The organism is Micromonospora sp. NPDC005252 (assembly GCF_042872475.1).
In the GTDB taxonomy this organism is placed as follows: domain Bacteria; phylum Actinomycetota; class Actinomycetes; order Mycobacteriales; family Micromonosporaceae; genus Micromonospora.
Window position 1 is genome coordinate 1 of sequence record NZ_JBIAKN010000006.1, and the last position, 230,686, is coordinate 230,686.

Below are 230,686 nucleotides of genomic sequence, written 5' to 3' on the forward strand. Positions count from 1 at the left end.
AACAAGCAACGGCACGCGTGGCGCTTGTGGTCGACGTGTCGACCAGCGACGCGGACCGTGCCGTTGAGGTGGCCACAACACTCGCCCAACGGGTCGGCAGGCGGACCTGTGACGGCCCCGGCCCTGTCGAGGTCAGTCCGCCGGTGTGGTTCACCCGGGTGTATGCGCTGGTCGGCGTCACCGGACACCGCCCATGGGTGGCGATGCAGACAGCGATGACAGCGCTGGGCCGCAGCGGCTGGGCTCCCTCGGCCGCAGTCGAGAGCGAGCAGTACGTGACGGCGGAGTTCAGGGCGTACCGCGAGCTCAACCGAGGTCTCGACGCGCTAGGAGTGAGCGCGGTGGAGATTCACGCCGGCTATGGACTGGGCCACGACCCGTCCCGTACGCCGGGCAGTCGGTAGCAGGGCGAGTGACGACGGCAGCCAGCCCGGCTACCGCCCCGCCCTCGATCGGGCAAGGTCACCGTGCTTCGGATCGGTGCCGCGCTCACTCTTCTGCCGCGGACAAGGCGCGTCGATCGTGAGCGTGCTCCCCGATCGACCGATGCGGCTGCGGGAGCCAGCGCTGGCGCCAACCACAGCACTGGGCCCGAGCTCACAATCGGTCGGCGGCCCGGTGCCGCCCTGGTTTGGGGGTGCAGGTTGGGAGCACCTCTCGCTGCCTCAAACACGCATAGCGCGGCGCAGCATGTCGGGCCGTCGAGTTTCGTCGCCGCACGGCCGACTGTCATCAACGAGGAGCGATCCGAGTGGCATCCCTGGGGGCGCCGGCGTGCCGCTATCTGGGACGGCTATCCCACAGGCAACACCCTGACCAGGCACCTCTGGTTGGTGACCTCTTTGGCGTGCACGAAGGTGTCAGCGCCCCCGCGCGGAGTGCTCGCCGTTGCTGTCGCCTCCGTGGCTGCCGGTTCCACCGTGAGCACTCGACGTGCAGTGCGGTGTAGGTCCGGCGTTGGTCGAGGAGGCCCCGAGATTCGGGCTTGTCGGGCCGTCAGGCATGTGCCGAGGCGCGCCAGAGGCGAAGTGCTCGGTCGCGAAGCGGCTGGGAGAGTTCGCGCGAGTCCTTCATGTCGGCCAGTACGTCGCGCAGATCCCGGGTAGGCCAGCCGGCGTCCAGCCAATCGAGTGCCAGTGCCGGCCAGTAGCTTCCCCATGCGGTGAGCGCGAACCGCACGAGGGCGGGAAGCGGTGTGTCGGCTATAGGCACGTCAGACAGCTCCGCACTGACGTCGTTCGGGGTGCGCTCCAGCAATGGCAACAGCCACACGAGCCGGTCCCCGGCCGGGTAGACCAACCCGTCGGCGGCGCCATGGATTAGCCAAGTGCCGACACCATCCCGCACCAGGAGCAGGCCGTTGTTGATCCTTAGCCTCGGATGGAGACGATCGTCGGCAGGGCCCATGCCGAACAGCCTGTCATGCCCTGATAAGGCGCGGCGTCGACCCGTCGGTAGGCTCGGTCGGCGACGCCTATGACAACGCCCTGGCCGAGTCGACGATCGGCATGCTCAAGACCGCGCTGATCAAACCACGTCGGCCGTGGCGGACCTGCGACCACGTCGAGATCGCCACCCTGGAGTACGTCGACTGGTACGACCACCACCGCCCCCACAGCGGAGCCGTGGACCTACCACCAACGCCCTGACCAGGTACTTCAAGCTGGTGACCTCTTCGGCGGATGCGAAGAAGTCAGCCGTGATTCTCCCGGTCGTCGGTCGGGCGACGTCCGCTCATGCCGATGCGCCGGCGCTCCAGCCCACGAACTGCCCCTCGCGGGCAGGAGCACCCATGACAACAGGCGCCCGCGGGGCATAGCGTGCACCCGATGATCCGACCTGCCTTCCTCGACGCCGCTGAGACCGCAGCAGCTCTGTTGCGCGAACCGATACTGGCCGAACGGTGGTCCACGCCCAGCGCGTTGGCCGACTTCTCGACGGGCGGCCTGGCTCGTCATCTTGCCTACCAGGTAACGCACACGGTGGCCTTCCTTAGCGCCGCGCCCGGACAGTCGGCGATCTCGGTGCTGGAGCATTTCACTGGCAACACCTGGGTGACGTCAGGCGTAGACAGCGCTGACAACATCGGCATCCGGCGCCGCAGCGAGCAGGCAGCCGCGTCGACGACCGCCGCGGACCTGGCGGACACCGTCGATGCCGCGTTGACCCAGCTGCGGGCCGTAGTGCCAGCACAACCTGTCGACCGCATCGTGGACCTCGGCGACTGGGGTCTGAGGGTCGATGACTTCCTATTGACCCGAGTCATGGAGCTGGTCGTGCACGTCGACGACCTCGCTGTCAGCCTCAGCCTGCCGACGCCGTCGGTGCCGACGGCAGCGGCCGAAGCGACGATCCAGCTGCTGAGTAGCCTCGCCGCCTGGCGACACGGTTCCCTGGACGTGATACGCGCACTGGCTCGGCAAGAACGAGCTCCCAGCTCAATCGCCGCCCTCTGAATGCCGGAGACCCTCTTGCATCGCCGAGGTAGCGGGCCCTCATCTGCCGCCGACCGTGCGCGCTGCTGCGGAGCGTCCGTCACCCCCGGTAGCTGTCGGAGGTCGTGCCGATTTGCAGCATGTGGCGGCGGCATCGGGTGACCGGGGCCGTGGCGGCCGACGATCTGTCCGAGGTCGCGGCAGCGGTGGCCCTGCATGGCCCCTTTGCGGATGCGTACGCTCGGCTTGAAATGACACACTCCAGAAGTGGAAAGCCTTCAGTGCGCGTCGTGCGGGAACGAGTTGAGCGTTCCGCTGCGGCTGGTCGAGCTGCCCGCCGGACCGCACTGGTCGCTGCTGGACCACCACCATGTGAACCCTCCGCGGCTCCAACCCGGCACCTATGCGATCGACGCGGCCGTCTACGGCCGTGATCAGGTCGTCAACACGTTCGTGCTCTCGCCCGGCGACGTCCGTGGCACACGATTCGTCCACGACCTCGTTCAGGTCGGCTGCTGGTCTCTCGTGGGATGGAACCCTTGCGTAGCCTGCGAGAAGTGCGGCGCCTTGGTCGCTTCTCGGACCGACGACTGCGATGTGGCCCAGGAGACGCGCTTTTATCCATTTATGGTCGTCCTGACGACCTGCGACGATAAGGCGGGCATCATCCCGGACCCGTTCGCGTTGATCGCTGACTGGGACAACGAAGCGCCCGACACCAGACGATACGGCTGGGTGCCCAAACCCGTCCGGCAGCGGCCGGAGCTTACGGCCACTCGCTGGAGCGGCCGAGATGTGAAATCGGATCTCTACCGGGACGACCCACCTGCCTGACCAGACGGCCGGGATCGGTCCACCAAGCGGCATACGGGATCTGCCGGCACCTCGACAGGGGCTATCGGACTCATCGCCGAGTCGCCACCTGCGCACTCATCTGCCGCGCTGGTCCGGGGACCGGTGTCGGGAATCGGCAACAGTGGCACACTTCGCTCGTGAACACGACGGTTCGCTAGGAGTGGAACACGCGCCTGCGGTCAGCAGCGCGACCATCACCGCGGCCAGCGCGCGACGTCGCGCGTGCACGTTCGTGCCGCTCACTGGGGACCTCCGGCGGTAGACAGCAGGCCCCGTCCTCGACTCGGATCAAGCGGACCGGTGGAACGCGGAGTCGGTGTGCCGTCCACGGCGACACCGCCACTCACATCGAACGCGAAGCCTCGAAGGCACGCCGGGAGCCGGGGAGGCTGCTCGATGACCCCAACCTGCGTGGGCGAGGACGGCTGCGCGAGTTGCCTTGACGAAAGTTTCGCCGACCGGACGTTCGACGGCTATCGGACGGTGTTGGCCGCCGGTGCCGGCAGGAAGGGAGGGCCTGCCGGTCGTGTGTGCGAGTGGCAATGTCAAACAATGGCAAGTAGTACCGCCTGGTTCTGGGCGGCGGCCGAGCGGTAGAAGCGGCAGAGGTCGGCGAAGGCCGGCGCGAGGAATTTGTCGAAGTCGTCGGCGCCGCGATCCCACCCACCCGGGTAGATGGTTGCGGCCGCTAGGGCGTCTGGGTCGAAGCGGGAGCGCAACGCGTCGACGTCCAGCATGTCGAGCGCGGCGGCGACGACGCGGACCGTCTCCACGTCGAGGAGGCGTGGCGGTCCGTAACCGCCCTCCTCGCCGATGTCGTCGCCGCCGAGGACGGCCGCAGCGGCTGGATCGTCCACCTCTCCGGCTGTGCCGGCCAGCAGGTAGTGCAGGGCATGCCATGACTTGTGCAGATCCAGCTCGGGATCGGGCATCTCTGCGTCTTCATCGTCGAGGTCGCCGAAGAGCAGCAAACTTACGGTCGCCGGATCGTCCAACACGGCCCGCAGTTCCTCGGCCGACAGCCGACGCCCGATCAGCTCCATGCCCACGAACAAGTCCTCCCGACAAACCTGCTCGCTTCCTGTTGCGGAAGCGCCTTGCTGGTGGCGCGGCACGATACCGGCGCCTGGTTCGGCGGTGAAAACCAACCTGGGCAACACATGCTCTACCCGTACGGCCAGAGCGTCTCGGTTCCGCAGGCAGGCGTGACACGGGCGTGCTGTAGCCGTCGTGGTGGGCCACCCACACAGTCCCGTCGGCGTCAGCGCGTGGCGGGAACGGATGGCTTGCGTACGTGCGCTGCCAGAGCCTGCCTCCGGCCAGGTCGACCGCGGTGAGGACGGTGGTGTACAGGTTGCGTGTGCTCGGGCTGCGGCCCGCATAGCTGGTGAGGTAGATCGGCCCGTCCGGGTCAGCGGCCGCTAGGCCCCGGACCTGCCCAGGCACGTCGATGATCTCGGGGTCCTTCACCTTGCCACCTCCTCAGCCGTGCGATGGCTGGCGCCGGCTTTCATGCTTGCTCGCCGGCCCCAGCCGGGGCGGTCAATTCGCATCGACGTGCAACAGCGGCATTGTTGCGCCAGCGTCGGTGCTGATCCGGCCGACTGAGACTTGAATCCCACCGGCAAACCTGTGGGCAGGTCTTCCTCGACGGTGACCTCTTCGGCGAGCCCGAATGGGCTGGGCGTGAAGACCGGTGGGGACGACGTCCGTTGTACCGCGTGGGACATATTCAACCGGCCGGGGCGTGCCCATCAGTACAAAGGCGTCGGTGGGGCGGGCTCCGCTGACGACTTGAGACATAACGCAGTGCCGCGGGTTCCGGCTGGCCCATAGTCTATGCGCAGTAGTCGCAGCGGCTCGACGCGGGCAACTCGGTGTAGCAGCTCGGGCAGCGCGGTCGGGGCACAGGCTCCTTCGCAGCCTTGCGAGCTGCCCGACGCTCGGCCACTTCTTTAGTCAGCTCAGGTCGGCCACCATCAGCAGGCAGGCCGACAGCGTCGTAAGTCCGGTAACACAGAAGGCGATGCTCGGCGGCGTAGGCCTCGATATCTTCGCCGGGGACACCCAGGACCGATTTTGGTGCCCTGGCGTAGCCATCCCCGATCGTGCCGTCCTGACGTACGCACAGCGACGTAAGCGGCGGCCCACCCGCAGCCTTCGCCAAGATGGCGACCTCCTCGAGGAGTTTCCCGATCCAGTTGGTCAACAGCATGCGCGTACGGATGCCTGACCGCTCCTGCACGTGCTCGCCGAGATCCTTGTACTTGATGACGGCGTTGTACCGGCGTGCCGTCGTGACCAACTCCTCATGGGCGAGCGGTACCCACGCTGCGAGCGCATCCACGAACGCCACGGGCGAATTGTCCGCCACGCGATAAGTGCCTGGCCCCGTCGTCACGCTTTGACCCTACGGCTCGCCGCAGTCAAAGTCGAAGATCGCCGCGAGGGAGCCCGGTCGCAAGCATGAGGTCGACCGAGGTCGAACCTTGCGTGACGCGCGCGGTGCGTGCGACGAGACGGCTCGGTGTTTCAGCTGGGGTGGCTGCTGGCGAACGGCGTCGGCCCGCTCGAGACGGTCGACGGCATCGAGCGCGTGCCCGAGCCCATCGCAGCGTTGACGACAATCGCACAGCGGCACACCGGCTCCGCCCGACGGCCGACCGCAGAGGTGATCGCCGCCGCGCAAGCCCAGTTCCCCGCCTTTGAGGCACTGCTCAACGCGCACGCACCGGCGGAGTAGCCCTGGAGTTTGACCTGTCAATGATGGAAGCCGGATCCTCATGATCGGCAAGACAGGCCCTAGACGGCAGCTACAGGAGTTGGTGGCAGCGAGTGGGGCGCGTTCAGGATTGCTGACCCTGGTTGCGCAACGGCCGGGCTTGGTCGACACCGCACCAGGCCCGGCCGCTGCGTCACGCGGCTAGGAAATGTTCCAGCGCCGGTTCCAGTTCACGCTGCAGGTCCATACCTGCGGTGGTGCGCCGATGTCGTAGCTGACATCCTTGACGCCGAGGCACTTCTTGCCCGTCATGGTGACGAGTTGCAGCCAGGGGTCACCCGGCGTCGCCGGAGCCGCGATCCATTCCTGCGGATTCGTACGCTTCAGCCTCCGTGCTCATGTGGTGCACCGACCGTGTAGAGAAGTGTGGCGAGCGACAGGAGCGCCACAATGATGCGGATTCTCATGCCGGCCCCTCAGCTTCCTTCTGTCATTGGTGCGCCGATGGTGTAGAGCAGCAGGGCCAGCGACGCTAACGTGAGCATCGCGTAGGCGGCCTGGCGCCAGACGGTGGACATGGTCATGTTTCACCTCCCGTGATGTGCTGGGGTCCCGGATCGGGTTGGTCGTGGCGGCGACGCATCGCGAGCGCCGTCAGCGCGACGGTCCCGGCGCCAATGAGCACGTCGCCGGGACTGACGAGCTTCTTCAACGGCGTGACCGGGATCGTGTCACCGAGGAGCGCGAACCGGGTCGCATCGTCCGCGGGTTCGTTCTTGGGCGTGGTGAGATCCGGCCGTAGGCCGACCGCCTCAGCCCCGCTCGGCTGGTATGGCATGCGTCCGTTGAGTGCGACCGTCACTCCATTGGCGAGCGCACCTACCGTGATGGCGACGCCAGCGACGCGGATCGCGAGCGGCCATCTGGGAAGGTTCATGGCCAGCCACCACAGGACCAGGCCGAATACGACGACCAGCGTGCCGGGATGCCGCAGGGCAGCCACGTGGTACTGCGCCGCCTGGACGACGGCGGCCAGCCACAGGAGCCACACGGCCGAGAGTCGGATGCTCCGCAAGCCGGCGATTCGACCCCCGCTGGCGTAGCCGACAAGGACACCCACCGTCGGCGGTGCGATGAGCAAGATCAGACTGTGGATCGACATGGCGCCACCGTGTGGGCCTCGACGGCCCTGAGTCCGGTCATTTGCGGTCCCTATCGTGGAGTTCCCCTCAATAGACCAAGTCCAGTGTGGATTGCCGGATCTGATCGCGGCATGGTTCTTCCGTCCATCGGTTCACTGATGATCGGGCTTCACGCGTAAGGGTTGAGGTTGCGTCCGCTGGAGTGGGGTGTACGACTTGCCCGTGATGGGCCGACCATGTGACGCGGAGCGGTGAGGCGGAAGCGGGGTGGCCGGAGGCGCTTGCGGGCAGAGCACAGGACGATTGCCGAATAGCCGTGTGAGCTCTCCCGGGCGACCTGCCGTACCTCAATTGATCCGTCCAGCGGCCCGAATTCGGGTCGCAGTACCGCCCGGAGGTCGTGTTCGTCGACATCCGCACTGGGAAAAGTCTTCTCCCCGACGGTGTAACCGCGGCAGCGGCGCAGGGCCGCGGTGACGAAGAGACCCCCGGGCCGGACCAGGCCAGTGATGTGGCGCATGAAGAACTGCCAGGTCGCCCGGTCGGCGGTGGCGGAGTCCGCGCAGTAGGCGCTGACCACCGTCGCGTATCGGCGGTCCATCGGGCGGGGCTGCCGGGCGTCCACCCGGATCAGCGCGGTGATCTTCTCCCGGGCGAGATCCTCACGGATCGCCACGTCCTCGTCGGTCGGGCAGCTGACCCCCTCACACCGCAGGGTGTAGCGGACGAACGGGCGCCAGTCGTGAGCATCGTGCTCGCGGTCGATCCACCGCTGGATCTCGTTGAGATTCGCCGGCAGGTAGTCGCCCAGGTGGATCTCCGAGGCCACCTCGGCGGCCGCGAAAACGTGATGCAGGGTGGGCCCCACCCCGAAGAACAACACGGGCTGACCACGTTCCGCGCGTCGCATCGCCTCGACGAGGAACGCGATGGTGGCGATCTCGTCCGGTTCGACGGTGCGGTAGTAGCCGGCGAGGTACTCCGCCGGTATCCAGTCCGTGTCGAATGACGCGTACCGGCGGCGCCGCCGGGTCAGGAAGGCTCGGGTGAGGCGGGCGAGGCCGTACTCGTACAGGGCGGCGCCCAGGTTGGCACCGCCGAGGAACACGAGTGCCTCGTTCGAGGTGATCGAGTCGCTGAAGGCGGCGATCCCGAAGGCGCCCGCGTAGTAGGGCACCTCCTTGGCGACCTCGGTACCGGCGTACCCGAGGGCCGCCGCCAGGCGCGGTGCGCGGACACCGCTCGCCCTGCGCCGGAGCACGTCGTACAACGCCTTGGACAACACGTTGGTGCTGGTGCCCGTCGTCGCCAGGAGCGTCCAGTTCGCCCGCACACCGGTCCGCAGGCCGAACCCCCAGACCGCGTAGGTGGCGACCAGAAACGCCACCGTCCCGCGGTGGTCGAGGCTGCTGAGCAGGCCGGACGCGACCAGGCACGCGCCGGCCGCCACCACGCTCGCCTCCAGCGCGTAGGCCGATGCCGTGGTGGCGACGAGGCTGAAGACCCAGTTCCAGAGCTTGCGGTGCGTCGTCGGGGCACGGTCCGCCCGCCGGCCCACCGGAGCCGCACCGATGTCGTTCATACCGGTGCCGCCGCTCTGGCCGGTCGTCGGCCCGGCTCCCAGGCCACCGACTGGAACACCGCGACCACCAAGGCGCAGACCGGTCGCCCGGTGCAGCGGGCGCCGGCGACCGCGATGCCACGCGACGGGAAGCTCGTGCCGCGGTTGCGGCACAGCGCGTCCAGGGACGTGGTCACCAGCCCCCGCAGGCTCACCTCGTCGTCGGCGTCGTGTTCTACCAGCAGTCCGCGCCCGCAGTCGTCCTGCACCCAGCCGAGACCGGCCCAGGCCTGTGCGTCCGGCGCCGCCGTCCGCGCCCGTGCCACCACGCAGTACAGCCGGTCGCCCCAGCTACCCGGTGTACGGCCGATCCGGTCGACCTGCTCGACGGAGCTGGCGGGCGGCAACACCGAGCTGAGGTAGATCAGGTTCCGGTCGGCGACACCGGCCGCCACCAGCGCGGCGTCGAAGGCGGCCAGCTCGGTCGGGCCACGGCCGACGGCTCCGGCCACCAGGATGTTCATCGCTGTCCGCCGTCCGCGCGGACTGCGGGCGGGGAGTCTTGCACTGTCCGCGCCCGTTCCGATCCGGTGCGCTCGGCCTCGACCAGCACCCGGCGGGAAAGCTTGCCCGACGGCGCCCTCGGCACTGACGAGGTGAACCGGACGGCGCGGAGCCGCTTATAGGGAGCGACCCGCTCGGCCACGTAGGCCAGCAGTTCCGCAGCTGTCGCCGGTCCCCGCAGCACCACGTACGCGACCGGCACTTCGCCGGCGTCCGGGTCGGGCCGGGGTACCACGGCCACGTCCGCGACCGCCGGGTGGGTGAGCAGCAGGTGTTCCAACTCGGCCGGCGCCACCTGGTACCCCTCGTACTTGATCAATTCTTTCAACCGGTCGACCACGTACAGGTAACCGTCCTCGTCGAAGTAGCACAGGTCCCCGGTGCGCAGCCAGCCGTCGGCGTCGATGGTGGCGGCCGTGGCCTCCGGACGGTCGCGGTAGCCCCGCATGACCTGCGGGCCGCGGATCCATAGCTCGCCGGCGCGCCCGGCACCAAGGTAGGCACCGCCGTTCGGATCGACGACGCGCGCCTCGGTGTTCGGCACCAGTCGACCGACCGACCCGCGCCGCGGCTGGTCGAGTGGCCCTACGGCGACCATGGCGGTGGCTTCCGTCATGCCGAGGCCCTGGCTGACCACACACCCGAGCCGCTCGGCGCATCGCTGCTCCACATCGGCACCGAGGGGAGCCGCACCCACGCCCAGACTCCGCAACGAGGACAGGTCGTGGTCGTCCACCAGTGGATGATCGGCCAGCGCGGTCGCCATCGGCGGCGACACGATACTGACCGTCACCCGGTACTCCTCCATCGTCCGAAGGAAGGCTTCGAGGTCGAAGCGCGCCAGGGTGACGACGGTCGCGCCGGCCGCCAGACTGCACGGCAGCACGACGTTGAACCCCATGACGTGGAAGAACGGCGCCGCGGCGAGCACCACGTCGTCCTCGCGGAAACCCATCACCGCCTGGCTCTGGCGAACGTTCGTCACCACGCTCGAGTGGGTCAGCTCCACTCCCTTGGGCAGGCCGGTGGTGCCGCTGGAGTACGGCAGGGCGGCGAGTCCGCGATCGGGGTCGTCCGCGAGCGTCGCCGGCGGGTGGTGGTGGGCGATCAGTTCACGGAACGACGTTGCGCCGACCGCGTCCCCGAAGACCAGCACCTCCTCGACGCCCGCCCGCTCGGCGGCGGCCACCGCGCGGTCCAGGAACGGCGGCACGGTGACCAGCATCCGCGCCCCGGCGTCGGCGAGCTGACCGGCCAGCTCCTCGACGGCGAGCATCGGGTTGGCGCCGGTGATGATCCCGCCGGCTGCCATCGTCCCGTAGGCGGCCAGGGCGAACTCCGGCGAATTGGGGCTGTAGAGGGCCAGCACGTCACCCGGGGCGAAGCCTCGGGCGACCAGGCCGGCCGCGACCCGCTCCACACCGGTGGCGAGTTGCCGGTAGCTGATCGTGCGGCCGGTTGCGCCGTCGATCAGGGCCGGTTTGTCGCCGAGGCGGGCGGCATGCCGCAGTACCAGCGATGGCACGGTGGTCCCGCCGACCTGGACGTCCGGCAGATCGCTGCGGGACGGATGAACAACGGCCATGGCTACTCCTTCACCGTTGACGCCGGCACCAACCTGGGCAGGTTGCCGCTGGTGGGCCCGGGTTCCGACACTCATGAGCCGACCGTAGGGAGCTGCCGTGTGCAGACCGTTTCCCGACCGTTTTCGCAGCGTGGAAAGCGATAGAGTTCTTTCCGGACGACGACGGTGGTGGCTATGCGGAACCAACAGTTGCGTGTCCGGGTGCTCGGCGGGGCCGAGCTGACGATGGATGGGCGTCCCCTGGTGGAGCTGGCCTCCGCCAAGGCGACGGCGCTCCTGTTCTACCTGGCGGTCACCGGCACCGCGCACTCACGCTCGGCGCTGGCCGGGTTGCTCTGGAGCGACCTTCCGGAGCCGACGGCCCGGGCCAATCTGCGGCTGGTGCTGACCAAGCTGCGCCGGGTCGTCCCGGAGCAGGTGGCAGTGAGCAGGCAGACCATAGCGCTGGCGGACAGCCGGCAGGTGTGGGTCGACGTCGCGGAGGTGAGCCGGGTGGCCGCCGCCCACCAGGACGACGACGAGCTGCTGGAGGCCGTCCGGCTCTGCCGAGGCGACTTCCTCGAGGGTTTCGGCGTCCCGGGAGCGCCGCTTTTCGATGATTGGCTGACCGAGCGGCGCGCCGCTGTTCGGGCGGACATGCTCGCGCTCATGGACCGTGCCGTGCAGCGGGCCAGAGACCGGCGGGATGCTGCCGGCGGGATTGAGGTGACCCGCCGGCTGCTGCAGCTGGAGCGCCTGCACGAGGAGGCGCACCGTGCGTTGATGTGGTTCCTGGCCGTGGGCGGTCAGCGTAGCGCCGCGCTCGCCCAGTACGAGACCTGCCGCTATCTCCTTCGGGAGGAGTTGGGTATCGAGCCGGCGGCGGACACGCTTGCCCTCCGTGACGAGATCGCCGTCACCCGTGGGTTCACCGCGCTGGGTGTTGACCCGCTCGCGTCCGCCGCTCGGCAGGACGTGGCCCTGGCGGCCGGGTCGCCGCCGACCGATCTGCCTCGCCCGCTCACCGCGCTGGTCGGTCGGGAAAGGGAGCTGGCGCGCCTGCATGAGCTTCTCGATGATCCCACGTGCCGGCTCGTGACCCTGGTGGGTCCCGGCGGGATCGGAAAGACCCGGCTGGCGGTAGAGGTCGCCGCGTATCGGCAGGGGCGTCGTCGTGACGGGACGGTGTTCGTGTCGTTCGTTGGCACCAGCCCGGCCCGGCCGGCCGAGGCCGCCGATCTGGTCGTCGCCGGTCTCGCCCGCGCGCTCGAGATCGACCTGGCTGTGCCCCGCGAACCGCTGGACCTGCTCGCCGAGCAGTTGGCCGGCCGCGAGCTGCTTCTCGTGCTCGACAATCTGGAGCATCTCCGCGACAGCGCGGGGGTGCTCGCCGAACTCCTGAGGCGAGCACCCGGCGCGCAGCTGTTGGTGACGTCCCGGCGGCCGCTGGGGCTGGGTGTGGAGTGGCTGGTCGAGGTGCCAGGTCTGCCGTACCCACCGCCGGGCGCCGACGCGGACGCCGCCGGCTACGAGGCGGTGCAGCTCTTCCAGGAGCGGGCCCGGCTGCTGCGTCCCAACTCCCTCGCCATCGACGGCACCGCGGGGGCCGGCCGCGTGTGCCGGCTGGTCGCCGGTGTGCCGCTGGCCATCGAGCTGGCCGCCCGCTGGGTGCGCTCCGCCACCCCGGCCGCCATCGCCGATCGGCTCGCCAGCGGGCTCGAACTGCTCGAGACCACCGCACCCGACGTGGAGCGGCGACACCGCAGCCTCCGCTCCGTGATCGACTGGTCGTGGCAGCTGCTGACCGACGAGGAACGCCGGACCCTACGGCGGTTGTCGGTGCTGCGCCGTAGCTTCGACCTCGCGGCCGCCGGCGCCGTGGCGGGCGCCGGACTGCCGATGCTGGCCAGCCTCGTCGACCAGTCGCTGATCGCGGTCGGCGAGGACGGCCGCTACGAGATGCACGAGCTGCTCCGGCAGTACGCGGCCGAGAGCCTGGCCGCGGACCCCGCGGAGGAGGCGCGGACCCGGTGGCGCCACGCCGAGCACTACGTCGCACTGCTGCCCGCGCCGGGCGAGGCCCGCACCGAGGGCGGGCCGAGTCTGGAAACGGAGCAGGAGAACCTGCGCGCCGCCACCGAATGGCTCATCCTCGGCGCCGACCCGATCACACTCGACGCTCACCTGGTCCGGCTGTGGGCGGTGTACCAGCGCCTGGGCTGGTTCCGCGAGGCTCAGGCCTTCTTCCGCGCGGCCCTGGAACGTCACGTCGCGCCCCTGCATCGGGCCCGCTGGCACCGCATGCTCGGCGAGACGCACCAGCAGATCGGGGAGGCGAACGCCGCTCGGTACCACCTGGAGCGGGCACTGGACCTCCTGGTCGGCCGCGTCCCGACGTCGACGTCGGGACGACTGGGGATGATCGCGTCACAGGTGATCCGCCGGACGCTTCACGGCCTGCGGCCGGGTGGTGTCGTGGCCCGGGGTGCGGACCGGCGTGAGGCGGCCCGCGAACGCGCTGCCGCCTGCTTCACGATCGCCGAGGTCTACTGGGTACTCGATGAGCACCTTCCGGTCCTCGCCGCGTCGATCTCGTCGCTGAACGCTGCCGAACGCGCCGGGGACCTCGATCTGATCGTGCGGGCGCAGGCTGGTCTCGGGATGATGATCGGCACCGTGGGGTTGCACCGGCTCGCGGGCCGCCACCTTCGTGCCGCGAGCAGCGCCGTCGAGCGCACCAACGATCCGCTCACCGCCTGCTGGGTCGGCATTGTGGGCGGGCTGCACTGGACCGGGGTCGGCGACTGGGCCGCCGTCGACCTCGGCGCGAACCGGGTCCTGAAACTCCGGCGCCGGACACCGATGCACCGGTGGGCCGACGAGGTGCTCCTGATCAGCGCATTCAGGCGGTACCTCACCGCCCGCTACGCGCAGGCGGCCGCAGCGGCCGCCGAGGCGATGGCCGCCGGCCGAGAACGCCGCGATCCCGTCGTACACCTCTGGGGTCTACTCGTCCTGATCGAGACGGCCCTGCGCGCCAACCCCGACGACCCGGCGCTGGCAGGCTGGTCCGAAGAGGCCGCACAGCTTTTGCCGGCAGCGGCCAGGATCGACGCGGCCCGCCTCCACGCCGCCGTGGCTCGCCAACACCTTGCCAGCGGGCAGCCGTTGGACGCGTGGCAGGCGATCCGCACCGCCGACCACCTGATCGGCCCACATCCGTCGTTCGAGCAGTACGCCATCGAGGCGCACGCCGGCATTGCCGAGGTCTCTCTGGCGCTGCTCGAGCTGGCGGATCCGCATCGACGATCGGCGCGCGGAGCGGGCGAGCCTGACCCGGCCGAGCTGCGCGAAAGCACCGCAGTCGCCCTGCGCCGGTTACGCCGCTACGCCCGCACGTTTCCCATGGCCCGTCCGAGGGCGCTCATCTGCCTGGGCTGGTACCGATGGCTGGGCGGCCGGGCCGAGCCCGCCCGGCGGGCGTGGGTCCGGGCAGCCCGCGAAGCCGAGCGACGTCAGATGCCCTACGAGCTGGCACGCGCCCATTACGAACTCGGCCGTCACCTCGTCGCGGGACAGCGGTCAGCCCTCGGGCTCGACCGGGCTGAGCACCTTGAGCGAGCGATCGCCGAATTCGGCCTTGCCGGATGCCGAGCGGACCTGCGCCGAGTTCAGGCGCTCGCCCGGCGGACCGGCTCGTAGCCCGCATCGCAATACCAGGTTCCGTTGCGTTGAGCCGGGCACGTATTCATGCGGAACCTACGACGCGGCCACTACGAACTCGCCATCGAGGCCCCGCCCACTCTGCGGGTCGCCGCTGCGTTCACCGACTCGCCCAGGCGATCTGACCGCGGACCCGACCCGGGTTCAACACGTCCGCCGATCCGATTACGCAACGGCGCCACCTCAACGTCCGGGTGGTCACTGATTCAGGGCTTATGCCGCATCCGAGTTATCTGTCCGATTCTGTTCCCTATGCTCCAGTTGACACCCGTACCCGATCCAGGAGTCCGGCCGGTCCTGCGCCGCGTGCTGCCCACGCCGCGCGTACGCCCGGCTCGCGTCGCCGTGGGGCGCGCCCCCGCCGCGGTGTGCACCGCCGGATCCGACAGAGATGCGTGAGACACGATGAAGGACGCGGACACAATAGTCCTGCCCCGGCTGGCGTCGACGGAGGTCGACGTCGAGGACCCCTGGGGTGAGGACCACGCGATCGTCACCCAGGCGACGACCGACACCGGCCGGTGGCGGGTCACCGCCTGGCTGGTGCCGGCACTGTTGACGGTCGCGCTCTGCCTCCTGCGGGCCGGCGTGGCCACTCCGCCGGGCGGCGGCACCCCGGGCCTCGCCGGTTCGCCGCTGCTGCGCTTGTGGGCGGAGGTGCTCGGCGCGTCCGGCCCGGCGATACGGGTGGTGTCGACGGTGGCCGTCACCGCCGCCGCGGCCCTCGTCGGGTTCCTGGCGGCCCGACTCTTCACGCCGCGGGTGGGCCTACTGGCCGGCGTGATCTTCGCGCTGCTGCCGACGTCGACCCGGTACGCGCAGGAGATCCAGCCGTACGCGCTGACGGTGTTCGCCGCCGTGCTCGCCACGCTGCTGCTCGTGCGGGCGGTTGACCGGCCGACGGTCGGACGCTTCGCCGGCTACGGCGCCGCGGTGCTGCTGCTGGGCCTTTCGCACGGTCTCGCGCTGCTGTTGCTCGCCGGGCACGGCTGGTCGATGTTCGTCTTCCGACGCGGGGTGGTCGGCCGGTGGTCGGCGGTCGCGATCCTCGGCGCGCTCCCCGCGGCTGTCGCGCTGGGGCTTCCCAGTGGCGTGGTCGGCGGCGGGATCGCGCGGGGGTCGGAGCCCACTCTGGACGTGCTGGCCGCGACGCCCCGGAACCTCTTCGGCGTCACCGCCCTGGGGGTCGTGCTGGCCGGGTTGGCGCTGTTCAGCCTGCCGCTGCGACGCTCCGCCGCCCTCTACACCGCCTGGGCGGTGGTGCCGCCGCTGGGTCTGCTGCTGGTCGCGCAGGCGACGCCGGTCTGGATGCCGGAGGTGCTGCTCTTCACGCTGCCCGCGTGGGCCACCCTCGGCGCGGTCGCGCTGGCGCGGGTGCGCGCCCGGTGGTGCGCGGTCGCCCTGGTGGCGATCGCGGTGCTCGGCGCCCCGGCGCAGCTGGCCCGGTCCACGCCCGGGGGGCGCGAGCGGGCGACCGGCGATCTCACGAGGGTCGTTCACTTGTGGACGCGACCCGCCGACCGTGCGACGGCACGCGAGGCGCACCCCGCCGGTGGCTGAGGAGAGCGCGGCTCATGGTCATTTACGTAACTAGCCCGCTTTAAGCAAATTGTCCGAATAGCATCAGCTCCGGTCGAGTTCGAGTCGGGCAGAAATCCATGGGGGCAATGTGGTCATCGCCAGCGATAGCCGGCGGTCTCCCGTCGCCGGGCAGGGCATCGCCGTCGCTCCGGCCCTGACCTCGATCGGAGGGTCGTCGGAGCCGCCCGACCGTCGGCAGCGCAACGTCCGGGCGCGCCGCGCCTACGCGGCGTGCGGTACGACGGCCGGACCGCTGATCGCGCCGGGGCACGTGGCGGCGCCGGTCCAGTTCCGGCCGTCCCTGTCGCCCGCGTCCCGGCTGATCCTGACGCTCCTGGTTCTCGTCAACAGTGCGGCCGGGCTGCTGTTCGTCGGGTGGCTGCTGCTCCCGGCGCACGTGCCGGGGCCCGGCGTGACCGGGATCGGCAGCTGGCAGACGACGGCGGCCCGGCTCGGCTTCTGCGTGGTCGTCGGCGTGGAGTTGATCCGCCTCGCGCAGAACGTCGTGATCTGGGTCTTCGCGTTCCATGCCAAGGATCCGGTCCCCGTCGATCCGCCCGTCGGCCTGCGGGTGGCGCTGCTCACCACCATCGTGCCCAGCAAGGAGCCGCTCGACGTCGCCGAGCGGACCCTGCGGCGGATGCGGCAGATTGTCTACTGCGGCCAGGTCGACGTCTGGATCCTCGACGAGGGGGACGACCCCGCGGTGAAGGAGATGGCCGCGCGGCTCGGGGTGCGGCACTTCAGCCGCAAGGGCCGACCCGAGTACAACCAGCCGAGCGGCGAGTTCCGGGCCAGGACGAAGTCGGGAAACCACAACGCCTGGCGGGCCGAGCACGAGCACGGCTACGACGTGGTCGCCAACGTCGACCCGGACCACGTGCCGTTGCCCGGCTTCCTGGAACGGACCCTCGGCTACTTCCGCGACCCGGACGTCGCCTTCGTGGTGACCCCGCAGGTCTACGGCAACATGCACCAGAACTGGGTCGCGCACGGCGCGTCGGTGCAGCAGTACCTCTACAACGGACTCATCGCGCGCGGCGGCAACGGGCTGGACGCGCCACTGCTCACCGGCACCGGCCACCTCTACCGACCGGCGGCCTGGCGCAGCGTCGGGGGCTACCAGGACTCCATCATCGAGGACCACCTCACCAGCATCCGGGTCCACGCCGCCGTCAATCCGCACACCGGCAACCGGTGGAAGGGCGTCTACACCCCGGACGTGGTGGCCATCGGGGAGGGCCCCACCTCGTGGGCCGACTACTTCAACCAGCAGAAGCGGTGGGCGGCCGGCATCTGCGAGATCCTGGTCCGCCCCGAGCTGCGCGCACCGCGCGAGCTGGGCACGCGGCGCCGCTGGCAGTACCGGCTGCTCCAGTTCTACTACCCGAGCGTCGCCGTCGGCCTCCTGCTGGGCAACCTCGCCACCGCCCTGTACCTGCTCACCGGCGTCGGCACGGCCCAGCTCGACGTGACCGTGTGGTCGGTGCTCTGGGCCGGCACCATCGGCACCTGGTTCGCGCTCTGGCTCTGGCTGCGCCGCTTCAACATCGCCCCGCACGAACGGGAGGAGATCGGTGTGGTCGGCATGGCGCTGGCCCTCTTCACCGGTCCCGTCTACGTGGCCGCCGCGGTCGGCGCGCTGCTGCGGCGCAAGCTCGCGTTCGTGGTGACGGCCAAGGGCAAGCTGCGCACCACCGAGTCGCTCGGCACTTTCCGGCTGCACTTCGGCTGGGCGGCCATCGCCGCTGCCGTGCTCGGCGCGAGCTTCCTGCTGGACCACGGCCTGACTCTGCTGTGGGTCTGGCCGGTGCTGACCCTCGTGACCGGCCTGGGCCCGCCGCTGATCGCCATCGTCTCCGGTGTGACGCGCCGTGGGCGACACCGCGACGACGCGGCCCGCGCCGCCGCGCGTACCCGTAGCGAGGACCGCCACCCGCCGAGGACGCGGGTGCCGGCGGAACGGAGTGTGCCATGGCGAGGCTGACCCTGCCGCGGAGCATGCTGGCGCTGATCACCGCGCTGCTGCTCACGTACGCCTTCGTGATCGCGCCGCGCACGGCGTCGGGAGCCCGGGGGGAGGCCGCGGCGACGGCCGCACCGAGCGCCCCGGCGACGGCCGCACCGAGCGCCCCGGCGACGCCCGCACCGCCGCCGCGCCCGGAGCCGGTGCTCTTTCCGCCGGCCGGGAAGACGTTCATCGGCGTCATGACGAACGAGGGTCCGTACGACTTCACGCCGGTGAATGCGTTCGCCGCCGCCGCGAAGCGTCAGCCGCAGGCGATGCTCTTCGGCGCGGGATGGGCGTCGGCGGCCTTCGACCGGGTGCTCTTCGACCGGATCCGCGACCGGGGCATGCTGCCGATGCTGGCGTGGGAACCGTGGGACTACCGGCTGGACGAGACCTCCCGCAAGAAGGGCTTCAGCGCCCGCAAGATCGACAGGATCCGCTCGGACCAGCCCCGGTACCGGCTGGCCCAGATCACGCGGGGGAGCTTCGACCCGTACCTGCGGTCGTGGGCGCAGGGCATCAAGGCCCTCGGGTACCCGGTGGCCATCCGGTTCGCCCACGAGATGAACGGCGACTGGTACCCGTGGTGCGAGACGGCCAACGGCAACCGGCCGGGTGACTACGTCAAGGCCTGGCGGCACGTCCACGCCGTGTTCGAGGCCGCCGGGGTGCAGAACGTCATCTGGACGTGGAGCCCGAACGTCAGGTGGGACGACTCCACCCCGAAACTCGCCACGCTCTATCCGGGCGACGACTACGTCGACTGGGTCGGGCTCTCCGGCTACTACGGCACCGGGGCGCTCTCGACGTACCGGTCCTTCGACGCGATCTTCAGCCCGACGATCCGGGAGATCCGCGGCTTCACCCACAAGCCGCTGGTCGTCACCGAGACCGGCGCCTCCGACGGCAAGGGGCGCAAGGCCGAGTGGATCCGGCAGGCCTTCGAGCTGCTGTCCGGCCACCGGGACATCATCGGCCTGATCTGGTTCGAGGCGCGCAAGGAGGTCGACTGGCGGATCGTCAGCTCACCCGCCGTCGCCAAGGCCTTCGCCCGGGCCGTCGCCGCCCCCCGGTACGACGTCGGCTGGTCGCCGGCGATGGTGCCGCGTACCCGGGTCGAGGAATAGGCCGTCCGCCGCCGTGAGCGTGTCCCAGCCCGTCAGGTCGGACCGGCACCCCGCCGCGCCCGGCCGCGCGGCGCCGGCCGCGTCGGCGCGCCGGGCGGGCGCGCCGGTGTCGCGTACCCGCGTCGCCCTGCCCGTCAGTCTCGTCGCGTTCGCGGTCGCGGCCCTCGGCAGCGGCGGCCGCGAGATCTGGTTCGACGAGTCGGTCAGCTGGCTGACCACCACCCTCGCGTGGCCGGATCTGCGGCATCTGCTCGGCAACATGGACCTCACCCACGCCCTCTACTACCTGGCCCTGCGCGGGTGGACCGCGCTGGCCGGGGACTCCACCCTCGCCCTGCGGTTCCCGTCCATCGTCGGCACGGCGGTGGCCGCCGGCGCGCTCACCCTGCTCGGCGCGAAGCTGTACGACGGCACCGTCGGGGTCACCGCCGGCCTGCTCTTCGTCGCGATCCCGTCGGTGTCCCGGTACGGGCAGGAGGCCCGCTCGTACGCCTGGGTCGTCGCCCTCACCGTGCTGGCTACGCTCGCCCTGGTCGGGGCGCTGGACCGGCCCTCGTGGCCGCGGTGGGTCCGCTACGGCGGCTGCCTGCTGGCGTTGACCTGCCTGCACGCCGTCGCGGCGACGGTGCTGGCAGCCCACGCGCTGCTGGTCGGCTCGGCGGTCCGCCGCGGCGGTGCCCGGCGGGCCCGGTGGGCCTGGGCGCTCACCGTGCTGGTGGTCGCCGTGGCCGCGGCGCCCCTGCTGTACGCGGCGTCCCGGCAGGCCGACCAGGTCTCCTGGATCATCCGCGACCGGGCGGCGCTCGCCCGCTTCCCCCGGGAGCTGTTCGGCTCCCTCCCGGTCGCCGTGACGTTCGCCGGGACCGGCCTGCTCGGCGTCGCCGTGCTCTGGCGCCGGCGGCGCGCACTGCTCCTTCCGCTGCTGGTCTGGGCCGTGGCGCCGCCGGTGTGCTGCTACCTGAGCCACCCGCTGGTGCACCTCTTCCTGGCCCGGTTCGTGTTGTTCACGCTGCCCGCCTGGGCGCTGCTGGCGGCGGTCGGGATCGCCGTGCCGGTCGCCGCGCTGCGGCGCGCGCTGCCGGCGGGCGGGCCTGCGGCGGTGCTCGGCGCGGCCGTGCTGGCCGTCGCCGGGGTGGGCCTGCCAGGGCAGGTGGAGGCCCGACGCAGCCCGGTGCCGGGGGAGGCGGACTACCGCGCCGCCGCCGCCGTGATCGACCGGCGGTACGAGCCCGGTGACGGCATCGCCTACTCCGGTTGGCGCGGGTGGAGCGCCCCACTGCCGATGGCGTACCAGTTGCGCACGGCGCCGCGGGACGTTTTCCTCGCCGTGCCGCCCGGCCGGTCCGGCGGGTTCTGGGCGATCGACTGCGTCGATCCCGCTCCCTGCCTGGGCGACGTCCGGCGGATCTGGCTGGTCGTCGGCGGGGCGGGCGACCCGTACGAGGGCATCCCGCCCGCCCGGGCCGAGCTGCTCCGCCGCGAGTTCGCCGTCACCGGCACCGACCGGTTCGTCGGGGTGGCCTTGGTGCTGCTGGTCCGCCGTCCCGGTCCGTGACCACTGGGGCTACCTGTCCGGTTGTGGGTGTGACCCGTGGACGCCAAGCCCGTCGCGGTGACCGTGCAGGCCGACAAGCCGGACACGGGCCAGCTGATCCCCCACGGTGTGCAGGGGCGCCCAGTCGCGCATCTTCGCGATGAAGGCGCTCGCGGCGCGTCCTGTTTCACCGTGGAGGCGAAGCGGGTCGGTCACATCGACGTGCCGCTCTGGGCCGTCCGTGCTCTGTGAGGCCATGACTAAATTCAGCCTCATTTGCCGTATTGACCTTGGGATTGACAAGCATCCTCACGAGCCGCGTATTCGGTCTTACAGCCCTCGGTCCTGGTTGCAGGCCGGGCGGTGGAAGATGAGGCTCCGACGTGGCGATCTCCCTGCCCTGCCTGAAGCTCACATTGCATCACGACCGCGACGCTCGTGGCTTGTTGGAGCGGCCGGGTCTCACCTGGACCCCGGCCGCCTGAGGAGAGAGGCAACGCTGTGCGAGCAATCCCGCTGTTCGTCGTGGCACTGGTGCTCTGCGGGTGTACTGCACCAGTGCCGCCCGCCGCCGGCCCGGCCTCGCCGGCTGGGTCGGCGCCGGTGCCGTCTTCGCCGGCCGCGTCGCCGCCGGTGCCGGCCTTCCAGCAGAGCCTGCCCGGCAGCGCCCGACGCGAGTGCGTCGCGGTGCCCGGCGACGCCATGCTGGTGCGCTCGGGCGACTTCATCGCCGGGGACTTCGTGGAGTACCGCCGGCAATGGCACCCTGACCTCGGCCCCGACCTGGGCAAGCTGTTCTGGCTGCCGGCCCGCCCCCAGCTCAACGCCGCGCTCACCGTGACCGCGACCTCCGGCGGTCGCACCGAGACCTACAGCGCCGGCTCGCTGGCGACCAACGACGCCGGGCAGGCGATGTACCCCAGCGGCATCCCGTTGCCGGCCGCCGGAACGTGGAAGCTCGTCGCGCAGGCCGGCGACGGGTGGGGGTGCTTCGAGCTGACACTGCCCTGACCGGCGTTCGGCGCGCGCCCGAGCCTCCACGTCACCCAACCCTGGACGTACACCACCAACGCCGACGTCGACGTGATCTGCTTCGACAACGCCGGCGCGGTCACCCCGCACCGGTTCCTGGCCACCTTCACCTCCCGGCTCTGAGGCCGGGCCGCATCGGCCGTGGCCGTCCTCACCTCGCCGCCACCGCGGCGAGGACGCCGGGGGCGGTGATCGACGCCGTCGAGCCGACCGGCCACCCGCGACCCCGGCACGGTCCACATGCGCACCGATGTGGGCCGCACCAGGTAGGTCGCGCACCTGGTCGAACTGGGATGACCGCTGGCACGGCCGTCCGACATGGAATATCGCATTTCGGTTACAATCGGCCTAAAAGGTGCGTACGGTGCCGGACATGGTCTCTCGCACCTGGCGCAACCTGTTGGTCGCAGCTCTCGGGATGGGCGTGCTCGCCGGTGCCGGTCAGCTCGGCATCGCGTTCAGCTTCGGCATCGTCCAGCTCACCGGCGTCTCCACCGGAGCCACCGTCAACCAGTGGCCCGCCCAGCTCGCCTGGGTGGGCTGGTTCGCGGCACACGCCGCAGTAGCCGGCACCGTCGTCACCGCACGCCTGGCCCGCCGATACGGGGTGCTGGAAAGCACCGGCAGATTGGTGGCCATCGCCGCCGCTGCCGCGCTGGGCGCCACCGTCATCGCGCCGCTCTGCGTCCGGCCGGCCCAGGCCGCCGATCGTTTCTCTGTGGACCCGATCTGGGCCCTCGGCATCTGCGCGATCGTCGGCGCGCTGGTCGGCGCGGGTGCCGCGATCGCCGTACTGCTGAAGCCGCCGCTGGGCTGGAACATGGCGGCGGTGGGCGGCGTGGTCTGGCTGCTGGCGCTCATCTCGGTCGTCCCGGCGCTCGCAACCGCCGGGCCGTTGCCCGCCGTACGGATCGGCGTGCTGGAGCAGGCCGGGCTCGACGCCGACGCGGCACACCGCCAGGCTCTCTTGACTCTGCCAGCGGTGGCCCTGCTCGTCGGCGCGGCGACCGGCGGGCTGGCCCGTTGGCGCAGGCATCCGCCTCTGGTCAACGGCGCGACCGGCGCGACCGGCGCGGTGCTGATCGCGTTCGCCTACCTGACCGCCGGTCCCGGCGGCGCCGTCGACCGGTACCAGATCACGCCCTACTACGGCGCGCTGCTCGCCGTCGCCGCCGGCGTGCTCGGTTCGGCCGCCGCCGCGTTGTTCCGCTGGCCGTTCCTGTCGCGTACCTCCGAAGAGCGGGTCGTCGAGCCGACCGACATCCTCCGTCCGTTGTCCGACCCCGCCGTGCCGCGGGCCATGACGCCCGGCGCGGCCGACGAGCCGGAGCCCGTCGACCTGGCCGGCACGGGGAGGTTCGTCGGCGTGATGGCAGCGACGCACGCGACCGCGGCCGAACCGCTGGGCTACGGTGCGCCGGCCGACTCCGCGACGCGGACCGCCGCACCGACCGATACCGCCGCACCGGCCGCATCTGGCGACCTCGCCACACAGGCCGACTTCGCCACACAGTCCGACTTCGCCACGCCGGAGACATCGCAACCGGCGCCCGCGACGGCGGCCCACCTTCCCGCAGGACCCGGCGGGGACGGCTCTGGAACGGCGGGGGCCGACAACACCGAACCCGACGGGGCAACCGCCGCCCCGGGGACCGGCCGGATGTACCAGCCGCCGAAGATCGACCGGACTCGAGTTCAGGCAGTTCGGCCAGTCGTTCCGGCCCGGCGGGTGCCGTCCTCGACCGAGCCCGGTCCGGGTGCCGAGGCAACCCACTCGGCCGGCACGCAAGAGGGCGTCGAACCGGCTCTCCCACCTCGGCACCGGCCGCCCCTGCCCAACCTGGACCAGGCCGCGAACTGGGATGCCCTCGCGAACGCCCGGCGCGCCGGTATCCGGCCCACGGCCGATGCCGCGCAGGCCGGCCCCGTAGGGGCCGTTCCGGTCGCCGCAATCCCTGCGCCGGCCGCCCCGGCACCCGTTGTCAAGGCGCAACGGACCAGCGAGCGGGCTGGCGGCCGGCTGGGCCTGTTCCGGCGCAACAGATCCCGGGCCGACGCGGACGGCGCGGGCACCCGGCCGGACCGCGAGCCGCTGCCGAGGCAGGACGCGGAGTTCGTCGACTGGGTGAGCGGGCTGGGCAGGTCGGTGGTGGACAGCGAGCCGGCTCGGGAGAGTCCTCACGGGTCACTCCGCTCCGCCGGCCGCCACCACGGCGACTGACCGGCTAGGGCGTGTCCTGCCGATCATGGATCGGCAGTCCGCGTCATGACATGCTTCAGCCGTGTACCGGACCGAGGATCAACGGCGCTTTCAGCGTCTGGTCGAGGCGCTATCGGGACGGGCGGATCCCCAGGCTGAGGCCGAGATGGGCGCACCCCTGAATCCCCGGCTTGGTCGGCGATCAACACGTCGGGGCGTTTACGGGGCCGTCCGGGTCCAGGTTCGTGACCCGGATCGCGTCCAGTAGCGCCAGCAACTGCGGGTTGTCGCCGGCCTGGCCGGGGTGAGCAGGATCGACAGCGGCCGGCCGCGTCCGTCGACGGCGAGGTGGATCTTCGTACGCCAGCAGCGGCGCGATCACCGCCCACGCCTCGACAGTCAGTTCACCACGACGCACCACCGGCACATCGTCAACGATCAACCGCTACAAGATCGGCAGGACACGCCCCAGGCGGCTGGGCTGGCCGCCCGCCGAGTTCAGGCTGTCAGACGGTTCCGGTACGCGGTGGCTGAGGTGGGAAGCCTTTCGCGATGATCAGTCGATCAGCCTGCGCCGAGCTATTGCAGTTCCGTGATTTGCCCTGGGCAGGGTGCGACAGCCGCGGCACCAACGTACTCATCCGGGATCGCCGCCCCGCCGCCATGGCCGGAACATGTCGCCCACCGCACGAAGGATCGCCGCCTTCTCGCGGGGTGGGACGCCTTTCGTCACGATCAGTGCGACCACCGTCTTGGCAAGCACCGGTAGACCCACAGCGGCGGTCGCGACCCAAGGGCTGTACGTCACAAGTCGCTCAAGGTCCACTGGTCCCACCCCGCCGCTTCCCAGTCGCAGTTCCACCGGTTCTGACCACACCTTCGCGCTCACTCGGCGTGGTGGCGCTCTGCGGGACAGGCCGGGACATAATCGAGGTGGATCGCCTGGTAGGACAGGCTGCCATCGGAACGCCACAGAGAAACCGCAGACACCGCTGGGACGGATGCGAGGGCTACGGAGTGGACCGGGAACTGGCGGACGTGTCGACACCGGCCGCGCTCGGCGCGGCGCTGCAGTCGCTCAGGGAGACGGCTGGCCTCACGACGCGGGAGATGGACTCGAAGACGCGCCTCAGCGATGTGCGATTGACCCGTACGAAGATCAGCAAGGTTGAAGGAGGTGAGCTGCCGCGCCTGGACTGGCTCCGCGCGTACGTCAATCTCTGTGGAGTCGGCACTGGTACGCGTCGATACCGCGCCTGGGAGAACGCGTGGACGACGGCACACCAGCACGCCACGGCGGGAACGGTGACGCCTGACCCGGACGGCACGGTGCCACCCAGGCAGCTACCTATGGACACCAGCCCTTTCGTGGGCCGAACGGCCGAGCTCGACCAGCTCACCGCCCTGCACAGGAGGGCGGGCAACGGGGTAGCTGTCATATCCGCCGTGCACGGCACTGCGGGCATCGGTAAGACCACTCTCGCACTGAGGTGGGCGCACCAGAACGCAAGACGGTTCACCGAGGGACACCTGTACCTCAACCTGCGTGGTTTCAGCGCCGACCATCCGGTCGCGCCTGCCCATGCCGTCCGTGAGCTGCTGGACGGGCTCGGCGTGCCGGCCGAGAGAATACCGGCCAGGTTCGATGCTCAACTGAGCCTGTACCGCAGTGTGCTGTCCGGCAGACGCCTGCTGCTTGTGCTGGACAACGCCGCAACCGCCGAGCAGGTCCGTCCACTGCTGCCGGGCAGCTCATCGTGCTTCACCATCGTCACCAGCCGAAGCCAGCTCACCGGGCTCGTCGCCCGCGACAAGGCCGTCCCGCTCAAGCTGGACGTCCTCTCCCGGAAGCAGGCCAGGGAACTGCTCGATGATCGGATCGGCCGCGGGCGGCTGGACGAGTATCCAGAAGCGACGGACACGCTGCTGACCATGTGCGGCGGATTGCCGCTGGCGCTCGTCATCGCGGCGGCGAGGATCATGCTCGCGCCGGACCAACCACTGGACCGACTCGTCGCGGAGGCGACGGGCGGCGAACCCGTACTGCGGAACTTCGAGGTCGACGACTCGGAGTCGGACCTGCCCACCGTCTTCTCCTGGTCCTACCGAACCCTCGACCCGGACGCCGCGCGGCTGTTCCGGTACCTGGGTCTGGTACCCGGCCCCGACTTTACCGTCGCTGCCGCTGCCAGCCTGGTCGGCGCCGAAGCTGGCCTCACCGCCCGGTTGATGAGGAACCTGGCAGATCAACACCTGATTGAGGAGTACTGCCCGGGTCGTTACCGGCTCCACGATCTACTGCGCGCCTACGCGAACGATCTGAGCGAGGAGCACGAGACCAGCTCCGGACGAGCCGCCGCCCACACCCGGGTAATCGACTACTACCTACAGGCCGCCGTACATGGTGACCGGCTGCTGGATCCCCTTCGGGAGACCTTCCCGACGCCTTCTGCGGAACATGGAATCCAGCCGCCCAGTTTCGACTCGGCCGAGGGCGCGGCAGAGTGGTTCGAGCAGGAGCACGAGAGCCTGTCGGCGGCGGCTCGACTCGCAGCCGCACGCGGCCGGCACCGACCGGCGTTCCTCCTACCGTGGAGCATGACGACCTTCCTCCACCGCCGCGGATACTGGCGCGAGTACGCCGACCTCTACCGCCTCGCTGTCGAGGCCGCCGAGCCGATGGGCGACCCGCGTGCGCATGGTGTCGCACTGCGCAACCTCGCCAACGCGCTGACACAGCTCGGCGAATACGACCACGCCATGGCCCGCCATCGACTAGCGGTTGACTGCTTCCGGAAAGTCGGTGACATCCAAGGCCTTGCCCGGACCGAACGCGCCATGGGATACGCCAGCGAACAGCTGCGCGACTTCCCCGCAGCCGAGCAGCACGCCAGCACCGCCCTGGGTCTCTACCGGCAGATAGGCGACCGCACGGGCGAGGCGCAGGCGCTCAATGCGTTGGGTTGGTACCGAGCACTGCAGGGCGACTACGACAGCTCGCTCACGCACTGCTCACAAGCCTTGGCTCTGCTCGACGAGGTCGACGACCTCACGTACCGGGCCCATACGCTGGACAGCATCGGGTACAGCCTCCAACACCTGAAGCGGTACGCCGACGCGGCATACCACTACCAGGAGGCCATCGCCGTGTACAGGACCCTTGGTGACCGGTACTACGAGGCGGAGACCCTGCACCATCTCGGCGACAGCGAGGCTGCCGCAGGGAACGCGAGCGCTGCGCAAGCGGCGTGGCAGGACGCACTCACCCTTCTCGTTGCCATCGGGCATCCGAAGGCCGAGCAGGTACGCGCGAAGCTCGCACGCTGAACTCGGCCAATCTGCTGGCAATACGGCCGCACGCCCAGCAGCGGCTCGTGCCGGATCGATCGACCCGCACCGGCGCCTCGCCAGGTTGACTCCGCTCGGTCGGCCGTACGACCTGCGGAACACCGCCGCGGCTCGACGCCGCCGCGCCAGCAACCGAGGGAGCCGAGCGGCGGTAACTTACGCCTGCTCCCTGTTCCATCCCCGGCACTCCCCGGATCCGGCTGCCCTCAGCTCCACCGCCCTGCTGCGACAGGGTCAGCGGTGACCGGACAGCGACACGCGTCACCGCCTCGTCCAGGATGACCCGCCACCCAGCGGGTCTAGGGTGTGGCCCGCGGCCACCGCACGATCTTCGGTCGTCCGCACAAACCATCGATGGTCAACGCGGTGGCCGCCCGCATGCCCGCGCTTCTCTTCGCAGTGATTGACCGGCGCGGGCCTGTGCCTGGTCGCGCAGGCCCCTGCCGGGGCCCGATAGGAAGCGGCAATCGCGGTGATCTGTGCCGGCTACGGCGGCCGGTCCGGATGCGACAACGGAGAGAGGTGTGCCATGCGGTTCAGCGGCCGTTTGCTGGTGGCCCTGACTCTGGGGGGCGTCACGCTCGTGTCAGCGTGCGGCGGCCCGCCGCCGGAGAAGCGGTCGACCGAGGAGCTGCTCACCATCGGGCAGGCCCGTCTCGACGAGATTGCCACTCCGGCAGGCTGGCAACTCCGGGGCGGCAAGGCGGCGGACAGATCGCGGGGCAAGTTCCACTGGGACCGTGACCACCAGGTCAATACCAGTCCGGACGCGGCGGTTCGCGAACTGGACAAGCAGATCGCGGCTGCCCAGTGGAGGCGTAGGCCCAAGGAATCCTGCCTGAACAGTTCGGGAGTGGCGTGCTGGATGTACGACCGGGGCGGCCTGACCATCACGCAGACAGCGCTCGCCAGCACCACCTGCCCGGCGGGCCACCCGGTCTGTGCCGAGGTGAGCATCTCCATGCGGCAGAACTACAAAGAGCCGATCTGATCAGATCCAGCCATGGCGGACCGCCTCGGCACCCGCCTGGAAACGGCTGCTCACCCCGCGCTGGTCGGTAAGCTCGGCCACCACCCGACGCACGGTGCGCGCGCCCACACCCGGGACGCGCTGCTGGTGGCCACCCGCCAGAACATCGAGCAGAACAGGTGACGGCCCGGTGTGGCTGCCGTGCGGTCGGCACGGCAGCCACACCGTCAGGTGCGAATGCCCCGGCCTTTCATCCAGTGAAAGCTCCGGTTCCCCAGCGGGGACACCGCACGGGACGATCCGGCTCCATCGACGTCCGTCGGCATGGAGGTCCGGTCGCATGGCATTCGCGCGTAACCAGTGGTACGTGGCCGCCTACGGCAGCGAGGTGGGGCGGAACCTGCTCGCCCGAACGGTGCTCGGTGAGCCGCTGGTGCTGTACCGCACCGGTGCCGGGCAGGCGGTGGCGCTCGCCGACCGGTGCGTACACCGACGCTTCCCGCTCTCCGAGAGCCGGCTCGACGGCGACACGATCGTCTGCGGCTACCACGGCTTCACCTACGATCCGACCGGCGCCTGCGTCTTCGTACCGGGTCAACAGCGCATCCCGCGCACCGCGCGGGTGGTCTCGTTCCCGGTGGTGGAACAGGACTCGCTCATCTGGGTCTGGATCGGCGACCTGGACCGGGCCGACCCGGCTGCGATTCCCCGCGCACCGTGGCTGGCCGACCCGCGCTACGCGGTGGTGCGGGGCATGGCGCCACTGAACGCGCGGTACGGCCTGCTGGTGGACAACCTCCTGGACCTGTCCCACGAGACCTATCTGCACGGCGGTTACATCGGCACCCCGGAGGTGGCGAACACCCCGATCACCACCGAGGTGGACGAGGACCGGGGGATCGTCTACGTCAGTCGGCACATGGACGACGCCGAGTGCCCGCCGTTCTACGCGCGCTCCACAGGCATCCAGGGCCGGATCACCCGGTGGCAGGACATCGAGTACCACCCGCCCTGCCTCTACCTGCTGCACAGCCGGATCGCGCCGCAGGGTGTCTACCCGCCCGCCGAGGGCGAGGACCGCGAAGCGTTCCACGCCGAGATCGTGTACGCCATCACCCCGTCGACGGAACACACCACCTATGACTTCTGGGCGGTGGCGCGCGACTTCGCGATCGACGACGAGTCGGTCAGCGAGTACCTCCACCACAGCAATCACACAGTCGTCATGCAGGACGTGACCGCGCTCAACATCCTGGAGCAGGTGATCGCGACCGAGCCGGACAGGTATCAGGAGCTGAGCATCAACATCGACACCGGTGGCCTGGCCGCCCGGCGGCTGCTGGCGCGGATGGTCGGGTCCGGGACGGTGGGAGCGGCACGGTGAGATCCCGGGAAGGCTCCCTCACCGGGGACCGGGTCTACCGGATCCACTGGGTGCCGGGCACCGACAGCCTGCGCGGAATCTGCCACTGCGGGGCCGAGCGCCGCACCGAGGAACCGGTCGAGTTGTGGGAGTGGCTGCTCGGCCACCCGCAGGGTCACCAGAGTGTGGCTGAGCCGGTGCCCGGACCGCCGAGGCGGCTGGCGATGCGCGAGTGACTGTGGACGTGCTGACCGGTGTCGAGCTGGTGGTCGTCGGCCGCGATCAGGTGGCGGCCGAGGTGGTGGCGATCGGCCTCGGTCGCGCCGACGGCGGTGACCTGCCCGAGTGGGCGCCGGGCGCGCACATCGACCTGGAGTTAAGCGCCGGGCTGGCCCGTCAGTACTCCCTCTGCGGTGACCCGGCGGAGCGGGCCGTCCTGCGGATCGCGGTGCAGCGCGAACCGAACGGGCGCGGCGGCTCCCGGCTGGCGCACGAGCGGCTCACCGTCGGCGCGACCGTCCGGGTGAGCGGACCGCGCAACACCTTCCCGCTGGTCGCGGCGCGGCGCTATCTCTTCATTGCCGGCGGCATCGGCATCACCCCCATCGCACCGATGGTCGCCGCGGCCGACGCCGCGGGCGCCGACTGGCGGCTGGTGTACGGCGGACGCGGCCGGGCCACCATGGCCTTCGCCACCACCCTGCGGGAGAAGTACGGCGACCGGGTGAGCCTGCACCCGCAGGACGAGACCGGGCTGCTCGACCTGGCCGGGTTGTTGTTGGGCCGGCCCGGCACCGGGCTCGTCTACTGCTGCGGCCCGGAACCACTGATCACCGCGGTCGAGGAGCACTGCCGCGGCTGGCCACCCGGCTGCCTGCACGTCGAGCGTTTCACCGCCCGGGGCGACACCGGCGCGCCGGAGACGACGATCGAGGTCGAACTCGCGCTCTCCGGGCGGACGGTGACAGTGCCGCCGGGCACACCGATCCTGCGGGCGGTGGAGGAGGCCGGGGTGCAGGTCCTCTCGTCCTGCCGGGAGGGCACCTGCGGCACCTGCGAGACGCCGGTGCTCGCCGGTGTGCCCGAGCATCGCGACAGCCTGCTCACCGCCGAGGAACGGGCCGCCGGGGACACCATGATGATCTGTGTCTCCCGGGCCCGTACGCCCCGACTCGTGCTGGAGCTGTGAGCGCCCGACGTGGGCGGGGATGATGACGGGGTGCGCGCAGAACCGGGACGGTCGGTGACGAGCAAGGTGCTGGCGTTGCTCGACGCGTTCAGCCCGGCCACCCCGGCGTTGACCCTGAGCGAGTTGGCGCGTCGCACCGGGATGCCACTGCCCACCGTGTACCGGCGGGCCGCGGAGCTGGTCGCGTGGGGGGCACTTGAACGCGGCGACGACGGGCGGTACCGGATCGGTCTGCGGCTGTGGGAGGTGGGCTCGCTCGCCCCGAGGGGCCTGGGGCTGCGGGAGCTGGCCCTGCCGGTGATGGAGGACCTGTACGAGGTGACCCACGAGAACGTCCAGCTCGCCGTCCGGCAGGATCTCGAACTCGTCTTCATCGAACGGATCGCCGGGCGACACGCGGTACCCGTGCTCACCCGGGTGGGGGGTCGCTTCGCGCTGCACGCGACAGGCGTCGGGCTGGTCCTGCTCGCCCACGCGCCCGCCGAGGTCCAGGAGCAGGTGCTGGCCGCCCCGCTGGAGCGGTACACCGAACTGACCATCACCGCCCCGAAGCGGCTGCGTCGCTGCCTCGCCGAGGTGCGCCGGGTCGGGTACGCGGTCAGCGACCGTCAGGTCACGATGGACGCCCTCTCGGTGGCCGCGCCGATCCGCGTACCGGAGGGTGTGGTGGCGGCGATCTCGCTGGTGGTCGCCCATGACCGGGCGGACCCGGTGGCGTTGGCGCCACTGGTGCAGGCCGCCGGTCGGGTGGTCTCCCGGGCGCTGAGCAACTCGACCCGTCCGGCCGTCTGATGTAGACAGACTGCAAATCGTTGACGCCCGGTCAAATTCTGCATTACGTTGCCGGTGCGCGTGTTACCCGGAGGTCCGGCACCGACGAGAGGGAGCACTCATGTCTCTGCACGGCAAAGTCGCCATCGTCACCGGGTCCGGGCGGGGTCTCGGCCTCGCCTACGCGCAGGAGTTGGCGCGGCGGGGCGCCGCGGTCGTGGTCAACGACGTCGACGCCGAGGCCACCGCCGACGCCGTGGCGACGATCGAGGCGTCCGGCGGTCGGGCCGTCGCGGTGGTCGCACCGGTCGGCCCGACCGAGACCGCGAAGGAACTCGTCAGCACGGCGGTGGAGCACTTCGGACGGCTGGACATCCTCGTCACCAACGCCGGCGTGCTGCGCGACAGCGTGCTGTGGAAGATGAGCGACGACGACTTCGACACCGTCATCAACGTGCACCTGCGCGGCACGTTCACCACAGTCCGTGAGGCGGTGCAGCACATGCGGCAGGCCGGTGAGGGCGGGCGGATCATCTGCGTCGGATCGCCCACCGGGCAGCGGGGCACCTTCGGCCAGACCAACTACGCGGCCGCCAAGGCGGGCATCGTCGGCATGGTCCGGACCTGGGCGCTGGAGCTGAAGCGGGCCGGCATCACCGCCAACACCGTCGTTCCGGTCGCCGCGACCGCGATGACCGCCACCGTTCCCTACTTCGCGGCGGCGGTGCGGGCCGAGGCGAACGGCGAGCCGATGCCCGCGTTCTTCCGACACGAGCTGGGATTCGGCACGGCGGACGACGTGGCCGGGCTGGTCGCGTTCCTCGGTTCCGACGCGGCGGCCTCGGTGACCGGGCAGGTGATCGGTGTCGGCGGGGACCGCCTGCAGATCTGGACCCACCCGGAGGCGGCGCTGACCGCGCACCGCGAGGGCGGCTGGACGTACGACGCGCTGGTGGAGGCCTGGCCGACGAGGTTCGCCGGTGCCGCGCAGAGTGTCGGCGAACGCTTCCCGAAACTTCCCGAGGAGTTCGAGCCCGCGCCGTCCTGACCGGCCCGAGCAGACCTGCCCGCACCGACCCGCCCGACGGAGGTTGGCCCATGTACCAGCCCGCGATCGACCTCGATGACGTCACGGCGATCGACATGCACGTGCACATCGAGGTCGACGACCACGGTCACACCTCACTGCCCGAACCGCTCGTGGCAGCGGCGTCGGCGTACTTCAAGACCGACGGCCCACGGCCCGCTGTCGACGCGGTGGCGCGGTACTACCGCGAGCGGCACATGGCGGCTGTCGTCTTCACCGTGGACGCGCGTACCCAACTGAAGCACCAGCCACTGTCCAGCGTCGAGATCGCCCGCGCGGCGACCGAGCACGCCGACGTGCTCATCCCGTTCGGTTCGGTGGACCCGCGCACCGGGGGAGCGGCAGTCGAACTCGCCGACCGGTTGATCCGGGAGGAGGGCGTCCGCGGTTTCAAGTTCCACCCCACTGTGCAGGGCTTCGATCCCAGCCACGACGAGTACGCGCCGCTGTGGGGCCTGCTGGAGCGGGCCGGCGTCCCGGCGCTCTTCCACACCGGGCAGACCGGCATCGGCGCGGGTACGCCGGGCGGTTACGGCCTGCGCCTCGGCCGGTCGAACCCGATCCTGCTCGACCCGATCGCGGCCGACTTCCCCGACCTCCAGATCATCATGGCCCACCCGTCGGTGCCCTGGCAGGACGAGGCGTTGTCGGTGGCCACGCACAAGCACAACACCTGGATCGACCTGTCCGGCTGGAGCCCGAAGTACTTCCCGGCCGAGCTGGTGCGCTACGCGAATTCGCTGCTGAAGCGCCGGGTGCTCTTCGGCACCGACTACCCGATGCTCACCCCGGACCGGTGGCTTCGCGACGTGCAGTCGACCGATCTCAAGCCGGACGTGCTCCCGGGCATCCTGAAGGACAACGCGGCCCGACTGCTGGGCCTGGCCCGGTGACGACGAGAGGAAATGCCATGACGACGACCATCACCTACGAGCGGCTCGGCGACCTCGCCGGCACCGACCTCGGCCACACCGGGTACCGCACTGTCACCCAGGACCAGGTGGACCTGTTCGCGGACGCCACGGACGACCACCAGTGGATCCACGTCGACCCGGAGCGGGCGAAGACCGGCCCGTTCGGCGCGCCGATCGCGCACGGCTTCCTCACCCTCTCCCTGGCGGTTCCCTTCTGGACCGAGCTGCTCGAGGTCAAGGGCGTGACCACGAAGGTGAACTACGGCCTCGACAAGGTGCGCTTCCCCGCGCCGGTCGTGGTCGGGGCTCGGGTGCGCATGCGGGCCACAGTCGTCGAGGTCGTCGAGGTCCGCGGCGGCTACCAGCTCGCCGTCGACCAGACGATCGAGATCGAGGGCGGGACCAAGCCGGCGGTCGTCGCGCGCGGGCTGTACCGCTTCTACGCCTGAGCCCGGGGGCATCCGTCGAGCCGGGCGAGCACACCACCTCCACCCCCAGGAGATTGATGATGCACCAGCACGGAATTGGCGCCTGGCTGGCCAAGCGCCGGCTCAAGTCCCCGGACCAGATCGCGATCATCCACGGCGACCGGTCGCCCATGACGTACCGCCAGTTCGCCGACGCCGTGGACCGGATCTCGGCGGTGCTGCGGGAGTGGGGCGTCGGCAAGGGTGACCCCGTCGCCTACCTGGGCGAGAACAGCCCCGAACTCCTCCAGGTGATGTTCGGGGCGGCGCAGGTCGGTGCCGTCTTCGTGCCGGTCAACACCCGGCTCGCCGCACCCGAGATCGCCCATGTCCTCGCCGACTGCGGGGCGCGGGTGCTGATCCACGACCCGGACTTCGCGGTGTCGGTGGCCTCCGCCGTCCGGGGCGCTGGGACGCCGTACGTCATCGTCAACGGCGAGGGCACCGCGGACCGGCCGGGGTTGGACCACCTGGCCCGAGCCGTCGGCACCGCGTTCGGCGACCCTGCCGACACCGTCCACCAGGACCCGGCGGCGATCATCTACACCTCGGGCACGACCGGTCGGGCCAAGGGTGCGGTGCTGACCCACGGCAACCTCACCTGGGTGGCGCTCAACTGTGTGGTCGACTACGACGTCGTCTCCACCGACGTCGCCCTCATGATCTCGCCGCTGTTCCACGTCGCCTCGCTCGGGATGGGCGCCCTGCCCGTCATCCTCAAGGGCGCCACGATGGTCATCGAGAGGGGCTTCGAGCCGGGCCGCGCGCTCGCCCAGATCGAGCGGCACGGAGTCACCATGCTCAGCGGTGTGCCGACCACCTACCAGCTGCTGGCCGACCACCCCGCCTGGGCGTCGACCGACCTGTCGACGTTGACGAAGCTCACCTGCGGAGGGTCGGCGGTGCCGGCCCGCATCCTCAACGCGTACGAGGCGCGGGGCCTGTCGTTCTCCCAGGGTTACGGCATGACCGAGGCCGCGCCGGGCGCCACCGCGCTGCCGCCCACGATGACCCGCGTCAAGCAGGGCAGTGTCGGCCTGCCGCACTTCTTCACCGACGTGCGGATCACCGATGCGGCCGGTGCGGTGCTGCCCGCCGGCGCTGTCGGTGAGATCGAGGTGGCCGGTCCCAACGTCTTCCCCGGCTACCACGGGCTGGCGGAAGCGACCGCCGAGGCGTTCACCGCCGACGGGTGGTTCCGCTCCGGCGACCTCGGCCACCTGGACGCCGACGGTTACCTCTACATCTCCGGCCGCCTCAAGGACATGATCATTTCGGGGGGCGAGAACATCTACCCGCTCGAACTCGAGCAGCTGCTCACCGAGGTCGACGGGGTGACCTCGGCGGCGGTCATCGGCGTACCGGACGAGCGTTGGGGGGAGGTGCCGTGGGCGATCGTGACCGTGCGGGAGGGGGCGTCCGTGGACACCGCCACCGTCCGGGCCCGCCTGGACGGCAGGATCGCGCGCTACAAGCTCCCGAAGAACGTCGTCATCGTGGACGAGCTGCCGCGGACGGCGTCGGGGAAGGTGCGGAAGGCCGATCTGCGGACCCGATTCGGCGCCTAGTCGCGGGCCGGGCCGCGACGAGTTCGGCGAACTCCGCAGCGGACGCCTCGGCCAGCTTGTCGTGCACCCGGCGGTAGGTCCGCACCGATCTCGGGGCGGGCCATTCCGCGTCCATGAACTCGGCCGGCAGCCTCGGGTCGGCGCGCAGTAGCGCGAGCCAGTCCGCCACGAGCATGGTTCGTACGGTGAGGGCGCTCGGCGCCATCGTCAGCGCGGACAGGTCGTCCCACACCTCGATGAAGGCGAGGTGCGCACGTCGGATCGCCTCGATGTCCCAGGCCGCGCGCACGCTCTCGCCGATCGGGAAGCCGGCGAGTTCACGGGCGTGGAAGGCGACCACCGTGTTGGGCGCGAGGTCCTGCCGCAGCCGCTCCAACGACCCGGCGAGGTCGACCTCGCCGGGCGCCAGCCAGAGCCCGTCCCGCAGCGGCGCGAAGCCCTCCCAGGTGAGGGTGGAACGCAGCCGGTGCCGCAGCATCCGCTGGCCCTCCGGGATCGAGAAGGTGACCAGGGTCCACCCGCTGCCCTGTGGGTCGAACGGCCGCGGGCCGCGAACGCGGTCTGTCGCCTCGCGCAACACCGCGGCCCCGTGCTCGGTCAGTGAGAACAGCGTCTCCCGGCCGCTCCTGCTGCGGGCGAGGATGCCGCTGTGCACGAGACGGTCGAGGGTCGCGCGGGTGGCCGGCGCGGCGACGTCCGCGCCTTCCAGCACGTTGATCAGAGCGCTCGCCCGGATGGGTCCGGTGGCGGCGTCGACGACGTGCTCGCCGAAGAAGGCGAGCAACAACTGCTTCGGCTGACGACTACCCACAGCCCTTCCCTTCGGCGAACTCGTTGGCCTGGCCGCCGATCACCGCGCGGATCGCGGGGCCACAGCCTGCCCGCGCTTGGCCCGCTGGATCTGGTCGTAGACGTGCGTCCGCAGTTCCGTGAAACGGGGCAGAGCGCGGGTCGTGATCTGATCGCGCTCCGGCGGCAGGTCGATCGCGAGGTCCTCCTGGACCCAGGTCGGCGACGTGGACAATACTAGAACCCGCTGACCGAGATACACCGACTCGTCGATGTCGTGGGTGACGAAGACAACCGAGATGGTGCGGCTGGCGTGCAGCTCACGCACCAGGTCCTCCAGGTCGGCCCGGGTCTGCGCGTCAACGGCCGCGAACGGCTCGTCCATGATCAGGACATCGGGCTGGTAGGCGATCGCCCGCGCGATCGCCACCCGCTGTTGCATCCCCCCGGAGAGCTGCCACGGGTGGCTTCGCGCGGCGTGCGCGAGGCCCACCGCCTCAAGAGCGTCGACGACCAGCTTGCTCCGGGCCGCGCGGGTGAGCTTCTTGTGCCGCAGTGGCAGCTCGACGTTCCCGCGCACCGTCAGCCAGGGGTAGAGGCTGCGGCCGTACTCCTGAAACACGACGGCCATGGCCGGGCTGGGCCCGGTCACCGGCGAGCCGTCCATCTCGACCACGCCGCTGGTGGGCCGCAGCAGGCCGGCGAGGCACTTCAGCAGGGTGGTCTTGCCACATCCGGACGGCCCGACGATGCAGACGAGCTCACCGGCGTCCATCGTGAAGCTGATGTCCCCGATCGCCTCGACGGTGCCCGTCGCCGACTCGTAGACCTTCCGCAGGTGCTCCACCCGCAGCAGGGTGCTCCGATCAGGCACGGTTGACCTCCCTGATTCCGTGGTACCAGCGCAGAACACGCCGTTCGACGAGACCGAAAGCTACGGCGAGGAAGACGCCGACGAGACCGAGGAGGAGGATGCCACTCCACATCTCGGCGATCAGGTAGTTGCGCTGGAAGTAGGCGATCCGGTAGCCGAGGCCGGAGGAGGAGGCGAACATCTCGGAGATGACCATCAGGATCAGCGCGACCGAGAGGGCCTGCCGAACCCCAGCCATGATCCGTGGGCTGGCGGCCGGGAGAACGAGGAACCAGAGCCGCTCCCACCAAGTGACCTGGAACGATTCCGCGGTCTCCGTCATGACGCTGTCCGTCCCCCGGACACCCTCGATCGTGTTCAGCAGGATCGGCCAGACCGCGCCGGAGGCGATCACGACCACCTTCATGGTGTCGGTGATCCCGAGCAGGAGCATCACCACCGGGATCAGCACCGGTGGCGGGATGGCCCGGAGGAACTCCAGCAGCGGTTCGAGGAGTTCGCGCAACCAGCGGGTCAGCCCGATGACGGTGCCGGCGGCGATGCCGAGCACAATGGACGCGACGACACCGAGGCCGAGGCGGGCGAGGCTGGGCAGTACGTCCTCGACGAACGCCGGGCCGACCCAGGTCTCCCGGAAGGCTTCGGCGATCGTCAACGGGTCGGGGAAGAACCGACTCGTCGTCCTCGTCGCCACCAGACCCCAGAGCACCAGCAGCAGCGTCGGCAGCCCCAGCGGGTAGAGCAGGCTCGTCGCGATCCGGGATCCGACCGTCCGGCTGCGTGCCGTGGTGGCGATCCGCCCGGTGTACGCGATCACAACGGCTCCTCTCCTCGTACCGACTGGTGCCACGACAGCACCTGACGCTCGATGAACCGGAAGACGATGTTCACCATGAGCCCGAGCAGGCCGGTGACCACGACCAGCGCGTACAGGCCGGCGGCGTCTCCGGCGGACCGGGACAGCTCGATCATGCGCCCGAGGCCGGGGTTACCGATCACCATCTCCGCGGTGATGGCGAGGATGAGCGCCACCGCGGCGGCGAGGCGCAGGCCCGTCATGAGGTACGGCAGGGTGGTCGGCAGGACGAGGTGCGACAACTGCTCCCGCCGGGTCAGACCGAAACTGCGGGCGGTGTCGCGAGCCACCGCGTCGACGTCGGCGACGCCGTAGATCACCTGCACGAACACCTGCCAGAACGACGCGTAGATGATGATGACGAGGGCGGCCTGCCGCTGGATGCCGAACATCAGCACGGCGAGCGGGATGAGGGCGACCGACGGGATCGGTCGCAGGAACTCGACCATCGTGTGGGTCGCGCGCCGCAGGAACGGCACCAGGCCGACGACCGTGCCGAGGACGAGGGCGGCGACCGTCGCCACCGTCAGGCCGATCGCCCAGGACGTCATGGTGCTGCCCAGCCGCCGCCAGAACGCGAGGTCGACGACCTGCTCGAACAGCCGCGCCAGCACGTCCGTCACGTACGGCAGGTACAGCGGGTTGATCAGGCCCAGCGTCGGGATCAGCTGCCAGACGACGAGGAACCCGGTCAGGCCGACGACGCCCAGCATCGCCTTGCGTAACGCGCGCAGGCGTCGGGTGGGGAACACGCGCATGTCACTCCCGTCGTCAGGCGGGCGGCGAGGCCCTCCCCGGTCCGGGGGTGGGGAGGGCGGGATCACGCCGGCTACTGCTGCTGGATGAGACGGTCGAAGTTGGGTTGCTTGTCGAGAACCTTGTACTTCTGCGCGAGTTCGACGAGCGTCTGCAGGCTCGACCGGTCGACCTCCCAACCGAAGGCCGGCAGCCGCACCGACTCGGCCACCGGCGGGGGCAGCTGCAGGTTGTCCTTGATGGCCTGCCGCAGCGCCGCCTCGTTGGCGGGGTCCTTGGCCCACTCGAGCGTCTTCTTCATCGCCGCGGTGAAGTCCTCGACCAGCTTGGCGTCCTTCTCGGTGCGTTCCTTTGTGGTGATGGTGGTGAGCGTGGTCAGGCCGGGCACCACCGCCTGGTAGGGCGCGACGACGAAGGTGTCGCCGCGGGCCTTCAGTTGGGTGACGAAGGGCTCCGGCACCCAGGCGGCGTCGATGTTGCCGGATTCGAGTTGGGCCGGGGCGTCCGGGAAGGCGACCTCGACGAACTTGATCTTCGACGGGTCGCCGCCGTCCTTCTCGACCGCCGCCATGATCGTCACGTCGCCGGCCGCGCCCAGGCTGTTGACCGAGACCCGCTTGCCAGCGAGGTCGGCCGGCCGCTTGATGCCGGACTTCGCGGAGGCGACCACGGCGTTGATGTCGTCGCCGTCGGCGTACGAGGAGGCGTAGTTGCCGATGATGACGACGCCGAGATCCCGCAGGTCGGCCCGGAACGGGCCGAAGGGCTGGCCGATCGCGAAGTCGATGTCGCCGTTCATGAGCGCCGGAATGGCCTGCGCGCCGCCCTGGGCGGGCAGCACCTCGACCTGGAGCCCGCGCTCGGCGAAGATGCCCGCCTTGACGCCGCCCCAGAGCGCGGCGGTCTCGGTGATGGGCAGCGCCGCGACGCGGACCTTGCGCAGGTCCCCCGAGGTCTGGTCGGACGGGTTGGACGCGTCGGAGTCGGTACATCCGGTGAGGGCGATCGCGGTAGCGGCGATCAGCCCGAGAGCCATGACCTTCTTCATTGACGAGGCCCTTCCTGGGCGGGGGTGGTGGGTGCGTCGGAAGTCGGCGGATGCCTCGGATCTGCAGGTGAACTACCGCTGCGTGGGGGCGCACGCCGCTGTGTTGGCCATGGTCAGTCACCCCGGCATTGAAAGTCAATAATTTCTGACGCCCGTCATGAATAAGTTGAACAACGCTCTGCTGTGGAGGCGACGCGGTCAGACGTCCGGCAGGCCCACGTAGTTCTCGGCCAGGCTGGTGGCGTACGCCTCGGAGGTGGCGACGTACCTCAGCGTGGCGGTCTGCAGCTTCGTCTCGTACGGGTCGTCGCGCTCCAGCCGGTGCAGCATCGAGGTCATCCACCAGGAGAAGTGCTGGGCCCGCCAGACCCGGCGCAGCGCCGTCGCCGAGTAGGCGTCCAGCAGATCGGTGCGGCCCTCGCCGTACCACGCGGCGAACGCGTCCCCGAGCAGCGCGACGTCGGCGAGGGCGAGGTTCATGCCCTTCGCGCCGGTGGGCGGGACGATGTGCACGGCGTCCCCGGCCAGGAACAACCGCTCCCAGCGCATCGGCTCGACCACGAAGCTGCGCATCGGGGTGATGGACTTCTCCAGGATCGGCCCCTCGTTGAGCGACCATCCCGGCACCGTCTCCAACCGGGCCCGCAGCTCCGTCCAGATCCGCTCGTCCGGCCACGCTGCGATGTCCTCGTCCGGCGCGACCTGTAGATACAGCCGGGAGATCTCGGGGGAGCGCATGCTGTAGAGGGCGAAACCCCGTTCGTGGTTGGCGTAGATGAGTTCGTCCACCGCCGGCGGCGCGGCGGCGAGGACGCCCAACCAGGCAAAGGGGTACGCCCGCTCATAGGTGGTCAGCACCCCCTCGGGCACCGCAGCGCGGCTCACCCCGTGGAACCCGTCGCAGCCGGCCACGAAATCGCAGTGCAGCTCCTCGTCCCGCCCGTCCCGTCGAAAGTGGACGACCGGCGAGTCCGAGTCGAGACCGTCCAGGCGTACCGCGTCGGCCTCGAAGAGGATCGAGCCACCGGCCGCGAGTCGGGCGGCGATCAGGTCCTTGACCACCTCCTGCTGCCCGTAGACGGTGATCGCCCGCCCGGTCAGATCCGCCATCGGCACCCGGTGTGACTCCCCGGCGAAGCGCAGCTCGATGCCCTCGTGGCGCAGCCCCTCCCGTCGCAGCCGTTCACCGACGCCGCTGCGGCGGAGCAGGTCGACCGAGCCCTGTTCGAGGACCCCGGCCCGGAGTCGGTGCTCGACGTGGTCGCGGCTGCGGCTCTCCAGCACCACCGACTCGATTCCGCGCAGGTGCAGCAGGTGCGACAGCATGAGCCCCGCCGGCCCGGCGCCGACGATGCCGACCTGGGTACGCATTCCCGGCATGCTCCTGTCCTCCCGACGTCAGAACGGGTACCGCGTAATGGCGCCCTGCACGGTGAGCCACTGGGTCTCGGTGAACGCGTCGACGTTCGCCGCGGGCCCCCCGAACCGGGATCCGGTGCCGGACGCGCCCACCCCACCGAACGGCGCCACCGCCTCGTCGCTCACTGTCTGATCGTTGATGTGCACGATCCCGCTGGGGATCCGGTCGGCGAGGGCCATCGCCCTCATCACGTCGCGGCTGAGGATCCCCAGCGACAGGCCGTACTCGGTCTGCCGAGCCAACTGCACGGCCTCGTCCTGGTCGGCGAAGGTGATCACCGGGGCGACCGGGCCGAAGACCTCCTGGGCGAACGCCGGGGTCGCGGGGGTGACGTCGGTGAGCACCGTCGGCCGATAGAACAGCCCCTCGTACGTGCCCCCGGCCGCCAGTCGGGCGCCCGCGTCGATGCTCGCCGTGACCAGCGCGTGGACCTTGTCGCGCTGGCGCTCGTCGATGATCGGCCCGAGCGCCACCTGCTCCTTCGCCGGGTCGCCGACCGGCAGGTGGTTCGCCTTCTCGGCCAGCCGCTCGACGTACCGTTCGGACAGACTCTCGTGCACCAGGTGCCGGCCGGTGGTCATGCAGATCTGGCCCTGGTGCAGGAACGACCCCCAGGCGCCGGCGGAGACCGCGAGGTCCAGATCGGCGTCGTCGAGCACGATCAGCGCCGAGTTGCCGCCGAGTTCGAGATGTGCGCGTTTGAGGTGGCGTGCCGCCGCCTCGCCGACCTTGCGGCCGGCAGCGGTCGACCCGGTGAAGCTGATCACCCGTACGTTCGGGTCGGCCACCAGCGCCTCCCCGACCTCGACCCCGCCGGGAAGGACGTGCAGCAGCCCGTCGGGCAGGCCGGCCTCCTCGAAGACCCGGGCGATCGAGACACCGCCGCAGACCGCAGTGCGCGGATCGGGCTTGAGCACCACGGCGTTGCCCAGGGCCAGCGCCGGGGCGACGGAACGGGTGGCCAGGATGAGCGGGAAGTTGAACGGGGCGATGACCCCGACGACGCCGACGGGCAACCGGCGAGCCAGGCTGAGCCGCGGTTGCGCGCTCGGGATGATCTCGCCGAGCGGGTGCGAGGCCAGCGCCGCCGCCTCGTAGCACTCCTGCGCCGCGGTGTCGGTCTCGACGCCGGCCTTGGGTGGGATGGACCCGGACTCCCGCACGATCCAGTCGCCGATCTCGGCGGCGTGCTGCTCGAACAGCTGCCCGGCCCGGCGCAGCACAGCGGCCCGTTCGGCGTAGCCGGTGGCGGCCCAGGCGCGCTGGGCGGCGGCGGCGCGAGCGCAGGCGCGCGTCACGTCCTCGGCGTTCGCCAGGCCGACCTGGCCGATCTCCTCGCCGGTGGCGGGGGATCGCACGGGTGCCGTGCCGCCGGCCGGTTCCACCCAGCCGTCGCTGTGCAGGGTGCCCTGCCAGGTCGTGACGTCCAGCAGTGTCATGGCGGTCCTCCTCGGAGCGTGGGGCCGGTGGGCCGGCCCGGGGTGACCGGGCGGACTTCCGCTCACGAAGGGCCCGGAGTTGTTCGCTTACCGAACGGCCGTTCTCTCCATGAACGTTGGCACGTGGTCCGGCTCGCGTCAACGCATCGCCGGGCGTGATTGCCGGGCACTGTGGACGGCGGTCCCGCCTGTCGTTGACGGATGTCGTTCCCCGTCGTACGTTCGAGATGAGTACGGCAGTCCGCATAGCGAACGGCTGGCGGCAGCACGGTTCGGGCAGGAGGCGGGGAGGCCCATGGCGAAGCTCGTCTCGCTGACCGACGGCGTGGCGCACCTGGTTCGCGACGGCGACGTGGTGGCCCTGGAAGGGTTCACGCACCTCATTCCGTTCGCCGCCGGCCACGAGATCATCCGCCAGGGACGGCAGGATCTGACCCTCGTGCGGATGACCCCCGACGTCATCTACGACCAGCTCATCGGGGCGGGCTGCGCCCGTCGCCTGGTCTTCTCCTGGGGTGGCAACCCGGGCGTCGGGTCGCTGCACCGCTTCCGGGACGCCGTGCAGCACGCCTGGCCACGTCCACTCGACCTGGAGGAGCACAGTCACGCGGGCATGGCCAACCGGTACGTCGCCGGGGCGTCCGGGCTGCCGTTCGCCGTCCTGCGCGGCTACACCGGCACCGACCTGCCTCAGCACACCACCAACATCCGGCCCATCACCTGCCCGTTCACCGGCGAGACGCTGACCGCCGTCCCCGCCCTGCGTCCGGACGTGACTGTGGTGCACGCCCAGCGCGCCGACCGCAACGGCAACGTGCAGATGTGGGGCATCACCGGCGTGCAGAAGGAGGCGGTGCTCGCCGCCCACCGGTCACTGGTCACCGTCGAGGAGATCGTGGACGAGTTGGAACCCGTACCCGGGCAGGTGATCCTGCCCGGCTGGGCGGTCACCGCGGTGGCCGAGGTGCCCGGCGGCGCGCACCCCTCCTACGCCCACGGCTACTCGGTGCGGGACAACGACTTCTACCGGGACTGGGACGCCGTCAGCCGGCACCGCGACACCTTCCGGGCCTGGCTGGACGAGCACGTGCACAAGGCCGGCGCGGCGGCATGAGTCAGCCCGGCGAGCGAGGGAATGCGATGGCGGACTGGACCGCGGACGAGATGATGACCGTCGCCGCCGCACGGCAACTACGCGACGGCACCGCCTGCTTCGTCGGGATCGGGCTGCCCAGCACTGCGGCGAACCTCGCCCGGGCGACCCACGCCCCGAACCTGGTGCTCATCTACGAATCCGGGTGCCTCGGCGCGAAGCCGGACCGGCTTCCGCTCTCCATCGGAGACGGGATCCTCGCCGACACCGCTGACGCGGTCGTCTCGGTGCCCGAGGTGTTCAACTACTGGCTCCAGCCCGGCCGGATCGACGTGGGCTTCCTCGGCGCCGCGCAGCTCGACCGCTACGGCAACATCAACACCACTGTCGTCGGCGGCGACTACGACGCCCCGACGGTCCGGCTACCCGGCGCCGGTGGCGCCCCGGAGATCGCCGCCTCCTGCGGCGAGGTCGTGGTGATCGTCCGGCAGGACCTCCGGACGTTCACCGAACGGGTCGACTTCGTCACCTCGGTCGGGTACGGGACGGGCCCGGGCGACCGGGAGCGACTCGGTCTGCGGGGCGGAGGCCCCCGAGTGGTGATCACCGACCTCGGCGTCCTCGAACCGGACCCGGTCACCTGCGAACTCACACTGACCCACCTGCACCCCGGCGTGACCCGGGAGCAGGCGCGGGCGGCCACCGGCTGGGACCTCGCCGTCGCCGAGGGACTGGCCACCGGTGCGCCGCCGACGGCACGCGAACTCGCGGTGCTGCGGGCGCTGGGGGCGACGAAGTCCGACGGGAGACGACAATGACCACTCAGGACACCGAGGCCGACAGTGGTCTGGTGCTACCGCGGTACCGGCGCGACGATGTCGACGCCCACCCACCCCTGCTCAGCCCCGGCTACAAGTCGACAGTGGCGCGGGCGCCGAGACACCCACTGGTCTACCTGCCGCAGCGGCTGACCGAGATCACCGGGCCGTTGCTGGGGGAGGGGCGGCTCGGTGCGCTCGACCACGACCTGACCCGCCAGCACGACGGCGAGCCGCAGGGACAGCGGATCATCGTGCACGGGCGGGTCCGCGACGGTGACGGCCGACCGGTACCCCACACGCTTGTCGAGATCTGGCAGGCCAACGCCGCCGGTCGGTACCGCGACGCACGGGACACCTGGCCGGCGCCACTCGACCCCCACTTCGAGGGGGTGGGCCGGGCGCTCACCGACGACCAGGGGCGCTACCGGTTCATCACCGTGCAACCCGGCGCCTACCCCTGGCGTAACCACGACAACGCCTGGCGGCCGGCGCACATCCACTTCTCCCTCTTCGGTCGCGCGTTCACCCAGCGGCTGGTGACGCAGATGTACTTCCCGGGCGACCCGCTCTTCTTCCAGGACCCGATCTTCAACTCGGTCCGCGACCCGAAGGCCCGGGAACGGATGATCGCCCGGTACGACCACGCCAGCACCGCACCGGAGTGGGCGCTGGCGTACGAATTCGACATCGTGCTGCGCGGCCGGGAGAGCACTCCTTTCGAGGACGAGGACGACGATGAGTGAGCAGTTGGGCGTCATGCCCGCGCAGACCGTCGGGCCGTACCTGCACATCGGTCTGCACTGGCCCGACGGCCCGTACGTCGTACCCGAGGGCACGCCGGGCGCGTTCTGGATCAGCGGTCGGATCGTCGACGGCACCGGGACGCCTGTGGTCGACGCGATGGTGGAGAGCTGGCAGGCCGACCCGGAGGGCCGGTTCGACCATCCGGACGACCCTCGGGGAGCCCGGCCGTCCGCGCTCGCGGGTTTTCGCGGATTCGGGCGGAGCGAGACCGACGGGCTGGGGTGGTACCGGCTGCTGACCGTCAAGCCGGGTGCGCTGCCCGAGCCGGACGGCGGCACCGAAGCACCCCACCTGACCCTGTCGGTCTTCGGGCGTGGGCTGCTGCACCGCCTCGTCACCCGGCTCTACTTCCCCGACGAGTCGACGGCGAACGCCGCCGACCCCGTGCTGCGCAGCGTCGACGCCGACCGCCGTGACACCCTGCTGGCCAGTCCCGCCCCGGACGGGTTCCGGTTCGACATCCACCTTCAGGGCGACCGTGAGACCGTCTTCTTCGCCCTCTGACGGTCTGCTCGGCGGCCTCTCCGGCGCCCCGGACGTCGACGCGGAACTCAGCGACCCGGCAGTGCTCCAGGCGATGCTCGACGTGGAGGCCGCGCTCGCCCGGGCCGCAGCGGACGCCGGCATCGTGCCCGTACCGGCGGCCGAGGCGATCGCCGAGCAGTGCCGCGCCGAGCGGTACGACCCGGCGGCGCTCGGCCGGGCCGCCGACGCCACCGGCAACCCGGTCGTCCCGCTCGTGGGCGAGCTGACCGCGGCCGTGCCGGAGCACGCCCGGGCCTGGGTGCATTCCGGAGCGACCAGCCAGGATGTGCTGGACACCGCGCTGGTCCTGGTGGCGGTGCGGGCGCTCGGGCCGCTGCTGGCTCAGCTCGACGTGGCAGTGGACGCCGCCGCCCGGCTGGCCGACGCGCACCGGGACACCGTGATGGTCGCCCGGACACTCGGGCAGCAGGCGGCACCCAGCACGTTCGGACTCAAGGCCGCGGGCTGGTTGACCGGTCTGGTCCAGGCGCGGGACCGACTGCGTCAGGCCCGCGCCGCACAGCCCGCGCAACTCGGTGGCGCGGTCGGCACCCTGGCCGCGTTCGGCCCGGCCGGTGCCGAGGTCACCGAGCGGTTCGCGGCGCACCTGGGCCTCCCGCCGAGCCCGCTGCCCTGGCACACCCGCCGTCAACCCTGGCTCGATCTGGCCGCCGCCCTCGGTGGGCTCCTGGTGGCCGCCGGCAAGATCGCGCTCGACGTCGGGTTGCTCGCCCAGAACGAGGTGGGTGAGGTCGCCGAGGGCGGCACCGGACGAGGTGGCTCCTCGGCCATGCCGCACAAGCGCAACCCGGTGGACTCGATCCTCGTCACGGCCGCGGCGCGACGCGGTCCGGGTCTCGTCGCCACCCTGTTCGCCACGGCGGTGCAGGAGCACGAGCGGGCCGCGGGCGGCTGGCACGCCGAGTGGGAGCCGCTGCTCGATCTGCTGCACGTGACCGGTGGCGCCACCGCCCGCTGCGCCCGGATGCTGACCGGGCTCCAGGTCCGCCCGGAGCGGATGCGGGAGAACCTCGACGCGACCGACGGCCTCCTGCTCGCCGAGGCGGTTGCCGCGCGCCTGGCACCCGCAGTCGGCCGCCGCGTCGCCCACGACCTGGTGACCCGCGCCGCCGCCGAACCCTCGTTCCGCGCCGCGCTGCTCGCCGACCCCGAGGTCCGCGCCCACCTGTCCGACACGGAGCTGGCCGAGGCGCTCGACCCGTACCGCTGGCTCGGCTCGGCCGGCCGGTTCGTCGACAGTGCCCTGGCCGCCGTCCGGGGAGCGGGCGGATGACCACCCGGTTGCACCTCACCGTCGACGGCCCGGCCGCCGCGCCGGTGCTGCTGCTGGGCAGCTCCCTCGGCACCGCCGCCGCCATGTGGGAACCGCAGGTGCCGGCGCTCGCCCAACGGTTCCGGGTCATCCGGTACGACCACCTGGGCCACGGCCGTTCGGCGGTGCCGCCCGGACCGTACACGCTGGACCTGTTGGGTCGGGAGCTGCTGCGGACGCTGGACGACCTCGACGTGCCGTGGGTCCACTACGCGGGGTTGTCCCTCGGGGGCATGGTGGGCATGTGGCTCGCCGCGTACGCGCCCGACCGGGTGCGGCGGCTGGCGCTGCTCTGCACGTCGGCGTCGCTCGGCCCACCCGAGCAGTGGCGGGAACGGGCCGCGACGGTACGGGCCGCCGGTCTGCCGGCGATCGCCGACGCGGTGGTGGCCCGCTGGTTCACCCCGGCCTTCGCCGCCGCCCGGCCGGAGGTGATCGCCACCCACCGCGCCCTGCTCACCGCGACGTCGCCGGCCGGATACGCCGCCTGCTGCGAGGCGATAGCCGCGATGGACCTCCGACCCGACCTCGGCCGGGTCGCCGCGCCGACGCTTGTCATCGCCGGAGCGGACGACCCGGCCACCCCGGTGGAGCACGCCCGCGACATCGTCGGTCGCATTCCACGGGCCCGGCTGGCGGTGGTCGACCCGGCGGCGCACCTGGCCAACGTCGAGCAACCCGAGCAGGTGTGCCGACTCCTGTTGGAACACTTCCACGAGGGACGTGGTGACGGATGAACGACCGCGAGCGGCACGAGGCCGGCATGACGGTACGTCGACAGGTGCTGGGTGACGCGCACGTGGACCGGGCGATCGCCGGCACTGACGAGTTCACCGCCGACTTCCAGGACTTCATCACCCGCTACGCCTGGGGGGAGGTGTGGAGCCGGCCGGGCCTCGACCGGCGGACCCGTAGCTGCGTCACCCTCGCCGTGCTCGCCACCCTGCACCACGACGAGGAGCTGGCGATGCATGTCCGGGCCGCGCTGCGCAACGGGCTCAGCCCCGAGGAGGTGGCGGAGGTCCTGCTCCAGGTCGGCGTCTACGCTGGTGTACCGGCGGCGAACCGGGCGTTCAAGGTGGCCCGGGAGACCCTGCGGCAGGAGGCCGGGTGAGCGTGAGCGAGGAGGCGACGAGGTCGCCGGAGTTCGTTCAGTCGCTGGAGCGCGGCCTCGCGGTGATCCGGGCGTTCGACGGCGAACATCCGCAGCTCACGCTCAGCGAGGTGGCCAGACGGACCGGGCTGACCCGGGCCGCGGCACGCCGGTTCCTGCTCACCCTGGTCGAGCTGGGCTACGTGCACACCGACGGCCGGCTCTTCTCGCTGCGGGCCCGGATCCTCGAACTCGGCTACGCGTACCTGTCCAGCCTCAGCCTGCCCGAGGTCGCGCAACGGCACATGGAGGCGCTGGTCGCGCAGGTGCGTGAGTCCTGCTCGGTGTCGGTGCTCGACGGCGACGAGGTGGTCTACGTCGCCCGCGTGCCCACCAAGCGGATCATGACGGTGGGGATCAGCGTCGGCACCCGGTTCCCCGCGTACGCCACCTCGATGGGCCGGGTGCTGCTCGCCGCGCAACCGGTCGAGTGGCTGGACGACTACCTCGCCGCCGCGCAGCTGCGGCCGCTGACCCGGCGCACCGTCACCGACCCGGCCAAGCTGCGCGCCGTCCTGACGAAGATCGCCGCCCAGGGGTACGCCATCGTGGACCAGGAGTTGGAGGAGGGGCTGCGTTCGGTGGCCGCGCCGATCCACGGCGAGAACGGGTCGGTGATCGCCGCGGTGAACGTCTCCGCGCACGCCAGCCGGGGGTCCTTCGAGATGATCCGTCGAGAGCTGCTCCCGCCGCTGCTGGCCGCCGCGAAGCGGATCGAGGAGGACATCCGGGGCGGCCTGAGCCGGACACCGACGGCCGACGCGCGCGGGCTCAGCTCAGCTTGAGGGCCGGCGCGGTGACGACCCGGGCCGGACGGCGCAGGTACCACTCGGCCACCGCAAGGTTGATCACCCAACCGGCGACCACCAGGCCGGCCCGCAGGTTCCCGTCGGGCTGTTCGCCGGTCGCGAGCAGGTACGGCGCGTGGGTGAACGCCTGGGTGCCGGCACCGAGGCCGATCGCGTAGCCACGCACCATCCACCTGCGGTGCCGGGCGATGTCCCGGCGGAGCACGGCGGCGAGACCGACCAGGATCGAGCCGGCCATGGCCGAGCCGAAGACGAGCCGCATACCGGCGAGCACGTCGTTGTCATGGGCCGGCAGATCGTACGCGACAGCCATCCACAGGCCGGTGAACGCGACCGTCAGCCCACAGGGGACGAGCACCCGGCCGGCCCGGCGGTGCCAGCCGTGCCGACGCAGACGGGGTACGAACTGGAACGCGCCGAGGATCGTGTACACCACCGCGCCGACGATGTGCAGCACCACCGGCAGCGGATCGGCGACGAAGCGCGCGTTCGCCGGGGTGACCTCCGGTCCGCTGCCCAGCTCGGTGAGCCGCCCCGCGCCGGCGAGCATCGGTATCAGGCCCAGCAGGATCAACGCGACCGGTAGCCGCCACTCGCGCATCGTCACGCCGTCGATGGTGGACGCCGCACCCGCCCCCGCTCATCGGCAGATGGGCCGCGACCGGGTCGGCCCATGGTCGGACGCCGTCGTCGTACTTCCGCCGGTCAAAAGCGCCTCCGGCCGCGGTTGGTCTCGTACGCCCACATCGCCACCTCGACCCGGTTACGCACACCCAGCTTGGTCATCAGGCTGGTGACGTGCGACTTGACGGTGCTCAACGTGATGTACAGCTCGTCGGCGATCTCCTGGTTGGTGCGTCCCCGCGCGACGGCGACCAGGACCTGTTCCTCCCGGTCGGTGAGCGCCTCGATGGGCTGCTGGCGCGGCGCGGCCGGATCCGCGTCGGCGAACGCCTTCAGCAGCCGCGTGGTGACGCTCGGCGCGATCAGCGCATCCCCGTTGGCGGCGGCGTGCACGGCCTGGCTGAGCAGGTCGGGACCTGCCTCCTTGAGCAGGAAGCCGCGGGCGCCGGCCCGCAGCGCCGCGTACACGTACTCGTCGAGGTCGAAGGTCGTGATGACGACCACCGCGAGCGGCTCCGGGACCGTCGGCCCGGCGAGCGCCCGGGTCGCTTCGATGCCGTCCATGCCCGGCATCCGGATGTCGAACAGACACACGTCGGGGCGGAGCCGGCGGGCGAGCTCGACGGCCTGCCGGCCGTCGCCGGCCCCACCGACGACCTCGATGCCGGGCTGGGTGTTCAGGATGATGGTGAGGCCGGTGCGGACGATCTCCTGGTCGTCCGCCACCAGCACGCGAATCGTCACGCGCCGACCCCCTCGCGCGGAAGCACGGCCGTGACGGTCCACCCACGGTCGGGGTTGGGGCCGGCCTCGCAGGTGCCGCCGAGCAGGTCGGCGCGCTCCATCATGCCCACCAGGCCGAAACCCTGTGAGCCGCTCGGGCGGGCGGCACCGGCCTCGCCGTCGTCGCTGACCCGCAGCCGCACTGACGTGTCGTCGGCCGCGACGCTGACCTCGATGCGGGTGGCGTGGCGCGCGTGGCGACGGGCGTTGGTGACCGACTCCTGGGCCAGCCGGTAGAGCGCGGAGCCGACAGTGGGCGGCAGGTCGCCGAGGTCGCCGCGCAGATCCACGTCGACGGTCGGCCCGCTGCGGAACTGGCCGGCGAGCCGTTCGATGTCGGCGACCTGCGGATTGGGCCCGAGGTCGGCGGGCTGGTCGCGGCGCAGGACACGGACCATGGCGCGCATCTCGGCAAGCGCCCGGGACGCCTCGGCCTCGATGGTGTGCAGCGCCTCGACTGCGGCACCCGGCTGGCTCGCCGACGCGGCGATGCCGGCCTGGGCGCGGATCGCCATCGCCGACACGTGGTGGGCCACCGTGTCGTGCAGGTCCCGGGCGAGCCGTTCCCGCTCCAACAGCTTCACCTGATCGAACTCGCGCAGTCGGGCGGCGGCGCGGAAGCGGATCGCGGCACCCAGCGTGGCGGCGGCGAACATCACCGCGAAACCGGCGACCAGTTCGCCACCGTCGATCGAGCCGACCAGGCCGGCGGCGATCACCTTGGCCACCACGAAGAACGAACCGAGCACGGCGTCCCGGCCGGAGCCCCAGCGGAACAGCGCGTAGGTCAGCAGGACCAGGAAGCTCGCCGTGAACAGCTGGCAGGGATCACCGGGCAGCACGTACGGGGCGACCGTCGTGCAGCCGAACGCGATCACCACCATCGGCAGCGGCCTGGTCCGCCGCCACAGGATCGTGGGCAGCAGCGCGAGTGCGACGACGACGCAGCCCACCCGCCACGGCAGATCAGGCCGGAAGATTCCTTCCACCACGATCGCCGGAGCGAGGACCACGATCAACGCCCAGTCGCGCCAGACCCGGGCCGGGGTGGGGGAGACACGCGGCTCGGCCAACACCGCGTGCAGGCGAGAGTGCATGGGTTTCATCGTACGAACGGTGGTGCGACTCCAGATCGTCCCAAAGTACGACCGGGTGGGCGCCGTTGTTGGTCGACGGTTCGATTACGGGAGCTGGAGTTTGGCGCGGACGGCCGCGGCGTCCGGGTGGTCGAGGGCCGTGAGGATGTCCAGTGCCGCTGCCAGTCGGCCCGGCCGGAGGTGGGGTCGCCGAGCGCGTGCCGGGTGTCGCCGAGCCGGCTGAGGGTGTCCGCCTCACCCCAGCGGTCGCCGAGATCGCGGGTCAGCTCAAGCGTGCGCTGGTAGCACTCCACGGCCCGGCCGTACTGGCCGAGGTGGTGGTGCGCGAAGCCGAGACTGTCCTAGGTGGCGGCCTCGCCGGCGCGGTCGTCGAGCTGCTGGAGGAGGGCGAGAGCCCGCTGGCAGTACGCCAACGCCGCGAGGTGCTCGCCGAGCTGGGCATGGCACCAGCCGACCGCGTTGAGCGCGTCGGCCTGGGCCCTGCGGTGGCCGGCGGCCCGGGCCAGGACGAGGGTCCGCTTCGAGTGCTCAAGGGCCTTCCGCGGCTCACCCTGCCGGTCCCACAGCGAGGCGAGGTTCTGGTGCGTACGCGCCTCGCCCTCGGTGTCCCCAGCGCGGACGTACAGGTCGAGGGCCCTCTCGGGGTGGCCCAGCGCGTCGGCGTACTGGTTGATCACGGTGTGGGCGCCGGCGAGGAAGGGGTGCGCGACTGCCCGCGCGACCGGGTCGCCGAGACGCTCGGCGGCGCGCAGGGCCGCCCGGCAGGTCTCGACCCGGCCCTGCCAGTGCCCCTGGCGGTCCAGGAACGTGTCGAGGGCCCGCCCCAGCCGCCAGGTGTGCGCGTCGAATCCGGCACCGGCGGCTTGGCGGAGTGCGGCGACGGTCAGCGGGCAGCATCGGCTCGATGATCTCCCACTCGGCGTCGGTGAGGTCAGACGGATAGCGCCGCACTCGATCCATGCTCGCCCATCGATCAACGCCTTGTAGTTGGCCTTCTACCTCTTGCCGTGTCTTGTAGCAGCAGCTTCCTGGCGCCAGGCGGGGGAGCGAAGCAGAAGGGCGGCCGCGTTGATCTTGCGGCGTTCAACTTCGCACGAGTTTCGCGGAAGCCGGGCAACTAGAGCTCGCGCCTCGCGCAACAGCTCCCGCGCGGCTGACTCTCGCCCGGCGCGCATCGCAGCGACGAGATTCGTCAGGTCAACGTTCAAGCGGTTCCGAACGGCGTTCTCTCTGTTTGGCAGCGGCCTGCGAGAGGACGGATCACCAAGAGGATCGCGGGGAGGGCGCAGGTCCGACGTCAGCCCGCCGGAGGTGAGGTTTACGCGTCGCGATTTCATGCCACCTGCCTTGTTGAACAGACAGTTCCACTCCGCCTGCCGGTGCCAGGCAGGGCCAGGCCAGCGTACTGTCACGCACGCGGGACCCTGCCGCGCGGTGCGTGAACCCGGGTTGGATGATCTTCCCATGCGACTCCGATACACCCTCGTAACCCTTACCGCCGCCACGCTCATGCTCGCGGGCTGCGGCAACAACTCCGTCAACAGCCCCCAGGCCGCTGGCCCCGCCGCGGCCACTAGCCCGGCCGAGAAGGCGTCGGCGCCGGCCCAACCGATGGATGCGAAGGTGGTGTTGGCAAAGCTGACCGCCGCGGAGCTCGGCGCTACCCAGGGCTCGGTGCAGGACGAGGACAACGACCCCAACGACCTGCTCGGCCGCCCGAACGGCTACACGTCCCGTGCCTCCGCCGACCTCCCCGGGGGTGACACCGAAGCCGACAAGTACGACATCGACCGCGGGCTTGTGATCGAGGCCTGGCCGACCGCCGAGGATGCGGACCGGCGGTCCAAGTTCATCCAGGACACGCTCAAGAGCATGCAGATTTTGGGCACCGAGTACCACTACCGGGCGGACCAGGGGCGGGTGCTGGTACGGGTGTCGGGCAAGGTGAAGCCGTCGCTGGCAAAGAAGGTCGAGACGGCGCTGGCCGGGCTGTGACCCTATGGCCTGCGTACGGGCACGGGTGTAGCGTCGCGCCGTGCAAGCAGCTGCCAACCCTGATCTTCACGAGATGAGCATTCGGTAACTGCTCACGCTCTACTCCCGGATTCTCACCGAGCTGATCCGGCGCGGCGTTGTCAGGTCGCGCAACGCCCCTGCCGGCGATCTGGCTGAGTCCGTCGTTGCCAAGGCCTACCGAGGCCATCTCGCGCCGCAGTCTGAGAAGAGCTGGGACGTGCGTGCAGCAGACGGCACCTTGCTGCAGGTGAAATGTCGAGTGATCGAGCCAGGCAGCCGGCGTACTGCCGTCTATTCGCCGATTCGCAGCTGGAACTTTGATGCCTGCGTCTTCGTCATCCTGGACAGCGTCACCTACGAGGTCGAACAGGCTGTCGAGGTTCCCGTCGACCAGGTCAGGGCTGCTGCCCGGGAGAGCTCGTGGGTCGCCGGGCACAGGGTTACCGTAGGCCAGGTCCGTGCTGGCTTTGATGGTGCAGTCGACGTGGCTGACCGGCTTCGAGAAGCCTACGGGGCGATGGACTGATTGGAGCAGACGCGGTTGTCTGGCCTTTCCCAGCTGTGCGCTCGAGTTCTTGCGGGATCAGCCGATCCGTCTGCTCACAGTCGCCGTTCACCACGGCTACAGCCAGCAGGTTGGAATCGCGAAGGCGCTTGCGACCGCCTGCGCGACCCCACCCAGGCCGAAGCACGGAGACTGGCTTGCAGCTAGTAGCAGACCTACGCGACCGAAGAGCCCCAATCCGCCCGTTGCCGATCATGCTGCGCGTGGTGGGACGCGGGTGTGGCGGTAGTCGCGGAGAATCTTGAAGGTCTTCATGTGGGCCGGAGCGGGGGGAGCAGGTTGGGGAGCAACAGGGGTGCACTGAACGGCCTGCAACTGCACCGAACGGCACTCAACGGCGCGTAGCTGCCCCACCCCTAGCTGCGGCTTCTCGTCTGTGCAGGTCAGAGTCGGTGCAGCGTCCTGCTTACGCTCGAAGGCGTCAGTGACGGGAGCGCCCTCTGCTTTCGGAGATCGCTGCGCGGGTGCGGAGTGGGCGATCAGTCGTCCCCGTCGAACTCGGTTTCGTTGACGAGGCCGCCCAGGGGCCCAAGATCGCGGAGGGTGTAGCCGTAGGGCGGGCGGGCGCCCGCCCAGGTAGCGGCCCTCGAGGAGGGTCTGGCTTTCCGACCGCCGACCAACGCCGATCATGGGACGCCCTCGCGTCTGCTTGCTATCCCGCAACGCGATGTTGGCGACAAGCACCAACTCCGATAGTAGCTACGATCAGTCGGCGAAGAGCCGGGTGATGGATCGGATGTGGTGGTCCATGGCGGCTCTGGCGACGGTGTCGTTGCGATCCCGGATTGCGGTTCGTATCAAGTCGTGGTCGTGATTTCGGGCATCGACGGCGCCAGCGATGGGTGCGGCGCCGGCGAAGCCGTACATCAGGAAGTCTGACAGTACCCACATGCGCTGGCTGAGGTCGGCTATGAGCGGCGAACGGGCCATCCGGTGGATGACCCGGTGGAAGACGGCGTTGTGCTGGAAGTAGTCGCGACTGCGTTGGGCGACCTCGGGGGTGTGTTCCGCTTGATGTAGCAGCTCGAGCGCGTGGTCGAGCTCTACGAGTTCCTCGGGAGTGTGTCGATGGGCCGCTGCTGCTGCGATGTCACCCTCGAACGAGCCGAACACGCCGAAGAAGTCGCGCGCCTCCTGCTGGGTGTACTGCCGGACAACACAGCCGCTCTGGGGCACGATCTCCACGAGTCCCATCGTGGCGAGTCGTCGCAGCGCCTCCATGACGGGTTGTTTGCTGACCCCGAACTCTTCCTTGATCGCATCGATCGGCACGCGGGAGCCGGGTGGGTACGTGCCCTCGACGAGCTGTTCTCGCAGGCGGTCGAACAGCAGACGTCCCAACGGGACGTCTGTTCTTCCCGATTCGGTGGCTATGCTCATCGCGGTTCCCAATCTCAGGTGCTGGCGCTGGGCACAAGCCAACCATGTCGACGAGTCTCGTCGGTCGTGCTCAGTCGAGGGTCACAGTGGTCAGGCCGAAGCCCGCAATCAGCTCACGGATCGGTCGGTAGTAGCTGTACTGAACGCTGTAAGCGCCACAGGATCCTAGTGCGGCATAGGCCGCGATCCAGGACCGCACCTCGTGTGAGGAGTTCCCGGCGATCCTGGCCATCTCCTCTGGCGTCCACGCATCCAGGCTGGTCAGGTCACCCGAGGCGAGGGTGGCCATGAGGGCGCGGTCCCAGTCGGGGGCGAGGTCCTGGATATCGGCGGTGCCTGCTGCGAAGGCCCTGGCGGTCTCGACGACGCGCTGCTCTCGTTCCTTCCGCCAGCTCGGAGTCGCGGGCAGATGGTGACCCAGCAGGACCCGGCGCTGCTCAGGCGTGGCAGTTGCCAGTCGAGCGACGGGCGGGTCGTGGGAGAGACCGCCAGAGGCGATGAGCAGGGTCCTCATCTCCAGTTGGGCAACATGGCGGCCGACTGCTTCGCCGAGAAGCCGGACTCGCTGGAGCGGGGTGAAGGGTGGTGCGACGGAGTTGAGGAAGATCGGCACCACGGGGCGGGCGGCGATGTCGCCGAAGAGGATCTCCATGGGCTGGACCGCGCCGTGGTCGAGCTCCATTTGAAGGGAGACCGCGAGGTCGATGCCTGCCGACATGACGGCCTCGGCGATCCCTCGTGCGATCTCCTCTGGCACGTTGAGGGGGCCCGGTTGGGTGCCGTAGTCGCCGACGCTGCTCGCCGCATAGCCGATGCAGAAGGGCGGCATCAGGTTGTAGAAGAAGCCGTTGTAGTGGTCCGGCCCGAAACTGATCACAAGCTCCGGGTCGAAGTCCTCCGCGAAGCGCCGGGCGGTCGTGAACGCCTGATCGAGCTCGGCTGCCACCCCAGCCTCGAGGTCGGCGTGTTCGAGCAGAGGGCTGTGAGAGGTGGCAATCAGTGCAACGGTCATCTCACACTGCTTCGTTTCCGAGCAGGAAGTCCAGGTGCACGCGGTTGAACACCGCGGTCTGCTCGTACTGTGGCCAGTGGCCGGCGTTGTCGATGACCTGCAGGCGGCCGTTGGGGATCAGCTCGGCGATGCGCCGGCCCTCGTCGACCGGGCCCGAGGGGTCCTTGGTCGTCCAGATCACCAGCGCCTCCGCCTTGATCGCACGCAGGTCGTCGTCGCTGAGCATGTTCCTCTTGCGTGTCTCGAGGTCCTGCAGAGCCATGTTCATCCGGCAGGCCCGCGGCCAGTCCGGCTGCTGAAAGATCATCTGGCGGGTCTTGATGAGGTCGGCGGTGACCATGGACGGGTCGGCCATCAGCCACTCCAGGCGCGCCTTGACCCGCTCCCAGGACGGGTCCTCCGCGGCCTGCATGGACAGCGTGTAGAGGCGCTCCATCACCTGCGGGTTGGCCATCGTGCCACCCATGGTGTTGAGCACGATCCGCTCCACCTTGCCGGGATAAAGTTGGGCGAAACGGGCCGTCACCCAACCGCCCAGCGATTCGCCGCTGAAGTACGCCTTGTCGTAGCCGAGCGTGTCCATGACGTGGTGGACCTGGTCGATGTAGTGGGGGATCTCCAGAGGGTGGTCGGGCTTGGCCGAGTAGCCGTGCCCGATGAAGTCGATGGCGTAGACGTTGAAGTGCTCGGCGTGCGCCTTCAGGTTCCGCACGTAGGCCTCGGCGTGACCGGTGACACCGTGCAGCATGAGCAGCAGTGGCTTGTCCTGCGACCCTGCCTTCAGGTAGCGGGTCCGGTAGGGCCCCGCCTGGATGAAGCCCTGGCTGAACTCCACCTGGGCGAGGTCTGACCACACACTGGTGAACTCACGCTCGGTCATGTCCGTCCTTCCCCTCGACGTCTCAACTAGCATGCTAGCTGGCCGATGTAATGTCCATACCGGGTGCCGCATGAAGGAGCTTTTGCAAGGTGGCGGTTGTGGTAGCGATCACCTCGTGCCACGATGTGGCATGCCAATCTCCGGCGGCCCCGTTCCCGGGAGGCTGCCGAACGCTACCTGTGAGGAGTCCGAACATGGCAACGATGCGAGCCGCGCGGCTGCACGAAGTCGGCGGCAAGTTCCAGATCGACGAGATTGAGAAGCCGGTCCCGGGTGACCAGGACGTGATTGTCCGCGTCGAGGCGGCGGCCATCGTCCAGAACCTGCGCAACGTCATCAACACCTACCCGACAGTCAAGCCCTTCCTCCCCCTGCCGCAGCTGCCTGCTGTCTTCGGCATGGACAGCGCCGGCGTCATCACGGAGGTCGGTTCCCGGGTACGCAACCTCAAGCCCGGCGACCGGGTCTACATCAACCCGGGCCTGGATTCCGGGGACTCGTGGGCCGCCCGCAACGGCGAGCCGATGAACGACCCGGCCTACACCTTCATGGGCTACTTCGGCTTCGGACCGGATTCCGCCGAGATCCACAAGGACTATCCGTACGGCGGGCTTGCGGAGTACGTGAAGGCGCCAGTCAAGAACGTCATCGTCATCCCGGAGAACGTTCCGCTCGACCACGCCACGCGCTTCGGCTACCTGGGCACGGCCTACAGCGGCCTACGCAAGGGCGACGTCCGCGCCGGCAGTAGCGTCCTGATCCACGGTGCGACCGGGACTCTCGGCGTCAACGCCGTCCTCCTGGCGCGCGCCATGGGGGCAACCCAGATCTTCGCCGTGGCGCGCAACAAGGAGCGCTTGGAGCGGGTCCGTCAGATCGACCCGGCACGCATCAAGGTCCTCTCCTTCGGCGAGCAGGAGGTTGGTGAGTGGGTCCGGTCCCACACGGATGGACGCGGCGTCGACGTGTTCCTCGACGCCACCGGTGACACCGCGACGGCTGACGTGACGATGGCTGGAATCTGGGCGCTGCGCCGTGGAGGCCGGATGGTCAGCATCGGCGCCATGCCCGAGGACCTCCCCATCCCCATGTACCGGCTCATGACCATGCACATCAGCATCATCGGGTCCCTGTGGTTCACCACCGCCGAGGGCGAGGACATGGCCCGGATGGCGGCTGCGGGCACTCTCGACCTGAGCCACCTCGACGCCTACCACTTCCCGCTCGAGCAGGCCAACGAGGCCGTGCAGGCGGCGGCCAACCACCGCGACGGCGGATTCGCCAGCGTCATCGTCCAGCCCCACAAGTGAGGACCCACTGATGAACCAGCTCAACGCGTCCAAAACCGCGCTTCTCATCGTCCACCTCCAGCACGACATCGTCACGGAGGGGACCGCCTTCGGGACGATCTTCTCTGCCGAGTACACCGCCCGCGACGTCATCACGAAGGTCAACGCCGCGGCAGAGCACCTGCGCGACAGGGGCGGAGTCGTGGTTCCGCTGCGTATCGCGTTCGCACCCGATCACTCCGACCTGAACCCCACGCTTCCGCTGCTGCAGATGGTGGCGCAGGCAGGCTGTCTCAAGGACGGCACGGAGGGCGCAGCCCTCGTTCCCGACCTCACGGTCACCGACTCCGACGTGGTCATCACGCACAAGCGACCGGGCCCGTTCACCGACTCCGCACTGGCCGACCTCCTCACCGAGCGCGGAATCGAGAACGTCATCGTGTGCGGCGTCGCAACCAACGCATCTGTCGAAGGCGCCGTGCGACAGGCCGCCGACCTCGGCTACCACACCGTGGTCCTTTCGGACGCGTCATCCGCCGCGGACGCTGGCGCCCACGAAGCATCTCTGGGCTCGATGGGGCTGTTCGCCGCCGTCGCAACCGTTGACGAGTTCACCTCTCAGCTGTCTTGACCGCTCGGCGCGCCAGCGAATCGCCCGCGCGCGCCATCTTCGGGGTCTCCGGCCATGCCTGCCGCATTTCCGGAGACCCCGACGCTCCACAGCAGACACCGGACGCGTCCGCCCATCGCACGTCGTACCGATGACAGCGGTAGCCCGGCTGCGGGCCTGCCCGAGTCCTCGGCGGCGACCCGACACGAGGACACAGATGACCCAGATACCCACAAGCACCGATCGGGCCGCCGCCATCACTCAGGCGGCCGACCGGCTCGAATCCGCAGCGCGCAACGGCACGCCGTGCGAGCCGGTGCGTGACCTGCTCGGTGACAGCGACATGGAGCTGGCCTACGCGGTACAGCAGCGACTCACCAGAAACCGGCTCGCTGCAGGCGCGCGTATCGTCGGCCGCAAGATCGGCCTCACCTCTCCCGCCGTACAGCAGCAGCTGGGGGTGGACCGGCCCGACTTCGGGGTGCTGTTCGACGACATGGATGTCTCCCACCTGCCCGTAATCCCGAGTGGGCGACTGCTCCAGGCCAAGGCGGAAGCGGAGATCGCGTTCGTACTGGGAGCGGACCTCAACTCCGAGAACTTGTCGGTCGACGTCGTCCGTGCCGCGGTTGACTACGCCGTCGCCGCGCTGGAGATCGTCGACAGCCGGGTGGCGGACTGGGACATCCGCATCACCGATACCGTCGCCGACAACGCTTCCAGCGGGCTCTACGTGCTCGGCTCGCAGCGGGTGACGCTCACCGACTTCGAGCCGGTCGACGTCACGATGCGGATGTACGTCGACGACGACCTGGTGTCCGAGGGCTACGGCGCCGCGTGCCTCGGCGATCCGCTCAACGCGCTGCTCTGGTTGGCTCGTACCACCCGTGAGCTCGGCGAGCCGTTGCGTGCCGGCCAGGTCGTACTCTCCGGCGCGCTCGGCCCGATGGTTGCCACTCCCACCGGCGCCAGGGTCCGAGCCGAGATCTCCTCCCTCGGCACCGTGACCGCCACGTTCTCGGCGAAGGAAATGCGATGAGCAAGATCAAGGTGGCCGTGATCGGCTCCGGCAATATCGGCACGGACCTGATGGTCAAAGTGCTGCGACTCTCCGAAACCCTCCAGATGGGCGTGATGGTCGGCATCGACCCGGAATCCGACGGTCTGGCTCGAGCCCGACGGCTAGGCGTGCCCACCACCCACGAGGGCGTGGACGGGCTGATCGCGATGGACGGCTTCGACGACATCGAGATCGTCTTCGACGCCACTTCCGCCTCCGCGCACGTGGTCAATGCCAGGAAGCTTGCCCCCTACGGCAAGAAGATAGTCGATCTCACCCCCGCTGCGATCGGCCCGTACGTAGTGCCTCCGGTCAACCTCGATGAACACCTCGACAGCGACGTCGCCAACGTCAACATGGTCACCTGCGGTGGCCAGGCCACCATCCCGATCGTGCACGCCATCTCCAGCGTCACACCGGTCCCCTACGCCGAAATCGTCGCCTCGATCTCGTCCCGCTCCGCCGGGCCGGGCACACGCGCGAACATCGACGAGTTCACCGAGACCACCAGGGCAGCGATCGAGAGGGTCGGCGGCGCCCTGCGCGGCAAGGCCGTGATCATCCTGAACCCTGCCGAACCCCCGCTGATCATGCGCGACACCGTCTTCGCGCTCATCGGTGACGCCGACCACAACGCGATCCGCTCCTCAGTGGCGGACATGGTCAAGCAGGTCGCGGCGTACGTGCCTGGCTACCGCCTGAAGCAGGAGGTTCAGTTCACCTCCATCCCGGACGACGAGCCGGTGCACACGCTGCTACCCACGGGCGCCGGACCGGCGACGACCAAAGTAACGGTGTTCCTCGAAGTCGAGGGCGCAGCGCACTACCTGCCCGCCTACGCCGGCAACCTCGACATCATGACCTCCGCCGCGCTCCGTACCGCGGAGGCCATCGCCGCCCGCCTCACCACCAAGGTCGCCCGTGAGGTGACCCGTTGACGACCCCTGCCGACCGAGAGACCAACGCCATGACCGGCTCCGCCCCCGTGAATCTGTACATTCAGGACGTCACCCTGCGCGATGGAATGCACGCCGTGCGCCACCGGGTCTCGCCGGACGACGTCGCGAAAATCGTCGCCGCCCTCGATGCCGCAGGCGTCGACGCGATCGAGGTCGCCCACGGTGACGGCCTCGCCGGGGGGTCACTCAACTACGGCCCCGGGTCGAACAGCGACTGGGAGTGGATCGAGGCCGCGGCCGACAACATCAAAACCGCCACTCTCACTACCCTGCTGCTGCCCGGCATCGGCACGGTCGCAGAACTCGAGCAGGCCTACCGGCTCGGCGTCCGCTCGGTGCGGGTCGCGACCCACTGCACCGAGGCCGACGTATCCGCCCAGCACATCGCCCACGCCCGCGACCTCGGCATGGACGTCTCAGGCTTCCTGATGATGAGCCACATGGCCCCGGCCGACGAGCTGGCGAAGCAGGCGAAGCTCATGGAGTCCTACGGAGCGCACTGCGTCTACGTCACCGACTCAGGCGGTCGCCTCACCATGAACGGTGTACGCGAGCGGATCCGCGCCTACCGGGACGTCCTCGACCCCCAGACCGAGATCGGCATCCACGCCCACGAGAACCTTTCGCTGTCGGTGGCCAACTCGGTCGTAGCAGTCGAGGAGGGCGTGACCCGCGTCGATGCCTCTCTGGCCGGTCATGGTGCCGGAGCTGGCAACTGCCCCATCGAGCCGTTCATCGCCGTGGCCAACCTGCACGGATGGACCCACCGCTGCGACCTTTTCGCGCTCCAGGACGCCGCCGACGACCTCGTCCGGCCGCTCCAGGACCGCCCGGTACGCGTGGACCGCGAGACCCTCACCCTCGGATACGCCGGCGTCTACTCAAGCTTCCTCCGGCACGCCGAGGCAGCCTCGAAGCACTACGGCATCGACGTACGCACCATCCTGCTCGAGGTCGGTAAGCGGCAACTCGTCGGCGGACAGGAGGACATGATCGTCGACATCGCGCTCGACCTGTTGGCCTCTCGCGCGGCGAGCTGAGTCTCGCCCGGGGATGGTGTCCGCCGCTGTACGGTGCTAAAACGCCATGGTCCGCCATTCCCCCGCAGCGGATCGCAGTCGGGGACCTGCCAGCGGATGTGGTCGTCGGGCCAAAACAGGGCCGGCCGGTGGTGTCAGCGGCGGAGGCTGTCAGCAAGGCGCCCGTTGACGTGGGAAGTGCGGTTTGTGGCCGGTCGCGACCAGTAGCGGCCGACGGTGCGTTCGGACTTGCCGATCCGTACGGCGATGTCCGCCGGGTGCAGATGAGGGCCGCGGCGGCGCCAGTAGGCGACCGTGGTGGCGGTGCTCGTCGCCCTCGGACACCAGTATTTGTGGAGATTCGCGAGATCAACCGATCCTTGCGAATCGGCAGACGACGACACGAAGCATCCACGCGCATGGCGAACATCGGGGGGCGGTTCCGCCTGAGCTGATGCTCGTGCAGCCGTGCTGGTGGCGGCTATGAGTTGCCAACGTCGCCGTCGAGAAACTGTCCCTACCGGCAGCAACCCGACACCTGTGCGGCATCGGGCAACCCGCGCGGAACCGGGGCGAGGACGAGCAGCGGGATTCGGGGTCGCCGGACCGGCGCCGACCGGGCATGATCCGCTAGGCACCGAACCCGGCGGGCCCTCCGTCCTGTGCGGGAAGATGCGCGACACCCAGCTCATCTGGCCTGGCAGAGGCTTGGTCGCGCCGCTGAGGGGAACACTTTGCACTGCACGAAATGCGGAACCGAACTCGAAGGTCCCGGCCAAGGCCATACGTGCCGGTCCTCGACACCTCCACCCGCGCCCAGGACAGCGGGTTGGGACATCGCGACCTGGTTCGTAGCCGGTTTCGCCATTCTCTTCGCCCTAGCCGCGATCGCCGCAGCGATCCTCGGCAGCGCCGTGAGCGACCGTGCCCGCCCGCTGCCCCCGTCCGGAACCGGGGCGGCGATCGGTTACGTCCTGGCCAACCTGACTCTGATCGTCGCCGTCATCGGCCTGGGGATCAGCGGACTGATCTGGGGCCGCGGCACTCGTCAGATCGCCGAGGCGCACGGCTCCTCGGGCCGCTCGTACAGCCGCCACTGGGGCATACGCGTCTTCTCCTCCTGCGTCGTCTTGAGCGCCGCCACGGCCTGGTTGGCCGTCGACCGAACCGCCCCGCCCGTCCTGTTCGGCCAGGCAGCCCTGCGTACCGTCGGAGCCGCCGCGCTGATCGGCGGCGTGCTGCACAGCCGAAGGCGGGTTCTGCGGCTGATCGCCCACGTCGACCGCGTCGTCGCCGGACACTACTCAGCCGTCACCGGGCAGGACCCGGCGTGGCCGTTGTCGCCCACTCCGACCAGCGACGACTGGAACGCCAGCCAATGGGACCCGGACGTGTTGCGCGACATCGAAGCCCGCCGTCACCGCGACAGAACCTGATCTCGAGGTGCGGCCGGTCGCCAGCGCGACGACGGTCGCGTACGGCGGACATCCGGATCTGCGGCATCGAGGCGTGCGACTGCGGGTTGATGTGCGCGATCGGATAGGTTGCCGGCGTGGATATCCAGGTGCTCGAGGGTGCGTTCGTTGAGGTGCCGACGGCCGATGCCAGCGGCATGGACCGGCGGGCATTCGGCGAGTTCGTGGGGCCGCGTGGGGAGTTGGCTTCGTACGCGTTCGGCTGGACCACCGGCTCGGACCCGCATGTCGCCCGACTGTCCGTTGGGATTGGTGTCGGCAATCCGGGTGGTGGCACCTTCCACGCCGTCGTCTTCGTGAACGACGGTGGTCATGCGTTCTCCCTGGTCGACGAGCCGTTTGAGCGGGTCCCGCAGGGCGGCCCGGACCTGACCGCGGAGCAGTCGCGTGCCCACGAGGACCTGCCGTTCGTTTGGTGGGTCACCGACCATGTCATGGAGCACGACCGGCGAGCCTGGTGGATGCGGCACTGGTTGCTTGGCACGGTCTGTGTCCAGACCCGTGAGGTGTTCGAACGTCATGAGCCTGTCTTGTTCGTCAGTCACGATGCGGACGACGGGGTCTGGCAGTTGGTCGGAGCCACCGACGCGAGCGGCAGCAACGGCAAAGTCGGGCACCTGCATCATGCCGTCGACGAGGACCCCAGCCTCATCGATGTTCTTGACCTGCCAGGTGGGCGCAGCGTGTCACGCGCGGGCGTCGGGAAACCCTGGACCGACAACGTCTGATCCAATCGCGGATTTCTCCTACCGCCCGTGTGTCGTTAGCCGAGACCCACGGCTCACAGGTATCCGGATCTGCCGCCGACATGGCGCAACAGCCGTCCGTCCACTCTCACTCAAGATCGCTCGCTACATCACCAGGCGATGATCGTGGCCGCAGACGTGTCCGCCAGCGCCATGGTCGGCGTGACTCACCAGGATTGCTGAACGAGTCAGCCGGCGGACCTACCCGAGCAGCGCCGCCGCCGCGGCCAGGGTGCCCAGCGACAGCGTCGTGGTCACCACCACCGCCCGGTTGGCCACCGCCTCGCCGACGCCGTACTCCTGGCCGAAGATGAACGTGTTCTGCGCTGTCGGCAGGCCCGCGCACACCACCACGGCGAGCAACTGTGGCGCCGACAGGTGCAGGGCCAGCCCGGCCGCGTACGCGATGACCGGCTGTGCGACGAGCTTCAGCGCGGTGATCACGGCCAGCTCGAGCTTGGTCGGCTCTGCTCGCGACGGCGCCGTGCGGTGCAGCGACGCGCCGAGCGCGACCAGGACGGCCGACGTGTCCACGGTGCGTACCGGGCGGCCGGGGGTTGCCCACGTGTACGTCGATCGGGGAGCCACGCGTTCAGCCTCGCATCCCGTTAGGACCGAGAAAACATGTCGGCGGGCCGGGACAGCTACCCAAGCGCCGGGCCTGCCAGGCACGGGTATCCAAGTCGTAAGGAGTCATGCCCAAGCAGATAGTTACATGACGGCGGCTTGCCGGGAGGGGATGGCGTTCCGGCCGCGTCACCGCACGGCCACACCGCCCGGGCCGCCGGTGACGACCGGGTGACGCGGACTCTGGCAGGGTCGCGGCACGAGGACGGCACGGTGCGAGGGGGCGGCATGATCAGGACGATGCTCCGGCTGCGAGCGCGGCCCGGCTGCGCGCCCGCGGTGGGGCCGGCCTGGGAGGACGTCGCCGGACAGCTCGGCGCGCTCCCCGGCGGCCTCCGGCACGAGCTGCTGCGGGACGCGCTGGACCCGTACGGCTTCGTCGTGGTCACCGAGTGGGCCGACGAGGAGGCGCTGCGCGCCTACCGGGACGGGCCGGTGGCCGCCCGCCTGTCCGACCTGCTCCGGCCGCTGACCGAACCGGCCGGCCCGCCCGACTACCCGCCGATGGTCGAGACCGGCGACGGGACCGGCCCGGTCTACGTGGACGTGGAGCTGACCGTGCCGAGCGCCCGGCTCGCCGATTTCCATCGCGGCTACCCCGAGGTGGTGCGGCGGATGACCGCCGTGCCGGGCTACCGGCGTGAGCAGCTGCTCCGCGAACCCGGCTCGGACGTGTACCACATCTTCGCCGAGTGGGACACCGCGGCCGAGTTCCTCGACTGGATCGGCGACCCGGCTCACGCCTCGGCGCAGGCCGGGCCGATCGCACCGTTCCTTCTCGACATCCGACGCCGCCTGTTCCACGTCGTGCCCGGTGGGGACGGCCGGCGACTCGACACCACAGGCAGGGAGGCCGATGTGCAGAGGACAACGGACGTACTGGTCGTCGGGGCGGGCCCGACCGGGCTGACCGCCGCCGTCGAGCTGGCCCGGCGCGGCATCGACTGCCGGGTGATCGACAAGCGGGCGACCCCGGCCGGGCAGGCCGACAAGGCGATCGGCGTGCACTGCCGCACCATGGAGATCTGGGAGGAGCAGGGCGTCGTGCGGGAGGCGATGGACGCCGGCATCTGGCTCACCGGCAACATGGTCTTCGTCAACGGCGAGCAGACCCACCGGATGAGCTGGGAGCTGCCCGGCCTGCCCTACGACCACCTCGGCCTGCCCCAGTACGAGACCGAACGCATCCTCACCGCCCGGCTGGCCACGCTCGGGGTGCGCCCGCGGCGCGGCGCCGAACTGGTGGATTTCACCCAGGACGCGGACGGCGTGACCGCCACCGTGCGCACCGCCGACGGCGCCACCGAGACCGTACGCGCGGCGTACCTAATCGGCTGCGACGGCGCGCACAGCCGGGTCCGGGACCGGCTCGGCCTCACCTTCACCGGCGGGCTGGGCCAGTTCCCGCAGCTGTTCATGCTGGTGGACGTCGACGTGGACTGGGACATGCCCGACGGTCACCTGCTGCGCTTCCTGCACACCACCGACGGGGGGATGGACGGGATGCTGGTCTGTGTGCCGCTGCGCGGCGAACACCGCTACCGCATCGCCACCCTGGCCCCACCCCGGTTCTTCGCCCGGACCGGCGGGCAGGACGCCCCGCCCGGCTTCAGCGAGGAACTCGGCGAGCCGACCCTCGACGACGTGCAGGCCGCCCTCGACCGCCTCGCCCCGCCCGGCACCCGGGCGACGAACCTGCGCTGGTCGTCGGTGTTCCGGATCAGCCACGGCATCGTCGACCGCTACCGCCACGGCCGGGTCTTCGTCGCCGGCGACGCCGCCCACCTGCACCCGCCGGCCGGCGGCCAGGGCATGAACACCGGCATCCAGGACGCCTGGAACCTGGCCTGGAAACTGGCCCTGGCGGTACGCGGGCTGGCCGCCCCCGGACTGCTGGACAGCTACGAGGCCGAGCGGCGCCCGGAGGGCGAGGAGATCGTCGGCCGCGCGGTGCGGCTGGCCGGCACCGAGGAACTGGACCGGGCCGACCTGGAACGGCAGTTCCTCCAGGAGATGTCCCTGCTGCTCAGCTACGCCGGCAGCCCACTGGTCGGGGAGACCGTCTCCGACCCGGCCGGGCTCGGTGACGCGCCCCGTCCCGGCGACCGCGCGCCGGACGTCGAGGGTCTGCGCCGGCGCGGCGTCGGGCATCCGCTGCGGCTGCGGGACCTGACCCGGGGCACCCGGCACACGCTGCTGCTCTACGCCGACGCCACGGCCGGCGCGACGGAGCTGGCCGGGTTCGCCGACCTATGCGCCGACGCGCGGCGGCAGGCGGGCGGGGAACTCGACGCGTACCTGCTGCTCGACCCGGACGTCGCCGAGCCGCGCCTGGCCGACCCGCCGGTGCTGCGCGACGGCGACCGCCGGTTCCGCGCCGGGTACGGCCTGGCCGGCACCGGGCTCTACCTGATCCGTCCGGACGGGCACGTCGGCTTCCGCGGCGCCCCGGTCGACGCCGACGCGCTGCGCAAGCACCTGCACCTGGTCTTCGGCGGCGCGCGGTGAGCCGGGTGCGCACGGTGCTGGCGATGCGGACCCGGCAGGGGTGCGAGGAGCGCTTCGAGGCGGAGTGGCGCGCCGCCGCCGAGGAGATCCGCACCCTGGACGGCTGCCTGCACCAGGACTTGGTCCGCGACGCCGACGACCCGAGCAGCTATCTGGTCATCAGCGACTGGGCGGACCGGGAGCGGCTGGACGCCTTCGGCCGCAGCGCGCACCGGGACCGGCTGCTGCGCGTGGTCCGGGAGCTGCGCGAGTCCGCCGAACGACACACCTACCAGGTGCTGCACACTGTGAACAGCGAGCCGGGGGAGGCCCGATGACCGACGACGTGGTGCCGGCGAGCGAGCTGTACACGGAGGCGTTCGCGGCCAATCCCTATCCCACCTTCGCCCGGCTGCGTGCCGAGCGGCCGGTCTGCCCGGTCGGCTCGCCCCGGTTCGACTCGTGGCTGATCACCAGCTTCGACGACGCGCGCACGGCGCTGACCGACCCGCGGCTGTCCAAGGACCTCTACGGGCCCGACCAGCACTACCTGCGGATCTTCGGCCCGAACTCGGAGGGCCTGAACCGCAACATGCTCAACTCCGACCCGCCCGAGCACACCCGCCTGCGCCGGGTGGTGTCACAGGCGTTCGCGCCGCGGCGGATCGAGGCGTTGCGGCCCCGGGTGGCCGCGATCGTCGACCAGCTGATCGACAAGATGGTGCCGCAGGGCGAGGCGGACCTGATGCGGGACTTCGCCATCCCGCTGCCGATGACGGTCATCTGTGAGCTGCTCGGCGTGCCGCCGGTCGACCACGACCGGGTGCTCGACTGGACCCAGGTGATCCGCACCTCCGGCTCGACCAGCCGACCCCCGGCCGAGGAACGGGCGGCGGTGCAGGAGGCCCAGCTGCGGCTGCACCACTACCTGGCCGACCTGGTCCGGGCCAAGCGCGACGACCCGGCCGACGACATCATCGGCGCGCTGGTGGACGCGGTCGACCGGGACCACACGCTGTCCGAGGCGGAGCTGGTCACCACCACGTTCCTACTGCTGTTCGCCGGCCACCAGACCACCGCCGACTTCCTCGGCAACGCGGTGCTGGCGCTGCTCACCCACCCGGAGCAGTGGGAGCTGCTGCGGACCACGCCGAGGCTGCTGCCGACCGCGATCGAGGAGCTGCTGCGGTTCGACGGCCCGCTGCCGGTGGCCAGCCCGCGCATCGCCACCGAGGACGTCGAATACCAGGGGGTACGCATCCCGCGCGGCGCGATCGTCGGGGTGGCGATCAACGCGGCGAACCACGACCCCGCCCACTTCACCGACCCCGACCGGCTCGACCTGCGCCGGGTCCGGGGCCCGCACCTCGGCTTCGGCCACGGCGTGCACTACTGCCTGGGCGTCTCGCTGGCCCGGATGGAGGCGCTGCTCGCGCTCTCCGCGCTGCTGCGCCGGCTGCCCGGGCTGCGGCTTGCCGTCCCGCTCGCCGAGGTGCGCCGACTGCCCGCCGCCTCGCCCTTCCGCGGCCTGCTGGAACTGCCGATCACCTTCACCGTCTAGCCCGCCTACCCAGCCAAGGAGCACGTCATGGTCTTCCGGAACGTGATCGTCTGCCACATGGTCCCCGGCAGCGACGAGATCGTCGGCAACGTCTTCGGCCACTACGACCAGGCCACCCGGCCCCAGGATCTCGGCGTCATCGGCCGGTACCTGCTGTCGCACCACGACCTCTACCTGCACGTGATCGAGCGCGAGCAGGACCCGCGGATCTCCGGGCAGACGCGCGGGCTGCCCGCCTTCCAGAAGATCGCCGAGGAGATCGGCCCGTACGTGACGCCGTACCCGCGCTACTGGAAGAACCCGTCGGACTCGGTGGCCAAGGAGTTCTACCACTGGGCGCCGGAGGGCGAGCCGCCCGAGGACACCACGCTCACCGTGATCGTGGGGCGGATCAAGCCGGGCGCCGAGCCGGACGTGGCCCGGGTGTTCGGCGAGTCGGACGCCGGGTCGCTCCCGACCGACCTGGGTGTCACCGGACGCTGGCTCTACTCCATCGACGATGTCTACGTGCACCTGCTGGAGCAGGAGTCGTCGGCGGCCGAGGCGACCCGGGACCAGCACGCCGAGAAGCCGGCCTTCGGCAAGGTGATGCAGGATCTCGGCCCCTACGTGGAGCCGTACCGGCCGGACCTCTGCCACGGCCCGCAGGACCAGGTCGCGACCGTCTTCTACCGTTGGCGCGCGCAGGACTGAACCCGCGCCGAAACCACTATTCGTCGCACCCCCGTACGCCGGGCTGAAGCCGAGGCGTACGGGGTGTGACGGGCGGCGTCGTCCATCGCGACCAGTGCGGCAGGCCGCACGGACACGCGAATCGGCGGTGACCGTCCGGGTGAGGGTCACCGCCGATTGCGTGGTCGAACCGGTCAGGTGGCCGAGCAGGCGGTGTCCAGCTCCTTGATAGCGGCTTCCAGGGCCTTTTTGCTGGGCTTGGCGCCGGCGGACTTGTTGTACGCGTCGCTCAGGCCCATCATCTCGTTCTGGATTTTTTCGCTGGCGGCGGTGACTGCCTCGTTGGCGCCCATCGAGTGCGCCAGGATCGCGACCGAGCCGGCGGCCCACTGGGCACTGACCGCGAAGTGTCCGGCTGGCGGGCCGATCTTCTCGGCCTTGGTGACCTTAGCCGCGTTGTCCTTGATGTCCTTCTTGATGTCGGCGCAGGCCTTCACTGTGGCCGCGTCGTTGGCCGCGGTGCTGGTCGCGGTGGTGGCCGCACTACCGGTCGGGGCGGCGCTCGAGGCCGCCGGGGACGGCGAGGTTGCAGTGCCCGCAGATTCGGGCTGCGGATCGCAGCCGGACAGCGCGATTGCCGCCGCAACGGCCGAGCCAGTCAGGACGAGTCGAGTTCGGTTCATCGATGTTTCCCCCATGATCTTCATGTTCGGCGCACGCTACCAGCCCTGGTCGGACGGGTCGGATCAATTAGAGGGCCGACGAGCACGGAGCCCTAGGTCTGGAGCTGGATGCGGGGCGCGTGGTGACTGTGGACGACGGGTGCCGTAGTGCTCGCACGTGTCGGTCCGCGGGCGGCGAAGGTTGGTCTGCGTCGAGAACGTCCCCGACCGGACCGGTTCCGGGCAGAGGTAGCCGAGGTGCAGTTGCACCCATGGAGTGCGGGTGCACGCCGCCGTGGCGGGCGGTGAGGCGGCGTGAGCCAGACCGTCGCCGGCCGGGCTGGAGGTAGGGCCGGCCCGTCCGCTAGCCCCGACGTTCGCCGAGTACGTGCCAGTGGTGGCCGCCGCGGTGTCGCCGTTTAATCCTCGGGCGTACGGCTCGAACGGGAATCGGGTGGTGCAGGCATGGGGGATCGGCGTATCGATGAGGTGGCCCCCGAAGGTCATTCGTTGGCGGCCCGGGCCTCGGGCTTGATCCAGCCGAAGGTGCGCTCCACCGCGCGCTGCCAGTTCTCCCGTTCCTCGGCCCGCACGGCGTTGTCCATCTTGGGCACCCAGCGGGCGGCGGGGTGCCAGTTGCTGCGCAGCCCCTCCAGGTCGGGCCAGTAGCCGACCGCCAGCCCGGCGGCGTACGCCGCGCCGAGGGAGACCGTCTCGGCGACCATCGGGCGCACCACGGGCACCGCGACCACGTCGGCGACGAACTGCATCAGCAGGTTGTTGGCGGTCATCCCGCCGTCCACCCGCAGCGCCGTCAACTCCAGGCCGGAGTCGGCGTTCATCGCGTCGACCACCTCGCGGGTCTGCCAGCCGGTGGCCTCCAGCACCGCGCGGGCCAGGTGCCCCTTGGTGATGTACGAGGTGAGCCCGACGATCACGCCGCGCGCCTCGCTGCGCCAGTGCGGCGCGAACAGCCCGGAGAAGGCCGGCACGATGTAGCAGCCGCCGTTGTCGTCCACAGTGCGGGCGAGGGTCTCGATCTCCGGCGCCGAACTGATCAGCTCCAGCCGGTCGCGGAACCACTGCACCAGGGACCCGGTGATCGCGATGGAGCCTTCGAGGGCGTAGACGGCCGGCTGCCCGCCGATCTGGTAGCCGACGGTGGTGAGCAGCCCGTGGCTGGAGTGCACCGGCTCCGTGCCGGTGTTGAGCAGCAGAAAGCTGCCCGTGCCGTAGGTGCACTTGGCGTCGCCCGGCGCGAAGCAGGTCTGGCCGAACAGGGCGGCCTGCTGGTCGCCGAGCGCCGCTGCGATCCGCACGCCGGGCAGGACGGCGGTCGCGGTGCCGTACACCTCTGACGAGGAGCGGATCTCGGGCAGCATGGCGGCCGGGATGCCGAAGAAGGCCAGCGAGTCCGGGTGCCAGCCGAGCGCGCGAAGGTCCATCAGCATGGTCCGGCTGGCGTTGGTGACGTCGGTCAGGTGCAGACCGCCGTCCGGGCCGCCGGTGAGGTTCCAGATCAGCCAGCTTTCCATCGTCCCGAAGAGCACCTCGCCGCGCTCGGCCCGCTCGTACAGCCCGGGCGTGTGGTCGAGCAGCCAGCGCAGCTTGGGGCCGGAGAAGTACGTGGCCAGCGGCAGCCCACAGTGTTGCCGGAGGTCCTCGGCGCCGGGTGCCCGGGCCAGCGTCTCCACCAGTGTGTCGGTGCGGGTGTCCTGCCAGATGATCGCCGGCGCCACCGGGACGCCGGTTCGCCGGTCCCACACCACTGTGCTCTCCCGCTGGTTGGCGATGCCGATCGCGGCGACCTGGCCCGCGACGATGCCGGCCTGGGCGAGGGCCCTGGGCACCACCTTGCCGACGTTGCGCCAGATCTCCAGCGCGTCGTGTTCCACCCAGCCGGGCCGGGGGAAGTGCTGCTGGTGCTCCCGCTGCGCCACGGAGACGAGGTTGCCCCGGCGGTCGAACACGATGCAGCGGGTCGAGGTGGTGCCCTGGTCGATGGAGACGACGTAGCTGTCAGTCATTCCTCGTCCTCTCTGGGCGGATGGCGGTGCAGGGTGGACGGATCACCAGCGCGCCGCGCCGAGGTCCCGGGACACCGCGCGTGCGGCGTCGCGGACGTACGCGACGAGCGTCGGGCGGGGGTGGCGCTGCGCGTCGCAGACGCGGTCGACCGGGCCGGAGAGCCCGATCGCGCCCACGACGAGGCCGCCGTAGCCGCGGATGGGCGCGGCGATACCGGCCTCGCCGAGGGTCATCTCCTCGATCTCGGCGCCCCAGCCGTTGTCCCGGATCGCGGTCAGCGCCCGGCTGAGGGTCCGGGCGGTGACCAGGGTGCGCCGGGTGTACGGCTCGGGTTCGCCCTGCATGACCGCGTTGGCGGCGCCGACGTCGTAGGCGAGCAGGACCTTGCCGAGCGCGGTGGCGTGTGGGGGCAGCAGGGACCCGACGTCGAGGGTCTGCAGGGTGTCGTCGGGCCGGAAGACGTGGTGGACCACCAGCACCTTGCCGTCCAACAGGGTGCCGATGCGGACGGCCTCGCCGCTGCGCGCGGCCAGCGGGTCGGCCCAGTTGATGGAGCGTGAGCGCAGTTCGTTGACGTCGAGGTAGCTGGTGCCCAGGTGCAGCAGGGCCGCCCCGAGCTGGTACTTGCCGGAGGTCTTGTCCTGCTCCACGAAGCCGACGTCCTGGAGCGTGCGGACGATACCGTGCGCGGTGCCTTTGGCCAGGTCGAGAGAGCGGGCGATCTCCCCGATGCCGAGGCGGCCGGAGCTGCTGGCCAGCAGGCGGAGGATCGCCGCGGCCCGCGTGATGGACTGCACCTGACCCGGCATGGGGCGGAATGCTAATCGCGTTTTGGCGGCCGCAACAGTGTTCGGCATTGTCGACCGAGGTTCGTTGACCCGGCACCGAGGGTTTCCTACGGTTCACCGCACAGTGACGTTACTGCACCGCGGCGTCACCGACCGACCCTCCACTTCCCCCGAGGGGAGGGCTGCCACCCCCACCGTTTTTGGAGGCAAGATGGCGCAACGGTTGAAAGCGCCCGGGCTCGTTGGCGAGTTGGCCGCCGAGTTCGCCGGCACCGCGATTCTCATCCTGTTCGGCGTGGGCGTGGTCGCCCAGGTGGCCGCGGCGGGAACCGGGGAGTTCGACAGCATCGCCTGGGCCTGGGGTCTCGGCGTCACGCTCGGCGTGTACGTGGCGGGCCGCATCAGCGGCGCGCACCTCAACCCCGCGGTCACCGTCGCCCTGGCGGTCTTCAAGGGCTTCTCCTGGCGCAAGGTGATGCCGTACGCCCTGGCCCAGACCGCTGGCGCGTTCGTCGCGGCCCTGCTCATCCGCTGGAACTACAGCGAGGTGCTGTCCCGGTTCGACCCGGGCCTGACCAGCAAGAGTCAGGGCGTCTTCTCCACCCTGCCCGGTGCCGGCGTGAGCGAGTGGGGCGCGCTGCGTGACCAGATCATCGGCACGGCCATCCTGCTGTTCCTCGTCCTGGCCGTCACCGACGCGCGTAACTCGCTGCCCGCCGGCAACCTCGCCCCGCTGATCGTCGGCCTGATCGTGGTGGCGATCGGCATGGCCTTCGCCGCCAACGCCGGCTACGCCATCAACCCCGCCCGCGACTTCGGCCCCCGCCTCGCCTCGTTCCTGACCGGTTACGAAACGGCCTTCCAGGACACCAGCGGTTATCCGTACTTCTGGGTGCCGATCGTCGGGCCGCTCGTCGGTGGCATCATCGGCGCCGGCCTCTACGAGCTGATCATCGGCCGCTTCCTGCCCAGCGAGGACGAGTTGGAGCCGGGCGCCCTGGCCACCGAGAAGACCTCGGCCGAGGACGAGCTCGCCCGCATCTGACATCGCCGACCCGAATCCTTACGACGGACACAGAAGGAGACACCCGAATGGCTGACTTCGTCGGCGCGGTCGACCAGGGCACCACCAGCACCCGCTTCATGATCTTTGACCACGGCGGCAACGAGGTCGGCCGCCACCAGCTCGAACACCAGCAGATCCTGCCGCAGGCCGGCTGGGTGGAGCACAACCCAGTCGAGATCTGGGAGCGGACCCAGACGGTCATCCAGACCGCGATGAACGCCCGTGGCCTGACCGCCTCCGATCTGGCCGCGCTCGGCATCACCAACCAGCGCGAGACCACCGTGGTGTGGAACCGCCGGACCGGCCGGCCCTACTACAACGCCATCGTCTGGCAGGACACCCGTACCGACCGCATCGCCTCGGCCCTGGAACGCGAGGGCAAGGGCGACGTCATCCGACGCAAGGCCGGCCTGCCTCCGGCGACGTACTTCTCCGGCGGGAAGATCCAGTGGATCCTCGAGAACCTCGACGGGGTCCGGGAGGCCGCCGAGCGCGGCGAGGCCGTCTTCGGCAACACCGACTCCTGGCTGCTGTGGAACCTCACCGGTGGCGTCGAGGACGGGGTGCACGTCACCGACCCGACCAACGCCAGTCGCACCATGCTGATGAACCTGGAGACGCTGGACTGGGACGACGAGCTGCTGTCCTTCTTCGACATCCCTCGCGCCATGCTGCCGGAGATCCGGCCGTCGTCCGACCCCCGCTCGTACGGCAGCACCCGGCAGCACGGCCCGTTCGCCGGCCGGGTCCCGATCACCGGCGACCTGGGCGACCAGCAGGCCGCCACGGTCGGGCAGGTCTGCTTCGCCCCGGGTGAGGCGAAGAACACCTACGGCACGGGCAACTTCATGCTCCTCAACACCGGCACGGAGATCGTGCGGTCGAAGGCCGGGCTGCTCACCACGGTGTGCTACCAGTTCGGCAACGACGCCCCGGTGTACGCGCTCGAAGGCTCGATCGCGGTCACCGGCTCGGCCGTGCAGTGGCTGCGCGACCAGCTCAAGATCATCAGTACCGCCGCGCAGAGCGAGATCCTGGCCCGCCAGGTCGAGGACAGCGGCGGGGTGTACTTCGTGCCCGCGTTCTCCGGCCTGTTCGCACCGTACTGGCGCTCCGACGCCCGTGGCGCGATCGTCGGCCTCTCCCGGTTCAACACCGACGCCCACATCGCCCGGGCCACTCTGGAGTCCATCTGCTACCAGAGCCGGGACGTGGCCGACGCCATGGAGCAGGACTCCGGGGTGCACCTGGAGTGCCTCAAGGTCGACGGCGGCGTCACCGTCAACGACCTGTGCATGCAGATGCAGGCGGACATCCTCGGCGTACCGGTCAGCCGGCCGGTGGTCGCCGAGACCACCGCCCTCGGCGCGGCGTACGCCGCCGGCCTCGCCGTCGGCTTCTGGAAGAACACCGACGAGCTGCGCGAGAACTGGAACGAGAGCCGGCGCTGGCAGCCGGGCTGGTCGCCGGAGCAGCGCGAGAACGGCTACGGCCGGTGGAAGAAGGCGGTCCAGCGCACCCTCGACTGGGTCGACGTCGACTGACGCCCCACCCCCCCTCAAGGATCCGGGCGGCCGGCGCCCGTCGCCGGCCGCTCCACCCTCCTCAGGAGAGAGAAGACGGATGCTTTCCGCGACACTGTCACCGGCCGCCCGCGAGCGGTCCCTGGCCGCCCTCGGCAGCGGCCAGGAACTGGACGTCCTGGTGATCGGCGGCGGCGTCACCGGCGCCGGCTGCGCTCTCGACGCCGTCACCCGAGGTCTGTCGGTCGGGCTCATCGAGGCCGGCGACTGGGCCAGCGGTACGTCGAGCCGGTCCAGCAAACTCATCCACGGTGGCCTGCGCTACCTGGAGATGCTCGACTTCGGGCTGGTCCGCGAGGCCCTGCGCGAGCGGGGCCTGCTCCTGCAGCGGCTCGCCCCGCACCTGGTCCGCCCGGTGCCGTTCCTCTACCCGCTGCGCCACCGGGGCTGGGAACGGTTGTACGCCGGCGCCGGCGTGCTGCTCTACGACACGATGAGCCTGTCCGGCCGCCACGCGCGCGGCGTGCCGACCCACCGGCACCTGAGCCGCCGCGGGGCGCTGCGCGCCTGCCCGTCGCTGCGGCCCGAGTCGCTGGTCGGCGCTCTGCAGTACTACGACGCCCAGGTCGACGATGCCCGGCTGGTGACCTTCCTCGTCCGCACCGCCGCCGCGCACGGGGCGTACCCGCTGTCGCGGGCCCGCGTCGTGGGTTTCCTGCGCGAGGGCGCCCGGGTTACCGGCGCGCGGGTGCACGACCTGGAGACCGACCGGGTGTTCGAGGTGCGCGCCCGGCAGGTCATCAACGCCACGGGGGTGTGGACCGACGACACCCAGGCCCTCGTCGGTGAGCGGGGCCAGTTCCAGGTCCGCGCCTCCAAGGGCATCCACCTCGTGGTGCCGCGCGACCGGATCCGGTCCAGCACCGGCCTGATCCTGCGCACCGAGTCCAGCGTGCTGTTCGTGATCCCGTGGGGCCGGCACTGGCTGGTCGGCACCACCGACACCGACTGGGACCTGGACAAGGCGCATCCGGCGGCGACCAGCCGGGACATCGACTACCTGCTGGAGCGCGTCAACGCGGTGCTGGCCACCCCGCTGACCCGCGACGACGTCGAGGGCGTGTACGCCGGCCTGCGCCCGCTGCTGTCCGGAGAGTCCGACGCGACCGCCAAGCTGTCGCGGGAGCACACCGTGGTCAGTCCGGCGCCCGGACTCGTGGTGGTGGCCGGCGGCAAGTACACGACGTACCGGGTGATGGCGCGCGACGCGGTCGACGAGGCGGTGCGCGGCCTCGGCGGCGCGGTGGCCGCCTCGTGCACCGACCGGGTGCCCCTGCTGGGGGCGGAGGGCTACGTCGCCCGGTGGAACCAGCGCCGCCGGCTGGCGCAGCAGTCCGGCCTGCACACCGAGCGCGTGGAGCACCTGCTGCGGCGCTACGGCGCCGCCGTCGACGAGGTGCTGGCGCTGCTGCGGGAGGACCCCACGCTCGGCGAGCCGCTCGACGGCGCGGAGGACTACCTGCGGGTGGAGGTCGTCTACGCGGCGTCCGCCGAGGGGGCGCTGCACCTGGAGGACGTGCTGACCCGGCGTACCCACATCTCGATCGAGAGCTTCGACCGGGGCCTGATGGCCGCCCGGCCGGCGGCGACGCTGATGGCGCCGGTCCTTGGCTGGGACGACGAGCGGGTCGACCGGGAGGTGGCGCACTACGTCGCGCGGGTCCGGGCCGAGCGGGCCGCGCACGAGCAGCCCGACGACGCGGCGGCCGACGCCTTCCGGCTGGACGCGCCCGACGTGGTGCCGGCGGTTGCCGTGGCGACCTGAGCGGGCTCCGGCGGTGTGCCCGCACCAGCTGGTCCTGGCACTCGTCTTTGTTCTCCGCCGGTCAAAGGCGCGCCGACGCGGCCCTAGGTGTCGGCGGCTTCACCGATCAGAAATCCTCCGCCACGTCGTCGGTTCCTTTAGCACTCACGCACCGGTGGAAGGATCAACGACCATGACCGACGCCAGACCGCTAAGCGCCACCGAGGCCGCGTTCATCGCGGCGGTCCACTCAGGCGACACGGCGCGGTTTGCACTCATCACGGAGCGCCACCGGCGTGAGCTGCAGGTGCACTGTTACCGGATGCTCGCGAACTACGAGGACGCCCAGGACATGACGCAGGAGACGTTCCTGCGAGCGTGGAAGAAGCGGGAGTCGTTCAGGGGCCACGCGGCCGTGCGGACCTGGCTGTACCGGATCGCGACGAACGCCTGCCTCGACTTCCTGGAGAAGCGCAACGACCGCACACCCGTACCGTTCGAGCTGCCGAACCCCGACTCCGAGCTGCTGTACCTGCAGCCGTACCCCGACCGGATGCTCCCCGAGGACCCGCTGGAATCGGTGGTGGCGCGGGAGACGATCGAGCTGGCGTTCATCATCGCCGTCCAGCACCTGCCGCCGCGGCAGCGGGCGGTGTTCATCCTGCGCGACGTCCTCGGCTGGCCGGCGTCGAAAGCCGCCGACGCCCTTGAGCTGACCGTCGCATCGGTGACCAGCGCACTGCAGCGGGCCCGTGTGACGATGCGCGAGCAGCTGCCCGACCGCCGTCTCGACTGGCGGAGCCCCGCCACCCACGAGCTGTCGAATGACGAGCGCGGCGCGGTGAAGTCGTACATCGAGGCCCATGAGCGCAACGACCTCGACGGGCTGACGTCCCTACTGCGCGACGACCTGCGTTTCGCGATGCTGCCCGATCCGGGCACCGTGACCACGACGGCCAGGGAAGCGGTGGACGGCTGGGTCTCCCATGGGCTCTTTCAACGCGGCTACGACGACTGGCGCGGTATCACCACGACGATCAACCGCATGCCGGCCGCCGCGCTGTACCTCCGCACCCCCGACGACCCGGAGTACCGGCTGTTTACCATCGCGGTCCTGCACATCGTCGACGGGAGGATCGCCGAGCTCACCGGATTCGACGCCACCGACAAACCATGGCTGGGCCTGCCTCCGACACTGTGATCAGGCGAGTCCGGCCCGTGCTCATCGCCTCGTCTCGTACCGGGTCAGTATCACGCCGCCGGGAAACGGCCGCGTCTCCACCAGGTTGAGGTTCACCCAGCTGTCCAGGGCCGTGAAGAACGGCGTGCCGCCGCCCAGCAAGGCCGGTGCGGTGACCAGCACGTACTCGTCGATCAGCCCGGCACGCATGGCCGCTGCGGCAAGTGTGGCGCCGCCGATGTCCATGGGGCCGCCGTCTTCGGCCTTGAGCCGAGTGATCTCGGTGACCGCGTCGCCGGTGACCAGGCGGGTGTTCCAGTCGACCGTGCGGGTCGTCGAGGAGAACACCACCTTCGGCATGTCCCGCCAGCGGCGGGCGTACTCGATCTCCGCCGGTGTGGCGTCGGGCTGCTGGTCGGCGGTCGGCCAGTGGGAGCTCATCGCCTCCCACAATTTGCGCCCGTACAGCGCCAGGCCGGTCGCCCCCACCCGGTCGGACCACCACTGGAACAGCTCGTCGCTCGGTACGCTCCAGCCGAGGTCATCGCCAGGCGCGGCGACATAGCCGTCCAGGCTCACGTTCATAGCGAAGATCAGTTTCCGCACCGTGCCAACCTCCCGTAAGTCCATTTAGTACGTACAGACGGGCGCGGCGCGAAAACCTCATCGGTGTGCGATCGGCCCCGCAGGTAAGCCCTCGCGCCCCGGGGGGTCAGCAGCCGCATCCAGTGCTATGGCAGCCGCATCCCGCTCCAGCAATGGCACGCTGGACCGAGCGACGGCGGTGCAGCCACCACATGCCGAGCGCAAGAGCCACCAGTCCGGCGGCGATGGCGAACAGCGTCTTCTCCAGGATCGCGGCGCCCGCGCCGGTGAGCACCCCGGCGGCGATCAGCAGAGGCAGCGCGCAGCAGGCGGCGCAGGCGAGGATGGCGAGTCCGCCGGCAACCTTGCTGCGCCGCGGCGGCGTGTTGTCGATCTCCCCCGGGGCTGGGTTCGGGATGCGGGTCGGCGGCGGGACGGGCTGGCTCATTCGCGTTCTCCGGAGGGTCGAGTGGTGCCGATGGTCAGATACGGGATCGGGCAGTCCGTGCAGGTGCAGTTGGTGAGGCTGTTGCAGCGCGCGTCGACGACTTCGGTGAGCGTGGCGCGGATCGCGGTCAGGTCGGCGATCTTCAGATCGATTTCGGCGATCTTGTCGATGGCCCGATGCCGCAGATCCGCGCTCGGGTGCCGGTGGCGGCCCGCGTCGAGCAGCTCGGCGACCTCGTCGAGGGTGAATCCGAGTCGCTGCGCTGCCTTGATCACGTTGAGCAGGGCGACCGTGTCGGCTGGGTAGAGGCGGTGCCCGCCGTTCGTCCGTGACGGTTCGGCGAGCAGGCCGCGGCGCTCGTAGTAGCGCAGCGTCTGGATGTTGACGCCGGCCTGCTCGGCGACCTCGCCGGTGCGCAGCCCGTCCATCACGACGCCCGTGCCGTCGACCGGGTACCGGCGAACGGCAACCCAGCCTGGGCCCAGTCGGCCTTGCCGCCGTCGTAGCCGCGTACGTCGGTGTAGCCGAGCCGCTCGAACGCGGCGGCGGCGGCCTTCGAACGCGAGCAGGCCGGGCCGGAACAGGAGGTGACCACGGTCCGGTCGCGGTCCGGCGTCAGCCGGGCCGCCAGGTCGGCGGACAATTCACCGGGCAGGTTCATCGCACCGGGCAGATGGTCCGCCTCGAAATGAGCTGCCTCGACGAGCGTGACCTCACCGGCATCGAGCAGTTCGCGAAGCCGGTCACGACTGATCCGCTGCACGATGCTCCTCTCGGCTCGCGGTGCGAGCGGCAGCGTCACGGGCGCGGCCCGCGAGAGAGGCCAGGACCTCGCCATGCTGGGGCGGCACCGCGACGTCCAGGGTCACGGCCTCCCCGTCGCCGATACGCTCGACTGCGACGGTGAAGTCGAAGGACGAGCAGCATTCGGTCTCGCGAGCGGCAAGGTCACGCACCGTGGCCGCCAGACCCGCCGGGCCGGCCAGACGCAGGCGCGTGTGTGTCGCGTCGAGCTGGTCCACCTCGCGCACGGCGGTGGCGAACAGTTCAGCAAGCTCCGCCAGCCGCAACGGCTGTTGCGCCCTGGGTCCACACGACCTTCGAGGCCGCTGCCGGACTCCGTAAAGGATGGCCACGATCGGGTCGCGTCGCAGCTCGCACCCGTGTCGGTGCGCCCGTGCGTTGGTCGATCTGGTGGGTCAACCGTCGACTGTCGGTCACGTTCGGTGCGGGTGTCAGGGGTCCCCGCCCGGTGGGTGGGTACGGTGGTTGCGTGACAGGCGCGCGGGCAGTGGGCGCCGGGCCGATGGCCCGGTGGGTGCTGCTGGCCTGCACGCTGTTCGGGCTCGCGGCGATGCACACCCTCGGACACGCCGGGATGCGCATGGGCACCCACCATGGCCACGGGCCGGCCGGTGCGGTGGCCGTGGCTGGCGGGATGGACGTGCCGGCGGAGGTGGCGGCCGCGGTGACTGCCGTGACCGATGAGTGTCCAGGCTGCGCGCACGTGAGCGGTCCGCAGGGCCCGGGGCGCGATGGCATGCCCGGTTGGAGTGTCTGCCTGGCGGTGCTCACCGGTCTGGCGGTGCTCGTGCTGTTGATCGCGCGGTGGTGGGCGAGGCCGCGTCCGGTCGGTTCGCAGATCCGCAACGTCAGCGCGCTGTCGCGGGTATCGCGGGGCCCGCCGCGGCCGGTGGGTCTGAGTCTCGCTCGGTTGTCGGTGCTGCGCACATAGAACCTCCGCTGCGCCGCTGCTGCCCGTACGGCATTGCGCGTACGGCAGGGCGTGCGCCGAGGTTCTTCTCGCACGTTCACCGATACCGAAAGGCTTCTTGTTGTGTTGACACGTTCTGTTGTGCTGCGCCGTGCCGGACTGGCCGGCGTGGCGGTGACCGCTGCGGTGCTGCTGTCGGCCTGCGGCGGCGATGACTCCACGGGCTCCGGGATGGGCCACGGCTCCGGCATGGGCACCAGCGCGCCGGCGGCCTCGGCGAGCGCGGGCGCGGTATTCAACGACGCGGACGTGATGTTCGCTCACATGATGGTCGTCCACCACCGGCAGGCGATCGAGATGGCGTCGCTGGCCGATACCCGGGCCGCCAGCAGCGACGTCAAGGCGCTCGCCACGAAGATCAAGCAGGCGCAGCAGCCTGAGATCGACACCATGAACGGGTGGCTGACCGCCTGGGGCAGGCCGGCCCCGATGGCCAGCGCGAGTGGCATGGACATGGGCATGGGCCACGGCCCGATGCCCGGCGTCATGTCCGACGCGGACATGACCCAACTGGCGAAGGCCAAGGGCGCCGAGTTCGACAAGCAGTTCCTTACCATGATGATCAGCCACCATCAGGGTGCGATCACCATGGCCCAGCAGGAGACGGCGCAGGGCAGCAACCCGGATGCCAAGACTCTGGCGGCGAAGATCATCGGGGATCAGCAGGCCGAGATCACCCAGATGCAGGAGCTGCTGACGAAGGTCTAGACGGTCCGCGGGGGGGGGGGGCGCCCGGGGGGGGGGGGGGGCCCCCGGGGGGGGGGGGCCCCGCGGGGGGGGGGGGGGGGTGGGGCCCCCGGCCCCCCCACACCCCCAGCGCCCCGCGCCGCCCTGACTACCCCCCCCCCGCGCGCCCCCCCCCCCCGCCCCCCCCCCCCCCCCGCCGCGGTCGCCGGTTTCTCAGTGGGCGTGGTGGTACTGGTGCACCACGGCGTGCCCCTTGCCCCGGCTGATCATCCACCGGTTGACGGGCGTGGTCAGCAGGAACGCCACGACCAGCGACCCGGCCAGGGACGCCCAAAACAGCACGCTGGTCAGCCCGGCGTTCATCGCCCCGGGCACCGCGACGATGAACGCGTTGTCCAGCAGCTCCATGATCGCAATCGACACGGTGTCGGCGGCCAGGGCCACCTTCAGCGCGGTGCGGACGTTGACACCGGCTGGCAACACGCCGCGCATGGTCAGCCCGTAGCCGAACACGAAGGCCAGGGCGATCGACAGCACCACGGTGGCGGCGTTGTGCAGCCCGGCCGTGGTGCCGATGACCATGCCCAGGACCTCACCGATGGCGCACCCGGTCAGGCAATGCAGCGTCGCCGACGCCGCGACCGCCCAGCTCTCCACCACCCGCATCTGCTGCCGGTCGGCGTCCGGGCTGTGCTGGTTGTGGCCCTCGTGCCCATGCCCGGCGTGGCCGGCCGAGCCCGGTGCCGCAGTCGCCGTGGGGCTCTGAACGTGGCTGCTGTGATCCATGTCCGACCTCCTTCAGTCGCCCACACCGTACCCCCCGGGGGTATGCATGCCAAGGGTTGAGGGGCAGCGTGCCCCCCGCGCTGCCTGTCGCACTGACCCGCCGCGACGACGACGGACCCGCAGGCGGCCGATCCTGCCGGTGTGGCTGAGCGGAACCGTCACGACCGGGTGGCCGGCGTCTGGAGTTGGGTGCGCTTGTCCCGGATGTGCCGCAGGCTTGATCGAGGGCGGCGGTGGGGACGCGGCGGGGCCGCAGCCCTCGTCGGCAGTCAGGCCTTCAGTCATCGGGAGTGCGTCTTATCTGTCGACGGCGCGGCCACGTGGTACGACTGCTTCAAGAACAAGCCGACGAAGCAGGCGGGCCGGTGACGACGAACAGAGTGGCCAATCTGCTGCGTGGGCGGGAGAGTCCGCAACGGCCGACCTTCCTGGAACTGTTCTTCGATCTCGTGTACGTCTTCGCGCTCACCCGGATCGTGCACGAGTTGGTGCTGGACTACACCAGGGGTCACGTCGCCGAGACGTTGACCACTACCCTTTCGGAAAACGGCGAGACTCTGCTGCTGCTATTGGCCGTCTGGTGGATCTGGACCCAGACGGCGTGGATGACCAGCAGATTCGACCCGTTCCGGCCGGAGATCCAGTTCCTTGTCCTCGCGACGATGTTCGGGAGTCTGCTCCTGGCGGTCGCGATATCCGGGGCTCTCGCCGAGACCGGAATTCTCTTCGCGAGCACGTACGTCGCGATCCAGGTGGGCCGCACCCTTTTCTTCGTAGTTACCTTGCGGGGCCACGATCTGCGCCGCGTCAACATGCTGGCGCTCGTCTGGTTCGGCGCGTCGGCCGTGCCGTGGCTCATCGGAGCCTTCGAACCCGAGTTGACGCGCAATTCGTTGTGGGCGCTGGCCCTGGCGATCGACTACCTGGGGGGCAGACTCGGCTGGCCGGTACCGGGGCTGGGCCGCTCGCGGGTGTCCCCGTGGGCCGTCGCCGGCGAGCACCTGGCCGAACGCTACTGGCAGCTCGTCATCGTCGCGCTTGGTGAGACGATCCTGACCTCCGGCTCGAGTCTTCTACGTGGTCCGATTGTGCATGAACGAATATTGGCTCTTACCTTGTCGTTCCTCACCACGGTGTTGCTGTGGCGGATCTACTTCTACCGAGCCGGCCAGATCTTGGGCGGGGCCGTCGTGGCATCCGGCGACCCAGGCCGACTCGGTCGGTCGGCCGAGCTCTGTCACCTGCTCATGGTGTCCGGCATCCTCGTGACCTCAGCCGGTTCCGAACTCGTCTTGCTGGATCCAACCGGACACGCCAAACCCGCCTGGGTCGGCGCCATCCTCGGCGGGCCCGCGCTCTACCTCGCCGGGCGTTCACTATTCGAGTACGTGGCCTTCGCCCGCGTGTCCCTTCCGCGGCCGATCGGGATCCTCGCCCTCGTGGCCCTAGCGCCGCTGATGGTCCGTTTGCCGCCACTCAGGGTCGCTGTGGCAGCTGCCGCCGTCCTGCTCGGCGTCGCCGTCGCGGACGCGATCCGAGCCCACGGACGCCCACTGGAGCAGGCCTCGCCGCCACGCTGACCGGGCAGGCCGGGATGCCGATGCTGGTCGGCACCTTCTCAGGTCGGCGAGGGTGGCGACGCGGCGGTCAGTGCCGGCGGACAGCGGGCCGCTGCCGGGGCGAGTGCGGTGACGGCGATCGTGAAAGCCCTGCTGCCGGTGTCCTGCCAGAGGTGCGGGGAGAACGGAGGGAGCGGTCTGGCCGTCACCGCGCCCAGCCCCTGGTCATGGGATGACAATTGCCGGATGGACCAGGTGCTCAACCTGCTGGTGTCGCTGCCACCCGCCCTGGTGCTCGTCTTGGCGTTCCTCCTCCCGGCGCTGGAGGCGTCGACCTTCCTTGGCCTGGTGGTGCCGGGGGAGGTGGCCGTGCTGGTCGGCGGAGTCCTCGCCCACGACGGGAGGCTGCCGCTGTGGGCGGTGGTGGTTGTGGCGCTGGCCGGGGCGGCCCTCGGCGACCAGGTGGGTTATCTGATTGGCCGCCGTTACGGCCGGCGGCTGCTGGACCGAACGCCGCGCCGGTTCGTTCGGTCTGGTGAGCTGCGTCGTGCGCTCGACCTGATCCGTCGGCGGGGCGCCGGCGCAGTGGTGCTCGGCCGTTGGGCGGCCGCGCTGCGGGCGCTGGTGCCGGGTCTGGCGGGCATGAGCGGCATACCGCAGCGCACGTTCACACTGGCCAACGTTGCCGGCGGGGCGCTGTGGGCAGCGGCGGTGGCCGCGCTGGGTTACCTGGCTGGCGCCTCGTACGGACTGCTGGAGCGGCGACTTGGCCTGGGCGGGGAGGTGCTGCTCGCGGTTGTGGCGCTGGTGATCGCAGCACGGATCTGGGCTGGCCGGCGGGCTGCGCGCCGCGAGCGAGCCGTGCAGGAACCGACGAGGCCCAGTGACGGCCGACATCCTGGCGCTCCCGGGGAACCTCGACGCCGCCGACGTCTGCGCGGCTGAACTACTCGCCGCCGGCGGACTCGCAGCGGAGCAACGGTGGGACTTCCGTCGGGAGGGCGTCGATAACAGACGCGTTCAGGCCGTCCACATCAAGCGTTCGCAGCGGTGGCACAGCATCGACCGCGGGGTGCTCGTCAACCCCGGGTCAGTTCCAGGGATCGGCGTTCGGATCCTCGCCGAGCAGCTGCGCGCTCTCCAGGCACAGGTTCTCGCCGAACAGTTGGTTGCCGCGGGAGTCGGTGCCCCATGCGTCGTCGGCGGAGGCAGCGATGGCGCGCCATGTGTAGCTGTCAGCCGACCTGGCCGGCCTGGTAGTGCCCGGACCCTGACCTGGCCTTCGCGTCACCGACCTGTCCTTCGCGCCAGCGGCGATCAGCGGACCCGGGACGGATCGGTCGTCCGGGTACGCAGCCACGCGTCGAAGTCGCGGGCCACGATGCGTTCGTCGGTGACACCGTCGGCGGCCGGCGAGCACAGCCAGCGGATCGGCGCGGCCATGACGGCGGGATCAAGCATCTGCTCGCGAACCGCCTGGGGCATCCCGTCCGGGATCATGCCGGTACGGGTGGCCCCGCCGGGCAGGAGTACGTTGACCCATACCGAGTGCTCGCGCAGATCGGCGGCCATGATGCGGGACAGCGCCTCGGACCCCGCTCGTGACGGGCCGTAGGGCACGAAACCTCTACGGATCATGGTCTCCTCGTTGAGCGAGATGTTCACGATGCGTCCGCCGCCGGCGGTGAAGAAGGTCGGTACGACCGCGCGGGCGACCAGGAAGTAGCCGGTGAGGTTCGTGTCGATCACGTCCCGGAAACCGTCGGGCGTGACCTCCCAGAAGCCCCGAGATTCGGTGAAAAACTCCGGGTTCACGGTTCGCATGCCGATCCCCGCGTTGTTGACCAGCACATCGAGTCCGCCCAGGAGGTCGACCGTCCGGCGGACACCGTCGGCCACCGAGCGCTCATCCCGGACGTCCATGGCGACGCCACCGACCCGCCCGCGCTCGGCGTCGATCTGCTCGGCGACCTGGGCGGTGCGGCCCTCATCGCGGCTGGTGATGACCACCCGCGCGCCGCCGTCGGCCAGCGCCTCGGCCATCGAGCGGCCAAGGCCGTTGGTCGCCCCCGTGACCAGGACCCGTACCCCGGAAAGGGACTCGTCGGTTCTCACGTCACGCACGGTCATGAACCAATCATTCCTCATTCGTGCGCGTGCCGTGCGGAGCAGGCTGACCGGCCCGGGCTGCTGGACGCGGCCGTTCCGTCCCGCGTTTGGCGGCCGGAGGCGCGGGAACACCTCGCCGATCGGGCCCAGGCGACCCGCCACGTCTGTCGTCCGGCAGCGCTGGTGATGCCGGCGAGACCCGAGAGGAGCGAGGATGAGCCCACGCAGGACAACCGTCCCGGCACGCAGATCACCCGGAGCCACCAAGGCCACCGGGGCGACGAAGATGCCGCCGAGCCGGAAGGTGGCGGCCAAGAAGGTCGCCGCTGCCACGAAGCGGGCCACCGGCGCGAGCGCAGCCAAGACGCCCGGCGAGAAGCCCACGCCGACCACGCCCCGCGTCGCCCGGAAGAAGGACGTTTCCGCCACCACGGCCTCGCCCAGCCGCAGGCCGACGGCGAAGGCGGCCGCCGCCAAGAACGCACCACCAAAGAAGGCGCCCTCAGCGAGGGCCGCGGCGAAGAAGGCGCCGGCGAAGAAGGCCGCGCCGACCCGGGCCCGCACCACGTCCGCCACCAGGGCACCGGCCAAGAAGGCGACCACCATGGAGTCGTTCGGCAACCGGCGTACGGCGCGAAAGACCTGAACTTCGACGCCTACCCGATGTGTCGCACCGGCTCGATGACCGTCGGGGAGGCGTCGCCGCAGGCGTGCGCCTCACCATCCGGCCTTGCCCGCCCACGCCGTTCGGGAACCCCCCCCGGTCCGCACGCGTACCGCCGGGTCAACGACCGGCGTCACGGGCACGGTCTCCTCGCAGAATGCCCTGGCCAGTGGAAACTCCGCGCGTGTTGCAAACGCCCCTGCGGGGTTCGCCCCTTATGAAAGAGTTTGCTCTGAAGGTTGCCGATTATCGACGGCACCCGCACGAGCAGATCAAGTGACAGGGGCGGACATGAGGTGGCTGATCGGTGGTGCGGCCGCGATTGCCGGGGGGATGGTTGTCCGGCGCCTGCTCGGTGGGGCTGGCCGGGGCAATGACCAGTGGCAACGGGTTCAGGCCCGGCGGCGCGGGGCGCGGTGGCACGTGGCGACGGTGAACCGACCGGCGGGTGACGTCGCCCCGGGCGGCCAGTTCCCCGAGCCGCTGGCCGGGCTTGGCGACGCCGTCGAGGTCCAGGTCCGGCCTGCCCCCGGCGGCCGGGGGACCGAGATCGCCGTACGGCTGCGCGACGGCGCCCGACTCCCTGTTGCCGCCGCGGCCCGACGGGTCACCGGCCGGGATCCTGAACAGGCGATCCGGGCTGCGCTGCGCGAGTCGAAGCAACTGATCGAAACCAGTGAGGTCCTGCACCCGGACTATCCGCCCACGACCGAGCCGACTCCGATGAACAAGCCACTGCGAATGGCCACCCAGCAGGGTCGGCGGGAGGGACGACAGTGAAGGCGCTGGTCTGGGAGGGAGCCAACGAGCTCGCGGTGCGGCAGGTGCCGGACCCGCAGATGCGTAACGAGCAGGACGTCATTGTGCGGGTCCGGCGGACTGTGACGTGTGGTTCGGACCTGCACCTGCTCGGCGGGTACATCCCGTTCATGGAACGCGGCGATGTCCTCGGGCACGAGTTCCTCGGCGAGGTCGTCGAGGTCGGTTCGCAGGTACGCAAGCACAAGGTAGGCGACCGGGTCGTCGTCTGCTCGTTCATCTCCTGCGGCAAGTGCTGGTACTGCCAGCAACAACAGTTCTCGCTGTGCGACAACGGAAACACCAACCCGATGATCACCGAGAACGTCTGGGGCGCCGCGCCCGGAGGCTGTTACGGCTACTCGCACGCACTGGGGGGCTTCGCCGGCAGCCACGCCGAGTTCATCCGCGTCCCCTACGCCGACCAGGGCGCCTTCACCGTCCCGGACGAGGTGAGCGACGAGCGCGCGCTCTTCGCTTCCGACTCCGCGCCGACCGGTTGGATGGGCGCCGACCTCGCCGGCGTCAAACCGGGCGATGTCGTGGCGGTCTGGGGTGCTGGTGCGGTCGGGCAGATGGCGGCCCGGGCGTCCGTGCTGCTCGGTGCCGATCGGGTGATCGTGATCGACCGACTCGACAACCGGCTCCAGATGGCCCAGACACATCTCGGCGTCGAGACGCTGAACTACGAGCAGCAGGACGTCAGCGGCGAATTGCTGGAGCGCAGTGGCGGCCGAGGCCCGGACGTGTGCATCGAGGCAGTGGGTATGGAGTCGCACAGCAGCGGTCCGCAGTTCTGGTACGACCAGGTCAAGCAGCAGCTGCGCATCGAGTCCGACCGACCGATCGCCGCCCGGGAGGCGATCTACAACTGCCGCAAGGGCGGCAGCGTGTTCATCCTGGGTGTGTTCGGCGGCCTGGTCGACAAGTTTCCGCTCGGGGCGGTGATGAACAAGGGGCTGACGCTGCGCGGCGCACAGCAGCACGGACAGCGCTACATTCCCATGCTGCTGGAGCGGATGGCCCGCGGCGAGCTGGTCACGGAGCATCTCGCGACACACACGATGCCGTTGGACCAAGCGCCGCGCGGCTACGAGATGTTCAAACAGAAACTCGACGGATGCGTACGGGCCGTCTTCCAGCCGACCAGCTGATTCCGCCGTCGCCGGTGCCCCTCGCACCGTAGCGCGACCTCACTTACTGGATGGCCCTCAGCGCCGTCGCGGCAGCTCCCGTGCCGCTGACGTGGTGGTGGAGCCAGGCCGTCGAGGGGAGCGCCCCCGACCACGTCGCGGCAGCTCCCGTGCCGCTGACGTGGTGGTGGAGCCAGGCCGTCGAGGGGAGCGCCCCCGACCACTCGTCGTCGTGTGAAAGGCCCGCCACTGCCTCTGTTCGGAGTCAGGACGTGACGTGTCGGATCCGGTCCCCGGTCCAGGCCGCTTCGAGGATCGCGGTCAGGCTGGCGGTGTCGGTCGGGCCTGGATGGTTCTGGATCAGGCGGGTGACGCCACTGGCCATCTCCGCGAAGCGCGGGAGGTCGGCGCGTGCCACGCCGATGTCCGCCAGGGTGGCAGGGATGCCGATGTCGGCAAGGAGCCCGTCGAGCCAGGTGAGGAACACCTCTGCGGCCTCGGTATCCGAGGCGTCGGTCACGTCGAGCCCGCACACACCGGCGAGGATGGCCAACCGGTCGCTGATGGCCTCCCTGGCCGCGTCCAGCGCGTAGGGCAGCAGCAGCCCGACGCCCAGGCCGTGCGGCGTGTGCGTGGCTGCGCCGATGGGGTACTGGAGAGCGTGCGGGGCCGCGTTGCCCGCGTGCGAAAACGCCAGCCCGGCGAGCATGGACCCGTAGGACATGTCCGCCCGCGCGTCCGTGTCGCCTCCGTCCCTGACCGCACGACGCAAGCTACGGGCGATCCGCTCCGCGGCCAGGAGCGCGTAGTGGTCGGTGATGGGGTTGCGGCCGAGGAAGACCTGCTCCACCGGGTCGCGCGGTCCGTGGGCCCGCCCTCGCGCGGTGTAGCTCTCCACCGCGTGACAGAACGCGTCGATGCCGGAGTGGGCGGTGACGGTCGCAGGGCAGGTGTAGGTGAGTTCGGGGTCGACGATGGCGAAGTCGGGCACGATGTGGACGCTGGAAACCCCCACCTTCAGCTCGCGGTCCGGGTCGGTCAACACCGACACGGGTGTGAGCTCGGAGCCGGTGCCTGACGTCGTCGGGACCGCGACCAGTGGGATCGTCGGCCCCGGCACCTTCGACTCGCCGTAGAAGTCGCGCGGCGTCCCGCCGTGGCGCCGGATGACGCCGACGATCTTGGCGAGGTCGATCACCGTGCCACCCCCGATGGCGAGGATCACGTCGGCGTCCACCTCGGCGGCGACCGAGACGGCCAGGGCGACATCGGCGAGTGGCACGTCTGACGTCGCGTCGGAGAACACCCCGACGACCTCGACCCTCTCCCGTACGGCGGCCACGATCTCGGCCACGCCCGGCTGCCCCAGGAGAACCCGGTCGGTCACGATGAGCACTCGCGAGCCACTCTCGGCCACCACTCGTGGGATGTTCTGCGCGACCCCTTCGCCCACTATCAGCTGGCGTGGTCCGCGGACGGTCTCAAGCATGTCAGTGCCTCTCTCGAACGTCGGCGGCGATGTGCGGGGCGGAAGCTCGGGGCGGCAGGCCGGTCACGGTAGGTCGATCGCCGCGTAGGTGAGGTCGAGGTACTCGAGGATGCCCTCGTGCGACCCCTCCTTGCCGATCCCGGACTGCTTCACGCCTCCGAACGGAGCTGACGGGTCCGAGATCAGGCCACGGTTGATGCCGACCATTCCCGTGTCCAGCCCCTCGGCGAACCGGAGCGCCCGCTGGAGGTCACGGGTGAAGACGTATCCGACCAGGCCGTGCTCGGTGTCGTTGGCCTTCGCCAGCACCTCGTCGTCGGACGTGAACGAGATGATCGGCGCCACCGGGCCGAAGATCTCCGTCTTCAGCATCCGCGCGTCGTCGGGCACGTCGACGACGACGGTGGGCGGGTAGAAGTGGCCCGGCCCATCCGGACGCTCGCCGCCCACCACGATCCGGGCGCCGCGATCGACCGCGTCGGCGACGAGCTCGTCGATCCTGGTGACCGAGGCCTCGTCGATCAACGCCCCGACGTTCACGCCGTCGTCGAGACCATGGCCCACCGAAAGCGCGCCCATCCGCTCGGCGAAGCGCGCCGTGAACTCCTCGCGCACCGGCTCCTCGACGTAGATCCGGTTGGCCGCGATGCAGGACTCCCCGATGTTGCGCATCTTGGCGACCATGGCACCGTCGAGCGCGACGTCCAGGTCAGCGTCGGCACACACGATCAGGGCCGCGTTGCCGCCCAGTTCCATGGACGTACGCAGCACGTTGTCCGCAGCCTGTCGGAGCAGCACGCGCCCGACCTCGGTCGACCCGGTGAACGACAGCTTGCGGGTCCGACTGTCGGCCAGCAGTGCGGAGATGACCTCGCCGGAACGCTTGGTGGTCAGCACGTTGACAACGCCCGGGGGTACGCCGACCTCCTCCATGATGCGGGCCAGGAACAGCATGGTGAGTGGCGTCTGGGCTGCTGGCTTGGTGATCGTCGTGCAGCCCGCGGCCAGCGCGGGAGCGATCTTGCGGGCGCCCATGGCCAGCGGAAAGTTCCAGGGCGTCACGAAGACGCACGGTCCGACCGGCTTTGGCACGGTGAGGATGCGATACCCACCTGCGGGAGCGGTGCTGTAGCGCCCCTCGACGCGCACCGCCTCCTCGGCGAACCAACGGAAGAACTCGGCGCCGTAGGCCACCTCCGCCCGAGCCTCGACGAGCGGCTTGCCCATCTCGAGCGTTATCAGCCGGGCGACCTCCTCGGATCGCTCGATCAGCGCCCGGTACGTCGCGGTCAACAACTCCGACCGTTTCCGCGGCGGGGTCGCCGCCCACTCCGTCATTGCCGTGCTCGCCGCGTCCAGAGCGGCGAGCCCGTCAACGACGTCCGCGTCCGCCACCTCGGCGATGGCCTTGCCGGTGGCCGGGTCCTCGACGGCAAAGGTGGCTCCGCTCGCGGCGTCGCGCCAGGCGCCGCCGATCCGGAGCCGCCGGTGCTCGGGGGCCAGGACGTTCATCGGGTCACTCATTGCGTCGCCTCCTGTGATCCTCGTGGTGATGTCCGGCGTGCCCCAGCGAGTGCGCTGCGCGCGTGGACGGACGGGTCACCCGCCCTGGTCCGGGGCGAGGTTGCCGAGCGGGTCGAAGGTGGCCGTGGCCCCGTCTGCCGGCGCGGTTACCGCCCAGCCTCGGACAACGACAGCCCGGTGTCCGCGTCGAACAGGTGCGCACGGTCCAGGTCGACCGTGACGTGCAGCCGCTCGCCGGGCGTACCGGTGACGGTGGGTCGTGCCTTGACCTTGAGGATCTCCGTCCCCACTCGGACGTCGACCACCGTGCGGTCACCGAGCGGCTCAAGCCCGTAGAGCTCGCCGGACAACGACGCGTGCCCACGCTGTTCGACGGACAGGTCCTCCGCGCGCAGGCCCAGCAGCAGCGCCCGGCCGTCCTCAGCCGTGGTCCAGCGGGGCCGCGGCAGCGTCCAGCCGTCCGCACCGACCAGACGATCTCCCTCGGCGCGGCAGGCGAGCAGGCTGATCGGTGGGCTCCCCACGAATCCTGCGACCCACTGGTTGGCGGGACGCTCGTACACCTCGGTCGGCGTTCCGACCTGTTGCACCTTCCCCTCCTTGAGGACCGCTACCCGGTCGGCCATGGACAGGGCCTCGACCTGGTCGTTGGTCACGTAGACGAAGGTTGCTCCGAGGCTCCGGTGGATGCGGGTGAGCTCGGTGCGCATCTCGACGCGGAGCTTGAGGTCGAGGTTCGTCAGCGGCTCGTCCATCAGGAACGCGCGGGGGCGACGCACCAGCGCCCGGGCCAGGGCGACCCGCTGCATCTCACCGCCCGACAACTGCGCGGGTCGACGTTGCAGCAGACGTTCGATGTGCAGCAGGCTCGACATCTGCTCGACGGCCGCGGCGATCTCGCTCGCGGAACTACGGCGTGCCCGCAGCGGCGAGGCGATGTTCTCGTACACCGTGTGTCGCGGGTAGAGGGCGTAGTTCTGGAAGACCATGGCCAGGTCGCGTGCGGCCGGGGTGTCACCTGTCGCATCCCTCCCGTCCAGGTGCACCGACCCGGCGTCAAGCTTCTCCAGCCCGGCGATCGCTCGCAGGGTCGTCGTCTTGCCTGCCCCGGAGGGCCCGAGCACGACGAAGAACGAGCCGTCCGGCACGTCCAGCGTCACCCCGTCCAGGGCCTGGACCTTGCCGAAGGACTTGCGCAGCCCGTGCGCTGCCACGGTTCCCATCAGGCCACCAGCTCTTCCGTGCTCACGTCGTAGACCGCCGGGGTCCCGCCGGTGTGCCGCAGCCCGACCTTTGCGTCAGCGGCGAAACGAATAGTCGGTGGCATCCGAACCCGTACGTCGCGCTGGCCGCTGTGGTCGACCACGTAGATGATTTCGTCGCCCAGCCACTCCGCCGAGACCACCCGGGCCGGGATCGAGCCTTCCGCCAGTGGTTCGGTGACTTCCAGCGCCTCCGGCCGGACGCCCGCCACCAGGCGACGGTCACGCGGCAGGCCTGGCGGTGGCGGGAGAACCAGTCCGCCCTGACCGCGCAGCTTTCCGTCGGCCACCTCCACCTCAATCAGGTTCATCGGGGGAGAGCCGATGAATGCCGCGCAGAAGAGACTCGCGGGACGGTCGTAGACCTCCAGCGGCGTGCCGATCTGCTCGACGCGGCCCTTGTTGAGGATGGCGATTCGGTGACCGAGCGACATCGCCTCGACCTGGTCGTGGGTGACGTAGACCATCGTCGCCCCCAGCTCGCCCTGCAGGTGCTTGATCTCCGTGCGCATGTCCGCCCTCAGCTCGGCGTCCAGATTGGTGAGAGGTTCGTCCATGAGGAACGCGCGCGGTCGTCGTACCAGGGCACGAGCGAGCGCAACGCGCTGCTGCTCTCCGCCGGACAGCTGGCGCGGTCGTCGGTCCAGGAGTGGACCGAGCCGCATCAGCCGGGCGGCCTCCTCGACCCGCTTGTGCACCTCCGGCTTGGGCAGTCCCTCGGCCCGCAGTGGGAACGCCAGGTTGTCGCGGGTTTTCAGATGCGGGTAGAGAGCGTAGAACTGGAACACCATGGCGATGTCGCGCTCGGCGGGCGGCAGGTCGTTGACAAGCGTGTCGCCGATGCGGATGTCGCCCGTCGTCTGCCTCTCTAGGCCGGCTATGGCCCGCAGCGTGGTCGTCTTGCCGCAACCCGAAGGGCCGAGCATCACGAACAGCTCACCGTCGCGGATGGACAGGTCCACGTGGTCAACCGCGACCGTCCCGTCCGGGTAGCGCTTGTGCAGGGCGGTCACCTCGATGTCGGCCATCAGCGTCGCACCGCCCCGAGCGTCACACCGGCGATGAGGTGCTTGCGCACCAGGTAGGCGAAGACGAGCACCGGTAGGGCGAACACGACGGAGGCCGCGGCCACGAGACCCCAGTCCGTGGTGGTGCCACCGATGAGGCCGGCGATGGCGGGCGGAGCCGTCCGCACGTCGTCGCTGGAGGTGAGGAAGATGGCGAACACGAACTCGTTCCACGAGAAGATGAGTGCGAAGACCGCCGTCGCGGCGATGCCGGGCACGAGCAGGGGAAGGGTGAATTTCCAGAACGCCTGCAAACGGGTGTAGCCGTCGAGCATGGCGGCGTCCTCGTACTCCGCGGGCACCTCGTCGACGAATCCCTTCATCATCCAGATCGTGAACGGGACGTTGAACGCGGCGTAGATGAGGATCAGCCCGAGCTTGCTGTCGATGAGCCCGACCTGGCGGTACATCAGGAAGATCGGGATCACGACCACCACGGGCGGCATGAAGCGGGTGGACAGGATGAAGAACAGTTGGTCCTTCTTGGCCTTCACCGCGAAGCGTGAGTACGCCCAGGCCGCCGGAACCCCCAGCACGGTGGCCAGCACCGTGGACACCCCGGCGACCACGGCGGAGTTGAGAAACGCGACGGACAGGGCCGAGCGACCGCCGCCGGGAGCGACGAACACGTCCTTGAAATGATCCAACGTGACCGTGAAGCCGAAGAACTCGGCCGGGATGGCGTAGACGTCCCGGTTCTCCTTGATGGACGTCTCGATCATCCACAGCACCGGAAAGAGCATCACGACGGCCAGCACCACCAGCAGCGCCAACTCCACCCCGGAGCGGCCCCGGCCACCAAGGCGGCGCGCGGGGGGCGTGCGATCCCGGGCAGGACCTGTGGACACGGCCTCGTCGACGGAGACGGCCATCAGCCCTCCTTGAGCTTGTTCAAATAACGCAGGTACAACTGCGTGAGGACGATGACGACGAGGACCATGAGGATCCCGTACGCCGAGGCGGTCCCGGTGTTGAAGCCCAGGAACGCGACCTTGTAGACGTGGAACGACAACGTCTCGGTCGAGACACCCGGGCCTCCGTTGGTGAGGATGTAGACGAGGTCGAACAGCCGGAAGGCCTCGATGGCCCGGAACATCACGGCAATGAGAAGCAGCGGCCACACCAGCGGAAGAGTGATGGTGCGGAACCGGAACCACTCGGACGCCCGGTCGATCGAGGCGGCCTCGTACAGGTACTTGGGAACCGCGGTCAGGCCCGCAAGGGCGATGAGCATGATGAACGGCGTCCACTGCCAGGTGTCGACCACGACCAGCGAGATCAATGCCGTTCGCTGTCGGGTGAGCCACTCCACCTGCCCCAGGCCGAGCGAGCCGAGCATGCTGTTGATCACGCCGAATTGCGCGTCGAGCATGAATCGCCAGAACAGCCCGACCACGACCGGCGACAGCATCATCGGAACCAGGAACAGGGTGGTCAGCAGTCCTCGCCCGTGCGTACGACGCGAGATCAGGTAGGCGATGCCGAAGCCGAGCACGGTCTGCAGGCCGACCGCGCCGACCACGTAGATCAACGTCGTCAAGGCCCTCTGGTGGACCTGCGCCGACGTCAGGATGGCGGTGTAGTTCCCGAATCCGACGAACCCGGCGGGCCCCCCGCGGGTGGCCGAGTAGTCGGTGAACGACAGGTACAACGCCCACAGCAACGGGAACACCGACATGGCGAGCAACAGCAGCAGCGCGGGGGAGATGAAGGCCATGGCGAGCCCGCGGTCGGTCAGCCGGCGGGACCGACCCGGTGCAGGTGGCGCCGCGGACGCCACCTGCCCGGGGTTGTCGGTCGACAGGGGGACGGGGGCACTCACAGTCCGCCGCCGCCCTTGCGGCCGCTGGAGTCGAGCACGCCCTGCTGCTCCTTGGCGATGTCGTCGAGCGCATCCTTCGGCTTCTTCGCGCCGTTGAGAGCGGCGTTCACGTTGGTGTTCTCGATGTCGACGAGGCGCGCGTACTCGGGCACGTTCCACATGTCCCGCATCCGCGGAACCGAGTCGGTGTACACCTGGTTGAACGGCCCGGCATTGAGGAACTCGGGCGACTCCAGGGCATCCGTACGCGACGGCACGCCACCGGCCGCGGCCCACTTCTTCTGAATGTCAGGCCGCTCGAACCACTTCATGAAGTTCAGGGCCTCGGCCTGGTTCGCCTTGGCGGAGTAGGCCGACACGTGCATTCCCATACCGCCGAGGGGGACCAGGTTCGTCTTCTGGCTCGGCAGGGTGGCGAAGCCCAGCTTGTCGAGAATCTGCTCCCGCGTCTTGCCGAGCGTCGACTGCTTCGGATCGAGCAGGCCGCCGCTCGCGGCGATCCAGTTGAACGCGATGCACGCCTTGCCCTGGGCGACCGCCGCGTTCACCTCGTCGATGAACCAGTTGCCGGAGCCCTTGGCGGTCAGCGGCTTCATCTTGTTGACCAGGACGTCCATCGCCTCCTGGCCCGCCGCGTCGTTGAGGACGCCCTCGATCTTGCGGGTCTTGGCGTCCCAGAGGTTGCCGCCGTAGACCCCGTTGACCGTGTTGTAGGTGACGGCTGCGGCGTCGGAGCCGTTGGCCTGGTGGAAAGCCAGCCCGCTGACGCCGGGGTTGTCCGCCTGGCACTTCTCGGCAGCTGCGATCATCTGGTCCCAGGTCTGCGGCGGCTTGTCGCCGATCAGGTCCTTGCGGTAGATCATCGTCCAGGTGTCGCCGAGCAGCGGCAGTCCGTACAGGCTGGCGTTCTCGTCGCGCTTGCCGGTCTCCGCCTGGGGGAACTGGCCGTAGGCCGCCAGCAGGTACGGGTTGTAGGCCGTGACGTCGATGTTGTTCTTGACGAAGTCGGTGATGTCGAGGATGTTGCCGTTCGTTACGGCCTCGCCGATGTGTTGCGAGTCCAGGATCGCGATGTCGAAGTCGGTCTTGTGCGCGGCGAACTGGGTGAACATCGCGTCGTGCCAGTTCGCGTTCGGCACGGTGTTGACCTTGATGGTCGCGTTCGGCCGCTCTTTTGTGTACTCGGCGTTCGCGAAGGCTTCCAGCGCCTTGGCTGGGGGCCAGTCGAACCAGATGAAGCTGAGAGTCAGCGGGTCCTTGGTGAGCTCCGGGATGGTCGCCGGTGCCTTGGGGGCACTCGCCTTCCCGCCGTCGTCCTTGCCGTCGCCGCATGCCGTCACTGTCGTGGCGACCAGCAGCATGGCCGCCGCCGCCAGCTGCACCTTTCGGCCAGGAACGGATATTCGTCCTATTCGCCGTGGATTCCGCATCTTCTCGCCTGCTTTCTGGGTGGGGACTTCTAGAGCCTCGCTATGTGCTTCGCCGAGCAGTTGCTGGGTTGTTCGGGTGTGTTGCCGGGCTGTCGCGGGGGCCGACCCGGGGACCGGCGTCACGAGTACGCCGCGATGTACTGGGCCTTCACGCCGTCGAGCAGGCCCTCCAGGTGATCGACGTGCCATGGCGGGCGGTTCCGCGATGGTGGCGGATGAAGATCATCCGTCGCGTTTCCTATACGATCTGGTTGGGGGCGTCAGAATGCCGCAGCGTTGTGACTGGTGTCAACAGGTTCCCGAAGGCGCAAGAAAGGACCTCAGGTCACGATGGACGACGAAGCGATGATCGCGCGGGGCCGTAGGGCCATGCCGGGCGGAATGCCGCCGGGAAGATCTCGTGGCCGGCTTGCCGACGAGGTGTACGACACGCTGCTCGGACAGCTGATGTCGCTACGGATCGAGCCCGGCTCCCGCGTCACGATCGACGTCCTGGCGCGAGAGTTGGGGGTCTCGCAGACGCCGATCCGAGACGCCCTGAACCGCATGGAGGCCGAGGGTCTGGTCGTGCGTGTGCCCCACGCTGGCTACCGCATTCCTCCCCAGATCACCCGTCACCGATTCGAGGACATGCTCGAGGTTCGCCTGCTCCTCGAGCCGGCGGCGGCGCGCAGATCCGCCGAGCGGGCGTCCTCGGAGCAGGTGGCCGGTCTGCGACGAATGCTGGAGGAGATGGCGGAGCTGGAGGGGGGCAGCGGGCTGCTGGCCTATGGCGCCTTCGGGCTACGCGACGCCGCTTTTCACGATCTCGTCGCCCTGAGCGCGGAGAACCAGGTCATCCGTGAAACGCTCGCTCGCCTGCACAGCCACGTGCACCTCTTCCGGCTGCACCACGACACCCAGGTCACTCACCTGGCGATGGCCGAGCACGAGGACGTGGTGGCCGCGATCGCCGCGCGTGACCCCGACGCCGCCGCCTATGCGATGCGTCGGCACATCCTGCGGTCCGGCGAGCGTTTCCGACGATTGTTCGACGAGGTCAAGGACGTGGACGGAATGGCGCTGGAGGGTTGACGGGCGGGCTGGGCCGAGGAATGCTGACTCGATCGGATCGGATTGGATCCACCTCACCGCCACCGCCACCAGATGCGAGGAGAAGCAGGTGCCCAGAGCGCTGCTCCTGACCGGCGACGCCGCCGAGGAACTCGACACCATGTATCCCTACTACCGCGTGCAGGAGGGCGGCTGGGACGTCGACGTCTCGTCACGGACGATGCGTGACGTGCAACTGGTCATCCACGAGTTCGACCCCAACTCCGACGCCTACGTGGAGAAGAACGGCCGGAAGCTGCCGGTCGACGTGCCCTGGGCCGAGGTCGACGTCGAGCGCTATGACGCCCTCATCATCCCCGGTGGACGTGCCCCCGAGTGGATCCGGGTCGACGCCGACGTCAGGCGCATCACCGAGCACTTCTTCGCACGCAACCTCCCCATCGCGCTGGTGTGCCACGGCGCGCAGGTGCCAGCCGTGTACGGGCTGCTGAAGGGTCGGAAGACGGCGTGCTTCCCGCCCATCACCGGTGACATGGAGAACGCCGGCGCGACGGTCATCGACGCTCCCGACGTCGTGGACGGCAACCTCGTCTCCTGCCGGGGGTGGCCCGACATGCCGCAATTCGGCCGGGCGATGATGGAGCTCTTCTCGAAGTCCGTCAACTCCGCCTCGGCGTGAACACACCTGGTCTGTCCCGGTGACGGCACTTCGGACCGTCACAGTCGACGGTTCCCCCGTCCACGTCCTGGAGAGCGGCACCGGGCCCGCGGTGCTGATGCTGCACGGCTCCGGACCCGGCACGACCGGGTCCGGTGCCTGGGCGACGACGGCGCAGGCGCTGGGCACGTCCTGGCACCTGGTGGCTCCCGACCAGGCGGGGTTCGGCCGTACACCGGTCCCGGCGGGCTCCACGGGTGGGCTCCGGCTGTGGACGGAGCAGGCTGCGGGCCTGATGGATGCTCTCGGTATCGAGCACTACGCCGTGGTGGGTCACTCCATGGGCGGTGCCGTGGCGCTGGCGTTGGCGGCCGCGCGCCCCCAGCAGGTCACCCGTGTCGTGGCGGTCGCGACGATGGGCGCCCCCGGAGCGCCGCTGTCCGCCGAGCTCGACGCGGTCTGGGCCGCCCCCGCCGGCCCGCTCGGGGCCCGAGACATGCTGAGTCGCCTCGTCCTCGACCAAGCGCTCGTCACGGATGCGGCCGTCGATGCCCGTGCAGCTGCGATGCGAGCGGGGGCGGCCGCATTCGCGTCGTTGTTCCCCCCACCTCGGGCACGATGGGTCGACGATCTCACCCTCTCGGCGCAGACGCTGGCAGCGATCCGCGCGCCCGTGCTGCTCGTTCACGGCGCCGAGGACCGAGTCACCCCGCTCGCGACGGCAGCCCAGCCTCTGCTCGAACACCTGGCCGATGTCCGTCTGCACGTGCTCGGCCGATGCGGGCACGTGCCGGCGATCGAGCACCCGCACGAGTTCAGGCAACTGCTGTCGTGTTTCCTCCGCCGCGACCGAGGTCACTGATTGCTGCGGCAGGTCCGCAGCCCGTGCTCAAACAGATCGCAGTCGCGGAGGAACGCCGAGCCCCATGACTGTTCGCCCTGCGCATGGAACAGGGTGATGCAGCGTTCGTGGCAGCGCGCGGATTCGGCCAGTTGCCTGGTGGTCATAGCAGCCGGCGGCGGGTCAGGACCCGGAAGGCCAGGTAGCCCGGCGGTACCGGGAGCCAGAACGTCGCGAGGCGGTAGATCAGGGTGCCTGCGACGGCGGCGTCCAGCGGCAGCCCGTAGAGCAGCAGGCCGGAGACGAGCGCGGCCTCGGTGGCGCCGAGGCCGCCGGGGGTGGGCGCGGCGGACGAGACACCCTCACCGACGAGGCAGACCAGGATCACCGGGGGCAGGTGCGCGAGGGGGACCGGGCCGATGGCGAGCAGCGCGAGGTAGAGACAGAGGCCGTAGGTGAGGGTGAGCGCCATCGACGCGACGGCGAGCCGCCGCAGCCCGTGCTGGTGGCGCAGTTCGCGCAGCGCGGTCACGACCTGGCCGGCCGCCGCGCGTCCGCGGCGCCGGATCCGGGGTACGGCGAGCACGGCGGCGAGGACGAGCAGGACAGCCAGGGTGCCCAGCAGCAGCGGCAACGCCCTGGCCGCGTCGTGGGTGAGGATGCGGGCGGGTTGGCGGGCGAACGGCAGCAGCACCGGCAGGAGCAGCACCACCGAGAACACGCCGGCGGTACGGGAGACGGCCACGGCGGTGCCCGCGGCGGCGGCGACGAGTCCCTTCTGGTGCAGGTACCGCAGGCTGAGGGCGGCGCCGCCGAGGCTGCCGGGTGCCAGCCGGTTGGCGAACGACGCGGCGACCTGCACCAGGGTGGCCTCGCCCAGCGGGACCCGGTTGGCCGCGGCCAACCGGAGCACGAGGCCGCTGAGCAGGTAGGTCAGGGCGGAGCCGAGCAGCGTCGCTGCGACCGCGACCGGGTTGGCGTGCACGATCAGACGCATGGCGGTGCGTATCTCGCCGAGCTGGGGGAGTAGCAGGTGCACAATCAACCCCAGGACCAGCAGCTCCAGGACCGCGCGGCGGCTGATCCGGACCACCTTCGCCGCCGGGCGGTCACGGTCGGGGCAGCGCCGCAGGATCTCCTGGCGTAGGCAGGTCAGCATGCCGGGGTGGCCGCGCAGGGCGGCACGGCCGGCGCGCGAGAGCACCGGAGGTTGCAGGAACGGCACGCTGTCCGCGACCGCCGCGACACCCAGGCGGTCGATCGCCCCGGCGACCACGCTGGCCGGGTCGACCCGCGTGGACACAGTGACCATCAGCTCGACGACGTCGCGGGCCTGCTGCTCGGCCGAGGCGTCGTCGGTGCCGAAGCCCAGGTCAACCAGGTAGGCGCGGTCCCGGCCGACGAGCACGTTCGCGGCGCGCAGGTCGCGGTGCGCGATGCCCGCCCGGTGCAGGTGGGCCAGCTGTTCCCAGGCGTCGCGCACGGCGGCGAGCGGGACCGGCCCGACGACGGCGTGCAGCGGGGCGGCGTCGATGAACTCCTGCACCAGTACGGCGTCGCCGCCGGGCATGGCGGCGGTCGTGACGACGGCCGGTATCCGGACGCCGGCGCGCTCGGCCAGCAGGGTCAGACACGTTTCGTGTTCGCTCTGCTGGCGGGCGCTCAGGTACGGCGGCGTGTCGGCCACGTGGCGGTAGCGCACCCGTCGGTAGAGCTTGTAGAACCAGTCCGCGTCGCGCTGCTCACCGCCGGTCACCTTGACGAACAGTCGCCGCCCGTCGGTGGTGACCGCCTGCCACGGCTGCGAGCCGCGGGCGTCGCCGTGGATCGGGGCCCACCGTGCCACGTCGATCCCGCGCCGCCGCAGCGCCGCCCGCAGAGGGGGCACCGACCGTTGCGGTCCAACCTCGCCGACCACGAGCCGGGTCAGACACACCGCGAGCCAGCCGACGAGGAAGCCACCGACCACGTCCACCGGCAGGTGCGCCCCGACGTGGATCCGCGCGACGGCGACCAGCCCGATCACCGCCCAGGCCGCGCGGCGCCATCGGGGCCCGCCGGCCCGCGCCGCGACGAGCGCCAGGGCCGTGGCGACCGCGACGTGTCCCGACGGGTACCCGAAGCGCCCGGTGATCGTCTCGCGCAGGACCACGTCGGCGAGCAGCGCCGCCGGGCGCTGCCGGGCGACCGCGGCCTTGACGGCGACCGCGAGCCAGTACGCCAGGTTCCCGGCCAGCAGGAGACTCCACGCCGTGCCGATCCGGCGTGCGACGACGGCTGCCGCGGCGGTGACGAACACCGCCGGGTACGAGCCGAGCTGCATGACCAGTACCAGGACCGGGGCCAGCCCGGCGGGAAGGTGATTGAGAAGGGCGAACAGGTCCCGCTCCCACGGCGGCACCGGACGGCTGCGGATGGCGGCGCTCAGCGCTGCCAGCAGGCCGGTCGAGACGGTCAGGCTGACCAGCAACACCGGCGACGGGCGATGCGTTCGCGCTCCCACCGGTCCTCGGCCGCCCCTCATCCGGCGCAGTGCCTCCGTCGACCCGAACCCTACGGATCGCCCGCCCACCGCGTGGCCTTTCTCGTCACCGGTCAACCCGTTGGGGGTGACAATCAGCGGGTGGACAGGGCGGTCGGCGGTGCTGGTCGGGCTGCCGCCGCTCCTCGTCCTGACGCTGGTGATCGTCCAGCCGGCCCTGGAGTCCTCGACCCTGCTCGGGTTGGTCGTGCTCGGCGAGACGGCGATCCTGATCGGCGGGCTGGTGGCACTGTCAGCGCCCGGTGGATTGACCTGCGGCGAGCAGCCGCTTGATCTCTGCGGCGGCCGGATGAGCCGGTGCGACGGCCAGAAAACGCCGCAGCGTCTGCTCCGCCTCGGCGGACCGGGAATCCGGCTCGCGGGCCAGGACCTCTCGGGCGGTTCGTTGCGCGCCGCTGCCGTCGCCGGCCCGCAGCAGCGCGAAGGCGAGCCGCAGCCGGATCCCATCGTCGGGCCGGTCCCGCAACGCCTCCTGGTACATCTCCCGGCCGTCTTCGGTGCCGCGGCGGCGAGCTACTCCGCGGCCTACGCGTACCTGGGACGTGTCCGCTGTCCGACCCGAGCGTCGTCCTGGTCAAGGCTGGACGATGCACATCCCGCCGGGGGCGGGCCGGTCCATTCCGGTCAGGGCGTCGGGCACCTCGGCGAGCCCGATGGTGCGGGTGATCAGCTCGGCGGGGCGCAGCACGCCGGCGGTGACCAGCCGGAGCAGTTCCGGGTAGGCGTGCGCGGCCATGCCGTGGCTGCCCCGCAGCTCCAGCTCGTACGCGATCACCAGGTCCATCGGCAGGGCCGGGCGGCCCTGGGCGGCGGGGAGGAGGCCGACCTGCACGTGCCGCCCGCGCCGCCGCAGGCTCTCGATCGAGGCGGTGCAGGTGGCGTGGCTGCCCAGGGCGTCGAGCGACAGGTGGGCGCCGCCGCCGGTCACCTCCCGGACGGCCGCGGCCACCGCGCCGGGCCCGGTGAGGGCAGAGCCGTCCAGACACACCGCGGCCCCGAAACGGCGGGCCAGATCGAGCGCGCCGGGGGCGACGTCGACCGCCACCACCTGCGCGCCGTAGGCCGCGGCGATCATCACCGCGGACAGCCCCACGCCGCCGCAGCCGTGCACTGCCACCCACTCGCCCGCGGCGACCCGCCCCTGGCCGACCACCGCGCGGAACGCCGTGGCGAACCGGCAGCCGAGCGCCGCCGCGGCCGGGTAGCCCAGCTCGTCGGGGAGCCGGACCAGGTTGACGTCGGCGTGCTGCACGGCCACGTACTCGGCGAACGAGCCCCAGTGGGTGAAGCCGGGCTGCGTCTGCCGCTCGCAGACCTGCTGGTCGCCGGAGAGGCAGGCCGGGCACTGCCCGCACGCGCAGACGAACGGCACGGTGACCCGGTCGCCGGGGTGCCAGCCGCGTACGCCGGCGCCGACCGCCGTGACCACGCCGGCGAACTCGTGGCCGGGCACGTGCGGCAGGCGGACGTCCGGGTCGTGCCCCTGCCAGCCGTGCCAGTCGCTGCGGCACAACCCGGTCGCCTCGACCCGGATGACGGCGCCCCCGGGCGGCGGCACCGGGTCCGGGACGTCGCGGACCTGGGGCCGGACACCGAACTCGTCGAAGATCACGGCACGCATGCGCCGCATCCTCACATGCGCCGGCCACCGCGCCCGACGGGGGGACCGAGCGGGAAATCGCGGGGATGGTGGCAGGGTGACGGCCGACGACCACCGGGGCGACATCATCGAGATCGGCGCGTGATGGCCATCGACACGGTCGCCGGCTGGATGGCGCGTGCCGTGCCCCGGGCCAGCGCCCGGGAATTTGGCTACCGCCCCCCGAGATGCACTGGTGCCTCGACTCGGCGGACTGGCCGAGCCTTCGCGGGCTGCACCCGAACATCTCGGAGGTGTCGGAGCTGCGGTCGCCGCGGGGCCGGGGTCCGCTGGGGTGGCTGCCGGCGAACGTCCACCGGATCCCGGTCCTGCGCGGGCGGCGCGCCGGCGTGGTCCGCCTACGGTTCGGACGGGGACGGGTCGGCCGCTGATCGCTCGCTCTGCGCGGTCCGGTCAGCTGCTTGCCGCATGGCCCTGCGCCACCGGGGCGCCGCCAGGAGCACGACGGCCAGGGCCGCGGCGGCGCCGACGCCGAGGACCGCCGGGAAGGACAGCAGCGACCGGTCCCCGGCCTGACCGTGGTGCTCGCCCTCGCCGGCGGCCGCGGCATGGTCGTCCGTCTTCTCGCCCGGGGTGACCAGGCGGCCGACGGACGCGCCGGGGGAGAGGGCGAAGCCCCAGTCGAGCAGGGCTCCCGCCTCGCCCAGGCTGCCCAGCGGCGCGGTCTCCGCGCCGAGCAGGGTCACCGCGAGCCGCCGCCCGTTGCGCTCGGCCACCCCGACGTACGTCTGTCGAGCCAGGTCGGTGAAGCCGGTCTTTCCGCCGAGCGTTCCCGGGTAGTGGTCCAGCAGCGTGTTGTCATGGGTGATGGCGAAGCCCGGGGTGCCCGCGTCGCCGGCTATCTGGGCCACCCGGGTCGCGATGTACCGCCGGAAGTCCTCGCGGGCGTAGGTGGCCCGCGCGATCAGCGCCAGGTCGTACGCGCTGGTGTACTGGCCGGGACCGTCCAGACCGGAGGGCGTCGCCGCGTGGGTCTGATTCGCGCGCAGCCGGTGCGCCTCGTTGTTCATCGCCTGCACCCCGCCCGGCCGGCCGGCGGCGGCGCCGCCGACGCGGGCCAGCACGTTGGCCGCGTCGTTGCCCGACTTGAGGAGCAGCCCCAGCCACAGGCTCTCGATCGAGTAGCGGCCACCCTCGACCACCCCCATCAGCGAGCTGGCCGGATCGAGATCCTGCAGATCAGCCCGGGTCACCTCGACCATCTGGGCCGGGTCCAGGCGGGGCATCAGGGCCGCGGCCAGCAGCATCTTCTGCACGCTGGCCGGCGTGCGGAGCTCGTGCGGGCCGCACCCGCCCAGCACCGCGCCACTGTCGAGGTCCGCCACGAGCCACGAGGTGGCCGTCACCGCCGGCGCCGTCGGCGCACCCACCGGAATGGCCAGGCCGGTCGTGGCCAGCGCGGCACCGCCGACCGCCCGATCGGCGGCACCGACCGGTGGTGGAGACGCTCCGGCGGGCGGCGGCACCGCCGGCTTCACGGCCGGGCAGGGCATGTCGGGCGTGGCGGCCGTGCGCGTCGGTGACCCGGCCACCAGAACCGGCGTGGCCAGGAAGGCGCTGAGTGCTACGGCGGTAACGCGAATGATGGTCACGTCAATGCACCGTAATTCGCCGATCTGGCGAGCCCAGCCGGGTTGCCGAAAGTAGTCCAGCGACGGCTCGAAATCCGCCACCGCAGCGGGCTCGCGTTCCTTCTGCTTCTTCGCGAAGCTTTCGCCCGACGGTCCGGCTTCATGGCAGCTTGGGGGGCGGCGGAGTGCCTGCCGGACGTGCCCGGCCCGGCGGCGATCCGTGCGCTGCTGGCGAACCGGCGCACGACGGTCGAGTCGCGCTCGATCCGGATCAGCCGGGAGTTGCGGGTGGCTCCCGGGCCGAGTCGCCGTAAGCGGAAGCGCCGGCGCAACGCGGCCGGGACGGGATGGGCGAGCAGTGGCGTACTCATTTTGTCGGAACGGTCACGAACGGAAATGACCGGGCCGGTTCACGCCATAAGGGAATGCGTGGGGAAAGGTTTCCGGAGCCTTGCGCGACGGTTCCGCTGAAATCGCCGCCGACATCTCTCCGCCGTGGTGAAAATGTGGGCAGAGGGAAAGCCATGAACGGGGGGACAATATGGAGCTGAGGCAGCGATTGAGGCTGCTGTCGGTGACCATCGCGGCCACGCCGTTGGTCCTGGCGGGATGCACCGCCGACCGCCTGCCGGGAGCCCGACAAGCGAACACGGCACCGCCGCAACTGACCGTGACACCCGGAAACCACGCGGGGGACGTGCCGGTCAGCGCGGAGGTGGGGGCCACCGTCAAGGACGGGAAGATCACCTCGGTGCGGTTGACCGACGACAAGGGTGCGCAGGTGCCGGCGGAGCCGCGGGAGGACGGGTCGAGCTGGGTGCCGGCCAAGCCGTTGCAGAATTCGCGGACGTACACGGCGGAGGTGACCGCGACCGGTGGCAAGGGCCGGACGACCACGCAGAGAACGACGTTCAGGACAATGGCGAAACCGGGCAACAGACAGGCCGTGACCACCGTCCTGAATTTCGCCGCAGACCAGACGTACGGGACGGCCATGCCGGTGGTGGTCACGTTCGACCCGGCGATTCCGAAGGAGGCCCGGGCGGACGTGCAGCGGCGGTTGTTCGTGAAGACGGATCCACCCCAGCCGGGGACCTGGTCCTGGCTGGACGACGGCAAGCAGGTCGAGTACCGGGCGCCCGACTTCTGGAAGCCGGGCACGAAGATCAGCGTGCGGAGCGCGCTGGAAGGGCTGCCGATCGGTAAGGACGCCATCGGCGACGCGGACCGGTCGGGCACCTCGAAGATCGGCCGGCAGGTGTCGCTGGACATCGACAACGCCACCAAGCAGATGGCGGTCTACCGGGACGGCAAGCTGCTGCGCAAGATTCCGGTCAGTCTCGGCAAGCCGAGCACACCGAGCTCCAGCGGCACCATGGTGGTCATGGAGAAGTTCGACTACACGACCTTCAACACTATGGGCGACCCGAATGGCGGTTACATCGTCGACGTCGAGGACGCCCAGCGGCTCACCAACGGCGGCGAGTTCATCCACGCCGCACCGTGGTCGGTGGGGGATCAGGGCAGCACCAACGTCTCGCACGGCTGCACCAACGTCTCCAACGAGAACGCCGACTGGCTGATGGGGATCACACAGGTCGGCGACCTGGTGACGGTCAAGGGCACCGAGGTGGCGCTGGATCCGGGCAACGGCTGGACGGCCTGGAATGTCGGCTGGGACGAGTTCGCCAAGGGCAGTGCGCTGGCCGTACCGGTCGGGCTGAGGCCCACGGTCACGGCCACTCCGCACCCGGGAGCGGTGGCCGGCGGGTCGGCGCCCGCCCCCACCCGCTCCAACAGCGGCGGCTGATCCGGTCGTACGCCTTCGCACGATCGCGCCGCGGCCTGCGGTTCCGGACGCTCTCCGGCCGCAGGTCGCGGCGTTGTCAGCTCTGCGGGGCCACCTTCCGTCAGGTCGCGCGCAACCCTAGATGTTCGAGCCGTCGGCCGGCAGGTCGTCGGGCGGCTGTGGGGATCCGCCTTCGCCAGCTGCGTCGGGGCAGGGCAGCCCGAGGGTGTAAGCCGTCATCGACAACGATCCGTAGGCGTAGCCGTCCACGAGGACGTCGGTGTCCGGCGCGTCGGCGGTGGCGGCCAGACCGGCGAGGTAGAGCGCGGGAATGAAGTGATCCGGTGTCGGCACCGCGTGGCGGAAGTCGCGGTGGGTGTCGAGCGTCGCGAATTCGCCCGGATCGGTCAACATGCGGGTCTTGGCGTCCTCGTCGAAGCGCTGGGCCCAGTCGTAGCCGTCGTCGGTCAGCTTCCAGTCCATGCCGCGTAGGTTGTGCACGACGTTGCCGCTGGCGATGATGAGCACTCCGCGTTGTCTCAGTGGAGCGAGTTTGGCGCCGAGCTGGAAATGGTAGTCCAAGGGCTTGTCGGCGTTGATGCTGAGCTGTACGACCGGGACCGAGGCGTCCGGGAAAGCGTGCGTCAAGACCGACCAGGTGCCGTGGTCAATGCCCCAGCTGTCGAGGTCGGCGCCGACCCAGGTCGGGTGAACAGTGTCGCTGATCTCCGTAACCAGGTCGGGCAGCCCCGGCGCGGGGTACTCCACCTCGAACAACGCCTGCGGGAAGCCGTAGAAGTCGTGGATGGTCCGCGGCCGGGGCATTGCGGTGACGGCGGTGGCGTTGGTGTACCAATGCGCGCTGATGACCAGGATGACTCGGGGCCGCGGCACCGCGGCGCCGAACGCCCTCCACGAGGTGGTGTATCGGTTGACCTCGAGAGCGTTCATGGGGTTGCCATGGCCGATGAACGCGGCGGGCATCAGTGCACCTGAGCCGCCGGAGGTCTCTGCGGTCACGTCGGGCCCTTCCGAAGTCGCCGTCGGAGCGTCACCTGAAGTGTCGGGTAGATCTTCAGGGTAGACCGCTGACCGCCGGTCGACAGCGAACTCCGGATCGGACCCGCAGGGGGAGGAGGGTTGGTCGATTCGGTGTCTCGCACGCGGGGGCCGCCCCGTAGCGGGCTCCGGTGACCTGCAATCCCTGGGTGCACGTCAGGTCGTGCTGTAGCGCTCGACCTCCGACCAAACGGAGGACATGCCGGCGAGACAGCGGTCGAACACCTGGGAGTGCGCAAGGTATGCGGCCCGGTCGGGTCCCGGGTACACGCACAGGTCGTCCTCGTCGTTGACGGTCCACGGCGGCACGTCGTGGGCAAGGGCGCCGGGCAGCAGGGAGGCGACTCCGCGGGCTCCCAGCTCGCTGGTGAGCTGGCGCCGGACGGGTCGCCCCAGCACGTCGGCGAAGATCTGCGCCCAGACCGTTGACCGGGCGCCTCCGCCGGCCAGCCGCCAGGGGCGGTCCCCGACGTCCGCGCCGCTGGCCAACACCCGGTCCAGCTGCACCCGGTGGTACTGGGCGACCCCCTCGATGACCGCTCGGGTGAGGTGGCCGCGGCGGTGATTGCTGGAGATGCCGAGGAAGGTGCCGGACGCCGACGGGTGCTCGGGCGAGCCGTTGACGAACGGTAGGAACAGCAGACCGTCCGCGCCGGGTGGCACGGTGGCCGCTTCCCGCAGGAGTTCCGCCGCGGCGACGCTGCCGACCTGGTCGTGCGCGACCCCGGCGCAGGCGAGCCACTCCAGGTTCGCCGCGGAGGTCGGCGCGACCTCCATGGCCAGCATCGTGGCCGGGTCGGGCATGAACGCGCTGAGGGTTACCTCGGGGGCGGGCGCACGCGCGGGGACGACGACGCCGTTGATCGCCCAGGTGCCGACGATGATCGTCCCGTCCCCGACCTCCCGGCCCCCGGCGCCGAGGGTCGCCGCCACGCAGTCCATGCAACCCGCGATGACCGGCAGGCCCTCGGGGAGCCCGCTGCGGGCCGCGGCGGCGGCGCTCAGCCCGGCGACCACCGCGTCGGAGCGCCGCAGCGGCGGGAACCGGTCGAGGTCGGTGGCCGGCAGCCCGACGAGTTCGAGCGCCGTGGCGGTGTAGGCGCGGGTGCCGAGCGCGACCATGCCGGAGGCGCTGGCGTCGCTGTAGTCGGCGCTGGCCACGCCGGTGAGCTGCGAGGTGACCCAGTCCTTGCAGGAGAGGGCCCACCGGGTGGCCGCGTAGGCGTCGGCGTCGTTGTCCCGCAGCCAGCGCAGCAGGACGCTGGGCTGGGCGGCCCAGGGAATCGACCCGGTCTCCTCGGCCAGCCGGCGTGCCCCCTCCGGCGGGATGGCCTGGACGATCCGCTGGGCGCGGCTGTCCGAGGAGGCGATGGCCGGCCCCACCGGGCGCAGCGCCTCGTCGACCGGGTAGAGGCCGTTGCCGTGGGCGGCCACCCCGATGCCGGCCGGGGCGTACCCGTCGGCGGCCAGCTTGCCGGTGATCTCGCCGAGCAGTGACATCACCGTGTCGGCCAGCGCGGGCATGTCCACGTCGTGACGGTGGGCGGTCACGCTGGTGCGCGGCGTGCGGGCGTGCACGACGGCGAGCTCGCGGCCCTCGATGTCGAAGGCGGCCGCCTTGGTGGCGGTGAGCCCGACGTCGACCCCGAGGTAGCAGATGTGCGGTGTCGTCATGACGTCCTCCTGTCGCTGTTCGGGGTTGCCGCCGAGAGGTTCAGCGCGCGCGGGCGGAAGCGTCGCAGCTCGGCGTGGTAGGCGGCCACCTCGGCGCGGGCCCGTTCGTCGTCCCAGCCGAGATGCCGGACGGCGACGTCCGCGCAGGTCACGGCGGTCGACAGCGCCATGTCCGGGCCGAGGCCGATCAGGGTACGACGCAGCAGGACGTCTGCCAACGTCACGGCCCTCTCCTCGCGGAACGCCATGACGATCTCGGCGGCGACCGCGCCGCTCTGCTCGTCGACGACCTCGGCGAGTGATGGATCGGTGACGACGAGTTCGCGCACACGGCGCGCCCGCACCCCGTACAGGTCGAGCAGCCGGGCCCGCTGGTCGCCGGTGAACGGGGTCGCCGAGCGCTGGAACTCCGCGCGGAACGTACGCCAGTCGGCGGTGTCGGCGCCGGGCAGCGGCCGGGTACGGGTGGTGCACCGTCCGCGGGGCCGGCCGAGCACCTTCAGCGCCGCGTCGGTGGCGTCCTCGGCGAGCGCCCGGTGGGTGGTCAGCTTGCCGCCGATGATCGACAGCAGTCCGGCGTACGCCGGCGCGTGGTCGAGCACTGTGTGCCCACGGCTGATCTTGGCGTTGTCCGAGACGCCGGCCGTGTGTGGCAGCGGGCGGATCCCGGCGACGCTGTAGAGCACGTCGGCCGGGGTGAGCTTGGCCTGCGGAATGATCCGGTTGGTCTCGTTGAGCAGGTACTCGATCTCGGCGTCGCTGGCGACGACCTCGTCGAGGTCCCCGTCGTAGGTGAGGTCGGTGCTGCCCAGGATGTAGCGACCCGCCCACGGGAAGATGAAGATCGGCCGCTGGTCGGCGGCGGCCTCGAAGAAGATGCAGGTGTCCGGGGCGCCGGGGAACGGGTCGAGGATGACGTGGCTGCCCTTGGTGCCGCCGTTGAGCCGCCGGCTCTCGACCTGTCCGCGTAGGATCTGGTCGATCCACGGCCCGGCGGCGTTCACGGTGAGCCGGGCTCGGATCCGCCCCTGCTGACCGGACCGGTTGTCCGTGGTCCGCACCCCGAGCACCCGGCCGTCTTCGACGATGAGCCCGGTCACCGTGGTGTAGGTCAGCACCCGCGCGCCCAGCCGTTCCGCGTCGAGCAGCAGTTCGACGCAGAGCCGCTCGGCCCACGGCACCTGCGCGTCGCGGAAGAGCACCCCGCCGCGCAGCCCGTCGCGCGACAGCTGCGGCCAGCGCTGACCGATCCGGCGGGCGGACAGGCCCCGGCTGATCCCGCGCCCGCGGCGGGCGGCCAGCACGTCAAAGGCCGCCAGGCCGAGCCGGACCAGCGGTCCCGGTCGGCTGTCGCGGGCGTAGGACGGGATGAGCATCGGGTAGTCGTGCACCAGGTGCGGGGCGGTGCGGAACAGCAGGTGGCGTTCGCGGATGGACTCGTTCACCAGGGTGAAGTCGTAGCGTTCGAGGTACTTCAGGCCACCGTGGATGAGCCGGCTCGACGTGCTCGTCGTACCGGCGCCGACGTCGCCCCGGTCCACGACGACCACACTCAGGCCGCGGTCGGCGGCGTCTCTGGCGATGGCAAGGCCGTTGATGCCGGCGCCGACGATGACGAGGTCGACGACGTCATCGGGTCCGGTCTGTGGCTGCGACATGAAGGCTCCCGGGGGTGTGGGGTGCGGGTCCGCGGCTGCGTGCCGGGACCCGCACCCCTGGGGGTGGGTCAGGATGCTGCGGAACCGGCCGACCGCTCGCGGAAGAGCTCGTGGGCCTCCTCGGGCTTCGCGTCGTCGTGCACCACGGCGCGGACGGCGGCGAGCATCGCCGCCGGGTGCTCGCTCTGGAAGATGTTGCGGCCCATGTCGACGCCCGCGGCGCCTTCCTGCATCGACCGGTACGCCATGGTCAGCGCGTCGAGCTCGGGAAGCTTCTTACCGCCGGCGACGATGATCGGCACCGGGCAGCTGGCGGTCACCGTCTCGAAGCCCTCGTTGACGTAGTACGTCTTGACGATGTGCGCACCCATCTCCGCGCTGATCCGGGTGGCGAGCCGGAAGTAGCGGGCGTCGCGGACCATCTCCTTGCCGACCGCGGTCACGCCAAGGACGGCGATGCCGTGCCGCTGCCCGGCGTCGACCAGCTTGGCCAGGTTCGCCACCGACCGCGACTCGTGCTCGCCGCCGATGAACACCTGGATCGCCAGGGCCGCCGCGTTGAGCCGGACCGCGTCCTCGATGTCGAGCGCGAGGTGCTCGTCGGAGAGGTCCCGCAGCACGCTCGGGCCGCCGCTGGCGCGCAGCACCACGCCGGCGGTGCTGTGCGACGGGATGCTGGTGCGCAGCGCGCCCCGGGTCATCATGATCGCGTCGGCCTGCGGCACGAGCGGGGCGATGTTGGTGTCGATCCGCTCCAGGCCGGCCATCGGGCCGAGGAAGTAGCCGTGGTCGAAGGCCAGCATCACGGTACGGCCGTTGTCGGGGCGGAAGATCCGGGCGAGCCGGTTCTGCAGTCCCCAGTCCTGTGCGTGGGCGCCCTTGACATGGAAGCCGGTGGCCGGGCGCTCGCTCCCGCCGAAGTCCCGGGCATCGAGCAGACCGTCGGTGTCAGCCATGGGTGTTGTCTCCTGTAGTCGTTGCTGCGGTGGCGACGGTCGCGGAACGCGCCCGTCGCCGGGGTCGGGAGGTGGTGGCGTCGCGGCGCGTACCGCCACCGGCCAGGAAGAGGACGAAGAGCACCAGGCCGCCCTTGAGCAGGTTCTGCGCGGCGGTGCTCCAGCCGACCAGGTTCACCAGGCCGTCGAGCAGGATGAAGAAGAGCGCGCTGCCCCAGATGCCCACCGGTACGGCGCGACCGCCCGAGATGAGCGTCCCGCCGATCACGACCACGGCGACCGAGTCGAGCAGGTACCGGGTGCCCAGGTCGGGCGAGGGTGCGATGTACGCCGCCAGCAGGGCGCCGGCCAGTCCGGCGAGGGCGCCGCTGGCCAGGTACGTGGCGCCGATGATCCGGGCGACCGGGATGCCGGCCCGTTCCGCGGCCGGCCGGCTCTGGCCGACGGCGAGCAGCGACCGCCCGTACGTCGTACGGCTGAGCAGGGCGACGATCAGCGCGGTGAGTACGGCCACGGCGACCGCGAGCACCGGTACGCCCGCGGGGCGCAGGTTGAGCAGCCGGCGCAGCCCGTCGTCGGGCATCGCGGTGAAGCCGTCGGCCAGCGACAGGGTCAGCGACGAGGCGATCAGCCCGGACGCCAGGGTGGCGATGATCGGGGGAATGGACAGGCCGAGGATGGCCAGCACGCTGATCGCGGCGACGGCCAGGCCGGTCCCGACTCCCGCCAGGATGCCGACCGCCACCGATCCGGTCGACGCGGTCGCCGCGACCGCGACGAACCCGGCGAGCGAGATGATCGGCGCCACCGAGACGTCGATGTTGCCCGGGCCGGCGGTGATCACGAGCATCTGGCCCAGGCCCACGACGACCAGGTACGGCGCCAGGGACAGCGCCAGGGAGACGGTCTGCCCGCCACCCTGGCTGGACAGCGCCAGGATGGTGGCCCAGACGAGCGCGGCGGCGACGAAGCCCCAGATCCAGGGGCGGGCGAGCGTACGGAGGGTCATCGGAGCACCTTTCCGACCACGACGCGGCCGGCGAGCACGGCCAGCACGATCGCGCCCTGGACGGCCGACTGCATGTTGGACGGCACGTCGAGGAGGCTGAGGACGACGCTGACCAGGCCGAGCGTCACTCCGCCGATGGCGACGCCCCACGGCACGGCGGTGCCGCCCCGGAAGGAGCCACCGCCGAGGATCACCGCGGCGATCGTGATCAGGGTGTAGCTGGAGGCGGACGAGACGTCGCCGCCGCCGGTCTGTGAGGCCAGCAGGAGACCGGCGAGCACGCCGAGCGCGCCGGCCATCCCGTACGCGACGACCCGCGCGGCCAACGGGCTCAGGCCGGCCCGGCGCAGCGCGACCGGGTTGCTGCCGAAGGCGCGGACCCGGACCCCGACGGAGCCGCGGGTGGCGATCAGCCAGACCAGCGCGGACACCACGAGGATCGGCAGCAGCGGCGCCGGGAATCCGGCCGGTGCCCACGATCCGAACGTGGCCAGCCACTCCGGCGTGCTGCCACCGGGGGTGGGCAGGACGAACAGGCCCAGCCCCAGCCAGACGAACGAGGTGCCGAGGGTGGCGATCAGCGAGGGCACCTGGCGCAGGTGGATCAGCGCGCCCAGCAGGGCGTACGCCGCGACGAGGCCGACCAGGAGCAGGACGCCGGTGCCCGGCGAGGACACCAGTTTGGTGGCGGTGAGGACGGTGACCAGGCCGACGAAGTTGCCGATGCCGAGGTCGATGTCGCCGACCGACATGAGGATCATCTGGGCCTGGGCCGCGATGACCAGCGGAACGGTGGCCGAGAGGATCAGGGTGAGGCCGGTGACGGTCAGCACGTCCGACTGCAGCGACGCGCAGACGACGACCATCGCGAACATGGCGATCGTGCTGACCATGGCCGGTGCGAGGCGGCGCAGTCGGGCTCGTGGCGGCACGGCCGCCACGACGAGGTTGGTCATCGCGGTGCTCCCGTCGACTCGGCGAAGGAGACGGCGATGATCCGTTCCTCCGAGATCTCCTCGCCGGTCAGTTCGGCGACGACCCGGCCGGCGCGCAGCACGTAGACCCGGTCGCAGTGCGCCATCTCGGCGTTTTCGCTCGAGTACCAGACGACGCTGCGGCCGTTGGCAGCCTCCGCGCGGATGAGCGCGTACAGGTCGGTCTTGGTGTGCACGTCCACCCCGCGGAACGGGTCGTCGAGCAGGACCAGGTCGGCCGTCGAGGCGAACGCCCGGGCCACGATGACCTTCTGCTGGTTGCCGCCGCTGAGCTCGGTCATGCCCGCGTCGACGCCGCCGCGGATGGCCAGCCGGTCGACCCAGCTCCGCACCGCCGCGCCTTCCTCGGCCCGGCGGCGGAGGCCGTACCGGGCCAGTCCGCGCTGCGCGGTGACGATCAGGTTCTCCGCCACGGACCACAGCGGGAACACGCCGGAGCGCTGCCGGTCGCCCGGCACGTACGCGCGGGTGCCGTGCACCGTGGTGTCCTTGCGGACCGGGCGCCACAGCCGTTCGAGCACCTCCTGCTGGCCCTGGCCGGCCAGTCCGGCGAGGCCCACGACCTCGCCCGCGCCGATGCGGACCGAGACGTCGTGCAGGCCCTGGCCGCTGGCGCCGCGCAGCTCGGCCATGACCGGCCGGTCACCGGCCGGTACGGCTGCCGGCACCGGGTCGGGGTTGGCCGGGGCGGCCACCTCGGCCCCCATCAGGACGAGGACGTCGGCCTCGCTGAGCCCGGCCGCCGGCTTGTCCGCCACGACCGCCCCGTCGCGCATCACGGCGACCCGGTCAGCCACCGACAGCACCTCGCGGATGCGGTGCGAGATGAGCAGCACGGCCGAGCCCTGCGCGGTGAGGGTACGGACGTGGTCGTACAGGGAGCGGGCGGCGTCCGGGCCGAGGGACTCGGTCGGCTCGTCGAGGATCAGCAGGTCGAGGCGGTCGACCAGGCTCGCCCGGGCGATCTCCACCATCTGTCGGCGGGCCAGGGTGAGGTCCTCCACCCGGTCCCGTGGCGCCACCCCGTGACCCGGGAACATCTCGTCGAGCCGGCGCTGGACCGCCACGCTGGCCGCCCGCCGCCACCGCAGTCGGGGCAGGCAGGATCGGGAGGATATCCAGATGTTCTCCGCGACGGTGAGGTCGGGGCAGAGCGACGTCTCCTGGTAGGCCATCCGTACGGCGCGGAACTCCGCAGCCCCCGGCCCGACGTCGCGCGGCACCTCCTGCCCGCGGACGGTGACCACGCCCTCGTCGCACGCCTCCAGCCCGGCGAGGACGCGCATCAGCGTGCTCTTGCCGGCGCCGTTGTGGCCGACGAGGCCGAGCACCTCCCCGGCGCGGACCTCGAGGTCCACGCCGGTGAGCGCCCGGGTACGTCCGTACGTCCTGGTCACCTGCCGTGCCGTGACGACCGGCTGGGCCGGTGTGGCCTCCCGGTCGCCCGCCGGCGGGGCCGCGAGCGACCCCACCGGCAGGTTGTCGACGTGCATGATCCGCTCCTTTGGGATGTCCCGGTCAGCCGGCGGCCGTCGGGATCGGCGGCTGGACCGGCGCGCCACCGGTCTTCACGGCCTCGACCTGCTTGCGGAAGAGGTCCTGGGTCCACGGCCAGGCGGCGTACTCGTCGGGCTTGAGCGCGCCGGCCCAGGCGGCCACGTCCTTCTGCTCCACCAGCACGATCGGGAAGGTCAGTTCCTTCGGGATGTCCTTGCCGTCGAGCAGGTCGATCGCCTCCCAGAGGGCGGCCACCGACTGGCCCGGGTCGGACATGACCGCGACCGAGCCGTTGTCGAGCTTGCTGTCCTGCCAGTACTTCAGCGCGCGGCCGTTGGTCTCGAAGGTGAGCGCCGGGATCGGCTTGCCGGCCGTGGTGAAGGCCTGGGCGACGCCGTAGCCGTCGCCGCAGCCGATGACGCCGTCCACCTTCGGCACGCTGGACAGCACGCCGAGCACGGCCTTCTGCGCCTTGGCGCCGTCGCACATCCCGTTGACGGTCGCGGCGACCTTGACATCCGGGTTGGCGGCCAGGATCTCCTGCGTGGTCTTGTACATCTCCTCCTCGGGCTGGGAGCCGACCACGCCGCGGCTGACGATGACCGTTCCCTTGCCGCCGATGCCCTTGACCAGCGGCTCGGCTGCGGCCGTCGCCCAGTCCTTGAAGCTGTTGAGCAGCACGTGGGCGCAGGGGGCGTCGATCGCTGAGTCGAAGACCACGACCTTGATGCCGGCGTCGCAGGCCTGCTGGATGACCGGTTTGAGCGCGGTCGGCGAGGCCGGGTCGATGAGCAGGGCGTCCGGCTTCTGCAGCAGCAGGCTCTTGATCTGGGCGACCTGCTCGGTGGCCGAGTTCTCGCCGGGGGCGTTGACGACCTTGAACTTGCCGATCAGCCCGTCGCTCTGCGCCTTGGCGGCGGAGGCCTCGAACTTGGCGATCATCGTCTGCCGCCAGCCGTTGCCGATGAAGCCGTTGCTGAGCGCGATGAACGGCTTGTCGCCGCCTGCGCTCCCTCCGCCGTCGTTCGAGCCGGAGCCGCAACCGGACGCCGTTACCGCGATTGCGGCCGCGAGCGAGGCTGACGCTGCGGCGCGCCAGCGCCGGGATGTGTGGTGGACGCGCATGGTGGGGGCCTCCAGGAAGAGCGGCCCCGCCGGAGCGGGACACGGTGTGCGCAGGTTGCCTGGCCACCACGGGGGTGGGGCGAGGTCCAGTTATTACAGACCTGTAGTGATAGGTGCGCTAGATCTGCGTTAAGAACGTGTTGCACGTCACAGTGTTTCTGGTAACAGGGGCGTAACGACCAGGGGATTCCCTGACGGTGGGTACCGCCATCCGCGATCCCGCCTCAGAAATCCGTGCAACCTGTAACGACAGCATTAGCGGCATGGCATGCTGTACGCGATCGATGAGAAGGGGATCCATGACGATGACCTACCGGCGGTTGACCCGTGACGGGGTCGAACCGCTGTGGATGCAGCTGATGCGAGCGCTGCGCAGTCAGATCGAGTCGGGTGAGGTCGGCCCGGACCAGCCGCTGCCCTCCGAGGCGGAGTTGAGCGACATCTTCGGCGTCTCTCGGACCGTGGTGCGGGAAGCGCTGCGTGAGCTCGTCCAGCAGCGGATGATCTACAAGGTCAAAGGGCGGGGCGCCTTCGTCGCTCCACGTAAGACGGAGCTGCACTTCGTCGGCTCGGTGTCCGGATCCGCGCACGATCTGCGGGAGGCCGGCCGCAGGGTGGCCACCCACACGATCAGCCAGAGCCTCGGCGAGGCGGACCAGCGCGAAGCCGAGCTGCTGCAGATCCCGCACGGCGAGCAGGTCGTACGGATGCGCAGACTCCGACGGGTCGATGGACAGCCGTGGCTGCTCGTCGATACCGCTCTGCCGGCCCGCCTGGTGCCCGGCCTGGAGCGCGCCGTGCTCGAGAACCAGTCGCTGTACGACGTGCTGCGACGCCGCTACGGGCTGGAGGCCGCCGCAGCCGACCGTTGGATCGAAGCGGTCTTCCCGGAGCCCGACGACGCCGCGCTGCTCGAGGTGGCGACCTCAACGCCTCTGCTCGGCATCGAATCCGTGGCCTGGTTGCCCGACGGCACCCGTTTCGAGGCCTACTACGCGTTGCACCGCAGTGACCAGACCCGGTTCTTCGTGGGCATCCGCTGAACCCTGGGGTTCAACCCAGAGTGCCTGACCGCCGAGCCGGCCCGGGGCGCCGACACCGAGAGGGTGGGCCGTCCACGATGCCCGCCCGTTGACGCTGCCTCATCGTGCTCCCGGGTTATCTGGGACCTAATGACCTCCGAATCATAGGCAACAAAGTTAACGATTGCTGTTGACTTTGCCATCGATGATTATCAGGCTGTGAGAGCGCTCTCTCGGACTCGTCCTGGCCGTCAGGACGGGCCAGGCCGATCAGGAGGTTCCGGTTGAACAAGAGCTTGTCGATGCTAGGCCGCCTCAGGGTGGCTCTCGGCGCCGCTGCGGCGGTCCTTGTCACCGCTGTTCCGATGGTCACCGTCATGCCGCAGCCGGCCGACGCGGTGGGGCCTGATGTCCTACCCGTCACCGTCACGAACAACTCCGGCCGCGGCGAGGCCGTGTTCCTCTACATCCTGGGGCAGGATATCCGCCCCGGCGGCCGGCTCGGCTACGTCAATGCCGCCGGACAGTTCTCGGCCTGGCCCGCTGGTGGCCTGCCACCGACCCCCGCGCCGGACGTCGCGATCTCGGGCCCAGGCAATGGAGGCAGCGTCACCGTACGCGTCCCGCGGTTCATCTCGGGCCGGATCTATTTCTCCTTCGGCCGGAAGTTGGACCTCCGTCTCAGCCCCGACGGGCTTGTCCAACCCGCTCCGTGGGCCGGCGGTGACCCGAACCGGGACATCCTGTTCGACTGGTCCGAGTTCACCTACAACGACTCGGGTCTGTGGCTGAACAGTTCCCAGGTGGACATGTTCGCCGTCCCGCACGGCGTGAGCGTCACCGGTGCCGACGGACAGACGATCCGCACCGGCGACCCGGTCGCCAACGGCCGGGAGAACGTGATCAACCAGATCCGGGCCAACGGCGACTTCGCCCGTTCCGTGTACACCCGCTCCGACGGCACCGTCCTGCGGGTCCTCGCACCCGGCAAGGCAATGGACGCCGGCCTGATGAGCCCGAACTACCTGGACGGATACATCACCTCGGCGTGGAACGCCTACACGGGCCGAACCCTCACCGTCGTGCCCCGGGTCAACGAGCCGAACCGGCGGTTCTTCGGCCGGACCAACGGCAACACCATGGTCTTCACCGACTCTGCCGGCGCTCAGGTCGCCACGGTGGCCAAGCCCAGCACGGCCAACGTCTGGGGCTGTGACGGGGTGTTCAATGCCCCGAACACGCCACCGTTCATCGAGCCGGAGATTAAGCGGACGCTGTGCACGGCGCTGAACCGAGGCACCCTGGGCACCTCGTCGCAGGAGCCGGTGCTGGATGCGAACCAGTTCTACCGCAACAGTTCGCCCAACCACTACTCGCGGATCGTCCACGCCAACATGGCCGACGGCAAGGCGTACGGCTTCGCCTACGACGACGTCGGTGGCTTCGAGTCGCTGGTGCACCACGGTGACCCCCGCTCGGCGGCGATCATCCTCTCGCCGTTCACCGGCGGCAACCCGCCGCCCACCACGCCGCCCCCGGCCACCGACTCCAGCCGGATCGTCAGCAACTGGCACAACAAGTGCATCGACGTACCGAACTGGAACTTCAGCGATGGTCAACGCCTGATTGTCTGGAATTGCACCGACGGCACGAACCAGCGCTGGGAGTTTGTCGGCGGCACGTTGCGTACCCAGAACAACAAGTGCATGGACGTGGCCTGGGGTTCCACTGCCGACGGCGCTGCCATCCAGATCGCCACCTGTTCGGGCAATCCCGCGCAGCAGTTCGTGCTCAGCGGCGCCGGTGACCTGGTCAATCCGCAGGCCAACAAGTGCGTCGACATCAAGGACTGGGACCCGAACAACGACGCGGTCCTGCAGTTGTGGACCTGCAACGGCGGCGCCAACCAGAAGTGGCGACGCGGCTGACCAACCCCCGAACCACGTCCCACCCGCCGCTGCCGGCATCCGTCCCCCCGAACGGATGCCCGGACGGCTCGAGCACCCACGCTGAACCCCACCATGCAATAGAGGACACCCCCGTGAACCAGACCACATGGCGCTCCGCCGCCGTCGCCGTCATCGCCGGCGCGACACTCGCCGTACCGTCCCAGGGCGCCGCCGCCGCGCCGCCGTCCGACCCGATCTCCCCGCCGCACGACTCCGCAGTGTCCATGACCGAGGCGATGCGCCGAGACCTCCATCTGTCCGACGCCCAGGTCCAGGTCCGGCTCCGGATGGAGGCCGCCGCAACACCGACCGCCGAACGTCTCCGTAGCGCGCTGGGCCAGCGGTATGCCGGCGCCTGGGTCGACGGCACCGAACTGCTCGTGGGCGTCACCCGGGCCGCGGATGCCGCCGCGGTACGGGCCGCCGGCGCGACACCGAGGGTCGTGACCCGCTCCGAGCGACAGCTGAATGCCACCAAGTCGGCGTTGGACTCGGTGGCGGCCGGCGCCGCGGACGCGGTGCGCACCTGGTACGTCGACCCGGTCACCAACACGGTTGTCGTCGCAGCCACGTCCCGATCCGCCGGTCTCGCGTTCGTCCGGGGCAGTACTGCCGACCCGGACGAGGTGACCGTCCGGGTCACCACCGAAACGCCACGGCCGGTCTTCGACATCCGGGGCGGCGACCAGTACGCCATCGGTGCCGGAACGCTGTGCTCGGTCGGCTTTGCGGTCGCCGGCGGCTTCGTCACCGCCGGTCACTGCGGTGGGGCGGGAGCGCCCACCCGCGGCTTCAACAACGTCGATCAGGGCACCGTCGCCGAGTCGGTGTTCCCCGGCAACGACTACGGCTGGGTTCGTACCAACGGCTCCTGGGCCTCCCAGCCGTGGGTGAACAACTACGCCGGCGGCAACGTGTTGGTCGCCGGCTCTGGTGAGGCCGTCCAAGGCAGCTCGGTCTGCCGCTCGGGACGCACCACCGGCTGGCGGTGCGGCACCATCACCGCCAAGAACGTCACCGTCAACTACGCCCAGGGTGCGGTCGTGGGCCTGGTGCGCAGCAGCGCCTGCGCGCAGCCCGGCGACTCCGGAGGCGCGGTCATCTCAGGCAACCAGGCGCAAGGCGTCACCTCCGGCACCACCGGCAACTGCGACGCCGGAGGCAACTTCTTCTACCAGCCAATCACACCGATCCTTCAGCGCTACGGGCTGTCTCTGACCACCACCGCTGGCGACTCCAGCCGGATCGTCAGTAACTGGCACAACAAGTGCATCGACGTACCGAACTGGAACTTCAACGATGGTCAACGCCTGATTGTCTGGAACTGCACCGACGGCACGAACCAGCGCTGGGAGTGGGTCGGCGGCACGTTGCGTACCCAGAACAACAAGTGCATGGACGTGGCCTGGGGTTCCACTGCTGACGGCGCTGCCATCCAGATCGCCACCTGTTCGGGCAATCCCGCGCAGCAGTTCGTGCTCAGCGGCGCCGGTGATCTGGTCAATCCGCAGGCCAACAAGTGCGTCGACATCAAGGACTGGGACCCGAACAACGACGCGGTCCTGCAGTTGTGGACCTGCAACGGCGGCGCCAACCAGAAGTGGCGACGCGGCTGACCAACCCCCGCCGGGGGCGGGTGCCCGGAGGAGCACGTACCCGGGCGCCCGTCTCCAGCGTCCTACGCTCGGCGAATATCGACAGCGCGGCATGTCGGCCGCGACCGCGAGGGCCGGGCGTGGCGGGAGACTGTCGGCATGTCCTCGACCATGCTCGTGGTTGGCCCGAAGCTCGGTGTCGCGCTGGTTGTCCTGACCCTTGTAGCGGCGGTCGTCGTGACCTTCGGAAAGCTGGGTCACGGTCGGCAGGTGATGGTCGCCGCCGTCCGTGCCGCGATCCAACTGGGTGCCGTGTCGCTGCTGATCGTGGGCATCGCGGTGTCGCTGTGGGCCACAGCTGCGTTTGTTGTCCTGATGTGCGCGGTGGCGGCGGGCACGTCCGGTCGGCGTGTCACGGGCGGCGGTCGGGGGTGGTGGGCCGGCGCGCCGATCGTGGTGGGAAGCATGGCTGTGGTGGCGGGGCTGCTGTTGGCGGGCCTGGTGCCGATGCGCGGCATCGCGATCATCCCGGTCGCGGGGATCCTGATCGGCGGGGCGATGACCGCGACGTCGCTGGCCGGGCGGCGCGCGCTCGACGAGCTGACCAGCAGGCGCGGTGAGGTGGAGGCCGGCCTGGCCCTGGGCTTGCTGCCCCGCGACGCGGTGCTGCTGGTGTGCCGTCCGGCGGCGGGACAGGCGTTGGTCCCGGCGCTTGACCAGACCCGGACGGTTGGCCTGGTGACCCTGCCCGGCGCCTTCGTCGGTGTGCTGCTCGGCGGAGCGAGCCCGCTCGCCGCCGGAGTGACGCAGTTGGTCGTCCTCGTCGGGCTCCTCGCCGTAGAGGCCGTCGCCGTCGTCCTCACCGTCGAACTGGTGGCCCGCAGCCGTCTCCAACCCGCCACGCCGAAACCCCGGCCGAGCCGTCGCTGACGTGTGGGCATATGTGCCGTGGGTGTACTGGGCCCGTGGTCGCGGCGGCCTCCTCACGGTCCTGGTTGAGCCCGATCTTGGCCTTTTGGGTCGCCTATATCCTGACTCGGCCGCCTCCGCCCCTTCGCGCGCGATGATCGGAGGTGACGCGGACCCGGCCGGGTCCGCCGGGACTACGGGCGGGAAGGAACGAGCGGCGTGCGCGTGCTGGTCGTCGAGGACGAGACCGCCCTGGCGGAGGTGATCCGCGCCGGCCTGACCGACGAGGGATTCACCGTCGATGTGCAGCACAACGGGATTGACGGGCTGTGGGCAGCCACCGAGAACCCGTACGACGCGGTGGTGCTCGACATCATGCTGCCCGGCCTCAACGGCTACGAGGTGTGCCGCCAGTTGCGCTCGCGGGACGTGTGGACGCCGGTGCTGATGTTGACCGCCAAGGACGGCGAGTACGACCAGGCCGACGCGTTCGACCTCGGCGCCGACGACTATTTGATCAAGCCGTTCTCGTTCGTGGTGCTGGTGGCCCGCCTGCGGGCACTGATCCGCCGGGGCGCCCCGGCCCGACCGGTGATCCTGACCGCCGGTGACCTGGCAGTGGACCCGGCCCGGCGGCAGGTCACCCGCGCTGGGCAACCGATCCGGGTGACCGCCCGGGAGTTCGCGCTGCTGGAGTTCCTCATGCGTCATCGTGGCGACGTGGTGTCCAAGCGGCAGATCATCGACAACGTCTGGGACGCCCACTTCGACGGCGACCCCAACATCGTCGAGGTGTATGTCGGCTACCTGCGCCGCAAGATCGACCATCCGTTTGGCAGGCGGGCCATCCAGACGGAACGGGGCATGGGCTACCGGCTGGCCGCCGACGGCGGATGACAGTGCCCCAGGTGGCGCAGTCGCACCACCCCTGGGGGTCTCTCAGCGCCTTCTCAGCTCCGAGGACCCTAGGCTGCGGATATGGCCACGATGCTCACCTCGTTGCGGGCCCCGGCCCGGTGGGCAGGCCGCCGCCTGGGCGTGCGGCTGAGTTCGGCGCTGGCCGCCACCATGGTGGTGGCGGTGGTCTTCGGGATTGGCGCGGCCGTCTTCGTCTACCTGGCCCGGGCCAACCTGGTCCGCAACGTGGACGCGGCCGCCCGGCAGCGCGCCGCCGAGGTGGCCACGGCGGTAGCTGGCGGTGACTCCGGTGCCATCGCCCAGACGCTGAAGCCCCGTCCGGGGGAGCAGAGTCTGGTGCAGGTGCTGGCGCCGTCGGGTGTGGTGCAGGCGGCGTCGCCGACGCTCGACGGTGCCGTGCCACTGTCCCGGCTGCGTCCCGCTGCCGGCGAGACGCTGCGGGAACAGCGGACGCTGCCCTTCGCGGACGATGACGCCTATCGGGTGGTCGCGATTGGTGTCGGCACCAGCTCGGGCACCCGGACGGTGCTGGTGGCCCAGTCGTTGCGACCGGTCCACGAGAGCACCGAGGTGATCGCCGCGATCCTGGTCATCGGGTTGCCGGCGATGCTGCTGCTGATCGGCGCGGCCGTGTTCCTGTTCGTTGGCCGGTCGCTGCGTCCGGTGGAGGCGATTCGCCGTCGGGTAGCGGGCATCACCGCCCGAGATCTGCACGCCCGGGTGCCGGTGCCCCAAGCGCACGACGAGGTGGCGGCACTCGCGCAGACGATGAACAGCATGCTCGACCGACTGCAGACGGCGGCGACCAGTCAACGGCGGTTCATCGCCGACGCCAGCCACGAACTGCGCAGCCCGCTGGCAACCCTGCAGGCCGGCCTCGACCGCCTTACGATGACGCCCCTGCCTGGCGCGAACGACGACCTGGTCCGACTGATGCGCCGAGAGTCGCAGCGACTGGGCAGGCTGGTCGCCGACCTGCTGCTCCTCGCCCGTATCGACGAACACGGGCTCACCCTGCGCCGTGAGGACGTCGACCTCGACGACCTGGCCTACACCGAGCGGGAGCACCTCTCCGCCCGCCGACCGGACCTGACCGTCCGAACCCAGCTCACCGCGGTGCGGGTGACCGGCGACGCCCACGACCTCGGGCGGGCGCTGCGCAACCTCGCTGACAACGCCGCTCACCACGCACGCCACAAGGTGCTCCTACGGGTCGGGGCCGAGGACGGGTGGGGATGCCTGGAGGTCACCGACGATGGGCCGGGCGTGCCGGTCGCCCAGCGGGAACGAATCTTCGAACGGTTCGTCCGGCTCGACGAGAGCAGGGCCCGCGCCGACGGCGGAAGTGGTCTGGGCCTGCCGATCACCCGGGAGATCGTTGCGGCGCACGGCGGGACCGTGCGGGTGCTGCCTGGCCCCGGAATGACGATCCAGATCCGTCTGCCGCTGACCGGCGACAGCGAACCGGGCGACTGACCCCCAGGGCGTGTGCGACTGCCGGTGTCCTCGCCTTTCAGGGTCCTCTCAGTCGCGAACAGATTGGCTGGGCCCAGCCGGTCGACGGGAGCCGGGTCGGCGACGGGATCGGACGCCCGATGAACTATCACCTGTTTCACCTCATCAACGCAGCTGCCGGACATCGTGATCCGCTCGACGACGTGCTGGAGTGGTGCGCTGTCTGGCTGATCTACCCCCTCGGCGCCGTGGCGGCGTTCGCGCTGCTGCTCGGCCTGAGATCGCGTGGTTGGCCGCTACTCGTCCGCGTCGGGGCGTCGCTGGCCTTGGCGTTCGCCGCCGGTCAGGTGGTCGCACGTGCCAGCAACGAGGCCCGCCCGTTTCAGACGCATCCCGTGCATCAGCTGATCCCACACGACCCAGGAGGGTCGCTGCCCAGCGACCACGCCACGGCGGCTTTCGCGGTGGCCTTCGCCGTCGGGGTGTTCCTGTCCTGGCGCTGGGGGTTACTGCTCTCGGTGCTGGCCGCTGTCATCGGCTTCGCCCGAGTCTGGGCGGGCGTGCACTACCCAGCCGACATCCTCGCCGGCGCGGTCATCGGCGGGGGAGCGGTTCTGATCATCGCGCTTGCCGCACGCGTCCTCGGTTGGCGCGCCCACCAACACCGTCCACGGGCTGCGACCAGCAATCACTGATCACTCTTGCCCGCCCGCACCGCCCGATTACGCACTACACCCCTCGGAGGTTCTATCGTGTCAACGTCCCTCGCTTCGGCGGCTGCGGGGCCCAGCTTCCTCGACCCGGAGTGGTTGATCTCCACCTTCGGGCTGATCGGCATCCTCGCGATCGTGTTCGCCGAGTCAGGGCTGCTGATCGGGTTCTTCCTGCCGGGTGACTCGCTGCTGTTCACCGCCGGGCTTCTCGTCGCCGACGGCCACTACCTGCACCAACCGCTCTGGCTGCTCTGCCTGCTGGTGGCCGTGGCCGCGATCGCCGGGGATCAGGTGGGGTACCTGTTCGGCAGGCGAGTCGGCCCGAGCCTGTTCCGCCGACCCAACTCCCGCCTGTTCAAGCAGGAGAACGTGCACCGGGCCAACGACTTCTTCGACCGCCATGGAGCCCGGTCCGTGGTGCTGGCCCGGTTCGTGCCGATTGTGCGGACGTTCACCCCAATTATCGCCGGAGTCAGCCACATGCGCTACCGGACGTTCCTGGCCTACAACATCATCGGCGGGGCCCTCTGGGGCGTCGGCGTAACCGTCCTGGGCTACTTCCTCGGCCAGGTCGCGTTCGTCAAGGCCAACATCGAGATCATCCTGATCGGCATCGTCGTGGTCTCCGTCCTACCGATCGGAATCCAGCTCCTCCGATCCCGCTGGAGCACCGCCCGGACCTCCGCCCGCTCGTCGTAGGGGTTGTTACAGGCTGATCGGCGTGCAGGACCAAGCGTGGTCGACGATGTCCTCGGCTGTCCGGGAGCGGCCGGCGGGCCAGAAGATCATGTCGCTGATGTGCAGACATCCCGTCCGGCGCGTAAGGCCGTCCAGGCACCAGGAGGCGGTTCGTTCATTTCCGCCACCGGTGATCAGTAGGGTGCGTACTACGTGGGTCGCGGCGTCCTTGGTGAGCGGGTCGGGCAGCCGACCGGATCGTACGTAATCGAAGTAGTCCTCGGCGGCGACGCCGACGTTCGTCCAACGCTCGCGTACGGCGTTCGTGACGCGTTCGGCGGTGGCGAGGGCTTCGACGGGATCGTCAACCTCGGCGAGTAGTTCACCGGCGTCGTCGGCTTGGGGATCCAGCGGCGGGAACTCCAGCAGATCACGGAAGTGCTCACCGCCGATGTCCCAGCTGAGGTAGGCCATCACCGCGTACCGGCCGTTGCGCCGAGGTTCGATGGCGACCCAGCGGACGCCCCGACGCTCGCCGTGAAAGGTCGGGCCAAGGAACTGTTCGATCGAGGCCGACCGGCGCAATGCGCCGACCGCGAACGATTCGCTCAGGTATCGCACCGGGCGAGGCTAACGCAGCCCGAGCGTGGCGTACGACTCATTGGGGCCCGGTTACCCCCGCCGGGGGGAACCACCTGAACCCGCTGATCGGCCGCTGCATCGAGGTCGCCCTACCGATCCGGGCCGTCCAGGCAGGACCGCCGAGGGGATCAGGCAGCGGCCGGCCACACATCCCGAGCGCGGTGATCAGATGAGGGCCGTGACGCCCTCGTATTCCGCCACCGTGGCGGCGCCGACATGCTCGTACTCGAGCAGCAGTAGGCCGTTCGCCGTTACCTCGTGGTGAACGAGTCGCAGGCCGACGGGTGCGCTCGGGTGGTCAAGCAGCCGCCGCCCGGAACCGGTCACGGTGGGGGCGACGACGAGTCGGAGTGTGTCGACGAGGCCGGCCGACAACAGGGCCTTGCCGAGTCGTGCGCTCCCGTGGATCTGAAGTTCTCGTCCGGGTTGCGCCTTGAGTTTCCCGACGGTGTGGATCGGGTCGCCGTGGAGCAGCGTGGTCGGGTGCCAGCTACTTTCCGTGCGGGTGTTGGTCACGACGTACTTCGGTAGTGAGTTCATCCGTTCGGTGAACGGGTCGTTCGGGTCGGTGATCTGCGGCCAGTCGCGGGCGAAGGCCTCGTAGGTCCGCCGCCCCAGTAGCAGACCGTCAGCGAGAGCTAGCCAGTCAGAGGTGCGCTGGACGAAGAGCTTGTCCAGGTAGGGCACGAGCCAGCCGCCCTGGGTGAAGCCCTCGCTTGTATCTTCGGTGGGCGAGCCGGGACCCTGACTGACCCCATCGAGGGTTACGAACTCGGTAAGGGTGATCTTCATCGTGCATCGTCGCCTTCGACGACCCCGGCCAGTTGCTTGGTGACCGAGCCCCAGCCGTCGAAGAAGCCGAGTTCCTCGTGACGGGCGCGAGCGGCGGGATCACCATGACGGACGATGACCCGGTAGTCCGTGCCGTCCGGATGATCGCTCAGGGTGATCTCGGCGGTCATGGGGACCGGGGTCGGGTTCGTGGGCCGCCAGGCGCTGTCAATCGCGTTCGTGAACACAATCCGCTCCAGTTCCTCGACGACGAGGAAGGTCGCGTCAAGGTGCGGGACGAATTTCACCCCGTCATCGCTGAGGCGGGTCACGAGCGCGCCACCGGGCCGGACGTCCAGGCGGTCGACGCGGCACAGGGTCGGAGCCGGGAGCCACCACTTCTCGAAGCGGGACGGGTCCGTCCACGCGCTCCAAACCGCGGCGCGGGAGGCGCGGATGACACGCTCCACGGTCAGGTCCAGATCCGGATTCACTGTTGGTTCTCCTCGGGGTCGGTGACGAGGCGTTCGAGGCGATCGGTGCGCGCTTCCCAGATTCGGCGCTGCTCCCCGAGCCAGTCGTCGACGAGCGCGAGGCACTCGCGGTTGAGCGCGCAGGTGCGTACCCGGCCGGACTTGGTCGTGCGGATCAGCCCGTTGGATTCGAGCGTCCGTACGTGCTTCATGAACGAGGGAAGGGTCATCGGAAACTCGCGGGCGAGATCGCCGACGCTCGTCGGGCCGTGGCCGAGGCGCCGGATGACCCCGCGCCGGGTCGGGTCGGCAAGGGCGACGAACACGCCGTCGAGCTGCGCCGAATACTGTGCCATGCGGCTACGTATCGCCCGCAGCGATACTTAGCGCAAGAGCAAAGTGTTGAAGCGCCCCCGGAGTGCCACACGGTCAGATCGGTCAGCGGCGCACCCGATAGCGCAGGTGAAGCACCCGGTTGCCGTGAATCACCACGTCAGGATCCTCCAACAGGTGCTGCGCGTGGACCGACCCGAAGTAGCGCTTGCCGGACCCGAACACGACGGGCACGACGTCCATGCGCACCTCGTCGATCAGGCCCGCGGCAAGCACCTGGCCACCGACGTCGCCGGCGGCGACTCGACCATGCGGTCACCCGCAAGCTCCTGTGCCTTGGCCATGGCTGCCTCGACGCCGTCGACGAAGTGGAACGGCGCCTCGGGGTCCCAGCCCTCGGGCGGCGGCCGGTGCGTCACGACGACGACGTGGTCGATCCCGCTCGGAGGCTTCCCGTCCCAGCCGTCCGTCATGTCGAAGACGTGGCGGCCGGCGATTGTCACCCCGATCTGGTCCCAGTACGGCCGGGTGTAGTCGTGGGACGCCTGCGACACCTTCAATACGCCGCTCTCGTCCAAGGGGACGTCACCGCTGGTCAACCAGTCGAACAGCGGCCCGGGCTGGTCATTCTCGTCCGCGATGAAGCCATCCACGGACACCGAGCTGTACATGACCACTGTGCCCACGGGGCTCTCCTCTACTTCGGGGTGCCCTCAAGTTAGCGCGCCGTGAGCTGTCGCTCTTGTAGGAAATCAATCGGCCGGCAGTGGCCAGCCGTCCATCGCGTGGCCGGGATGTTCGCGCAGGAACCGCCGCCGGACTTCGAGGTACCGGGTCGGAGTGAGCCCGGTGAACGCCCGGAACTCGTGGCCGAAGTGGGCCTGGTCGAAGTAGCCGGCAGCACCGGCGAGCTCGCCCCAGTCGATCGGTCCGGCGGGGTTGATCGCGAACACGGTGGCGGTGAAGCGGTGGGTGCGGGCCAGCCGCTTCGGCGTGACGCCGATGAGCTCCTTGAACCGCTGCGCCAGATGGGTGCTGCTGACACCGGCTGCGACACTCAGGTCGCCGATCGCCACCGCCCCGCTGGTCGCCGCGATGACGCTGCTCGTGTGGCGGACCAGCCCCAGGCCGGCGGTCTCGCACAGCCGTCGCATCAGCTCCTCCTCGAGCAGCGTCAGCATCTCGTGGGGTCCGTCCGCCGTGGCCAGCCGGTCTCGCAGCTCGGCGACGGCGGGCCGGCCCCAGACCTGCTCCAGCGTCACCGGCCGGTCACACAGCTCGGCCGCGGGCATCGGCAGGAACGGCGCCAGCCCCCACGGCTTGACGTGCACGCCGACGGACCGGGTCCGGAGCGGATAGCCGAACTCGAACGCGCGGGTGGGCGTGGTGACCACGCAGCCGTCGGCGTACTCGGCCGTCTCGATGTCTGTGCCGGCGCGGATGCGGAACGGCGGTCCGAGATTGACGATGAGCAACGCCGCCGGCATCGGCGGCAGCGTCAGCCGGGCGTACGGCGGCGTACCCTCCAGGTAGTAAAGGTCGTCGATCAGCCCGTCCAGCGGCGGTCGCGGCACTCTGGACACGTACTCCACGCTCACAGCATCGCCGACGCCCCGCCGGCATCACGCGCCGGCATGGCCGTCGAGCGCGTCAAATTTCTCCACCTTGCGCCCATCCGTCTCTAGGGCGGCCTCGAATGCCTCATGACAGCAGCAATGACGTACAAGCATCTGAGGAGTTCGTATGAAGCGGCGCCTGTTTGCCACGGTTGGCGTAATCGCGGTGCTGGCCCTGTCCGCCTGCGGCGGTACCGACAGCGAGGACAGCGCCAGCGGCGCGCCGAGCATGTCGGCCAGCGCGCCGATGGCTTCGGCCTCGCCTTCGATGATGATGTCGGGTCAGTTCGGCTCGGGGTGCTCGGCCGTGCCGGCCGATCCGTCCAACCCGGGTAGTTTCGAGGCGATGGCGAAGGTGCCGGTGGCCACCGCCGCATCCGGCAATCCGCTGCTCTCGACGCTGGTGACGGCGGTCAAGAAGGCCAACCTGGTGGACTCGCTCAACGGCGCGCAGGGCGTCACGGTGTTCGCGCCGACCAATGACGCGTTCGCCAAGATCCCGAAGGCGGATCTGGACAAGGTCCTGGCCGACGACGCCATGCTGAAGAAGGTCCTGACCTACCACGTGGTGCCGACCCAGTTGTCGCCGGACACTCTGGCTGGCACCCACAAGACGTTGCAGGGCGGCGAGCTCGTGGTGACCGGCAGCGGCTCGTCGTTCACCGTCAATGGCACCTCGATGGTGGTCTGCGGGAATGTCTCGACGGCCAACGCCACCGTGTACATCGTTGACACCGTTCTGATGCCCAAGAGCTGATGGCGTCGACCGACATCGAGCCCCGGCCGGCGAACCGCCGGCCGGGGCCGTCCCTCAGCATGACCGCCGTTCGCGGCCTCGTCGTCGGCGTGTTGACCGCCGGGGTGGCCCTCGCCGTGGCTCATCTCCTCGCGGCGCTGGTCGATCCGGCCGCCGACCCGGTGCTGGCAGTCGGTGGCGTCGCTATCGACCTGGCACCGCAGAGCGTCAAGGCATTCGCCATCCGCACCTTCGGCGCCAACGACAAGATCGCTCTCCTTGTCGGCGTCTACGCCCTGCTCGCCCCGACCGCGGTTCTGCTCGGCGCGGCGGCGCTACGACGACGCCGCTACGGTCTGGCTGGCCTCGCCGTGTTCGCTGCTGTCGGTGTCGCCGCCATCCTGTCCCGCCCGGGGGCGACGTCGTCGGACGTCCTGCCGGTCCTGGCGGGCGTCGGCATCGGGATGGCGGCGATGCTGGTGTTGGTGCGCGCCGCTCGGACGGTCAGGGTCACCGCGTCGAGCCGGCCGCGGCTGCTCAACCGCCGTCAATTCCTGGCCACGGCGACGGGGGCAGCGCTGACCGCCGGCGTCGCGGCCGCGATCGGCCAGGCTGTCGGTCGCGGCAGCGCGGTGGGTGCCCGTTCCCGCGCCGGCGTTCGGATTCCGCCGCCAGTGCGACCGGCGCCGCCGCTACCCGGCGGTGTCTCCGTTGGCGTGGACGGGGCCTCGGCGTTCGTCACCCCCAACCGGGACTTTTACCGGGTCGACACCGCTCTCACCGTCCCGCAGGTCGACCTTGAAACCTGGCGGTTGACTCTCGACGGAGCGGTCGATCGCCCTCGTACCTGGAGATTCGAGGATCTTCTCGCCCGTGGCCTCGTGGAGCGTGACATCACGCTCAACTGTGTCTCGAACGAGGTCGGTGGTCCCTACATCGGCACAGCCCGCTGGACCGGCGTTCCCCTCGCACCGCTGCTACGCGAAGCGGGCGTACGCCCCGGGCAGAACCAGCTCGTCAGCCGCTCGGTGGAGGGCATGACCATCGGCACCCCGATCGAGGCTATCCTCGACGGGCGCGACGCGCTCCTGGCCGTGGCCATGAACGGCGAACCCCTGCCCCTGGAACACGGCTTCCCCGTCCGCATGCTCGTGCCCGGCCTCTACGGTTACGTCGGCGCCTGCAAATGGCTCACCTCGATGAAGGTGACCACCTTCGACGCGTTCGACCCCTACTGGGTCCAACGCGGGTGGGCTGCCGACGCACCCGTCAAGACCGCATCTCGCATCGACACTCCGAAACCCTTCGCCCAACGTCGCGTCGGACCCGTCATGATCGCCGGTGTCGCCTGGGCGCAACGGCGCGGGATCACCGCCGTCGAGGTGCAGATCGACGACGGGCCGTGGCGGCAGGCCCGCCTCGCCGACGGCCCATCGCCGGACCTGTGGCGGCAGTGGACCTACCGCTGGGACGCCACCCCTGGCAGCCACACGCTGCGGGTACGGGCCACCGATGCCACCGGTGCGACCCAGACCGACCAGCGGGCCGCGCCCTTCCCCGACGGCGCGACCGGCTGGCACAGCACCACCGTCACCATCACCTGACCTCCCGGGCCGAAAAGAACCCCGTCCGGCACCAATCCGGCGACCACCACGCCACGAATCCCTCCTGACCGCACGTGAGTATCAACGCCGTACCCAGGCGGAGACGGAGATCTGTTGTGAGACTGTCCCGAGCCCTGCTCGCCCTACCAGCGGCCGTGCTGGTCCTCGCGTTCCCGGGCGTCGCGCAGGCCGACGAGAGCGTGCAGGTCCAGCTGCAGGACCTCAACGAGACCGGTGCCACCGGTACCGCGACGTTGACCGCGACGAGTGGCGGCGACCTGAAGGTCATGATCCGGTCGAAGGGCATGACGCCGAACTCGCCGCACGCCCAGCACGTGCACGGCGCGGCCAACGGTATGGACTTCCACTGCCCGGACAAGTCCGCCGACACCAACGGCAACGGCTTCGTCAGCACGGAGGAGGGCCTGAAGATGTACGGGGACATCTTCATCTCGCTGACCACCACCGGGGACACGACCAAGGCCAGCGGTTTGGCGGTGGACCGGATGCCGAAGGCCGACGCGCAGGGCAACCTCAGCTACGAGCGCACCATCCCCGCTGCCGACCTGCCCAAGGGCACCATCGAGCACCTCAAGGACCTGCACCTCGTGCAACACGGCATCGACGCCAACAAGAACGGTAAGTACGACATGGAAGCTCTCGGGGAGTCGACGTTCGCCAAGTCCATCGGCGTCAACGGCATCCCCGCCGAGGCCACCGACCCCGCGACGTGCGGCATGGTCAGCGGCGCCGCCGCCGGGTCCGTACCCGCCGGGGGTGTCGCCACCGGCGACGGCAGCACCTCCGGTGGATCGCCGATGATGATGTACACCGTGGGTGGCCTCGCGCTGCTCGGCGCCGCGGGTGCGGTCGTCGCGCGACGCCGGCTCGCCGGCGAGCGCTGAGCCGGAATCGTTCGTGATGGACACCGGCGACGCACCAGTGCCGGCCGGACGCCGCCGGGGGCGCTTCGCGCTCCTGGCGGTGGCCGGCATCCTCACCGTGACGGCGGCCGTGTCGATCGGCTTCGCGGTGACCGACCGGGCTGGGGAGCCACCTCGGCCCGACGCCTCCGCTGCCGCCCCAGCCGCGACGGCGTCGCCCGCTCGGGCGACCAAGCCGGGTGAATTGACCTCGGGACCACTGATGGCCAGTTCGCCCCCAACGCGGGTGTCGATCCCGTCGCTGAAGGCCACCGCCGCGATTGTCGCCCTCGGCCTGCGGGCGGACGGGGCGATGGAGGTCCCGGACAGCGCCACCGACGTGGGCTGGTTCACCAAGGCACCGACGCCAGGGGCCCTCGGTCCGGCCGTGCTGGCCGGGCACGTCAACTGGAAGGGCCGTCGTGGAACGTTCTTCGATCTGGGCAAGCTGTCCGTCGGCGCCGGGATAACGGTCAACCGTCAGGACGGCAGCACCGCGATGTTCACCGTCAGCAAGGTCGAGCAGTATCCCAAGGACGACTTTCCCACCGATGAGGTGTACGGGGCTACCGACCATTCGGCGCTACGCCTGATCACCTGCGGCGGCGAGTTCGACGACGCCACTCAGCACTATCGCGACAATGTCATCGTCTACGCGCGCCTCGCTCACGCTCATGTCGCCTAGCACCCGAGTACGCGGCGGCACACGGAACGGCCGCCAGCACAGGAGAGGACATGCCGAGAATGAGCGGTGACCCGGAACAGGCGCGGCGGCTACGTTCGGTGCCGCCGGACACCCCGACGCCACCGAGCGCCGACGAGCTGCTGACTCGGGTGGCACGGGGCGACGAGGCGGCGTTCGCGGCGCTGTACGACACGATGGCGGGCCGGGTCCTCGGGCTGACCCGCCGCGTCGTTCGCGACCCGGCGCAGGCCGAGGAGGTGACGCAGGAGGTGATGGTCGAGGTGTGGCGCACCGCTGGCCGCTTCGAGGCCGGTCGTGGCTCAGCCTCAGCCTGGATTCTGACCATGGCGCACCGCCGGGCGGTGGATCGAGTGCGTTCCGAGCAGGCCCACACCAACCGCACCCTGCAGGTCGCCGCGACCGAGACGCATGTCCCCTATGACGAGGTTGTCGAGGACGTCACCGCCCGGTTGGAGCGGGAACAGGTCCGCCGGTGCCTGGGTCGGCTGACGCCGGTCCAACGGGAGGCGGTGGCCCTGGCCTACTACGGCGGCCACACCTACCGGGAGGTCGCCGAAAAGCTGAAGACACCGCTGCCGACGGTGAAGACGCGGATGCGCGACGGACTGATCCGGATGCGCGACTGCCTGGGAATCGAAATGGAGGGACGGGCATGAGCGCCGACATCCACACCCTCGCCGGCGCGTACGCCCTGAACGCGGTCGACGACCTCGAGAGGGCGGCGTTCGAGCGGCACCTGGCGGACTGCGAGTCGTGCCGCCTGGAGGTGACCGAATTACGGGAGACGGTCGCACGGCTCGCCGACGACACCGTCGTCGAGGCCACACCCCCGGCGTTACGGGAGCGCACCCTCACCCAGGCGGCGCGCACCCCGCAGTTGCGCTCGGCTGCCGCAGGAGACAGCGCCAGACGGCAGGTAAGCAGGTGGCGACGGATCACCGTGGCTGCCGCCGCGGCCGTCCTCGTGGCCGGCGGCGCGAGCGCGGTCACCTGGACCGTGAGCAACGATCGGATCAGCGACGAGCAGGCCAGCAGCGACCAGGCTCGGCAGATCGCCGCCGTCCTGGACGCCCCGGACGCCCGGGTGTTCGAGCGGTCGCTGCAGCCCGGCGGCTCCGCGACCGTGGTGGTCTCCCGCGACCGAGACCGAGGGGTGGTGCTGCTGCGCGACCTGCCGGAACCCGGCCCCGGGCGGATCTACGAGCTCTGGCTCATCCGCGGCAGCGAACCCCGCAAGGTGGGGCGACTAGCCGAGGGTGCCAGGGCGTCGACCACGGTCATCGGCCCGGTCGCCGAGGCGGCAACCTTCGGCGTTTCCAACGAGCCCGCGGGCGGCTCCGTCGCCCCCACGCGAATCGTGGGTACGGTCGAGCTGAGCTGAGCTGAGCACGGGCCGGCTGCGGTCACACCGTCAGCCGGTCCAGCCGGTCCGCACCGACGGCCGATGTGCTTCCCGCTCATCCACCCATCCGAGCGGTGGACCGCTCCGAATCACCAGCATGGATGACGAGCTGCTCGCCGGCCGGTACCGCAGGCTCCTGCCGATCGAGGACCCTGCCACTCCGGGACGGGTCTGGCTGGCCCGCGACGAGGTGCTCGACCGAGACGTCGCGCTCAAGCAGATCGCCGTGCCGGGATGGGCGAGCGACGCGGAACGGTCCCGGTTGCACGAGCGGACGCTGGCCGAGGTTCGTGGACTGGCCGGGCTGGACCACCCGAGCGTGATGGGGATGTGGGACGTGCTGAGCGCCGACGGGCACCTGTGGCTTGTCATGGAGTACGTGCCCTCCCGGTCCCTGCCCGAGGTGGTTGCCGCCGACGGCCCGCTGCCGCCGGCCGAGGTGGCACGGGTCGGGCTGCACCTGCTCGCCGCACTGAACGCCGCACACGAGATGGGTGTGGTGCATCGGGAGCTCTGTCCGCAGAACGTGCTGCTCGGCGACGACGGGCGCGTCATGCTCGGCGGGTTCGGCCTGTCGATCTTCGACAGCCACAGCCCGGCGACCGTCGGTGCGGCGAACCTGTCGAGGAACCAGTACGTCGCGCCGGAGCGCGCTCGCGATGGCAGGGCCACCCCCGCCTCGGACCTGTGGGCTCTCGGCGCGACGCTCTACCTGGCCGCGGAGGGCCGCCCACCGTGGACCCGGCACTCGACCCTGGCCACACTCGCCGCTCTGGCCACCGAGGCGCCCGACCGGATGAGCGTCCTGCCACTCGAACCGGCGGTCACTGGACTCCTGCTGCGCAATCCCCGTCAGCGTCTGTCCGCGTACGAGGCCCGCGCCCTGCTGGAGCAGGTGGCCGAGGCGACCGTACCGATCGAGCCCGTGCCGGTGCCCCGGGCGCGCCGCCGGTGGCGGATGTCCACCCGACCGCCGCGGCGGTCGCGGACCACCACACCGCCGGTGCCGATCGCCGAGGACGCGATCGACACCACGGTCATCACGGCGAGGGCGTCGAACACCCGCGACCGGACGACCGGTTGGGCGTTCGCTGGCGCAGTGTTGGGACTGTTGACGGTCGTGGCCATCATTGTCACGGCAGCCGGTGCCGTGCTCGGCGGCCTGCGTGGCCAGGACGGCGTGCCGGCCGTCGACCCGGGCGGTGCGGCGGCCGGCGCGATGGAGTCGACCAGTGCGGAAGTGCCCGCCCACCTCTGCCTGGACGATGACGCCTCCAGCGAGGCCGAGCCTCTGCAGGAACCCACCGCACCGCTCCCGTACGCGCTGCCCGACGGATGGGCTTGGCACCAGGACCCGGCCCGCTTCCTGGTGGCAGTTCCGCACGGATGGACCCGGCACACCGAGGGCGAAACTGTCTGCTTCCGCGACCCCGCCGAGGTGCGAGCCATCGCTGTCGACCTCACCGCCGAAGCTTCCCCCACACCCTCGAAGCAGTGGGCCGCCGCAGAGCGCGAGGCGGTGAAGACCGGGGCGCTTTCCGGCTACCAGAAGATCAGCATCGGGCCGGTCATCCGCGCGGGTGGCGCCGCGGAGTGGGAGTACACCTGCGACCAGGCCGGCGGTGTGCGGCTGCACGTCCGGCGGCTGCTGGTCAATGACAGCAGGACCCGTGCCCACAGCCTGTCCTGGATGACCCAGGACAGCCAGTGGACCGCGACGGAGCCTCTGCAACGACTGGCCCTCGCAAGCTTCCGCCTCGACTGACCCGTGTGCCCGAACGTGGTCACCTCCATCGCAGCCAGTTCCAGTTGCGTTCGCGGCGGGCCGCCGAATGCCGCGCATGGCCGACGCCCCGCTCCACGGTCACCCGCCCGTAGGCGGTGGCGGATCGGCGCTGCCAGGCCGGCAACCCGGAAGCCACCGTCGGGCGGCTGACGCAGGCCCGTTCGGCGGTTGTTTGTCGATGTTCGCCGCCCGCCACCGGACCGGATGGCACCCTGGGCCCGTGGACTGGGCAGCGAGCCAGGGGAAGGTGGCATCAGGATCACGGTGAACGGCAACTGATGCGTACCGCGTTGATCGTGTTGGCCGCGCTGGCGGCGGCCGTGGTCGTGGACCTGGTCTCCGGCGTGCTGGCTCGCCGGGTTGCCCGTGGCCGCTACAAGTGGCTGCTGGAGCCGCTGCGGCTCGCCTGCCGCCGCCCGGCGGCCGCGGTCCTGCTGGTCTGGGTGGTGTACTACGCGCTGCCGCCCGGACTGACCGGGTGGCAGCGTTATCTGCGGCACGCCATCCTGCTGACCCTGATCGCCGTCGGTGCGTGGCTGGTGGTCAGGGTGTTGCAGGTGGCCGAGGCGGTCGTGTTCAGTCGACTGCCGAATGATGTGACCCGGAGCCGGCGGGCCCGGCGGGCCCGGACCCAGATCCGTCCGGTGCGGCGGCTCACGGTGGTCGTCGTCACGATCGTTGCGATCGGCCTGATCCTGATCACCTTCCGGCCGGTACGCCTCTTCGGCGTCTCCATTCTGACCTCGGCCGGGGTGGTCGGCGCGGTGATCGGCCTCTCCGCCCGAACCGCGCTCGCCAATGCGTTCGCCGGCATCCAGGTCGCCTTCGCCGACGGGCTGCACGTCGGCGACGTGTTGGTGGTGGAAGGCGAATGGGGCCGGGTCGAGGAGGTGAAGCTGACCAACGTGGTGATCCGGCTCTGGGACGAACGGATACTCATCCTGCCGACCACGTACTTCACCGAGCGGCCGTTTCAGAACTGGACCCGCAACGAGTCGCGGGTGATCGGCAAGATCCAGATCCATGTCGACCACACCGCGGACCTTAACGACCTGCGCCGGGAGGTACGCCGACTGGTCGAGTCCGCACCGCTGTGGGATCGCAGCCAGTGGGTGCTCCAGATGGTCGACGCCACCGCGCAGACCGTGATCATCCAGGTGCAGGCCTCAGCTGCGGACGGCGCCAGCGCCTGGGACCTGAGCTGCGACCTACGCGAGGGACTGATCCGCTATCTGCGTGACCAGCACCCCCAGTGGTTGCCCCGCACCCGCAACCAGTACCAGCCGTGACCGGCGGGTCTCTTTCGGCCCCGCCGTTGCGCTGGGTCAGCCGCCGGGCAGCGCTCGGGGCCGGGCTGATCCTCCCGGCCCTGAGCCCCATCGAGTCAGGCTGTCGACATCTGGCGGACGTGTTTGCCCTCGGCGAACTCCTCGACCATTTTCGAGCAGAAGGCTGGGAGGTCGCTGGGGTTGCGGCTGGTGACCAGGCCGTTGTCGACCTGCACCTGTTGGTCCACCCAGTTTCCGCCAGCGTTGCGGATGTCGGTGCGCAGGCTGGGGAACGAGGTGACGGTCCGACCGTTGACCATTCCGGTCTCGACCAGCGACCAGGGGCCGTGGCAGATCGCCGCCACCGGCTTGTTCTGCTGAAAGAACGCTCGGACGAAGTCCATCGCCTGCGGGTTCATCCGGAGCCGGTCGGGGTTGACAGTCCCGCCTGGCAGCAACAGGGCGTCATAGTCGGCCGCATCGGCCTCGTTCACGGTCCGGTCCACGTGATATCGGTTGGCCGGATTGATGTCCTGGTTCATCGACTGGATCTCGCCGGATTGCAACGAGATCAGGTGGACCTCGGCTCCGGCCTGCTCTGCGGCGGCCCGGGACTGGGTGTATTCCACGTCCTCCACCCCGTCAGCGGCGAGGCAAGCAACTCGCTTGCCGGTCAGTGGCTGCTGGCTCTGCGCCATTCTGCGGCCTCCCCTTCGCGGCGCCACCCCGTCGGCGGCGCATCGCTCACTCCCGGGTCGCCTTCCCGGTGCGGGCACCCACAAACGGGCCAGCGAACGCCGCCCGTGGGTGTGCTGCCTGTCGCAGCGGGTAACGCAGGCAACCTACTCGTATTCAGGCTCAGGAAGGTCGACAAATGATCGAGCTGCCGTCCGGCCAAACCATGCCCGTGCTCGGCCAGGGAACCTGGTACCTGGGTGAGCGCCCCGCAAAGCGGCGGGACGAGATCGCCGCCCTACACACCGGGCTCGACCTGGGCTTGACCATGATCGACACTGCGGAGATGTACGGTGACGGCGCTTCCGAGGAACTCGTCGGCGAGGCGATCACCGGACGACGCGACGACGTCTTTCTGGTCGACAAGGTGCTGCCGTCCAACGCCAGCCGACGGGGAACCGTGCAGGCCTGCCGCCGCAGCCTGCAACGACTCGGCGTCGACCACATCGACCTCTACCTGCTGCACTGGCGCGGCTCGCATCCACTCGCGGAGACCATCGAGGCGTTCGCGGAACTCGTCGACGCCGGTGACATCGGGCAGTGGGGCGTGAGCAACTTCGATCTTTCCGACATGACGGAGCTACTCGAGACGGCGGGCGGGCAAGACTGCGCGACCAATCAGATCCTGTACAACCTCACCCGCCGCGGTCCGGAATATGACCTGCTGCCGTGGCTACGCGAGCACCGGATCCCGGTGATGGCCTACTCGCCGATCGAGCAGGGTCGACTGCTCGGCCACTCCCAGATCGCGGAGATCGCCGCCCGGCACGAGGCCACCCCGGCCCAGGTGGCGCTGGCCTGGGTGCTGCGGCAGGAAATGGTGGCGGCCATCCCCCGATCGTCCAACCCCGAACACACCCGGGAGAACGCGGAAGCGCGAGACCTGCAGCTGACGGAGGAGGACGTGGCGGCACTCGACACCGCGTTCCCGCCGCCTACCGGCCCGCAACCGCTCGAGATCTTGTAGCGTCACCAACCTCCGACTGAGGGTGGGCTTGTGGGAATGCCCTCGAACCCGGAACCCGGCGGGTGCTCGCGCCCGCCGGGTAGAACGGCGGCTGGCCCGCCGCCTTCAGCCTCTTCGTCGGCCAGGTCGGCGAGTGATCCGGCGAATCACCCCGAACTGGTACAGGCCAGCGCTGGTGATCGCGTAGAAGACGGGCAGAAGGAGAAATATGGCGAGGCCGAGCAACGGCGCCACCAGGTAGCCGACTACTCCCGCGAGGACGTACAGGACGACCCCGGCGAGGGCCCGGAATCGCTCGACGTGAAAGAAGTCGTCTCTGACCTGTTCCTTCAGCAAGTCGGGGCTCCGGGCCAGGTAGTGGTAGAACGCCAGCCAGCTTGCGCACAGCAACGCGCCGATCAACGCGTAAAAGGCGACGGCCACGCGCTGGTCCGCGTTGTTGTGCTCCTGCAGCGCGTGCGACACGACGGCGGTCGGAAACGGTAGCAGGGCCGTGCTGAACAGCACGAACAGGTTCACCCAGTGCAGGCCGCGATCGGTCTGCTGAATGCGGTTGAACGCCGCCTTGTGATTGAGCCAGACGACGGCCACGTACGAGTAGGACGCGAGATACGCGCCATACGACGGCCACTGGTTGAGCAGGCCGGACAGGAGGTGGCCGGGTGGTACGTCCGGTACCCGGAGGTCCAGGACCAGCAGTGTGATGATGATGGCGAAGATGGCATCGCTGAACGCCACGGCACGGCTGGTGTCCGACCGGGTGCCCAGGTCCGTGTCTGACCCGCTCACCAAGCGCGCCTACCCAGTGTCGTCCGCCGCAAACTGCCGGGCGCGGCGCTCCACACCGGGAGGACGCCGCATCCGGCCGGCCGCCGTGCGCGCGCGGCGGCCGGATGCAAGTGATCCGTCAGGGTTTGAGGACAACCTTCTCGCAGTTGTCCTGCTTGTTCTTGAACATCTCGAAGCCGCGTTCTGCCTCGTCCAGCGACAGGGTGTGGGTGATGACCCGGGTCGGATCGATCTCCCCACGCTCGATGCGCTGCAGCAGCGGCTTCATGTAGCGCTGCACGTGGCACTGGCCGGTACGCAGGGTCAGCGCGCGGTTCATCCACGCGCCGGCGGGAAACTTGTCCAGCAGACCGCCGTACACTCCGATCACCGACACGATGCCACCGCTGCGGCAGGACAGAATGGCCTGCCGCAGCGCGTGCGGACGCTCGGTCTCCGAGCGGACCGCCTGCTTGACCCGGTCATAGGCGTAGAGGGCCGCGCTGCCGTGCGTGGCCTCCAGGCCAACCGCGTCAATGCACTTGTCCGGTCCCCGCCCACCGGTCAGTTCCAGCAGCCGGGACCGCACGTCCACCTCCTCGAAGTTCACCGGCGTGTAGCCCGCCCGTTCGGCCATCTGCAGCCGGTACGGCTCCTTGTCGATGGCGATGACCTTTGCGGCGCCGAGCACCCGGGCGCTGTCCATCGCGAACTGGCCGACCGGGCCGGCGCCCCACACCGCCACCACGTCGGTGGACTGGATGTCGCACATGTCGGCACCCATGTAGCCGGTGGGAAGGATGTCCGAGAGGAACAGCACCTGCTCGTCGGTCAGGTCGGACTCGATCTTCAGCGGACCGACGTCGGCGAACGGCACCCGCGCGTACTGCGCCTGACCGCCCGCGAAGCCGCCGGTCAGATGCGAATAGCCGAAGATCCCGGCGACCGGGTGACCGAACATCTTCTCCGCGATCCCGGCGTTGGGGTTGGAGTTCTCGCAGCAGGAGTACAGCTGGGCGGCGCAGGCGCCGCACGCGCCGCAGGCGATCGGGAACGGCACCACGACCCGGTCCCCGACGCGCAGCCGACCTGGATCGACGCCCCGGCCGACCTCGATCACCTCACCCATGAACTCGTGACCCATGACGTCGCCGTTCTGCATCGTGGGCACATACCCATCGACCAGGTGCAGGTCCGAGCCACAGATAGCGGTGGACGTGATCCGTACGATGGCATCGCGCTCGTTCAGGATCCTCGGGTCCGGCACGTCACGGACCTTGACCTTGTTGCGGCCCGCCCAGGTGTTCGCCCTCATGCCGGGGCCCCCTTCGCGAACTCGGCATCCGACAGCGGCTGCGCCGGACGCTGCGGGAACTCTTTGCGGGCCCGTTTGCCCCACGGGGCGCCGTCGGACCGGACCACCTCGCCGGTCTCCAGCACCTGCTTGAGCCGACGCAGGTCGTCGTCGAGCTGCTGGTGCGGCTCCTCGCCGAAGTACCTGGCGACCGCCTTGCCGATCGCGCCGCCCGGGATGTCGTACGACAGGACGACGTGCACCTCGGTGCTCACACCATCCGGGGCGGGCACAAAGCGGACCGTACCGGCGTTCGGCACGTCGGCGTTGCCGGTCGACCGCCACGCGATCTTCTCGCCGGGCGAGTCGTCGACGATCTCCGCGTCCCACTCGACGTTCGTGCCGAACGGGGCGCTGGCGGACCAGTGGCTCGTACGGCTACCGGTGGAGCGGATCTCCTCGAGATGAGCCATGAACGTCGGGAGATTGTCCAGTTCGCGCCAGAACGCGTAGACCTTAGGCGGCGGTTTGCGAATGGTCGTCGTGGCTGTCAGCTCCATGGGTCCTCCTGTGCGGATGCCTCGTACCGCCGGCGCTGAGCCCATCTCCTTCGCCCGGGTGGCCTGTACGGCGGTCAACAGGTCCACCACCGTGATCCCGACGATGGCGCCGGTGACAACGAGGAGCCGCCGCCGGCGGCGCCCGCCCCGGTGGGCGATGGCCAGTCCGAGCGAGGCCAGGTCCATCGCGTCGCCCGCGACCCGGGTCCACGCCCACATGCTCTTGCGCCGGCTCGTCAGGAGCCCGGCCGCGTGTATCAGCTCCCGCGCCCCGACGAGTGGCACCATCGCCCGGGACGTCGAAGAGTCGTCCACGCCGCTGATCCGGCGCACCGTGTCCGGTGCCGCCAGTTGTGCCACGCCCAGGCCGAGGCTCATCCAGCCGAGCCCGCGCCCCCGCCGCTGCACCTCGTCCTGCCTGGCCTTGGCTGCCTCTCGGGTTGCCAGTCGAGTCACGGGTAGCCCTCCGTATCCGGTCGCACCCGCCCGGGCAGCCCGGCTCACGGCGACCCGGGGCACGACTCATTGGGGCCCGGTTACCCCCCGGGAACCACCTGAACCCGCTGATCGGCCGCCGCATCAAGATCGCCCTCCCGGTCCGGGCCGTCCAGACGGCGTCGGCGGACTTCGTCGCGGCAACCGGTCGGCGAGCGCCCGAAAAGCCTGCCCGGCGCGCACCGGCCCCGCTCCCACTGCGCAGCGCGACGTCACGGCCGCGGATCACCAGCGGTTCGCTCGTGCGTGCCCGCTCATCCCGCCCGCGATGGGCTAGCCGTCTCGTCCCGCGAGCCGCCGGGTTGGGGATGGTAGCCGTACGCGGCGGCCCGTACCGTTTCCTCGTTCTCCAGCCCGGAGCCGATCGCGCCGCCGACGGTGGCCAGCGAGCTGGTGATCCAGGCGAGCGTCAGGTAGTCGGTGAAACTGACCGGCCGCTGCAAGGTCTGTTCCAGCACGGATGTGTCGATCAGCAGCGCGCCAACGAGCACCGTGCCAGCAAACAGCACCAGGTAGGACACGGCCGTGGCCAGGGCGAGGGTGAGGATCGTACCCAGGTTGAACAGCCGGGCCAGCTCAGCTGGCGTCTCCCGGTCTGGCTTCTCCCACAGGTCGTGCGCGACGATCAGCCAGGTCACCAACGCGGTCAGCCCGAGCAACATGATCACGGTGAGCCGGAGTCCTCCGAGCGCATCGCCCATCTGCCAGATGGTGTCCGTGGTGAGCGCGAACGCCGCCGTGCCGAACGCGCCGACGAGCAGCTTGGACAGGCCCAGCAGGGCGCGCCCCGGGCGGTTGGCGCGGACCATTCCGGTCAACAGCCGCACCCGGCCGATCAGCCCGGAGGCGACGTAGCCCAGATCCCCGTCGGCCTCGTCGACCACCCGGTGGACGGCGGGAATCCGACGTGTCATTTCGGCTGGTGCCCAGCCTGCCGGCGGCACCCGCTCGTCGGAAGCGTCGGTCAGCAGTCGGCTCACCAGATCCGGAACGACCGCGCGGGCCGCTCGCAGCTGAGGCAGTCCCAGCGCGGGCAGGGACACCATCGCCACTGCACGGCGAGCCGAGGTCTGCGCGACCAGCGGCACCCGTTCGGCGTTCAGCGGCAGGTCGGTCAGACAGATCGCGACGTCCCACCGGTCGTCGGCACGCCGTTGGGCCAGATCCTCGAGCAGCGCCTCAACGCCACCGTCGCGGCGCGGCGCCACCTCACCCCAGCCTTCCCGGATGGTCCACCGCACGTCCGCGTTCACCCGCTCGGCGAGCCGGCCGGCCAGCTCGGTGGTGAGCCGAGCTGCCACCCGGGCCGGGTGGTCCGGCGGGGTCGCCACCAGTCCGACGACGATCTCCGGGCGGTCCTGTTCGCTGTCGGTCATCGGTGCTCCTCACCGGCCAGCCGGGCCCGCCGCCGTCCATCGGCCAGTGCCGGCTCTGGCGTAGGCAGGCGGAGCCAGGCTGCTGTCGGCCCCCGCGGTGGCGTAGGCAGCCTGGCCACGCTGAAAAACACCTGCAGGTTGCCGGTTTCTAGTGTCGACCGTCCGGGTGCAGCAGAACCTTGGTCCAGCCGTCGGTGCGGGCATCGAAGTTCTGGTACCCCGTGGGCGCCTCGTCCAGCGTGAGTTCGTGGGACACCAAGAACGACGGGTGGGCCTTGCCGGTAGCGATGAGGTTCAGCAGCTGCCGATTGTAGTTCTTCACGTTGCACTGCCCGGTTGCCATGGTCTGCCCCTTGAACCAGAACATGCCGAAGTCGAACGGCACCTTGCCCTGCTTCTGTAGCGGGTCCGGCGCTCCCGGGTCCTGAGGCACGTACACGCCGACCACGCCGATCGTGCCGCCGAACCGCACGGAGTGCACGAGGTTGTTCACCGTCAGCCCCGCCTTCTCCTGGCCACCCGGGTCGTGCGCCTGGTAACCGACGGCCTCACAGCCGCGGTCCGCGCCCATCCCGCCGGTCTGCTCCAGGATCTGGTCGACCGGTGATCCCTTCGAATCGTCGATCGGGATCGCGCCGATCTGCTCCGCCAGGCGCAGCCGGTCCGGATGGCGGTCGACCACCATCACCTTGTTGGCGCCCTTGATGATCGCGGAGTACGCGGCGAGCAGGCCGACCGGTCCGCCACCGTAGACCGCCACACTGTCGCCGGGCCGTACACAGGCGAGCTCGGTGGCGTGCCAGCCGGTCGGGAAGATGTCCGACAGCATGACGTAGTCCTTCTGCCTGCTCATGTCCCGGGCGTCCGGCGGCAGGACCAGACAGTTGAAGTCCGCCCATGGCACCCGCAACAACTCGGCCTGACCGCCGTTGTAGGGACCCATGTCGGCGAACCCGTAGGCCGCGCCGGCCATGCCCGGCGCCGGGTTGGCCACCAGACAGAACGCGGTCAGACCCTGGTTGCAGTTGGCGCAGGACCCGCACGCCACGTTGAACGGCAGGCACACCATGTCGCCGACCTTGACCAGATCGACCCCTTCGCCGACCTCGATCACCTCACCCATGTTCTCATGCCCGAGCACGCGTCCAGACTCCATGTCCGTGCGTCCTTCGTACATGTGCAGGTCCGAGCCGCAGATGTTCGTCGTCGTAATCCGGATCAGCGCATCAGTCGGTCTCTCGATTCTCGCGTCCGGAACCTCCTTGACGCTGACAGTCCTGGGTCCCTCGTACACGACAGCCTTCATCTGTTTCCCCCGTGAAGAATTCGCTCACCGATGAGCCATGCCAATTCTGGCGTTCACATCCTCGCAGACCGTTGCGACCCTTAAGGGCGGTTTGCGCAGGAGTCTCATGACGCCGGACTGCTGATCGCCCCGTTCTCGGCCTGCCACGACTGTTCGTCCGCGACGCGCTGCGCGATCGCCGCCCATCCGTGGGCGCCCGGGTCAGTACCGCGATCATCCTGGCGAGCGACTGCCGCTCCGGTAGCGCGCTTCTCGGGGACGTCTGCTCTGGTCGCGGAGGCTCTGCCCACGCACTCCGGTGAGAACCCAGCGCACGAGCGTTGGGCGCGCCAACGATCTCCCTGGCGGACCCGGGTGGGGCGGTAGGCGAAGCGGTGGGGGCCGAGCCCGGCGTGGACGGCCGCCCGGTAAGCGGCCGTCCACAGTGGCGTCACGAATGCGGAGGGACTGTTCCCAGGTTCAGCGGTTCGTCACCCCGGTGGCAGAGGCTGGCGGGACCCGCTCGAACCGTACCCGGCTCAGCCATCCCGGGAGGTCACTGAGCACGTACAGCTCGCCGTGCACATCGGGGCCGATCGCGGTCGGCTGGGTGGGGAAGTTGCCGATCGTGGCGGACTCGTAGCCACCCGTGGGCTTGGGGCGGACGGCGAACGCGAGGGTCGAGCAGTAGTCGCTCGCGATGTAGGTCCCGTATGCCTCCGGGGTGGCGGACCCTCGGTACACCACGCCGCCGATCACCGAGCAGTTCTCCGTCATGTAGTGGTCGTACTCGAAGACCGGGTCGGTAAGCCGCACGCCCGGCCGGCACTGCGTCTGGTCGAAGACCGGCGTGCCCTCTCGGCAGGACCACCCGAGGTTCGCTCCCCGCTGCGACGGGCGGATGTGGTCGATCTCCTCGACCAGGCCCTGGCCGACGTCGCCGATCCACAGCGAGTTGTCGACCGGGTCGATGGAGAACTTCCACGGGTTGCGCAGCCCGTAGACCCAGATCTCCGGCCGCGCGCCAGGCGTGCGGACGAACGGGTTGTCCGAGGGTACGCAGTAGGGCTTACCCGCGCAGGTGCGGTTGACGTCGATCCGCAGAATCTTGCCGAGCAGGGTGCCGAGGTTCTGACCGCTCTTGAAGGGGTCGTTCGCGTTGCCGCCGTCGCCGAGTGACCAGTACAGGTAGCCGTCGCGGCCGAAGGCCACCTGTCCGCCGTTATGGTTGCCGTACTCGGCGTGCTCCTGGGTGAGCAGCACCTGCAGCCGGTCGGGAGCGCCGAGGGGCACCCGCGCCAGGGTCAGCGTGCCGGCCGGCAGGCTCGTGTAGGCCACGTAGAGGATCCCGGTACGCGCGAAGTTCGGCGCAGGCGTAATGCCGAGGAGGCCGCGCTCGTTGTCCGACGTGTCGATCCGGGCGGTCAGGTCGAGCACCGGCTCTGCCGCCAAGCCGGTATCGGGGTGGTACGCACGGACGGTGCCGCTCTTCTCCGCAATCAGCATCCGACCGTCCGGCAGTCCGGTGAGCGCGATCGGACGCTGCAGGCCGAACGCCAGCCGTTCGGATACCACGGTCAGCTCAGCGAGTGGCGCCGCACGGGTGTGCGATGGGCCGGCTGTCGCAGTGCTGGCCACCGGCGCCGGTGGCACCAGAAGCGCGGACAGGGTCAGGATGAGCAGCCCGGCCAGCATGGTGGCCGGGCGATAACGCCGTCGCTGCATGTTCAGCTCCTCGAGCAGGTGGGTGGGGGCGCGGTGTCGGCGGATACCGGAAGGACAATCCGGCCCAGGGTGCCAACGCGCCCTGGGCCGGAGTGGTGCCGTGCCGTCGGACCTGCCGATCAGGTGATGGTGATGTCGCTGCACCACATGTAGGTCTGGTCCAGGTGTGACGCCCTCCAGATCACGAACAGGATCTGGTTCCCGCTGCGTGCGGGGAGCGAGACGTTGAACGAGATGTTCTGCGCTGGCGCGTAGCGCCCGGTCGTCGCGATCAGGTCGAGGTTGCCCCACCCGAGCCGCTGGGTGGCCGGGTTGAACCCCTGCTTGGTGACGTAGACCTGGAAGTAGTCAGCGCCGTGGCTGGCCTGGTCGTACATCTGGACCGTGAGGTTGCGGCTGACGGTGGTCGTCTTCCATGCCCCGGGCTTGTTCACCGCGTCGTTCCTGGAGAGGGCGTTGCTGCACAGCTGCCCATCGGGCGTGCGAGCCTGGTACTGGCCCGCGAGGCCGTCCCGCAGTTGACTCATCCAGTTCCACATGGTGTCGGGGTTCGCCTGGAACGCTTGCCAGCACATCGGGTCCTGCTGCTGCATGGCCGGGTTCGTGTGCTGGTTGCCCCAGGTCTTCCAGCACTGGTACGCGCGAGTCGCCGGACTGATGACGGTGCCGTGGGCCTGGGCTGCGCCGGTCCAGGGCAGCGTGCCGACCACCATGGCGAACATCAGGACGAGCGCCTGGAGGGACCGCCGGACGGTTGACCGGGGTCGTCCGCCGGATTGGTCGGACCTGTGTGAACGCACTGTTCATCCTCCGTTCCTCGGTACGAGAGATCAGCATGGGAACGCTCCCAAAGCCACTGTTGCATCTATCAACTTAAATATCAATGCTGATCTATCTATAGGTGGATGTGAAGCAAGCTGTCCGGGATCGCCGGATCGGTGACGGGTCCACGGACCCTGCTCGGCGGCCCGGCGTGGTCAGAGCCCGGCTGCGGCGTCGTACCGGCGGCGCTGGTCGGCCATCTCCGTAGCGGTCAGCGCCTCCTCCTGCGCCAACGTCGCGTACTTGGCCGGGAACATCTCCCGCAGCCGATCAACGAACCTGACGTCGGCTGTCGCCTCGACGACCTGGATGCCCGGAGGGTCGGTGGACAGGTCCATGATCAGAGGGCCGGCCAGCTTGACCGCCACGTCCCAGGGACGCTTCTGCTCGGCGACTCCGCAGAGGTGAAAGCCGTAGACCTTCTGGACGTCGGCGAGGGCGGTGGCTTCTGCCGGCTCGTAGCCGTAGACGCGAACCCCGCAGATCACTGGCGGCTTCTCCGTCGTGTTCCCCTGCTGGGCGCTGTGTCCGGCGTGGTTGTGCTGCCCCGGGTCCGCCTGTTCGAGCGTGGTCCGCATCCGGGCCACAATCTGCGCTTGCAGATCCGCCGGCTCCGCCTCCGGGTCGGCCCGGTTGAGCAGTACGACCGCGCCGACCGACACCGCCAGCAGGATCACCGCCGCCCAGAGCGGGCGACGGCCGTACCGCTCCGCGAAACTCTCTCGGGAATCCATGATCGCTTCTCACCTCGTTGCCGGTTTCTGGTGCGTTGGCAGACCGATTCGGATGCCCCGGCATGTCAGCGGTCGAGCGCGTCGGCCATCGGGGCCGCGTGCCGGGGGATACGTGTGGCGGGGGAATGCCCACCCGGCGGAGTGCCCGCCGTCCTGGCGATGGCCCGGCGATGGGCCTGCGCGCGTCTGTCACGGCGACGCGCTGCTGGCCCTGCGATGCTCCCGTGCTGGCCGTTCTCAGCACGGTTGCCCCCGTGCTGCGGCGATATGAGCCATTCCAGCACGTCTGCGTCCACTCTGGCAACATTGACAAGCGTCAGTGCGGATTCGACCCCGGGCGGGCGGGGCGGCGGTGATGCGCCGACCGGGCGTCGCGGTGCGCGACGGCTCGGATGCCGGCGCCGACGCTCGGCCGCGCTGGCGCCCCGCGGCCGGTCAGGTCCGGAGCGGCGCCGAAGGCTTACCCATCGGTTGGTTCCTGCTCGCGCAGGGTCGCGCGGGTCTGCATGAGTGCGAAGCCGAGCAGGTTCAGTCCTCGCCACCGTGCGGGGTCGGCGGCGTGCGGGTGGTCGGCGGTCAGGCCGATGCCCCAGACCCGGTCGAGCGGACTGGCCTCCACGAGCACCCGCTCGCGGGTGCCCAGCAGGTAGGTGCGCAGCGCGGGATGCTGGCCGAACTTCGCCGCGCTGCCGGTCACCACGACGTCGTACCGGTGCTGCTCCCATACCTGCTGGTCGAAGCTGGCGACCTGCCGGCCGAGGGTCTTCGCCGCGTGCGGGTGCCTCACCGTCAGGATCTGGGCGGCCGTCGCCTGGTCACCGAACAGGGTCGCCTTGCGCCACATCATGTAGTGCTCGGTCGTGGGGAAGCGCAGCCCGTCGATGGTGAACGGCGCCGGCCACCACTGACTCAGGCAGCCAGCCCCGATGGCGCCGTCGCGTTGCGGCTGGTGGCCCCAGAAGAACAGGAACTTGACCCGGGCGCCCGAACGCATCTCGCCGGTCAGCTCGGCGACACTGCTCAGTGACGTGGCCATACGGGGGAGTGTGGGGCACCAGCAGGTTCCGCCGCATCGCCATTACCGCGGCGATCTCGTCACGTCACCGTCGGTGTCGCGCTCGTCGCCGGCCCAACACTATCGGCCGCCGGACGCGCAAATCGAATTGATTCGATATAGCATCGCGGCAGGGCAGGGTCACTCCGCACGGGCGTACGACGCCAATGCACTTCATCCACCGGGCGATCCGGGCAGCGGCCGGTGGTCACACCGAGGAGAAACGCAGATGAACGACCTACCCGCTCGACCGAAACACCGAACCAGAGGTGCCGCCAGGCTGCTTCTGGGTGGGGCCTGCGCCCTGGCGGTCACCGTGTCCTCGATGGCCATGGCGACCTTCGCCCAAGCCGATCTCAGCGGCCCGCCCGGGACCACACTGCAGGCCGCCGCCGAGCGCAGCGGCCGGTACTTCGGCGCTGCCATGGGGGCGGACCGTCTCAACGATTCGGGCTTCCTGGCCATCGCGGACCGCGAGTTCGACATGATGACGGCCGTCAACGAGATGAAGCCCGACGCGACCGAGCCCAACCAGGGTCAGTTCGACTTCCGTAACGGTGACGCGATCTACAACTGGGCCACCCAGCACGGCATGCGGGTCCGCGGTCACACCCTGGCCTGGCACGCTCAGCAGCCGAGGTTCTGGGGGAGCCTCAGCGGCAGCGCCCTGCGGTCCGCGATGATCAGCCACATCAACGGCGTGATGGCCCACTACAAGGGCAAGCTCGCCTACTGGGACGTGGTGAACGAGGCCTTCGCCGAGAACGGCAGCCGGCGGTCGTCGAACCTGCAGTCCACCGGGAACGACTGGATCGAGGTGGCGTTCCGGACCGCGCGCGCCGCGGACCCGAGCGTGAAGCTGTGCTACAACGACTACAACATCGAGAACTGGACGTACGCCAAGACGCAGGGCGTCTACAACATGATCAGGGACTTCAAGTCCCGGGGCGTCCCGGTCGACTGCGTCGGGCTCCAGACCCACTTCACCGGTGGCAGTTCGCTGCCGGGCAACTTCCAGCAGACGCTGTCCAGCTTCGCGGCCCTCGGGGTCGACGTGGCGTTGACCGAGGCCGACGTCACCAACGCCTCGACCAGCCAGTACCAGGGCCTGACTCAGGCCTGCATGAACGTCCCCCGCTGCGTCGGCATCACGACGTGGGGCATCCGGGACAGCGACTCCTGGCGCGGCAGCGAGAACCCGCTGCTGTTCGACCGCAACAGCAGCCCCAAGGCGGCGTACACCGCCGTCCTCAATGCTCTCAACGCCGCCTCCACCACTGTGCCGGGCACGCCGCCGACCACGACCCCGCCGACCACCGCTCCGCCGACGACTGCTCCACCGACCACCGCTCCACCGACCACCGCTCCACCGACCACCGCTCCGCCAACGACCGCTCCGCCGACCACCGCTCCGCCGACGACTGCTCCGCCGACCACGCCGCCGCCGGGTGCCTGTACCGCGACGTACCGCATGGTCAACAGCTGGAGCGGCGGCTTCCAGGGCGAGGTCACCGTGGCCAACAACGGGTCCGCCGCCCTCAGCGGCTGGACCGTACGGCTGACGCTGGCCAGCGGGCAGACCATCGCCAACGTCTGGAACGGCATCAACACCGGCACCAGCGGGACGGTCAGCGTGCGTAACGCCGACTACAACGGGTCCCTCGGCGCGAACGCCTCGACCACCTTCGGCTTCCTGGTCAACGGCAGCAGCAACGCCGCGCCCGGCGGCCTCTCCTGCACCAGCCCCTGACCGGCGACACGCACCAACCCGCCGCCTCAGGACGCTGACCCGGCCCGGAGCCACCGGCTCCGGGCCCGGGTGCCGTCGTGGTCGGGTCGGACCCGGTCTACGCCGGTCGACCGGCTGCCGGTCGGACGCTTGCCGATGCTCCTGCCTCGTCTCGGGACCCGCTGGTGGGGATCCACTGCCGGCCGACTGAAGCGGACCACTTCGCGTACACCGATATATCTATCTAACCGGAGCTGATGCGGCCGTGCCGGAATGGCTCGAATCGCCGCGGCGCGGGCAACCGCGCAGCGGTGCGAGCGGAAGCACGGCAGCATCGGATGGCCGGAAAGTGCCTGCTGGCCCGGCCCGTGTGGTGGGGGACCAGCCGTCCTGGAGGATGACCATGCGCAATTTCCTCGCGGCGTTCAGCGCCGCCCTGATCCTCGGCGCCGCAGTCGGCAGCGTTCCGGCGGGCGCGTCGGGTGCCTCCCCGCCCTCGTGCCCCCGCGGCCTGCTCTTCTGTGAGGACTTCGAGCGACTGCCTCTCGGAGGGCCCAGCACGTTGAACTGGGGCGTCGACACCCGCCACGGCACGCTCACCGTCGAACGTGCCCGTCGCGGCAACCAGGTGCTGCACATCCACACGGTCGACAACGGACGCGCCTTCCTGCGCGTCGACGACTTCGCCGCGCCCGGCAACCGCTTCTACGGCCGGATGCGTCTGCGCGTCGATGCCTTCCCCACCGCCCCGGACTGGGCGCACTTCACACTTGTGGAAGCGACCGGCACCGGCAGCGCGGAGGTCGTCCGTCCGATCGGTGGCCAGTACGCGCCCACGGTCCCCGGAACCTTCTGGGGTATCGGCGCCGACGGCGGTCCGACCGGCGACTGGACCAACTGGCGGGAGTCCGCCCCGGTCGCCGAGGACACCTGGCAGTGCTTCGAGTGGAAGATCGACGCGACCGACAACCGCGTCGCGGTGTGGATCGACGGCGTGGCGAACCCGGAGCTGACCGCCTCCACGAGCGACCACGGTGGCAACGACGTTCCCTTCGTCCTGCCGACGGTCGACACGGTGAAGATCGGCTGGCAGCTCTACCAGGGCGGCACGACACCGGGCGAGTTCGACCTCTGGATCGACGACATCGCCCTTTCGAGTAAGCGGCTCGGCTGCTGAACTTCGGAGCAGGGTCTCATCCACGGGACGGGGCTGCCCGGACCTGAGCGCGACGAACCGACACGCCTGTCAGGTCGGTCGCGGTCGACGACAAACCACCGTCGGCCAGTGCCGCACGTCCGTCCGCGGCCGACCGACAGGCAACGGGCCTATCTGCACGCTGTTCGTGGGAGTATCCTGAGCCCCAGGTGTGCCGGGAAGCCTGGTCGGCGGTGATGATTCGCGCCGACCGAAAGGGCCTCTTCGATGAGTGGCTCCGCCCTGCGTACCGTCGGGCTTACCAAGCGATACGGCCGTCTGACGGCCGTCGAAGACCTGCATCTGGACGTCGTGGCTGGGGAGGTGTTCGGGTTCCTCGGCCCGAACGGCGCCGGCAAGTCCACGACCATCCGGATGGTGCTCGGTCTCGCCCGGCCCACAGCCGGGCGTGCCAGTGTTGTGGGGATCGACGCCGCCGACGTCGCCCGCGCGCATCAGGTGCTGGCGTACGTGCCCGCCGACGTCGCGTTGTGGCCGCAACTGACCGGCGCGGAAATCCTGCACCTGCTGGCGCGCACCGGCCCCGGCACCGATCTGGCCTACCGGGATGAGTTGGTTGAGCGGTTCGCGCTCGACCTGTCGAAGCCTGCTCGGACGTACTCGACGGGCAATCGGCAGAAAGTCGCGTTGATCGCGGCGTTCGCCACCCGCGCGCCCCTGTTGGTGCTGGATGAGCCGACAAGCGGCCTCGATCCGCTCATGGAACGGGAGTTCCGCGCCGCCGTCGGGCAGGCACGCGATCGCGGCCAGACGGTATTCCTCAGCTCCCACCAGCTCGCCGAGGTGGAAGCAGTGTGCGACCGCGTGGGAATCCTGCGCGCCGGCCGGCTCGTCGACGTCGCACCTGTGGAACGGCTGCGTCCGCTGCATCGCGCCGAGGTGAGCGTCGCCTTCACCGGCGCACCACCGGCACTGGCGGCCGTGCCGGGCGTCGACTCGGTTGAGGCCGTCGGCGACGGCCGCCTGCGGTTTTCGCTGAGCGGGCCGCCCGCACCCGCATTGAGGGTGCTGGCCGAGGCCGACGTCACGGCGCTCACGGTGCTGGAGCCCAGCCTGGAGGAGATCTTCCTCGGCTACTACGGTGCGGACACGGCGCGATGACCGGCTTGGCGAGTATCACGCGCTCCGCGCCGGACCATGCCGTCACCGGCCTGGCAACCCGTCAGGTCCGCCGCGGCGCCCTGCTCGTCGTGCTCTTCGCCGCGACGATGCCGGCCATCGTGGTGGCCGGCTACGACAGTGTGATGGCGGATCCGTCCGCGTCAGCAAGCCTCGATGCGCTGGCTGGCAATCCGGCCATCCGCACCCTGTTCGGCGACCCGATCGCGCTCGACGAAGCCGGTGGGTTCACCGTGTGGCGGGTCGGGACTTTCGTCGCCGTCGTCCTCGCCGTCTGGTCGATCCTGTCCACCACTCGCATCACGCGCGGGGAGGAAGACGCCGGACGGTGGGATGTGCTGTTGGCCGGCCGAGCCACGCTGCGCGGCGTCGTGGTTCGGCACGTCGCGGTCGTCGCCTTCGTGCCGGTGCTTGCCGGCCTCGCGGTCACCGCCGTGCTGTCGAACGCCGGGCCCGATCGGACCGGCGCGGTCGTGCATGGCGTGGGCCTGAGCGTCCTCGGGCTGTTCGCCGTCGCCGTCGCCGCGCTGACCGCGCAGATCTTTCCGGCCCGCGCCGTCGCCACCGGTGTCGCGATCGCCGTGCTCGGCGTCGGCCTGCTGGCGCGCATGGTCGGTGACGGTCTCAGCGCCCTGGCCTGGCTGCGTTGGCTGTCACCGTTCGGCCTACTGGAACTCAGCGCACCCTATGGGCCCAACCGCCCGCTGCCATTGATGATCTTGTTGGTGATGGCGGCCCTCGTATCCGGTGCCGCGCTGGCGGCGGCCGCGCGCCGTGATGTCGGCGGCGGTCTGGTGGCACCGGCTACCGGCCGGCCACCTCGTCTGCGGACGCTGTCGACGGTGGAGGCGTTCGCCGTGCGCCGGGTGTTGATCCCGCTGATCGCGTGGTCGACCGGCGTCATCGCCTACTTTCTGCTCATCGGCCTGACCACCACGTCGGTGACGGACTTCCTGGCCGACAAGGCCGCGATCGTCGACGCCGCCGCGCAGGCGGGCTTCACCGGGCTCGACACGGTCGCGGGTCTCACCGCCACGATCTTCGCGCTACTCGCCCTCCCCGTCGGCGCCTTCACCGCGGTTCGGATGGGGGCGTTCGTTGCCGCGGAGTCCGATCGGCGCCTGACCCTGCTGGCCGCTCAGCCGCTGAGCAGGCTCCGGCTTCTCTCGGCCGAGCTCGTTACCACGATCGGCGGTGCGCTCGTCCTGCTGAGCGTTGCCGCGATTGCCACCTGGGTCGGCGTCGTGGCCGTTGGAGGCGACTTCGCCATCACCGCGGCACTTCAGGGCACGTGGAATACGCTGCCGATCGTTCTGCTCAGTGCGGGCGCGGCGGTCCTTGCCACCGGCATGACGCCCAGCGCCGTCACGGCAGTCGGCTGCCTGCCGGCTACCGGCGGCTTCCTGCTGCAGGTCACCGCGGACAGCGTCGGCGCGCCGGCCTGGGTGGCGAGTCTTTCGCCGTTCGCTCATCTCGCTCCGGTGCCGCTGGTCTCCGTCGACTGGCCCGGCGCATTCGTGATGACCGGTCTGGCAGGTGCTCTGATGGCCGCAGGCGCGGTTGCGTACCGACGGCGCGACCTGCGTGGTTGAGGTGAGCGATGGGCGACGAGCTTGCGGGCGGCGGCGGGTCGGCCGGCAGGCAGAGGTGGGCACGGCGAGGATCAGATGGTGTACGCCAGGGGGCGATCGAGGCGCCCGTGGAGCAGAACGGCGCAGAGGTGTGACACGCGACCTCGGACGGCGGATCACCGACGGCGGCGGGCCATCCACTGCCAGATGTGGGTGCCGTTGCGGCTCGGGTCGTTGCGGGCCACGTAGATCCAGGACCAGTGACCGGGGAACTGGTAGCCGTTCCAGACGACGTGGTCGTACAGGGTGATCAGTGATCCGCCGATGAGGTCGTGGGCGTGGATCGTGTTGGTCTCGGGTGGCACGGTGTCGTCGTCGCGCGAGGCGACCAGCCAGGTCGGGGTGTGGATCCTCGACAGCTCCGCGTCGGTGATCAGCGGCGGGCCCTCCCCGCCGAGCGGCTCGACGACCCCGCAGATCGGCACCGACGCGGCGAACAGGTCGGGATAGGCGACGGTCATCTCCAGGGACATGTAGCCGCCGTTGCTGCAACCGACCACGTAGATCCGGTCGGGGTCGACCCGCTCGCGGCGTACGAGGTCCTGGACGATCTCACGGATCAGCGGGGCGAACCGGGGGCCGTCCTCCATCCAGTAGGAGGTGCTCTGCGGAGCGACGACGTACGCGCCGGAGAAGATCCGTTGAGCCTCCGGCGTGGCGAAGCCCAGCGCGCCGCGGTTGGCGCGCAGCGTGGTCTCGTTGTCGTAGTAGTCGTCGGGCAGCGAGGCGCCCTCGCCGCCGCCGTGCAGCCAGAGGATCAGTGGCAGCCGACCGTGCCGGGGCGATCGCTTGGGGGAGTACAACCGGTACTTCAGGCCCGAGCCCGAGACGTGGTGGCTGAAGGCGTCCACCTCGGGGTTCGACAGCCGCCCCTGCACGAAGCGCGTGATGGTGACCGGCGGGCCGTGTCGCCGGACGAGCGGGGTGTTCTGCGTGATGGTGTAGACGAGGTCCAGTCGGACGTTACGGCCCCTGCTCACGATGTAGCCGAGGGTGCCACCGCCGAGTTGACCTTCGGCGGTGCTGAGCTCCAGCACGACGTTCCCGTGCCGGTCGAGCCGGGCCGCGGTCACCGTGCGGTCCAGGTCGTACTCGCTGAAGATCAGGTCACCGGGAGCGATCGGGATCGGGCTGGTGGCCTTGGCATGCACGGTGAACGTGCCGGGGGTGAGCCCGGCGGGGTCGATCGGCCCGAGCCCGCTGGTGTCGAGGGTGACCGAGGTGACCTGCTCACCGCCGTCGAGCGTTCTCGCGTCGAGGGTGAAGCTCACGCTGGCGCTGGGGTGGCCACCGGCGTGGGCGGCGGGGCCGGGGAGCGCCAGGCCGATGGCCGCACCGGCGCCACCTGCCAGGACGCTGCGGCGAGTGACAGACGTGGACATGTGGCCCCCGTACCTATGTGTAGACGTTTGTCGATGAAATCCCAACGTAACGCCGCGGAGATCCGCTGGCAACCGCTGTCGCTGAGGGCGACCAGGGCGCCCGAGGTGGTTGGAGCTGCGTTCGACGTGCTCACTGGCGGTCGTGCCGCACGCCATCGACCCGCGGTGCCGCCGTGCCGGTTTCCGTCGTGATAGGCGGCGAAACGTCGGCATTGGCGCGTGGTGAACGACGGCTATCCGGAACGGGGCTCCTGCGTCGATCATTGCCCGGAGATAGACATGAGTCACTCTCACCTCCTGGTGTAACGCCCGGGCGCGGAGGGCGAGACGTCGGCACCGGAAGCCGGGCGTACCGAACGGCCCGACTCCGCGTCCCCGGAGGATCGCCATGCCTCGTCCCGCTCTCCGTAACCGGCTCGCGGCGTTCACCGCCGCCGCCCTGACCGCGAGCGTCCTGACGGTGACCCCGCCCTCACCGGCGCTCGCCGCCAGCACGTTCGCCGCCAACGACTACTGCCTCGGCCAGTGCGCCGACATCCTGCCCCCTGGGGAGAACGGCAACGCCACGCTGGTCGCCATCCTGGCGCACCAGGCGCTCGGCACCCGCCCGGCGCACTCCAGCGACCAGCTCGACGAGTACGCGAACCTGGTCTACAACTACGCCGGGCTGACCGACGAGCAGATCGCCCACTTCTACAACGACGCCTCGTTCGGCGTCCCGGCCGCGCAGGTGGAGAGCACCGTCTCGCCGCGCGCGGACGTCACCATCGTGCGGGACAAGGCCACCGGCGTCCCGCACGTCACCGGCACCACCCGCGCCGGCACGATGTTCGGCGCGGGCTACGCCGGGGCCCAGGACCGGCTCTGGGTGATGGATCTCCTGCGCCACGCCGGTCGCGGCACGCTCACCTCGTTCGCCGGCGGCGCGCCCGGCAACCGGGAACTGGAGCAGAGCATCTGGGCCAACTCGCCCTACTCCGAGGCGGACCTCCAGGCCCAGGTGGACGCGCTGCGCACCAAGGGCGCCCGGGGTCAGCAGCTCTACACCGACGTGGTCGACTACATCGCCGGTATCAACGCCTACGTCGACAAGTCGATCGCCGACGACAACTACCCGGGCGAGTACGTGCTCGCGGGCGCCGGCAAGCCGACGCACTTCACCATGACCGACCTGATCGCCACCGCCGGTGTGGTCGGCGGGCTCTTCGGCGGGGGAGGGGGCAGCGAGATCCAGTCCGCGCTGGTCCGGGTGGCCGCCCGGGCGAAGTACGGCACCACCGAGGGGGACCGGGTCTGGGCGGCGTTCCGGTCGCAGAACGACCCGGAGACCGTACTCACCCTGCACGACGGGCAGAGCTTCCCGTACGGGGCGACGCCGCCGGGCGCGACCAGCGCGGTGCTCCCCGACGCCGGCACGGTGGTCGCCGAGCCCCTCGCCTACGACGCCAGCGGCGGGGCCGCCGCCCGCACCGGCGCCAGCACCGCCACCCAGGGGCTGCTCGGCGGCGTGTCCAACCTGCGGGCGCACGGCATGTCCAACGCGGTAGTGGTCTCCGGGCGGCACACCACCACCGGCAACCCGGTCGCCGTGTTCGGGCCGCAGACCGGCTACTTCGCGCCGCAGTTGCTGATGCTCCAGGAGCTGCAGGGCCCGGGAATCAGCGCGCGCGGCGCCGCGTTCGCCGGGCTCAACCTCTACGTGCTGCTCGGCCGGGGCCAGGACTACGCGTGGAGCGCGACCTCCGCCGCACAGGACCTCACCGACACGTACGCGGTGCCGCTGTGCACCACCGACGGCAGCGCCCCGACGCTGCGCACCAACCGCTACCTCTACCACGGGCAGTGCCTCGCCATGGAGGCGCTGGAGAAGCGCAACTCCTGGTCCCCGACGCTTGCCGACTCCACCCCGGCCGGGTCGTACACCCTGCGCGCGCTGCGCACCAAGTACGGGCTGGTCGCGTACCGGGGGCTGGTGAACGGGCAGCCGACCGCGTTCACCAAACTGCGTTCCACCTACCGGCACGAGGCCGACTCGGCGATCGGCTTCCAGGCCTACAACGACCCGTCGGCGATGGGCAGCGCGGCGGCGTTCCAGGCGTCCGCGGCCAGCGTCGGGTACGCGTTCAACTGGTTCTACGTCAACTCGACCGAGGCGGCGTACTTCAACTCCGGCTCGAACCCGGTCCGTCCGGCCACCGCCGACCCGAACCTGCCCACCAAGGCCGAACCGGCGTACGAGTGGGCCGGCTGGAACCCGGACACCAACGACGCCAGCTACACCCCGGCGGCGGCCCACCCGCAGTCGGTCAACCAGGACTACTACGTGAGCTGGAACAACAAGCAGGCGCGGGACTTCGGGGCCGCGGACGGCAACTTCAGTTTCGGCTCCGTACACCGGGCTCAGTTGCTCGACGGTCCGGTGCGCGCCGCGATCGCCCAGCGCAAGCTCGGGCGCGCCGACGTCGTCAAGATCATGGCGGACGCGGCGGTGACCGACCTGCGGGGCCAGCAGGTTCTCGGCGACCTGCTGCGGGTGCTGGACAGCACGCCGGTCACGGATCCGGCGCTTGCCGACGCGGTGGGCAAGCTGCGGGCCTGGCAGCAGGCCGGCACACGGCGGGTGGAGACGTCCCCCGGCTCCAAGGTCTACCAGCACGCCGACGCGATCCGGATCTTCGACGCCTGGTGGCCGCTGCTGGCCTCGGCGGAGTTCCGCCCCGGCCTCGGGCCGGACCTCTACGCCGCGCTTGTCGACGCCATCGAGGTGAACGAGGCGCCGTCGGGCGGCCAGAACGGCGCGCGCGACGGCACGGCGAGCTGGGCCCTGCAGGGGCAGGCGCACAAGGGCTCGTCGTTCCAGTACGGCTGGTGGGGCTACGTCGACAAGGACCTGCGCACCGTCCTCGGCGAGCCGGTGGCCGGTGGGCTGGGCCGCACGTACTGCGGCAACGGCAACCTCGGCACGTGCCGGCAGGCCCTGCTCGACGCGCTCGGCCAGGCCGCCGCGGTGCCGGCCACCACCGTCTACCCCGGAGACAAGTCCTGTGGGGCCGGCGACCAGTGGTGCGCCGACTCGATCGCCCAGTCCGGGCTCGGCGGCATCACCCACCCCCTGATCGCCTGGCAGAACCGTCCCACCTACCAGCAGGTCGTCTCGTTCCCGGCACGTCGGGGCGACGACGTCGCGAACCTGGCGCAGGGTCGTCCGGCCACCGCGTCGAGCACCCAGTTCCTGACCAGCTACACCCCGGACAAGGCGGTCGACGGCAGCCTCGGCAGCCGGTGGGCCAGCAGTTACAACGACAACCAGTGGCTGCGGGTCGACCTCGGCGCGGCCCGCACCGTCAGCCGGACGGTGCTGCGGTGGGAGTCCGCGTACGCCACCTCGTACCGGATCGAGGTCTCCGGCGACGGCAGCTCCTGGACGCCGGTGTTCGCCACCACCACCGGCAACGGCGGCGTCGACAACGCCACCTTCGCCCCGGTCACCGCCCGCTACGTGCGGGTGTACGGGGTAAAGCGGGCCACCTCGTACGGCTTCTCGCTCTACGAATTCGAGCTGTACGGGAAGTGATGTCGCCCGGAGGGGCGGCGGGGATCACCCGCCGCTCCTCCGGACGTGCCCGTCGACGAACTGGTTGCACCAGCGGGCGGCTCCTCGCCGGCCGCTCGTGCTGGTGGCGCCAGCGAAGTGGCTGCCGCGCCGGCAGGTCACCGCGAGCGAGATGCCGAGGTGACCTGCCGGGCGCGGGTCAGGCGACAGTGCCGTGGACCTCCAGCTCCCACAGCGAGTAGCCGTACGCGGGCAGGGCCCGTTGGGTGCCCTGGACACGCAGGTAACGACCGGTGGCCGAGATGGCGATGTCATCCACGCCGCCGTCGCCGGTGGTCGTGGTGTGCACCGGTGACCAAATGACGTTGTCCGGGGAGACCTGGACCTGGTACGCCCGCGCGTACGCCGCCTCCCAGGTCAGCCGTACCCGGTTGATGGCGGACGTGGCCCCGAGGTCGACGGTGATCCACTGCGGGTCGGCGTACGCGCTGCCCCAGCGGGTGGTGGCGTTGCCGTCCACGGCGTTGGCCGCCACGTGCGTGCTGCCCGGCTCCACGCTGGACGCGGTGACCGGCCGGCCCCGGGACAGCAGGGTGCCACCGGCGGCGGTGCCGTAGACGTTGAGGTCCCACAGTGAGTAGCCCCACTGGGTGGCCCGCTGGGTGCCGTACACCCGCAGGTAGCGGCCGGTGCCGGTGACCGTGAGGTCGTCGACGCCGCCATCTCCGGTGGTCGTGGTGTGCACCGGTGACCAGGTGACGTTGTCCGGGGAGACCTGGACCTGGTACGCCCGCGCGTACGCCGCCTCCCAGGTCAGCCGCACCCGGTTGATCGCGTACGTGGCCCCGAGGTCGACGGTGATCCACTGTGGGTCGGCGTACGCGCTGCCCCAGCGGGTGGTGGCGTTGCCGTCCACGGCGTTGGCCGCCACGTGCGCGCTGCCCGGCTCGACACTGGACGCCGTCACCGGCCGGCCCCGGGCCAGGTCGGTGACGGGTGGCTCGCTCGGCCCGTCCGTCCTGATCCGCACGTTGCGGTAGTTGATGTCCATGCCGGCGCCGTCGTTCTGCACCCCGAGGTAGCCGTTGGCGATGGCCCGGCTGCTGACGTAATCATTGATCTTGATTCCGTTGAGCCAGATCTCGACCCGCTGACCGTGCACGCCGATCTCGTAGGTGTTCCAGGAGCCGGGTGGGTTGAGCGCCGCCGCACGGGCGGCCTGGTTGGGTGCCTGGAGGCTGTAGACGCTGCCGGTGGTGCGCGTCGGGTCGCCGTCGGTGGCGTCGATCTGGATCTCGTGACCGGCGTTGACCGGGCCCCACGGGTCGCCCTGCGGATCGGGGAATCCGATGAAGACCCCGCCGTTGTCGTCGCCCGGCATCATCCAGTCGACCTTGAGCGAGTAGTTGGCGAACGTGCGCACCGGGTACCAGAGCAACCCCATGCCGCCGTTCGACGTGAGGGTGCCGTCGGCCAGGGTGAAGCCGCCCGGCCCGGCCTGCCGCCACTGCCCGAGGCTGGCCTGGGTGCCGTCGAACAGCGGGGTGTAGCCGGGCTCCGGCCGGCAGTCCGCCGCCACCGCGCCGGCCGCCACCTGAATGCCGCCGAGCAGCATGCGGGTGAAGTTCGGATCGGTGTAGCTCTGCTCGGTGTGGCCGAGGCCCGTGTACCAGGAGCGTCCGCCGCCGTAGCTGTGGCACCAGGTGATCGGGTGGTCGCCACCCATCGACCCACCGGAGTACGACGACTCGTCGAGGCTGGCCAGCACCTTGACCGCCGAGCGGGGGTTGGCTCGGTAGTTGTACCACTCGTCGGTGCGGGTCCAGGTCGGCGGCAGGTGTGCGGTGGAGGCGTTGGCCCGGTCCTCGACCCGGACGGTCGCCTGCTGGTTGGCCGGGTGCGAGGCGAAGTACGCCCCGACCAGGCCGCCGTACCACGGCCAGTCGTACTCGGTGTCGGCGGCGGCGTGCACCCCGACGAAGCCACCGCCAGCGGCGATGTACGCCTCGAACGCGCCCTGCTGGGTGGCGTCGAGCACGTCGCCGGTGGTGCTGAGGAAGACCAACGCCTGGTACTGAGCGAGGTTGGCCGTGGTGAAGGTGGCCGCGTCCTCGGTGGCGGTGACGGTGAAGCCGTTCGCCGTACCGAGTTGTTGGATGGCGGCGATGCCGTTCGGGATGGAGGAGTGCCGGAAGCCGGCGGTCTTGGAGAAGACCAGGACCTTGCTCAGCGGTGCGGCCTCGGCCGGGGTCGGTGCCACGGCCGTCGCGCCGGTGGCGACGGTGAGCCCGGCGACCACGGCGGCGGCAACGGCGGCGATGAGGCGTCTGCGCATGGGGGCTCCTTGCGGGAGAGCGGGCGGACGGGTCACGGCAGGGTCCAGTTCTGCGCGGAGGTGCCGTTGCAGTCGTAGATCTGCAGCTGCCGCCCGTTGGTGGGGGTTGAGGCGGGGATGTCGAGGCACCGGTTGGCCTGCGGATTGCGCAGACTGCCCGCGGTGCCGGTCACCCACTGCTGGGCCCCGGTGCCGTTGCAGGTCCACAGGTGGATCGGGGTGCCGTTGGTGGTGCCGCTGGACTTCACGTCCAGGCACTTGCCCAGGCTGCGGATGGTGCCGTCGCCGGGCAGCGTCCACTGCTGGTTGGTCGCGCCGGCGATGCAGTCCCACATCTGGACGCTGGTGCCGTCGGCGGTCGCGCCGGCGTTGACGTCGACGCACTTGCCCATTCCCCGGATCGGGCCGGTGCGGGGGCCGCTCGCCGGGGTGCTCACCCCGGCTCCGGTGAACGTGTAGCTGTCCAGGTCGAGCAGGGCTCCTCCAGTGCCGCCGGTGAACACGACGTACAGGTCGTGGGTGTTGTCGTCGGGCCTGGTGACCGGCGCGCTGATCTCGGTGTAGTTGTCCCAGCCGCCGGTGTTGGGCACGGTGACCCGGGCGATCTCGGGACCGGTCGGTGAGTCGTACCGGAAGGAGGCGACGTTGCCGGCCTTGTCCGAGGAGACCCGGGCCCGGATGCCGGTGATGCCCTTGAGGCTCACCGCGTGGTGCCGGACGTACTCGCCGTTCTGGATGTCACCGAGCCGCCGGCCGCCCTCGGCGCCTCCCGCGTTGATGACCTGGGGCCCGTGCAACGAGACATAGTGCTCGGCCTGCCACTGCTTGGGCCAGAGGGTGACGTCCTTCTCGGCGGTGAGCGGCACGGTGCCGGCCGCGCCCCGGTCGGTGTAACCGGCCCGCAGCAGGAAGAAGAGCACCGAGTCCGGCCCGGCGTGCACCGGTCCGGTGTTGACGGTGAAGCCGCAGCCGGTGCCCTGGCCCTCCTCGTGCGCGTGCTCCTGGTGGCCGAGGGCCGCCCGGATCGTCACGTTCGCGCAGGGGATCGTGCCGTCCTGGGCGTCGGCGGCGGTGGCGGTGGCGGTCAGGTTCTCGTCCCAGGAGAACAGTCCGCCGTTGGGAATGCCGTTGAGGGCGACGGTGGGCCGGGTGTTGCCCACGACGACGGTCACCTGGGTGGTGCCGGACCGGCCGGTGCCGTCGGAGACCGTGAGCCGGGCGCGCTTGTCGCCGTTGCTGGCGTACGTGTAGGTCGGGTTCGCGGCGGTGGAGTCGACGGTGCCGTTGCTGTCGAAGTCCCACGCGTAGGTCAGCGGGTCGCCGTCCGGGTCGGTGCTGCCGGCGCTGGAGAAGCTGACCGTCAGCGGGCTCAGGCCGTTGTCCGGGGTGGCCGACGCGACAGCGGTCGGAGACCGGCCACCGGCGACGTAGTTGATTTTGTAGAGGCCGGCGGCGGCATCGCCGGAGAAGTAGCCGTTGCCGTACTCCAGCAGGTAGAGAGACCCGTCCGGCCCGAACTCCATGTCGATCGGGTGGACGAACGACATGCCGGCCAGCACCGGCTCGATGACGGTCGGGTTGCCGGTACGCGCGTTGCCGTTGTCGAACTGGACCTCCTTGATCCAGTTACGGCAGTACTCGGTGATGACCAGCTTGTTGTCGTAGTACTGCGGCCACTTCACGTCCGAGGCCAGGTTGGGGTCGTAGTGGTAGACCTCGGCGTGGTTGGGCGAGCCGCAGCCGCCCGGGCTGTCCAGGGCCGGCCACTCCCGGCTGCCGCCGTGCTGCTCCCAGACCAGCGCGCCCCGGGTCGGCGGCAACTGCGCAAGGCCTGTGTTGCGCGGCGAGTTGTTCACCGGGCCGGTGCTGCCACCGCACGGGAACCAGCCGCGCGGTGAGTTGGTGGCGAAGTCCCAGTCGTTGTAGGCGACGTTGGGGCCGCCGCAGTACGGCCATCCGTGGTTGCCCGGCGCGGTGGCCCGGTTCCACTCGTCGTACGCCGCCGGCCCGCGGTTGGCGATCGTCGCTCCGGCGTCCGGCCCGACCTCGCCCCAGTAGAGCGTGTTGCTGCTCTTGCGGTCCACCCACAGGCGGTACGGGTTGCGCACCCCCATCACGTAGATTTCCGCACGGGTGCCGCTGGTGCCCGCGGCGAAGAGGTTGCCCGTCGGAACGGTGTACGTGCCGTTGTCCTCCGGGTGGATGCGGTTGATCTTGCCGCGGAGGTCGTTGGTGTTGCCCGAGGTCCGCTGCGCGTCGTACTGGGCGTCGCGGCTCGTCCGCTCGTCGATCGGCGCCATGCCCGCCGAGTCTCCACCGGAGTTGGTGTTGTCGCCGACGGCAAAGTAGAGGTTCTCGTTGCTGTCCCACGTCATCGAGCCCGCCGAGTGGCAGCAGAGCCGGCGCTCGGTCGGCCACTCGATCAGCCGGGTCTCGCTCGCCGGGTCGAGCACCAGGGTGCTCGGGTTGAAGGTGAACCGCGAGATGCGGTTGACCAGCGGCGTCGTGGCCGGCGAGTAGAACAGGTACACCCAGCGGTTCGTGGCGAACCTCGGGTGCGCGGTGATGCCGATCAGGCCGTCCTCGAATCGGGCGTCCAGTTGCAGGGTCAGCGCCACAGTCGTGGTGCGGGTGGCCGGGTTGTAGAGACGTACCTGCCCGCCGCCGGAACTGGTGCCCCGGTTGATGTAGAGCACCTTGGCGTCGGGCAGGACGGACAGTTCGATCGGCTCTCCCATGGAGAGCCCACCGTCGAGCTTGACCTTCTCGAACTGGGTGGTCGCGGGTGGCGCCGCGGCCGCTGGCGGTGCGGCGACGGTGACCGCCACCAGGATCGGCAGGAGGCTGGCGAGAATGGCCAGGACAACGGCCGCGGTGAGGCGCGGACGTGGTGTGAGCATGGCGTACTCCGGGGTCGGGGTGGGCTGGACGGTCGGGCACACGCGCACCGGTGGGTGCGCGTACGCCAGGGCGGATGGACAAAGCCGGGCCGCCGACGCCGGGCTCGATGGGGCGACGCCGGCCGGCGGGCCCGTCGCGGACCGGCCAGCTCGCCGTCAGAAGGCGATCAGGTCGAACGTTCCCGGGGGCCGGTCGCGTGCCGGTTCACGTCCCGGTGCTGGTGCCGAAAGCGGCGTCCGTGGTTGCCGTGGTGGCTGGTCCGGCCGGTTCGACGGCGACGACACCAGCGGCGAACGGGACAGCGAGCGCGATTCGTAGCGGCGTCGTCATCGTCATCGACACGATCTCCTCTGGATCGTCGTGCGGATGTCTCGCACCCCGGGGAGAGCCCCGGTCTGCCCACGTCCGCCGAAACGGGGGCGATGTGAGATGACGCGGATCGCTGTCACGCGCCGGGTTCCGGCGAGATGAACATCGACCTGCATCGTTGACTTGCAGTTAACATCGGCCATCTTCGAGGGTCAATCCCGCGGAGGGAGGATTGAAACACCGCCGGACTGCGGTGACCGCCCGGTCAGGTCGTGGACCGGCCGTCACCGTCCGGGTTCGCGGAGGGCCGCGGGTAGCCGAGTTCGTACGAGATCTGGTTGGCGGTCTCCAGAAGGAGCGGAACGTTGCTCTTCAGTTGGTCGAGGCTTGCGATCACCTCGATCGCCGTGATCGAGGCGGCGGCGATGACCTGACCGCGCGAATCCCTGATCGGCGCGGCCACGCACATCACGTAGGCGTCGTGCTCGCCGTTGTCCACGGCCCAGCCGCGTTCGTGGATGCGGGCGAGTTCAGCTTCGAGGGCGTCGTGGTCGGTGAATGTGGTCGCGGTGAATCTCTCGAAGACGACGTGGGAGAGGAGACGGTCGCGTTCCTCCCGAGGTAGGTAGGCCAGGATCGTCTTTCCCACCGCGCTCGCATAGATGGACACCGCGCGCCCGATCCGCGAGGGCAGCTTGACGGCGTCGAACGCCGGACTGTCCACCTTGTCGATGTAGATGATCTCGTCGCCGGTCAGCTGTGCCAGGTGCACGGTGTGGCCGGTCTCGCGTTGCAGCGCCCGGAGGTGCGCGGCGGCGGGCTGGCGCAGGTCCATCGAGCCCAGCGCGAGTTCGGACAACTCGATGAGTCCACTGCCGAGCACGTAGGTGCCCGCCCCGGTCCGGCGGACGAAGCGCGCCGATTCCAGTGTCTGCAGGATCCGCAGGGCCGTGGACTTGTGGACGCCGAGCACGTCCGCAGCCTCGGTAAGGGACAGCGGGTGCTCGGCCGACCGACGGATGAGGTCGATCGCGCGGCGAATCGATTGCGCCAAGGCTCTGTCTCCCCTCGGGGCGACGGTACGACACCGTCGCTGCCATTGCACAATACGCAATGAAGTTGGCGTCATGCGCAACCGCCTCTTGACACCGTTGCACATGTCGCTACGATCGTTGCAATTTAATTCCCTCGATGCCAACTCGTACCACTGGAGTAGCGATGGGTAAGCAGCGCGCGCACGCCGGCGGGATCGCGGAGAGCGGCTCATGACGGTCCCACGGCCCCGCGCAGGCGCCGCCGGCGCGGACTGGGTCGGGTCCGCCGCCGAGGCGTTGCCGGACGATGCGGACGCTGTTCTGATCGGCCGGATCTGGGACCCGTCCGTCGACGGCCCCACGCCCGTGGCCGTCCGCAACGGCGAGGTCATCGACCTCAGCCACCGGTTCCCGACCGTACGGGACATCTGCGAGCTGCCCGACCCCGCCGCGACCGTGGCCGGGCTCGACGGGGCGCGGGTGGGCGACTTCGGGGAGATCCTGGCTAACACGGGGGCCGCGACCCGGGACCGTGGTCGGCCCTGGCTGCTCGCCCCGGTGGACCTCCAGGCGCTCAAGGCCGCGGGCGTGACCTTCCCCATCTCGATGATCGAACGCGTCATCGAGGAGCGGGCACGGGGAGACCTGGCGCTCGCGGCGGACATCCGGCAACGGATGTTCGCCGACATTGGTGTCGACCTGCACAACCTGGAGGCGGGCTCGGCCGAGGCGGACCGGCTCAAGAGCCTGCTGGTCGCCGAGGGCATGTGGAGCCAGTACCTGGAGGTGGGGATCGGCCCGGACGCCGAGATCTTCACCAAGGGGCAGATCCTCTCCGCCGTCGGCACCGGCGTCCCGGTCGGTGTGCTCGCCGCGTCGACCTGGAACAACCCGGAACCCGAGATCACCCTCATCGTCCAGTCCAGCGGCCGGATCGTCGGCGCCACCCTCGGCAACGACGTGAACCTGCGCGACATCGAGGGCCGCTCGGCGCTCCTGCTTCCCCTGGCGAAGGACAACAACGCCTCCTGCGCGCTCGGCCCCCTGATCCGGCTCTTCGACGACCGGTTCGGGATGGAGCGGGTACGCGAACTCGAGGTGCGCCTGGAGGTCCACGGTGGGGACGGCTTCCTGCTGGAGGCGGTCTCGGAGATGACCCGGATGTCGCGCGCCCCGGAGGAGCTGGTGCGGCAGTTGATCGGCCCGCACCACAACTATCCCGATGGGGCCGCCCTGATGCTCGGCACCATGTTCGCGCCCATCCAGGACCGGGACCGCCCCGGTGAGGGCTTCACCCACAAGGTCGACGACGTGGTACGGATCAGCTGTCCGGCACTCGGCACCCTGGTCAACCGGGTGCGGCACGCCCAGGAGTGCGAACCCTGGCACTTCGGCGTCCGCGATCTCATGGGCAATCTGGTAAGGAGAGGACTGCTGTGAACGTGGTCATCACGGTCGATCCGCGCGACGGCAAGCGTCGCGCGACGGATCTCACCGAGACCGACGAGTCTCGGCTGGAGACGATCGCCGGTCAGACGTCCCCGGCGACGCGCTGGTTGGCCGACCTCGGGAGGCGTGGCCGGGCCGAGCTGCTGGACGCGATCGCCGCATCCCTCCAGTCCCACCGGGTGGATCTGGTCGCGGCCGCCGAGGCGGAGACCGGGCTGAGCCACGCGCGCCTCGACGGGGAACTCACCCGGGCCGCGGTCCAGTTCCGGATGTTCGGCGATGTGCTGCGCGACGGGGCGTACGTCGAGGCGGCCATCGACCACGCCGCCGACACACCGCTCGGACGCGGCCCGGACGTGCGGCGGATGCTCGTACCCCTCGGGCCGGTCGCCGTCTTCGGCGCCAGCAACTTCCCGTTCGCCTTCTCGGTCGCCGGCGGTGACACGGCCGCCGCGCTGGCCGCCGGCTGCCCCGCGGTCCTGAAGGCCCACCCGTCGCACCCGTTGACGTCGCACGCCTCCGCCGCCGCGATCTCCTCGGCCGTCCGCGAGCTGGGCGGGCCCGAGGGTGTCATCGCGACCGTGTACGGGGAGCAGGCGGGCCGCTCGCTGGTGCGTCACCCCGCGATCCGCGCGGCCGCCCTGACCGGCTCGGTCAACGCCGCCCGCGCCATCCAGGCGGCCATCGACGAACGACCCGACCCCATTCCCCTGTACGCCGAACTGAGCAGCGTGAACCCGATCGTCGTCCTGCCCGCCGCGGCCGCCGACCGGGGTGACCAGATCGCCGAGGGTCTGTTCGCCTCCTTCACCGCCTCGGGCGGTCAACTGTGCACCAAGCCCGGCCTGGCGTTCATCCCGACGGACCGGGGCGGTGACCAGCTGGTCGACGTCCTGCGGGAGAAGGTCGCCAACTCGGGCGGCACGGTCCTGCTCAACGAGCGCATCCGGGACGCGTACGAGAGTCGGGCCACGGAGTTCGAGCGGGCCGGTGCTCGGGTCTCGGCACGGGCCCAGGTCGACCCCGGCGCGGGCTTCACCGCCGCGCCGAGGCTCCTGGAGGTGGATCTGCCGGGGCTGACCGCCGAGATCGCCGACGAGTGCTTCGGTCCGCTCATGGTCGTGGTCCGGTATCACGACGCTGCCGACCTCGACGCCGCGCTGGACGCCGTACCCCCGTCGCTGACCGGCTCCGTCCATCGTGGCTCGGGTGACGACGCGGACGTCGTACGCCGGCTGGTCGACGTGCTCGCCGCCCGCGCGGGTCGCATCGTCTTCGACGGCTATCCCACCGGCGTCCGGGTGTCGTGGGCCCAGCACCACGGTGGACCCTGGCCGTCGACGAACGCCGTGCACACGTCTGTGGGCGCCACCTCGATCCGACGGTTCCTGCGCCCGCTGGCGTGGCAGGACGCCCCGGACTGGGTCCTTCCCGAGGAGCTGCGCGACGAGTACACCGCCATTCCTCGGCGAGTCGACGGGAGGTTGGTGTCAGCGACCGATTAACGGCGTCTGCCGGTCTCCTTCGGGTGCCTTTGTGGGTCACCCGCGGCCGGCACGCGAATTCCTTGACGGCGCGGGGGAGGTGCGGACGTTCATTTAGATCGCTGTTCCCCTGATGCGCCCCGCGGTGGTCACTGTGCTGCTCCGGTCGGCCGTGGCGTCCTGGAACACCTACTTCCTGCCCCTGGCCATGCTCTCGGACAACCGGCTCTTCCCGGTGACCGTCGGCCTCGGCCTCTGGCAGGGGATCTTCAGTCTGCAACGACACTGGCGCGGCGGACTGTCCGTCGGCGGCCTCCGGTAAGCCGCCCTTCCCACCAGCTATCCGGGCGGATGAACAGAAAGGTGTGCTGATGTCGACGACGAATCGATCGCTGCGCAGCGGGCAGTGGTTCGGCGCGGAAGGCCGTAACGGGTTCATCCATCGGTCCTGGATGCGCAACCAGGGTTTCGCGGACGACGTCTTCGACGGCCGCCCGGTGATCGGCATCGCCACCACCTGGTCGGAGCTGACGCCCTGCAACGCTCACCTGCGCGACCTGGCCGAATCGGTGAAGCGGGGCGTGTGGGAGAGCGGCGGTCTGCCGCTGGAGTTCCCGGCGATGAGCCTGGGCGAGCCGCTCATGCGACCCACCACCATGCTCTACCGCAACCTGCTGGCGATGGAGTTGGAGGAGTCGGTCCGCGCCAACCCGCTCGACGGGGTGGTCCTGCTCTCCGGCTGCGACAAGACCACTCCCGGCCTGCTGATGGGGGCGGCGAGCGTCGACCTGCCGACGCTGATGATGACCGGCGGCCCGATGCTCAACGGCAAGTTCCGCGGCCAGGACATCGGCTCGGGCACCGTCGTCTGGCGCTTCACCGAGGAGATGCGGGCCGGCCGGATGACCGCGGCCGACTGCGCCGAGGCGGAGGTCGGCATGTCCCGCAGCCGGGGCCACTGTATGACCATGGGCACCGCCTCCACCATGGCGTGCGTGACCGAGGCGCTGGGCGTACAACTGCCGGGGGCCGCCGCCGTGCCGGCGGTCGACTCCCGGCGGTACGCGCTCGCGCAGGCCGCCGGGCGCCGGATCGTCGCCATGGTCGGCGAGGACCAGCGGCTGTCCTCGGTGCTCACCCGGGAGGCGTTCGAGAACGCGATCCGGGTCAACGCCGCGATCGGTGGCTCCACGAACGCCGTCGTGCACCTGCTCGCGATCGCCGGACGCCTCGGCGTGCCCCTGTCGTTGGAGGACTTCGACACCCTCACCGCCGACGTGCCCCTGCTCGTCAACCTCATGCCGTCCGGGGCGTACCTGATGGAGGACTTCGCCTACGCGGGCGGTCTTCCGGTGGTGATGAAGGAGCTCGCCCCGCTGCTGCACACGGACCACATCACCGTCAGCGGCAGGAGCGTGGCGGAGAACGTCGACGGCGCCCAGTGCTGGAACCGGGATGTCATCGCCACCCTGGAGGAGCCGTTCCAGCCCGCCGGCTCGGGCACCGTCGTGCTGCGCGGGTCGCTCGCGCCGTCCGGGGCGGTGCTGAAGGTCTCCGCCGCCTCCCCCCACCTCCTCACGCACACCGGCCCGGCGCTCGTCTTCGACCGGATCGAGGAGTACGTCGTCGCCGCCGACGACCCGGACCTCGATGTCACAGCCGACACGGTGATCGTCGTCCGCAATGCCGGACCACGCGGCTACCCCGGCTTCCCGGAGGTGGGCAACGTGCCCATGCCCCGCCGGTTGCTCGCCGACGGCATCACGGACATGGTGCGGATCTCGGACGCCCGCATGAGCGGCACCGGCTACGGCACGTGCGTCCTGCACGTGGCGCCGGAGGCGTCCGTGGGCGGACCTCTCGCGCTGGTGCGCACCGGCGACCTGGTCCGCGTCGACGTCACCACGCGCCGCCTGGACCTCCTGGTCGACGACGCGGAACTCGCCGAGCGCCGTTCCGCCTGGGAACCACCACAACCGGTGGCCGACCGAGGTTGGACGCGGCTGTACAGCGAGCATGTTCTCCAGGCCGACAGCGGCGCGGACCTCGACTTCCTCGTCGGTGGCAGCGGCAGCGCTGTGCCCCGTCACTCACACTGACGACCGCACAACGTACGAGAAAATGACCCATGGAAGAACGGACGGCCTGCCAGTGCGAGTTCACGCGGAGAAAGCGGTGACCGCCGCCCATCGGCCACCGGTCATGGCGGACGTCGCCCGCCTGGCGGGCGTGTCGCACCAGACGGTGTCCCGGGTCATCAACGGGGCACCCGCCATCAGGCGCGAGACGCGGGAGCGGGTTCTCGAGGCCATCCGACGGCTCGACTACCGCCCCAACACCGCCGCCCGCGCGCTGGTCCGCGGACGCTCCGGGATGATCGGCATCATCGGCACGGCCAGGACGCTGTTCGGTCCGACGAGCATCCACCGCAGCGTCGAGGATGCCGCCCGCGCTGCCGGATACTTCGCCACCTCGGTGAGCCTTTCGGAGGTGACGGTACGGGCGCTCAGCGACGCCACCGAACACCTCATGCGCGTCGGCGTGGAGGGCGTCGTGATGATCGCCGGCAACGACGAGGCTCTCGAAGTGGTGCGGATGACCCGATCCGGCGTGCCCTTCGTGGTGGTGGAGGGCGATCTGTCCCGGGCCAGCGTCACCGTCGGCGTCGACCAGGTGCTCGGCGCCCGGATGGCGACCGACCACCTGCTCGGCCTCGGGCACCAGGAGATCGTGCATGTGTCCGGTCCGCTCAACTGGGCGGAGGCCCGCGCCCGCCGCGACGGCTGGCGGGCGGCGATGAGCGCGGCGGGCCTACGCCCGCCCGAGCCGGTCCAGGGTGACTGGATGGCCCACAGCGGCTATGTCGCCGGGCTGCGGATCTGCGAGATGCCCGGGACCACAGCGGTCTTCGCCGCCAACGACCAGATGGCCATCGGTGTGCTGCGCGCACTGCACGAGCGTGGACGGCGAGTGCCACAGGACATCTCCGTCGTCGGATTCGACGACGTCCCCGAGGCGGCGTACCTGATTCCGCCGTTGACCACGATCCAGCAGGACTTCGGCGCGGTCGGTCAACGGGCCATCACGGCCGTCACCCAGGCCATCGACGACACGGCGCCGCAGCCACTGCCGTTGGTCGTCCCCCACCTCGTGGTGCGTCAGAGCACGGCGCCGCTGACCGGTACGTGAGCCACGGACGCCGCATAACCGGGGCGGGCCCGGCGTGACGCCGAGCCCGCCCGGTGCGGGGTTACGCCAGGGCGGCGAGCCGGAACTGCTGGTTGGTCTGTCCGTGGCAGTCGTAGAGCTGGATCTGGGCGCCGTTGGCGGTGCTCCAGACGTCCAGGCATCGTCCGGACTGGACGCTGCTGATGGTGCCGTTGGAGTTGACGTTCCACTGCTGGTTGGTCTGGCTGTGGCAGCTGTAGATCTGGACCGCCGCGCCGTTAGCGGTGCCCGCCGCGTCCAGGCACATGGTGCCGTACACCTGTAGTTGTTTGCCTGAGGTGTAGGTCCACGCCTGGTTGGTCTGCCTGTTGCAGTCGTAGAGCTGCACCCGCGTGCCGTTGGTGCGGGAGGCGTTCGGTACGTCTATGCAACGACCCGACTGCGTGCCGACGATCTGGCTGGCCGAGCCCGGCGGCGGAGTGGTGGGCGGAGTGGTGGGGGTCGGTGTCGGGGTGCTCGTCGGGGTGGTGGTCGGCGTCGGGCTGGTCGGCGTCGACGGCAGCAGCGGGCAGGTGCTGCGGTAGGTGACCACGCCGCTGGAGTCCAGCAGCGGGCAGAGGAACTGGCTGTAGCGGGCGTCGTTGTCGAGGAACATCTTGACGAACGGCAGCATGGTCCGGACCATCACCGGGTTCGACCGTCCGACCATGAACCCGTGGTCCGCGCCGGCGACCTCCACGTAGACGCTCTCCGTCGTGCTCGGGAGGCTGTTGTAGAGGCCGGTGGCGTAGGACGGGGTGACCACCGTGTCCGCCTGCCCAGCGAAGATCATGGTAGGCACCCGGTCGTTGGCCAGGTTCGACGACGGCGAGTAGGGCGCAATGCCGACCACGGCCTTCAACGACGGGCGCCGGCTGGCCGCGCTCAGCGCGCCACCGCCGCCCATGGAGTGACCGGCGACCGCCAACCGGTTGGGGTCGACCCGGTCGCGTACCGGGCTCTGCTGCGTCAGGTAGTCCAGCGCGGCGAGCAACTGGGTGCCGCGGGCCGTGTCGAAGTCGTTGCGGCTGTTGGTCTCGATGCCGATCACGACGAAGCCGTGGGAGGCCAGCCACGGTCCCATCCAGGCCAGCTCGGCGGAGAACAACGCGGTGTAACCCGGCGAGATCGCGATGGCCCCGAAGGTGCCCTGGCTCGTGTCGGTCGGGTAGTAGATCCGGCCGCCGTTGAAGCCGTACCCGGTCGGGACGCTTACCGAGGTGTTGGCGAAGGGGCCGTTCACGGCGGTGACGCTGGCCGCCGTGGGGTCCGGGCCCCGCTGGTACGGGTTGTCGGCGGCCGACGCCGACCCGGTCGCCACCGTCATGGTGAACAACCCGACCGCGGCGGCGATCCCGGCCGCGGCGAGCTTGAGCAGCCGTCCGCGAGAACGGAAGGACACTCGGTCGGCATGGGTGTCGCCCGAGGGCGGGGGGTGGTCTGCGGGTCCTCGCACTGTCGGTACCTCCTGGTGGTGGATGAGTGCGGGGCGGGCGGGTTCGGTCGGGGGCCGAACCTGCCCGCCCCGGCGCTGTCCGATCGTCAGCGTTGCAGCGTCAGCAGACCCGGCCGGTACGGCAGCAGACCGTAGTCGCCGCCGGAGCTGAGATTGGGCAGCAGCGACACGACCAGAGCCGCAACTATCGCGGCTGTTCCGGAAGTAGTGGGTGTTCGGAATCGGGTACGCCCGGCGGGACGGTTCCGGGAAATCCTGCTGATTTTCTGGGGGTGGGCCTGACGGTCGCGTGCGGCGCCTCCAGAGCTGAGTGGATCATGTTAACGTTCACAGCGATCGATGGTTCTCAGGCTCGCAGAATGTTCCAGGATTCTCAACCGGTAGTTTCGGGCCTGTTACGGATCAGCCGAGCAGCGGCCGTCTCTTACCGCGACCGCACAGCGACGCGCCGCTCGGGACCTGACCCGAGCGGCGCGTCTTCGACTGGCTGAACGTTCCCGAGGCGGGGACTGGAAGCCCCCTTACGCGGGTGGCCGCGCGGTCGACCCCCGGACCCGCAGCGATGGGCTGATGACGATCCGGTGGGTGGGGCGGTCGGGGTCGGCGAGCCGGTCGGCGACGAGACGCACGGCAGCCCGTCCGATCGAGCGTCGCGGCGGTCGGACCGCGGTCAGCGGCGGGCTGAAGAGCCCGGCGACCTCGTCGTCGTACGCCACGATGGAGAGGTCGCCGGGAACGGACAGGTGCCGCTCCTCGCAGTGTTGCACCAGCGCGATCGCCTCGGCGTCGGCGTGCACCAGCAGGGCCGTCGTCCCGGTCGCCTGGCACCGGTCGAGCACGTTGTCGAGCACCGTGTCCCGCTCCGGTGACCGTGTGTCGGGTACCACGGCCACCACTGTCGCGTTCGAGTCGAGGTCGCACTCGGTCGTGGCGTCGAGCCAGCCACGCCGCACGTGCTGGCTGGTGGGGCTGTTGGCGTCGAGTACCAGGCCGACCTTGCGGTGTCCGAGCGAGGTGAGGTGGCGTACGGCCATGGCGGCACCGAGCGCATGGTCGGTGACCACCGACTCCATGACAGCGTGATGGCTGCCTACCGTGGCGGTGCGTTCCAGCAGGACGACCGGGACGCCGACCTGGTCGAGCCACTCGATGGTGCGCTCGGCGGTCGGCGCGTCCATGCTCGGCGCGATGATCAGCGCGTCCACGTCCATCCGCCCCACCAGGCGTGCCAGTTGCGGCTGGTCGTCCTCGGTGTCGTACGAGGAGCCGCGCAGTACCACACGCATGTCCAGCTCGCGGGCGGCGCCCTCGACACCGCGCGCCACGTCCGGCCAGTAGTAGTCCAATGAGGGCACGAGCATGCCGACCGCGCGCCCGACGAGCGGGTTCAGGCCAGCGTCGGGCGGCTCCTCGGCTGCCGGGACGTCGTCCGGCAGGATCAGAGCGACTCCACCGTGGACCCGGCGAACCAACCCTTCGGCGGCGAGCTCCGCGATGTCGCGCCGGATGGTGACCGGCGCGGCGCCCAGCACGTGCGACAGGTCGGAGATGCGCATCGAGCCGTCGCGTTGCAGGGCTGCCAACAGTTGCTGGCGGCGGGCGACCTGAAGCGGCGCGCGGGAAGTCTCCGCCGTGGCGACGACAGGACTGTCCTTGGTCATGGGGACCTCCGAGGAACGCTTCGTGCGGCGAAAGGTATCGCGCCGTGACGACGAGCTTGCCGACCGGGTTGAACGCGGCTGCGCGCGACGGCTATGGCCCTCGGGCCGACCGAGCAGCTGTGAGCGATTCTGATCGTATCAGATCAGTTGTGGCGTTGCTGGCGTCGCTGAGTCCGCTGTGCGGCGGGGGTCGACCGGGTCACGGGCCGGCGGTCCGGTCTTCGACCGGATGATTAGGGGGTGTGAGACCGTTTTGTGGGCAGGCATCGGTAGCTCCGGCCGCCGTCGATCCCGGTGACGGCGTGTGTCCTTTTGATCGTATGTGTTCGTCTGGTTTGAGAACAGCATTGACTTGCTCTGATGTGAGCGTTTTACTTCGGAAACACTGCGGATGCCGGAGCGTCACATTCCGGGCAACGCGCCGCTCGCCACATTCCATGGAGACGGATCGATGCGACAGGATCTGGGATGACGTCCAGGACGGCCGGCCGATCAACGCCGGGGACGGCCTCGGATGCCGCGACCTGGAGCCGGCACGACTGGCTGGCCCTCGCCGACCGGATGCTCGCCGCGGTCCGGCCGTTCGCGTCCCCCGGTCACGCTCTCGTCAGTCTTCCCGGGCGAAAGGGCGGTTACGGGCGGGCCGTCGACGGCCTCGAGGGTTTCGCCCGCACTTTCCTCCTGGCCGGCTTCCGCATCGCGGGGGCCAGGGGAGTGGGCATGGACGAGCTCGTCGACCGGTACGCGGCCGGCATCGCCGCCGGCACCGATCCGAGCTCCCCCGACCCCTGGGTGCGCTTGGACGAACACCCCCAGGCGAAGGTAGAAGCCGCCTCCATCGCGCTGGTCCTGGACATGACCCGCCCGTGGATCTGGGACCGGATGCCGTCCGCGGTGCACGAGCGGGTAGTCGACTACCTGCGCCCGGCGGTCGGCGACGACACGTATCCACAGATCAACTGGGTGTGGTTCCGGCTGGTCGTACAGACGTTCCTGCGTTCGGTGGGTGGGCCGTACTCGATCGACGAGATGGCCGCGGACCTGAGCACGCACGACGGCTTCGCCCGCGGGGACGGCTGGATGTCCGACGGGCCGCACCGCGCGTACGACCACTATGTGGGCTGGGCCCTGCACCTGTATCCGACGCTGTGGGCCCGAATGGCCGGCGCCGCGGACCTGGCCGAGCAGCGCCGCGATCGGGACCTGGCCAGCCTCGACCGCTTCCTGGGCGACGCGGTCACGCTCGTGGGCGCCGACGGGTCACCGTTGATCCAGGGGCGAAGCCTGATCTACCGCTTCGCCGCGGCGGCGCCGTTCTGGGTCGGCGCGATCGCCGGCGTGCCCTCGGTCAGCCTCGGCCAGTTGCGTCGCGCGGCCACCCGCATCGTGCGCCACTTCGTCGCCAACGGGGCCCTGGACGAACGAGGTCTGCTCACCCTCGGCTGGCACCGGTCGTGGCCGCGACTGGCGCAGTCGTACTCCGGACCGGGCTCGCCCTACTGGGCCAGCAAGGGCCTGCTCGGCATCGCGCTACCCGCCGAACATCCGGTGTGGACGGCCTCCGAGGAGCCGCTGCCAGTCGAGGAGCGGGACGCGGTGCGGGCGGTGCACGCGCCAGGCTGGCTGGTTTCCGGCACCCGTGCCGACGGCATCGTCCGGGTCATCAATCACGGCACCGACCACGCCGTAGAGGGCGCCACCGTCTCAGATTCCCCGCTCTACGCGCGACTGGGCTACTCCACCGCCACCAGCCCCGTCCTCGACGACAGCGGCTGGGCCAGCCCGCTCGACCAGTCCGTCACTCTCGTCGACCACGCGGGCCAGGTCACCCACCGCGCCGGCATGCGCCTGCTGACCGTGCACGTCGACACCGACGGCGTGGGCGTGGCCGGGTCACGTGCCCTCGCCCACTGGGTCGACCCGGATCCGGGTCAGCGCGATCACGGCGGCGGCCGCGTGGGCCGGTCCCGACCGGCCGGGCACCTCACTGTGTATTCGCTGGTCCGTGGCCCCTGGGAACTACGTCTGACCCGCGTCGACGACCTCGCCGACGGCGTCGAAGCGGCTGCGCTGCGGCTGCGGATCGGCGGCTGGGCCATTGCCGGGGATGCGACGGCAACCGTTGGTGAACGGGCGGTGGCCCTGACCGGGGCCGGCCTGACCAGCAGGCTCGACAGCGTTCGCGGGGACGGAACGGCCGGTGCCACCGCCCTTGCGCACGGCGGGCCCCTGGCCGGCGGGCTGGTAGTGCCCTGGCTGGACCACCCCGTCCGGCCGGGCGACTGGGTCGCCGCCTTCATCGAGCTGTCCGCGGTGCCGGCAGCCACGGTGGGGCAGGTAGGCCAGGCCGTGGCCGACGAGGACGGCCGCGGTCTCCACCTGGCGGTCGACTGGCCCGACGGGATCGGCACGTCGACCCGTCTGGACACCGAGCATGCCAGGCCCACCCAGGCGTCCTGGTAGCAGTGCGGGCCCGTCCGGGCCCCTTGACCTAAGGAGAGAGGGATGAAGCGTGCGATACCGGCCGTCATCAGCGCTGCGACGGCCCTGACGCTTGTTCTCGCCGGTTGCGGCGGCGGAGACGAGCCAGTCGACCCCAATGCCCCGGTGACGATCACCCTGGCTGGCTGGAGTCTGTCGTCCACGCCCGAGTTCAAGACGCTCGCCGACGGCTTCAAGGCGACCCACCCGAACGTGACGGTGGAGCTCAAGGAGTACGCCCCAGGCAACGACTACGACACCCAGATGATCACGGACCTGGCCGCCGGCACCGCCCCGGACGTCTACGTGATGAAGAACCTCAAGAACTTCTACACGTACCAGAGCGGTGGACAGCTGCTCGATGTCTCCGACGTCACCGCCGGTCTCGACTCGGTGCCGGCGCTCTCGTCGTACCAGGTGGACGGCAAGGCGTACGCGGTGCCGTACCGGCAGGACTCGTGGGTGCTGTTCTACAACAAGGACCTGTTCGCAAAGGCGAAGGTGGCGCCGCCGGACGGCAGCTGGACCTGGGACGACTACACCGACGCGGCGAAGCGGCTGCACACCGGGCTGAAGGGGGCCGGCTCGAACGCGACCGGCGCGTACCAGCACACCTTCCAGTCGACAGTGCAGGGATTCGCGCTCGCCCAGACCCCCAACGCGGACCTGCTCTCCGGGGACTTCGGCTACCTGAAGCCGTACTACGAGCGGTCACTGGACCTGCAGGCGGCCGGCGCGCAGCCGACCTTCGGCACCGCGAAGACCAACAAACTCACCTACCAGGCGCAGTTCGGCAAGCAGCAGTCGGCGATGCTGCTGATGGGCACCTGGTACGTGGCCACGCTGCTCAACCAGCGACAGAGCGGTGACGCCGACACGTTCCAGTGGGGGATTGCTCCGGCGCCGCAGTTCGACAAGTCCACCACCGGCACCTCCGCCACGCCTGTCACCTTCGGTGACCCGACCGGCCTGGGGATCAACCCGAAGATCAGCAAGTCCAAGACCGCCGCGGCCAAGGCCTTCCTCCAGTACGCGGCCGGCCCGGATGCCGGCAAGGCGCTGGCCGCGATCGGCATCACCCCGGCCCAGGTCACCGACGCGGTCACCGCGACGCTGTTCGGGCTGGACGGCGTACCGCGGGACGACCTGTCGAAGTTCGCCTACACCACGCACACCATCAAGCCGGAGAACCCGGTGTCGAAGCACACCGCCGGCCTGCAGAACCTCCTCAACGAGACGCACTCGGCGATCCTCTCCGACAGCAAGGGCGTCGACGCGGAGCTGAGCAAGGCGCAGACCCGTGCCAAGAACGAGGTCCTCAACCAGTGAGCTGTTGGCGGGTCCGGCGCGCCTCCGTCGCACGCCGGTCCCGCCACCATGCCGAACGCTTCCGGAGACTCCCTATGGCAACATTGCCGCGCACGAGACCCAGGAACCGGCGGCTGGTGTCGCGCAACACTGTCGCCGGCTGGTCGTTCATCCTGCCCAACTTCGTCGGCTTCGCCGTGCTCACCCTGCTCCCCGTCGTCGTGCTGTTCTACGTGGCCTTCACCAACTGGAACGTCTTCGGGGTGGCCGAGTGGACCGGCACCGCCAACTTCCGGCGAATGTGGGGCGACGCGAGCTTCTGGACCGCTTTGCGCAACACCGTCTACTACACGGTCTTCCACATCCCGCTGACCCTCGCGGCGGCACTCGGGCTGGCGCTGCTGCTCAACCGCAAACTGCGCGGCGTACGGTTCTTCCGCACCGTCGCCTTCTTTCCCTACATCACCTCGATCGTGGCGATGGCGATCGTCTGGAACCAGCTGTTCAGCCCGGAGTACGGCCCGATCAACGCCCTCCTCGGTGTCGTCGGGGTGGACAATGCGCCGGGCTGGACCACGTCGTCGACCTGGTCGATGCCTGCGGTCATCATCGTCGGCACCTGGCGGTACATGGGTTACTACATGCTGCTGTTCCTGGCCGGCCTGCAGACCATCCCGGCCCAGCTCTACGAAGCGGCCGAGACCGACGGCGCCTCACCGTGGCAGCGGTTCGTGCACGTGACCCTCCCCGGGTTACGACACACCACCTTCTTCGTCACAGTGCTGCTCACCATCGAAAGTTTCAAGGTCTTCGACCTCATCCTCGTGATGACCGGCGGCGGGCCGGGCCAGTCGACACTGGTGCTCTCGCAGTACATCTACCAGAAGGGCTTCGAGGAGAACCAGTTCGGCTACGCCTCGGCGGTCTCCATCGTCCTGTTCGCCATCTGCTTCAGCATCACGGTCATCCAGTTCATGGTCAACAAGCGGAGGAACAGCTGATGACCGCGACCGACCTCTCCCTGCCCACCCCGGCCGTCGCCGCGCCCCGCAACCGCAGCGCGCCCGGCCGACCGGTCCGGTCCCGGGGCTGGCGGCTCGTCGGGTACGCCACCCTCGTGCTCGCGGCGGCCGCGCTGCTGCTGCCGTTCTACTGGATGGTGGTGGCGTCGTTGAAAACCAACAGCGACGTCTTCACCATCCCGATCACCTGGCTCCCCGATCCCGTGGTGTGGCGAAACTACCTCGACATCTGGCAGCGCTCGGACATGACGACCTGGTTGGGAAACACGCTGCTGCTGTCGGTGGTCGTCAGCCTCCTCCAGGTGGTGACCGGCAGTTTAGCCGCCTACGGCTTCGCCCGGGTCCGCTTTCCCGGCCGCAACGCGCTCTTCCTGGCGTACGTCGGGACGATCGCGGTGCCCTGGCAGTCGTACATGATTCCGCAGTTCATCCTCATGTCGAAGTTGCAGTTGTCGAACACGCTGTGGTCGATCGTCGCGCTACAGGCGTTCGGCGCGTTCGGCGTGTTCCTGATGAAGCAGTTCTACGAGACGATCCCCGAGGAGCTGAGCGAGTCGGCGCGGGTGGACGGGCTCAGCGAGTTCGGCATCTACCGACGGATCATGCTGCCGCTGTCCCGACCGGCGCTGGCCAGCCTGGCCCTGCTGACGTTCGTGACCACCTGGAACGACTACCTCGGCCCGCTCATCTACCTGCGCAGTCCGGAGCTGCGCACCATCCAGTTGGGTCTCAACACCTTCATCTCCCAGTACAACGCCGAGTACGCACTGATCATGACGGGCTCCGTGCTGTCGGTGCTGCCCGTCGCTGTCATCTTCCTGCTCGGCCAGCGCTACTTCATCGAGGGCATCGCCACGACCGGACTGAAGGGTTGAGGCCCATGCGTTCGCGCCACAACACCATCGCCGCCGTCTTCGACGGGATCTACGTCGCGCTCGTCAGCAACCTGCTGCTGGTGCTCGGTTGCCTGCCACTGGTGACGCTCGCGTTCACCACCGAGGCGGCGCGCTCCTGGCCGCTGTACGCGCTGACCGCCCCGCTCTGCGCGCCCGGGCTCTGTGCGGTCTTCGCGGTCATGTCCGCCTATTCGGCCGGCGACACCGGCGGCGTGCTGCGCACCTACGGCCGCGCCTGGCGAGCCACCGCCCGGCCGGCGATGCTCTGGACGGCGGCAGCCGTGGCTGCCCTGGTCGTGCTCGCCGTCGACGCCCGCGCCGCGTGGGGCCACCGGGTCGGGGCACTCGCCCTGCCGGTGCTGGCGACCCTGATCGTCCTCACCGTCGCTACCACGTTGCTGGGGTTGGTGACCGTCGCCGAGCGACCCACCGCGCGGTTGCGTGAGGTGGCCCGCGCCTGCGTGTATCTGGCGGTGCGCCGGTGGTACCTCACCGCCGTTTCTCTCCTCGTCCTCGTGCTGCTCGCACAGATCCTGGCGGCCCGTCCCGCGATCGCGCTCGGCCTCGCCGCCGCGCCACTGCTCTACGTCGTATGGGCCAACAGCCGCTTCACCCTGCGCGCCGCCCTCGACCCACCGGCGACCGCACCGCAGAGCACCTGAGCACCGCGTTCCGGCCACCGAGCCGGGACGCCGACAACGCACCTGCCCGGCACCGGACCGTACCCACGAGGGAGAACAGCATCCATGACGGCGACCGACGTCCGTCCCAGCTCCGACGCAGAAGCCACGGCGGCCGCGGTGGCCGCCGCGATACGCACGGTCGACGCGAACATCGTCACCTTCGGCGACCGGTACCCCGCGGACGCCACCGCCGCCAACCGCTACCCACTCCGGCCAGCGAGCGGAGGCCAGCCCGAGGGCGCCAACGTCGGCTGGACCACCAGCTTCTGGCCCGGGATGCTCTGGCTGGCACATGATCTGACCGGTGCGGAGCGCCACCGGCGGGCCGCGCTCTCCCACGTGGACAGTTTCGCGGCCCGGATGACCCGCGGCATCGACCTGGACACCCACGACCTCGGGTTCCTCTACACCCTCGCCTGCGTCACCGCGGCCCGCCGTACCGGCGACGCGCGGGCCCGAGGCGCCGCTCTCGCCGCCGCCGACCACCTGATGACGCGCGTCCTCGAACCCGCCGGAATCATCCAGGCCTGGGGCGACCTGAACGACCCCCGCCAACGTGGCCGCACGATCATCGACAGCCTCATGAACACGCCGCTGCTCTTCTGGGCCAGCCAGACCACCGGCGACGACCGCTACGCCGCCGCGGCCCGCCGGCACACCGCTCAGCTTCGCCAGCACATCCTGCGTCCGGACGGCACCACCTTCCACACCTTCTACTGGGACCCGGACAGCGGTGCGCCGCTACGCGGGGAGACTGAACAGGGCCACTCCGACCACTCCTGCTGGGCGCGTGGGCAGGCATGGGGCATCTACGGGTTCAGCCTCAACCACCGGCACGTCGGCGACCCGGCGCTGCTTGCCGCTGCGAGGACCTGCGCCGACCGCTTCCTCGCCCACCTGCCCGAGGACCACGTCGCGTACTGGGATCTGGAGTTCGGCGACGGCAGCGGCCAGGAGCGGGACAGCTCGGCCGCGGCCATCGCCGCCTGCGGCCTGGTCGAACTGGCAGACGGCCTTACCGACACCGCCAGCGCCGACCGGTACCGGACAGCCGCCGCGGAGATCCTGCGCTCGCTCATCGTCCACTACTCCACCGGTGGCCATCCGGTCTCGAACGCGCTGATCCTGCACGGCGTCTACGACAAACCCAAGGGCATCGGCGTCGACGAGGGAACCCTGTGGGGCGACTACTTCTATCTGGAAGCCCTCACCCGCGCCACGATCCCTGGCTGGGCCAGCCCCTGGTGACCAGCGATCGACCCGCACCGTCCGCATCCTCCGAAAGGTGACCATGGACTACCGCTACCACTGCGCGATTCCCGCCGTCGACGGCCGGAACCAGCTGCCCTTCAATCCCTGCCGTCTGCTGGACTTCACCCTGCTGCGGCTGTCGGCCGGCGAGTCCTGGACCGGCGAGTCCGGTGACCGGGAGATCCTGGCCGTCATCCTCGGTGGCACGGCCAGCTTCACCGTCGCCGGCCGCCACTTCCCGCAGGTCGGCCAGCGACCGGACGTTTTCTCCGGCAAGCCGCACTCGGTCTACATCCCGGCCGGCTCCTCGGTGACCGTCGAGGCGGTCACCGCCGTGGAGATCGCCCTCCCCAGCGCCCCCAGCGAGCTGACCACCGACCCCTATGTCATCGCACCGGAGCAGGTCGTGACAGGCCGCTGGGGAGCGGCCAACTTCGGCCGTACCTACCACCAGATCCTCACCGAAGTCTCGCAACCGGACCTGCCCGCCCGCCGGCTCATCGTCGGCGAGACCTACACGCCCTCGGGTAACTGGAGCACCTACCCGCCACACCGGCACAAGGTCGACGACCTGCCCGCCGAGGCTGCGCACGAGGAGATGTACTACTACCGCGTCAACCCGGCGGACGGGTTCGGCATCAGCCGGGTCTACACCGACGACGGGTACGAGGAGAACGTCACCATCCGCGAGCATGTGATGCAGATGATGCCCGAGGGGTACCACACAGTGGTCAGCGCGCCCGGCTACACCACCTATTTCCTGTGGTTCCTGGCCGGCACACAACGCACCCAGGGCGCCCGCGAGGACGCCGCGCTCGCCTGGGTGGGTCAGACCGTACCGACCCTGCGCAGTGTGGGCCTGTAGCGATGGCTGCCCCACTCGGCCACCCGGACAGCCGGACGGCCACGCGCCGCCCGGGAAAGGACCCGAGCGGCGCGTCTCCGACAGGCTCAGCGTTGCCTGAGGCGGCACTAGGCGCGCGTGCTCCACTGCTGGTTGGCGCCCCCGTGGCAGGCCCAGAGGTGCAGTTGCGTCCCATTGGCGGTGCCGGAACTGACGGCGTCGAGGCAGAGCCCCGACTGGGCTCCGGTGATGGTGCCGTTGGCGTTCAGGTTCCACTGCTGGTTGGGTTGGCCGTTGCAGTCCCAGATGATGACCGCGGTGCCGTTGCTGCTTCCCGCTCCGCTGGCGTCGAGGCACTTGTTGCCGTAGACGGTCAGGGTGCGGCTCGCGGTGTGGGTCCAGCGCTGGTTGGTGCGACCGTGACAGTCCCACAGTTGCGCGCGGGTTCCGTTGGTGGTGCTGGAGTTGGGGATGTCGATGCACCGGCCGGACTGGCTACCCGCGATCAGCACGTTCTGCTGGCCGGGCGGTGGGCTCGACGGCGGGGGCGTGGTGGGCGGGGGAGTGGTGGGCGGGGGAGTGGTGGGCGGCACGGTCGAGCCGAACTGGGTGAAGAACCTCCACACCTCCTGCTTGACCCAGCTCCGCGCGCCGCTCTCACAGCCGGCACAGCCGTCCACCGGACCTTGCTGGTGGCCGCCGTCGAACGCGGCCCAGACCACCGGATATCCGGCCGGACACGAGTAGGCGGTGGTGATGTGGGTCCGGCTACCCGGCGCCGGCTCGGGCGGGTTCTGCGCGGCGCAACCGTTGTTCCGGACGAACCTGTCGCGCAGCGCCCGTCCGTTCGGGATGTTGTCGTTGACGCCGTGGATCCCCAGGTACGCCACTGGCTGGGTGCCGCCGCTGCAGCCGCTGATCGCCCCGGGCGCCGCGATCGCCGCGACCGCACGGAACACGGTGGGCCGGGAACACGCCAACGAGTAGCTCATCGCGCCGCCGTAGCTGAATCCCACCGAGAAGAGTTGCGTCGTGTCGACACAGAGGGCGTTCTCGATGACGCGGACCATGTCGTCGGTGAAGGTCACATCCTCACCGTTGGAATTGCCCCAGCCGTTGTTGATGCCCTGCGGGGCAACGAAGATCGTGGTGTTGTTCGACTGGGAGAGCATGCCGTAGTAGGCCCACGCCGCTCCGTCGGTGCCGCCCGACGCCACCTGATCGGCGGTGCCACCCAGCCAGTGGAACCCGAACGCCAGTCGGTGGGCATAGGTGTTGTTGTAGCTGTCGGGCAGCCGAAGGATGAAGCTGCGGCTCTTTCCGCTGCTCTGGATCGTGTGGGTGCCGCTGTTCAGTCCGGGCGCCTTGCCGCAGCCGGCGGTGGTGGCGGCGGCCGCCGATCCGCCAGCCACGATGATGTACGCCCCGACGGCGACGAGAACCAGGACAGCCATGGCGGCCCCGATCCAGGGGCCGGAGAGTTTGCGAAGTGGCACAGCTGCGCCTCCTTGTGGTGGACGAACTTCCATTGGTGGTGTGGGCGTGGGGCGTCACCGGTCGGCGAGGAACCCGCGCGGCGGCCCTTCGTAGACCGTCGAGGGCCGTGCCGACGCCGCGGCGGCCGGTTCTGGTCGCCGAACCGACGGCCGGCGGTGAGCCACGCAACACATAGACTAGCATAATGATGTGACGTATGACGTCCGCGATCGATGCGGCGTCGGCCCGCCGGGTGGATCCACCCCTCGGGGCGCTCTGTTCGGTCAAGTCGAACGAGCATCTTCGATGCCTTGACACTCCAGTTGCGATCGCTAACACTTGTCCGCAACACGTACTTAATGATCTGGACACATGGCGTCTGCCTCGCCGGCGACACCGGCACGGCACGCTACCCACCGCTCCCCACCGCGCGGCCCTGGGTCGCGTCCCCTCGGAGCTGTTAACGCTCACATGTAGGTCGGCTCGGGGTGTTGTCGCCCGCCCCTCCGCGAAGGAGAAGGACCCATGTCGAGAGTCCTCGCCCGGCTCTACGCGGTGTCGCTCGCCGCGTGCCTGCTCTTCACCACCTGGTCGGTGGCGACGCCGAAGGCAGCGGTCGCGCTCGACCCGGCCGTCGGTTACCTGATGGCGCACTTCACCGGCGAGTCCTCGACCGGTCAACAGATCTACCTCGCCCACAGCGCCGACGGCCTGCGTTGGACGGACCTCAACAACGGCGGGCTCGTGCTGCGATCCACAGTCGGCACCCGCGGCGTCCGCGACCCCGCTCTGGTTCGCTCGCCCGCCGGTGACCGGTACTGGATCATCGCCACGGACCTGTGCATCGGCTGCGGCCAGGACTGGTCGACAGCGGTCAACAACGGCAGCCGCAACCTCGTCGTGTGGGAGTCCACCGACCTGGTCACCTGGTCCGCGCCGTGGCTGCTGAACGTCGCCGGCCCCATCGCGGACGGACGCAACGCCTGGGCTCCGGAGGCGATCTGGAACCCGGCCACCGGCGACTACGTCCTCTACTGGGCGACGAACGTCCCGCTCAACGGGGTGACCAAGCACCGCATCTACTACGCGCGCACGGCGGACTTCCGCAGCATCACCACGCCGCAGGTCTACCTCAGCCGGTCTGGCAGCCAGGAGATCATCGACACCCAGATCGTCGAGGTGCCGGCCGGTGCGGGCGCCTACCGTTACGTCCGGGCCTCCCGCGACGGCCAGATCACCCTCGAAGGCAGCAACTCCATCCTCGGCACCTGGACGACCCTCGGGAACCTGTCGGGCATCGGGCTGACGGGCTCCCAGGTCGAGGGCCCGATGTGGATGCGGTTCAACGCCCGTAACGAGTGGGTTCTCTACCTCGACCAGTACGCCAGCGGGCGCGGCTACCTGCCCGTCCTGACCACCAATCCGTCGAGCCCGGCCAGCTTCCGGCTGCCGGCGTCCGGCTCGTACGACATGGGCGGCACCAGGAAACGGCACGGTTCGATCCTCAACCTGACCGCCGCCGAGCAGAACCGCGTGCTCGCCCGCTGGCCCACCACGGCGGTCAACCGGATCCAGTCGTACAACCTCCAGGACCGGTTCGTGCGGCACTACGACTACGACGTCCGCATCGATCCGAACGTCAGCCCCGCGCAGGACGGCCAGTGGCGGCTGGTGCCCGGTCTGGCCGGCTCCGGCACGGTCTCCATCCAGTCGGTCAACTATCCGGGCTACTACCTGCGCCACTACGGGTTCGACTTCCGGCTGGAAGCCAACGACGGCACCGCCACCTTCGCCGCCGACGCCACCTTCCGGCAGGTCGCCGGCGTCGCCAACTCCTCGTGGACGTCCTTCCAGGCATACAGCCACCCGGACCGCTACATCCGGCACTACAACTACCTGCTCCGGCTCGACCCGCTCTCCGATGCGCAGAGCCGTGCCGACGCCACCTTCCGCGTGACCACCTGAACGCCGACCGTCTCCCCACACCGATTGGACCTGTCATGAAACGCAAAAGGCTGTCGCACGGACACGCGTCGCGGAGCACCCGGTCGTTGCGCCGACTTCTGATCGCTCTGGTGAGCGCGATGACCGCGCTGGTTGGCATCGTCGTCGTCACGTCGTCGCCGGCCACCGCCGCCACCAGCCAGTTTCGCGGCATGAACTGGGCCGTGTTGGGTGACAACTTCAGCACCGGCCCGCTCGTCGTGCAGGGCCTCAGCTCGTCCGACAGCAACGCGACGGTGCGGGCCAAGGCCAATGCCCTCTACGACAGCATGGCTTCCACCATGGGGGTCAACACCGTCCGGCTGCCCATCAACACCCACATGGTGGGAACGGCGTGGTGGGAGGCGTACCGCGGCGCCATCGACGCCGCGACCGCCCGCGGGTTCAAAGTCATCCTCGCCTACTGGGAGGACGGCGCGGCCTCCGGCGGTAGGATCACGAACCTCGCCGCGTGGAACGCGATGTGGTCCACGGTGACCAACACGTACGGCTCGAACACCAACGTCTACTTCGAGCCGATGAACGAGCCGCACGGCTACAGCTCGGCGGAGTGGCGCGACGTCGCGGCGAACTGGCTGAGCTACCACTACTCGGCGGTGCCCGGCCGGGTGCTCATCGGTGGCACCGGCTTCAGCCAGGATCTGCGCGACATCTGCAACGACACCCGCTTCAACTCGACCCTGCTGTCCTTCCACTACTACGCGTTCTTCTACGGCGCGATGACCTACGACGCCTTCCGCAGCCACATCCAGACCCGCCTGGGCAACTGCGCCTCCCGCGCGGTCGCGACCGAGTTCGGCGCTCCCATGAACGACGGCCGCAACTACGCCGACGCGGGCAGCACCGACAACTTCGTGCGCTACATCCGCGCGATGGCCCAGGTCATGCGCGACAACCAGATGGGCGGCACCTACTGGCCCGCCCTCGGCGGCAAGCCGGGCACCATCGGATACGACTGGTACTCGATGTTCGCCCTCGGCGGCAGCGGCACCAACCTCAGCCTGACCGTTCGCAACACCTCCGGCGCCGACCGGATCCGGTACGCCTGGGGCGACACCATCGACGGTGGTCCGACGACGCCTCCGCCCACGACGGGAACGTTCTACCGGATCACCGTGCGGCACAGTGGCAAGGCGATGGACGTCCAGCAACCGAACACCGACAACGGCGCGCGGGTCGGCCAGTACACGTACGGCGGCAACGCGTGGCAGCAGTGGCAGTTCCAGGACGCCGGCAGTGGCTACTGGCGCATCATCAGCCGACACAGCGGAAAGTGCCTCGATGTGGTGAGCGCTTCGACCGCCGACGGCGCCGAACTCGTCCAGTACACCTGTGGCACCGGCACCAACCAGCAATTCCAGATGGTCGCCAACGGCAGCTACTTCCAACTCCGCGCCCGGCACAGCGGCAAGTGCGTGGACGTACCGGCCGCATCGACGGCGGACGGCGTGATCCTCAAGCAGTATCCGTGCAACACCGGCGCCAACCAGCAGTGGTCGCGTACGGCCGTTTGACGCTCGTCTCGCCGCGACGACCGATCCACGGTGGCCCGCACCCCCGGTACCGAGCTGGTGACCGGCGCCGGGGGTGTGCGCCGTTGCGACGCCGCCTATGCCGGCGTCGCAACGGGCAGCCCGGCGACGTCAGACGGCCCTGAGGTCGGCCGCGCCGAAGGAGACGGCGAATCGCTTGCACCAGATGGAGACGCTCAGGAAGTCGCGGGGGTCAACCGATGCCGGTATCTCGTACACCTGGTTGCCCTGATTGCCCTTGAGCCTGGCCAGTTCGACCCATTCGCCGTCATCGAACACCCGCCACCCGGCCTTGCCGAGGGTGACCGGTTGGTCGGTCAGCCACACTCGCAGGTCCGGCCCGCTCGACGTATTCAGGTCCCGGATGACGAGCTGGTGGCGCCCGTCGGCGAGCCGGTGGATCTCGGCCCTGCCGGTCGTCCGGTGCTCATGGGTGACGAACTCGCCGGCGGTCAGGATCGCGTTCCCGGCTGGTGTCGCCGCCGGAACCGCCGACGCGGGAGTGGGCGCGGTCGACGTCGTCACCACGGGGGGAACCGCCTCGTCGACGTACGTGTCGGTGAACAGCTTCCACGGTTGGAACCAGTAGAGGGCCAGAGCCGTCACGAGGACAGCGGAGGCGAGACCGGCCCAGGCCACTCGCGACCGGAAGATCCATTTTCCCACCCCCGCAGCGTACGACCCCCGCAGCCGTCGAACTGGTCGCGAACCCTTTCGGAACCCTTACGACGCTCCGGGTCGCCCACTCCAGCCCACGTCGGTTGTCGTCGATGAACAGGTGGTGCGGTGCGGTTGCGGGCCGGCCGGGCCGGCACACCACACCGTTGCCGATCGCCCAGGCTGATAGGTTGATCTCAGGTGTGCCGGGAAGCCTGGTCGGCGTTGCGATAACGGCTGACCAGAACCGGAGAAGCGCCGAATGAGCATCCTGGCCTGGATCGCGGTGGCCGTGTTCGCCGCCGCCTACGTCCTGATCGCCACCGAGAAGATCAACCGGGTGGCGGTGGCCCTGGGCGGCGCGTCGATCATGTTGGCGATCGGGGCGACCGATGCCGAGCATGCGTTCTTCTCCGAAGAGGCGGGCATCGACTGGAACGTCATTTTCCTGTTGCTGGGGATGATGCTGATCGTCGGAGTGCTGAAACGCACCGGCCTGTTCGAGTACTTGGCGATCTGGAGCGCGAAGAAGGCTCGGGGCCGTCCGTTCCCGATCATGGTGATCCTGGTGGTGGTGACCGCCGTGGTGTCGGCGGCGCTGGACAATGTCACGACCGTGCTGCTGGTGGCGCCGGTGACGCTGCTGGTGTGCGAGCGGCTCGGCGTGCCGCCGATCCCGTTTCTGATCGCCGAGGTCATGGCGTCCAACATCGGTGGCGCGGCAACCCTGGTCGGCGACCCGCCGAACATCATCATCGCCAGCCGGTCGGGGTTGAGTTTCACCGACTTCCTGAACGTCATGGCCCCGCTGGTGCTGATCGTGCTCGTCGTGTTCGTCGGCCTGTGTCGGATCATGTTCCGCACGGCGTTCCGCTACGACGCCGAGCGCGCGGCCCGGGTGATGGCGCTGCGAGAGGCGGACGCGATTCGCGACCGCCGCCTCGTGGTGATCAGCCTGGTGGTGCTCGGCACGGTGCTGCTCGCGTTCAGCCTGCACACGGTGCTGGACCTGGAGCCCTCGGTGGTGGCCGTGCTCGGTGGCCTGCTGTTGCTGGCGTTGTCGCGGCTGGACACGGAAGACGTGGTCAAGGACGTCGAGTGGCCGACGCTGGTGTTCTTCGCCGGCCTGTTCGTCATGGTCGGAGCCCTGGTCGCCACCGGAGTGATCGACAGCGTCGCCCGGTCGGCGACCGAGGCCGTCGGGGGCAAGCTGTGGCCAGCCACCATGTTGATGCTGTGGGCGTCGGCGGGGCTGTCGGCGATCGTGGACAACATCCCGTACGTGGCGACGTTGAGCCCGATCGTGAGCGAGCTGGTGAACGCCGAAGGTGGGCTCGGTAAGGCTCAGGTGCTGTGGTGGGCGCTCGCCATCGGGGCTGACTTCGGCGGCAACGCCACCGCCGTCGGCGCTTCGGCAAACGTGGTGGTGCTCGGCATCGCCGAACGTGCCGGGCACAAGATCACGTTCTGGGGGTTCACCAAGTACGGTCTGATCGTCACCGTGATCTCGGTGGCGATCGCGGTGCCGTATCTGTGGCTGCGATTCTTCTGACGCTCAGGTGCCGAGCATCCGGTCGAGCAGCCCGTCCAGGGTGATCGCGCCGGTCATCACCCGGTCGTGGTCGACGACCGCGACCAGCGGCACATTCGATCGCGCCATCACCGAGGCGACCTCGAGCAGGGTGGCGTCAGCGTTGACCGCCGGCAGGCCCGGACGGTTGCGGGGCAGCAGGTCCGCGACGGTGCGGTCGCCTATCCCCTCCAGGATCACGTCGGCAGCGGCCTCGTCGATCACCCGGGCCAGCGCCGGATCGTCCTGGCAGTAGGACGGCAGTGCCATCCGCAGCACCTGCGTGCCAGCCAGCACCGTCGACGGGCGGCCCTTGGCGTCCACCACGATCAGGCCGGGCAGGTCCTGCGCCGCCAGGATCCGCGCGGCCTCCCGGGCCGGCATGTCCTCGGTGACGGTGTCCATCGGGATGGCCACATCGCTCGCGCGCATGCACCGACGATACGCCCGGACGCCGCGTTGACCGCGCTGACGCCGCCTGGCAGCCCCCCACTCGCAGTGGACCTATTTCTGGTAGACGTCCGGAACGTCGTCATGGTCACGGTCGACCTGCTCGGCCTCGTAGATCTGCCGGTACACGCGATTACGCAACCGCAAGATGACCGTGGCGAGCGCGGCGGCAATCAGGGAGCCTCCCAGCACAGCGATCTTGACCCGGCCGTCGGCGTCGCTGCCGACACCGAAGGCGAGTTCGCCGATCAGCAGCGAGACGGTGAACCCGATGCCGGACAGCACGGCCAGGCCGACCACGTCGATCCAGGCCAGCCCCGAGTCCAGTCGGGCCCGGGTGAACCGCGCGACGAGCCAGGTTGCCAGCAGGATGCCGATCGGCTTGCCGACGACCAGACCGAGCATGATGCCCACGGCGATCGGGTCGGTGAGCGCCTGCGTCAGGCCGTCCAGCCCGCCGACGGCCACCCCGGCGGCCATCAGCGCGAACAGCGGCACCGCAACACCGGCGGAGATCGGCCGGAATCGGTGCTCGAAGTGCTCGGCCAGGCCGGGTCCGGGGCCGGCCCCTGTGGAGCGCGGCACCGGGACGGCGAAGGCGAGCAGCACCCCGGCGACGGTGGCGTGCACGCCGGAGGCGTGCACCAGCGCCCAGGTCGCGAACGCCAGCGGCAGGAGCAGCCACCATGAGCGCACCCGACGCTGCACCAGCAGCGTGAACAGGCCCAGCGGCACCACCGCGGCCAGCAGTGGCAGCAGCGACAGGTGGGCGGTGTAGAAGACCGCGATGATGACGATCGCCAGCAGGTCGTCCACCACCGCCAGGGTCAGCAGGAAGGTGCGCAGCGCGCTCGGCAGATGCCGGCCGATCACCGCCAGCACGGCGAGGGCGAACGCGATGTCGGTGGCGGTCGGAACCGCCCAGCCCTTCACCGCGCCGCCCCAGTTCACCACCGCGTACAGCAGGGCCGGCACGAGTACGCCGCCGACCGCGGCGGCGACCGGGACCGCGGCCCGGCGGGGATCACGCAGATCACCGGCGACGAACTCGCGCTTGAGTTCGAGACCGGCGACGAAGAAGAAGATCGCCAGCAGCCCGTCAGCCGCCCACGTCGCCAGCGACAGGTCAAGGTGCAGCGCGTGGGGCCCGACGGTGAGCGCCGTCATCGCCTGGTAGCGGTGCGCCCACGGCGAGTTCGCCCAGATCAGCGCCACGACGGCACCGACCAGCAGCAACGCGCCGCCGATCGTCTCCTTGCGCAGTACGTCGGCGATGCGACGTGCCTCAGCCCAGGAACCACGGCCGAGAACACGAGGAGGCGACTGAGGGTTCGACGTCACAAGCAGGCCAACTTTCGAAAGACGGGTCGGAACCATCTGCCGACCAGACTTCCCGGCGCACCGGAACCCATCGTACCGGGGCCTTTCGCCGCGGATCCCTCGACCGCAGACAGCCGACGGCGCGCCATCGGCCGCCAGATCTCGTTTCAACCGACCGGCTCCGTGGGTACGCTCCCACCGGCTGATCATCCGATCGACGGAGACCCTCGTGATCATGGCTCTGCTGCTCGACCTCGCCAACATCGTCGGTGGTTTCCTGCTCGCCGTCTCGGTGCTGCGGCTGTTGCCACGCGTCGGTGACGACCTGGGCCGCCTCGCCGGTCGGGCGGCCCCGATCGCGTGGGTGGTCGGCCTCGTGGCGCTCGTGACCGGCGGCTACCACCTCATCGTCCACCTGGTGTCCGGCCCCCGGGTGTTCCACTTCGAGGTGGTGGGGATCGGTGTGGGGCTCGCCCTGTTGTGGAGCCGGCTGACCGGTCGGCCGGCGTCGCGCGAGGAGCGGTCGGACGGCGCGACCGGAGTCCGCCTGTTGCTCGCGATCTTCGGTCTCATCGCGATCGTCGTCGGTATTCAGGGGCTCTTCACGCCGGACGGCTGATCAAGCCCGCACGCCCGACCCGCGCGTGCGGCGTTCGCGCATGAGCGGGGTGTCACCCCGGCGGTCAACGTCGGTTCCCATCAATTCCCTGATTGAGGAGAGTCCCATGTCGGTCCAGGCATTTCTCTACGTCATCGCGGTCATCCTGATCGTGCTCGCCGCACTGCCACTGCCCACTCGGGGTGTCTCGTTCGCGCTGCTGGGCGCCGCCTGCGCCCTGCTCGCCTACGCCTGGCCGGTGATCACCGACTGATTCTTCGTCGGTGTGGTCGGTGGCCGGCAACCAGCGCCCGACAGTGTTGCCGGCACCCGGCCATGTCCCACCTTGCGGGGTCCGACAGGGACTCGTCGATGGACGGACGCGACGGACGCCAGCGGCGTCCACGAGACGCTTCCGGTCACCGGGGCAGGCCGAAGTGGTGGGTGAGCGAGGCGCGCAGGGTGTCCGCATCCCCGGCGGACCAGGCGACGAAGCAGTCGGGGCGTACGAGCAACGCGGTCGCGGCCGTGCCCCGCAACGCGCCGCTGACGACGTCGACCCGGTCTCGCCAGGGCGCGGCCACCTCGGCGTAGACACCAGTGGAATCCAGTAGCAACGGCCGGGCGGTGCGGGTCAGCTCGGCGAGGCGTACCGCGGCGTGGTCGGCGTGCACGACCACGTCGGGGGCGCACCGGCCGGCCAACGGGTCGGCGGGGTCGGCGGGGTAGTGGATGTCCGCGCCGGACATCAGCGCCGCGATGTGCCCGGTCACCTCCGGGATGCGCAGCAGTTCGGCGAAGAGTTCCCGCAGGCCGGTGATCTCGTCGCCGGGCTCGATGAGCGCCGACTGCGCCTGGGTGGACATGACGACCCGTTCGGCTACGGGACGGCGCTCGGTCTCGTATGTGTCGAGCAGGCCCTGCGGCGCCCACCCGCGCACCGTGGCGGCCAGCTTCCAACCCAGGTTGACGGCGTCCTGCAGGCCGAGGTTGAGGCCGGGGCCGCCGATCGCGGGGTGCACGTGCGCGGCGTCGCCGACCAGCAGCACCCGGTCGGCGCGGTAGCGGGCGGCGATGCGGGTGTTGCCGCCGGTCAGCCGCCGCAGCAGGCCGGGGCCGTCGGGTGGGCCGAAGGGGATGTCGACGCCGAGCACCCGGGCGACGCTGGCGCGTAGCTCCGCCAGGGTCATGGGGGTCTCGTCGCTCGTCGGCGCGTCGGGCCACTCCGTCGTGCTCAGGATCGCCGGCCGGCCGGGGAAGGGCGCCCAGGCGATCAGACCGCGTGGGGTTCGGGTGTGCTGGAACGGCGGGACGACGCCGTAGCCGGGGGCGCACAGCCCGCCGGTCTCCGGGTCGAGGGATGACGCGGGGACGGTCACGGTGGCGGTGCGGGAGACCGACCGGTCGAACGTGGCGCCCGGGAAGTCGATGCCGGCGAGGCGGCGCACCGCGCTGCGACCGCCGTCGGCGCCGACGAGGAAACGGGACGTGAGCTGCGTACCGTCGGCGAGGTGAACCTCGACCGCGTCGGGGCGTTGGCGGAGGTCGACGACCTCGTGGCCGCGGCGCAGGTCGACGCCGAGCTCGACGGCGCGGGCGGCGAGGGTGGCCTCCAGCTGGGCCTGCGGCACGCCGAGCACGTAGTGCGGATTCTCCGCGAGCACCGTGAGATCCAGCGGGAACGCGCCGAAGGTGAAGGCCGGTTGGGGGGACGGCGGGGTGCTCTCGCCGCTGAGCCGCGCGTAGAGGCCGCGCCGGTCGAGCAGGCGGACGACCTGGCCGACGAGGCCGTTGGCGCGGGGCTCGCCTCCGGGCGTGGCGTGGCGTTCGAGGACGACAGGGTGGAGGCCGGCCAGAGCGAGTTCGCAGGCGAGCATGAGGCCGTTGGGGCCGGCTCCGACGATGAGTACATCGATCACGATCGTGATCCCTTCGGGGTGTGCGTCATCGCCGCGGCAGGCGCGGAACGCGACCGGCCCGCCGTGGGGTGTGACGCGGACAAGAAGTGGCTGGGGTGGTGCCGTGAGCGAGGGGCGGGCCTCAGCGGGGCGGCGCGGGGAGGCCGGCGGCGACCTGGGTGAACGCGTCGGTGATGAGGCGCTCGATCGGGGTGGGCGGGTCGGGGCTGTCGAGATAGTGCTGCATGGCGACGGCGACCGCGGCGCTGGCGGCGGCCGCGACGAGCCTCGGATACATGTCGGTGGCGAGGTCGGTGCCCGTGCGCTCGGCGACCGCGGCGGCCAACTCGGCCTCGGCGATCGCGACGGCGCGCAGCCGCTCGCCCTGCAGGGCAGGCTCGGCGAGCATGGTGCGTACGCCGGCCACCCACTGGGCGTGCGCGGGGGACGGCATGGCGTCGACCTCGGGGCCGCGGGTGAACTGCTCCAGCGAGGCCTGGGTGAGTGCCGCCCAGAGCGGCTCGTCGGCGGGGCGTTCCCGCAGCGCGGCGGCGGTGCGCAGGCTGCGGTCGAGGTGGCGGGAGGCGATCGCCTCGGCCTTGCTGGAGAAGTAGTTGTTGAAGGTGCGCGGGGAGACGCCGGCAGCCTCGGCGATGTCCTCGACGCGGACGTTGTCGTAGCCGCGCTCCGCGGTGAGGTGGATCGCGGCCCAGCCGAGCGCCGCCCGCGTCTCGGCCTTCTTGCGCTCCCGCAACCCCGTCATGCCACCACCCTAGCACTAATTGCGCGCCCCGCAAATATGCGTGCCACGCAAACTGATGGTCGCCGGTGCCCAGCTCACCCGACGATCGGGTAACTCCCGATCCTCGGTGACCGGGCGGCCTCACTCGGCGGGGAGGCGGTAGCCGAGTCCCCGTACCGTCTGAATCAACTCGGGCCGACCCAGTTTGGCGCGCAGCGCCGCCACGTGGACCGCCAGGGTGTGCCGGCCCGACCAGGTGGTCTGCCACACGTCCAGCATGATGCGCTCGCGCGTGAGCGCGAGGCCGGGCCGGCGGGCGAGCGAGGCCAGGATGTCGAATTCCTTGCGAGTCAACGACACCGGCCGGGCGTCCACGTGGACCGTGCGGGCCGAGAGGTCGATCCGTAACCCTCCGACGTCGATGACGTCGGACGGTTGCGGACCCTGCCGTGTTGTTCGCCGCAGCAACGCCTCGATGCGCGCCTGAAGCTCGTCCATCGCGAACGGCCTGACGACGTAGTCGTCGGCGCCCATCCGCAGGCCGACGATGCCGCCGCGCTCCTCGCCCCGTTCGGTGACCGCGATGATGCCCAGCTCGGCGCTGCGTTCCCGCAGCGCCCGGCACACGGCGAATCCGTCGCCGTCCGGCAGACAGAGATCCAGCAGGACCAGGTCGCAGGGGGCCGCCACGAGCGCTGCGGCACCGGTCGACGCGTGTTCCACCTGATAACCGTGCCGGCGCAGCGTCGAACCCAGGACCGCGGAGATCCGCCGGTCGTCCTCCACGAGCAAGATCCGCATCGCCCCGCCTGTCGTCGTCGCGGCGCCCACCCGGCGCGGGGCGAGAGCGGGATCGCCGGCGGCCAGGGCGGCCGGCGACGTCGTCGACGCACCTCGTCAGTCCCGAACGACGGGGGGGACGTTCCGCTGCGAATAACAGCCGACAGCGCTGAGCCGGCGCTGATTTCTGGCTGAGGTGGCGATCGGAGGGTCGGACGTCGAGGGCGCGAGGCATGGTTGCTCCGCCCGGAATACTGGTCCTTGAGGGACTCGCAGTCGAGGCGTCGCGATCGAACTTGAGAGAGTCTTGACCGGCGTCCCGGCTAGCCGAGCGGTGCCGCCTCGGCGGCGCCGATCTCCCGGAACAGCTCGTGTGCCGCCCGCCATCGGGTCTGAGCCGCCGACGGACGGCCCAGCGCCGCGTACGCGCCGCCGACGGTCATCAACGTGCGGGCGTACGCGAGACGTTGCCCTGCCCGGCGTTGGACGCGCAGCGCCGGACGGCCCTCGACGAGGCACCCCGCGGGATCGCCGAGGCCCAGTCTCGCGGCGGCGAGGCGGCTGCGCGCCTGACCGGCCACCAGCCGGTACCCACCGGCGCGGGCCGCCGCCATCGCACCGGTGGCGTGCTCGTGGGCGCTGTCGAACTCCTTGCGGGCCGCGCTGAGATCGGAGAGCAGCATCAGCGCCTCGACCCGGGCGCGCTCGTTGCCGGTCCGATCCGCCAGGTCAAGCACCAGATCGAGCCGGCGGCCCGCCTCTGCCAGCCGGCTCTGCCGCAGCAGTACCTCGGCGAGCGCGGTCTGGGTGACCACCTCCAGTCGGCCGTCCGGCAGTCCCTGGACGATGTCGAGGCCGAGGTGGAGCACCTCCTCGGCCTCCGCGTAGCGTCCCGCGTCACCGTGCACGCGGCCGAGCGTGGTGAGCGAAGCGGCCTCCTCGTGCCGGGCGCCGATCGTCCGGCCGACGCGCACCGCCTCCTCCGCTGCCGTCCGCGCCTCGTCGAGCCGGCCGAGCTCCCGGGCCACCAGCGCGAGGTTCTCGCTGGCCACGGCGGCGCCCAGATGTTGGCCGGTCGCCCGCAGCAACCCCATCGCCAGTTCGCCGTGCCGTGCGGCCGCAGCCAGCTCGCCCACCTCCTCGCAGGCGGCCGCCAGGTTTGCCAGCGTGCCGGCCTCGGCTCGGCGGTCGCCGATCTCCCGATCGATGACGAGAGCCTGCTCGAACCGGCTGATCGCGGCCCGGGGCCGGCCCAGCTGAGCCAGTGCGATACCGATGCTGCAGTGTGCCGCCGAGGCGCCGACCTGCCAATCGGCTCGGGCGGCGAGCGCCGCGACCGCCTCGTACTCGGCGCGGGCGGCGCGCAGATCGCCGGTACGCCAGTTCAGCAGTCCCGGGCTTTGTCGCATCACCGCCTCGCCGCGCAGGTCGCCGTCGCGGCGGGCCGCCTTGAGCCCGGTCCGGGCGATCGACCGCCACTGGCTCAGCGGCGTCCGCATGCGGAGGAAGTCGTACAGGGCGTGGGCGAGTTGCCACGCCATCCGGTCTCGGCCGTCGGCAGCCGCGTGTTCCAGCGCCGCCACCAGGTTCGCCGTTTCCGCACCGAGCCATTCGCGGGCGGGTGTCTGCTCGTCGAGCTCAGGGATCCGTACGCCGGTCGGCGGTGGATCCGGCGGCAGCCGTAGCCGCGACGGGCCGTTCAGCGCGGCGCTGGCCCGGGCGACAGCATGCAGGTAGAAGTGCAGCAGCCGGTGCACGGCGGCGGCATTGTCGGCCGCGTCGCCATGTTCGGCGGCGAGCTGCGCTCCGTACTCGAGCAGCAGGTCGTGGCTGACGATCCGGGCTGCCCGGGTGATTCGGATCAGGTGCAGTCGGGCGAGGGTGTCGATGAGCGGTTCGAGATCGTCGCAGGGCAGGCCGGTCAACGCCGCGGCCGCGGGTACGGCGAGGCCGGACGGTGCCGGCACCAGTCCGAGCAGCCGGAACACCCGACCTGCTGGGGCCGGGAGCGCCTGGTACGACAGCTCGAACGCGGCCCGGACGGCGGTGCTGTCGTCACCCTCGACCCGCAGCTGCGCGACCCGGCCCCGCGCGATCAGCTCGTCGAGGTGCCTGCGCACGCTCACGTGCGCCCGGTCGGCCAGGCGGGCGCCGGCGATGCGCAGGGCCAGCGGCAGGTGCCCGCAGATTTCGGCCAACTCCCGAGCAGTGGCCGGGTCGGCGTTGATCCGCTCGGCCCCCGCGGTGCCGACGAGCAGTTCCACCGCGTCGGCGGCAGGTAGGACGTCGAGAGTGAGCCGAGCGGCACCGTCCCGGGCGACCAGGCCGCTGAGCCGGTCCCGGCTGGTCACCACCACCAGGCAGTCCGGGCCGCCCGGAATGAGTGGCCGCACCTGGTCGGCGTCGGCGACGTTGTCCAGTACGAGCAGAACGCGTCGACCGGCGAGCGTCGAACGGTACAGCGCGACCTGCGCGTCCGGCTCGGCCGGTATCCGGTCGGCGGTGACGCCCAGCGCGTCCAGCAGCAGCGGCAGCGCCTCACCGGGGGTCCGGCGTGGACGACTGTGGAACCCGCGCATGTCCACGAACAGATGTCCGTCGGGGAAATGGTGGTGGACGTCGTGCGCCCACCGCACCGCCAGGCTGGTCTTGCCTGCCCCCGCTGGGCCGCAGACGACGGCGACCGGCGCCGCCCGCTCCTTCAGCGCCTCGTCGAGGAGGGCCAGTTCGCGTCGGCGGCCGACGAAGCCGGGGGTGGCCGCCGGCAGTTGCCGCGGCACCACGCCCGTCGGTTCCCGCACCCGCTGCCCCGCGGGTTCCGCGGCGGGCTCGGCGCCGGCGAGCATTGCGCGATAGGCCCGCTGGAGCTCCTCGCCCGGCTCGATGCCGAGCCTCTCGACCAGGTTCTCGCGGACCCGACGAAACAGGGTCAGCGCGTCGACCCGGCGGCCGCACCGGTGCAGCGCGATGAGCACCGCCAGCGCCAGACGCTCCCGGGCCGGGTTGTCGGCTATGAGGTCGGACAGATCGTCGACGATGTCACCGTACCGGCCCAGCCGGAGGTCGAGGTCGGCTCGCAGCTCAACCGCCGCGAACCGCTCCTCGTTCAGCTGTGGGGCGACGAGTTCGTCCAGCCACGGGCCGGCGACGTCCGCCAACGCCGGCCCCCGCCATCGGCGCAGAGCGCGGTCGACCAGCTCACGAGCCTGCTGCGGCTCGCACGTGCGCGCGGACCGCAGTAGATCCCGAAAGTCGTGCAGATCCACCGCGGACCGGTCGACGGTGAGCCGATAGCCGGTCCCCACCCCCACCAGCTCGGCTGTGCGTGGCGGGTCAACCGAGTTGAGCAGGGCCCGTAGTCGGGAGACGCAGCCCTGTACCGCGTTACGAGCCGATGCGGGCGGTGCCGTGCCCCACAGTGCCGTCACCAGGCGGTCGATGGGAACGATGTTTCCGCACTCCAACGCCAGCATGGCCAGCACGGTGCGTTGCTGCGCGGCCGACGGGCCCAGCCAGCGGGTGCCGTGCCACACGCCGACCGGACCCAGCAGCCGGATCTGCAGGCCGTCCTCCGCTTGGTCCACGCCCGGTCCGATCCGTAGGAATCCACGACGCTGGAAATGATCTCACCATCGACACGCAGCCGACGGCCCATCGACGCCCACCCCTGAATCAGCCGTCCGTGTCGTCGGTCACGCTCCTGCCGAGGCGTCTCAACGCCCTTCGGGACCTGGAGTCCACAACGGACAAGCTCGGCGCGGTGCGGCCGCCACTTGTCGTGGCTGCTTCGGTCAAGATCTGTTCAAGAACACCGCCGAAACCTGGACCCCTGAATTGTTCTCTTGAAACGGTGATGGGAGTGATCCAGAGCAGCGTCGATGTCCGGAGACACATCGATGCTCTCCATCGTCCGGACGCCGTCGTCACCACCTCGGGAGGCACCGTCGTGTCAGGACCGTCCGGAGCGCACTGGGGGCGCGCCGGGGGTCGATCAGCAGCACGGTCGAGGCGACCCCGGCGGGGTGGTCGACCGAGCAGCCCCAGTCCGCCGCGGCGTCGCTCCGGACTCGCGGGTTCTCGCTCGATTCGGGCGCCGATACCGGTAGATCGTCCTCAGGGACCAGATCCGAGGAGTACGCATGAACCAGGAAAAGGGACTATCGCGGCGGCAGATCCTCCGCGTTGGTGCCGTGGTGGGATCGACCGTCGCCGTGGTGGCTGTCTCGGGCGAGTCGGCATCGGCCGACCCGGGGACGGATGCGGCACAGGCCGGCTCGCGCGGTGAGCTGGCCCGCGTGTCAGCGGTGGCGGCCGGCGGCGCCGTGGTGGGTACGCCGAAGGTGGCGAACCGCACCGCGATCCGGGCGGCGGAGCGTGTTCCGTTCGCCGGCTTCCCGGACGGGATCGCCCCACGACCGGGTGACCTGGTCACCGTGACCGACCTGTGGCCCGGCCTCGCCGTGGCCGCCGTGCCGGTGGTGCACTGGGTGACCGGAGTGCCGAAGCGCGACGGCAGCGGCTATGCGGTCGCGGGCCAGCGGCTGGTCGCCTCGCCGTTGCTCGACAAGCGGACTGCACGGCGGGTGCGGGTCTGCGTCCTGGACACGGAACTGGCCGACGCCCAGGTCCTCGCGGTCGTCCCGGCCTGAGCTGGTGCCGATGATCGACGCGACGGTGCGGATCGTCGCGGCAGCAGTCCTGCTCTACACGGCGGGTCAGAAGCTCGCCGCGCCCGTTGCCTTCCGTCGCACGCTCGTCGCGCTCAGGATGCCGCGTCCGCGCGTCCTGGCCTTGCTGGTCAGCGGCGTGGAGCTGGTCACCGCGGTCCTCCTGCTGACCGCACCGCGCGCCTGGGTGACAGCGGGCCTCGTGATCGCGCTCGGCGCGTCGTTCGCAGGTGCGGCGTCGATCGCTCTGGCACGGGGCGCCTCGGTGCGCTGTGCCTGCTTCGGCGGCACGTCCGAGGCGAAGCTGGGTTGGACGCAGCTCGCGCTGCTCCCGATCTGGCTCGCCGTCGCCTGGACGGCGCACCGCGACTCATCAGATCTGCTCGTCGGTCCGGACGCCGTCGCGGTGACGGCGCTGGTGCTGTGCCTGGCGACCGTCGTCCGTCAGCTGTTGCCTCTGGCCCTGCGGAGCTGGAGCTACCTCAAAGTGTTGGAGAGTCAATGGGCTTCCTCTGGGTCGTCGTCGCCGCATTGAGCGTGCTGATGGGGATCTGCGTGTTGGCGCTGATCGACCAATATCAAACCCTCGAACTGATCCGTACGTCCCTCAAGCTCGAAGACAACCCGTCGCCGATCCCGATCCCGATGGACGACTCGATCAGGCCCTCCCTGGTCGGGCTCCCGGCACGGCTCGACGCGCAGCCGCATCTCGCGCTGCTCTTCCTGTCCGTGTCCTGCACGACCTGCCGGTCAATCGCGGAGGGCCTGCGCCGCAAGGACCTGGAACTGGTGTGGATCGTCCTGCAGCAGGCGCATTCCGAGCAGGAGGGCCGCGCCTGGCTCGAAGGACTGAACATACCGATCGACCGGGCGACCATCGATGTCGAGGAAAATGTCGCGCGGGCGATCGGCATCGACACCGTCCCGTCGGTGGTCCTCTACCGCTCGGGTGAGGCCTTCCTGGCCCAGACACTGCCGTCATTCCGGCAACTGCAACCGCTGTTGAACGCCCGCACCGTCCCGTCCCGCCTGCCCGTCGCCAAGGAAGGAACCGTACGGCTATGACCAATCAGATGGAGTGCGTGACACCGACCGAGACGGCGGTGCTCACCGACCGCCGTCGTAGCCGCCGATTCGCGCTCATGGGCGCGGCGTCCGCGGTCGTCGCCGGCCTGGCCACCGTACTGAAGGCATCCCCGGCGGTGGCCGACTGCCTGGGGTCGCCCTGCTGCTCGCTGGCCAGCTGCACCCGGTGCCACTACGCGGTCGAACCCGATCGCTACACCTGCCCGTCGGGCTATTACCGCACGTTCTGGACCTGCACCAGCGGCAGCCGCACGTACGGCTGCGGTGAGTGCAGCAAGAGCAAGACCTCGTGCTGGTCCGGTCCGTTCGCCTGCTCGATCTGGTACGTATGGTAGTTCTGTGGACGATCGTGCTCGCCGCGGTGGCGGGCTTCGCCCAGCTCTTCAGCCCTTGAGGCCAATCCTTCATCGGAGTCATCCGCCCCTTCGTGCAAGGGGACTCGTCCCGTCTCGTCCGAAGCGGTCTGCGCTTCGTCGCCGTACTGTCCGTCGCGCACATCGCCATGGCGGGCTTCGTCACCGCGTCGCTGTACCAGGTCGGCACCCTGTTCGCCGGGCGGCTCGATGCCCAGCTCACCGTGGGGCTGTGTCTCGTGGCGGCACTGGTGGCGGCGGCCTTCGACGTACACGCGATCCGGACGGATTCGTACGCCCCCGGGCTGCGCCGACAGACGTCCAAGGAACTGGGCCATCGGGAGAACATCCCGTGGTGGGTTCCGCCGATGATCTGGGGTCTGGACACCGGGCTCATGTGGAGCACGTTCCGGGTGTCGGCGACGACCTGGGTGCTGCTGGTGGCGGCGCTGCTCAACGTCGCTCCGCAGTGGAGTGGTCTGGTGTTCGGTGGCGCGTTCACCGGTCCACTGGTCGTGGCGATTCTCGCCGGTCATGGAAGCGTGAGTGACCTGGGGCGTCCGGGGCCACGGCGGCTGGTGCAGTCAACGGCGGTCGCCACGGCGTTGCTGCCGGCCATGGTGGTGGTCGTGTCGTCCGTGATCTGAGATTCGGCCGGGGCCCGACGTGGGGCCCCGGCCGAACCGGCGCGACCCCGATGACGGTGCGTCCGCCCGTCCGCCCCCCGCGACTGCTCCGCGACTCCGGCCCGCGACCACGGGTACGGTTTCTGTGCTCGACAGGTACGGGCACCGACGGCATGTCGCCGGGGCGGGAACGTCCGGCCCGGTGGCGACGGAGCGTGGAGGGGAGCGAGGGTGGCGCAGCCGAGAGCACTCGTGGTTCGGGGCGGCTGGGAGGGGCACCAGCCGGTCAAGGCGACGGAGTTGTTCATTCCCTTCCTCGAACGCAGCGGCTATGCCGTACGGGTCGAGGAGTCGACCCAGATCTACGCCGATGCCGCCGAGATGGCCGACACCGACCTGGTCGTGCAGTGCATGACGATGTCGGAGATCACCGCTGACCAGGTGGCGGGCCTGAGCGCCGCGGTCATCGCCGGCACGGGTTTCACCGGCTGGCACGGCGGGATCGTGGACGCGTTCCGCGCGTCGTCGGAGTACCTGCATCTGGTGGGCGGCCAGTTCGCGACCCACCCGGGTAAGGAGCCGTGCGAGCGCCACGGCGGCCCGGAGGACAACTTCCTGCCGCACACGGTGTGCATCACCGACCTCGGCCGGGAGCACCCGATCACCGCGGGGATCGAGGACTTCGACCTGGTCACCGAGCAGTACTGGGTGCTGCACGACGACCTGATCGACATCCTGGCCGTCACCACCCATCCCACGCAGGCGTGGCATCCATGGCACCGGCCGGTCACCTCGCCGGCGATCTGGACGCGACGCTGGGGTGCCGGGCGCATCGTCGTGACGACACCGGGGCACAGCCTCGACGTGCTGGAGGACGCGAACGTCCGTACCGTCATCGAGAGGGGGATGGTGTGGGCGACCCGCACCGCGTCGGTATCGTAGGTCTCGGGGTCATCTCCCGCGCGTACCTCGACACCCTCGCGAACCACCCCGCGGTGCGCATCGTCGCGCTGGCCGACCTCGACGCCTCCCGGTCGGCCGCGGTCGCGGCCACGATTCCCGGCAGCGAGGCGTTGAGCGTCGAGGGTCTGCTCGCCCGTCCGGAGGTGCAGACGGTTCTCAATCTCACGATCCCCGCGGCGCACGCCGAGATCTCACTCGGCGCGATCGAGGCGGGCAGGAACGTGTACGTCGAAAAGCCACTGGCCGTGACGTTTCCGGACGGCCGCTCGATCATCGAACGGGCCTCCTCGGCTGGCGTCCACGTCGGGTGCGCGCCGGACACCGTCCTCGGCACAGGTACGCAGACGGCACGGGCGGCGATCGACGGCGGTCTCATCGGACGCCCGCTGTCGGCGACGGCCGTCATGGTCACACCGGGACACGAGCGCTGGCATCCCCACCCCGACTTCTACTACGCCCCGGGCGGCGGCCCGTTGCTGGACATGGGGCCGTACTACATCTCAGCGCTCGTCCACCTGCTGGGGCCGGTTCGCGCGGTCGTCGGAGCCGCCAGCCGCCTGCGCGCCGAGCGTGTCATCGGCTCGGGCCCGCGCAACGGCCAGCGCGTCCCGGCGGAGGTGGACACCCACGTGACCGGTGTGCTTGAGCATGCCAACGGTGCTCTCTCCACCATCACCACGAGCTTCGACGGCGTCGCGACGACGGCCGCGCCGATCGAGGTGCACGGGGAGACCGGCACGCTCGCCGTACCCGATCCGAACATGTTCGACGGGGACGTGCGCGTCTTTCCGCTGGGCGGCACCGAATGGCGCGTTCTCGAACCACTGGCCGGTTACGTCGAGGGCTCCCGCGGCATCGGGCTGATCGACCTGGTCACCGCCGACGGCCAGCGCCCGCCCCGCGCCGGCGGCGACGTCGCGCTGCACGTACTCGAAACGATGACCTCGCTGCTCGTCTCGGCGGCCGAGGGCCGGCGGATCGAGCTGACGACTGTGGCGCAGCGGCCGGCACCGGTTCCGCTCACTCCGGTCAACGGCTGGAAGAAGTGACCCGGTGCGGGCCGGCGGCTCTCCGCCGGCCCGCACCGTTGGTCAGAGCACGGTCCGCCGCCGTCAGGGGGCCCAGGGGGCGGCGATGTTCCAGGTGCTGTCGGCGGCCCAGAGGGTGGGCCGGTTGTAGGCGTCACCGCCCGTGCCGTTGCTGAGCCAGACCTCCGAGTTGTAGTGCCGGAGGTACTTCCCGCGGAAGTTGTACGACTCCAGCGAGACGCCGTTTCCGGTCAGCCCCACCCGGGCGCACCAGGTGGCGTCGGCCCGCAGGAGCGCTGACCCGTCGTTCGGCGAGTTGCGGACCCGGGAGTCCTGGTGCCGCAGGTACTGACCGGGATAGTTGACCGACTCGAAGGAGTAGCAGGCGCCGTCGGCCAGGCCGGGCCGAATGGTGTACGTCGCGTCGTTCTTGAGCAGCGCCGAGCTGCCCGCGTCGACCACCTCGGTGTACGCCAGGCTGTTCTGGTGCCGCAGGTACCGGTTGGTGTAGCCGGGGGTGGTCACCTGCAGTGAACGCCGGGTGTTGACCGGCAGTGCGACGGGGGCGGAGCTGCCGATCGTCCGGGAGGCGTTGACGAGGGCGGTGTTGGCCGCGCGGACGCGGGCCTGGTCCATCTTGACCACCTGCCGGTCGTAGGTGAGGAAGCCGTTCAACTCCCCCTCCTGGTCGGCGATCTCGGTGTAGATCGAGGCGCTGAGTCCCTTGCCGAGCATCAGGTTCTGCGCACCCTCCACCAGCCCCACGTACCGGTCGGTGAGGGCAGCGGAGGTGGGTTGCCACTCGTAGGCGAAGAACTGCCCGTTCGGGCTGTACTCGTGGCCCGGTGTGCGCAGGCCCAGGCCGCCGAACTCGCCGAGCACCGCGATCCGGCCGCTCGATGGCGAGGGTGAGTCCGGACCCAGGTAAACGTGCCAGTCGTCGATGTCGCCGTTGCCGGGGTCACCGAGGGACTGGCAGCAGTTGTGCCCGCTGTGCGGGTTGACCAGCCGGGTCGGGTCCTGATTCTTGATGTTCTGCGCCACGCGGCGGGTGTCGGCCAGGGCGCGCTCGCCCCAGCCCTCGTTGTAGGGCGTGTAGGCGACGACCGCGGGGGAGCTGCGGTGCTCGTCGACGATCTCGCGTGCCTCGCTCTCGAACTGCGCCTGCTGGGCATCGGTGGGGTCGATGTTCTGCGCGGTCAGCGACGGGATGTCCTGCCAGACCAGCAGGCCGAGCCGGTCGGCGTGGTAGAACCAGCGCTGCGGTTCGACCTTGATGTGCTTGCGCACCATGTTGAAGCCCAGGTCCTTGTGCTTCTGCAGGTCGAAGGCGAGGGCGGCGTCGGTCGGCGCGGTGTACAGGCCGTCCGGCCAGAAGCCCTGGTCGAGGGTGCCGACCTGGAAGACGAACTGGCCGTTGAGCTTCGGTCGCAGCACCCCGTTGACCATGCCGGTGGTGATCTCCCGCATGCCGAAGTAGTGGACGGTCTGGTCGACCGTCGCGCCGCCGGCGTTGCGCAGGCGTACCCGCAGGTTGTAGAGGAACGGGTCGTCGGGTGACCAGCGGCGGGCGTTCGGCACCGGGACGCTGAAGTCGGTGAAGCCGCCGGTGGCGGAGCCGACAACCGTAGCGCCGTCGAGCGCCTCGGCGAGCACGCTGTGCCCGCTCACGTCGCCCCGGGTGAAGACCCGGATCCGCAGGGTGTTGGTGCCCAGGTTCGGGTAGACGTCCACGCTGCTGATCGACGCCGCGGGCACCGGCTCCATCCACACCGTCTGCCAGATTCCGGAGCTGGGCGTGTAGAAGATCCCGCCGGGCTGCTTGGTCTGCTTGCCGATCGGGGGCAGGCTGCCGTTCTGCCGGGTGTCGGTCGGGTCCCACACCTTCACCACGATCTCGTTCACGCCGCCGTTGAGCTGCGGGGTCACGTCGAAGGTGAAGGCGTCGTAGCCGCCGGTGTGCGCGCCGACCCGCACGCCGTTGACCCAGACCGTGCTCTGCCAGTCCACGGCGCCGAAGTGCAGCAGGGTCCGCCGGCCGGACCAGTTCGACGGGACGGTGACGGTGCGTCGGTAGAACAGGTAGTTGCGGTTGTCGCTGGCGGCCCGCTGGACACCGGAGAGGGCGCTCTCCACGGGAAACGGCACGTTGACCCGCTCGGGCAGGTCGGTGTTGAACTGCGGGGCGTCGTCGGTGCCGGACTGGCGCAGCTGCCACTCCCCGTTGAGGTTGAGCCAGTCCGGTCGGGTCATCTGCGGTCGCGGGTACTCCGGCAGGGGCGTCCCGGCCAGCGCCTGGCTGGTCCACGGGGTGGTCAGTGGCGGCGTCTTGGCCGGGGCGGCCCGCACCGGTCGGGCCGGTGCGGCGAACACGCCGACGACGAGGGTGAGGATGAGCAGTAGGGACAGGGCGGGGCGGGCGGGGACCTGACGTGTCATGCCGTCTCCGAGGGGCGGGTCGCCGCGGGCCGTGCAGCTGAGCCCGCAGCGCGGGGGCGGTGGGCATCGGGTGGCTTCTCGAACGCGGACGGCGGATGTCGGCGGGATCTCCACCCACAGGCGATGGTGATCCGATTGACATCCATCACCACCCGTACAACGTTATAGAGGCACCCTGGACACTCAGTCAATTGCTGATCGTCAATGCTCGCGGTTTTGTTCTCGATCGTCGTACCTCGGCCACGGCGACCGCCCCGGCTCCGAGCCGGGGCGGTCGGTCGCGGGGCGCCCCGTGGCGCGCCCCGCGCGTCCTCAGTGGTTGTTGTTGAGCCAGATGCAGGAGTTGTCGCTGCCCGTCCACCGCCAGCAGAGGTGGTCGCGGGTCTGTGGCCCGTACTCGCCGTCGGCGGAGATTCTGAGGTCGGCCTGGACGCTGCGCAACGCGCTCTGGGTGTAGCCGCCGAAGTCGTTGTCGACTCCGTTGGGGCCGAGGTACCTCCCGTAGATCCCCGTCAACGTCCGCTGGAGTTCACCGACGCCGGAGCTGTGGTCGCCGCGGGTCAGCAGGCAGTTGAAGTTGATGGTGCTGCTGACGTACGCCGGGATCCAGGCCGTCGCCCCGCGGGCGCCGGACCAGGTGGAGGTGTAGACGCCCGCACCGTTGCAGTGCGGCAGGGCGGCCTGGGCGGGCGAGGAGATCGCCACCGCGCCGCCCACGGTGGTGACGGCGAGCATGGCGGTGAGGCCGAGGCGAGAAAGACGTCGGAGCATGGGAACCCCCAGGTCGAGGTGTGGGTCGCACGCGCAACGCTGCGGTGCGCGGCTTGCCTCACCATCGTTTCGTCCGCCGCGGTGCCCGGACAGGAGCCGGACCGGAGATTGACCGGCACTTCGGGGCCCCTCAGCGCAGCGAGGCGAGCTTGGCCTCGATCGCGCCGGTGTCGGCCTCCCGCAGCGACACGAGGATGTCCAGCGCCTGCTGCCAGGCCACGCGGGCCGAACCGGCGTCGCCTGCGGCCAGGTGAGCGTCGCCGAGGCTCACCAACGCGTCCGCCTCCAACCGTCGATGACCGATCTCGCGACGCAGACGGACGGCGTGCTGGTGGCAGGTGACCGCCTCCGTGAAGGCGTCGAGCTGCAGGTGGGCGTGCCCGAGACTGGCCCACGTGATCGCCTGGCCGAGGACGTTGTCGACCGACGTGAAGAGGGTCAGTGCCTGCTCGCAGCTCTCGATCGCGGCGTGGTGGTCACCGAGCTGGCTGTGGGACCAGCCGACCGCGTTCAGCGCGAAGGCCTGGCCGGTGACGTGTCCGGCCTGCCGGTGCAGGCGCAGCGCCTCCAGGGCGTGGGCGAGGGCCTGCTCGGGCTGCTCGGTCCGGTCGCAGATCCACCCGAGGTTGAGTTCGACCCGGGCCTGCCCGGCGAGGTCGCCCAGCCGCCGGTACCTGTCGTACGCCAGCTCCAGGTGGCGCTGCGCGTCGGCGTACTGCGCAAGCGCGATGTCGGCGAAGCCGAGCACCCCGTGGGCGTACGCCTCGGCCCGGTCGTCGGCCAGCCGGACGGCCGCCGACAGCGCCGTCCGCAGGCTGCTGGTCCAGTCCTGGAAGTAGCCGCGCTGGTTGAGGTAGGTGGTGATCGCCCAGGCGAGGTGACACGTGTGGCGGTCGAACCCGTGGCTGGCCGCCAGCCGCAGGGCCGAGAGCAGCACCGGGTGCTCGTCGGTGAACCACCACAGGGCCGCGTCGCGATCGGCCAGCGCCACCGGCGCGACCCCGGGCCCCGGTGGGTCGATCGGCAGCCGGTCCCGCTGCGGATAGACCAGCTCGTCGGCGGCGTACGCGACCAGGAGGTAGTGGTCGAGCAGGCGGGACCGGGCGGCGTGACGGCTCGCGTCGCTGTCCTCCGCGGCCGTCAGCTCAGCGGCGTACGCGCGCAGCAGATCGTGGTACGTGTACCGACCGGGGCGGTGTTCGGTGAGCAGGTGTGCCCGAGTCAGCTCGGCCAGGTGGCGGTGCGCCTGCGCGAGCGTGATCCCCGCGAGGCTGGCCGCCGCCGCGACGGCGAAGTCCGGGCCCGGATGGACGCTCAGCAAACGGAACAGCCGGGCGGTCGGCGGGTCGAGGGTCCGGTACGACCACGACATGACCAGCCGCAGGTCGGTGACCGGCTCGCCGCCGTCGAAGGCATCCAGGCGCCCGGCCACCGGGCGCAGACTCGCCGCCAGGTCCATCAGGCGGAACCCACTGTGGATGGCCGCCCGGGCGGCGACGACGGACAGCGCCAGGGGCAGCCCGGCGGAGGCGCTGACGATGGCGTCGACGGCCTCGGGCTCGGCGGTGACGCGTTCCGCGCCGAGGCGTCGGGTCAGCAGTTCGCGGGAGTCGGCCCCGGACATGACGTCCAGGGTGATCGGATCAGCGCCGTTCACGCTGACCAGACCCAGGAACTGGTCCCGACTGGTGACGAGGACGAAGCAGCCCGGCGCGCCCGGCAGCAGCGGGCGTACCTGGTCGGCGTCGCCGGCGTTGTCGAGGACGACAAGCACCCGCCGGCCGCCCAGCAGACTGCGATATCGAGCGACCTGCTCATCCAGTGCGGTCGGCGGACGGGCGCCCGGTCCCGCGAGCGCGTTGACGAATCCGGCGAGCGCCGTGCTCGGGCTGACCGGGACGCCGCCCGGGTCGAAGCCGCGCAGGTTGACGTAGAGCTGGCCGTCGGGAAAGTGCGCGGCGACGCGATGAGCCCAGTGCACCGCGAGCGCGGTCTTGCCCACCCCGGCGGTGCCGGAGACGATCGCGAGACCCATCGCGGTCGGCTGATCCGCCGCTCGGACCAGGATCCCGTCGAGGCGGGCCAGCGCGTCGGCGCGACCGACGAAGCCGAAGCCGTCCGCGGGTAGCTGCGCCGGAACACCGTTCGAGGCGACCGGCGTCGGCGCCCCGGCGAGGAACCGGTCCCGCTTCGCCCCCTGCAGGCCGAAGGCGTCGGCCAGCAACAGCATCGTCGCGGGTCGCGGCCGCGCGATCCGCCCTGCCTCCAGATCCCGGAGATGCCGAACCGACAGCCCTGTCTTCGCGGCCAGATCCTCCTGCGTCAGCGCGCTGTGACGCCGAAGCTCCTGTACGGCCTCCCCGAACACGGGGATCACGGTATAGGCGGCGGTCACTGCGGACAATCGGGCACACGACGCAAGAGACCCGTCAGTGGTGACAGCGGAGGAACTACTGCGGTCCGGCTACGGCGTAACCGCGGGGCTGGCCGGGGGGGACGGGCCATGGTCGGGGCGGACCCGCCACTGTGGCGCAGCCGCGTGTCCACGGCGAGCAGCGTGAGGGCGGCCAGCGTCAGCAATCCACCGATGAGTGCCAGCGGGCGTGCCCCCGAGACGGGCAGGAGGCGCCGCCGAGCAGCGATCCGCCGGCGATGCCGGCCGTCAGATGGTGATGACGACCTTTGCCCGCGCGTGCTCGCCTTCGAGATACCGGATGGCCGCGGGCACCTCGTGGAGGGGATACGTACGGTCGATGACCGGGGTGAGACGGCCGGCCTCGACGTGGCCGCGAAGCGTGTCGAGGTGTTGCCGGCCCGGTGTCGTCGTGAGCGTGACGATGCGGTGTCGGACCAGCGGGGCCAGCAGCCGTCCGCGCGCGATCAGCCAGACCGGTCCGAGGAGGCTGCCGCCGTCGTACACGCCGCCACCGGAGAGCACCAGCGTCCCGGTCGGTGTCAGCGCCCGCCGCAGCTCGCTGAGTGAGCGGTTGCCGACCAGGTCGAACACGACGTCGTGGCGGTCTGTGCCGCGGGTGAAGTCGTCGCGGTGGTAGTCGACGACGTGGTCGGCGCCGAGCGAGCGGACCAGGTCGACGTTGCGGGTGCTGCACACCCCGGTCACGGTGGCGCCGAGCGCCTTGGCCAGTTGCACGGCGAGAGTGCCGACGCCGCCCGAGGCGCCGTTGATGAGGACGCGGTGGCCGGGCTCGACGCCGCCGGCGTCGCGCAGCCCCATGAGCGCCGTGATGCCAGCCAGCGGCAGGGCCGCCGCCTGCTGCGGGGTCAGGTTCGCCGGCATCGCCGCGACCAACGTCTCGGGCACGCACACGTACTCGGCGAACGCCCCGTTGGCCTCGCCGAGGTCGCCGAACACCGCGTCGCCCGGCCGTACCTGCCGGACGTCGGCGCCGACGGCCTCGACCCGGCCCGCGAAGTCGCGGCCACGGATGCGCGCCCGGGGCCGCGTCCGGCCCATCGCCAACCGCGCCATCCGGGGATCACCCCGCATGGCATGCCAGTCGTACGCGTTGAGCGAGGCCGCCTCGACCCGTACGAGCACGTCGCCCGGGGCGGGCGTCGGCGTGGCGACCTCGGCGAGCGCGAGGGTTTCCGGTGGGCCGTATCGGTCCTGAACGATCGCCTTCATGATCCCTCCCTGGGGTGTACGGCGTACACTGACGGTAGGTGTACGCCGTACACCTGTCAAGACGGTTATGGTTCAACAACCGCCGGACAGGACGAGGACGAGATGGCTGAGCAGGCTGAAACGCTGCGCCGGACGCCGCTGAGCAGGGATCGCGTCCTGCGTGCCGCCGTGGCGCTCGCCGACGAGGCCGGCATCGAATCCCTCAGCATGCGCAACCTCGCCCAGGATCTGGGCGTCGTGCCGATGGCGCTCTACAAGCACGTGGCCAACAAGGACGAACTGCTCGACGGCATGATCGACGTGATCGTCAGCCAGATCGACCCGCCCGCGTCCGACGCCCACTGGAAGGACGCCATCCGCCGGCGCATCCTCTCGGCGCGGGAGGTGCTGCGCCGGCACCCCTGGGCGCCGCTCGCGATCGAGTCCCGGAGCATGGCGACGCCTGCCGTCCTCGCCTATCTCGACTCGGTGGTCGCGACCTTCAAGGCCGGCGGGTTCTCCGCCAACCTCGCCCACCACGTGATGCACACGATGGGCAGCCGGGTGCTGGGCTTCAGCCAGGAACTGTTCGACGCCTCCCGCCAGGCCGGTCGCTCCGGAGCCACCAGCCCCGAGCCGCCCGCCGCCCTACCGCCGGAGTTCGCCGCCCAGTTCCCGCACCTGGCGGAGATCGCCGGGGCGGCGTCCCACGACGACCAGTCGGTCGTGGGGCAGGGCTGCGATGACCAGTTCGAGTTCGAGTTCGCTTTGGACCTGCTGCTCGACGGCATCGAACGGCTGCACCAGCAGGGCTGGACATCGCCGCGGCGGGCCCGGTAGGGCGAGGGACCGCACCGTCGGCTCGGCGGGGTGGCGCGCGGCCCTGATTCTTCACTCCGATGTCACCACGCGACCCCCCGGGTGACGTGTCCGTGTCCGTCGGCCGGAGTTGGCTGTCAGCCGTCGCACTTGCCTTGACCAGGAGCTGATCCGCGTGCCTTCCTCCCGTCGTACCTTCCTCGCTGGCGGCGCCGCCGCCGGTGTGGGCCTTGCCGTCGCCGGTGGCCTGCCGTCCCTGGCGCAGGCCAGCCCCGGTCGGCCGCACTCGCAGGGCTTGGGCGGTCCCGTGCCCTTCCCGCCGCTCGTGGACGACCCCAAGGGGATCCTGGCCCTGCCCGCGGGCTTCAGCTACACCGTGGTCACCCGGACCGGCGTCACCCGACTCGACCGCGGCCAGGGCACGACCCCGTCGGACCACGACGGCATGGCCGTCTACGACGCCGGCCACGGCCGCTACACCCTGATCCAGAACCACGAGATCGACCCCGGCGCCGAGTTCGGCGTGCCGCACGTCAAGGGAACGGTCTACGACGCGGGCGCCGTCGACGCCGGTGGCTGCACAGTCATCACGACGGACCGTGCGGGCCGCAACCTGGGCGAGTTCGTCGCCCTCTCCGGCACCGTCTCCAACTGCGCCGGCGGGCCGACCCCGTGGGGGACCTGGCTGACCTGCGAGGAGACCGAGGACCGGGCCGGCGATGAGTGGGAGGAGGGCGGCCGCACCGGCGCCTTCCAGAAGGACCACGGGTACGTCTTCGAGGTCTGGGCCGACGGCAGCGCGGACCCGCGGCCGATCAAGTGCCTGGGCCGCTACTCCCACGAGGCCCTGGCGGTCGACAAGGACCGGACCCACGTCTACCTCTCCGAGGACGCGGACGAGCCCAACGGCCTCTTCTACCGCTGGACCGCCCCGGCCGGGGTCAAGCTGGGCCCCGGCGTGCTGACCCGCCTCGCGCCGAACGCCGGCGTCCTCGCCGCGATGCAGATCATCATGGACGACGGCTCCGTGCTGCCGGACGTCGCCTACCTGACCTCCGCTCAGCTGGGCCGCCCCTTCCCGGTGCGGTGGATCGAGGTGCCGGACCGCGACGCGCGGACCACGTCCGTACGCGAGCAGTTCGCCGACGGCCAGGTCACCCGGGGACGCAAGTTCGAGGGCGTGTGGGCCACCGACGAGGGCGTGTACGTGGTCAACTCGTACGCCTGGGACGAGGGTGACCTGCCGGCGGACGCCGCGCCGCACGACGGCATGGTCTGGTTCTACAACTTCAAGGACCAGACCATCCAGCTGGTGACGTACTTCCCGCACCAGACCCAGTCCGAGGAGGGCACGCCGGTCAAGTACACCGACCTCACCTTCGACGGCCCGGACAACGTGACAGTCACCCCGTGGGGAAGCCTGGTGCTCGCCGAGGACGGCGCTGGCGCCTCCCACGTGCTCAGCACGGTTCCGGGCGGGCCGACGTACGCGATCGCCCGCAACCAGCTCAACGATTCGGAATTCTGCGGGCCGACCTTCACCGCCGACGGCAAGGTGCTCTTCGTCAACATGCAGGACCCCGGCCTCACCCTGGCCATCACCGGCCCGTGGGAGAAGTACCTGGGCTGACCTGCGAGGCCTGCACGGTTTCCTGCTCACGGGCGCTCGACCGGCGGCGGGGGCGGAGGTCGTCGACAATGGCAAGGGTGCACCCCGCCTTCGTCCTGCACCACCACCGCAAACCCCGACCGCACTTCGACCTGCGGCTCGAGGAGGACGGTGTGCTGCGCTCGTGGGCGGTTCCCCGTGGTCTGCCGGACAGTCCCGGCGACAACCGGCTCGCGATCGCGGTGCCCGATCACCACCTTGATCACCTCACCTACGAGGATGCCGACAAGTCGATCGCCGACATCGGCACGTGGGAGGAGCACGACCGCACCGACCGCCGGATGCTGTTCACGCTGCACGGGCGTACCGGCCGCCGGCGGTACGCGCTCATCCGCACCGGCGAGAGGTGGCTGCTCCACCTGACGAAGGAGCAGCCACCCGGCTGAGGCTCGCGCGGGTCGCGTGGCCGGGCCCATCAGCGTGCTCGCCCACGTCGAGCGCCTCGGGCCAGGCGTCGCTACCGAGAGTGACGGTGGCTCCGGTGGCGATGACCTCTCCGATTTCGATTGAGTGACGTAGCTGTTAACCCACCAATCACCGGGGTCCGGGTTCCACCCGATCGAGGGGTCAAGAACGAGCAGGTCGGTGAGCGGACGAACGCGCTGCCTCACCGATCCGATCGGAATAGCCCCAGGTCAGGGGCTCGTCAAGCCGCAACAGCGCCGACGAGGTTCGTGGGCGGCCTCGGGTGCGGGCCGGTGCGCGGTGATCCGTGGAGCCGGCGCCATGGGCCCTGACTAATGTCATGAGTACCGATGCGCCCTGCATCGAAGTCAGTGACTAAGCGCACTGGGACCCACCGCCTCCCGTCGACGAAACTCGATTCAACGCCGGAACAACAGCCGGCCGAGTTCGAGAGGAGGCGGGACGGTGGACGAACGCTACGACAGCTACTGCGCGGCGGATCGGCTGTTCTACGACTCGCTCGGCAGCGCCGTCGCGCAGCCCGTCTTCCCGGCCGCCGAGCGCCCCATCCCGACCGGCTGGCGCCGCGAGCCGCTCGACGACTGGCTGATCTACGCGCCGGACGGCGGCTCGCTGCCGCAGCAGGGCTGGAAAATCCACGTCTCGGCGGGCCTGGCGAACGCCGAGCGGGTGCTGGACGCCGTCTGGAACTACTGCGTCCCCCGCGGCCTGTCCTTCAAGTTCCTCCACGGGCCCCGCACACTGCTGCTGCGCAACTCCAAGTACGCCTCCCGGGCGGCCAGCGGCAAGTTCATCACCGTCTACCCACACGACGACGCGGAGCTGGAGCTGGTCTGCAAGGAGCTCGACGAGCTGCTCACCGGCGAGACCGGCCCGTACATCCTCAGCGATCTCCGCTACGGCGACGGCCCGGTCCACGTGCGCTACGGCGGCTTCGCCGCCCGCTACTGCCACTCGCCCGACGGTCAGGTGGTGCCGGCGATCGAGGACGACAACGGCACGCTGGTGCCGGATCGCCGTGAGCCGGTCTTCCATGTACCGGACTGGGTCACCCTGCCCGACTTCCTCGGCCCGCACCTGGCCGCCCGCAACGACACCAGCACCAACCAGGTGCCGTACCGGATCGAGAAGGTGATCCACTTCTCCAACGGCGGTGGGCTGTACGTGGGCCGGGATCTGCGTACCGACACCCAGGTGGTGCTGAAGGAGGCCCGACCGCACGCCGGCCTGGACGCGGACGGCACCGACGCCGTCGCCCGGCTGGCCCGCGAGGCCGAGGCCCTGCGGCAACTGGCCGACCTGCCGCAGGTGCCGCGGGTGCACGACGAGTTCGCCATCGGCGAGCACCGGTTCCTCGCGCTCGAGTTCATCGAGGGGCGGCCGCTGAACAAGGTGCTGGTCGACCGGTACCCGCTGATCGACGCCGACGCGACCGACGACGACCGGGCGGAGTACGCCCGCTGGGCCCGGCACGTCCACGAGCAGGTCGAGTCCCTCGTCGCGGCGATCCACGAGCGCGGCCTGGTCTACGGGGACCTGCACCTGTTCAACATCATGATCCGGCCGGACGACCGGGTCGCCCTGGTCGACTTCGAGGTGGCCGCCCCGATCGCCGGGCACCGCCGGCCCGGACTGCGCAACCAGGGCTTCGCGGCGCCGCGGGACCGAACCGGCCCAGCCGTCGACCGGTACGCCCTGGCGTGCCTGCGGTTGGCGCTGTTCCTCCCACTGACCCAGCTGGTGCGGCTCGCGCCGGCGAAGGCGGCTCACCTGGCCGACATCATCGCCGCGAACTTCCCGGTGCCGAGGTCCTTCCTCGACCCGGCCGTCGAGGAGATCACCGGTGGCCCCCAGGTCGCCGCCGACCCGCACGGGGCTCTCGGCGCGGATGAGTGGCCCACCACGAGGGACCGACTGACCACGGCGACCCTGGCGAGCGCCACTCCCGAGCGCGACGACCGGCTCTTCCCCGGCGACATCGAGCAGTTCCGCAGCGGCGGCCTCAACCTCGCCCACGGGGCGGCCGGAGTGCTGTACGCGCTCGACAGGAGCGGCGCCGGGCGGTGGCCCGAGCACGAGGACTGGCTGGTGCGGCGGGCGACAGCGCCACCGTCCGGCACCCGCTGCGGCTTCTACGACGGCCTGCACGGCGTGGCGTACGCCCTCGATCACCTCGGACGCCGCCAGGACGCGCTGGACGTGCTCGACATCTGCCTGCGCGAGCCCCTGGACGGGCTCGACCACAGCCTGGCGAGCGGGTTGTCCGGGATCGCGCTCAACCTGGCCGAGCTGGCCGGGCGCACCGGGGAGGCGTCGTTGCGCGACGCCGCCTGGCGGGCCGCCGAGCGGGTGATCGGGCAACTGGCCGACGACCCCGGCCCGGACGTCAGCGGCGGACGCAATCCGTACGCCGGGCTGCTGCGCGGCCGGACCGGACCGGCGCTGATGTTGCTGCGGCTCTACGAGCTCAGCGGTGACGACGAACTGCTGGGACACGCCGCCACGGCACTGCGCCAGGATCTGCGCCGGTGTGTGCTGCGGCCGGACGGCGCCCTGGAGGTCAACGAGGGCTGGCGGACGATGCCGTACCTGGCGCACGGCAGCGTCGGTATCGGGCTGGTCCTCGATGCGTACCTGCGCCACCGGGCCGACGACCGGTTCGCCGAGGCCAGCGCGGGGATCCGCCGCGCGGCGCGGTCGCCGTTCTACGCACAGTCCGGGCTCTTCGCCGGCCGTGCCGGCATCATCGCCTACCTCGCCGCCTCGGCCCACGATGCCGACCGCAGGGAACTCGCCGCACAGGTGGACCGGCTGGCCTGGCACGCGCTGCCGTACCGGGACGGGACCGCGTTCCCCGGCGAGCAGTTGCTGCGGCTCTCCATGGACTTCGGCACCGGCACCGCCGGCGTGCTCTACGCGCTGGCCTGTGCGCGACACGACGAGCCGCCGGTGCTGCCCTTCCTCGCGCCCCTGTCGGGCGCGCAGAGACTCCCTCGCGACAGCGGGGGCGACCGGATCGACGAACGGATGGAAGGGAGGTGAACGACATGGCGCTTCTGGACCTCCAGGGCCTGGAGATGGCTCCGGCCGACCGCACGGGTGGCGGTAGCCGGGCGAGCCTGCTGCTCTGCGGCGACAGCTCGCTCTCCGTCACGACCTGCAACTGATCCATCGCAGAACGCGGTCGCCCTGGGCGGGCAGACGTGCCCACCCAGGGCGACCGCGTAGCACTGGGAGGACCGATGCCGACGTTCGAGGCGGGGGACCGGCTGCTGAGGCGGACGGTTCTGGCCGGCGGCGGCTGGACCGGTGGACTCGCGGCGGTCGCGTTGCTCGGCGCGGCCGCTGAACTGTTGCTGCCCGCGGCCCTCGGCCGTGCCGTCGACGCCGCCCTCGCCGGCGGCTCCGGCTGGTGGGCGGTGTCCGCCGGTGCCCTGGTCGTCGTCCTCGTCTGCGTCGACACCCTCACCGACCTGGCCAGCGGATTCGGTGCGGCACGCGCCACCGCCGGGCTGCGCCAGCGCCTGCTGCGTCACCTGTTCGCCGTGGATGTGCGCACCACCCGCCGCCATCCGGTGGGTGATCTCGTCGGCCGGTTGGTTGGCCAGGCCGCCGACGCGGGACAGGCCGGCAACGCAGTCGTCCTGGCCATCGTGGCGGTGCTTCCACCACTCGGCAGCGTCGTCGCGCTCGCCATCATGGAACCGGTCCTGGGGATCACCCTGCTCGCCGGCCTCGGCCTGCTCGCCGTCCTCATGCGCGCCTTCGTGGCCGACGCCTCGGCCGCGACCGCCGGATACCAGCGGGTGCTCGGGGCCATCGCCGGCCGACTGCTGGAGTCGCTGACCGGTGCCCGGACCATCGCCGCCGCCGCCACCGTCCACCGCGAGGAGGACCGGGTGCTGGCGGCCCTGCCGGAGCTGGGCCTGCACGGCCGGCGCGCGTGGGAACTGCTGGCCCGGGCGAGTGCGCGTACCTCCGCCGTGGCGCCGCTGCTGCACCTGAGCGTCATCGCGGTCGGCGGGTACGCCCTGACCGCGGGCTGGCTCACGCCGGGCCAACTGGTCGCCGCCGTCCGGTACGCGGCCATGGGCGCCGGCCTCGGTGGGGTGCTCGCCACCCTGAACCACCTGGTCCGCAGCCGCGCCGGGGCACACCGGGTCGCCGAGCTGCTGGAACAGCCCGCCGCACCGGCGGGCGGGCGACCCCTTCCACCCGGCGGCGGGGCCCTGCGACTGCGCGGGGTACGCGTGCACGCCGACGACGGCCGGCCCATCCTGGACGGCATCGACCTGGACGTACCGGCCGGCGCGATCGTGGCCGTCGTCGGCGCGTCCGGTGCCGGCAAGTCGACCCTGGCCGCCGTGGCGGGACGGCTGCACGACCCCGACGGCGGTGAGGTGCTACTGGACGGTGTGCCGCTGCGCGACCTCGACGGGGCGACGCTGCGCCGAGCCGTCGGCTATGCGTTCGACCAGCCGGTGCTGATCGGCGCGACCGTCCACGACGCGATCGGCCTGGCGCTGCCGGTCGAGTCCGCGACGCCGCCGGCCGACGGGAGCCCGGCCACGCCGGCGGTCCTTCGGGGGGCCCGCAGGGCGGCGGTCGCCGACGTGATCGACCGTCTGCCCGACGGCTATCGCACCCCACTGGCGGACACACCGCTGTCCGGAGGCGAGACCCAACGCCTCGGCCTGGCCCGGGCGTTCGCCGCCGAGCGGCTGCTCATCCTGGACGACGCGATGTCCAGTCTGGACACCGCGACCGAGCACCGGATCACCGAGGCGGTTCTCGGACGCGGCGGCGAGCGCACCCGACTGGTGGTCACCCACCGGACCGCTGCCGCCGCCGCGGCCGACCTCGTCGCCTGGCTGGACGGCGGTCGGCTGCGCGGCCTCGCGCCGCACCGGCGACTCTGGGCCGACCCGGACTACCGCGCTCTCTTCCAGCCGGCCGGCGGTGGGCCGTGAGCCGTCCCAGCGTACGACGGGTGACCTGGCGGGCCTTGCGGGCCCGCCGGCGTGACCTCGCCCGGCTCTGCGGCTGGTCGCTCGTCGAGTCGCTGCCCGCGCTGCTCGCCGGCCTCCTGGTCGCCCGGGCCGTCGACGACGGTTTCCTGGCCGGGCGGCTCCTCGACGGCCTGGCGTGGCTGGGGGTACTCGCCGTGACCGTGCTGGTCGGCGCGGCGGCGACCGGTCGGACGTACCGCAGCCTCGGCGCGGTGGTCGAGCCGTTCCGTGACGAGGTGGCCGCTCAGGTGGTCCGGGGTGCCCTGCGCGACGCCACCCGGGCGGGTGGCCGCCCGGACAGCGCGGCCGTGACCCGGCTGACCCACCAGATGGAGATCGTCCGCGACACCTTCGCGGGCCTGCTGATGGTGACCCGCGGTTTCCTCTTCTCCGCCGGCGCGGCCCTGCTCGGCCTGCTCGCCCTGGCGCCGGTGGTGGCGGCGCTGGCCGCCGCGCCGCTGGTCGCCGGTCTGGCCGTGTTCCTCGCCGCGTTGCCGGCGATGGCCGGGCACCAGCGCGCGTACGTCCGGGCTGGTGAGCAGCTCGGCCAGTCGGCGTCGGCCGCGCTGGCCGGTCACCGTGACGTGCTGGCCTGCGGCGCCCAGGCACGCGTCACGGCCGACGTGGAACGGCAGGTGTCCGCACAGGCCGCCGCCGAACGCGCCCTCGCCCGGATGGCGGTGATCCGCAGCCTCAGCCTCGGCATCGGCGGCTGGTTGCCGCTGGTCGTGCTGCTCTCGGCCGCTCCGTGGCTGGTCGAACGCGGACTGACGGCGGGCGCGGTGCTGGGGGCGCTGATCTACGTCTCCACCGGCCTGCAACCGGCCCTGCACACGCTGGTGCAGGGCATCGGCGGCGGCGGGCTGCGGTACGCGGTCACCCTGGAGAACATCCTGCGGGCCGGTCCGGTGTCCGATGGACCCCACCTGCCCACTCCCACCACCCGGACGCCGCGCTCGCGCCCGCCGGCCCGTCCGGTCGACGGCTCACCGGCCGTCGAGGTCCGCGGACTGACCTTCGGCTACGGCCCGCGCGCCCGGCCCGTTCTCCGGAACTTCGCACTGACGCTGGCCGACGGGGATCACCTCGCCGTGGTCGGCCCGAGCGGCGTGGGCAAGTCCACACTGGCCGCCCTGCTCGCCGGTCTGGTGCCGCCGCAGGCGGGCACGGTCCGCCTGGCCGGCGCGGCGGTGGCCGACGCCGAGCCGGCCCACCTGGCCCGGATGAGAGTGCTGGTGCCTCAGGAGGCGTACGTCTTCACCGGCAGCCTCGCCGACAACCTCCGCTACCTGCGGCCGGACGCCGACGACGACCTGCTGGAGGTCACCCTCGCCGCGCTCGGTGCGCGCCCCCTGGCGACGCGCCTGGGCGGTCTGGACGCGCCGGTCGTGCCGGCTCTGCTCTCCGCCGGTGAACGGCAGCTCATCGCGGCGGTCCGGGCCTGGCTGGCGCCCGCCCCGCTGGTGGTCCTCGACGAGGCGACCTGTCACCTGGACCCGGCGCTGGAGGCGACCGTCGAGAGTGCCTTCGCCCGGCGGCACGGCAGTCTCGTGGTGATCGCGCACCGGATCAGTTCCGCGCTGCGGGCCGATCGGGTGCTGGTCCTCGACGGCGACGAGCCCGTGGTGGGAACGCACGAGCAGTTGATGGCCCGATCGGCCACGTACCGGGCCCTCGTCGGTTGCTGGGATGATCCGGTGGCGCTGTCCCGGACGGGGGCCCGGCTGAGCTGACCTCCGCGCCCCGAGCCGACGGCGCCGTCAGATCCAGCCTGCCTCGCCTGCCATCCGCACGGCCTCCACCCGGGTGCGCGCACCCGCCTTGCGGGTGATTCGACCGAGGTGGTTGCGGACGGTGCCCCGGCTGAGCCCGAGCGTCGCCGCCACCTCGGCGACCGGCGCCCCGGCCGCTGTCAGCGTCAACACCTCTGTCTCGCGGCTGGTCAGCGGGCTGTCCGAGCGCAGCGCCGCGACGACGAGATCCGCGTCGAGCACCGGCTCCCGGCGAGCGAGCCGGCGGATCCCGTCGATGACCCGTTGGGGGCCTGCGTCGCTGCGCAGGATGCCGACCGTCCGGGTCGGGCAGAGCATGCCGCGCAGTCGCCGTGCCCGATGTGGGTGGGCCAGCACCAGGACGGGGCACCGACCGAAGCGGCTCGGGTCGACTCCCTCGACGACGTCGAGGTCGGCCACCACCACGTCGGGGCGTTGGGCGCGGACGGCCGCGGAGACCGCGTCGCCGCGATCCACCTCCGCCACGACGCGGATGTCGTCCTCGGCGGCGAGGACGAATGACAGCGCGCCCAGCACCAGGGCACCGTCCAAAGCGAGCAGGGTACGGATCACGATGAACCTTTCCGCACTCCGAAGGCGATTACACTACGTCGATATTCAAACACGCATCCGTTGGGCCCGCACGGCGACGGGGGCGGGGCCGGACACGTCCACCGGCCCCGCCCCCGACGGCTACAACCAGCCGTTACTCCGCGCGCGCCACACCGCTTCCAACCGGTTGCGCGCACCGGTCTTGCGCAGGATCACCGAGAGGTGATTGCGCACCGTCCCGTGTGCCAGATAGAGGCGGGCCGCGATCTCCTTCAGGGGCAGACCCTCGGCCGCCATCCGCAGCACGTCCATCTCCCGAGGCGTCAACGGGATCTCCGGAGGGCTCAGCACCGCCACCGCGGCGGCCGGATCGATCGCCCGCTCCCCGGCGGCGAGCGCGCGGATCGCCCGCACCAGCTCCACCAGGGAGCTGTCCTTCCCGAGCAGGCCGCGTGCGCCGGCCGCCAGCGCGGCCTCCACCAGGGCGGGGCTCCACCGAGGGCTCATCGCCAGCACGGCGGCGTGCGGCGCCTCGGCGCTGATCCGGGTGACCATCTCCACCGGGTCGGGCGACTCCGGTGTCAGCGCCAGCACCACCACCTGGGGTCTGCACCGGCGTACCACCGTCAACAACTCGCCGACACCCTCGACGTCGGCGACCACCTTCATGTCCTCCTCACCTGACAGCGCGGCGCAGAGCGCACCGCGCAGTAAACCCATGTCCTCGGCGACGACAACGTGGATCACCACGTTTCTCCGATCTCAGGTACGCGTCACACCGGCCACCGATCCCGGAACGTCCACGGGCTGGTCAGGGCGGTCGTGCGCGACGGACGGATAGGCATGGGCCCGCGGCACCGTCACTGCAGACGGGCACGGGCACTGATCGACCAGGCCAGCGGATGGGACCGAGCGTGTCGGCCGGCATCCGGGTCGGTCGACGCGCCTCAGCCCGGGCGGGCGATCGCAGACGGAGCGTGGCTCTCGACGAGGAGTGGCACGAGTTCGCAGGGCACCCCGGAGGCGAGGGGCGACTGCCGGTCGACGGGCCGGATCAGACCCGGCCCCGCCGTCGATCCATTGTCGACGCCGGCGGCCTCCTGGTCGACCGGCGCGACGGGTCGGCCGGGAAGTTCGGCGGCCACCGCCAACGGGGCCGGGCGTGCGGCGAGGTGCCCCTTCGAGGCCGTGGGACGCGTGGGGACGGCGACGGACATCGGCGGCGGCGCGGCGGGAGGCGGCGCTGCCGTGGCACATACGACCACCGGCGCGGCGCGGACGGGCGACACCGCCGAATCCGCCGGTGGTGTCGGCGCGGCCGCCACGGGAGGCGAGTCGGTCATCGGCACGGTGGCCGGCCCGGGCGCTGGGGGAGCGGTCAGCGGAGGTGTCGCCGGAGGGATCACCGCCCTGAGATCGGGCGGTAGAACGGCGTCGGTGACACGGAGAAGCGCCACGATGACAGACTGGATCGGCACTGTCCGTACGATGGCGACGACATGCGGCAGTGGGGCGGTGATCAGGCCCACCGCGAGAGAACCGGCCGGTACGGGCAGCGCGTGTGCCTCGGCCGCGGCGGGGACCGGCCGCGGTGCCGGATCAGCGGCCGGCCGGGACGGGTGCCCGTGGCGAGTTGGACGATGAGCCGCGGGCGCTGGGGACGCGGGCCGGAGCCTCGCGCGCTCGGCAGCGCCGGGCGGGACGGCTGCGCCGACCCGAGGCAGCGGCACGGACCCGGGCGACGCGTCCCTGGGCCGGCGAGGCGGCGTCGAGGGTGTCACGTCGCGGGGGGTGACGACGCTACCGATGGCCCCGGCCAGCGGGGCGCGGGGCCGATCAGGGCGGGGTTTGTCGGCCCGCACGACGCGCGGGCGCTCACCCGCGGAGCGCTCCGCGACCGTGAGCCGTGCGATCGGCTCGACCAGAGCGCGGATCTGCCGATGAGGCTCGTTGCCGGGGTCGCTGCGTATCCCGTCGGCGGCGGCCGGCCCCTGGAACAGGGCGGCCAGGAGGAAACCGGCCCCGACGGCAGCCGCGATCAGCACCAACCGCCGGGCGAGCCTGCGCAGTCGGCCGGCCACGGGCGCAGCCGACCGGCTCGACGCAGACATCGTCGTGGTTCCGTTGACGGGACTTCGCACGCGGGCACTACCCCCCTTCCCTCTGGATTGCTGACCCATAGTAGCGATGCACTCACCTATTCGCATCCGGTGATGCGCGCGGGTCGTCGGCCACGTCATCTCCGCCACGAGGCCGCGCCCTGCTGGCGGCGGACACGGACCCATCGCTGATGCGAAACACTCATTGCGAAAACTATCTCCAGGGGCGTATAAACGAAAGGAGTCTTTCGATTAGGAGTGTCACTCCATGGAACCGACCGGGTCCGAGCGTCGCGTGCGGGTACGCGACGCCACCACGCTGCGCGCGCTCGCTCACCCGCTGCGCCTGCGGTTGCTGCGCTACCTGCTGGCCGCCGGCCCGCGAACCGCCGCCCAGTGCGCCGAGGCTCTCGACGACACGGGCTCGAACTGCAGCTACCACCTGCACCAGCTGGCCCGGCACGGCCTCATCGAACGGGCCCCCGCCGAGGGGACCAACCGACGTGACCGGCCCTGGCGTGCCGCCGCCACCGGGCTCGAATACCTCCCCGACTCCGACGACGCCGACGGACAGCAGGTCAACGACGCACTGACCGCGCTCGAGTTCGACGAGGTGTTCCGGTCGCTGCAGCGCTACCAGAACCGGCAGCACAAGCTGACAGACGAGTGGCGGGGGAGCGCGACCTTCCACAACTACACGCTGTCGCTCACCCCGGAGGAGTTGCGACACCTCACGCTGACCCTGGACGCCGTCATCCGGCCGTACCTGCGCCCCCTGCGCAACGCGCCCCCGAGCGACGCCCGACCGGTCAGCCTCAGCCTGCAGGCCTACCCCACACCGGAATTCGTCTGACATGGTGACGCTGTTGCGTCACCGCGGATTCGTCGTGATCTGGGCCGCGGGGCTCTGCTCGAGCGTGGCGAGCTGGTTGCTGCTCACCGGGCTGCCGATCTACGTGTTCGGTGTGACCGGGTCGGCGTTCACCACCTCCGCCGTCTTCCTCGTCGAGCTGCTGTGCGGCATCACGCTGGGGTCGTTCGCCGGTGCCCTGGCCGACCGCTACGACAGGTTCCGGCTCATGGGCTGCGCCGCCGTGGCGCAGGCGGCAGCGGTGCTTCCCCTGCTCGCCGAACCCGGCCACCATCTGTGGATCATTTGCCTGATCGCTGGCGCCCAGGCCGTGCTGACCCAGACGTTCGACTCCGCCCGCAACGCGGCGCTGCCCAGCCTCGTCGAGCCCGCGCACCTGGTGAGCGCGAACAGCATGGTGGCGCTCAACATCAGTGTGGGACGGCTCATCGGAGGCTCGCTCGGTGGGTTCGCGATCACCCGCGCCGGCACCGGTTACCTCGCCATCGGCGCCGTCGTGGCCTTCACGACCACGGCAGCCCTGATCGTCGTCGGCCGCCGGGCCGCGCGTCGCGGCGTCGCGGCGTCGAACCCACCGGAGCGTACGTCGTCGTTCTTCGCCACCTGGAGGTCCGGCCTCGCGGCGATGCTGCGCAACCACACCGTGCGGGTGACGATGCTGAGCGTGGCGCTGGGTGGCATCGCGCAGGGCCTGTTCGTGGTGCTCTTCGTGGTCTTCGTCAGCCGCGCGCTGCATGCCGACGGCACGCTCACCGGCGTGCTCCGTGGCGTACAGGCGATCGGCGGTGTGGCCAGCGGGCTCATCGTCGGCATGCTGGGGACGCGGCTCAGCTCCCGGCTGCTGATGAGCCTCGGCGCCACCACGTTCGGCCTGATCAGCGCGGTCATCTGGAACGGGCCGGCGGTCACCCGTCAACCCGGGTGGTACGTCCTGCTGTTCATCCTGGTCGGCGTGCCGGGCGTCGCCTACAGCAGCGGGGCGTTCGCGCAGATTCAGCAGAGCGTGCCGGACACCGATCTCGGCCGGGCCTTCGGCGCGTACTACGCGATCTACAACGCGGCACAGGGCCTGGGCATGGTGGCGGCCGGTCTGCTCGGCGACGCGCTCAGCGTCGTGCTCGTCCTCAACGTGCAGGCCGCGTTGTACCTGGCCTCCGGTGTGGTCGCCTTCGTGGGCCTGCGCCCTGGTGGCCGCGTCGCTCGGTGGTCGGGCAGAAAGATCCTGGTCAGCAGGGACGAGCGCCGGGAGACCGTCGAGTCTGCTCCGTAGCCGCGGCGATCCGGGACGGCTCGCTCACCCTGGCCCAGGCCACCGCACCGACTGACCAGCGCGGGACCGCACGTCGGGTCAGTCGGAGGCCTCGTTGATGAGGTGGCGCAGGTCGTCGGCGCCGTTGCTCTCCGCCCGGTAGCGGATGGCCGGCTTCATCCTGCCGGCGGCGACCGCGAGCGGCCACCGCCGGCGCGGTTGTGGCGTCAGAGTCGGGAGGTGAAGGTGGCCAGGAAGCGGTGCGGGGTGACGACGCCGGCGTTGTCGAAGCAGATCACGTCGACGTCGGCGTTGGTGGTGTACGTCCACGGTTGGGTGAGGTGGCAGTAGTTGCTGCCCGCGCCCTGCGCCACCACCTGGACGTGGGTCTCCTTGAGCCCGATCTGCGGGAAGGTCGCCAGGTAGCGGCCGGCCGGCACCAGCGGCGCCACCGTGTTCGCCCCGACGCCGAGCACCGAGTTGTCGTTGGTCGGCCCACCGACGGCGGTGCCCAGGTAACCGAAGTACGACGGCGGCGCGAGGGAGCCGATCACCGGCCGCCGGCGGTGGTACGACAGGGCGAAGTCGGTGTTGGTGAGCGCGCCGGCCTGGTCGTAGCAGAAGACGTACACCTGCACGTCGCTACCGACCGCGGCCCAGGAGTAGACCTTGCACCGGCGGGGGCCGGCGTTCGGCTGTACGGCGGTGACCTGCACGTCGCCGGCGAGCACCCCGGCCAGCCCGACCCCGGGCAGCCGCACCAGGTACTGCCCGACCCCCAGTGG

The 230,686-nt window shown here is 70.4% G+C and carries 203 protein-coding genes and 4 pseudogenes (1 of these 207 cut by a window edge); 115 read left to right on the forward strand and 92 right to left on the reverse strand.

Annotated features, from left to right (window positions below; genetic code table 11):
• Positions 1-404 (forward strand): annotated as a pseudogene (locus ACFYPH_RS18530) (hypothetical protein); the annotation flags it as partial.
• A gap of 592 nt (positions 405-996) precedes the next feature.
• Here the strand turns inward: ACFYPH_RS18530 and ACFYPH_RS18535 are convergent.
• Positions 997-1,407: a hypothetical protein gene (locus tag ACFYPH_RS18535; protein ID WP_387183165.1), complete on the reverse strand. Its 411-nt coding sequence runs from the start codon at positions 1,405-1,407 to the stop codon at positions 997-999.
• A 23-nt stretch (positions 1,408-1,430) separates the two neighbouring features.
• Here ACFYPH_RS18535 and ACFYPH_RS18540 point away from each other — a divergent pair, with 23 nt between their 5' ends.
• The 3 genes from ACFYPH_RS18540 (at position 1,431) to ACFYPH_RS18550 (ending at position 3,269) form a co-directional block, all read left to right on the forward strand.
• Entirely contained in the window at positions 1,431-1,649 is a 219-nt protein-coding gene (locus ACFYPH_RS18540) for an integrase core domain-containing protein (RefSeq protein ID WP_387183770.1), read from the forward strand.
• Positions 1,650-1,829: 180 nt separating this feature from the next.
• Positions 1,830-2,456 (forward strand): maleylpyruvate isomerase N-terminal domain-containing protein, encoded by a 627-nt coding sequence (locus ACFYPH_RS18545; protein ID WP_354858576.1) that lies wholly within the window; start codon positions 1,830-1,832, stop codon positions 2,454-2,456.
• A gap of 246 nt (positions 2,457-2,702) precedes the next feature.
• The gene (locus ACFYPH_RS18550; protein WP_354858579.1) at positions 2,703-3,269 is read left to right on the forward strand and encodes a hypothetical protein; all 567 of its coding nucleotides are present in this window, start codon (positions 2,703-2,705) and stop codon (positions 3,267-3,269) included.
• 566 nt (positions 3,270-3,835) lie between these two features.
• Here ACFYPH_RS18550 and ACFYPH_RS18555 read toward each other — a convergent pair.
• Both ACFYPH_RS18555 and ACFYPH_RS18560 read right to left on the reverse strand, forming a co-directional pair.
• Complete coding sequence (locus ACFYPH_RS18555) at positions 3,836-4,333, reverse strand: YfbM family protein (protein ID WP_354858607.1); 498 nt, start codon at positions 4,331-4,333, stop codon at positions 3,836-3,838.
• 794 nt (positions 4,334-5,127) lie between these two features.
• Positions 5,128-5,646, reverse strand: a complete 519-nt coding sequence (locus tag ACFYPH_RS18560; RefSeq protein WP_354858581.1) for a hypothetical protein — start codon at positions 5,644-5,646, stop codon at positions 5,128-5,130.
• A gap of 171 nt (positions 5,647-5,817) precedes the next feature.
• On the opposite strand from ACFYPH_RS18560, the gene ACFYPH_RS18565 reads away from it, so the two are divergent.
• Positions 5,818-6,033: a hypothetical protein gene (locus tag ACFYPH_RS18565; RefSeq protein ID WP_354858584.1), complete on the forward strand. Its 216-nt coding sequence runs from the start codon at positions 5,818-5,820 to the stop codon at positions 6,031-6,033.
• Positions 6,034-6,592: 559 nt separating this feature from the next.
• On the opposite strand, the gene ACFYPH_RS18570 is transcribed toward ACFYPH_RS18565, so the two are convergent.
• The 4 genes from ACFYPH_RS18570 to ACFYPH_RS18585 form a co-directional block, all read right to left on the reverse strand.
• Complete coding sequence (locus tag ACFYPH_RS18570) at positions 6,593-7,174, reverse strand: DUF5317 family protein (protein WP_354858586.1); 582 nt, start codon at positions 7,172-7,174, stop codon at positions 6,593-6,595.
• A 149-nt stretch (positions 7,175-7,323) separates the two neighbouring features.
• On the reverse strand, positions 7,324-8,736 hold the full coding sequence (gene gntF / locus ACFYPH_RS18575; protein WP_387183171.1) for a guanitoxin biosynthesis pre-guanitoxin forming N-methyltransferase GntF: 1,413 nt from the start codon (positions 8,734-8,736) through the stop codon (positions 7,324-7,326).
• A complete protein-coding gene (locus ACFYPH_RS18580) occupies positions 8,733-9,239 on the reverse strand; it encodes a pyruvoyl-dependent arginine decarboxylase (protein ID WP_387183173.1) in 507 nt (168 codons plus the stop codon). Before ACFYPH_RS18580 ends, gntF begins: the two co-directional genes overlap by 4 nt.
• Positions 9,236-10,864, reverse strand: a complete 1,629-nt coding sequence (locus tag ACFYPH_RS18585) for an AMP-binding protein (RefSeq protein WP_355139628.1) — start codon at positions 10,862-10,864, stop codon at positions 9,236-9,238. Before ACFYPH_RS18585 ends, ACFYPH_RS18580 begins: the two co-directional genes overlap by 4 nt.
• A gap of 174 nt (positions 10,865-11,038) precedes the next feature.
• Between ACFYPH_RS18585 and ACFYPH_RS18590 the strand changes: the two genes are divergently transcribed.
• From ACFYPH_RS18590 to ACFYPH_RS18625, 8 genes are all read left to right on the forward strand, one after another.
• Positions 11,039-14,545, forward strand: coding sequence for a BTAD domain-containing putative transcriptional regulator (locus ACFYPH_RS18590; RefSeq protein ID WP_387183176.1), 3,507 nt, complete (start codon positions 11,039-11,041; stop codon positions 14,543-14,545).
• Positions 14,546-14,971: 426 nt separating this feature from the next.
• Entirely contained in the window at positions 14,972-16,126 is a 1,155-nt protein-coding gene (locus ACFYPH_RS18595; protein ID WP_387183179.1) for a glycosyltransferase family 39 protein, read from the forward strand.
• 109 nt (positions 16,127-16,235) lie between these two features.
• Positions 16,236-18,134 (forward strand): glycosyltransferase family 2 protein, encoded by a 1,899-nt coding sequence (locus tag ACFYPH_RS18600; RefSeq protein ID WP_387183181.1) that lies wholly within the window; start codon positions 16,236-16,238, stop codon positions 18,132-18,134.
• Positions 18,122-19,285: a glycoside hydrolase family 26 protein gene (locus ACFYPH_RS18605; protein ID WP_387183184.1), complete on the forward strand. Its 1,164-nt coding sequence runs from the start codon at positions 18,122-18,124 to the stop codon at positions 19,283-19,285. Before ACFYPH_RS18600 ends, ACFYPH_RS18605 begins: the two co-directional genes overlap by 13 nt.
• A 106-nt stretch (positions 19,286-19,391) precedes the next feature.
• Positions 19,392-20,840 (forward strand): glycosyltransferase family 39 protein, encoded by a 1,449-nt coding sequence (locus ACFYPH_RS18610; RefSeq protein WP_387183186.1) that lies wholly within the window; start codon positions 19,392-19,394, stop codon positions 20,838-20,840.
• 36 nt (positions 20,841-20,876) lie between these two features.
• Entirely contained in the window at positions 20,877-21,071 is a 195-nt protein-coding gene (locus tag ACFYPH_RS18615) for a hypothetical protein (RefSeq protein WP_354857577.1), read from the forward strand.
• A 351-nt stretch (positions 21,072-21,422) separates the two neighbouring features.
• Entirely contained in the window at positions 21,423-21,830 is a 408-nt protein-coding gene (locus ACFYPH_RS18620) for a hypothetical protein (RefSeq protein ID WP_354857575.1), read from the forward strand.
• A 394-nt stretch (positions 21,831-22,224) separates the two neighbouring features.
• Positions 22,225-24,072 (forward strand): hypothetical protein, encoded by a 1,848-nt coding sequence (locus tag ACFYPH_RS18625; protein ID WP_387183189.1) that lies wholly within the window; start codon positions 22,225-22,227, stop codon positions 24,070-24,072.
• Between the two features lie 140 nt (positions 24,073-24,212).
• On the opposite strand, the pseudogene ACFYPH_RS18630 reads toward ACFYPH_RS18625, so the two are convergent.
• Positions 24,213-24,429 (reverse strand): annotated as a pseudogene (locus ACFYPH_RS18630) (transposase); the annotation flags it as partial.
• A gap of 639 nt (positions 24,430-25,068) precedes the next feature.
• Here ACFYPH_RS18630 and ACFYPH_RS18635 point away from each other — a divergent pair.
• The 11 genes from ACFYPH_RS18635 to ACFYPH_RS18685 all read left to right on the forward strand — a co-directional run bounded on the left by ACFYPH_RS18635 (position 25,069) and on the right by ACFYPH_RS18685 (position 35,728).
• The gene (locus ACFYPH_RS18635) at positions 25,069-27,378 is read left to right on the forward strand and encodes an ATP-binding protein (protein ID WP_387183191.1); all 2,310 of its coding nucleotides are present in this window, start codon (positions 25,069-25,071) and stop codon (positions 27,376-27,378) included.
• A gap of 550 nt (positions 27,379-27,928) precedes the next feature.
• Positions 27,929-28,390 carry a hypothetical protein gene (locus ACFYPH_RS18640; RefSeq protein ID WP_387183194.1) on the forward strand — a complete coding sequence of 154 codons (462 nt, stop codon included), beginning with the start codon at positions 27,929-27,931 and terminating at the stop codon, positions 28,388-28,390.
• 12 nt (positions 28,391-28,402) lie between these two features.
• Positions 28,403-28,552, forward strand: coding sequence for a hypothetical protein (locus tag ACFYPH_RS18645; RefSeq protein WP_354857566.1), 150 nt, complete (start codon positions 28,403-28,405; stop codon positions 28,550-28,552).
• A 157-nt stretch (positions 28,553-28,709) separates the two neighbouring features.
• Positions 28,710-29,753, forward strand: coding sequence for an aromatic ring-hydroxylating dioxygenase subunit alpha (locus tag ACFYPH_RS18650; RefSeq protein ID WP_354857564.1), 1,044 nt, complete (start codon positions 28,710-28,712; stop codon positions 29,751-29,753).
• Positions 29,750-29,968: a hypothetical protein gene (locus tag ACFYPH_RS18655; protein WP_387183197.1), complete on the forward strand. Its 219-nt coding sequence runs from the start codon at positions 29,750-29,752 to the stop codon at positions 29,966-29,968. Before ACFYPH_RS18650 ends, ACFYPH_RS18655 begins: the two co-directional genes overlap by 4 nt.
• Positions 29,965-30,921 carry a PDR/VanB family oxidoreductase gene (locus ACFYPH_RS18660; RefSeq protein ID WP_387183200.1) on the forward strand — a complete coding sequence of 319 codons (957 nt, stop codon included), beginning with the start codon at positions 29,965-29,967 and terminating at the stop codon, positions 30,919-30,921. The genes ACFYPH_RS18655 and ACFYPH_RS18660 overlap by 4 nt, the downstream gene beginning before the upstream one ends.
• Positions 30,922-30,951: 30 nt before the next feature.
• Positions 30,952-31,713: an IclR family transcriptional regulator gene (locus ACFYPH_RS18665; protein WP_387183203.1), complete on the forward strand. Its 762-nt coding sequence runs from the start codon at positions 30,952-30,954 to the stop codon at positions 31,711-31,713.
• A 100-nt stretch (positions 31,714-31,813) separates the two neighbouring features.
• Positions 31,814-32,740 carry an SDR family oxidoreductase gene (locus ACFYPH_RS18670; protein ID WP_387183206.1) on the forward strand — a complete coding sequence of 309 codons (927 nt, stop codon included), beginning with the start codon at positions 31,814-31,816 and terminating at the stop codon, positions 32,738-32,740.
• A 50-nt stretch (positions 32,741-32,790) separates the two neighbouring features.
• The gene (locus ACFYPH_RS18675) at positions 32,791-33,672 is read left to right on the forward strand and encodes an amidohydrolase family protein (protein WP_354857551.1); all 882 of its coding nucleotides are present in this window, start codon (positions 32,791-32,793) and stop codon (positions 33,670-33,672) included.
• Between the two features lie 17 nt (positions 33,673-33,689).
• On the forward strand, positions 33,690-34,142 hold the full coding sequence (locus ACFYPH_RS18680) for a MaoC family dehydratase (RefSeq protein WP_355066778.1): 453 nt from the start codon (positions 33,690-33,692) through the stop codon (positions 34,140-34,142).
• 56 nt (positions 34,143-34,198) lie between these two features.
• Positions 34,199-35,728: a long-chain fatty acid--CoA ligase gene (locus ACFYPH_RS18685; protein WP_387183211.1), complete on the forward strand. Its 1,530-nt coding sequence runs from the start codon at positions 34,199-34,201 to the stop codon at positions 35,726-35,728.
• Here the strand turns inward: ACFYPH_RS18685 and ACFYPH_RS18690 are convergent.
• The 7 genes from ACFYPH_RS18690 to ACFYPH_RS18720 form a co-directional block, all read right to left on the reverse strand.
• Positions 35,652-36,539 (reverse strand): PaaX family transcriptional regulator C-terminal domain-containing protein, encoded by an 888-nt coding sequence (locus ACFYPH_RS18690; RefSeq protein WP_387183214.1) that lies wholly within the window; start codon positions 36,537-36,539, stop codon positions 35,652-35,654. The two genes, ACFYPH_RS18685 and ACFYPH_RS18690, sit on opposite strands and share 77 nt — an antisense overlap.
• Before the next feature lie 39 nt (positions 36,540-36,578).
• Positions 36,579-37,391, reverse strand: a complete 813-nt coding sequence (locus tag ACFYPH_RS18695; RefSeq protein WP_387183216.1) for an ABC transporter ATP-binding protein — start codon at positions 37,389-37,391, stop codon at positions 36,579-36,581.
• Entirely contained in the window at positions 37,384-38,208 is an 825-nt protein-coding gene (locus tag ACFYPH_RS18700) for an ABC transporter permease (RefSeq protein WP_355066774.1), read from the reverse strand. Before ACFYPH_RS18700 ends, ACFYPH_RS18695 begins: the two co-directional genes overlap by 8 nt.
• On the reverse strand, positions 38,205-39,005 hold the full coding sequence (locus ACFYPH_RS18705) for an ABC transporter permease (protein WP_387183219.1): 801 nt from the start codon (positions 39,003-39,005) through the stop codon (positions 38,205-38,207). The genes ACFYPH_RS18700 and ACFYPH_RS18705 overlap by 4 nt, the downstream gene beginning before the upstream one ends.
• A gap of 71 nt (positions 39,006-39,076) precedes the next feature.
• The gene (locus ACFYPH_RS18710) at positions 39,077-40,039 is read right to left on the reverse strand and encodes an ABC transporter substrate-binding protein (RefSeq protein ID WP_387183222.1); all 963 of its coding nucleotides are present in this window, start codon (positions 40,037-40,039) and stop codon (positions 39,077-39,079) included.
• 210 nt (positions 40,040-40,249) lie between these two features.
• Positions 40,250-41,431 carry a 4-hydroxybenzoate 3-monooxygenase gene (gene pobA / locus ACFYPH_RS18715; protein WP_387183225.1) on the reverse strand — a complete coding sequence of 394 codons (1,182 nt, stop codon included), beginning with the start codon at positions 41,429-41,431 and terminating at the stop codon, positions 40,250-40,252.
• 18 nt (positions 41,432-41,449) lie between these two features.
• Positions 41,450-42,910, reverse strand: a complete 1,461-nt coding sequence (locus ACFYPH_RS18720; RefSeq protein WP_387183228.1) for a benzaldehyde dehydrogenase — start codon at positions 42,908-42,910, stop codon at positions 41,450-41,452.
• Between the two features lie 295 nt (positions 42,911-43,205).
• Between ACFYPH_RS18720 and ACFYPH_RS18725 the strand changes: the two genes are divergently transcribed.
• Genes ACFYPH_RS18725 through ACFYPH_RS18760 form a run of 8 tightly spaced genes read left to right on the forward strand, consistent with a single transcriptional unit; the run spans position 43,206 to position 49,424 of the window.
• On the forward strand, positions 43,206-44,024 hold the full coding sequence (locus ACFYPH_RS18725; protein WP_354857529.1) for a CoA transferase subunit A: 819 nt from the start codon (positions 43,206-43,208) through the stop codon (positions 44,022-44,024).
• 26 nt (positions 44,025-44,050) lie between these two features.
• Positions 44,051-44,821 carry a CoA-transferase gene (locus tag ACFYPH_RS18730; protein WP_354857527.1) on the forward strand — a complete coding sequence of 257 codons (771 nt, stop codon included), beginning with the start codon at positions 44,051-44,053 and terminating at the stop codon, positions 44,819-44,821.
• Complete coding sequence (gene pcaH, locus ACFYPH_RS18735) at positions 44,818-45,567, forward strand: protocatechuate 3,4-dioxygenase subunit beta (RefSeq protein ID WP_354857525.1); 750 nt, start codon at positions 44,818-44,820, stop codon at positions 45,565-45,567. Before ACFYPH_RS18730 ends, pcaH begins: the two co-directional genes overlap by 4 nt.
• Positions 45,560-46,132, forward strand: coding sequence for a protocatechuate 3,4-dioxygenase subunit alpha (gene pcaG, locus ACFYPH_RS18740; RefSeq protein WP_355066769.1), 573 nt, complete (start codon positions 45,560-45,562; stop codon positions 46,130-46,132). The genes pcaH and pcaG overlap by 8 nt, the downstream gene beginning before the upstream one ends.
• Positions 46,107-47,447, forward strand: a complete 1,341-nt coding sequence (gene pcaB / locus ACFYPH_RS18745; protein WP_354857520.1) for a 3-carboxy-cis,cis-muconate cycloisomerase — start codon at positions 46,107-46,109, stop codon at positions 47,445-47,447. The genes pcaG and pcaB overlap by 26 nt, the downstream gene beginning before the upstream one ends.
• The gene (gene pcaD / locus ACFYPH_RS18750; protein WP_387183232.1) at positions 47,444-48,223 is read left to right on the forward strand and encodes a 3-oxoadipate enol-lactonase; all 780 of its coding nucleotides are present in this window, start codon (positions 47,444-47,446) and stop codon (positions 48,221-48,223) included. The genes pcaB and pcaD overlap by 4 nt, the downstream gene beginning before the upstream one ends.
• Positions 48,220-48,600: a 4-carboxymuconolactone decarboxylase gene (gene pcaC / locus ACFYPH_RS18755; protein WP_355139690.1), complete on the forward strand. Its 381-nt coding sequence runs from the start codon at positions 48,220-48,222 to the stop codon at positions 48,598-48,600. The genes pcaD and pcaC overlap by 4 nt, the downstream gene beginning before the upstream one ends.
• Positions 48,597-49,424: an IclR family transcriptional regulator gene (locus ACFYPH_RS18760; protein WP_387183235.1), complete on the forward strand. Its 828-nt coding sequence runs from the start codon at positions 48,597-48,599 to the stop codon at positions 49,422-49,424. The genes pcaC and ACFYPH_RS18760 overlap by 4 nt, the downstream gene beginning before the upstream one ends.
• Here the strand turns inward: ACFYPH_RS18760 and ACFYPH_RS18765 are convergent.
• From ACFYPH_RS18765 to ACFYPH_RS18785, 5 genes and pseudogenes are all read right to left on the reverse strand, one after another.
• Positions 49,411-50,049 (reverse strand): DUF2306 domain-containing protein, encoded by a 639-nt coding sequence (locus ACFYPH_RS18765; protein WP_387183773.1) that lies wholly within the window; start codon positions 50,047-50,049, stop codon positions 49,411-49,413. The two genes, ACFYPH_RS18760 and ACFYPH_RS18765, sit on opposite strands and share 14 nt — an antisense overlap.
• A 104-nt stretch (positions 50,050-50,153) precedes the next feature.
• The gene (locus tag ACFYPH_RS18770) at positions 50,154-50,816 is read right to left on the reverse strand and encodes a response regulator (protein ID WP_387183238.1); all 663 of its coding nucleotides are present in this window, start codon (positions 50,814-50,816) and stop codon (positions 50,154-50,156) included.
• Positions 50,813-51,952, reverse strand: coding sequence for a sensor histidine kinase (locus tag ACFYPH_RS18775; RefSeq protein WP_387183240.1), 1,140 nt, complete (start codon positions 51,950-51,952; stop codon positions 50,813-50,815). The genes ACFYPH_RS18770 and ACFYPH_RS18775 overlap by 4 nt, the downstream gene beginning before the upstream one ends.
• A 5-nt stretch (positions 51,953-51,957) precedes the next feature.
• A pseudogene (locus ACFYPH_RS18780) lies at positions 51,958-52,275 on the reverse strand (hypothetical protein); the annotation flags it as partial.
• An 18-nt stretch (positions 52,276-52,293) separates the two neighbouring features.
• Positions 52,294-52,929 (reverse strand): tetratricopeptide repeat protein, encoded by a 636-nt coding sequence (locus ACFYPH_RS18785; RefSeq protein WP_387183242.1) that lies wholly within the window; start codon positions 52,927-52,929, stop codon positions 52,294-52,296.
• 487 nt (positions 52,930-53,416) lie between these two features.
• Here ACFYPH_RS18785 and ACFYPH_RS18790 point away from each other — a divergent pair, with 487 nt between their 5' ends.
• Both ACFYPH_RS18790 and ACFYPH_RS18795 read left to right on the forward strand, forming a co-directional pair.
• Positions 53,417-53,947 carry a hypothetical protein gene (locus tag ACFYPH_RS18790; RefSeq protein WP_387183245.1) on the forward strand — a complete coding sequence of 177 codons (531 nt, stop codon included), beginning with the start codon at positions 53,417-53,419 and terminating at the stop codon, positions 53,945-53,947.
• 238 nt (positions 53,948-54,185) lie between these two features.
• Positions 54,186-54,494, forward strand: coding sequence for a hypothetical protein (locus tag ACFYPH_RS18795; protein ID WP_387183248.1), 309 nt, complete (start codon positions 54,186-54,188; stop codon positions 54,492-54,494).
• A gap of 744 nt (positions 54,495-55,238) precedes the next feature.
• Here ACFYPH_RS18795 and ACFYPH_RS18800 read toward each other — a convergent pair.
• From ACFYPH_RS18800 to ACFYPH_RS18810, 3 genes are all read right to left on the reverse strand, one after another.
• Positions 55,239-55,913, reverse strand: coding sequence for a GntR family transcriptional regulator (locus ACFYPH_RS18800; RefSeq protein ID WP_387183251.1), 675 nt, complete (start codon positions 55,911-55,913; stop codon positions 55,239-55,241).
• Positions 55,914-55,983: 70 nt separating this feature from the next.
• Positions 55,984-56,925, reverse strand: a complete 942-nt coding sequence (locus ACFYPH_RS18805; protein WP_355138249.1) for a 3-carboxyethylcatechol 2,3-dioxygenase — start codon at positions 56,923-56,925, stop codon at positions 55,984-55,986.
• A gap of 1 nt (position 56,926) precedes the next feature.
• Complete coding sequence (locus tag ACFYPH_RS18810) at positions 56,927-57,805, reverse strand: alpha/beta fold hydrolase (RefSeq protein WP_387183253.1); 879 nt, start codon at positions 57,803-57,805, stop codon at positions 56,927-56,929.
• Positions 57,806-57,894: 89 nt separating this feature from the next.
• Between ACFYPH_RS18810 and ACFYPH_RS18815 the strand changes: the two genes are divergently transcribed.
• The 7 genes from ACFYPH_RS18815 to ACFYPH_RS18845 all read left to right on the forward strand — a co-directional run bounded on the left by ACFYPH_RS18815 (position 57,895) and on the right by ACFYPH_RS18845 (position 64,945).
• Positions 57,895-59,115 (forward strand): alcohol dehydrogenase catalytic domain-containing protein, encoded by a 1,221-nt coding sequence (locus ACFYPH_RS18815; protein ID WP_387183256.1) that lies wholly within the window; start codon positions 57,895-57,897, stop codon positions 59,113-59,115.
• Positions 59,116-59,125: 10 nt separating this feature from the next.
• Positions 59,126-59,725 (forward strand): cysteine hydrolase, encoded by a 600-nt coding sequence (locus tag ACFYPH_RS18820; protein WP_354862576.1) that lies wholly within the window; start codon positions 59,126-59,128, stop codon positions 59,723-59,725.
• A gap of 196 nt (positions 59,726-59,921) precedes the next feature.
• Complete coding sequence (locus ACFYPH_RS18825; protein WP_387183259.1) at positions 59,922-60,743, forward strand: 2-keto-4-pentenoate hydratase; 822 nt, start codon at positions 59,922-59,924, stop codon at positions 60,741-60,743.
• On the forward strand, positions 60,740-61,702 hold the full coding sequence (locus tag ACFYPH_RS18830; RefSeq protein ID WP_363939210.1) for an acetaldehyde dehydrogenase (acetylating): 963 nt from the start codon (positions 60,740-60,742) through the stop codon (positions 61,700-61,702). Before ACFYPH_RS18825 ends, ACFYPH_RS18830 begins: the two co-directional genes overlap by 4 nt.
• 29 nt (positions 61,703-61,731) lie before the next feature.
• Complete coding sequence (gene dmpG, locus ACFYPH_RS18835; protein WP_355067901.1) at positions 61,732-62,763, forward strand: 4-hydroxy-2-oxovalerate aldolase; 1,032 nt, start codon at positions 61,732-61,734, stop codon at positions 62,761-62,763.
• A 713-nt stretch (positions 62,764-63,476) separates the two neighbouring features.
• Positions 63,477-64,178, forward strand: coding sequence for a hypothetical protein (locus ACFYPH_RS18840; protein WP_387183263.1), 702 nt, complete (start codon positions 63,477-63,479; stop codon positions 64,176-64,178).
• Positions 64,179-64,294: 116 nt separating this feature from the next.
• Positions 64,295-64,945: a hypothetical protein gene (locus ACFYPH_RS18845; RefSeq protein ID WP_387183266.1), complete on the forward strand. Its 651-nt coding sequence runs from the start codon at positions 64,295-64,297 to the stop codon at positions 64,943-64,945.
• Between the two features lie 219 nt (positions 64,946-65,164).
• Here ACFYPH_RS18845 and ACFYPH_RS18850 read toward each other — a convergent pair whose 3' ends face one another.
• The gene (locus ACFYPH_RS18850) at positions 65,165-65,551 is read right to left on the reverse strand and encodes an AEC family transporter (protein WP_355067906.1); all 387 of its coding nucleotides are present in this window, start codon (positions 65,549-65,551) and stop codon (positions 65,165-65,167) included.
• Between the two features lie 279 nt (positions 65,552-65,830).
• Here ACFYPH_RS18850 and ACFYPH_RS18855 point away from each other — a divergent pair, with 279 nt between their 5' ends.
• The 4 genes from ACFYPH_RS18855 to ACFYPH_RS18870 are packed head-to-tail and all read left to right on the forward strand — an operon-like array spanning position 65,831 to position 70,331.
• Positions 65,831-68,098: an FAD-dependent oxidoreductase gene (locus ACFYPH_RS18855; protein ID WP_387183269.1), complete on the forward strand. Its 2,268-nt coding sequence runs from the start codon at positions 65,831-65,833 to the stop codon at positions 68,096-68,098.
• A 5-nt stretch (positions 68,099-68,103) separates the two neighbouring features.
• Positions 68,104-68,415, forward strand: coding sequence for a putative quinol monooxygenase (locus ACFYPH_RS18860; protein WP_387183272.1), 312 nt, complete (start codon positions 68,104-68,106; stop codon positions 68,413-68,415).
• A complete protein-coding gene (locus ACFYPH_RS18865) occupies positions 68,412-69,638 on the forward strand; it encodes a cytochrome P450 (protein ID WP_355067910.1) in 1,227 nt (408 codons plus the stop codon). Before ACFYPH_RS18860 ends, ACFYPH_RS18865 begins: the two co-directional genes overlap by 4 nt.
• A gap of 27 nt (positions 69,639-69,665) precedes the next feature.
• Positions 69,666-70,331 carry a TcmI family type II polyketide cyclase gene (locus tag ACFYPH_RS18870; protein WP_354862540.1) on the forward strand — a complete coding sequence of 222 codons (666 nt, stop codon included), beginning with the start codon at positions 69,666-69,668 and terminating at the stop codon, positions 70,329-70,331.
• A gap of 173 nt (positions 70,332-70,504) precedes the next feature.
• On the opposite strand, the gene ACFYPH_RS18875 is transcribed toward ACFYPH_RS18870, so the two are convergent.
• The 3 genes from ACFYPH_RS18875 to ACFYPH_RS18885 all read right to left on the reverse strand — a co-directional run bounded on the left by ACFYPH_RS18875 (position 70,505) and on the right by ACFYPH_RS18885 (position 73,809).
• Positions 70,505-71,017: a hypothetical protein gene (locus tag ACFYPH_RS18875; RefSeq protein WP_355067912.1), complete on the reverse strand. Its 513-nt coding sequence runs from the start codon at positions 71,015-71,017 to the stop codon at positions 70,505-70,507.
• A gap of 458 nt (positions 71,018-71,475) precedes the next feature.
• The gene (gene glpK / locus ACFYPH_RS18880) at positions 71,476-72,999 is read right to left on the reverse strand and encodes a glycerol kinase GlpK (RefSeq protein ID WP_387183276.1); all 1,524 of its coding nucleotides are present in this window, start codon (positions 72,997-72,999) and stop codon (positions 71,476-71,478) included.
• A 42-nt stretch (positions 73,000-73,041) separates the two neighbouring features.
• Complete coding sequence (locus ACFYPH_RS18885; RefSeq protein WP_354862546.1) at positions 73,042-73,809, reverse strand: IclR family transcriptional regulator; 768 nt, start codon at positions 73,807-73,809, stop codon at positions 73,042-73,044.
• A 190-nt stretch (positions 73,810-73,999) separates the two neighbouring features.
• On the opposite strand from ACFYPH_RS18885, the gene ACFYPH_RS18890 reads away from it, so the two are divergent.
• The 4 genes from ACFYPH_RS18890 to ACFYPH_RS18905 all read left to right on the forward strand — a co-directional run bounded on the left by ACFYPH_RS18890 (position 74,000) and on the right by ACFYPH_RS18905 (position 79,382).
• Positions 74,000-74,833 carry an MIP/aquaporin family protein gene (locus ACFYPH_RS18890; RefSeq protein ID WP_355067915.1) on the forward strand — a complete coding sequence of 278 codons (834 nt, stop codon included), beginning with the start codon at positions 74,000-74,002 and terminating at the stop codon, positions 74,831-74,833.
• 47 nt (positions 74,834-74,880) lie between these two features.
• A complete protein-coding gene (gene glpK, locus ACFYPH_RS18895; protein ID WP_387183280.1) occupies positions 74,881-76,398 on the forward strand; it encodes a glycerol kinase GlpK in 1,518 nt (505 codons plus the stop codon).
• 79 nt (positions 76,399-76,477) lie between these two features.
• On the forward strand, positions 76,478-78,202 hold the full coding sequence (locus ACFYPH_RS18900) for a glycerol-3-phosphate dehydrogenase/oxidase (protein WP_355067919.1): 1,725 nt from the start codon (positions 76,478-76,480) through the stop codon (positions 78,200-78,202).
• A gap of 172 nt (positions 78,203-78,374) precedes the next feature.
• Positions 78,375-79,382 carry an RNA polymerase subunit sigma-70 gene (locus ACFYPH_RS18905; protein WP_354863155.1) on the forward strand — a complete coding sequence of 336 codons (1,008 nt, stop codon included), beginning with the start codon at positions 78,375-78,377 and terminating at the stop codon, positions 79,380-79,382.
• A 21-nt stretch (positions 79,383-79,403) separates the two neighbouring features.
• Here the strand turns inward: ACFYPH_RS18905 and ACFYPH_RS18910 are convergent, their stop codons facing one another.
• The 5 genes from ACFYPH_RS18910 to ACFYPH_RS18930 all read right to left on the reverse strand — a co-directional run bounded on the left by ACFYPH_RS18910 (position 79,404) and on the right by ACFYPH_RS18930 (position 81,464).
• Positions 79,404-79,967 (reverse strand): dihydrofolate reductase family protein, encoded by a 564-nt coding sequence (locus ACFYPH_RS18910; protein WP_354863154.1) that lies wholly within the window; start codon positions 79,965-79,967, stop codon positions 79,404-79,406.
• Between the two features lie 106 nt (positions 79,968-80,073).
• On the reverse strand, positions 80,074-80,394 hold the full coding sequence (locus ACFYPH_RS18915; protein WP_387183285.1) for a hypothetical protein: 321 nt from the start codon (positions 80,392-80,394) through the stop codon (positions 80,074-80,076).
• On the reverse strand, positions 80,391-80,822 hold the full coding sequence (locus ACFYPH_RS18920; protein WP_363941011.1) for a MerR family transcriptional regulator: 432 nt from the start codon (positions 80,820-80,822) through the stop codon (positions 80,391-80,393). The genes ACFYPH_RS18915 and ACFYPH_RS18920 overlap by 4 nt, the downstream gene beginning before the upstream one ends.
• Complete coding sequence (locus tag ACFYPH_RS18925; protein WP_387183287.1) at positions 80,822-81,157, reverse strand: rhodanese-like domain-containing protein; 336 nt, start codon at positions 81,155-81,157, stop codon at positions 80,822-80,824. Before ACFYPH_RS18925 ends, ACFYPH_RS18920 begins: the two co-directional genes overlap by 1 nt.
• Positions 81,138-81,464, reverse strand: a complete 327-nt coding sequence (locus tag ACFYPH_RS18930) for a hypothetical protein (RefSeq protein ID WP_387183290.1) — start codon at positions 81,462-81,464, stop codon at positions 81,138-81,140. Before ACFYPH_RS18930 ends, ACFYPH_RS18925 begins: the two co-directional genes overlap by 20 nt.
• A gap of 203 nt (positions 81,465-81,667) precedes the next feature.
• Between ACFYPH_RS18930 and ACFYPH_RS18935 the strand changes: the two genes are divergently transcribed.
• Both ACFYPH_RS18935 and ACFYPH_RS18940 read left to right on the forward strand, forming a co-directional pair.
• Positions 81,668-82,129: a DUF6153 family protein gene (locus ACFYPH_RS18935; RefSeq protein ID WP_355067931.1), complete on the forward strand. Its 462-nt coding sequence runs from the start codon at positions 81,668-81,670 to the stop codon at positions 82,127-82,129.
• A 102-nt stretch (positions 82,130-82,231) separates the two neighbouring features.
• A complete protein-coding gene (locus ACFYPH_RS18940) occupies positions 82,232-82,876 on the forward strand; it encodes a DUF305 domain-containing protein (protein WP_387183293.1) in 645 nt (214 codons plus the stop codon).
• A gap of 192 nt (positions 82,877-83,068) precedes the next feature.
• Here the strand turns inward: ACFYPH_RS18940 and ACFYPH_RS18945 are convergent, their stop codons facing one another.
• On the reverse strand, positions 83,069-83,641 hold the full coding sequence (locus tag ACFYPH_RS18945; protein ID WP_387183296.1) for a DUF4396 domain-containing protein: 573 nt from the start codon (positions 83,639-83,641) through the stop codon (positions 83,069-83,071).
• A gap of 365 nt (positions 83,642-84,006) precedes the next feature.
• Between ACFYPH_RS18945 and ACFYPH_RS18950 the strand changes: the two genes are divergently transcribed.
• Positions 84,007-85,221 (forward strand): low temperature requirement protein A, encoded by a 1,215-nt coding sequence (locus tag ACFYPH_RS18950; RefSeq protein ID WP_387183299.1) that lies wholly within the window; start codon positions 84,007-84,009, stop codon positions 85,219-85,221.
• A gap of 225 nt (positions 85,222-85,446) precedes the next feature.
• A complete protein-coding gene (locus ACFYPH_RS18955; RefSeq protein ID WP_355067938.1) occupies positions 85,447-86,145 on the forward strand; it encodes a DedA family protein in 699 nt (232 codons plus the stop codon).
• A 145-nt stretch (positions 86,146-86,290) separates the two neighbouring features.
• Here the strand turns inward: ACFYPH_RS18955 and ACFYPH_RS18960 are convergent, their stop codons facing one another.
• Both ACFYPH_RS18960 and ACFYPH_RS18965 read right to left on the reverse strand, forming a co-directional pair.
• Entirely contained in the window at positions 86,291-86,491 is a 201-nt protein-coding gene (locus tag ACFYPH_RS18960) for a hypothetical protein (RefSeq protein ID WP_387183302.1), read from the reverse strand.
• 26 nt (positions 86,492-86,517) lie between these two features.
• On the reverse strand, positions 86,518-87,315 hold the full coding sequence (locus tag ACFYPH_RS18965; RefSeq protein ID WP_387183305.1) for an SDR family NAD(P)-dependent oxidoreductase: 798 nt from the start codon (positions 87,313-87,315) through the stop codon (positions 86,518-86,520).
• Between the two features lie 208 nt (positions 87,316-87,523).
• Here ACFYPH_RS18965 and ACFYPH_RS18970 point away from each other — a divergent pair, with 208 nt between their 5' ends.
• The 3 genes from ACFYPH_RS18970 (at position 87,524) to ACFYPH_RS18980 (ending at position 89,925) form a co-directional block, all read left to right on the forward strand.
• Positions 87,524-87,955, forward strand: coding sequence for a hypothetical protein (locus tag ACFYPH_RS18970; protein ID WP_354860277.1), 432 nt, complete (start codon positions 87,524-87,526; stop codon positions 87,953-87,955).
• A 450-nt stretch (positions 87,956-88,405) separates the two neighbouring features.
• Positions 88,406-88,753, forward strand: a complete 348-nt coding sequence (locus tag ACFYPH_RS18975; protein WP_354860279.1) for a hypothetical protein — start codon at positions 88,406-88,408, stop codon at positions 88,751-88,753.
• Complete coding sequence (locus tag ACFYPH_RS18980) at positions 88,750-89,925, forward strand: zinc-dependent alcohol dehydrogenase (RefSeq protein WP_387183308.1); 1,176 nt, start codon at positions 88,750-88,752, stop codon at positions 89,923-89,925. The genes ACFYPH_RS18975 and ACFYPH_RS18980 overlap by 4 nt, the downstream gene beginning before the upstream one ends.
• 244 nt (positions 89,926-90,169) lie before the next feature.
• Here the strand turns inward: ACFYPH_RS18980 and ACFYPH_RS18985 are convergent, their stop codons facing one another.
• The 7 genes from ACFYPH_RS18985 to ACFYPH_RS19015 form a co-directional block, all read right to left on the reverse strand.
• A complete protein-coding gene (locus ACFYPH_RS18985; RefSeq protein WP_387183311.1) occupies positions 90,170-91,393 on the reverse strand; it encodes an iron-containing alcohol dehydrogenase in 1,224 nt (407 codons plus the stop codon).
• 63 nt (positions 91,394-91,456) lie between these two features.
• The gene (locus ACFYPH_RS18990) at positions 91,457-92,917 is read right to left on the reverse strand and encodes an NAD-dependent succinate-semialdehyde dehydrogenase (protein ID WP_387183314.1); all 1,461 of its coding nucleotides are present in this window, start codon (positions 92,915-92,917) and stop codon (positions 91,457-91,459) included.
• A 146-nt stretch (positions 92,918-93,063) separates the two neighbouring features.
• The gene (locus tag ACFYPH_RS18995; RefSeq protein ID WP_387183317.1) at positions 93,064-94,140 is read right to left on the reverse strand and encodes an ABC transporter ATP-binding protein; all 1,077 of its coding nucleotides are present in this window, start codon (positions 94,138-94,140) and stop codon (positions 93,064-93,066) included.
• Positions 94,140-95,207, reverse strand: a complete 1,068-nt coding sequence (locus tag ACFYPH_RS19000; RefSeq protein ID WP_387183320.1) for an ABC transporter ATP-binding protein — start codon at positions 95,205-95,207, stop codon at positions 94,140-94,142. Before ACFYPH_RS19000 ends, ACFYPH_RS18995 begins: the two co-directional genes overlap by 1 nt.
• Positions 95,207-96,118: a carbohydrate ABC transporter permease gene (locus ACFYPH_RS19005; RefSeq protein WP_363937213.1), complete on the reverse strand. Its 912-nt coding sequence runs from the start codon at positions 96,116-96,118 to the stop codon at positions 95,207-95,209. The genes ACFYPH_RS19000 and ACFYPH_RS19005 overlap by 1 nt, the downstream gene beginning before the upstream one ends.
• Complete coding sequence (locus ACFYPH_RS19010; RefSeq protein WP_355138319.1) at positions 96,118-96,963, reverse strand: sugar ABC transporter permease; 846 nt, start codon at positions 96,961-96,963, stop codon at positions 96,118-96,120. The genes ACFYPH_RS19005 and ACFYPH_RS19010 overlap by 1 nt, the downstream gene beginning before the upstream one ends.
• A 101-nt stretch (positions 96,964-97,064) precedes the next feature.
• Positions 97,065-98,450 (reverse strand): extracellular solute-binding protein, encoded by a 1,386-nt coding sequence (locus ACFYPH_RS19015; RefSeq protein WP_354860299.1) that lies wholly within the window; start codon positions 98,448-98,450, stop codon positions 97,065-97,067.
• Between the two features lie 378 nt (positions 98,451-98,828).
• Here ACFYPH_RS19015 and ACFYPH_RS19020 point away from each other — a divergent pair, with 378 nt between their 5' ends.
• The 3 genes from ACFYPH_RS19020 to ACFYPH_RS19030 all read left to right on the forward strand — a co-directional run bounded on the left by ACFYPH_RS19020 (position 98,829) and on the right by ACFYPH_RS19030 (position 101,071).
• A complete protein-coding gene (locus ACFYPH_RS19020; RefSeq protein ID WP_355067951.1) occupies positions 98,829-99,572 on the forward strand; it encodes a GntR family transcriptional regulator in 744 nt (247 codons plus the stop codon).
• A gap of 88 nt (positions 99,573-99,660) precedes the next feature.
• Positions 99,661-100,230 (forward strand): DJ-1/PfpI family protein, encoded by a 570-nt coding sequence (locus tag ACFYPH_RS19025; protein WP_222952845.1) that lies wholly within the window; start codon positions 99,661-99,663, stop codon positions 100,228-100,230.
• Between the two features lie 97 nt (positions 100,231-100,327).
• Positions 100,328-101,071, forward strand: coding sequence for an alpha/beta hydrolase (locus ACFYPH_RS19030; protein WP_363937227.1), 744 nt, complete (start codon positions 100,328-100,330; stop codon positions 101,069-101,071).
• 142 nt (positions 101,072-101,213) lie between these two features.
• On the opposite strand, the gene ACFYPH_RS19035 is transcribed toward ACFYPH_RS19030, so the two are convergent.
• From ACFYPH_RS19035 to ACFYPH_RS19050, 4 genes are all read right to left on the reverse strand, one after another.
• Positions 101,214-103,523 carry a lysylphosphatidylglycerol synthase domain-containing protein gene (locus ACFYPH_RS19035; RefSeq protein ID WP_387183325.1) on the reverse strand — a complete coding sequence of 770 codons (2,310 nt, stop codon included), beginning with the start codon at positions 103,521-103,523 and terminating at the stop codon, positions 101,214-101,216.
• 301 nt (positions 103,524-103,824) lie between these two features.
• Positions 103,825-104,073 (reverse strand): hypothetical protein, encoded by a 249-nt coding sequence (locus ACFYPH_RS19040; RefSeq protein ID WP_354860307.1) that lies wholly within the window; start codon positions 104,071-104,073, stop codon positions 103,825-103,827.
• Between the two features lie 93 nt (positions 104,074-104,166).
• Entirely contained in the window at positions 104,167-105,213 is a 1,047-nt protein-coding gene (locus ACFYPH_RS19045) for a zinc-dependent alcohol dehydrogenase family protein (protein ID WP_354860309.1), read from the reverse strand.
• 377 nt (positions 105,214-105,590) lie between these two features.
• Complete coding sequence (locus tag ACFYPH_RS19050) at positions 105,591-106,844, reverse strand: D-alanyl-D-alanine carboxypeptidase family protein (RefSeq protein ID WP_387183328.1); 1,254 nt, start codon at positions 106,842-106,844, stop codon at positions 105,591-105,593.
• A gap of 520 nt (positions 106,845-107,364) precedes the next feature.
• Here ACFYPH_RS19050 and ACFYPH_RS19055 point away from each other — a divergent pair.
• Entirely contained in the window at positions 107,365-108,633 is a 1,269-nt protein-coding gene (locus ACFYPH_RS19055; protein WP_387183330.1) for an Ig-like domain-containing protein, read from the forward strand.
• A gap of 117 nt (positions 108,634-108,750) precedes the next feature.
• Here ACFYPH_RS19055 and ygiD read toward each other — a convergent pair whose 3' ends face one another.
• From ygiD to ACFYPH_RS19095, 8 genes are all read right to left on the reverse strand, one after another.
• Positions 108,751-109,632, reverse strand: a complete 882-nt coding sequence (gene ygiD / locus ACFYPH_RS19060) for a 4,5-DOPA dioxygenase extradiol (RefSeq protein WP_354860313.1) — start codon at positions 109,630-109,632, stop codon at positions 108,751-108,753.
• Positions 109,633-109,827: 195 nt separating this feature from the next.
• The gene (locus tag ACFYPH_RS19065) at positions 109,828-111,345 is read right to left on the reverse strand and encodes an FGGY family carbohydrate kinase (protein WP_355067958.1); all 1,518 of its coding nucleotides are present in this window, start codon (positions 111,343-111,345) and stop codon (positions 109,828-109,830) included.
• Complete coding sequence (locus tag ACFYPH_RS19070; protein ID WP_355067959.1) at positions 111,342-113,003, reverse strand: glycerol-3-phosphate dehydrogenase/oxidase; 1,662 nt, start codon at positions 113,001-113,003, stop codon at positions 111,342-111,344. The genes ACFYPH_RS19065 and ACFYPH_RS19070 overlap by 4 nt, the downstream gene beginning before the upstream one ends.
• Positions 113,004-113,071: 68 nt before the next feature.
• Positions 113,072-113,959 (reverse strand): 3-hydroxy-5-phosphonooxypentane-2,4-dione thiolase, encoded by an 888-nt coding sequence (gene lsrF / locus ACFYPH_RS19075; RefSeq protein WP_354863282.1) that lies wholly within the window; start codon positions 113,957-113,959, stop codon positions 113,072-113,074.
• Positions 113,952-114,968, reverse strand: a complete 1,017-nt coding sequence (locus ACFYPH_RS19080; RefSeq protein ID WP_387183335.1) for an ABC transporter permease — start codon at positions 114,966-114,968, stop codon at positions 113,952-113,954. Before ACFYPH_RS19080 ends, lsrF begins: the two co-directional genes overlap by 8 nt.
• On the reverse strand, positions 114,965-115,924 hold the full coding sequence (locus tag ACFYPH_RS19085; protein WP_355067963.1) for an ABC transporter permease: 960 nt from the start codon (positions 115,922-115,924) through the stop codon (positions 114,965-114,967). Before ACFYPH_RS19085 ends, ACFYPH_RS19080 begins: the two co-directional genes overlap by 4 nt.
• Positions 115,921-117,456, reverse strand: coding sequence for a sugar ABC transporter ATP-binding protein (locus ACFYPH_RS19090; RefSeq protein ID WP_387183338.1), 1,536 nt, complete (start codon positions 117,454-117,456; stop codon positions 115,921-115,923). Before ACFYPH_RS19090 ends, ACFYPH_RS19085 begins: the two co-directional genes overlap by 4 nt.
• Positions 117,457-117,481: 25 nt before the next feature.
• Complete coding sequence (locus tag ACFYPH_RS19095) at positions 117,482-118,585, reverse strand: ABC transporter substrate-binding protein (RefSeq protein ID WP_354863295.1); 1,104 nt, start codon at positions 118,583-118,585, stop codon at positions 117,482-117,484.
• A 299-nt stretch (positions 118,586-118,884) separates the two neighbouring features.
• Between ACFYPH_RS19095 and ACFYPH_RS19100 the strand changes: the two genes are divergently transcribed.
• The 8 genes from ACFYPH_RS19100 to ACFYPH_RS19135 all read left to right on the forward strand — a co-directional run bounded on the left by ACFYPH_RS19100 (position 118,885) and on the right by ACFYPH_RS19135 (position 127,845).
• A complete protein-coding gene (locus ACFYPH_RS19100; RefSeq protein ID WP_355067968.1) occupies positions 118,885-119,628 on the forward strand; it encodes a GntR family transcriptional regulator in 744 nt (247 codons plus the stop codon).
• 281 nt (positions 119,629-119,909) lie between these two features.
• On the forward strand, positions 119,910-121,535 hold the full coding sequence (locus ACFYPH_RS19105; RefSeq protein ID WP_387183775.1) for a beta-1,3-glucanase family protein: 1,626 nt from the start codon (positions 119,910-119,912) through the stop codon (positions 121,533-121,535).
• Positions 121,536-121,648: 113 nt separating this feature from the next.
• A complete protein-coding gene (locus ACFYPH_RS19110) occupies positions 121,649-123,172 on the forward strand; it encodes a ricin-type beta-trefoil lectin domain protein (RefSeq protein ID WP_387183341.1) in 1,524 nt (507 codons plus the stop codon).
• A gap of 138 nt (positions 123,173-123,310) precedes the next feature.
• Entirely contained in the window at positions 123,311-124,081 is a 771-nt protein-coding gene (locus tag ACFYPH_RS19115; RefSeq protein ID WP_354857780.1) for an ABC transporter permease, read from the forward strand.
• Between the two features lie 198 nt (positions 124,082-124,279).
• Positions 124,280-124,957, forward strand: a complete 678-nt coding sequence (locus tag ACFYPH_RS19120; protein WP_354857778.1) for a response regulator transcription factor — start codon at positions 124,280-124,282, stop codon at positions 124,955-124,957.
• An 81-nt stretch (positions 124,958-125,038) separates the two neighbouring features.
• Positions 125,039-126,454 carry a sensor histidine kinase gene (locus ACFYPH_RS19125; protein ID WP_387183345.1) on the forward strand — a complete coding sequence of 472 codons (1,416 nt, stop codon included), beginning with the start codon at positions 125,039-125,041 and terminating at the stop codon, positions 126,452-126,454.
• A gap of 119 nt (positions 126,455-126,573) precedes the next feature.
• Positions 126,574-127,128, forward strand: a complete 555-nt coding sequence (locus ACFYPH_RS19130; protein WP_354857773.1) for a phosphatase PAP2 family protein — start codon at positions 126,574-126,576, stop codon at positions 127,126-127,128.
• A 57-nt stretch (positions 127,129-127,185) separates the two neighbouring features.
• Positions 127,186-127,845 carry a VTT domain-containing protein gene (locus tag ACFYPH_RS19135; RefSeq protein WP_354857770.1) on the forward strand — a complete coding sequence of 220 codons (660 nt, stop codon included), beginning with the start codon at positions 127,186-127,188 and terminating at the stop codon, positions 127,843-127,845.
• A 6-nt stretch (positions 127,846-127,851) separates the two neighbouring features.
• Here ACFYPH_RS19135 and ACFYPH_RS19140 read toward each other — a convergent pair whose 3' ends face one another.
• The 6 genes and pseudogenes from ACFYPH_RS19140 to ACFYPH_RS19165 all read right to left on the reverse strand — a co-directional run bounded on the left by ACFYPH_RS19140 (position 127,852) and on the right by ACFYPH_RS19165 (position 131,626).
• On the reverse strand, positions 127,852-128,445 hold the full coding sequence (locus tag ACFYPH_RS19140) for a hypothetical protein (protein ID WP_387183348.1): 594 nt from the start codon (positions 128,443-128,445) through the stop codon (positions 127,852-127,854).
• A gap of 186 nt (positions 128,446-128,631) precedes the next feature.
• A complete protein-coding gene (locus ACFYPH_RS19145; protein ID WP_387183351.1) occupies positions 128,632-129,258 on the reverse strand; it encodes a dihydrofolate reductase family protein in 627 nt (208 codons plus the stop codon).
• Complete coding sequence (locus tag ACFYPH_RS19150; protein WP_355066596.1) at positions 129,255-129,731, reverse strand: SRPBCC domain-containing protein; 477 nt, start codon at positions 129,729-129,731, stop codon at positions 129,255-129,257. Before ACFYPH_RS19150 ends, ACFYPH_RS19145 begins: the two co-directional genes overlap by 4 nt.
• Positions 129,728-130,066: a metalloregulator ArsR/SmtB family transcription factor gene (locus ACFYPH_RS19155; RefSeq protein WP_355066595.1), complete on the reverse strand. Its 339-nt coding sequence runs from the start codon at positions 130,064-130,066 to the stop codon at positions 129,728-129,730. The genes ACFYPH_RS19150 and ACFYPH_RS19155 overlap by 4 nt, the downstream gene beginning before the upstream one ends.
• An 82-nt stretch (positions 130,067-130,148) precedes the next feature.
• Positions 130,149-130,729: pseudogene (locus ACFYPH_RS19160) on the reverse strand (dihydrofolate reductase family protein).
• 66 nt (positions 130,730-130,795) lie between these two features.
• Positions 130,796-131,626, reverse strand: a complete 831-nt coding sequence (locus ACFYPH_RS19165; RefSeq protein WP_355066593.1) for a helix-turn-helix domain-containing protein — start codon at positions 131,624-131,626, stop codon at positions 130,796-130,798.
• A 160-nt stretch (positions 131,627-131,786) separates the two neighbouring features.
• Between ACFYPH_RS19165 and ACFYPH_RS19170 the strand changes: the two genes are divergently transcribed.
• The 8 genes from ACFYPH_RS19170 (at position 131,787) to ACFYPH_RS19205 (ending at position 140,105) form a co-directional block, all read left to right on the forward strand.
• Entirely contained in the window at positions 131,787-132,416 is a 630-nt protein-coding gene (locus tag ACFYPH_RS19170; RefSeq protein WP_355066592.1) for a fasciclin domain-containing protein, read from the forward strand.
• 59 nt (positions 132,417-132,475) lie between these two features.
• Positions 132,476-133,999 (forward strand): molybdopterin-dependent oxidoreductase, encoded by a 1,524-nt coding sequence (locus ACFYPH_RS19175; protein WP_387183356.1) that lies wholly within the window; start codon positions 132,476-132,478, stop codon positions 133,997-133,999.
• 116 nt (positions 134,000-134,115) lie between these two features.
• Complete coding sequence (locus ACFYPH_RS19180; protein WP_354857757.1) at positions 134,116-134,904, forward strand: hypothetical protein; 789 nt, start codon at positions 134,116-134,118, stop codon at positions 134,902-134,904.
• Between the two features lie 79 nt (positions 134,905-134,983).
• On the forward strand, positions 134,984-135,607 hold the full coding sequence (locus ACFYPH_RS19185) for a class F sortase (protein WP_355066590.1): 624 nt from the start codon (positions 134,984-134,986) through the stop codon (positions 135,605-135,607).
• 59 nt (positions 135,608-135,666) lie between these two features.
• Entirely contained in the window at positions 135,667-136,284 is a 618-nt protein-coding gene (sigK, locus tag ACFYPH_RS19190; protein WP_387183778.1) for an ECF RNA polymerase sigma factor SigK, read from the forward strand.
• Positions 136,281-137,009: an anti-sigma factor domain-containing protein gene (locus tag ACFYPH_RS19195; RefSeq protein ID WP_387183361.1), complete on the forward strand. Its 729-nt coding sequence runs from the start codon at positions 136,281-136,283 to the stop codon at positions 137,007-137,009. Before sigK ends, ACFYPH_RS19195 begins: the two co-directional genes overlap by 4 nt.
• Positions 137,010-137,127: 118 nt before the next feature.
• Positions 137,128-138,795, forward strand: coding sequence for a serine/threonine-protein kinase (locus tag ACFYPH_RS19200; protein WP_387183364.1), 1,668 nt, complete (start codon positions 137,128-137,130; stop codon positions 138,793-138,795).
• Between the two features lie 299 nt (positions 138,796-139,094).
• On the forward strand, positions 139,095-140,105 hold the full coding sequence (locus ACFYPH_RS19205; RefSeq protein ID WP_354857747.1) for a mechanosensitive ion channel domain-containing protein: 1,011 nt from the start codon (positions 139,095-139,097) through the stop codon (positions 140,103-140,105).
• A 95-nt stretch (positions 140,106-140,200) separates the two neighbouring features.
• On the opposite strand, the gene ACFYPH_RS19210 is transcribed toward ACFYPH_RS19205, so the two are convergent.
• The gene (locus tag ACFYPH_RS19210; RefSeq protein ID WP_354857744.1) at positions 140,201-140,782 is read right to left on the reverse strand and encodes a type 1 glutamine amidotransferase domain-containing protein; all 582 of its coding nucleotides are present in this window, start codon (positions 140,780-140,782) and stop codon (positions 140,201-140,203) included.
• Positions 140,783-140,958: 176 nt separating this feature from the next.
• Here ACFYPH_RS19210 and ACFYPH_RS19215 point away from each other — a divergent pair, with 176 nt between their 5' ends.
• The gene (locus ACFYPH_RS19215) at positions 140,959-141,786 is read left to right on the forward strand and encodes an aldo/keto reductase (RefSeq protein ID WP_355066586.1); all 828 of its coding nucleotides are present in this window, start codon (positions 140,959-140,961) and stop codon (positions 141,784-141,786) included.
• Positions 141,787-141,891: 105 nt separating this feature from the next.
• On the opposite strand, the gene ACFYPH_RS19220 is transcribed toward ACFYPH_RS19215, so the two are convergent.
• The 9 genes from ACFYPH_RS19220 to ACFYPH_RS19260 all read right to left on the reverse strand — a co-directional run bounded on the left by ACFYPH_RS19220 (position 141,892) and on the right by ACFYPH_RS19260 (position 151,881).
• The gene (locus ACFYPH_RS19220) at positions 141,892-142,524 is read right to left on the reverse strand and encodes a TMEM175 family protein (protein WP_354857739.1); all 633 of its coding nucleotides are present in this window, start codon (positions 142,522-142,524) and stop codon (positions 141,892-141,894) included.
• Positions 142,525-142,693: 169 nt separating this feature from the next.
• Positions 142,694-143,869 (reverse strand): zinc-dependent alcohol dehydrogenase, encoded by a 1,176-nt coding sequence (locus ACFYPH_RS19225; RefSeq protein WP_387183369.1) that lies wholly within the window; start codon positions 143,867-143,869, stop codon positions 142,694-142,696.
• The gene (locus ACFYPH_RS19230) at positions 143,866-144,864 is read right to left on the reverse strand and encodes an SRPBCC family protein (RefSeq protein ID WP_355066583.1); all 999 of its coding nucleotides are present in this window, start codon (positions 144,862-144,864) and stop codon (positions 143,866-143,868) included. The genes ACFYPH_RS19225 and ACFYPH_RS19230 overlap by 4 nt, the downstream gene beginning before the upstream one ends.
• Positions 144,865-145,157: 293 nt before the next feature.
• Positions 145,158-146,279 carry a hypothetical protein gene (locus ACFYPH_RS19235; protein ID WP_354857733.1) on the reverse strand — a complete coding sequence of 374 codons (1,122 nt, stop codon included), beginning with the start codon at positions 146,277-146,279 and terminating at the stop codon, positions 145,158-145,160.
• A 148-nt stretch (positions 146,280-146,427) separates the two neighbouring features.
• Positions 146,428-147,585, reverse strand: a complete 1,158-nt coding sequence (locus tag ACFYPH_RS19240) for a glutathione-independent formaldehyde dehydrogenase (RefSeq protein WP_354857730.1) — start codon at positions 147,583-147,585, stop codon at positions 146,428-146,430.
• 459 nt (positions 147,586-148,044) lie between these two features.
• Positions 148,045-149,289, reverse strand: coding sequence for a PQQ-dependent sugar dehydrogenase (locus tag ACFYPH_RS19245; RefSeq protein WP_354857727.1), 1,245 nt, complete (start codon positions 149,287-149,289; stop codon positions 148,045-148,047).
• 119 nt (positions 149,290-149,408) lie between these two features.
• On the reverse strand, positions 149,409-150,011 hold the full coding sequence (locus ACFYPH_RS19250; RefSeq protein ID WP_354857725.1) for a lytic polysaccharide monooxygenase: 603 nt from the start codon (positions 150,009-150,011) through the stop codon (positions 149,409-149,411).
• A gap of 255 nt (positions 150,012-150,266) precedes the next feature.
• Positions 150,267-150,845 (reverse strand): hypothetical protein, encoded by a 579-nt coding sequence (locus ACFYPH_RS19255; RefSeq protein WP_354857723.1) that lies wholly within the window; start codon positions 150,843-150,845, stop codon positions 150,267-150,269.
• Between the two features lie 460 nt (positions 150,846-151,305).
• A complete protein-coding gene (locus tag ACFYPH_RS19260) occupies positions 151,306-151,881 on the reverse strand; it encodes an NADAR family protein (RefSeq protein ID WP_355138376.1) in 576 nt (191 codons plus the stop codon).
• Positions 151,882-152,128: 247 nt separating this feature from the next.
• Here ACFYPH_RS19260 and ACFYPH_RS19265 point away from each other — a divergent pair, with 247 nt between their 5' ends.
• From ACFYPH_RS19265 to ACFYPH_RS19280, 4 genes are all read left to right on the forward strand, one after another.
• Positions 152,129-153,649: an endo-1,4-beta-xylanase gene (locus ACFYPH_RS19265; protein WP_387183376.1), complete on the forward strand. Its 1,521-nt coding sequence runs from the start codon at positions 152,129-152,131 to the stop codon at positions 153,647-153,649.
• 382 nt (positions 153,650-154,031) lie between these two features.
• Positions 154,032-154,805: a hypothetical protein gene (locus tag ACFYPH_RS19270; RefSeq protein WP_387183379.1), complete on the forward strand. Its 774-nt coding sequence runs from the start codon at positions 154,032-154,034 to the stop codon at positions 154,803-154,805.
• 246 nt (positions 154,806-155,051) lie between these two features.
• Positions 155,052-155,945 carry an ABC transporter ATP-binding protein gene (locus ACFYPH_RS19275; protein ID WP_354857714.1) on the forward strand — a complete coding sequence of 298 codons (894 nt, stop codon included), beginning with the start codon at positions 155,052-155,054 and terminating at the stop codon, positions 155,943-155,945.
• The gene (locus tag ACFYPH_RS19280) at positions 155,942-157,555 is read left to right on the forward strand and encodes an ABC transporter permease (protein ID WP_387183382.1); all 1,614 of its coding nucleotides are present in this window, start codon (positions 155,942-155,944) and stop codon (positions 157,553-157,555) included. Before ACFYPH_RS19275 ends, ACFYPH_RS19280 begins: the two co-directional genes overlap by 4 nt.
• 155 nt (positions 157,556-157,710) lie before the next feature.
• Here the strand turns inward: ACFYPH_RS19280 and ACFYPH_RS19285 are convergent, their stop codons facing one another.
• Positions 157,711-158,976, reverse strand: coding sequence for a prolyl oligopeptidase family serine peptidase (locus tag ACFYPH_RS19285; RefSeq protein WP_355066575.1), 1,266 nt, complete (start codon positions 158,974-158,976; stop codon positions 157,711-157,713).
• Between the two features lie 388 nt (positions 158,977-159,364).
• Between ACFYPH_RS19285 and ACFYPH_RS19290 the strand changes: the two genes are divergently transcribed.
• Positions 159,365-162,550 (forward strand): penicillin acylase family protein, encoded by a 3,186-nt coding sequence (locus tag ACFYPH_RS19290; RefSeq protein ID WP_387183386.1) that lies wholly within the window; start codon positions 159,365-159,367, stop codon positions 162,548-162,550.
• Between the two features lie 178 nt (positions 162,551-162,728).
• Here the strand turns inward: ACFYPH_RS19290 and ACFYPH_RS19295 are convergent, their stop codons facing one another.
• The 3 genes from ACFYPH_RS19295 to ACFYPH_RS19305 form a co-directional block, all read right to left on the reverse strand.
• Positions 162,729-164,864 (reverse strand): ThuA domain-containing protein, encoded by a 2,136-nt coding sequence (locus tag ACFYPH_RS19295; RefSeq protein ID WP_355066573.1) that lies wholly within the window; start codon positions 164,862-164,864, stop codon positions 162,729-162,731.
• 32 nt (positions 164,865-164,896) lie between these two features.
• Positions 164,897-167,764, reverse strand: coding sequence for a ricin-type beta-trefoil lectin domain protein (locus tag ACFYPH_RS19300; protein ID WP_354857704.1), 2,868 nt, complete (start codon positions 167,762-167,764; stop codon positions 164,897-164,899).
• Between the two features lie 575 nt (positions 167,765-168,339).
• Positions 168,340-169,233: an IclR family transcriptional regulator gene (locus ACFYPH_RS19305; RefSeq protein WP_363937930.1), complete on the reverse strand. Its 894-nt coding sequence runs from the start codon at positions 169,231-169,233 to the stop codon at positions 168,340-168,342.
• Positions 169,234-169,339: 106 nt separating this feature from the next.
• Between ACFYPH_RS19305 and ACFYPH_RS19310 the strand changes: the two genes are divergently transcribed.
• From ACFYPH_RS19310 to ACFYPH_RS19330, 5 genes are all read left to right on the forward strand, one after another.
• Positions 169,340-170,548: a fumarylacetoacetate hydrolase family protein gene (locus ACFYPH_RS19310; RefSeq protein ID WP_387183390.1), complete on the forward strand. Its 1,209-nt coding sequence runs from the start codon at positions 169,340-169,342 to the stop codon at positions 170,546-170,548.
• Entirely contained in the window at positions 170,545-172,062 is a 1,518-nt protein-coding gene (locus tag ACFYPH_RS19315; RefSeq protein ID WP_387183393.1) for an aldehyde dehydrogenase family protein, read from the forward strand. Before ACFYPH_RS19310 ends, ACFYPH_RS19315 begins: the two co-directional genes overlap by 4 nt.
• Before the next feature lie 133 nt (positions 172,063-172,195).
• On the forward strand, positions 172,196-172,363 hold the full coding sequence (locus ACFYPH_RS19320; protein ID WP_354857696.1) for a hypothetical protein: 168 nt from the start codon (positions 172,196-172,198) through the stop codon (positions 172,361-172,363).
• Between the two features lie 49 nt (positions 172,364-172,412).
• Positions 172,413-174,140, forward strand: a complete 1,728-nt coding sequence (locus ACFYPH_RS19325) for an IlvD/Edd family dehydratase (RefSeq protein ID WP_355138396.1) — start codon at positions 172,413-172,415, stop codon at positions 174,138-174,140.
• A gap of 76 nt (positions 174,141-174,216) precedes the next feature.
• Complete coding sequence (locus tag ACFYPH_RS19330) at positions 174,217-175,230, forward strand: LacI family DNA-binding transcriptional regulator (RefSeq protein ID WP_387183396.1); 1,014 nt, start codon at positions 174,217-174,219, stop codon at positions 175,228-175,230.
• 61 nt (positions 175,231-175,291) lie between these two features.
• On the opposite strand, the gene ACFYPH_RS19335 is transcribed toward ACFYPH_RS19330, so the two are convergent.
• On the reverse strand, positions 175,292-176,704 hold the full coding sequence (locus ACFYPH_RS19335; protein ID WP_387183399.1) for a ricin-type beta-trefoil lectin domain protein: 1,413 nt from the start codon (positions 176,702-176,704) through the stop codon (positions 175,292-175,294).
• Positions 176,705-177,225: 521 nt separating this feature from the next.
• Positions 177,226-178,365 carry a substrate-binding domain-containing protein gene (locus tag ACFYPH_RS19340; RefSeq protein WP_354862152.1) on the reverse strand — a complete coding sequence of 380 codons (1,140 nt, stop codon included), beginning with the start codon at positions 178,363-178,365 and terminating at the stop codon, positions 177,226-177,228.
• A gap of 468 nt (positions 178,366-178,833) precedes the next feature.
• On the opposite strand from ACFYPH_RS19340, the gene ACFYPH_RS19345 reads away from it, so the two are divergent.
• The 7 genes from ACFYPH_RS19345 to iolB all read left to right on the forward strand — a co-directional run bounded on the left by ACFYPH_RS19345 (position 178,834) and on the right by iolB (position 186,871).
• The gene (locus tag ACFYPH_RS19345; RefSeq protein ID WP_387183402.1) at positions 178,834-180,828 is read left to right on the forward strand and encodes a DUF2264 domain-containing protein; all 1,995 of its coding nucleotides are present in this window, start codon (positions 178,834-178,836) and stop codon (positions 180,826-180,828) included.
• Between the two features lie 42 nt (positions 180,829-180,870).
• The gene (locus ACFYPH_RS19350) at positions 180,871-182,175 is read left to right on the forward strand and encodes an extracellular solute-binding protein (RefSeq protein ID WP_363936969.1); all 1,305 of its coding nucleotides are present in this window, start codon (positions 180,871-180,873) and stop codon (positions 182,173-182,175) included.
• 116 nt (positions 182,176-182,291) lie between these two features.
• Positions 182,292-183,155: a carbohydrate ABC transporter permease gene (locus ACFYPH_RS19355; RefSeq protein ID WP_387183406.1), complete on the forward strand. Its 864-nt coding sequence runs from the start codon at positions 182,292-182,294 to the stop codon at positions 183,153-183,155.
• A complete protein-coding gene (locus ACFYPH_RS19360; protein ID WP_387183408.1) occupies positions 183,155-184,051 on the forward strand; it encodes a carbohydrate ABC transporter permease in 897 nt (298 codons plus the stop codon). Before ACFYPH_RS19355 ends, ACFYPH_RS19360 begins: the two co-directional genes overlap by 1 nt.
• Positions 184,052-184,056: 5 nt before the next feature.
• Entirely contained in the window at positions 184,057-184,734 is a 678-nt protein-coding gene (locus ACFYPH_RS19365) for a hypothetical protein (RefSeq protein ID WP_354862144.1), read from the forward strand.
• Positions 184,735-184,818: 84 nt separating this feature from the next.
• Positions 184,819-186,003, forward strand: coding sequence for a glycoside hydrolase family 88 protein (locus ACFYPH_RS19370; RefSeq protein WP_387183411.1), 1,185 nt, complete (start codon positions 184,819-184,821; stop codon positions 186,001-186,003).
• A 43-nt stretch (positions 186,004-186,046) separates the two neighbouring features.
• Entirely contained in the window at positions 186,047-186,871 is an 825-nt protein-coding gene (gene iolB, locus ACFYPH_RS19375) for a 5-deoxy-glucuronate isomerase (RefSeq protein ID WP_387183781.1), read from the forward strand.
• A gap of 107 nt (positions 186,872-186,978) precedes the next feature.
• Here the strand turns inward: iolB and ACFYPH_RS19380 are convergent, their stop codons facing one another.
• On the reverse strand, positions 186,979-188,346 hold the full coding sequence (locus ACFYPH_RS19380; protein WP_363936962.1) for a ricin-type beta-trefoil lectin domain protein: 1,368 nt from the start codon (positions 188,344-188,346) through the stop codon (positions 186,979-186,981).
• A 505-nt stretch (positions 188,347-188,851) separates the two neighbouring features.
• On the opposite strand from ACFYPH_RS19380, the gene ACFYPH_RS19385 reads away from it, so the two are divergent.
• Both ACFYPH_RS19385 and ACFYPH_RS19390 read left to right on the forward strand, forming a co-directional pair.
• On the forward strand, positions 188,852-190,291 hold the full coding sequence (locus tag ACFYPH_RS19385) for a glycoside hydrolase family 43 protein (protein ID WP_355066563.1): 1,440 nt from the start codon (positions 188,852-188,854) through the stop codon (positions 190,289-190,291).
• Positions 190,292-190,410: 119 nt separating this feature from the next.
• Complete coding sequence (locus ACFYPH_RS19390) at positions 190,411-191,844, forward strand: RICIN domain-containing protein (RefSeq protein WP_387183414.1); 1,434 nt, start codon at positions 190,411-190,413, stop codon at positions 191,842-191,844.
• A gap of 129 nt (positions 191,845-191,973) precedes the next feature.
• On the opposite strand, the gene ACFYPH_RS19395 is transcribed toward ACFYPH_RS19390, so the two are convergent.
• Positions 191,974-192,528, reverse strand: a complete 555-nt coding sequence (locus ACFYPH_RS19395; protein ID WP_387183418.1) for a DM13 domain-containing protein — start codon at positions 192,526-192,528, stop codon at positions 191,974-191,976.
• 253 nt (positions 192,529-192,781) lie between these two features.
• Here ACFYPH_RS19395 and ACFYPH_RS19400 point away from each other — a divergent pair, with 253 nt between their 5' ends.
• Complete coding sequence (locus ACFYPH_RS19400) at positions 192,782-194,071, forward strand: SLC13 family permease (RefSeq protein ID WP_387183421.1); 1,290 nt, start codon at positions 192,782-192,784, stop codon at positions 194,069-194,071.
• Between the two features lie 3 nt (positions 194,072-194,074).
• On the opposite strand, the gene ACFYPH_RS19405 is transcribed toward ACFYPH_RS19400, so the two are convergent.
• Both ACFYPH_RS19405 and nhaA read right to left on the reverse strand, forming a co-directional pair.
• The gene (locus ACFYPH_RS19405; RefSeq protein ID WP_354855530.1) at positions 194,075-194,521 is read right to left on the reverse strand and encodes a CBS domain-containing protein; all 447 of its coding nucleotides are present in this window, start codon (positions 194,519-194,521) and stop codon (positions 194,075-194,077) included.
• 72 nt (positions 194,522-194,593) lie between these two features.
• Positions 194,594-195,916, reverse strand: a complete 1,323-nt coding sequence (nhaA, locus tag ACFYPH_RS19410; RefSeq protein ID WP_387183424.1) for a Na+/H+ antiporter NhaA — start codon at positions 195,914-195,916, stop codon at positions 194,594-194,596.
• 178 nt (positions 195,917-196,094) lie between these two features.
• Here nhaA and ACFYPH_RS19415 point away from each other — a divergent pair, with 178 nt between their 5' ends.
• A complete protein-coding gene (locus ACFYPH_RS19415) occupies positions 196,095-196,478 on the forward strand; it encodes a hypothetical protein (RefSeq protein ID WP_354855533.1) in 384 nt (127 codons plus the stop codon).
• Positions 196,479-196,584: 106 nt separating this feature from the next.
• Positions 196,585-196,731, forward strand: coding sequence for a hypothetical protein (locus ACFYPH_RS19420; protein ID WP_272616708.1), 147 nt, complete (start codon positions 196,585-196,587; stop codon positions 196,729-196,731).
• A 145-nt stretch (positions 196,732-196,876) separates the two neighbouring features.
• Here the strand turns inward: ACFYPH_RS19420 and ACFYPH_RS19425 are convergent, their stop codons facing one another.
• From ACFYPH_RS19425 to ACFYPH_RS19440, 4 genes are all read right to left on the reverse strand, one after another.
• Positions 196,877-198,376, reverse strand: coding sequence for an FAD-dependent monooxygenase (locus ACFYPH_RS19425; protein WP_387183427.1), 1,500 nt, complete (start codon positions 198,374-198,376; stop codon positions 196,877-196,879).
• Between the two features lie 121 nt (positions 198,377-198,497).
• Positions 198,498-199,118: a TetR family transcriptional regulator gene (locus ACFYPH_RS19430; RefSeq protein ID WP_354855527.1), complete on the reverse strand. Its 621-nt coding sequence runs from the start codon at positions 199,116-199,118 to the stop codon at positions 198,498-198,500.
• 120 nt (positions 199,119-199,238) lie between these two features.
• Positions 199,239-199,898, reverse strand: coding sequence for a response regulator transcription factor (locus ACFYPH_RS19435; RefSeq protein ID WP_387183784.1), 660 nt, complete (start codon positions 199,896-199,898; stop codon positions 199,239-199,241).
• A 302-nt stretch (positions 199,899-200,200) separates the two neighbouring features.
• Complete coding sequence (locus tag ACFYPH_RS19440; protein ID WP_387183430.1) at positions 200,201-203,461, reverse strand: BTAD domain-containing putative transcriptional regulator; 3,261 nt, start codon at positions 203,459-203,461, stop codon at positions 200,201-200,203.
• Positions 203,462-204,016: 555 nt separating this feature from the next.
• Here ACFYPH_RS19440 and ACFYPH_RS19445 point away from each other — a divergent pair.
• The 7 genes from ACFYPH_RS19445 to ACFYPH_RS19475 all read left to right on the forward strand — a co-directional run bounded on the left by ACFYPH_RS19445 (position 204,017) and on the right by ACFYPH_RS19475 (position 208,621).
• A complete protein-coding gene (locus ACFYPH_RS19445) occupies positions 204,017-204,526 on the forward strand; it encodes a hypothetical protein (protein WP_387183433.1) in 510 nt (169 codons plus the stop codon).
• A 10-nt stretch (positions 204,527-204,536) separates the two neighbouring features.
• The gene (locus ACFYPH_RS19450; RefSeq protein WP_354855525.1) at positions 204,537-205,079 is read left to right on the forward strand and encodes a MauE/DoxX family redox-associated membrane protein; all 543 of its coding nucleotides are present in this window, start codon (positions 204,537-204,539) and stop codon (positions 205,077-205,079) included.
• On the forward strand, positions 205,046-205,609 hold the full coding sequence (locus ACFYPH_RS19455) for a hypothetical protein (protein WP_354855524.1): 564 nt from the start codon (positions 205,046-205,048) through the stop codon (positions 205,607-205,609). Before ACFYPH_RS19450 ends, ACFYPH_RS19455 begins: the two co-directional genes overlap by 34 nt.
• On the forward strand, positions 205,606-205,965 hold the full coding sequence (locus ACFYPH_RS19460; RefSeq protein WP_354855523.1) for a hypothetical protein: 360 nt from the start codon (positions 205,606-205,608) through the stop codon (positions 205,963-205,965). The genes ACFYPH_RS19455 and ACFYPH_RS19460 overlap by 4 nt, the downstream gene beginning before the upstream one ends.
• Before the next feature lie 92 nt (positions 205,966-206,057).
• On the forward strand, positions 206,058-206,630 hold the full coding sequence (locus ACFYPH_RS19465; RefSeq protein WP_387183438.1) for a hypothetical protein: 573 nt from the start codon (positions 206,058-206,060) through the stop codon (positions 206,628-206,630).
• Positions 206,631-206,840: 210 nt separating this feature from the next.
• Positions 206,841-207,551, forward strand: coding sequence for a ThuA domain-containing protein (locus tag ACFYPH_RS19470; RefSeq protein ID WP_387183441.1), 711 nt, complete (start codon positions 206,841-206,843; stop codon positions 207,549-207,551).
• Positions 207,521-208,621, forward strand: coding sequence for a Gfo/Idh/MocA family protein (locus tag ACFYPH_RS19475; RefSeq protein WP_387183444.1), 1,101 nt, complete (start codon positions 207,521-207,523; stop codon positions 208,619-208,621). The genes ACFYPH_RS19470 and ACFYPH_RS19475 overlap by 31 nt, the downstream gene beginning before the upstream one ends.
• 63 nt (positions 208,622-208,684) lie before the next feature.
• Here ACFYPH_RS19475 and ACFYPH_RS19480 read toward each other — a convergent pair whose 3' ends face one another.
• The 4 genes from ACFYPH_RS19480 to ACFYPH_RS19495 all read right to left on the reverse strand — a co-directional run bounded on the left by ACFYPH_RS19480 (position 208,685) and on the right by ACFYPH_RS19495 (position 215,456).
• Complete coding sequence (locus tag ACFYPH_RS19480; protein ID WP_387183447.1) at positions 208,685-211,039, reverse strand: AbfB domain-containing protein; 2,355 nt, start codon at positions 211,037-211,039, stop codon at positions 208,685-208,687.
• A 312-nt stretch (positions 211,040-211,351) separates the two neighbouring features.
• Positions 211,352-211,810, reverse strand: coding sequence for a peptidoglycan-binding protein (locus ACFYPH_RS19485; RefSeq protein WP_387183450.1), 459 nt, complete (start codon positions 211,808-211,810; stop codon positions 211,352-211,354).
• 130 nt (positions 211,811-211,940) lie between these two features.
• Positions 211,941-214,178, reverse strand: a complete 2,238-nt coding sequence (locus ACFYPH_RS19490) for an ATP-binding protein (RefSeq protein ID WP_387183453.1) — start codon at positions 214,176-214,178, stop codon at positions 211,941-211,943.
• Positions 214,179-214,472: 294 nt separating this feature from the next.
• Entirely contained in the window at positions 214,473-215,456 is a 984-nt protein-coding gene (locus tag ACFYPH_RS19495; protein ID WP_387183456.1) for an NAD(P)-dependent alcohol dehydrogenase, read from the reverse strand.
• A 102-nt stretch (positions 215,457-215,558) separates the two neighbouring features.
• On the opposite strand from ACFYPH_RS19495, the gene ACFYPH_RS19500 reads away from it, so the two are divergent.
• The 7 genes from ACFYPH_RS19500 (at position 215,559) to ACFYPH_RS19530 (ending at position 225,091) form a co-directional block, all read left to right on the forward strand.
• A complete protein-coding gene (locus tag ACFYPH_RS19500) occupies positions 215,559-216,275 on the forward strand; it encodes a TetR/AcrR family transcriptional regulator C-terminal domain-containing protein (RefSeq protein WP_355066549.1) in 717 nt (238 codons plus the stop codon).
• A 154-nt stretch (positions 216,276-216,429) separates the two neighbouring features.
• Positions 216,430-217,884: an alkaline phosphatase PhoX gene (locus tag ACFYPH_RS19505; protein WP_387183459.1), complete on the forward strand. Its 1,455-nt coding sequence runs from the start codon at positions 216,430-216,432 to the stop codon at positions 217,882-217,884.
• Positions 217,885-217,952: 68 nt separating this feature from the next.
• Positions 217,953-218,309 carry a DNA polymerase ligase N-terminal domain-containing protein gene (locus ACFYPH_RS19510; RefSeq protein ID WP_387183462.1) on the forward strand — a complete coding sequence of 119 codons (357 nt, stop codon included), beginning with the start codon at positions 217,953-217,955 and terminating at the stop codon, positions 218,307-218,309.
• A 484-nt stretch (positions 218,310-218,793) separates the two neighbouring features.
• A complete protein-coding gene (lanKC, locus tag ACFYPH_RS19515) occupies positions 218,794-221,391 on the forward strand; it encodes a class III lanthionine synthetase LanKC (protein ID WP_387183465.1) in 2,598 nt (865 codons plus the stop codon).
• A gap of 5 nt (positions 221,392-221,396) precedes the next feature.
• The gene (locus ACFYPH_RS19520) at positions 221,397-221,516 is read left to right on the forward strand and encodes a SapB/AmfS family lanthipeptide (RefSeq protein ID WP_013734295.1); all 120 of its coding nucleotides are present in this window, start codon (positions 221,397-221,399) and stop codon (positions 221,514-221,516) included.
• Between the two features lie 75 nt (positions 221,517-221,591).
• Complete coding sequence (locus tag ACFYPH_RS19525) at positions 221,592-223,319, forward strand: ABC transporter ATP-binding protein (protein ID WP_387183468.1); 1,728 nt, start codon at positions 221,592-221,594, stop codon at positions 223,317-223,319.
• Between the two features lie 20 nt (positions 223,320-223,339).
• Positions 223,340-225,091: an ATP-binding cassette domain-containing protein gene (locus ACFYPH_RS19530; protein ID WP_387183471.1), complete on the forward strand. Its 1,752-nt coding sequence runs from the start codon at positions 223,340-223,342 to the stop codon at positions 225,089-225,091.
• A 27-nt stretch (positions 225,092-225,118) separates the two neighbouring features.
• On the opposite strand, the gene ACFYPH_RS19535 is transcribed toward ACFYPH_RS19530, so the two are convergent.
• From ACFYPH_RS19535 to ACFYPH_RS19545, 3 genes are all read right to left on the reverse strand, one after another.
• On the reverse strand, positions 225,119-225,703 hold the full coding sequence (locus tag ACFYPH_RS19535) for a response regulator transcription factor (protein ID WP_354855509.1): 585 nt from the start codon (positions 225,701-225,703) through the stop codon (positions 225,119-225,121).
• A 120-nt stretch (positions 225,704-225,823) separates the two neighbouring features.
• Positions 225,824-226,429, reverse strand: a complete 606-nt coding sequence (locus ACFYPH_RS19540; protein WP_354855508.1) for a response regulator transcription factor — start codon at positions 226,427-226,429, stop codon at positions 225,824-225,826.
• A gap of 200 nt (positions 226,430-226,629) precedes the next feature.
• Positions 226,630-227,139 carry a hypothetical protein gene (locus tag ACFYPH_RS19545; RefSeq protein ID WP_355066544.1) on the reverse strand — a complete coding sequence of 170 codons (510 nt, stop codon included), beginning with the start codon at positions 227,137-227,139 and terminating at the stop codon, positions 226,630-226,632.
• A 910-nt stretch (positions 227,140-228,049) separates the two neighbouring features.
• On the opposite strand from ACFYPH_RS19545, the gene ACFYPH_RS19550 reads away from it, so the two are divergent.
• Both ACFYPH_RS19550 and ACFYPH_RS19555 read left to right on the forward strand, forming a co-directional pair.
• Positions 228,050-228,634, forward strand: coding sequence for a winged helix-turn-helix domain-containing protein (locus ACFYPH_RS19550; RefSeq protein ID WP_354855506.1), 585 nt, complete (start codon positions 228,050-228,052; stop codon positions 228,632-228,634).
• 1 nt (position 228,635) lies between these two features.
• Complete coding sequence (locus ACFYPH_RS19555) at positions 228,636-229,922, forward strand: MFS transporter (RefSeq protein ID WP_387183476.1); 1,287 nt, start codon at positions 228,636-228,638, stop codon at positions 229,920-229,922.
• 206 nt (positions 229,923-230,128) lie between these two features.
• On the opposite strand, the gene ACFYPH_RS19560 is transcribed toward ACFYPH_RS19555, so the two are convergent.
• Positions 230,129-230,686, reverse strand: partial view of a hypothetical protein gene (locus ACFYPH_RS19560; protein WP_354855504.1) — the 3' portion only. 528 nt of this gene lie beyond the right edge of the window; 558 of the gene's 1,086 nt are visible here — the last part of the coding sequence; its start codon lies off the right edge, out of view; it ends in the stop codon at positions 230,129-230,131.

Bases quoted from the DNA above. Each gene is read 5' to 3' on its own strand.
- pobA (WP_387183225.1), bottom strand. From the start codon at position 41,431: ATGCCGGGAATGCGTACCCAGGTCGGCATCGTCGGCGCCGGGCCGGCG.
- ACFYPH_RS18670 (WP_387183206.1), top strand. From the start codon at position 31,814: ATGTCTCTGCACGGCAAAGTCGCCATCGTCACCGGGTCCGGGCGGGGT.
- pcaC (WP_355139690.1), top strand. From the start codon at position 48,220: ATGAACGACCGCGAGCGGCACGAGGCCGGCATGACGGTACGTCGACAG.
- ACFYPH_RS18645 (WP_354857566.1), top strand. From the start codon at position 28,403: ATGGCGGACCGCCTCGGCACCCGCCTGGAAACGGCTGCTCACCCCGCG.
- ACFYPH_RS19455 (WP_354855524.1), top strand. From the start codon at position 205,046: ATGGGCTTCCTCTGGGTCGTCGTCGCCGCATTGAGCGTGCTGATGGGG.
- ACFYPH_RS18805 (WP_355138249.1), bottom strand. From the start codon at position 56,925: ATGACCGTTGCACTGATTGCCACCTCTCACAGCCCTCTGCTCGAACAC.
- ACFYPH_RS18595 (WP_387183179.1), top strand. From the start codon at position 14,972: ATGAAGGACGCGGACACAATAGTCCTGCCCCGGCTGGCGTCGACGGAG.
- ACFYPH_RS19350 (WP_363936969.1), top strand. From the start codon at position 180,871: ATGAAGCGTGCGATACCGGCCGTCATCAGCGCTGCGACGGCCCTGACG.
- ACFYPH_RS19430 (WP_354855527.1), bottom strand. From the start codon at position 199,118: ATGACGGGGTTGCGGGAGCGCAAGAAGGCCGAGACGCGGGCGGCGCTC.
- ACFYPH_RS19170 (WP_355066592.1), top strand. From the start codon at position 131,787: ATGAAGCGGCGCCTGTTTGCCACGGTTGGCGTAATCGCGGTGCTGGCC.
- ACFYPH_RS19285 (WP_355066575.1), bottom strand. From the start codon at position 158,976: ATGTCCACGTCTGTCACTCGCCGCAGCGTCCTGGCAGGTGGCGCCGGT.
- ACFYPH_RS19175 (WP_387183356.1), top strand. From the start codon at position 132,476: ATGACCGCCGTTCGCGGCCTCGTCGTCGGCGTGTTGACCGCCGGGGTG.
- ACFYPH_RS18790 (WP_387183245.1), top strand. From the start codon at position 53,417: ATGCGACTCCGATACACCCTCGTAACCCTTACCGCCGCCACGCTCATG.
- ACFYPH_RS18545 (WP_354858576.1), top strand. From the start codon at position 1,830: ATGATCCGACCTGCCTTCCTCGACGCCGCTGAGACCGCAGCAGCTCTG.
- ACFYPH_RS19510 (WP_387183462.1), top strand. From the start codon at position 217,953: ATGGCAAGGGTGCACCCCGCCTTCGTCCTGCACCACCACCGCAAACCC.
- ACFYPH_RS18605 (WP_387183184.1), top strand. From the start codon at position 18,122: ATGGCGAGGCTGACCCTGCCGCGGAGCATGCTGGCGCTGATCACCGCG.
- ACFYPH_RS19040 (WP_354860307.1), bottom strand. From the start codon at position 104,073: ATGTACCAGGAGGCGTTGCGGGACCGGCCCGACGATGGGATCCGGCTG.
- ACFYPH_RS18830 (WP_363939210.1), top strand. From the start codon at position 60,740: ATGAGCAAGATCAAGGTGGCCGTGATCGGCTCCGGCAATATCGGCACG.
- ACFYPH_RS18995 (WP_387183317.1), bottom strand. From the start codon at position 94,140: ATGGGAACCGTGGCAGCGCACGGGCTGCGCAAGTCCTTCGGCAAGGTC.
- ACFYPH_RS19280 (WP_387183382.1), top strand. From the start codon at position 155,942: ATGACCGGCTTGGCGAGTATCACGCGCTCCGCGCCGGACCATGCCGTC.
- ACFYPH_RS19205 (WP_354857747.1), top strand. From the start codon at position 139,095: ATGCGTACCGCGTTGATCGTGTTGGCCGCGCTGGCGGCGGCCGTGGTC.
- ACFYPH_RS19195 (WP_387183361.1), top strand. From the start codon at position 136,281: ATGAGCGCCGACATCCACACCCTCGCCGGCGCGTACGCCCTGAACGCG.
- ACFYPH_RS19300 (WP_354857704.1), bottom strand. From the start codon at position 167,764: ATGCTCACACCACGTCCGCGCCTCACCGCGGCCGTTGTCCTGGCCATT.
- ACFYPH_RS18680 (WP_355066778.1), top strand. From the start codon at position 33,690: ATGACGACGACCATCACCTACGAGCGGCTCGGCGACCTCGCCGGCACC.
- ACFYPH_RS18640 (WP_387183194.1), top strand. From the start codon at position 27,929: ATGCGGTTCAGCGGCCGTTTGCTGGTGGCCCTGACTCTGGGGGGCGTC.
- ACFYPH_RS19550 (WP_354855506.1), top strand. From the start codon at position 228,050: ATGGAACCGACCGGGTCCGAGCGTCGCGTGCGGGTACGCGACGCCACC.
- ACFYPH_RS19310 (WP_387183390.1), top strand. From the start codon at position 169,340: ATGACGGTCCCACGGCCCCGCGCAGGCGCCGCCGGCGCGGACTGGGTC.
- ACFYPH_RS18955 (WP_355067938.1), top strand. From the start codon at position 85,447: ATGGACCAGGTGCTCAACCTGCTGGTGTCGCTGCCACCCGCCCTGGTG.
- ACFYPH_RS19085 (WP_355067963.1), bottom strand. From the start codon at position 115,924: ATGACCAACCTCGTCGTGGCGGCCGTGCCGCCACGAGCCCGACTGCGC.
- ACFYPH_RS19275 (WP_354857714.1), top strand. From the start codon at position 155,052: ATGAGTGGCTCCGCCCTGCGTACCGTCGGGCTTACCAAGCGATACGGC.
- ACFYPH_RS19225 (WP_387183369.1), bottom strand. From the start codon at position 143,869: ATGAGGGCGAACACCTGGGCGGGCCGCAACAAGGTCAAGGTCCGTGAC.
- ACFYPH_RS19095 (WP_354863295.1), bottom strand. From the start codon at position 118,585: ATGCGCGTCCACCACACATCCCGGCGCTGGCGCGCCGCAGCGTCAGCC.
- ACFYPH_RS19105 (WP_387183775.1), top strand. From the start codon at position 119,910: ATGCTAGGCCGCCTCAGGGTGGCTCTCGGCGCCGCTGCGGCGGTCCTT.
- ACFYPH_RS19340 (WP_354862152.1), bottom strand. From the start codon at position 178,365: ATGACCAAGGACAGTCCTGTCGTCGCCACGGCGGAGACTTCCCGCGCG.
- ACFYPH_RS19100 (WP_355067968.1), top strand. From the start codon at position 118,885: ATGACGATGACCTACCGGCGGTTGACCCGTGACGGGGTCGAACCGCTG.
- ACFYPH_RS19065 (WP_355067958.1), bottom strand. From the start codon at position 111,345: ATGACGACACCGCACATCTGCTACCTCGGGGTCGACGTCGGGCTCACC.
- ACFYPH_RS19270 (WP_387183379.1), top strand. From the start codon at position 154,032: ATGCGCAATTTCCTCGCGGCGTTCAGCGCCGCCCTGATCCTCGGCGCC.
- ACFYPH_RS19080 (WP_387183335.1), bottom strand. From the start codon at position 114,968: ATGACCCTCCGTACGCTCGCCCGCCCCTGGATCTGGGGCTTCGTCGCC.
- ACFYPH_RS19405 (WP_354855530.1), bottom strand. From the start codon at position 194,521: ATGCGCGCGAGCGATGTGGCCATCCCGATGGACACCGTCACCGAGGAC.
- ACFYPH_RS19130 (WP_354857773.1), top strand. From the start codon at position 126,574: ATGAACTATCACCTGTTTCACCTCATCAACGCAGCTGCCGGACATCGT.
- sigK (WP_387183778.1), top strand. From the start codon at position 135,667: ATGAGCGGTGACCCGGAACAGGCGCGGCGGCTACGTTCGGTGCCGCCG.
- ACFYPH_RS19215 (WP_355066586.1), top strand. From the start codon at position 140,959: ATGATCGAGCTGCCGTCCGGCCAAACCATGCCCGTGCTCGGCCAGGGA.
- pcaG (WP_355066769.1), top strand. From the start codon at position 45,560: ATGAGTGAGCAGTTGGGCGTCATGCCCGCGCAGACCGTCGGGCCGTAC.
- ACFYPH_RS18920 (WP_363941011.1), bottom strand. From the start codon at position 80,822: ATGGACGGGCTGCGCACCGGCGAGGTCGCCGAGCAGGCCGGCGTCAAC.
- ACFYPH_RS19450 (WP_354855525.1), top strand. From the start codon at position 204,537: ATGATCGACGCGACGGTGCGGATCGTCGCGGCAGCAGTCCTGCTCTAC.
- ACFYPH_RS19145 (WP_387183351.1), bottom strand. From the start codon at position 129,258: ATGAAGATCACCCTTACCGAGTTCGTAACCCTCGATGGGGTCAGTCAG.
- ACFYPH_RS19250 (WP_354857725.1), bottom strand. From the start codon at position 150,011: ATGTTCGCCATGGTGGTCGGCACGCTGCCCTGGACCGGCGCAGCCCAG.
- ACFYPH_RS18710 (WP_387183222.1), bottom strand. From the start codon at position 40,039: ATGGCTCTCGGGCTGATCGCCGCTACCGCGATCGCCCTCACCGGATGT.
- ACFYPH_RS19000 (WP_387183320.1), bottom strand. From the start codon at position 95,207: ATGGCCGACATCGAGGTGACCGCCCTGCACAAGCGCTACCCGGACGGG.
- ACFYPH_RS19325 (WP_355138396.1), top strand. From the start codon at position 172,413: ATGTCGACGACGAATCGATCGCTGCGCAGCGGGCAGTGGTTCGGCGCG.
- pcaD (WP_387183232.1), top strand. From the start codon at position 47,444: ATGACCACCCGGTTGCACCTCACCGTCGACGGCCCGGCCGCCGCGCCG.
- ACFYPH_RS19235 (WP_354857733.1), bottom strand. From the start codon at position 146,279: ATGACCGACAGCGAACAGGACCGCCCGGAGATCGTCGTCGGACTGGTG.
- ACFYPH_RS19495 (WP_387183456.1), bottom strand. From the start codon at position 215,456: ATGAAGGCGATCGTTCAGGACCGATACGGCCCACCGGAAACCCTCGCG.
- ACFYPH_RS18590 (WP_387183176.1), top strand. From the start codon at position 11,039: ATGCGGAACCAACAGTTGCGTGTCCGGGTGCTCGGCGGGGCCGAGCTG.
- ACFYPH_RS19445 (WP_387183433.1), top strand. From the start codon at position 204,017: ATGAACCAGGAAAAGGGACTATCGCGGCGGCAGATCCTCCGCGTTGGT.
- ACFYPH_RS18890 (WP_355067915.1), top strand. From the start codon at position 74,000: ATGGCGCAACGGTTGAAAGCGCCCGGGCTCGTTGGCGAGTTGGCCGCC.
- ACFYPH_RS19255 (WP_354857723.1), bottom strand. From the start codon at position 150,845: ATGGATTCCCGAGAGAGTTTCGCGGAGCGGTACGGCCGTCGCCCGCTC.
- ACFYPH_RS19520 (WP_013734295.1), top strand. From the start codon at position 221,397: ATGGCGCTTCTGGACCTCCAGGGCCTGGAGATGGCTCCGGCCGACCGC.
- ACFYPH_RS18675 (WP_354857551.1), top strand. From the start codon at position 32,791: ATGTACCAGCCCGCGATCGACCTCGATGACGTCACGGCGATCGACATG.
- ACFYPH_RS19070 (WP_355067959.1), bottom strand. From the start codon at position 113,003: ATGTCGCAGCCACAGACCGGACCCGATGACGTCGTCGACCTCGTCATC.
- ACFYPH_RS19460 (WP_354855523.1), top strand. From the start codon at position 205,606: ATGACCAATCAGATGGAGTGCGTGACACCGACCGAGACGGCGGTGCTC.
- gntF (WP_387183171.1), bottom strand. From the start codon at position 8,736: ATGAACGACATCGGTGCGGCTCCGGTGGGCCGGCGGGCGGACCGTGCC.
- ACFYPH_RS18650 (WP_354857564.1), top strand. From the start codon at position 28,710: ATGGCATTCGCGCGTAACCAGTGGTACGTGGCCGCCTACGGCAGCGAG.
- ACFYPH_RS18685 (WP_387183211.1), top strand. From the start codon at position 34,199: ATGATGCACCAGCACGGAATTGGCGCCTGGCTGGCCAAGCGCCGGCTC.
- ACFYPH_RS18800 (WP_387183251.1), bottom strand. From the start codon at position 55,913: ATGAGCATAGCCACCGAATCGGGAAGAACAGACGTCCCGTTGGGACGT.
- ACFYPH_RS18970 (WP_354860277.1), top strand. From the start codon at position 87,524: ATGAGCCCACGCAGGACAACCGTCCCGGCACGCAGATCACCCGGAGCC.
- ACFYPH_RS18865 (WP_355067910.1), top strand. From the start codon at position 68,412: ATGACCGACGACGTGGTGCCGGCGAGCGAGCTGTACACGGAGGCGTTC.
- ACFYPH_RS19305 (WP_363937930.1), bottom strand. From the start codon at position 169,233: ATGTGCAACGGTGTCAAGAGGCGGTTGCGCATGACGCCAACTTCATTG.
- ACFYPH_RS19555 (WP_387183476.1), top strand. From the start codon at position 228,636: ATGGTGACGCTGTTGCGTCACCGCGGATTCGTCGTGATCTGGGCCGCG.
- ACFYPH_RS18580 (WP_387183173.1), bottom strand. From the start codon at position 9,239: ATGAACATCCTGGTGGCCGGAGCCGTCGGCCGTGGCCCGACCGAGCTG.
- ACFYPH_RS19400 (WP_387183421.1), top strand. From the start codon at position 192,782: ATGAGCATCCTGGCCTGGATCGCGGTGGCCGTGTTCGCCGCCGCCTAC.
- ACFYPH_RS18905 (WP_354863155.1), top strand. From the start codon at position 78,375: ATGACCGACGCCAGACCGCTAAGCGCCACCGAGGCCGCGTTCATCGCG.
- ACFYPH_RS18870 (WP_354862540.1), top strand. From the start codon at position 69,666: ATGGTCTTCCGGAACGTGATCGTCTGCCACATGGTCCCCGGCAGCGAC.
- ACFYPH_RS18555 (WP_354858607.1), bottom strand. From the start codon at position 4,333: ATGGAGCTGATCGGGCGTCGGCTGTCGGCCGAGGAACTGCGGGCCGTG.
- ACFYPH_RS18810 (WP_387183253.1), bottom strand. From the start codon at position 57,805: ATGACCGAGCGTGAGTTCACCAGTGTGTGGTCAGACCTCGCCCAGGTG.
- ACFYPH_RS19370 (WP_387183411.1), top strand. From the start codon at position 184,819: ATGACGGCGACCGACGTCCGTCCCAGCTCCGACGCAGAAGCCACGGCG.
- ACFYPH_RS19500 (WP_355066549.1), top strand. From the start codon at position 215,559: ATGGCTGAGCAGGCTGAAACGCTGCGCCGGACGCCGCTGAGCAGGGAT.
- ACFYPH_RS19420 (WP_272616708.1), top strand. From the start codon at position 196,585: ATGTCGGTCCAGGCATTTCTCTACGTCATCGCGGTCATCCTGATCGTG.
- ACFYPH_RS19360 (WP_387183408.1), top strand. From the start codon at position 183,155: ATGACCGCGACCGACCTCTCCCTGCCCACCCCGGCCGTCGCCGCGCCC.
- ACFYPH_RS19480 (WP_387183447.1), bottom strand. From the start codon at position 211,039: ATGACACGTCAGGTCCCCGCCCGCCCCGCCCTGTCCCTACTGCTCATC.
- ACFYPH_RS19415 (WP_354855533.1), top strand. From the start codon at position 196,095: ATGGCTCTGCTGCTCGACCTCGCCAACATCGTCGGTGGTTTCCTGCTC.
- glpK (WP_387183276.1), bottom strand. From the start codon at position 72,999: ATGACTGACAGCTACGTCGTCTCCATCGACCAGGGCACCACCTCGACC.
- ACFYPH_RS19265 (WP_387183376.1), top strand. From the start codon at position 152,129: ATGAACGACCTACCCGCTCGACCGAAACACCGAACCAGAGGTGCCGCC.
- ACFYPH_RS19290 (WP_387183386.1), top strand. From the start codon at position 159,365: ATGCCTCGTCCCGCTCTCCGTAACCGGCTCGCGGCGTTCACCGCCGCC.
- ACFYPH_RS19200 (WP_387183364.1), top strand. From the start codon at position 137,128: ATGGATGACGAGCTGCTCGCCGGCCGGTACCGCAGGCTCCTGCCGATC.
- ACFYPH_RS19010 (WP_355138319.1), bottom strand. From the start codon at position 96,963: ATGGCCTTCATCTCCCCCGCGCTGCTGCTGTTGCTCGCCATGTCGGTG.
- ACFYPH_RS18720 (WP_387183228.1), bottom strand. From the start codon at position 42,910: ATGACACTGCTGGACGTCACGACCTGGCAGGGCACCCTGCACAGCGAC.
- ACFYPH_RS18985 (WP_387183311.1), bottom strand. From the start codon at position 91,393: ATGCTTGAGACCGTCCGCGGACCACGCCAGCTGATAGTGGGCGAAGGG.
- ACFYPH_RS18705 (WP_387183219.1), bottom strand. From the start codon at position 39,005: ATGCGCGTGTTCCCCACCCGACGCCTGCGCGCGTTACGCAAGGCGATG.
- ACFYPH_RS19125 (WP_387183345.1), top strand. From the start codon at position 125,039: ATGGCCACGATGCTCACCTCGTTGCGGGCCCCGGCCCGGTGGGCAGGC.
- ACFYPH_RS19365 (WP_354862144.1), top strand. From the start codon at position 184,057: ATGCGTTCGCGCCACAACACCATCGCCGCCGTCTTCGACGGGATCTAC.
- ACFYPH_RS19045 (WP_354860309.1), bottom strand. From the start codon at position 105,213: ATGCGTGCCGTGATCTTCGACGAGTTCGGTGTCCGGCCCCAGGTCCGC.
- dmpG (WP_355067901.1), top strand. From the start codon at position 61,732: ATGACCGGCTCCGCCCCCGTGAATCTGTACATTCAGGACGTCACCCTG.
- ACFYPH_RS19345 (WP_387183402.1), top strand. From the start codon at position 178,834: ATGACGTCCAGGACGGCCGGCCGATCAACGCCGGGGACGGCCTCGGAT.
- ACFYPH_RS19240 (WP_354857730.1), bottom strand. From the start codon at position 147,585: ATGAAGGCTGTCGTGTACGAGGGACCCAGGACTGTCAGCGTCAAGGAG.
- ACFYPH_RS18915 (WP_387183285.1), bottom strand. From the start codon at position 80,394: ATGAGCCAGCCCGTCCCGCCGCCGACCCGCATCCCGAACCCAGCCCCG.
- ACFYPH_RS18875 (WP_355067912.1), bottom strand. From the start codon at position 71,017: ATGAAGATCATGGGGGAAACATCGATGAACCGAACTCGACTCGTCCTG.
- ACFYPH_RS19020 (WP_355067951.1), top strand. From the start codon at position 98,829: ATGGACGACGAAGCGATGATCGCGCGGGGCCGTAGGGCCATGCCGGGC.
- ACFYPH_RS19030 (WP_363937227.1), top strand. From the start codon at position 100,328: ATGCTGCACGGCTCCGGACCCGGCACGACCGGGTCCGGTGCCTGGGCG.
- ACFYPH_RS19435 (WP_387183784.1), bottom strand. From the start codon at position 199,898: ATGCGGATCTTGCTCGTGGAGGACGACCGGCGGATCTCCGCGGTCCTG.
- ACFYPH_RS19260 (WP_355138376.1), bottom strand. From the start codon at position 151,881: ATGGCCACGTCACTGAGCAGTGTCGCCGAGCTGACCGGCGAGATGCGT.
- pcaH (WP_354857525.1), top strand. From the start codon at position 44,818: ATGACCACTCAGGACACCGAGGCCGACAGTGGTCTGGTGCTACCGCGG.
- ACFYPH_RS19155 (WP_355066595.1), bottom strand. From the start codon at position 130,066: ATGGCACAGTATTCGGCGCAGCTCGACGGCGTGTTCGTCGCCCTTGCC.
- ACFYPH_RS18820 (WP_354862576.1), top strand. From the start codon at position 59,126: ATGAACCAGCTCAACGCGTCCAAAACCGCGCTTCTCATCGTCCACCTC.
- ACFYPH_RS18625 (WP_387183189.1), top strand. From the start codon at position 22,225: ATGGTCTCTCGCACCTGGCGCAACCTGTTGGTCGCAGCTCTCGGGATG.
- ACFYPH_RS19245 (WP_354857727.1), bottom strand. From the start codon at position 149,289: ATGCAGCGACGGCGTTATCGCCCGGCCACCATGCTGGCCGGGCTGCTC.
- ACFYPH_RS18945 (WP_387183296.1), bottom strand. From the start codon at position 83,641: ATGGATCACAGCAGCCACGTTCAGAGCCCCACGGCGACTGCGGCACCG.
- ACFYPH_RS18585 (WP_355139628.1), bottom strand. From the start codon at position 10,864: ATGGCCGTTGTTCATCCGTCCCGCAGCGATCTGCCGGACGTCCAGGTC.
- ACFYPH_RS18825 (WP_387183259.1), top strand. From the start codon at position 59,922: ATGACCCAGATACCCACAAGCACCGATCGGGCCGCCGCCATCACTCAG.
- ACFYPH_RS18730 (WP_354857527.1), top strand. From the start codon at position 44,051: ATGGCGGACTGGACCGCGGACGAGATGATGACCGTCGCCGCCGCACGG.
- glpK (WP_387183280.1), top strand. From the start codon at position 74,881: ATGGCTGACTTCGTCGGCGCGGTCGACCAGGGCACCACCAGCACCCGC.
- ACFYPH_RS18885 (WP_354862546.1), bottom strand. From the start codon at position 73,809: ATGCCGGGTCAGGTGCAGTCCATCACGCGGGCCGCGGCGATCCTCCGC.
- ACFYPH_RS19005 (WP_363937213.1), bottom strand. From the start codon at position 96,118: ATGGCCGTCTCCGTCGACGAGGCCGTGTCCACAGGTCCTGCCCGGGAT.
- ACFYPH_RS18855 (WP_387183269.1), top strand. From the start codon at position 65,831: ATGCTCCGGCTGCGAGCGCGGCCCGGCTGCGCGCCCGCGGTGGGGCCG.
- ACFYPH_RS19055 (WP_387183330.1), top strand. From the start codon at position 107,365: ATGGAGCTGAGGCAGCGATTGAGGCTGCTGTCGGTGACCATCGCGGCC.
- ACFYPH_RS19115 (WP_354857780.1), top strand. From the start codon at position 123,311: ATGTCCTCGACCATGCTCGTGGTTGGCCCGAAGCTCGGTGTCGCGCTG.
- ACFYPH_RS19525 (WP_387183468.1), top strand. From the start codon at position 221,592: ATGCCGACGTTCGAGGCGGGGGACCGGCTGCTGAGGCGGACGGTTCTG.
- ACFYPH_RS18725 (WP_354857529.1), top strand. From the start codon at position 43,206: ATGGCGAAGCTCGTCTCGCTGACCGACGGCGTGGCGCACCTGGTTCGC.
- ACFYPH_RS18535 (WP_387183165.1), bottom strand. From the start codon at position 1,407: ATGGGCCCTGCCGACGATCGTCTCCATCCGAGGCTAAGGATCAACAAC.
- ACFYPH_RS18990 (WP_387183314.1), bottom strand. From the start codon at position 92,917: ATGAGTGACCCGATGAACGTCCTGGCCCCCGAGCACCGGCGGCTCCGG.
- lsrF (WP_354863282.1), bottom strand. From the start codon at position 113,959: ATGGCTGACACCGACGGTCTGCTCGATGCCCGGGACTTCGGCGGGAGC.
- ACFYPH_RS19485 (WP_387183450.1), bottom strand. From the start codon at position 211,810: ATGCTCCGACGTCTTTCTCGCCTCGGCCTCACCGCCATGCTCGCCGTC.
- ACFYPH_RS18900 (WP_355067919.1), top strand. From the start codon at position 76,478: ATGCTTTCCGCGACACTGTCACCGGCCGCCCGCGAGCGGTCCCTGGCC.
- ACFYPH_RS19295 (WP_355066573.1), bottom strand. From the start codon at position 164,864: ATGCGCAGACGCCTCATCGCCGCCGTTGCCGCCGCCGTGGTCGCCGGG.
- iolB (WP_387183781.1), top strand. From the start codon at position 186,047: ATGGACTACCGCTACCACTGCGCGATTCCCGCCGTCGACGGCCGGAAC.
- nhaA (WP_387183424.1), bottom strand. From the start codon at position 195,916: ATGGTTCCGACCCGTCTTTCGAAAGTTGGCCTGCTTGTGACGTCGAAC.
- ACFYPH_RS18775 (WP_387183240.1), bottom strand. From the start codon at position 51,952: ATGCACTCTCGCCTGCACGCGGTGTTGGCCGAGCCGCGTGTCTCCCCC.
- ACFYPH_RS19090 (WP_387183338.1), bottom strand. From the start codon at position 117,456: ATGCACGTCGACAACCTGCCGGTGGGGTCGCTCGCGGCCCCGCCGGCG.
- ACFYPH_RS18570 (WP_354858586.1), bottom strand. From the start codon at position 7,174: ATGTCGATCCACAGTCTGATCTTGCTCATCGCACCGCCGACGGTGGGT.
- ACFYPH_RS18765 (WP_387183773.1), bottom strand. From the start codon at position 50,049: ATGCGCGAGTGGCGGCTACCGGTCGCGTTGATCCTGCTGGGCCTGATA.
- ACFYPH_RS19210 (WP_354857744.1), bottom strand. From the start codon at position 140,782: ATGGCGCAGAGCCAGCAGCCACTGACCGGCAAGCGAGTTGCTTGCCTC.
- ACFYPH_RS19390 (WP_387183414.1), top strand. From the start codon at position 190,411: ATGACCGCGCTGGTTGGCATCGTCGTCGTCACGTCGTCGCCGGCCACC.
- ACFYPH_RS19385 (WP_355066563.1), top strand. From the start codon at position 188,852: ATGTCGAGAGTCCTCGCCCGGCTCTACGCGGTGTCGCTCGCCGCGTGC.